This is a genomic window from Paenibacillus sp. PAMC21692 (assembly GCF_014303795.1).
In the GTDB taxonomy this organism is placed as follows: domain Bacteria; phylum Bacillota; class Bacilli; order Paenibacillales; family Paenibacillaceae; genus Pristimantibacillus; species Pristimantibacillus agaridevorans.
Genome location: NZ_CP060293.1, coordinates 1,202,843 through 1,407,500 on the forward strand (window position 1 = coordinate 1,202,843; position 204,658 = coordinate 1,407,500).

A 204,658-nucleotide genomic window follows, 5' to 3' on the forward strand; every position below is an offset into this window, starting at 1 on the left:
GGAGCTCTCTGTGGCAACTGGGAAACCCTCCAAGGCAACAGAGGAGCTCTCTGTGGCAACTGGGGGACCCTCCAGGGCAGCGGACGAGCTTTCCATGGCGGCGGACAAGCTGCGTTCTGGCGGGCTGGTGGCCTTTCCCACCGAGACGGTATACGGCCTCGGCGCGGATGCGAGGAGCGACGAAGCTGTCGCAGGCATCTTCGAGGCGAAGGGGCGTCCTTCCGACAACCCGCTGATCGTGCATATCGCGCGCCGGGAGCAGCTCGACGAGCTGACGGTGTCCGTCTCTTCGCTGGAGAAGGCACTTATGACGGCCTTTTGGCCGGGGCCGCTCACGCTCGTGCTGCCCGCCCAAAAAGGAGCGCTGTCGCCGCTGGTGACTGCGGGGCTGTCCACCGTCGCCGTCCGGATGCCGGATCATCCCGTCGCGCTGGAGCTGTTGCGGCAGGCCGACTGCCCCGTCGCGGCGCCGAGCGCCAATCGGTCGGGCCGTCCCAGCCCGACGACGGCCGCGCATGTGCTGGAGGATCTCGGAGGCCGCATACACGGCATCGTGGACGGCGGAGCGACCGGCGTTGGGCTGGAGTCTACGGTCGTGCAGCTGGAAGACAACGGCCTTGTCCGCATCCTGCGACCGGGAGGCATAACGTCGGAGCAGCTTCAGGCTGCGCTGCCGGAGGCCGTCGTCGTAACCGACGACGAGCTGCATGGGGAGTCTGCCCCGCGTTCTCCGGGCATGAAGTACACGCATTATGCGCCGCGCGGCGAGCTGACGCTGGTGAGCGGCGACGACCGCGACATCGTGGCAGCCGCCATCCAGCATGCCGTGGAGGACTGCGCGTCCGTCGGCATCGCGACCGGCGTGTTGGCATTCGACGAAAGGGCGGCGCAGTACAAGGCGGATCTCGTCGTCGGCATGGGCAGCGAGGCGTTGCCCCAGGAGGCGGCCAAGCGCCTGTACGCCGCGCTGCGCGAGTTCGATGCCGCGGGCATTCAGCGGATCTGGGCAGAAACGCCAGAACCGGACGGGATCGGCGCTGCGCTTCTCAATCGGATGGTCAAGGCGGCAGGCGGCCGCATCCTAATCGCAAATCCCAGGAATTAGTATGAACGACCTCTTGTCCGCATATGTTGGTTAGAGAATGCGCGGTGGACAAGGGGAGATTGGATTGGGAGATGCGAATCTATTTGCCGGGCAAGTGCTGACGCTGTTGTGCATAGCGGCGGCGCTAGGCTTTGACGCTTTTTCGCTTGGCCTGGGCATCGGGCTTAAGGGAATCAGGGTACGGGATATTCTGAGGTTGGGCTTCGTGATCGGACTGTTCCACGTCTTGATGCCGATCGGAGGCTTAATGACGGGACAACTTGTCAGCGATATGTTGGGGCAAGTTGCATCGACTGCCGCTGGCGTGCTGCTCATTCTTCTCGGTTGCCATATGATGTACAGCTCGTTCAAGGGCGAAGAGGTGCGGTCTTTCGATCACCGCACGGCCTGGGGGCTGCTGGTGCTTGCGTTCAGCGTCAGCATCGACGCCTTCTCGGTGGGTATTACGCTGGGCATGTTCTCGGCGGATCTGTGGCTGACCATTACTCTGTTCGGATTAATCGGCGCGTTAATGTCTATGATGGGCTTGTTGCTGGGCAGGAAAGTCGGCGGCAATCTGGGCGAATACGGCGAGGCATTTGGAGGCGCGATCCTGCTCGTATTCGGCGTATTATTTGTCCTTTAACGCAGAAGGGCGCTGAGCCCATACTAATCGAATGAGAAAGGGGAACACAAGGATGAAACGAATCTTGTTCGTCTGTACCGGCAACACATGCCGCTCTCCGATGGCCGAGGCGCTGCTAAGAGAGCAAGCGGCCAGGAGGGGCATAACGGTAGCCGTCCGATCCGCCGGCGTGTCCACCGTCGACGGTCTTCCGATCTCCTCTCATGCACTCGAGGCGCTCCGCAGAAAGGATATCGCGCATAACGGTTCCTCCCGTGCTTTGACGGCTGAGGCCGTTGCTTGGGCGGATCTCATTTTGACGATGACCACGGGGCATAAGCGAAGCTTGCTTCATGTCCATCCGGATGCGGTGGACAAGACGTATACGCTCAAGGAGTTCGCGGGGGCGGATGCCGCCGTGCTGAAAAATATCGAGGAGCTCGAAAGCCTGTATTCCGACATGCAAATGAAGGGCGCGATTGGACAGCAGTTAACGAGCGAGGAGCGCAGGCGGATGCTGGAGCTGGAGCGAAGCATTCCCAGCTTTGATATCGCCGATCCCTTTGGAGGCGCGTTATCCACCTACGAGAGCTGCTCCGGAGAGATCGAGGATGCGGTCCGCAAGCTGCTCGACAAGCTGTCGGGTCGGAGTCTGATCAAGTGAAAACGGGCGTTTTTCCTCCGAATTCCGGATTGCTTTATATTACGCCATGAGATATGATGAATATACAAACACGGTTTCCGATGTAACTGGCGACGGAAGTGGGTAACCACGGTGGAGCATCGGAATATACGGCCGGTCGCCTGGGCAAAGAGCGTCATGCTGCAAAGCATGTCTGCTCTTTTTTTCGTTTTTTTCAAGATGCAAGAATGCATAAGCTGTCGCTTAGCCGCTTTGCCTTGCCTGTACGGTTATCGGATGTCGTTCGCGGTCGGCTGTTGTCGAATTCTTAACATAAAGCAGGACAACTCCGATAGAGCTTTTCCCGCCGTAGAGGTATACTAACAGCATGAGGGGATTTGCCTAGTGCAAGGAACCGGGCAAGGAAATTCTGGAGAAGAGGTGTTGGCATTGAAGATTGCGATTGGAGCCGACCATGCGGGCTACCGCTTGAAGGATGTAATCGTTCCGTTATTGGAGTCGCTTGGACACGAGATTGAGGATGTCGGCTGCGACTGCAGCCAGTCCGTGGATTATCCGGATTATGCTATGCCGGTCTGCGAATCGGTTGTCTCGGGCAAAGCCGAGCGTGGCATTTTAATCTGCGGCACGGGCATTGGCATGTCGATTGCCGCGAACAAGGTTCCGGGTATTCGCTGCGCGCTTGTGCATGATTTGTTCTCCGCGCAAGCGACGCGCGAGCATAACGATACAAACGTGCTTGCCATGGGCGAACGCATTATCGGACCGGGCGTAGCCGAAGAGATCGTCAAGGTGTGGCTGTCGACTCCGTTCTCCAACGGCGAGCGTCATGTAGGCCGCGTCAACAAAGTGATGGAGATCGAGAAAAAGTTCAACTCGCGTTCCTAATAGTGCGAGTTCAAAAAGTTCGATTTTCAGTACCGAGAAGATTGAAGGCAACTAGAAACTGAGGAGCGGAGCGTAGCAGAGCTACGTGAGCACCTGCAATGTTTCCGGAGGAAACATACTTCGAAAGCATACGCTTAGGTTCGGTTGAGTTTAATATTCGATGTCGAGTAAGCTTCTCGGTATACTTCGTAATGGGAATCGGACTTTTTGAACAACCTCTTAATAGCGCGGGCGATTCCTTAGTAGGAGGCGTTGAACGATGACGACGGAGAAGCGAATCCCCGATCCATCCCTCTGGTCCGCCGATGTCGAGCGCATCGTCCGGGAGCTGGCCGAAGCCGGCCGCCTGCGCGCCCACGAGCTGCTCGTAATCGGCGCCAGTACCAGCGAAGTAATCGGCGAGCGAATCGGCACGGCAGGCGCGCTTGAGGCCGCTGCCGCCATATATGCGGGCGTGGAGGCAGCACGCAAAGATCTTGCATTCATTCCCGCCTATCAATGCTGCGAGCATCTAAACCGGGCGCTTGTTCTGGAAGAAGAAGCGGCTCGGCGATACGGTCTTGAGCTTGTGCATGCCGTACCTATTCCCAAAGCTGGAGGGTCGATGGCGGCTTATGCCTACGGCAAGCTTTCGAATCCCTGTCTCGTGGAGTCGATTCAGGCTCATGCGGGTATAGACATCGGGGATACGTTTATTGGGATGCATTTAAAGAGGGTTGCGGTACCCGTACGTCCTTCTATCCGTTCCATCGGGAATGGACATGTGACGATGGCCATAACCAGACCGAAGCTTATAGGCGGCGCTCGCGCCGTATATGAGCCGCAGAACGTCTTAACCGCCGAACAATCGGCGGATCACTGCGAGTAATGAACCACACTATATTCTATTTCAGGAGGAATCATCATTATGGAACATCTACGTAATCAAGATCCAGAGGTATTGAAGGCACTTGGCCTTGAGCTGCAACGCCAACGCGACAACATCGAGCTGATCGCGTCCGAAAACATCGTAAGCGAAGCTGTCCTTGAAGCTATGGGCTCCGTATTGACGAACAAGTATGCGGAAGGCTACCCGGGCAAACGTTACTATGGCGGCTGCGAGCATGTCGATATCGTCGAGGATCTGGCCCGCGATCGCGCCAAGGAGCTGTTCGGCGCCGAGCACGTAAACGTACAGCCGCATTCCGGCGCACAAGCGAACATGGCTGTGTACCTGGCTGCTCTTAAGCCTGGCGACACCGTACTCGGTATGAACCTGGCTCATGGCGGTCACTTGACGCACGGCAGCCCGGTTAACGCATCCGGCTTGCTGTATAACTTCGTGGCTTACGGCGTACAAGAGGATTCCTTCACCATCGATTACGAAGAAGTTCGCAAGCTGGCGTTCAAACACCGTCCTCGCATGCTCGTGGCGGGCGCGAGCGCTTATCCGCGCATCATCGACTTCGAGAAGCTGGGCCAAATCGCGAACGAAGTCGGCGCGCTCTTCATGGTCGACATGGCGCATATCGCTGGTCTGGTTGCAGCCGGTCTTCACCCAAGCCCGGTGCCGCATGCCCATTTCGTTACGACAACAACGCATAAGACGCTTCGCGGACCTCGCGGCGGCATGATCATGTGTCGCAAGTCCTGGGCGGCAGCCATCGACAAGGCCGTATTCCCAGGCTCCCAAGGCGGCCCTCTAATGCATATCATCGCAGCGAAAGCAGTTGCGCTGGGAGAGGCTTTGCAGCCATCCTTCAAGGAATACGCCCAGAACGTCGTGAACAACGCGAAGGTGCTCTCCGAGGAGCTTCTGTCCAAGGGCATCAACATCGTATCCGGCGGCACGGACAACCATCTGATGCTGATCGATACGCGCAGCCTAAACATTACGGGCAAAGCTGCCGAGCATGTACTCGACGAAGTAGGCATTACCGTCAACAAAAACGCGATTCCATTCGACCCGACGAGCCCGTTCGTCACGAGCGGCATCCGTGTGGGCACGCCTGCGGCTACGGCTCGCGGCATGAACGAAGATGCGATGAAGGTCATCGCGGAAGTTATCGCGCTGGTGCTCAAAAATCCGGAAGACGGCGCAACATTGGATAAGGCTCGCGGTATGGTGCGCGATTTGACGGCTCAATTCCCGCTCTACCCAAGCATCAACTACTAGGTCGTGTCTGAAAACCCGCTCTGGGGCATCTTTCACCGCCTTTCCGCCCCCTGCTTCGTCACTTTTGCTTGACGTACCCCCGGTACGGCTTCACAAAAGTTCCTTGCATGAAACGAAAATTCGGCAAAATCTGCTCCCCTCGGAGTATTCGGACACGCCCTAATTAAAAACTTTGCATGAAAAAAGCACCGTTGTGGCAAAATGCTACAACGGTGCTTTTTTGTCGTTTGAGGAAATGATGCAACCATTTCGAATGTGGATAACAAACGGAGTTAGGCCAAATTCTAACGGATAGTATGAGGTTGCCTATTCATTGTGCAAAGGTGAAATTGCGGGCAAGTGTCCGGTAAAAAATGAACGGGAGCAACTGTAACGGAAATGAAAGACGTTATTTCGGCAAAAAGCGGTCCCTTTGCAAATCTAATGGAACTGACAGCCCTTATGATGGGCAAAAGTCCGCGATTTGCCTGGATTTCTCACGAATAACGTCGCAGAGTTCCGTTAGATTTTGATATCAGGCCAAACGATCCCTATAAGGGCCCTCATTTCCGTTGATAGGTTGCCGGCGATTGATTGCAGCTTCATTGCCAGTTTTGCACACAATGATCGACGGCCTTCGGTATCGCCGTTATATGGTAGAAAAAAAGCAAAAGCTGCTCGGATGGTTCAAATAGGGGCGTGTGTGTCTATTAGATTTAAGAAACATCATCAAATCGAAAAACGGCGATGGCTCCTGACCGATGATAAGACAACCGTTTTACCTAGAGGCCCTTAGAAGGCTATATTATGAAGTCAAACTGTTCCAAATGGTCGAATAGCGGCACTGAGTTTAGTTAGGTTAATTACATTAATTTAATATGTAAAAATATAACTATAATGTAATCTTGGTTTCAATAAAATCTATGGTGGATTTTGTTCTAAAACGCCTTGAAATGAAGAAAAGATACGAAAATAAGAATCGTGATGAAGTTAAAAACCGGAACCAATAAATAATCATCCCCCGATAAAGTGGAAGTGGATGCAACATTGTACAAGCGTATAGACGCGTTAAAATATCAATACATAGGCGCATTATCGCCTGAATGCTCTAATGCATATACGTATTAGTGCAAATTCGCGTCAACGCGTTAAAGGTATGGAAACATGGCGATTTGTCAGGCGGCTCATAATGTTTCCGATCTAGGGACATAGTAAAAAAGCGGCTGGAAAGTTTTTCGAAGAAGTTGTCGGTTGACAATTATTAATTTTTGGTTGTATATTGTTTAACGTCGAATAAATAATAATTCATGTGAGAAATGATGACATTTTCAATGAAATTCAGTTTTCAAGTCACATTAACACGGCTGTAAAAAATTATATATAAAATTAGGAGTTGATGTATGTGAAAGGGAGTTTCAAAAAGCCGGCACAGTTCATGCTAGTTTTGATCGTCGCATTCAGCATGCTTTTGACTGCATGTACAAGCAACAACAACAAAGCGGCTAATCCGGGCAACAATGACGGCAACAACACCGGATCGGAAACGCCAGCTGCTCCGCAAGAATTCCGCTTCACTCTTGCAAGCGAACCGCCAAGCTTGGATCCTGCTCTGATGACGGACGCCCAGTCCAGCATTGTGGCTGCAGGTTTGTATGAGGGCCTTACTCGTCTGAACACAAAGGGCGAGCCTGAAAATGCAATCGCTAAAGAACTGACTGCTTCAGAAGATGGCAAGACGTACACGATTAAACTCCGTGACGACGTTAAATGGAGCAACGGCGACCCTGTAACAGCAAACGACTTCGAATATGCTTGGAAACGCAGCTTGAACCCTGAGACGGCGTCCGAGTATGCATATATGTTGTTCTACCTTGAGAACGGCGAGAAATACAACGCCGGCGAAGCTACCGCTGACGACGTAGGCGTTAAAGCGCTGGACGAATACACGTTGGAAGTGAAGCTCTATACTCCTGCACCTTACTTCCCGAGCTTGCTTGCTCACTACACATACCTGCCCGTGCATCCAGCAACTGTCGATGCTGCCGCGGACTGGGCTGCAGAAGCCAAGACGATCGTATCCAATGGACCGTTCCTTCTGAAGCAATGGGCGCATGCGGACAAGCTGGTTCTTGAGAAGAATCCCGATTACTACAACAAAGACGCGATCAACTTCGACAAAGTAACCATCTCTCTTGTCGAGGACGAGAACACCGTATACCAATTGTTCGAAACAAACAAAATCGACTGGATCGGCGCTCAAGCGGGTTCCGTGCCTACCGACCTGACGAAACAGCTGATCGAAGAGAAAAAAGCGGAAGTGACTTCCGTAGCTTCGACTTACTACTACCTGTTCAACACGGAGAAAGCTCCTTTCTCCAACGTGAAAATACGCAAGGCATTTTCCATGGCTGTCGATCGTCAATCCCTGATCGATAACGTGGCCCAAGCGAACCAACAGCCGGCATTCGGTCTGGTGCCGCCAAGCATCACCGGCGCTGGAGGCAAGTTGTTCCGCGAGACGTATCCGGACACCTTCTTCACGGAGAACGTTGAAGAAGCGAAGAAGCTGCTTGCCGAAGGTTTGGCCGAAGAAGGCTTGAAGACTCTTCCGGAAGTAACATTGCTGTACAACACAAGCGAGGGCCATAAGAAGTTGGCTGAAGCGGTAGTTGACATGTGGCGCAAGTCGCTGGGCGTAGAAGTGAAACTGGCAAACCAGGAGTGGGGCACATTCCTTGAAACCCGTAAAGCCGGCCAATTCGACATCGCTCGCTCCGGCTGGGGCGCTGACATCAACCATCCGATCAACTTCACGTATGACCTGATTCATCCGAAATCCGGCAACAACGACGGTCGTTACAACAATCCGAAAGTGCAAGAGCTGCTTGATGGTTCCCTTGTAGCGGAAACGCCGGAGAAAACGATCGAAATGTTGGCCGAAGCCGAGAAGATCGCCATGCAGGACGACATGGCTGTATTGCCGGCTTACTACTACACAACTGTAACGATGGTTAAACCAGGCATCGAAAACGTAGTATCCGACTATGCGGGTCACATCGACTGGGTATTCGGCAGCAAGAAATAAGGTCACTTTACCCGTGGCTTTCTCAAATAAGAGTTTGAACAACCTCTAAGAGTAACGGTCAAAAGGGTATATATAGTCTCTATATATACCCTTTTGAAATGCAAATAAAGATTGTGAGAGAGTGGGTGATCGTATGCTCCGCTACATTTCCGGCAAGTTTTTATTTATGGTTCTCTCGTTGTTTATTTTGGTAACGGCAACGTTCATGCTGATGAACGCTATTCCGGGGAGTCCTTTGCAGTCCGAGAAGGCGACCAGCGAAGCCGTCCAGAAAAACTTGGAAGCGTATTACGGCCTCGACAAGCCGCTATATGTACAGTATGGGAAGTATCTCGCCAACCTTCTGCAAGGCGACATGGGGATATCCATGAAGAAGAAGTTCCAATCGGTTGACAAAATGATTGCACAATCGTTTGGGCCCTCATTAAGACTGGGTATTTCGGCGATCGTGACATCCGTAGTCGTCGGTTGTATTCTAGGCATTTTGGCAGCGATGTACCATCGCAAATTTATCGATAATCTGGCCATGATTATAGCTGTTATCGGCCTCGCAATACCAAGTATCGTGCTTGCTCCCGTCATGCAATATTTCCTTGCCACTAAGCTGGGCTGGTTTGAAGTCGCCGGTCTCAATGGACCGATGGATTACGTATTGCCTACGATCGCGCTGGCCTCCGGTCCGATCGCTTTTATCGCGCGTCTCCTCAGATCGACCATGATTGAAGTATTAAACGCAGATTTTATTAAAACCGCCAAATCCAAAGGGCTTGCCGGTTATGTCATTGTCGCAAAGCATGCGCTTCGGAATTCCATGCTCCCGGTCGTCACTTATTTGGGCGTTCTGACCGCCGGCATCATTACGGGCTCCGTTGTCGTAGAGAAAATTTTTGCGATTCCAGGCATCGGCAAACACTTTGTTACGAGTGTTATAGATCGCGATTATCCGCTTATTATGGGCATTACCATATTCTACGCCGTTATTTTGATGATTAGCCGTTTCTTGTCGGATATTGCATATGTACTGGTAGATCCGCGCATGCGAGCCGGCGGAAAGGTGGGGAAATAAACGATGTCTAACTTCAATCCGAAACCGCGCGGCAAGGAACGGTCGGACACGCTTACTCCCGACATGTTCGAGAAGCTGCGCCGCGAAGAGGTTCGCGTCGACGAAGTCGGCCGTGCAACCCTGACCGCCTGGCAGGATATCTGGAAGCGGCTTACGAGCAATAAGCTTGCGATGCTTGGCTTCTGGATTATCGCCGCCCTGGTGGTTTGCTGCCTTGTTGTTCCCTTAATTTGGCCATTCGACCATTACACGACAGAATTGACGAATACGAACCAGGCTCCGAACGGAACACATTGGTTCGGCACCGATGAACTAGGCCGCGATATGTTCGAGCGCGTTTGGAAGGGCGCTCAGATCTCCCTGTTTGTAGGCGTCGTCGCGGCGCTGATCGATTTGGTGCTCGGCGTTATATACGGCGGCATTATGGGATACTACGGCGGCAAAGTCGACGAGGTCATGAACCGTTTCGCCGAAATTTTGTACTCCATTCCCTACCTTCTGGTCGTTATCCTGCTTCTGGTCGTTATGGAGCCAAGCTTGACGACGATTATCGTCGCGATGTCGATTACGGGCTGGATCAACATGGCCTGGATCGTGCGCGGCCAAATCATGCAGCTCAAGAATCAAGAATACGCGCTTGCTTCCAAGTCCCTTGGCGCTGGCGCAATGCGTATTATTTTCCGTCACCTGGTGCCGAACGCGATGGGACCGATTCTCGTTACGCTGACCCTGACGATCCCGAGCGCGATCTTTACCGAAGCGTTCCTGAGCTTCCTGGGTCTGGGGGTTCAATCGCCGGCTGCGTCTTGGGGGACGATGATCGACGACGGCGTAGGCGGTATTTTCAACTATCCGTGGCGCTTGTTCTTCCCGGCCATCTTCCTCAGCGTAACCATCTTTGCCTTTAACGTCTTCGGGGACGGTCTGCGCGACGCATTCGATCCGAAGCTGAAAAAATAACAACACAGCACAACCGAGAGGAGGTCACCTGAAGATGAAGACCTTGCTGGAAGTGAAAAACTTAAGCGTATCGTTCGACGTATACGGCGGGGAAGTACAGGCCATTCGAGATATATCCTTCGATGTAAAGGAAGGCGAATCCGTCGCGATTGTAGGCGAATCCGGCTCGGGCAAGTCCGTAACCGCCCAATCCATCATGAGGCTGAATCCGTCTCCGCCAAGCCGCATCAAAAACGGCTCGGTGAAATTCGATGGTCAAGAGCTGCTCAACTTATCGGAGAAAGAGATGCAGACTGTGCGCGGCAACAAGATTGGCATGATCTTCCAGGATCCCATGACTTCGCTGAACCCGACTCTGACCGTCGGCGCGCAAATAACGGAAGGTCTGATCAAGCATCAGAACGTCAGCAAATCGCAGGCGACTGCGCGAGCGATCGAGATGCTGCATCTTGTCGGCATCCCGAATCCGGAGCAACGGATCAAGCAGTATCCGCATCAATTCTCCGGAGGCATGCGGCAACGCGTCATGATCGCCATCGCTTTGGCATGCAACCCCAAGCTATTGATCGCGGACGAGCCGACAACGGCGCTGGACGTGACGATTCAGGCGCAGATCATGAGCGTCATGAAGGATCTGCAACAGAAGATGGGCACTTCTATCATTCTTATTACGCATGATCTCGGCGTCGTGGCCGACGTCTGCGACCGCGTTATCGTCATGTACGCAGGTCGTATCGTTGAGACGGGCACGAAGTGGGAGATCTTCCAGAACCCGCAGCATCCTTATACAAGAGGTTTGCTGCGTTCTCTGCCCCGTCTGGACCAGAAGAAAGACGAGCCGCTTATCCCGATTCCGGGCACGCCGCCGGATCTCATCAAGCCGCCTGCGGGCTGCAGCTTCTGCGCGCGATGCGACGAAGCGATGAAGGTATGCGTGGACAACGATCCTAACTTGCATCCTATCAAAGGCAGCGAATCCCACGCGGCCGCTTGCTGGATGCTTCATGAATACGCGAACCGGGAGGTGCCGGTATGAACAAGAGCACCCCATTATTAGAGGTTAATGATCTTCGCAAATTTTTTAACCTCGGCAAAGGCAATATATTGAAGGCCGTCAACGAAATATCGTTTTCGATCGGCCGCGGCGAAACCGTGGGCGTCGTGGGCGAATCCGGATGCGGCAAGTCGACCGCCGGACGTACGATTCTGCGTCTGTACGAGCCGACCAGCGGAGGCGTGACGTTTGAGGGCAAGGATATCTATAAGCTGCGCGGCGCGGAACTAAAGGCGCTGCGACGCAATATGCAGATGATCTTTCAGGACCCGTACGCGTCCCTGAATCCGCGGATGACGGTAACCGACATCATCGGCGAGGCGCTCGATATTCACAAGCTTGCAGGCAGCAAGGCCGAGCGGAAGCGCAAGGTCGAGGGGCTGCTTGATCTCGTCAACCTGAATCCGGAGCATGCGACCCGTTATCCGCATGAATTTTCCGGCGGTCAACGCCAGCGTATCGGCATTGCGCGGGCCTTGGCCGTCGATCCGAAGTTCATCATCGCCGACGAGCCGATCTCCGCGCTCGACGTGTCGATCCAGGCGCAGGTGGTCAACCTGATGCAGGAATTGCAGCGCAAGATGGGGCTGACGTATCTGTTTATCGCCCATGACCTGTCCATGGTGAAACATATTTCCGACCGCGTCGCCGTGATGTACCTAGGCAAAATCGTGGAGCTTGCCGAGTCCGGCGAGTTGTACGACAACCCGCGCCATCCGTATACGAGAGCGTTGCTTTCCGCGATTCCGATTCCGGACCCGCAGGTCGAAGCGACTCGTGAGCGCATCGTGCTTAAGGGCGATCTGCCGAGTCCGATCAACCCGCCGAAGGGCTGCCAGTTCCATACGCGGTGCCCGCTCGCGACGGACAAGTGCAAGACGGACGAGCCGAAGCTGGCGGAAGTCAGCAAGGGTCACTTTGCGGCTTGCCATTACGCATGAGAAGTTTTATGTATGAAGCGAAGCCCAATGTTTGCGGACATCGGGCTTCGCTTTTTGTGCTTTAAAAGATAAAAATTTTAAGTTTTGGGGTTGAGCGAGAGTTCAGTCGTTGTCGCTACGGTGTGCGTACATGCGCGATAGCGAGGGACGGAACTCAGAGCCCTTATTTCATCGTATAGAGGTGAAAAGGCAGGGCTTACGGAACTCAGAGAGTTTATTGGTTGATGATAAAGGGGATGGAACGCGATTGGGTTGGAATAAAAACGCTCAGTTCCGTAAGGGTACCCGAAACCGTTGATTTGGCGATAATAACGTCGCTCAGTTCCGCACACACCTGAGTACGATAACGCCTGAGTCCGCACGCAGCTGAGTATGACAATGCCTGAGTTCCGAATACCGAATACACCGGAGTAATAACACGCCTGAGTCCCGCGCACAACTGTTTAGTTTGGTCAACAAGCACGTTTTGTTCACGCTTTGTCGCCATAACGGCTTTGCTTTGCAAAGCTGAAGGTCGCGCGTATCTCCAAGAGAATCATCGTATATCACATAAGGAAAATAGAGGGAAAAACTCCCTGTAATCCTGAAAAATCGGAGTGTCGGCTCCATTTAGAGGGAAAACCTCCCTTTATTTGGGGTGGTTCAACCCGAAAACAGCGATTTTCTGGGAATTAGAGGTAGGATTTCCCTCTAAAGAGCAAGCAAGGGTGGAGGCGGGGTTAATAGAGGGAGCTTTTCCCCTTATTTGAGTGAGGGAACAGACAGGACAGAGGACGGACGGGACAGCGGACAGATAGGAGAGAGAACAGACAGGTGAGAGAGAACAGACAAGTGAGAGAGAACAGACAAGTGAGAGAGAACAGACAAGTGAGAGAGAACAGACAAGTGAGAGAACAAACAGGAGTGACGCCGTTGGTTCTTTCAGACGCTTGTACAGAAATGACCGTCTAAGTCCACAGGATGTTCTACAAAAATAATCTAACAGACATCAGCGACACTATTTGCCCGTTTTTTGTCTCAAACAAACTGTAACAGACAGGGAAGACGCTGGTCCGAATCAAACAAAATGTTGCTGCGATCGTACAAATAGATTCGAATATGTCTGTTAGATTTTAGAAAAACGAAATAAACCACGAATAACGTCGCCCATGTCCGTTACGTGTCAGACAAGACATACTTTTATGGAAAAAGCCTTCCAACCGAAGAAATATCGGCTGGAAGGCTTTTGCTGCTTTATTGTATTATTTCACCGTCACGCGGAACGACGCGCTTTTGCCGCCGAAAGATGCCTTGATTGTAGCCGAGCCTTTGCTCACGGCGGTGATCTTGCCGTCCTTGACGGTAGCTACGCTTTCCTTGGAAGAAGTCCATACAGCGGCCGTAGTGGCGTCAACGGGGCTGCCTGTGAGATAGACGGCCTGGATCGTTACGCTGTAGGTACCGCCTATCGCGAGCTGTGCGGACTTGGATGACAACTGCAGCGACTTCAGCTTGGGAGTAACGAGTACAGGGATTTCTACCGTCTTGCCCTGGTAGGAGCCCGTTACCTTGGTCGAGCCTACATTAAGAGCCTTGACGGAAGAAGTGCCGCTTACGGTTGCGATATTGCTATTCGCAACGGTCCAGTTCATCTTGGTGCCGATGGAAACCTTTTTGCCATCCTTATAATAGCCGTATACTTTGATCGACTTGGAACGGTTCGGATTAAGCTCGATGATGGTAGGATCCACCTCGAACCTCACGATTTCTTCCTCGATCTTCACGCGAACGGAGACTGTCTTGTTCAAGTACGTGCCAGTCAATGTGACGGTGGACGCCTCCAAGCCTTTCATCGATTTCTCCAGCAGCAGAATGTTGTCCGATGTTGTCTTCCATTCGATCGACTTGGAAATATCGGCTTCCTCGCCATCCTCATAGATCACGCTCACCTTCGGAAGATCGGAGGACTTGCCGGTGATGATGCTCAAATCCTTTGTCTCGGCGATAAGCTTAACCGGTTTGAGGTGGACAGTCAGCGTGACTTCGGCTTCGTAGCCTTGCGCCGTTGCGGTGAAGGTCGTTTCACCCAGCGCCTTGGCCGTCCACTTTGTGCCGTCCAGCTCGGCGATCTCGTCATCGGAGTTCGTCCATTTCACGAGCTTGGAGATATCGAAGGTGGAGCCATCGAACGTCGTTGCCGTAATCTTCGGCAGCTCGCCCGAAATGCCCTTGAAGCCGTCGATTTCCGTTTTCTCGGCTTTGATCTTCCGGATGCTTGGATAGACGGTTACGTCGATGCTGCGGCTGATGCCTAGATGCGAAATTGTAATTTTGGTCGTGCCTACGCCCTTCGGCGTAACTTTGCCTTGCGATACGATAGCTACGGATACGTCCGACGAAGTCCATGTCCCTTTGGCCGTCACGTCATCCTTTTCATTTTTGTTGTCCAATACTTCGGCCTTAATCTGCAGCGGACTATCCTGCAGAAGCATATGGAATTCCTTCTCCGGTGAAAGCCTGATGGATTGGTACGGCGTACGCACGACCACGCTCAGCGTATCTGTCACGCCCAAGTGGGATACCGTAATCGTCGTCTTGCCCGCGCCTACCGCAGTGACGACGCCTTTGTCTACCGTGGCTACCTTCGTATTGGCGCTTGTCCACTTGGCTTCGTCCGTGACGACAAGAGTGCCGCCCGTCTTCGGTGACGCCGTGGCGATCAGCTTGCGATCATCGGAACCGATCTCCATATCCAGCAAGTCGCCCGGCTGTTCCGGACCGATCTCGATCGACTTGTAAGGGGAAGTAATCGTCAGCTTGATGGTGTCGGACTTGCCTTTGAACTTGGCCGTGATCGTTGCCGTTCCGGCGCCTACGAGCGTAATGCGTCCTTCGTCGACGGTTGCGACAGAAGAACTGGAGGATGTCCACGTCGCTTCGGCGGAAATATTAATGGGCTCTGCCGATCCTTTTTTGCCTTGCAATTCGAATACAAGCGATTCGTCGCCCAGCTTAATGTCCGCAATGGACGTCGGCGCAGTGCTGCCGTTCTGAAGCAGAATAACCTCGTCGTAGACGAAATCGGATTTTGCCTTAATCGTTGCGCTGTAGCCTTTATAAGTAGCGGTAATGGTCGCCGTTCCCGAGCCGACCCCCGTCAATACGCCTTTGTCTACTTTGACCGCGGAGCTGTTCGATGTTTTCCAAGCAGCTTCCGTCGTGACGTCCTTCTTGGACGTGGAGCCCGATATGGAAGCCAGCACCGTGACGTTAACCTTGTCGTCCTCCACGAACATCTCGAGCGAAGAGGTGACGGAATTGTAATCGGCATCCTCGTAATCCATCTCGATTCCCGTGACTGTATCCTCGGCCGCCTGCGCGACCCCGCCGAATGTACCCAGCATAAGGGCTAACGCCAACGTCGCTGCAAGCCATCTGCGGGCGTCCTTGAACGACAAGCTCCAACTCTTCATCAAATTCACTACATCCCTTTCCTTTCTTTCGTGGAATCAATTGCTTCTCTATTGTTATAACGGCATTTTCCCTTCGAAAATGAACAACAACAATGATTTGTTATGTATCAGGCTTCGTTAACGTTAAGTTAAGCTTAAGCTTTTTTTATGATTTGCTTTCAATCCTTTTAATGATTGAGGTTTATCGTTAGTGGAAGATGTTCCATTCCCTTGAGGAGGCTGCAAAGATGAAAATAAATCTGTTCGTGCTGTACGGCGGCAAATCCGTCGAACACGAGGTGTCGCTGAGAACGGCGTTCACGGTATTAAATGCGATTGATCGGGAGACTTACGCTGTGTACCCCGTCTATATATCCCGCGAGGGAGTCTGGTGCTGCGACGGCCTGCAGGAGCAGAAGCCGGGCTCCATGGACGAGCTTGCGTCTTTGGGCGGCAACGATAGGGCGGGCAACGCCGCAGCATCCATCGGAGGCGTGTTGCTTCATTATTTCTCCATCCCCGGCAAAAGGGTCGCGCTGCCGCTGCTGCACGGCTCTTACGGCGAAGACGGTACCGTTCAAGGACTGCTGGAGCTGCTGGATATGCCGTACGTCGGCAACGGCGTGCTTGGGGCGGCGGCGACGCTCGACAAGGACGTAGCCAAGCGTCTCCTGGATCAAGCGGGGATCGGTCAGACGCGGTACATCTCCTTTAGTCTGGAAAAGTGGCTGGAGCAAGGTCCGGCGCTGATAAAGAAGGCGGAGCGGGAGCTGGGGCTGCCGTGTTACGTGAAGCCGGCAACGCTCGGCTCCAGCATCGGCATCAGCCGGTGCCAGGATGTCCGGGAGCTTGCGGAGGGCATCGAGGAAGCTTTCCGTTATGACCGCAAGCTTGTCATCGAACGGGAGATAAAGGGCCGCGAAATTCAGGTGGCGGTTATGGGCAACGATCGTCCGCTCGTTTCGCTGCCGGGCGAATTCATACATCGCCATACTTTCTTCGACTTCGAATCGAAATATATGGACAAGGAGCTGGTCATGTCCATCCCTGCTTCGCTGCCGGAAGGCGTGACGGCCCGGATTCGGGAGCTGGCGCTGCAGGCTTATCGGGCGCTGTGCTGCTCCGGTCTTGCGAGAGTGGACTTTTTCCTGGATGCGGACGGAGAGCTTTATTGCAACGAAATTAACGCGCTTCCCGGCTTCACGGGCACCAGCATGTATCCCGTTATGTGGGAGCGGACGGACGGCACGACCTATGCCGAGCTCATCGGGAAGCTGATCGATTACGCGTTCATGAGACATGCGGACAAGGGGACCATTCGTTATACGAGGTGAGGACATGTACAGGGATACGGTTGCGCAAGTGGACTTAAGCGCCATAAGAGACAATATCGGGGACATCAAAGCCTCGCTGCCCGCAGGCGTTAAGTTGATGGCCGTGGTAAAAGCGGGAGGATATGGTCATGGCAGCGCGGAGTCGGCCGCGATGGCCGAACGGGGCGGAGCGGATATGCTGGCGGTCGCCTATCTGGACGAGGCGTTGGAGCTGCGGGCGAAGGGCATCGCCCTTCCCATCCTTATATTGACGCCGATCCATCCTGCCGAAGTGATGTTTGCGCTTGAGCATGATCTGATGGTTACCGTAACGGAGGCGGACTGGTTCCGACGCATGGCGCCTTATCGACCCTCCTCCTGCCCCGCCAAGCTTCAGGTCCATGTAAAGGCGGATACCGGACTCGGACGGATCGGACTCAGAACTCGGGAGGAATGGGAGGCGCTCGTTCCTTGGCTGAAAGCGGAGGATGTAGAGGTCGCAGGGTTTTATACGCATTTCGCCACGGCGGGACAAGCGGATACAGGCTTTCTGGAGCGGCAGTACAGGACGTTCCTGGAGATGAAGGCATGGGTCAAAGCATCCGGCGTCGAGGTGTCGAATTATCACTGCGCGGGCAGCGCGGCCGCGCTGCGGTTCCCCGGGCTCGCCATGGACATGGTGCGGATCGGAGCGGCGATGTTCGGCTTTTACCCGGAGAAGCTGGTGAGGTCGGTATCGCTAAGACCCGCCATGAAGCTTAGGAGCACCTTGCTTCAAGTGAAGCTGCTGCGTAAAGGCGAATGCATCGGATACGACAACTCCTACATCGCCGAAGGGGACGAGTGGATCGGCACAGTGCCGATCGGGTACGCCGACGGCTGGTCTCAAAGTTTGCGGGGCTCGGAGATGCTGGTGGAGGGCAAGCGGGTGCCTGTAGTCGGCAAAATATGCATGGACCAGCTTATGGTCAAGCTCCCCGGGCGTTGCGAGCAGGGAACGGAGGTCATTTTGATCGGGCGGCAAGGGGATGAAGTCATCACCTTCGCGGAGCTTGCCGGTTTCCTCGGGAGCGTTCCGCAGGAAATCTCGACGTCGTTAACCGGACGAGTAGAACGTATCTATACGCGATTGGAGGAACCTGAACGTGAGGATGCAAAGTTCGAGAACCGAATATATAGAAGAAACGAGAGCGGCAAAGCCTTTGCGGGCGAGTGTGCCTCAGGCGGCGCTTCGGCCAGGCGCGGCGAAGCAAAAGGGAGAAGGGATCAGAAAGCTTGGCAAAGAGGCCGTCTATGGCGGACAGCTGGCGCTCGTCAACAGGGAGCATCCTGTGCGGGACTTCCATAATCCCGTCCTGAAGGGCGTCGCAGACGCAAATCTTCATGTGCTTGAAGAGGAAATCGCGTTGGAAACGGAATGTTTGGGCCAACTAGGAAAGCTTATTCGCGCTGCCGGCGCTTGGGATGATATCGTCGTCGTCAGCGGTTTCCGAACGATGGAGGAGCAAAAGGCGATCTATAATGGTTCGCTTGCGGAGAACGGGCCTGAGTTCACTGCGAACTACGTGGCTTTGCCAGGCTGCAGCGAGCATCAGACGGGACTGGCCGTAGACGTGGGGGAGAGGAGGTCGGGGGAGCTGGATTTCATCGCGCCTTCCTTCCCGGATCATGGCGCCTGCGCCGTCTTTAAGACGTTGGCGGCATCCTATGGTTTTATCCAGCGTTATAAAGAAGGCAAAGAAGAGCTAACGGGCATTGCGTGCGAGCCGTGGCATTTCCGTTATGTCGGCGTTCCTCATGCGGCATGCATGGAGAGTCTGAGCATGTGCCTCGAGGAATACATCGCGTATTTGAGAGATTTCTCTTACGCGGGTAAACGGCTCGAGCATGCGGGAGACGGCTGGAGGGCGGAGAGTTATTACGTGGTCGCTCATCGCGATGGAGACACTCCCGTCCCGATTCCGGCCTGCGACGCGTATAGGATATCGGGCAACAATGCCGACGGCTTCATCGTCACGGTCTATTACGGAGACGGCCATGAGATCTAATGCCTCGGGAGGTCGTTACGGGGGCGTCGATGCCGTCAAGCTCGTCGCGGCGTTCCTGGTCGTCGCGATCCATACGGGACCGTTGCTCACCTACGGAGAGTATGCCGACTTCCTGGTGACGGGCGTGTTGGGCCGATTGGCGGTTCCGTTATTTTTCCTGGCATCGGGCTTTCTGTTCTTCCGCAAGCTGACAGGCAGACCCCGGAAGGATGAACGGGCGCTGCGCAAATATGGCGGCAAAATCGCGATGCTGTATGCCATTGCCATCGTCATCTACCTGCCGCTTAACGTATACAAAGGCGATTTCGCCGGGAGCGTTACGGCCGGAGGGTTGCTAAGGGACCTGTTGGTCGACGGCACGTTCTATCATCTCTGGTACTTGCCGGCGTTATGGCTGGGCATTCATCTCGTCTATTTTCTTCATAAAAAAATGTCGGTTAACGGAGTTCTGGCCGTCACTATCGCGCTCTATGCAATCGGTCTGCTAGGTGACAGCTATTACGGCCTGGCTGTTCGGTCCAACATGCTTGAAGGCGTATATGACTGGATGTTCCTATGGTTCGACTACACGCGTAATGGCTTGTTCTTCGCTCCCGTGTTTATAGCGCTTGGGTTATGGGTGGCGAATCGTCCCGAGCGGACGCCTCGCGGATCTGGGCTGCTTGCGCTGTTCCTGCTGTCGTTGGCCGGCCTATTCGGGGAGGGGATCGCGCTGCGAGCGGCAGACTGGCCGCGGCACGACAGCATGTACATCCTGCTGCTCCCGGCGGTGGGCGCGCTCTTTCTGTTGGCGCTTAGATGGAGAATTCGCGTAAGCCCTCTTGCGGGCTCCCTCAGCCAGTGGATCTACCTTCTGCACCCCGCAGCGATCGTCGCCGTCCGCGGAATCGCAGGTGCGACGGGGCTTGACGCTTGGCTGGTCGGCCACTCGTTATTGCATTATGTGTCCGTGTGCGCGGTATCCATCGCGGCTGCGCTGGCCGTGTCCCTGCTGACCGAGCGGCGCAGGCGAGCGCGTCGGCAGCAAAGTCAACCGGCGATCCCGGCATAGCGAGCGGGCTGTTGCGAATCGAAGCGCATCTTGTATAGAATGGTTACGCAACGAGCATAAAACCTAAACCCGATAACAACAACGAACCGATCAGGCCTGCCGCGAATGGTTTGACTCCCAAACGTCGAAGGGTTCTAATATCAACGTTGAGACCTAAGCCTGACATAGCCATCGCAATCAGTAAATAGGCTGTAAGCACAACCAGATTTGCGATGCTGGCAGGAATAATACCGAGTGTGTTAAAGCCGCTCATAGCCAAAAAACCAAAAATAAACCAAGGAATCGGAATAGATCTCCAACTTGCTTTTTCTAGTTTCCCTTCTTCTTTGCGCTGCGTTTTGTTAGTCCAAACACCGATTATAATGGCTACAGGTACAAGCATAGCCACCCGTGTTAATTTGACAATAACGGCTACATCTACTGCCTCGTTGCCGCCAGGGGATGCCGCGGCAATGACATGAGCAACTTCATGCAACGTGGCTCCCGAAAAGATTCCGTATCCTACATTGGATAATCCAAGAACAGGGTATAACATGGTATATGATATTGTAAAAATCGTACCAAGAATGGCTACGGTAGCTGCGCCAACGGCTGTTTCCTCATCACTGGCTTTAATTTGGGGCGAAATGGCGACGACGGCCGCAGCACCGCAAATCGCTGTACCACATGCAGTCAAAATGCCCAGCCGCTTTTCGACCTTAAAGAGTTTGGTAATGCCATACACTGCAAGGAGCGTAAAGGTTATCGTGACAACAGCTATGGCCAGCACTTTGGGACCAGTACGGGCAATATCTGCGAGGTTTAGCCTCATTCCTAACAGAATGATGCCATAACGCAGCAGCCTTGTACTGGAGAATCTAATGCCCGTCATTGCCTGTCTCGGTATACCGATTAACGCTCTCCATCCCATACCCAGTAGTAAGGCGATTACCAATTGCCCCATAATGCTTAAAAACGGAAAATGAGATAAATACTTTGCTGCTAGCGCAAGTCCTAATGTCATTGCAATACCTGACTTAAAGTCTATGTTGCTTTTCTTTTTCATCAGCGTGGCATATGCTTGATTCATGTTGTACCTTCCCCCATATTGTTTCGTCATCGTCAATGTCTTTGACTTCACTATACGGACTCGGTGATGGGATGGGAAATACGGATCTGCTATCTACATCATGAGAAAAACTAATGATTAGGAGCCTTGTCTATGATCGTAGAGACTCTTCGGATTTTTGTCGCGGTGGCAGAGCAGAGTAATTTCTCTCGAGCGGCCGAGATGTTAAATTTGTCCCAACCGGGCGTCAGTCTACATATACGGAATTTAGAGAATGAATTCGGGACCAAACTCATGCATCGCTCTCCTAAGCAGGTCAAACTGACTGAAGTAGGGGAGCTTCTGTATAGGCGAGCGAAGGAGATATTGGCCTCTTATGAGGCTGCTAAGTTTGACATCCAAAGGCTTCAAGATACGGTGACCGGTTCGTTGTTGATTGGCGCGAGTTTCACAATTGGAGAGTATATCGTGCCTCGCTTGTTTGCGGATTTTGCGGAGCAATATCCCCAAGTCGAGATGAGCCTGACGATAGGCAATACGGAAGAAATCATTCATGAGATTCGGGAGAATAGGTTGGATATTGGCCTTGTTGAGGGGAGGGTTCAGATAACCGATCTGCTAGTTACCCCCTTTATGAAGGATGAATTAATTATTGTAGCAGCTCCGGGACATCCGTTGACCAGTTTGCCTAGTACAGAGCCCGAATTTTTACACCATCAAATATGGATACTACGCGAGAATGGTTCTGGGACACGAGCTTTTAGCGATCAATTTATTAATAAAAACGAGCTTCATGTCAAGCGTTCTTATGTTTTCAATAGCAGCCAAGGGGTTAAGGAAGCCGTTGCTGCTGGTTTGGGGATTGCGCTCTTATCGCGCCGGGTTGCTCAGCGGGAATTGGAAGCAGGATACCTTATTGAAATTCCTCTGAATGAAATTCATCTTGAACGTAATTTTTCATGGATACGGAAGAAGGATTCTATAACGACAATGGCAATTGATGTATTTACGCAAAAACTGCAAGGATTAAGTCTGAAATAAAGATTGAGGAGCCTGATGACATCCCGGTCCCGTTTTGCTCAGACTCTCGTATTTTGTCCGCTGCGATAGTCGCTGGGCGTTTGTCCGGTCAAGCTGTGAAAAGCTTTGTAGAAGTTGGCGATATTCGAATATCCGCAATCAAGCGCGATGGCGACCACGGTCAGGTCGGTTTCTTCCAAACGGGAGATGGCGTGCCCGATCCGTTTGTGTTTCAAGTATTGAGACGGTCCAATGCCGTTGGCTTTCGTGAATGCCTTGGAGAAGGCGCTGGTATTCATATGCGCGATCGCGGCCAATTCGGCAAGCGTGATTTTACGGTCGTAGGCGTGCTCGATGTAGGCAAGGACGGCGCCCATCCAGGGCGGGATGCGAGTGGCCGGAGCGGGCGATACGGACTCCCTTCGCGCAATATGCGTCAAAAGCTCAGTCGCATGGGCCGCAATCATAACCGTGTTATAGGCTCTTTGCGACTGCTCCTCTTGATCGATTTTCCGCAGCAGCTCCAGCAATGTCGAATCGGCATGGATGATACGATGGGCGTAGCCCAGGCTGCGCTGCGTAAACAAAGCGAGCAGACCGACGTCGTACAAGTAGCGCGGTTCCAGCTCTATAACCAGAAAAATCAAATCCTCTTTAACGCCGATCTCTTCGAGTCGGCGTTTCTCTTCGTTATTGAGCAGCACCACATCGTTTTTCCGGATGGGACTGCGATGTCCTTCGATGTTCCAGACCGCTTCTCCTTGCTGCACCCAAACCGCCTTAAAGCAATGCGAGACATAAGGTTTATTCGACTTGTTAGCATTTTGAAAGGTTTGGCGACGCACCGTTAGCGTACGGATATCCACAAGAACGCACCTCCGGATTTCTAAACCGCGATTCAAAAAAGGAGAGATACTGATCAAAAAAGGAGAAGAGAATTTCCCTTGATTTGATAAGCTTATATTAACATGCAAAATCGTATGACCGCAAAAAAGCATACTATCGTTTGAGAGCGAATGGAGGAGCAATGGTGAACTATGATCTTGTTATTTTAGGCGCAACAACGACAGGGCTTGGTCTGGCCCAAGCTGTGCAGCGCCAGAAGAAGACGCTGATTGTCAACGCGACGGAGATGGTGGCCTATGATGTTGTAAACAGCTACAAGCAGCCTGGCGTGTATACGCAGGGAGCCGCCTACAACAAACGGTTTCTTGACTTGCAGGCCGATGTATTGCTGGGCACCCGCACAATTGCCATTGAGACGGACCATTCGGGTTATGTGCTGAGGTTGCATGGTTCGGGCGGCTATCAGACGGTCAGGACGGAACGATTGGTGGATACGACGTTGGAGCGAAGCGGGAAGCAGGTCGTCAAGACGCTTAACGCGGTAATCATCCAGCCGCAAGGAGCGGAGCTGCCCGCTGTCCAGTGGAGCGGCATGAAGCTGGTGGCGGAAGAGCAGACGCATGCCTATCGTACGGCTATATTGAAGCTGGAATGCGAACCCTCCTGGACGTTGGACCAGGCACGCCACCGCTTGGTAAATCGCTGGGCTCTGCGTCCCGAAGAGCTTGCGTCCTGGCGTATCGCTTCGATCGCGCATGTCTTCGATCAATGGACAGGCGATCGTCCGGCACAATTGGCGGAAGGTTATATGTACTTGCCGGCGGAGGCTTATACGGAGCCGGAAGAGAGCTTGCAGGCTGGCGTTGAACTGGGAAGGGGCTGGATGACGGAATGAGACATCGGTATATGGAAGAAGGAGTAGTCAGAGAGGTTGAAGTTGAACGGCCTGCCTTTACGCAGCATGTTGATGTTATCGTGGCAGGCGTGGGAACAGCCGGCGCATTGGCGGTCATTGCGGCTTCGGCCCAGGGAGCGAGCGTGCTTGGGATCGACCGATTGCCCGGCATCGGCGGCATGGGGACGATGGGGTATGTATCGGGGTATTACTACGGTTTGCCCGGCGGGTTGCATGTGGACATCGACGAAGCGGCCGGGAAGATGGGCAGAGAGCACTTTCTTGATCGGGTAGAGGCCAAGAAAACGATTATGGAGGACATGATCACCGAACATGGCGCATCGCTTGCGCTAAATACGGCAGTAACAGGCGTATTCATGGAAGGCGATACGGTCAAAGGAGTTTCCTTGTGGTCGGAAGGCAGACAGTGGCTGGTCAGCTGTCAGACGCTCATTGACGCGACGGCGGATGCGGTCGTATCGATGATGGCCGGCAGCGCCACGCGCAGCGGGCGCGAATCCGATGGGAGAACGATGCCCTTTACCAGCGTCAAGGTTTGGCTAACCGCGCATGGTTCGATCAGCCGCACCAACCACGACAGCGGTTACGTCAATCAGTACGGCCCGTTCGAATTATCGCGCGGCATTATGCAGGCCCATGCCAGTCAGCAGCTGGCCGTGTTCGAAGATGCTTCTAAGCGCGTGTTGTTCTTTGCGCCTTTCATCGGAATTCGCGAAGGCAGGATCATCGAGGCCGAACAAATGATCACGATTCAGGATGTCCTGGCCGGTCGCCCCGAAGCGGAAACGCTGTTCTACGGCTATGCGGATTTCGACAAACACGGCAAGGACCATGCTCTCGAAAGTATCGAGCTGCAGGACTTGTATGTGGCAGCCAACCTGAGCACGGCGTGTTTTTCGGTTCCTGTCACGCGGCGCACTATGACGCCAAAAGGAATCAAAGGGCTGCTGGCCGCAGGTCGTCACATAGGTATGGACCACGAAGTTGCCAGTCTGCTTCGCATGCAGCGCGATATGCAGAAATGCGGAGAAAGCGCCGGCGTTTTGGCTGCATTGGCGGCCCGAAGCGGAGTGGATGTCAGTCAGGTGCCTTATGAGGAGGTGCGCGACATCTTGCAGGCGAGCGGCGCATTGACGGACGAACATAACCGGGGCGTCATGTTCGATGATTCCTTCCGACGGGAAAACATAGAGTGGATGAACGATCCGGCCGACATTCGCGAGGCGTTGGCCAGTGAAATGCCGGGCGTAGCCATCTATTCCTGCAAGCTGCTTGGCCGTTCCATTGCTCCGCATCTCATCGCTTGGCTGACAGACCCGGATGTCGAGCTTCGCTATGGCGCCGCGATTGCATTGGCTCTGACAGGAGATCCTGCAGCCGCTCCGGTTCTGCGGGAAATTGTAGAGCGGCGTGATGCATTGTACTTCAAGGACTGCCGCCGAACGAATCAATTCCGCAGCGCCATTGCGGTTTATTTGCTGGGCCGATTGGCGGACGCGGCAAGCGTGCCTCTATTGTCGCAAATGCTGACGGATGGGGAGGAATACGGGCGCCCGCTTTACCATGTCATCAAGGAACCGTCCTATAAGCTGAATACGTGCAAGGAATTCAACGAATTGTATTTCCAGCTGATGTCCCATGCGGCTATCGCGCTCATTCGGATAGCGGAGCAGCACGCGGAGCACGAAGCTTCGATCAAGTCGACGTTGGGGGAAGCGTTTGCCGATGAACGCCATATTCGCCGCACAACCTCTTTGCCTGAAGGGACGTTCGAATACGATACGATGGCCAATATTCGCCATTACGCGTTAAACTTTTGCCGAGGCTAGCAATAGCCGCGTTAGAATAGCAAGCAGCCTGTGCGAAAGCGCCATGGGCCCCATTAAGATGAGCCGCCTGTCGGGAAACCACCTGCCCGGGCGGCTTTTTTACGTGGCGAGCTTTGGCGGCGAACCTTCCCTCCCATGCAGGGATTGCGGCCTGTGGACAGGGCATGTTTTTTTATTTTTCCGACCTAGATGCAAGGCCCAAAGTACAGTGCTATAATATATGGGATTGTGGGCGTGATAAAGGCGAGGCTTCATTGCCACAATAGAAGGCATAAGGAAATGTAGGAGGAATTATGCTCCATGAGCAAATTGGTAATTTGTGATCACCCTTTGATCCAGCACAAGCTGACTTTCATCCGCAACAAGGAAACGAATACAAAGGACTTCCGGGAGCTTGTCGATGAAGTGGCGACCTTGATGGCCTACGAAATTACGCGCGAAATTCCGCTCGACACCATTAAAGTGCAAACGCCCGTGGCGGAGACGGCGGCGAAGGTCGTATCGGGCCGCATGCTGGGTTTAATTCCGATCCTGAGAGCGGGCCTCGGCATGGTCGACGGCATTCTTAAGTTGATTCCGTCCGCCAAAGTGGGGCATATCGGATTGGCGAGAGACCATGAAACGCTGCAACCAAAGGAATATTATATAAATCTGCCGACAGACGCGCCGAACCGGCTGCTGATTGTCATCGATCCCATGCTGGCTACCGGCGGCTCCGCGATCGCGGCGGTTCAGTCGCTCAAGCAGCGAGGCTGCGACCAGATCAAGCTGATGTGCCTCATCGCCGCGCCTGAAGGCGTCAAGGCGTTCCAGGATGCGCATCCGGACGTTGACGTATACATAGCGGCCCTGGACGAGCGTCTCGACGAGAAGGGCTACATCGTCCCGGGTCTCGGCGACGCAGGCGACCGCATGTTCGGCACCAATTAAATAGACAGCTGCCTTTAATCAAGATATTGGAATTCAAATAGAAGTTCAAAAAATCTGCTTTTCAGCACCGAGAAGGTTGGACGAATCCGAGGACTGAGGAGCGGAGCATAGCAGAGCTATGTGAGCACCGGAAGTGCCGGCTGAGTTCAAGATTCGACGTCGAGCAAGCTTCATGAGTGGGCTTCGTGATCAAAAGCGGATTTTTTTGAACTACCTTTATTGGGAGTGGGATGTATTGTCTAAGATTAAGGTAATGACTATATTTGGAACCAGGCCTGAAGCCGTAAAGATGGCTCCGCTCGTGCTGGAGCTGCAGAAGCGGGACCGCGACATCGTCTCGATGGTGTGCGTAACGGCGCAGCACCGCCAGATGCTTGATCAGGTGCTGGAATTTTTCGAGATCGAGCCAAACTACGACCTCAACGTGATGAAGGAGCGTCAGACGCTGACGGAGACGACCGTACGCGTGCTGGAGGGACTTGAGCCCGTCCTTGCCGAGGCGAAGCCGGATATCGTGCTCGTCCATGGCGACACGCAGACGACGTTTCTGGCCAGCTATGCGGCTTTCCTGAAGCAGATCAAGGTCGGGCACGTCGAAGCGGGCCTCCGGACGTGGAACAAGATGTCGCCGTATCCGGAAGAGATGAACCGGCAGCTCGCCGGCGTTCTGTCCGACATTCATTTCGCTCCGACGGATTGGTCGGCGAACAATCTCCGCAAGGAGAACAAGTCGGAAGAGACGATCTATATTACGGGCAACACGGCGCCCGATGTATTTCAATACACGGTAGACGATTCCTTTACGCATCCCGTCATCGAGTGGGCCCGGGGCAAACGGATGATTCTGATGACGGCGCACCGGCGCGAATCGCTGGGCGAGCCGCATCGCAACATTTTCCGTGCGGTTAAGCGCATCGCCGACGAGCACGAGGACGTCGCGATCGTCTATGCCGTACACCCGAATCCGGCGGTAAGGGAGCCGGCTCGCGAAATACTCGGCGACCACCCGCGCGTTCGTCTGATCGAGCCGCTTGACGTGTTTGAATTCCATAATATTTATCCTCACGCCTACATGATCATGACGGATTCCGGCGGCATGCAGGAGGAGGCGCCGTCCTTCGGAGTCCCTACGCTGGTGCTGCGCGACACGACGGAGCGTCCGGAAGGCATTCAGGCCGGCACGCTGGAGTTGGTCGGCACCGACGAAGAGCGCGTATACGAACGTGCGAACGCTTTGTTGAACGACACTTCCCTGTATTGCCGGATGAGCCAATCGGCGAATCCTTACGGCGACGGAAAGGCTTCCGAAAGAATCGTGGATGCGATCCTGCATCATTTTGGGAGAAATCCAAATCGGCCGGATCCGTTCACACAAAGTTCATAGTTGCCATGACTCCCTGCTCCCGAGTGCGAAATATACAGCATACAGTAGTACTGTACGGTTGCGAGGACGGGGGAACCCACATTCTATAAGGGTTTCTCCAATTCCTTCCGCGCAAAAAACGCCGCTGTTTTCATTGACAAACCTTGCGGCGCTTGGATAAAATAAATGAGGATTGACAGGGGTTGTGGCGATATGAACCAGAATGGCAATCAAGACAATCCATGGAAGGCCGCGGCGATGGTCGGGGCTATTGGCGTGGATGTTGGAGTTTGCTTGTTTTTGGGCTATTGGCTAGGCTCCATGGCTGGGGAACGCTTGGGCGATCCGAAAGCCTGGACGGTCTCCGGACTGTTCGTCGGTCTGGCTGTCGGTATCCTTTCAGCCATTCTGATCGTCAGAAAGGTGATGAAGGGTTTCGATGGATAATATGTTGAAATCGGCATTTCGATGGTTGATCTACCTGCTGTCGACATGTTTGATTGTATGGGCATTCATCCCCTCGGTTAAGCCTATAATGTTAGGCATAGCGGCGGGGCTTTCAGTCAGTGCTATGAATGCGTTTTTTTTGAAGCGCAGAGTAGGAATGATAGCGGATGCAGCATTGCGGGAAGGCAGCAAGCGAAAAGGTCTAGGATTTGGCAGCCGGATCGCAATGGTTCTGCTCTTGGCCATGTATGCCTTGAAGAATCCCGATGTAATGAACTTGCCGGCAGCACTCGCGGGCAGCATGGTTATGCCGTTCCTGCTACTGGCGGCGGCCATAGCTCAAACGATTAAGGAAAACAGCAGCGGAAAGGGGTGATACAGTACTATGCATTTATTTCCTATCGTGAACGTTTTTGGCTTGGACTTCGATTTGTCGGCGATCATCGCGATTCTTGTCTCTTGCGTGATCACCTTCATTGTTGCAAGATTGGCAGTTCGTAATTTGTCGGTGGACAAGCCAACCAAAATGCAAAATTTTATGGAATGGGTTACCGACTTCATGCACTCCACGATCGCAAGTTCAATGCCGGTTCACAAAGTCAGACCTTATTTGGCGTTAGGCATGACCCTGATCATGTTCATTTTGATCTCTAACTTGTTGGGATTGCCGTTCATGGTGGTAACGGATGCCCATGAACCTATCAAATGGCTAGGGATCGATCAGGCGTATCTTGACAGTCATGGAGGCGCTGCCCACATCGCTTGGTGGAAATCGCCTACGGCCGATTTGGCAGTAACCGCGGGCCTCGCGATTGTTGTGTTCGTGCTAGTCCATTTCCTGGGTCTGAAACTGAATAGAAAGCATTACCTGCACCATTATCTCCACCCGTATCCGGTGTTCTTCCCAGTCAACATTATCGAGACAATCGCTAAGCCGCTTACGCTGGCACTTCGTCTTTACGCCAACATTTATGCAGGCGAGGTTCTTATTTCGACCATCTTGATGATGGGATTCGCGGGTATTCCGTTCATGATCGCTTGGCAGGGCTTCAGTATTTTCGTCGGCGCCATTCAAGCGTTCCTGTTCACGGTTCTTACCATGGTTTATATCTCGCAAGCGACTGTTCATGATGATGATGAACATGTCGAAGCAGCAGCCAAGCATTAACGGCGGCAAGAGCAACAAGCTTTGGAATGCGGCAACACCCGTTCTGTAATCCAAGGTTATATATACATGTACAAATATGACTACCCAAAACGAGGAGGATTTTTCAAATGGAAGTATTGGCAGCAGCAATTGCAGTTGGTTTGGGCGCGATCGGCGCAGGTATTGGTAACGGTATGATCGTAAGTAAAACGGTTGAAGGTATCGCTCGTCAGCCAGAACAAAAATCGGCGCTTCAAACAACTATGTTTATCGGTGCCGGTATCGTCGAAGTTGTTCCAATCATCGGCGTAGTTATCGGTTTCTTGGCGTTCTTCAGCTAATAAGAATCGTACCCGGCGGGGAAGGCCTAGCCCTCTTCGCCTTTGTTTTGACCACATAAGAATTCATAAGTTCCCGCGGATGTCGGAGTAACCAAATTCTTATTGGCGAGAAATCCTACCTCTTGCTTACGAAGCCGCTTTGCTTGCAAAGCTGGAGGTTGCTCATCATTGTGAGGCCTCGGGTAGAGGGTTTCTCTCACAGAACCTTTATGAAACAGGAAGGAGTGCGGCTATGAGTTTCGTTTACACTAATACAATAATTACGATCGCGGCTTTTCTTATATTGTATTGGGCTTTGAATAAGTGGGCGTTTGGTCCGTTGTTCGGGATTATGGAGAAACGCAGACAGCTCATCCTAGAGCAAATGAATTCTGCGGAGTCCAGCCGTAAACAGGCCGAAGCGTCGATGGCGGAGCAAAAGGCAGCATTGGATCAAGCTAGGCAGGAAGCCTACGCGATTCTGGAGCAGGCCAGAACGACAAGCACGAAGCAAGCGGACGACATCGTTCAATCCGCGAAGGCCGAGGCTGACAGACTGAAGGATAACGCGCTAAAAGATATCGAAAGCGAGAAAAACAAGGCGATCGCTGCGCTTCGTTCCGAAGTGGGCGGCATCTCCGTGCAAATCGCGTCGAAGATTATCGAGAAGCAGGTTGACGAGAAGTCGCAAGAGCAGATCGTTAACCAATACCTGAAAGAGGTAGGAAGCAAATGAGCCGCGACACGGTCGTAGCGAAGCGCTACGCTAAAGCGTTGTTTGAGCTCGCTTCCGCCGAAGGCGTCGTTTCGGAAGTGGAAGCGCAGCTAAAGCTGATCGCCGACGCTCTGAAGCAGGATGAGCAAATCGGCAAGTTTCTTTCTTTGCCGAGCGTGGATCCCGCAGCCAAACTTGCGGTATTGAAGTCTGCATTTGGCGACCGCATCTCGGTGCTGGTTCTTAATACGATTCAACTTATGATATCCCGTGGACGCCAGTCCATCATCGCGAACGTTCACGAAGCGTTTGTCAAGATCGCGGGCGAAGTGCTCGGGCAAGCCCATGCGACGGTATATGCCGCTCGCGAACTGTCCGAGGCGGAGCTTGCCGGTGTCGTGGCCGAATTCGGCTCCATCACGGGCAAAAAGATCATAGCTGAGCAATCGGTCGATCCATCGCTGCTCGGCGGCATCCAGGTTCGTATCGGCGACCGCCTGTACGACGGAAGCCTGTCCGGCAAGCTGGATCGTTTACAAAAAACGTTTAAATTCTAAAGCACTGTAGATAGGGGTGAACGAATTGAGTATCAGACCTGATGAAATCAGCACGCTGATTAAACAACAGATCGAACAATATAAATCCGAGATTCAAGTCGTGGATGTCGGCACGGTCATCAACGTCGGTGACGGTATCGCCCGCGTACACGGCCTTGAGAACGCGATGCAAGGCGAGCTGCTCGAATTCGCGAACGGCGTAGTCGGCATGGCCCTCAACCTGGAGGAGTCCAATGTCGGCGTCGTTATCCTCGGTCCTTACACGGATATCCGCGAAGGCGACCAAGTGAAGCGCACGGGCCGTATCATGGAGGTTCCTGTAGGCGACGAGCTGCTGGGCCGCGTCGTTAACCCGCTGGGTCAACCGCTGGACGGCAAAGGACCTGTTAACACAACTCATACACGCGCGATCGAATCCCCTGCACCGGGCGTTATCGACCGTAAATCCGTTCATGAGCCTATGCAAACGGGTATCAAAGCGATCGACGCGATGGTTCCGATCGGCCGCGGCCAACGTGAGCTTATCATCGGCGACCGTCAAACGGGTAAAACGGCGATCGCGATCGACGCGATCATCAACCAAAAGGGCAACGGCGTTAAATGTATCTACGTTGCCATCGGACAAAAACAATCCACTGTTGCAAATGTTGTGGAAACCCTTCGCCGCCACGGCGCTATGGACTACACGATCGTCGTAACGGCGAGCGCTTCCGAGCCTGCTCCGCTTCTGTTCCTGGCTCCTTACGCAGGCGTATCCATGGCCGAGTACTTCATGTACAAAGGCGAGCACGTCCTGATCGTATACGACGACTTGTCGAAGCAAGCAGCGGCATACCGCGAGCTTTCCTTGCTGCTTCGCCGTCCTCCGGGCCGCGAGGCTTATCCGGGCGACGTCTTCTACTTGCATTCCCGCTTGCTGGAACGCGCTGCGAAGCTCAGCGACAAGCTGGGCGGCGGCTCCATCACGGCGCTTCCGTTCATCGAGACGCAAGCTTCCGACGTATCGGCTTACATTCCTACGAACGTAATCTCGATCACCGACGGACAGATCTTCCTGGAGTCCGACCTGTTCTACTCCGGTCAACGTCCAGCGGTTAACGTTGGTATCTCCGTATCCCGCGTAGGCGGATCGGCTCAGATCAAAGCGATGAAAAAGGTTGCCGGCACGCTTCGTCTGGACCTTGCGGCATACCGCGAGCTTCAAGCGTTCGCGCAATTCGGCTCCGACCTCGACAAATCGACGCTTGCCCGTCTAAACCGCGGTGCCCGTACGATGGAGATTCTCAAGCAAGGCGTTAACGTGCCTATGCCGGTCGAAAAACAAGTTATGTCCATCTACACAGCTGTTAAAGGACATCTGGACGACATTGCGATCGAAAATATCGGCCGCTTCGAGCGTGAATTCCTGGCATTCCTGGATTCCAATCATCCGGAGATCGGCGCTTCCATCCGCGACACAAAAGACCTTGTCGCGGACAACGAGAAAGCTCTCGTGGCAGCGATCCAAGCCTTCAAGAAAAGCTTTGCTTAACTGATAGTTAAGCTTCAACATCTTAATAGATCCTCCTGCGCTCGGACTTAGCAATTAGGTCCGGGCGTAGGCCCTTACCACGCTCCGGACCGATTCGGGGCAAATGAAGGCGGGTGAAACCTAATGGCAACAAACATGCGCGATATTAAACGCGAGATCAAGAGCAAGCAGAACATGAAGCAGATCACGAAGGCGATGGAGATGGTCGCAGCCTCCAGGCTCAGAAGAGCGCAACAGGCAGCGCTGGCGTCCCGTCCTTACGCGGACAAGCTGAAGGAAGTCGTAGCCAGCATTGCGGCTGGTACGAAGGACGTCAAACACCCGATGCTGGAAACCCGCGAGATTAAGAAGACGGGCTATCTCGTTATCACCTCCGACCGTGGTCTGGCTGGCGGTTACAATGCGAATATTTTGCGTAAAGTGACTCAGACCATTCAACAAAAGCATAAATCCGCGGACGAATATGCGTTGTTCGTCATCGGGCGCAAAGGCCGTGACTACTTCCGCCGCCGCAATATGCCAATCGTTGAAGAGGTAATCGGATTGGCGGATTCCCCGACGTTCGCCGACATCAAGTCGGTATCGTCGTCGGCCGTTAAGATGTTTGCGGACGGGTCGTATGACGAGCTCTACCTGTACTACAATAAATTCGTCAATGCGATCTCCCAGATTCCGACGGAAACGCGCTTGCTTCCTCTCGAGGAGATTAGCGAAGGTACGAAGGTATCGACCTACGAATACGAGCCGTCGCCGGAAGGCGTATTGGAAGTGCTTCTGCCGAAGTACGCCGAGACGTTGATCTACAGCGCCGTGCTTGACGGCAAAGCGTCCGAATTCGGCGCGCGTATGACTGCCATGGGCAGTGCGACGAAAAACGCGACGAAGATGATCAGCCAGCTGACGTTAACGTACAACCGTGCGCGTCAAGCGGCTATCACGCAAGAGATTTCCGAGATCGTTGCGGGAGCTAACGCACAATCTTAATAGATAATTTTGTATATACCGAAGGAAGCAGGAGGGAAAGCAATGAGAAAAGGACGCGTTGTATCCGTCATGGGTCCGGTCGTCGACCTTGAGTTCGAACGCGGCAATCTGCCGGAGATTCTGAACGCGGTTAAGATCGACCAGAAAGCAACAAACGGCGGAGTCGACATTAACCTTACACTTGAAGTTGCCGTTCATCTTGGCGACAACATGGTTCGCGCGATCGCGATGAGCACGACGGACGGTTTGGTTCGCGGCATGGAAGCTGTCGATTCCGGCGCACCGATTACAATTCCGGTAGGCGCTCCGACGCTGGGCCGCGTATTTAACGTACTTGGCGAACCGATCGACGAGGCTGGCGACGTAACATCCGACGTCAATCTTCCGATCCACCGCGCAGCTCCAAAATTCGACGAATTGTCCACGCAAGCGGAAATTCTCGAGACGGGCATTAAAGTTATCGACTTGCTTGCTCCTTATACAAAAGGCGGCAAGATCGGCCTGTTCGGCGGCGCCGGCGTAGGCAAGACGGTAACGATCCAAGAGCTGATCAACAACATCGCGCAAGAGCACGGCGGTATCTCCGTATTCGCCGGCGTAGGCGAGCGGACGCGCGAAGGCAACGACTTGTACCACGAGATGAAAGACTCCGGCGTTCTCAGCAAGACGGCGATGGTATTCGGACAAATGAACGAGCCGCCAGGAGCGCGCGCGCGCGTTGCCTTGACGGGTCTGACAATGGCCGAGTTCTTCCGCGACGAAGAAGGCCGCGACGTTCTTCTGTTCGTCGACAACATCTTCCGCTTCACGCAAGCGGGCTCCGAGGTTTCGGCCCTTCTGGGACGTATGCCATCGGCGGTAGGTTACCAGCCAACGCTGGCAACCGAGATGGGTCAACTGCAAGAGCGTATCACATCGACTAAAAAAGGTTCCGTTACATCGATCCAAGCGATCTACGTTCCTGCGGACGATTACACGGATCCGGCTCCTGCTACGGCGTTTGCCCACTTGGACGCAACAACGAACCTGGAGCGTAAAATTTCCGAGATGGGGATCTTCCCTGCGGTTGATCCGCTGGCTTCCTCGTCCCGTATCCTGTCGCCTGAGATTCTGGGCGATGAGCACTACAACGTTGCTCAAGGCGTTAAGAGAATTCTTCAGCGCTATAAGGAGCTTCAAGATATTATCGCGATCCTCGGCATGGACGAGCTGAGCGAGGAAGACAAAATCACGGTTGGCCGCGCTCGCCGCATCCAATTGTTCTTGTCTCAGCCGTTCCACGTTGCCGAGCCATTTACAGGAAACAAAGGCATTTATGTTCCTGTTAATGAGTCTGTACGCAGCTTCAAGGAAATCCTTGAAGGCAAACATGATTCTCTGCCGGAAGAAGCGTTCCGTTATGTAGGTGTCATTGAAGACGCCGTGAAGAAAGCCGAAACGCTTTAATAGCGGCAGGCGGGAGGAGTCCATATGAGTACCTTTCTGGTAGAAATCGTGACGCCCGAGCGCAAAGTATACGAAGAAACCGCGAACATGGTAAGCGTGAAAGGAGTGGAAGGCGAGTTAGGCATACTGCCTAATCACATTCCGCTCGTTACCCCGCTTCGCATCGCGCCTGTTACAATCAAGCGCGGCGGCGTAGTTGATATCATTGCCGTGAACGGCGGTTTCATCGAAGTGCGCAAAGACAAAGTCGTCATCCTGGCGGAAAGCGCCGAGCTCGCGAGAGACATCGACGTGAGACGTGCCGAAGCCGCTAAGAAGCGCGCCGAAGAACGTCTGGCCAAGCGCGAAAAAATCGACTACCACCGAGCGGAATTGGCGCTGCAACGCGCGCTGAACCGTCTGAGCGTGGGCAGATAATACAGGATTGAATGAGAACGAAGCAGGGATTGACTCTGCTTCGTTCTTTTTTTGACCACAATTAGGCAATTCGATGCGAGACAGGCCCAAAACCTAACATAAATTTAGTTGCATATACCTAGTTTGATTGAAACGATAAAATAAAATGACCAACAAACTCAAATATGATTATTTAAATATCAAAAATATTAGAATTATAATTATTTTGAAGTTATTTGTAATTGTCCGATATAAAGTTATCCAAATGTCGATTCTTGTATGTTAATATAGTTAACATCGAAAGAGAAACAGTGGATAAGGATCGGGGGAGTTGCGCATGTTTGACTGGCTTGGAGCGAAGACGGGATTCCCGCTGTGGATTTCGTGGCGACTGAACAAGGATATTAAAGAGGATGTCGAGCAAACGTTCGAAGGTTTCGCAGAGACTCGCAAGGAATTGCTCATGAACTGGGCAGAGGATGAATGGCGCCAGCTGGAGAGACTTGGAGCCTCCATTCAAGATGTATGGCAAGGGGATATAACGCAGCTGCAAATCAATGAATCTCTGGACAAGGTAAACACGCAGCTTGAAGTCGCATTCGCCCGAGCGGTCGATATGACGGAGATCTTCTTGTTGGACGCTGAGCGGAAGGTTGTTGCAACCACGTACAAAGCTCATCTGGGAACGGCATATGGGATAGACAGCCTGATCCATGCCGGACTGGCTTACAGCGCTCAGCCCGGCGGCGTGGCGAAAAATTGTTTGTTCGGGCCTTACCATGACGAGTTGACGAAGTCCATCGGACCGCGTTCGTCTTCCTTCCACGATGCGATGACGCTGCTGTTCATGCTGCCGATTACAAGCGGTGGCAAGCTGCTTGGCACTTTATGCGGCCGTGTGCCGAACGACGTCATCGGAGACTTGATTCAGCGGGAATCCGGCCATATCTATCCCGACTCCGGAGACAACTATCTGTTTATGGCGGAACCAGGTCTGAACAAGCAGATCAAGCCCGGGACTGCGTTGTCGCGAAGCAGGTTCGAGGATCGAACTTTTACGCATGGGGAGAACTTGAAGGATGGTGTAACGACGGAATGGGGCACGGTAACCGTAAGAGAACATACCGAGCTGGAGCTCCTGTTCACCGATCCAGCGACCGGCGAGCTGCATCCAGGGGTATCGAACACGATCCGCAACGGCAGCAATCTATTCGTGGAGTTCCCCGGTTATTCGGACTATCGGCATATTCCCGTAATCGGCAAGGGTGTAACCTTCCAGCTCCCGCATTGTCCGGACAAATGGGGGATGATGTGCGAAGGCGATCTGGAGGAAGTGTACCGGCTTCGAAGCATCGGGTGGAGGCAGCGCAGACTACATCTGTTCGCAACGGCAGCAGCCAGCTTGTTGACTGCGGCATTAATCGGGATGATCGCGAGCGCGGCCTCTCCTTGGATAATCGCGGCTGCGGCCGGAGGCTTCAATCTGTTGTTCGGTCTCATCGTGATCGGCACATTCAAGCGCAAAGAGGAGAACCGCGTCGTGCATCATATGCGTTCATTAACGCGATTTATCCGGATGAATGCAGAGGGCAAGGGAGACCTGACCCAACGGCTGCCGCTTCAAGGATTCGATAACGACGAGCTGAAGGATATCGCGAAGTGGCTGAATAACATGATGGATTCTCTGGAAGGTATTATGCTGCAGGTGAGGCTCGCGGCCTCGGACGTTACGACAAGCCAACGGACGCTTCATGAATCCGCTGCGATTACGACAAGCTCGACCGGACGGGTTAGCAGCCAAGTCTCGAATATGATCGGCAGCATCCGGCTTCAGCTCAAGGACATCGACATGGCAAAGGAATCGGCCGACACGATGAGGGACACGCTCCTCCTCATGGAAGAGGAGGCCGGGCGCCAGATTAAGGTGGCACAGTCCGAGGTCGATCGGATCGGCGACAAGATGAAACATATCTCCGAGAAGGTCGGGGAGACGAACTCAACGATTCATACGTTCATGGATACGGTGCAGGAAATTCAGAATGTGCTGAAGGTAATTGAACAGATTTCGTCCCAGACGAATCTGCTTGCGCTGAACGCCTCCATCGAGGCAGCGAGGGTGGGAGAGCAAGGGCGGGGCTTCGCGGTCGTCGCGAACGAAATCCGGAAGCTGGCTACGATGACCAAAGAATCGACGGGAGAAGTCCACTCCATCACGCACAACATCTACGCCGAGGCGAAGAAGGCTTTCGCGTCCATGGAAGAAGGCACGAGGGTCGTCGAAGAGGGCAATCAGCTCGTGGCTGCGGCAATCGGCACCTTAAACGAGGTCGGGGGCAGGGATGCGCACAAGTCGGCAGTCGTTGAAGAAGTCGTACAGCTGCTGGAGAACATCGCGCTCGTCAGCCGCCAGAACCGGAAGGTGTCTGCCGAGGTGGAAGGGCGCGTGCAGGAGCTGATCGGCGAGATGAACAACGTGCAGCAAACCTCGCAGCACGTTGAATCCATTACGTCGCTGATGCATCAATTGGTCGGGCAGTTCAAGCTGACGGAAACGCGCGTTAGATAAGGGAATTCAGCTATATGCAGGAGATTTTAATGGCAAGCCGCACGGTCGACGCAAACGCGTCTTCCGGGCGGCTTGTTTGCGTTCGCGGACGGCTGATTCTCGAGCAGAGGCAGATGATGCCCGAGATACATAGTTTTACCATGGATGAGTCATCCTAATAAATAACACGACCGGAAGAAGGGAGGGGCCCGCCATGTTCGGGATGTATATGTCAAAGAAAGCCGGCAAGGACCAAAAGAAAGAACGGCGTTCGCCGGGCGCGGACAAACACGTGAACGAACAAATGAAAGATTACGAGCACCAGCCCATTGTTCCGGTACTGACCGAGCTGCTGGACAAGATCAAAAAGGAGATGGGGGAGAGCTCGGATCTGATCATACGCGGTTTGAATTTGACTGATCATCAAGGCAAGGACGGAGACAAGGATATCGCGCTTGTCTATATTCAAGGACTAGTTGAAGATGAACGATTGGACAAGTTCGTGATTCAAACGATGCAGCAGGATCCCGAGCTCCCTTCCCGGTTAAAGCAGCTAAGGGAACACGATCGGCAGACGCTTGCAGACTCGCCCGAAGAGCCTATTCTAAGCCGGATCAAGAGTCATCTCATCGCCATCGGATTAATTTGCGATATCAAGACGTTTAAGGATTTATTCGAGAAGCTGTTTTTGGGATACGCCCTTATCTTTATTGACGGCTCCCCCTCAGGTATCGGCTGCAATGTTTACGGAGGGCCCAAGCGCTCGGTAGAAGAGCCCAAGACAGAAATGATGATTCGCGGTCCGCGGGAAGGGTTTACGGAATCGCTTCGTGTAAATACGATATTGCTTCGTCGGAAGATTCGCAGTCCGAAGCTTTGGCTGGAGCAAATGAAGGTCGGCGAAATTACGCAGACTCCGGTCGCCATCATGTATATCAAGGGACTGGCGGACGAAAGCGTGATCGAAGACCTCAAGCGTCGAATTAAGGATATTAAGAACGACGGCATTCTGGAATCCAGTTATATCGAAGAGATGATCACCGATCAGAAGTGGACCCCTTTCCCCACCATCATCAGCCATGAGCGGCCGGACGTCATAGCTAGCAATTTGCTGGACGGAAGAGTGGCTATTATCGTCGATGGAACGCCCTTCGTACTGGTGGTGCCGTCGACGTTGAACATGTTTTTTCAAGCCGCGGAGGACTATTATCAGAACTACCAGATGGCGACGTTTCTCCGCATGCTGCGATTCTCCTCGTTCTTTATCGCCCTTCTCATGCCGTCGATCTATGTCGCCATTATCGGCTACCATCAAGAGATGATTCCGACCCAGCTGCTGCTTAAGCTGGCTGCACAGCGGGAGGGCGTGCCTTTCCCCGCCTATCTGGAAGCTTTCATCATGGAGCTGGTGTTCGAGATTTTGCGTGAAGCCGTACTCCGAATGCCGAGCACGGCGGGCAGCGCAATCTCGATCGTCGGCGGTCTCGTTATCGGGCAATCGATCGTTGAAGCGGGCATTGTATCATCGGCAGTCGTTATTGTCGTGGCATTTACGGCCATCTCCAGCTTTGTCGCGCCGATATACAGCCTGGGCATCGCGGCTAGACTGCTGCGTTTCTTGCTGCTGGTCGCGGCATCTACCCTTGGTTTCTATGGTATTGCGCTCGTCATGCTGCTCATTCTGCTGCACATGAGCAACTTGAGTTCCTTCGGCATTCCTTATCTGAAGCCGTTTGCTCCGTTCAACTGGAAGGACTTTAAGGATACGCTGCTTCGCGTACCGCTCTGGATGATGAAGGAACGTCCGCAGCAGATAGGTGACGGCGACCAAGTACGAGACAACTCCGCTGCCGAGCCGAGAAGGGAGCCGTCGCAATGAAGCGGAGACTTCCCCTGTGGCGAAAACTATGGTCGGGTATGGCGATACGTCTGATCAAACGGCTTGCGCTGACAGTGATTATCGCATCCGTCCTGATACCGCTGGCTGGCTGCTGGGATATTCGTTACTTGGACAAGCTCGGCGTCGTCATCGCGCTTGGAGTAGATGATGACCCCAGCGGAAAATTCCGCTACGAGTTGACGGTGCAGGTCGTTCTGCCGCAGAACGCGACATCGCGGGACGGGGGCGGGAACGGAAGCCCCGTCATGACATTGACGGAGAAGGGCGACACGGTGTTCGAGGCCATCCGCAAGATGTCGGCGAAGACTTCCCGCAGGCTGTTTTTCTCGCACACCCAGTTGCTGGTCATCCATGAATCCACGGCGAAGAAAGGCATCTTCCCGCTGATGGACTTGATCGATCGCAATGCGGATATTCGAACCGATATCAGCGTCGTCATCGCAAGGGGCGTTAAAGCGGCCAAGCTGTTGCAGATTCGAACTCAGATGGAATCCGTGCCGGCCAATCAGATCAAAGAGACGATTCTGGTGGATCAGAATGCAAAGGGGCAGTTGTACAGCGTCCTCGTCCGCGATATTACCCGAATCTCCAAGTCGGAGGGGCAGCAGATTGCGGTGCCGGCAGTCGGGGTGGAAGGTGACCCGGAGGCGGGCAGTACGAAGGAAATCGTCGACCGCATCAATCCAAAGGTGCTGCCCGAGCTTAAGACGATGGCGGTCTTTGACGGCGGCAGGTTGATCGGCTATTTGCCTCCGAAGCAGTCGCAGGGACTGACATGGTCGCTGAACAAGCTGCAGAACACGGTCTTGAAATTTCCGTGCGCAAACGGCAAGGGGCATTACATAATGGAAGTCATTCGCACGGGTACGAAAGTCAAGGCGGAGAAGCCCAAAGGCGAGAGCGAATGGCCGACGGTCAAGATGGAGATTCGGATGCAATCCAGCGTGCACGAAGTTACTTGTCCGGGCTTGTCCATTAACGATGAGCAAACGCTGCTCGCTCTGGAGGAGAAGCTCAACGCCGTAGTCGAAAAGGAGATCAAATCGACAGTCGATTGGCTAATGGATCGCAAGCTCGACGCGCTGGGATGGGGAGAGCAAATCTACAGGGACCAACCTGCGCTCTGGAAGCAGATGAAGGCGCGCTGGAAGACGATTTTTCCGCAAATCCAGTACGAAATTCATTGCATCAGCCATGTGGAATCCATGGGGGCAAGAACCGATGCCATAACGGAATGAGGTGAAGACATGCTGCATGTGCTCATCATAGTCGCTTGCGCGATCACCGTGACGATCTTTATCTGGAGGCGAAACCGGGACAAGGGGCAAGTCCGCGAGGCGAGCTGGGCGATCGTTATCCTGTGGGGAGCAGCCGCCCTGCAGATCGCCATTGCAAGGCATCTGCCGGTCAGTCTTCCGACGGATTGGATCTCCATGCTGCTGGAGCCGATTTACGTGCCGATCGTAGCGTGGTTAAAGGGGGGATAACAATGTCCATGAGGTCTGGCTTCGTCAATAACGAAATCACGTCCAGGCAGGTATCCAAGTTGTTATATTTATTTTCGGTGGGAAGCGCAGCGCTCATCGTGCCGACGGCGACGGTCACCATCGCCAAACAGGATGGCTGGATTTCCATGTTATTGATCGTACCGGTACAATATGCCATCGTGCTCGTCTATCTCGCATTGATGAGACGCTTTCCCCGAATGACGATCGCGCAATATGCGGAATTCATCGCCGGGAGATGGATCGGGAAGTCTATCGCGCTAACGTTCGTGTTTTTTTTCTTCATCCTGAGCACTTTGGTGCTTCGGAACATGGTCGACTTCATGAGCAAGACGGTGCTGCCGCAAACGCCGACCTGGTTTATTAGCGGAACATTTATGATCGTTATCCTGTACGGTGTGTTTCTCGGCATCGAGACGATCGCCCGTACGGGAGAAATTTTGTACATATGGAGTCTGTTCGTGCTAGTTATCATCACCCTGTCGCTCATGAACCAAGTTCATATGGAATTTTTTGAGCCCGTGCTTGCAAACGGCTTAATCACTCCGCTTAAGGGCATGTATCCCGTGCTGGGCTTCCCTTTGACGGAATGCGTCTTTTTGACGGCGATTCTGCCCATGGTTAAGGAGAGCGAGCGGGAGAAGTTGAACCGGGGGATTTTTGGCGCCGTCGCGGTGACAGGAGCGATTACGACGCTGATCGTTTTCCTGCTGATAGCCGTCATGGGATCGGGCGAGACAACTCGAAGCCCGTTTGCGGTATATGAGATGGCGAAGCTCATAAACATAGAAGAGATACTTGTTCGCGTCGAGATCCTGTTCGCCGTCGTCTGGATCGGCACCGTATTCGTAAAATTGTCGCTAAGCGTCTACGTTCTGTCTGTGCTGCTGGGGCAAGTGCTTGGGCTGCGCGCCTACCGTCCGCTCGTATTCCCGCTTTGCATGCTCATTGCTCCGCTCTCCTTGATCATCTACCGCAATGGCGTACATTCGACCATCTTCGCCATGAATGTATGGACCGTATACAGTGTCATGCAAGGGCTGTTCGTCCCTCTGCTGCTTCTACTCGCGGCGCTGCTCATGCGCAAGCGAAGCCGCAAGGACGGCAGATTCCCTAGCAAGGAACCTAACGCGTAGCGGTGCGAACAGGCCCAACTCCGTCATAGGGTTGTTCAAAAAGTCCGCTTCCCATTACGAAGCAATTCTGGAAGCTTACTCGACATCGATTATTGAATTCAGCCGAACCTTCCGGTGCTCACGTAGCTTCCACTACGCTCCGCTCCTCAGGTTCTAGCTTCATCCAATCTTCTCGGTACTGAGAACCGAACTTTTTGAACTCTCTTTCATAGACGGTCGTGGAAGCATTTGTTATAATTGTGAGGAAAAATGGGCGGCAACTTTCCTGGCAAGTCGAACAGATCCCATACCATCCTGTGACGGAGGCGATCCTGTGGAGAATTACGTCAATCACTATGTTGTCGTCGCGATCTTCGTCGTGCTGGGCATTCTGCTCCCCGTCGTCGCATTGCTGCTGGGCAGAGCGCTCCGGCCGCATAAGCCGACGGAGCCGAAGAGCTCCACGTACGAGAGCGGCAACGAACCCGTAGGCGAAGGTCAGGTTAGATTCAACATCCGGTATTATATGTTTGCGCTTATGTTTGTCATCTTTGATGTGGAAACCGTTTTCTTATATCCTTGGGCCGTTGCATACAATAAGCTCGGCCTTTTTGTTCTGATCGAAATGGTCATTTTCGCCGGCATGCTGCTCATTGGACTCCTATACGCATGGAAGAAGAGGGTGCTTAAATGGACTTGAGCCTGGAATCGATTAGTCTGGAAGAACGCAAGGAGCTGGAACGCAATGTATTCATGGGTACGCTGGAAAGCCTCAAGGCTTGGGCGCGCAGCAATTCGCTGTGGCCTATGACCTTCGGACTTGCCTGCTGCGCCATTGAAATGATGGGGACGGGAGCCTCTCATTACGATCTTGACCGATTCGGCGTCATGTTCCGCACGTCGCCGCGGCAGTCTGACGTCATGATCGTCTCGGGAACCGTGACCAAGAAGATGGGACCGCTGCTGCGCCGCCTGTACGACCAGATGCCGGAGCCCAAGTGGGTCATCGCGATGGGTTCCTGCGCGACCGCGGGAGGCCCCTACGTGAAGTCCTACGCCGTCATTAAGGGCGTGGACCAGATCGTCCCCGTCGACGTCTACATACCGGGCTGTCCGCCTAATCCGGCTGCGCTGATCTATGGCATCAACAAACTGCAGGAGAAAATTCGCTACGAAGCCAAAACCGGGAAGCAGGTGACCGGCCGATGAGCGAGGAGGAGGAGAAGAAGGAGCCCGGAGCACAGAGCCAGGTAAGCGAGGCCGACGTGACGGACGCGAAGATGGGAGCACAGGGCGAGGCAAGCGAGGCTGACGCGGCGGACGTGAAGATGGAAGCCCAGCCCGGCCAAGCTGGCGTGGAAACGGCGGGAGCCGAACCGACGTCGGAGCCAGCCGTCGATCCGGAGCGCGAAGCGAAGCTGAAGGCGGCCGCGGAAGCGCGCGCCGCAAGGGCGGCGGCCAAGGCGCAGGCGGAGGCAAGCGCGCCGCCCGAAGCCGCCGTCGATCCGGAGCGCGAGGCGAAGCTGAAGGCGGCCGCTGAGGCGCGCGCCGCAAGGGCGGCGGCCAAGGCGCAGGCGGAAGGCGGCACGTCCGCAGGAGGCGGGGAGGGCGATTCCCAGGCGGAGGTGCCCAAGCCGCCGTCGATCCGGCTGCCGGAGCTTGAGTTGCTGCAGGCAGTGGTGCGCAGAGAAGTGGCGGACGATGCGCTGGACGAGGCGTATCTAAACGAGCTGAACGACGACATGCCCACGCTTGTGATCAAGAGCGGGCATTGGCAGGCGGCGGCTCTGCTGCTCAAGGAGCATGACGAACTGCGCTTCGATTATTTGCGCAATGTTACCGGCGTCGATTACGAGACTCATCTGGAAGTGGTCTATCATCTGTTATCCCTGGCAAGCAAACGGGTCGTTGCCGTAAAGATCCGAACGGATCGGGAAGGAGCGTCGTTGCCTTCCGCAACGCCGGTATGGAGATCGGCGGAATGGAACGAACGCGAAATCTATGACCTGCTGGGTATCGACTTTCCCGGCCATCCCGACATGAGGCGCATTATGATGCCGGACGACTGGGTGGGGCATCCGCTTCGCAAAGACTACGAACCACTGGATTCGGAGGTGTAGCCGCTACCATGATCCGCACAGAGGAACTGCTGCTTAACGTTGGACCCCAGCATCCCAGCACGCACGGCGTCTTCCGGATCGTAGTCAAGCTGGATGGGGAAGTCATCACGGAAGCGACTCCGGTTATGGGTTATCTGCATAGAGGGACAGAGAAGCTCGCGGAAAATTTGAATTATACCCAGATTATTCCTTATACGGACCGAATGGATTACGTCTCGGCGATGACCAACAATTACGTCCTCGTCCATACCGTCGAGAAAATGATGGGTCTCGAGGTGCCGCTTCGCGCGGAATTTCTCCGCCTGATCGTCATGGAGCTGCAGCGGGTGGCCAGCCACCTCGTCTGGTGGGGCACCTACCTGCTCGACATCGGCGCGATGAGCCCGTTTCTGTACGCCTTCCGGGACCGCGAGATGATTATCAATCTGTTTAACGAGCTGTGCGGCGCGCGGCTTACCTACAACTATATGCGGGTAGGCGGCGTTAAGTGGGACGCTCCGCCCGGCTGGATGGATAAGGTCGAAGCCTTTATCCCCTATATGGAGAAGAAGCTCGAGGAGTATGACAAGCTGGTGTCGGGCAACGAAATCTTCCTGGCGCGCATCCGAGGCGTCGGTCGATATGACGCGGATACGGCCATCAGCTACGGCTTGTCCGGCGCCAACCTGCGCTGCACGGGCGTGAAATGGGATCTTCGCAAGGAGGAGCCGTACAGTCTGTACGACCGGTTCGAATTCGACGTGCCCGTCGGCACGAGCGGCGACTGCTACGACCGTTATCGCATCAGGCTGGAGGAGATTCGGCAAAGCCTCCGCATTCTAAAGCAGGCTGTCGCGCAATTTCCGAGGGATGGCGAGACGATGGGCAAGGTGCCAAGAGCCATTCGTCCGCCCGCAGGAGAAGCTTATGTGCGCATCGAGTCGCCGCGGGGCGAGATCGGCTGCCATATCGTATCCAAAGGCAAGGCCGAGCCGTACCGGCTCAAATTCAGACGACCCTCTTTCGTTAACCTGGGTATCCTGCCCAAGCTGCTCGTCGGAGAGACGATGACGAACCTCATTACGATTCTCGGCGGCATCGATATCGTGGTCGGGGAGGTGGATTGCTGATGGGGGCTTGGCTGAACGAAAGCATGACCTGGGGCAACGCGTTCGTGTTGTTCGTCTGGGCAGTCGTGTTTCTGCTCATTGTGCTTGGATTCGTCACGTATGCGATCTATTACGAGCGAAAAGTCATCGGCTGGATGCAGCTTCGCGTTGGACCCAACCGCGTTGGACCGCTGGGACTTCTGCAGACCGTCGCGGATATTCTAAAGCTGCTGATCAAGGAGGATACGATTCCCCGCAAAGCGGACCGGCTGCTCTTTATCCTGGCTCCCGCGCTCGCGTTCGTGCCGGCCTTCGCGGTGCTTGCGGTCATTCCGTATACGGAGAAGCTGTATTTTGCCGATCTCAACGTGGGGCTGCTCTATTACGTGGCGCTGTCCGGCATTACGACGCTGGGGATGGTGTTGGGCGGATGGGCTTCCAACAACAAATATGCGCTTCTGGGCGGCATGCGTTCGGCGGCGCAGATGATCAGCTACGAGGTGCCGCTTGTTATCTCCGTCGTCGGGGTCGTTCTGCTGAGCGGCAGCCTTAACCTGAGGGCGATCGTCGCCGCTCAGGGAGATTGGTTCTGGCAGTGGAATTTTCTGCCGCAGATTATCGGCTTCGTCGTCTTTTATATCGCGGCCGTATCGGAGCTAAACCGGACGCCGTTCGACCTGCCGGAGGCGGAATCGGAGCTTGTGGCCGGCTATCACGTCGAATACAGCGGCTTCCGCTTCGCGTTTTTTATGCTTGCCGAATACGTCTACGTCTATGCCATCGCGGCACTGACTACGGTTTTATTTTTGGGAGGATGGCATCCTCCGGCGCCGTTTCTTGATTTCGTGCCGGGTCTCGTCTGGTTCCTGCTCAAGTTCGTCGCCGTCGTCTTTTCGTTCTTCTGGATACGCGCCACCTTCCCGCGCGTGCGTATCGACCAATTGATGGGGCTGGGCTGGAAGGTGCTGCTGCCCGTCGCGCTGCTCAACGTGTTCCTGACGGCCCTGTACCTGGAGCTGTTCGTCAAATAACGATTGGAGGAATCGCCATGCTAAGCGGAATGCTGCAAGGCCTCGGCGTCACGCTGAAGTCGATGACGTCGCCCAAGGTCACGACATCCTATCCCGACGAGCCGATTCATATGCCGGACCGCTTCCGCGGCATCCAGCACTTCATCCCCGAGCTGTGCATCGTCTGCAACCAATGCGCCCGCATTTGCCCGACGGACTGCATTACGCTGACGGGCAAGCCGAACCCGGATCCCGAGAAGCGGGGCAAGGTCATCGATACTTTCGATATCAACTTCGAAATATGCATCCTGTGCGATCTATGTACGGAGGTGTGCCCAACGGAAGCCATCGTCATGACGAACCACTTCGAGCTGGCGACGTACAGCCGGGACGACTTGTACAAGGACGCCGAGTGGTTGACGGACAACAACACCCTCGTGCGTAAGGATAACAACAACATCGGGGCTCCGGCCAAAGGAGGCGCCAAATAATTGTTTAACGTGGAGGTTAACGGACCATTTGTCGCCTTCTTCGTCTTCGCCGCCATTATGATCGGAGGCGCCGTTCTGATGATCAGCCTGGAGAAGGTCGTCCATATGGTTGTATCCATGGCGGCCGTCTTCCTTGGCCTTGCGGGGATGTACGTGCTGCTGGACGCCGAATTCGCGGCATTTGTCCAGGTGCTGATCTACGCCGGCGCCGTGTCGATCCTGATGGTGTTCGGCATCATGATGACGAAACATAACGCGGAGAAGGAGCCCGTGCGCCCGCTGCACGAGACCTTGGCCGCCGTCGGGGCGCTCAGCCTGTTCGGACTGTTGTTCTACGCGATCCGCCAGACGGACATACCGGAGACGGGAGCAGCCGGGGCGCCCGGTGCGGTAACGGACAACACATTAGCGATCGGCGAGCTGCTCTACACGGGCTATATCGTGCCCTTCGAGCTGTTGTCCGTTCTGCTGACCGTGGCTTTTATCGGAGCCATCTCCCTGGCCAAGAAGGAGGCGGAATAACGATATGCTGCCATCTTACTTGACGCTTGCCGCAATTTTGTTCTGTATCGGCCTGTATGGCGCACTCGCCAAGCGCAACGCCATTATTGTCCTGTTATCGCTTGAGCTGATGCTGAACGCGGTCAATCTGAATTTGATCGCCTTTTCGAAGTATGGAGTCGTCCCGTCCTTGACGGGGCAGATTTTTTCGGTCTTTACGATTACGGTCGCCGCTGCGGAAGCCGCCGTTGCCGTAGCGGTGCTTATCGCGCTGTTCCGGGCGCGCGGCACCGTGGACGTCGAACATATGAATGCCATGAGGAGGTGAAGCGGGTATGGACTTCTATACGAAATCGGCCTGGGTCATTCCGCTCATCCCGCTTGCCGCGTTTCTGGCGCTCACGGCGCTAGGGCGGAATTACCGCAAGGCCGGCGTCATAATCGGTACATTCGCCGCGCTGGCGTCGTTCGCGATGTCCGTGCTGGTGCTGGTGGAACGGTTCGGGCAGGATGCGGTCGACTACAACTATAGCTTCGACTGGATCCGAATCAGCGGCTATACCCTCGAGATCGGCTTCGAGGTGACCAATCTGACGGCGCTGATGCTTATCGTCGTTACCTTCGTCGCTTTGCTGGTCAACGTGTATTCGGCCGGCTATATGAAAAATGACGAACGAATTACCGTCTTCTACGGTTACATATCCCTGTTTACCTTCTCCATGCTGGGGCTGGTGCTGTCGGACAATATGCTCTCCCTATACATCTTCTGGGAGCTCGTCGGCGTATGCTCCTTCCTGTTAGTAGGCTTCTGGTATACGAAACCGGCCGCCAGGGCGGCTGCCAAAAAAGCTTTCATCGTGACAAGAATCGGCGATGCCGCGCTCTTGATCGGCATTCTGCTCCTGTTCTGGTACATGCCGGATCACGCGCTTGGCTTTACGATGATAGAAAGCGTCTTCGAGGGGCAAGGAGGCATTATCGCCACCGGCATTACGACCGTTATCGCGCTGCTCATCTTCCTCGGCGCGGTGGGCAAGTCGGGACAATTCCCGCTGCATGTCTGGCTGCCGGACGCGATGGAGGGACCTACGCCGATCAGCGCGCTTATTCATGCCGCGACAATGGTGGCCGCCGGCGTCTACCTGTTGGCGCGTACGTTTCCCATTTTGGAGGCTTCCCTGTTCGCGAGCGATGTCGTCGCTTACGTCGGGGGCTTTACGGCATTGTTCGCCGCAACGATCGCTCTTGCGCAAAACGATCTCAAGCGCGTATTAGCCTATTCTACGATCAGCCAGCTTGGTTACATGTTTATGGCGATCGGGCTTGGCTCCTGGACGGGCGGCATCTTCCATCTCTTTACGCATGCCTTCTTCAAAGCATTATTGTTCCTCGCCGCAGGCAGCGTTATCCATGCCGTCCATACGCAGAACATCCAGGAGATGGGCGGGCTGCACGCCCGCATGCGCGTAACGACGGCTACCTTCGCTGTCGGGGCGCTTGCGCTGGCAGGCATTCCTCCGCTGGCGGGCTTCTGGTCGAAGGACGCCATAATGGCGGTCGCGCTGGAGCAGAACCTCTTTCTCTTTGCGGTCGGTCTCGCGGCGGCGTTGTGTACGGCCCTGTACATGACAAGAGTGTTCGTGCTCGTTTTCTTGGGCGATTCGAAGGCGGGCGAGAAAGGAATCCAGGGAGGCGCAAAAGCGCTTGAAGCGGGCTTTGACGGGGCAGCGGCCAAGACGGAAGGCCGCTCGGACGCAACGGAAGGGCAGCGCGATGCGGCATGGTCGAGAACGGCAAGCGGGATCGCGCGCAGTTCCGATGCCGTCGCAAAGGCGAAGGAGTCGCCTCGTACGATGACCTTGCCGCTTGTCGTGCTTGCGCTCGCGGCTATCGTCGCCGGTTTCATCGAGACGCCGTGGAACGGCTGGCTTGGCGGCTGGCTGTCCGGCGAAGAAGCGGTTTCGCATGTGAGCTGGGCTGCTATCATAGGGTCAATCGCCGTGGCAGCAGCTGGCATATATCTAGGGTGGCGATTCTACGGATCAGACCGGACTCGTCCCGCCGTCGTCAAGGAAGCCGCGCCTTGGCTCGTCCGACTGCTGGAGCGCAAATATTACGTAGACGAGGCTTACGAGTTCGTCTTCGTAAGAGGGCTTCGAGCTCTCGGCACCTTGCTGGGCGCCTTCGACACCTACATCATTGGCGGCCTTGTTAAGCTGGCGGGCTCGGCAGCCGGCATATCCGGCAAGATGGCTCTAAGGCTGCAGAACGGCAGCATCGGGACCTACAGTCTGGCCGCCGTCATCGGCATGGTCGTGCTTGCAGCCGCGATCATCGGAAGGAGGCTGTTGTCATGAGCATTCTCTCCGACATTCCGGTATTGTCGATTCTGCTGCTGCTGCCAGTGCTTGGACTGCTTGTTCTGTTGCTGATCCCCAAGAATCGTCATCGCGCCATCACCGCCGTTGCCGTCGTCGCGACGCTGCTTCCTATCGTGTTGTCGCTGTGGCTGTACACCGACTTCGACAAGCAGCAAGGGGGAGCGACTTACCGCGAAGACGCGGTCTGGCTGGAAGTGCCCGTTAATCATGATTGGACACAGGAAGCCGACATCATCTTCTCCTTCGACTATTCGCTTGGCATCGACGGTTTGTCCCTGCCGCTCTTGCTGCTGACGACGGTCGTAACGGCGATGGCGGCGCTGGCGGCCATCCACGTCAAGAAGCGGCGCAAGGCGTTTTACGCCTGGTTCCTGCTGCTGGAAGCGGGTATGCTGGGCGTGTTTATGGCTCGCGATTTGTTTCTGTTTTTTATCTTTTTCGAAATTACGCTGGTCGCGGCTTACTTCCTGATCGGCATCTGGGGGTATTACAACCGGGAGAGGACGGCCAATCAATTCCTGATCTATAACGGAATAGGTTCCGCGCTCATGCTGATCGCCTTCGTCCTGCTCGTTAATACGGCAGGCTTCCGAATGGAGGAAACGGCCCGCGGCTTGGAGATGATCTACAGCGGAAGCTATGCCGATATTTTACGTAATCTGGCCGATCCCAATGCTTGGGTGAATCTTCCTGGCGCAGCGGCAGGCGGAACCAATCCGTTCGAGATGAGCGGCGGCATGGCGTGGACGATCTTTGTTCTGCTGCTGATCGGTTTCGGCATCAAGCTGCCGATATTCCCGTTCCATACCTGGATGCTGAAGGTGCATGCGGAAGCTCCTCCGGCCGTTGTCATGATCCACTCCGGCATCCTGCTGAAGATGGGGGCGTACGGCTTCATCCGTTTCGGCTTGCTGCTCTTTCCCGAGCAGGCGCGCGAATGGGCGGTGGCGCTTGCGACGCTTGGTCTCATCAACTTGCTGTACGGCGCCGTGCTGGCGTTCCGACAGACGGAATTTAAGCTGGTGCTCGCTTATTCGTCTATCAGCCATATGGGCATCGTGCTGCTGGGACTTGCGGCTTTTAATGAAATCGGGCTGCAAGGGGCGATTGTCCAGTTGGTGTCGCATGGCTTCATCTCCGCAATGCTATTTCTGATCGTCGGCAGCTTGTACGAGCGGACGGGAACGACGGAGCTTCCCGCGCTTGGCGGCTTGGCGAGATCCATGCCGTTTATGAGCGGAATGCTGCTCGCCGCGGGACTCGCATCGTTAGGCTTGCCGGGGCTCTCCGGCTTCGTCGGCGAGCTGCTGTCGCTGCTGGGTCTGTTCGAAACCATGCGCTGGGTGACGGCTGCCGCGGTGCTTGGCATTATTTTGACGGCGGCTTATATGCTGCGAAGCGTGCTTGGCATTACGTTCGGCGAGAGGCGGGAGGAGCATGCGGCGCTTAGGGATGCAAGGTTCGTCGAGGCGCTGCCCATGATCGTGCTGCTGGCGTTTATTGTGCTGTTGGGCTGCTACCCTTCCGTACTGACTGATACGGTGGGAGTCAGCGTCGAAGGGTTTATGGATCAATTATTCGCAACCAGGTCAGGGGGTTAGGTCATGCCGGACAATACGGGATTTTTGCCTCTTACTTGGCCCGACATGCTGCTCATGGCTCCTGAATTGCTTCTGGGCGTCTGCTTTATCGCATTGGTCGTGCTGGACTTATTTCTCCCTAGAAGGATAAGCCGCTCCTGGATTGGCGGTTTGTCGCTGGCAAGTTTGCTTGGCGCTGCCCTGCTTGTGTGGCTACGCATGAACGAAATGAACGATGGAGCAGGGGACGCGGAGGTGCTCTCGCTCCTCGGGGACAGCTATCGGATCGACGACTTCGGGAGTTTGATGAAGCTGATCTTCCTTCTCGGCACGGCGCTCGTCGTCTTGCTGGGACTAGGGACGGCCTCGCGCGACGACGCCATTACGGATAAAGGCGAATATTATTACCTCCTGCTGCCGGCCGCGATCGGCGCCATGGCGATGGCTTCTTCCGCCAATCTGGTGACGCTGTACATCGGCCTGGAGCTGATGAGCATGACCAGCTACGTATTGGTCGCGATGCGTCGCAAGAATGATCGATCCGCGGAAGCGGCGTTTAAGTACGTCGTGACGGGGAGCATTTCGTCGGCGTTCATTTTGTTCGGCATGTCGTATTTGTACGGGGTCACCGGCTCGGTGCAGCTCGGCGAAATTGGCCAGGCCTTGCCTATGGCGGTGGAAAATTACGAAGCGTTCGTCTACGTCGGCTTCGGCATGATGCTGGCGGGCTTCGGCGTAAAGGTCGCCGCCGCTCCGTTCCATGCCTGGTCGCTAGACGTCTATCAGGGCGCTCCTACGCCGGTTGCCGCTTTTCTCGCGGTGGTATCCAAGGGAGCGACGCTTGCCGTCGTGTTGCGTATTTTGTACTCAACGGGATTGTTTGTCGCGATCGACGCATCAGGCAAGGGAGTCGGCGACGATATGTTCTTCGCGGTGCTGCTGGTTGCAGCTATCGCAATGCTCGTAGGTACGCTCGCCGCGCTGCGGCAATTGAACGTGAAGCGGCTGCTGGCGCTGTCCGGCGTCGCGAACGCGGGTTACTTGCTCGTCCCGATCGGGCTGTCCATTACGATGGTACATAGCAACAACGTGACGGAGCTTATCTTCTATCTCGCGGCTTATCTGCTGATGACGATCGGCGCATTCGCCGTATTGACGGTTGTAAGTCGCGCGGTCGGCCATGACGAGCTGAAGGGATTCGCGGGCATGTATTATCGGGCTCCGTGGACGGCGGCGGCCATGGTTATCTTTCTGCTGTCGCTGGCGGGACTGCCGATCTCGGGAGGGTTCTTCGGCAAGCTGTTCATTCTGTTGGGGGCGGCGAACGCCAAAGCCTACTGGATCGTGGCGGCGATGGTGCTAAGCAGCGTAATCTCGTATTACTTCTACTTCGGTTTTATTCGTCAGATGTTCATGCGGGGCGGTTCCGAAGAGCGGATCACGATTCCGCCGGCAATCGGCATCGTAATCTGGTTCTGCGCGGCCGGTACGCTGATCCTCGGCGTTTATCCGGGATTGCTGGTGGAGGGGATCGACGCCGTGTTTTCGTTCCAGGGAGATTTGATGAACGTAGAATAGTGCTAGATTTGGGCAGGTTGGGAAGAGAGCAGGAAGAGAAAAACGGAAGAGAACAGGAACAGAAACGGAAGAGAACAGGAAGTAGGAAGAGCACGGGAAAACGGAAGCTGGAAGAGAAAGGGAAGACAACAAGAATAGAACGGGAATATGGTGGGGGGCCCTCGTGGCGGAGTCGTTATGCATGTCATAATGACTTTGCGAAGCGGGGGCTTTGTTGTTGTTGGCGCGGAATGTTCGTTGTAGCCCCGGAATTTGCGGGTTGCAGTGCGAGTGGGAGTTTGGAGGAGCTGTAAGCCGATTTTTTCGGATTGCAGGGTGCGAGAGGGAGTTTTTCGAGGTCTAAGTCGATGAGGCCGACCTAACTGCCACGCAAGGCTCGGTTTTCGAGTTTTAAGTCGATGCCGCCGACCTAACTGCCAGGCAACGCTCGGATTTTGAGGTTTAAGTCGATGAGGCCGACCTAACTGCCTCGCAAGGCTCGGTTTTCGAGTTTTAAGTCGATGAGGCCGACCTAACTGCCTCGCGACGCTCGGATTTTGAGGTTTAAGTCGATGAGGCCGACCTAACTGCCCCGCGACGTTCGGATTTTGAGGTTTAAGTCGATGAGGCCGACCTAACTGTCCCGGTAACGTCGGATTTTGAGGTTTAAGTCGATGAGACCCACTAGCGTTGCATTAATGCTTCCACACTCACGTTGTAACACTACAACGTGCTGATTTTCACAAAGTTTTATGTTACCTGCAATTAAAAGACAGCTCCACCTAAGCGTAGGCTACCTTTCCAAAAAAAATTACCTATTTCTTTTCTTTGGCTGTTGTACTCGCACACCAGGCGTTTCCGTGGCTTCTCGCAGCTTAGGTGGACCCGTCTTTCGTTTGGTTACCTTACAGGCTTTTGGGATTCTGTGTACTTCTGTCAGAAAGGCCGACCACCTCTTCGTCGCATACAAGCGAATGAGTCGGAGAATATCCCATGTTGAATGCGTCGTATGGAGCTCACGTTTAACCAGATACGATAATCCGTATCCGACCAATGCTAGATAAATATGATTCCACACCGCATCCGGTTGATAGCTGTAGAGTTTGGCGAACTTCAGATGCTGCTTCAGCCATTTAAAGAACAGTTCAATTAGCCAGCGATTGCGATAGACGTCCATCAGTTCTTCTGCAGGTAGGTCATGTCTGGTTGTTGCGATCCGATAAAACCGGCCTTGATCATCGTAGAACTCAATGAGGCGTAGTGGTGTTCTCATTTTAGTTTTAGGCTGGTTACCGAGGATAACCACGGCATCGCGAACGATGGTAGAGCGTTCACCCGTGGACGGTCTTTCGCTTTGAACCTCGGCGTAGTGATGATTCGCAAGCCGAATGACGAAATCGATTTTGTTCGTCACCCATTTCTCCATCCTGACATAACAAACGTAACCGCGATCCATGACATAAAGCACGTTGGGATCGACCACAACAAGATCATCCGACCCTGAAAAGTCGCTTATGTTGCCCGTGGAGGGCACGATATGGTCAGGATACGCGGTATGCTCATCGATAAACACCAAGCGAGTATGAACCTTTACACTGTTTTGTTTCTCCGTCACATACGCCCAATCGCCTAAGACAGGCGGCATGCGAAGGCTTGTGGAATCGACGATAGCCAACACGGGCTTCTTTCCCTTTAAAGAAGGTTTGATCGGCTTTCGAAGGGCATGCACCACGGCAGCAAACAAAGCTTGTGTAATCTCGACGGGCAGGCTATTCATGCGACGTGAAAGCTGAGACTTGCTGATGCTTTTCACTTGAAACTCAGCCTGAAACCCTTCATCCGAGCGAATAGCGCTTTCTATGGTACGAAGGGAGTCCCAGTTCAGCAATTGCCCGGTGATAAAAAGTTTGAGCAGCTGAACCGTTTTGAACTGTTTCCGGTAATCCAGAAAAGGGGCAACAAAATCTTGCAAAGGTAAAAGAGAAAGGCATTGACGAACGACCTGTTTATCCGATACACTCATTACGGCTACTCCTTTGTATTGGGTGTATGGATCGGTATCCTACCTCATTACAATGGAGTTTTTTTCATGCTTTGTCCATGAAAAAGGAACACAAAATTACAAAATTAGTTACTTTTAGAAAATTTATTTGCAGTGTAAGCTTTGATGCAACGCTAGTGGATGAGACCGACCTAACTGCCCTGTAACGCTCGGATTTCGAGTTTTAAGTCGATTTCGCCGACCTAACTGCCCCGCGATGCTCGGATTTCGAGTTTTAAGTCGATGAGGCCGACCTAACTGCCCCGCGACGTTCGGATTTTGGGGTATAAGTCGATGCCGCAGACCTGCCGCGCCTCCGCCACCCATTTCGATGGATCACAGTTGGGGCATTAACCCGAGTTTGTGTGAGATGCAGTCTGAGTGTGAGAGTAACTATTGGCGGATGGGGCTCATGCGAAAGGGGCGTAAGAGAGTGGCTAAATGTGATTCTTCTGCTGTGTGTGGGCAGGGACTCCGAAGGGAATTCACCTTTCATGGAGGCGAGAGAACTGGGGCAATGCAGGTCGGTCGACGGAGTTAAAAAAATAAGTGGCGACGGACCGAAACTTCAAGGCTTGTACGAAGGTATAAAGGAGGAGAGTGATTCAGCAGGTTGGCAATGTAGGTCTTTTCGGCTGTTTCCTTTTTTGGTGCTACTAAAAGAAGGGGTTACGTATGGAGGAGTCGAATGACTACTTAAAGTGCGTGTTCAAAAAGCCTGGTTTTTCAGTGCCTAGAAGGTTGGACTTTTTGAACAATCTCTTAAATACGTAAAAAGGCAGAATTTTAATGATTACAATACGCAATTGGTTCCCACATAGACAATCACAATCGGACGCCGCGCAGCCGCGCCTCGAGCGCCTCACCCCAACGGGAGGCGCTCATCGTCTTGCTCTCGCAGCGCGAGGCGGCTTGCGCCGCGCGCTGCTCGCCCTGCTGCTCGGGAGCGTCGCTCTCGGGGGGCTGGCCGTCGCCGGCCCAGTCCCCGCCCTGTCGCTCGCTCCCGGCAGCGAAGCGCCTGCCGCCGCGCATGCGGCAGGCGCAGCCTCTACGGAGCAGCCGCAGAGCTGGCTGCTCCGCTGGACCGACCCCGCGCAGGCGCATGAGCTGCGCGGGACAGAGGTGCTCCGCCGCCAGCCGGACGCGGCGGTGGAAGTGGTGCGTCCCGCCGACGACAGCGGCGAGGACGTAGAGACCTGGCTGCGCCGTCTGCGCGGCGAGCCCGGGGTCGCCTATGTGCACCCTAATGGCATGGTGCACGTGCTCTCCGGCGCCGGGGCAGACAGCGGGGCCGCCAATGCGGCCGGCACAGAGGGCGAAGCTGTGTCGGTCAGATTTGGCGACGCAGGTACTCGTGATTCGAAGTACGGATTGGCAGCAGTGTCCAAAGCCTCGCCATTGAATCCATCTGCCGGCCTTGACGACGTACAGATTGCTCCGTCAAGCAAGTCCGGATCGTTGGATGCCAAGAGCGAGCCGTTCAATCGCGCAACGTCGCCATCGAATCCATCTGCCGACCTTGACGACGTACAGATTGCTCCGTCAAGCAAGTCCGGATCGTTGGATGCCAAGAGCGAGCCGATCAATCGCGCAACGTCACCATCGAATCCATCTGCCGATCCTGACAACATGCAGACTGATCCCGCATCATCGCCATCCGACACCCAGAGCGAGCAGGAGGATCCAACGGCTTTGCCATCCGATGCGCCGAGCCAGTCTCCAGCCGCAGACTCTCCGACCGGGGCGCCGGAAGCGGGACTGGCCGCTGCGAAGCAGCAAGCCGTGAAGGCGAACGATCCGGAGCTAGCGAAGCAGACGCATCTGGGTTTGATTGGCGCCGCCGAGGCGTGGAAGACGGTGAACGGCAATACCGGCATTACGATCGCGCTGGTCGATACCGGCGTGGATCTTGACCATCCCGATCTGAAGGATAATCTGGTGACCGGCGTCAATCTCGTAGAACGGGGCAAGCCGCCGGAGGATGACAACGGTCATGGCACCAGCGTGGCGGGCGTGCTTGCCGCAGCGGGCAATAATGGAGTTGGCGTGGCCGGCGTGATGTGGAATGCCAAACTTATGCCAATTAAGGCGCTTGACCAATGGGGCGACGGCACGGAGGAGGATCTGGGTGAGGCTATCTTGTATGCCATGAAGAACGGCGCCAAGATCGTTGTGCTGTCCGTTGGCCTGCACCGCGAGTCGCCATATATGCAGGACATCGTCAATCAAGCCGAGAAACAAGGGGTGCTGCTGGTCGCTGCCGCGGGCAACGACGGTCTATCCCTAGGCTCCAAGGCGGCGGTGAAATACCCCGCTGCTTATCCGACCGTGCTTGCCGTGGGCGGAGCGCGCGCCGACCGCACGGCCGACGCGCGCTCCAATCCCGGCTACGAGCTGGATATTATGGCTCCGTGGCATGTGTACACGACGGCCGTCGGAGGCGGGTACAAAAAGGAAGAGGGCACGTCGATGGCGGCGCCTCAGGCGGCGGCCGTTGCTGCTCTCGTCATGGAGCGAAACCCTTCTTTTAAACCGTATCAAGTAAGAGAACTGCTTCGTCAGACGGCGAGAGACATGGGGCCGGCGGGCTTCGATTCGACGTCGGGCTACGGTCTGCTGCAAGCGGATCGCGCCGTTCTTGGCACGTTGTCCAAGGATGCGCACGAGCCGAACAATTCCAGCGGGACGGCATCGACGCTGCCCCTGCGAGCGAATCTGAACGCCGAGCTGTCGTCTGCCAAGGACGAGGATTGGTACATGGTCGATATTCCTTATGACGGTAAGCTGACGATCGGGTACGAGGGACGCGTTGCGGCTGGCAGCCCGACGCCTACGGTCCGCTTTGGTTATTACGAGGGCGGAAAGCTCGTGCGCGAGGAAGATACAAAGCTTGCCGGTAAATCGATTGAATTCGCCGTAAACAAAGGGTCGGGACGAATCAAGGTGCAATTCAGCAATCCTGCCCAGACTCAGGCGCTGTCGTATGCTTTAACGACCTCTTTCGCCATTCGCGAGGATGCTTACGAACCCAATGACCGTATAGGGGACGCCTACGCGCTGCAGCCGCGTTCGCAGACGGTGAGCGGCAATTTTCACAAGCAGGCGGACAGGGATTGGTACGTTGTCGATTTCAAGCAGAACGGCCAGCTCAAGCTGTCCCTGAGCACGAATACCGCAAGGATCGATCCCGGCATCTCCGTGCAACGGGAAGGCCAGACGTTAATCATCTACGACGACCATGGAGAAGGCGCTTCCGAACAAACGCCAGTCATATCCGTCACCGCGGGCAAATATTATATTCGTGTTCACAATGCGATCTCTCTGGATGCAAGTCCAGTCGCAGGTACATATTCGTTGACCATGGATTTCCAGCCGGCGCTGGTTGACCCGGGCGAGCCGAACGACAAGTCCTACGAGGCTTTGTTAATGAAATCGGGCACCGAATACGTAGGGGTAATCGATAAGTCCGGCGATACGGACTGGTTCCAATTCCGGCTGAGCAGCGACAGCGCAGCAGGACTGACCGTGACAGGCGTGCCGCAGGGCGCCACGCTGAAGCTGGAGATCTTCGACAAGCGCATGAAGCTGTCAGGATCGGGGACGACTGATGCGGCTGGCAACTTGAAAACGAAGGACCAGGTGCTGGAGGCAGGCGTCTATTACGTCAAAATTACGGCGGACCGCGTGTTTCAGAACAATTATTACCGTGTAAAGCTAAGCATAGATGAGCTTGTCGCAGGCTTCCGGGATATATCCGGCCACTGGGCGAAGGATGCCATCGTCAGCTTAAAGGGCAAAGGTATCGTAAACGGCTCGGCGCCTTACCGATTCGAGCCGGACCGTTCCGTAACCCGGGCGGAAGCCGTGACGATGATCATCAAAGCCTATAAGCCGCTTGTTGCGGCGCCGTCTACGGGAATGTTCAAGGATGTTGGATCGCACTGGGCCCAAGATTCCATTGCAAAGGCCGTCGCCAAAGGCTGGGTGAAAGGATATCCGGACGGTACCTTCAAGCCGGATGAGCCGATTACGCGAGCGGAGATGGCCATCATTATCGGCAACGCCGAGGGTTTAAAACCGAGAATACAGACGACGAGACCGTTCAATGATGTCGCGTTGTATGATTGGTACACTCCCATGCTGAGCGCCATGAAGCAGGACGGCAAGCTTAGCGGCGTGGAAGCGAATCTGTTCAAGCCGAACGACACGGCAAGCCGCGCCGCATTCGCGACGTTGCTGTACCGATATGTATAATGCCGTGTCTGCCCTTAGGGGATATGACGGATGAGGAGGACGGTTGGCCAAGATGTCCGAGATATGGAACACAACGGGAATGACGGGGTTATTTTCGATCGTAGTGGAGCTGCTCAGTATTTTCTTCGTCTGGATGCTGCTGCAGGAGGTAAAGTGGGAGACCTTCTTCCAATACCCCCGCCGGCCCAAGGCCAGAATGCTGCAGGTGGTGCTTGCGGTCGGCATCGGCCATCTGTTTGCCGGCTTTATATTGCAGTATTGGGGTTACAGTGTCATGCTTCGAGGTTTTGTCGAATAACATGCGCGAAACATGTCAACAATGGGTAATACATAGCTTCACATCTTGACGGCAATTGTCGATAACCATTCTAGACGCTCCCGAATTGGCAATTGCAGCCCAGGCTGTAAATCGCGGAGCGGCGGGGCAAACGAATCTTTCCAGAATAATTTGGGAAAAAAATGTTCTTGTCGATTATTGTTGCCAGATGTTATGATGAAGTTTAGTGAATGCTCGAGGACTGCCAAAAAACGACAGGTTCAAAAGCTATTTGAAACAGAAATTGCAATTCGCGGAGGGACACAAGATGACCAAAATTATCGTCCGCGGAGGCCAGCGCTTATCGGGAACGGTCCGCGTCAGCGGCGCCAAAAATGCAGTGCTCCCCATTCTTGCTGCCTCATTATTGGCGACGGAAGGAGACAGCGTCATCTGTGACGTGCCCCTCCTCGACGACGTTATGACGATCCAGAGCGTGCTTGCTTCATTGGGCGCTCAGCTTACTTATAATAACGAGACGATGCGGATCTCCGCACCGATTATTCATTCTTGCGAAGCTCCTTACGAGCTCATCCGAAAAATGCGCGCTTCCTTCCTGGTTATGGGTCCGCTATTGGCCCGCATCGGCAAGGTGCGCATCTCGCTTCCCGGCGGCTGTGCCATCGGCACTCGTCCGATCGATCAGCATTTAAAGGGATTCGAGGCGATGGGCGCCGAGATTACGTTAGGCCACGGCTTTATCGAGGCAAGCGTTAAGGATCGCCTAAAGGGCGCCAAGATTTATCTGGACGTTGCAAGCGTAGGCGCCACCGAAAACATTATGATGGCCGCCGCGCTGGCGAACGGCACGACTACGATCGAAAACGCGGCGAAGGAACCGGAAATCGTGGACCTCGCCAATTATATTAACGCCATGGGCGGCAAAGTGCGCGGCGCAGGCACCGGCATGATCCGAATCGAGGGTGTTGAGCGCCTGGCGGGTGCAAGACATAATGTGATTCCGGATCGCGTCGAAGCGGGCACCTACATGATCGCGTCCGCCATTACGGGCGGCGACGTGTTCGTCGAAGGAGCCATCGCCGATCACTTGATGCCGGTCATCTCGAAGCTGCAAGAGATGGGCGTCGAGATTGTGGAGAGCGACAACGGCATTCATGTAAAAGGACCTCAGTCGCTTAAGGGCGTGGACGTCAAGACGCTGCCGCATCCGGGCTTCCCGACAGATATGCAGTCCCAGATGATGGCTCTGCTGCTTGTGTCCGAAGGCACGAGCGTCGTCACGGAGACGGTCTTCGAGAATCGGTTCATGCATGTCGAAGAGTTCCAAAAGATGAATGCAAGCATTAAGGTGGACGGCCGCTCGGCCATCGTAACCGGAGGCGTGCCGCTCTCCGGAGCAAAGGTGACGGCCACGGATCTTCGCGCGGGAGCTGCTTTAATCTGCGCGGCGCTTCGCGCCGACGGAGAGACGGAAGTAACCGGATTGCATCACGTGGATCGTGGTTATGTTGACATTACGGGCAAGCTGGCTGCGCTCGGCGCAGACATTCGCCGTGTCGCGCTGGACGATGAGCCGGTGCTGGCAAGCACATCGGTACAGATCCAGCAGCATGCCGAAGCCGCACAGCCGAGTCCGCAAGTCGCAGCGGCGAAGGCTGCAGCGGTTGCCGCATCCAGCGAACCGGTCGTCGCGTTCAAGCGCGACAAGGAAGCGGTTGTGCTAAAGGTGCAGCCGACCTGGGCATAACATTTGCGCGCATCATTCTTATAACGGGAGACGACTTTACAGTCCTGAGCCGATTAGGCTCCTGGGCGGTCAAGGAGTCTCCTGTTTGTTTTGCGTCCATTTGTTGTTCGGCTCATTTTCGCTACGGAACTCCCACTTCCAGCCGGTGCAGGCGTTGAAGCGCGATTAACGGTCCCGCAGCCACTATTGGAAGGCAAGATCACACGCGGCTTCATCGCTATTATCTCAAACCTGACAGGCAACGGTTCGCTCTCCGGGCGACGATCGTTGCCTCTTTGGTTTGAGATTAAAAGCATAGCTCAACCATACTAGGCCTAGAGAGACTTGGGGGAACTGCTGCCCGAAAAATTCGGGTTACAGTGACGCTTGACAGCTCGCAAGAATGACAACGCAGTGAAATCGGATAAGAAATAGACGATCAGGAGAACGAAACGGACGGATGCGCTCTTTATAATGAAGATAAACGCGGCTCGATATGGAGGTAGGTATGAGAAACGAACTAACCGCCGGCCTGGCCGGCCGCCCCGCCAGGAAGAGATGGAAGCTGGCCCATCTTCCCTTCTACTTCATGATATTGCCGGGGCTGATGTATTTCATTATTTTCAAGTACGTTCCGATGTTCGGTCTGCTTATTTCGTTCCAGCAATACGATCCCTTTGCAGGTTTCCTGCGAAGCACATGGGTCGGTTTGGACAACTTCAAACGATTGTTTATGGAACAGGATTTCGCTTTGCTGCTCGGCAATACGTTTATGTTTGCGAGTCTGGATATTTTGTTCTTTTTCCCGGCGCCGATTTACCTTGCGCTTCTGCTGAACGAAGTGCGGATCAAATCGGTTCGCAATGCCGTGCAGACGATTATGTATGCGCCGCATTTTATCTCCTGGGTGGTGATCGTGTCTCTCACCATGACCCTGTTCGCCTCGCAGAACGGTCTAATCAACCAATGGCTGGAGTCCGCGGGACTTGGCTCGATCGAACCGTTCGCGAAGTCGGATGGGCTGAAGCCGATGTGGCTGCTGCAAAATATATGGCAAGGGATGGGCTGGGGCTCGATCCTCTATCTGGCGGCCTTGTCCTCCATCGACACTTCCTTGTACGAAGCGGCCAAAGTGGACGGGGCGGGACGGCTCAGGCAAATCTGGCATATTACGCTGCCCGGCATCCGTTACGTGATTGTCATTATGTTTATCCTGCGGCTGGGCAATTTCATGGAAATCGGCTTCGAGCATATCTTCCTGCTGCAGAATCCGCTTAACTTCCATGTGTCGGACGTGTTCGATACGTTCGTCTACCGGACGGGCATATTGCAACGCGATTACAGCTATTCCGCGGTCGTCGGGATGTTCAAATCCATCGTAGGGCTGATCCTTGTGCTCGGGGCCAACCGGCTGGCGCGCAAGCTGGGCGAAGAGGGGGTGTACTGAAACGATGCTTGCTACCGGAAAATCGCGCGACGGTCTCGTTCAGACCATCATCGTTGTCATTGCCGTCGTATTGGCGCTTATCGTCGTATTCCCGTTCGCGCTTACCGTGATGAGCTCCTTCGCTTCCGACAAGGAGCTGCTGATGAAAGGCGCCGTGCTCTGGCCGCAAGAATGGACGCTGGATGCTTATCGGTTTTTGCTCGACAACGACCAATTCACGCAATCCTTTAAAAATGCGGTCATCATTACGGTCGTCGGCACAACGATAAACATGGTCCTGACGGTGCTCATGGCGTACGGTCTCGCTCAGCCCGAGGTCAAGGGCAGAACCGTCGTCAACTTCATGGTATTGTTCACGATGCTGTTCCACGGCGGGATGATTCCGACGTATCTGGTCGTTAACGAACTGGGCCTCATCGACTCGTACTGGTCCATCTGGCTGGTTAACGCCATTGCTCCGTTTAATATGATTATTATACGCAGTTACTTCCAGACGCTGCCCAAGGAGCTCAAGGAGTCGGCCCGCATCGACGGCAGCAGCGAACTAGGCATTTTGACACGAATTATATTGCCGGTTTCGATGCCGACGATCGTGACGTTTACGTTGTTCTATACCGTCGTGAACTGGAACATGTATTTTCAGGCGGTGCTTTATTTGAACGACATGAACAGCTATCCGCTCCAGGTATTTCTGCGCCAAGTGCTGATCGTCAATCCGTCAGAGCTGGGTCTTGCCGTCACGGATGAGGGCTATACGTATACGGCGGCGGTCCGACATGCCGTTATTTTGATGGCTGCCCTGCCCTTGCTTGTCGTGTACCCGTTCATGCAGAAGCACTTCAGCAAAGGCATGATGATGGGTTCGGTCAAAGGATAACCTTTTCAAACGGGCAGCCTTTACAGTATGGTGGAGGAAATACGCTTCTTCGGAAGCCTTCGGTTACAGGAGTGATGGTAAATGTATCAGGTGCTTGTCGTCGAGGATGAGCCGTTGATCCGTGACGCGATCGTAGAGATGGTGCAGCAGATGGACGGCTTCAAAGTAACGGGCGAAGCCGCAAGCTGCGAAGAGGGATGGCGGCTTGTGCAGGAGCTGTGGCCGACGCTGCTTATTACCGACATTCAACTGCCGGATGCCGACGGACTGGAGCTGATCCATCGCATCCGCGAGCAAAAGCTGCCCATCGTGTCGATCATCGTCAGCGGCCATGACAATTTCCCATACGCGCAGCATGCGATTCGTCTCCACGTATCCGAATATTTGCTGAAGCCGATCTCGGAACAGGAGCTGCATGCTTCCATCAAGCGATCGTTGAGCCGGCTGGAGTCCTTCGCCGAACCTAATCAGCTGCTGCTGGATATGCAGGCATTCGTAGACCGTATGCCCGAATACCATTCCGTTCAATTGTTCGAGCGAGTCGACCGGATTATTGACGCGATCTTCGGATCGAGGTCCGGGGATCAGGGCGCAATGATCAGCTATTGCAACATTCTGGCGGGGAAGCTGGCCGATTGCGTCAAGGCCATCTATCCCGCGTTCCGGGAAGCCGAGATGCAGCCAGGGGCGGGAAGGCAACAATTTCGCATGTATGTTCACGGATTGCTGCATGAGTGGATCAAACAATATTCGCTATTCGCGGGCAACAATATGAAGCTGGTTATCGCGCGGGCTTGCGATTATATGGAGCGGCATCTGCATGAGGAGATCGCGCTGAGCCAGATTGCCGAATATTCCAACTTAAGCGCCTCTTATTTCGGCGTTCTATTTAAGCAGCATACGGGCAGAAGCTTCGTGAATTACTTCAATCAGTTGCGCATGGACAAGGCGATGGAGCTGTTGAGGAACCCCGACTTGAAAATATACGAGGTCGCCGAATCCGTCGGGTTCGTGTCTCTTCCTTATTTCAACCGGGTGTTTAAGCAGCAGCTGTCCATGACGCCCAACGAATATCGGAAGAGTCTCGGCCTATGAGGTGGGGACAGTGGGTCAGCCGATACTCCATCAAGTTAAAGCTGATTGTTGTGTTGTTGTCCGCTATCCTGTCCTCTATCGCGTTAACGGGGGCGTTTTCCCAATATTTTTATACGAAGGCGGCAAAACAGGATTTTTTCCAGTTCGCGGACGACGCGTCGTACCGGCTTAATCGTCAGATCGATCAATATTTCATGCAGTTGAAAATATCGGTATCGTCGATGGTGGCCGGTCCGCTTCCCAATCGCAACGACATTACGCGTTCGTCGGAGCATGTCGGCATAATTCAGAGCTGGCTGGCGAGCTCCGGTCCGACCTCTCTCTCCCGTCTGGCGGATCTGCAGGATGTATTAAACAACTACGTGGCGCTGAATTACGACGAGATCGACAGCATGTTCCTGGTAGCCGCGGACGGCCGAGCCGTCTCGAATCTGCAAAGCCTGAACAGGGCCGGGGACGTCTACAAGAACGAGATGTGGTTTAAGACGGAGCTGGGGGAAAACCTGCAGGTTCTCCCCACCCATCGATCCGAGCAGACGGGAAGAAACGTCATCTCTCTGGTGCTGCCCATTTTCTCGACGGATACGATGAAGCTTGCCGGAAGGCTCGTTCTCAATCTTCGGATTGGCGAGCTCGAGAAGACGCTGGTGCGCTCCACGCTTGCGGGCAAGGGGTACTTTTTTATCGTGGCCCGGGATGGAACGATCGTCTACCATCCCGAGCCTGGCCTGCTCGGACAGCCCATCGGCGAGACAAGCCTGGCCGAGCTGAAGCTGGATCATCCCTCCGACGTGCAGACTATCCAGGGGACCGAGATGTTAATATCCAGCAACGACTCGGAGCTGGCCGATTGGAAGCTTGTCGCCATGGTTCCGTTCGAGGAGATGGCAAGCGGCGTCAAGGTAGCCCGGAACGCCGTTATGGCATCCGTATTGATTCTGGTTGTGATCGTCCTGATTACGGTACCGATCATCGCCCAGCGATTCACGCGGCCGCTCCGCCAATTGAAGAAGCTCATGGAGCAGGTGGAGCAGGGCAATCTGGACGTCAGGGCGGATGTCGTGCCTGGTCGGGACGAAATTCAGCTGCTGAGCCACAGCTACAACCGGATGACGAGCAGGCTGCATAGTCTGATCGAGACGGTAAGCCGCATGAAGGTCAACGAGATGAACATCTTGCTCGGACAGAAGGAAGCGATGATCCGCGCTTTGCAGAATCAGATCAATCCGCATCTGTTGTACAACACGCTTGAAATTATCAATAGCCTTGCTTATGTCGAGAAAAACGAGCGGATACAGGTCATTGCCAAAAATCTCGGCGACTATTACCGCTATACGGCTTCGATCAAAGAGCCGTTTGTCCCGCTTCGCGAAGAACTGGAGCATGCGAGGAAGTACCTGGATATCGTGAAAATCCGGTTTCCGAAACATTTTCAGAGCCGATTCTACGTAAACGAAAAATATATGGAAGCGGGCATCGTCAAATGCTCCCTCCAGCCGCTTGTCGAAAATGCCGTGAAGTATGCGATCGAACCCAGACAAGGCAACGGGACGATCATCGTGAGCGCGTATAACGAGTCGGAGGATCTCATCATAGAGGTGGCGGACAATGGGGACGGCATTGCCCCGGACAGGCTGGAGGAGCTTCGGGGCCGCTTGTCGAGTATGGCCGCCCAGACGGACGAAACCTTGATGGGGAGTCCGTCGCTGGGCATCGCCAATGTCCATGCCCGGCTTGTGCTGCAGTATGGCCCCCGATATGGATTGACGCTCACTTCGTTCGAAGGCAGGGGCACGGTCGTATCGATCCGGGTGCCGATGCAGCCGAATGGACCGCCGGAAGGGTGGAGCGGGACGTAAAGTGAAGTAAAGTAAAGTAAAGTAAAGTGAAGGTCCGTTCTCCATAGGGGCAAGCGGAGCAACGGGCAAGAGGAACAGGGAGGAGAATGAAGGATGGAACACGACAATCGCGCAAGGATCATCGTGGGCGACAGACAGTCGGAGCACACGGTCAGTCCGTACCTGTTCGGACATTTCATAGAAGATATCGACGATCATATGACGGCCATGCTGGCGTACCCCCTTCGCAATATGGATTTCGAAGAGGAAGACCGGAACGGGGACGGCGTGTCGGGCTGCTGGTATCCGCTCGGCTTCGGGAAGCATAACCGGTATGCGTTGGAGCCGGCGGCCAAGGGGCATGGCGGACACAGCCAGAAGATTAGAATATTCAATAAGGATCGCGGCGCGGCCGGAATCGGCCAGGCGATCGAGCTTCGGGAAGACGGAGGATACAGGCTGCGCCTCATCGCCAGAGCCACGCGGGAAATTCGCAGGCTGCAGGCGCGGCTAATCGATCGGCGAAGCGGGGAGCAGCTCGGCCAGGCGGAGCTGGAGCTCCGCAGTCATCGATGGACGGTGCTCGAATGCGGCATCCATGCGTCGAGAAGCTGCGTGGAAGCCGAATTGCAAGTATGGGCGATCCCTGCTCCGCATGGAGAATGGGAGGATTCGGTATCGACGGGCCAGGTCTGGTTCGATCATATCTCCTTGCTCCCGGACCGGCATACGGCGCTGCTGAAGCAGGATGTATTCGAGATGACGAGAGAGCTGAACAGCGGGATCATGCGGCTGGGCGGCAACTACATCAGTTTGTACCATTGGGACGACTTCGTCGGGCCGACGGATCTTAGAGCCAATTACATCAATGAGGCATGGGACGACGCCGGCCATGTGCACAAGTATTTCGGAACGGACGAATTCGTTGCCTTATGCAAGCAGCTCGGGGTCGAGCCGCAGCTGTGCGTCAACATGGGGACCGGGACGGCGGAAGAGGCGGCCGCATGGGTCGAATATTGCAACGGGGGCGTGGATACCGCCATGGGAGCGCTCAGAGCCGCAAACGGGTACCCGGAGCCTTATGGCGTCCGGTACTGGGAGATCGGCAACGAAATGTACGGGCCCTGGCAGGCGGGCGTATGCACGCCGGAGCAATATGCCGGGCAGTACCTGCAATTTGCGGCAGAGATGAAAGCCGTCGATCCGGACATCGTGCTGCTGGGCTGCGGAACGGCGAGAGATTCGCTTGCCCCCGGCTGGAATCGGAAGGTGCTGGAGCTTGCCGGCACGGAGATGGATTACCTTACGCTTCATCTATACCCGGGGCGGAACTTCTTCCCGATTGACGCGAATACGCCGGGACCCGAGCGCTTTAAGGCAATGGTTGCTTATCCGGAGGTAACGCGATTCGTGTTTGGGGAGGTTGAGGCGCTGCTTGCAGGGAACGCGGAGCTGAGGCATATCAAGCTGGCGGTGACCGAATGGAATACGATGTATTTCCCCAATTCGGACCTGACGAACGCGCATACGCTGGAGGCGGCTGTCGCCAATGCTTGCATGCTGAACGAGATGATGCGTCAGAGCCATCTGGTGAGAATCGCCAACTTCTCCGATTTGGTTAACGGCTGGGTCGGCGGCTGCATACGGGTCGGCGACGCATACGAACGGATGAAAAAGCCTGGCTGGAGCGGGCAAGGCGAGATCGCATTCGGAACGGCGACGTACCATGTGCTGAAATTATACGCCAATCGCAACAATTATCGGCTTGTTGATTCCGAAGTGGTCTGCGACACCTTCGATGCCGGACCGTCGCAGCTTTCCATTGCGCTCGATCGTCTCGGTAAGCTGGATGTCGTCGTCACTATATCCGATAATGCCGATGTTCTTACCTTGTTTATAGTAAACCGATCGCTTGACGAGGTGAGCGTGACTTGCGACCTGTCACGATGGCCGCTGGAAGGGGACGCCGTTGTTCGGGAGATCTCCGATGCCGACTATGAAGCGCGCAATACGATTGAGGAGCCCCATAGACTAGGGGAGAAGGTACGCCGGACCCGATTGCGGCAGTCCCGGTGGGAGGCCGAATTGCATCCGCATGCGGTCTATGTGCTGGAAGCGCGGCTGCGCAACCACTCGAATTAGATCCCATGAAATTGGATAAGAATTCGAGTTTCTGTGTAACGAAATGCTCCCCGGAGGCATGGCATACTTGAATCAGCAAGATCAGGATCTGCCGATATCGGCATGAGGAGGAGGGGATCATCGTGGATGCCCATGTTCGTATCAGACGGGCGGAAGACAGCATGAGCCGTTGGACAGTGGATAAACGGATATTCGGCAAGTTCTTCGAGATGAACGGAAGGGATACCTATCCGGGAATCATTGACGACTGCATAGCCAACGGCTCGTTCGAACGCTGGCATTCGAAGAGAAGGAAGGATGGCACGAACCTGCCATGGACGATGCGCACCGAAATTATGTACCGGGATACGCCGGTCACGCCGGGAATCGCGTACCCTTGGGAGCCTGTTAATGGCGGCGCGGAAGCCTACGAGCAGCCCGAGGGCGGGGTTCACGGCAAGCAAGAGTGGAAGCGATTCCAGCGATTAAAGCTATCGGCTCCTTGCGACAGGCGAGGCATCGTCCAGCGGATTACGCTTCCCGACGAACGTACGCTGGCCTACCGGGCGACCTTGTATGCGAGAGCTTCAAGTCCGCAAACGCGGCTGCACATCGCCTTGGAAGACAAAGGCGGCGTCCTTATGGGGGAAAGCGTCGTAAAGCTCGGCGAGGAGTGGACGAAGTATGAGGCGGACATCGTCCTGCGGCAAGGAAGCCCTTACCGGTATGCCGACTCGCCGTTCGGCGAATACCGCTTCAGCCTGACCGCCGAATCGGACGGCGCGGGCGATGTCGATCTCGATTGGGTGATGCTTGCATCCGGCGATGCGATTGAAGGCGTATTTAATCCCGCCACGATCGAATTGCTGAAGCGATATCATGTGACGTCGATTCGTTGGGGCGGCAATTACGCGAACGAGTACAACTGGAAGGACGGCATCGGACCGTGGCGGCAGCGTCCCGTTCGGGATAATCTGAACTGGGGTGGTCTCGAGCCGAACTACTTCGGCACGAACGAATTTCTTCGATTCTGTCGGCTGGCCGACGTGGAGCCCTTCCTAAACGTGGGCTTCAGCCGGGATCTCCCGCCCGAGCTTGCCGCGGAGTGGGTGGAATACGTCAACGGAGGCGCGGACACGCCCATGGGCAAGCTTCGGGCGGAGCACGGCTATCCCGAACCATGGGGAGTCAAGCTGTGGCAGGTGGGGAACGAGAGTTACGGCGACTATCAATTCGGTTATACGGACTCCATTGATTTCGCCAATCGCATTCAGACGTACTACAAGCTGATGAAGCAAGCCGATCCCGATATTACCGTCATAATCGCCGGCGAGGATCCCATGTATGTGGATTATTCGGAAATACCGGGGCAGCCGCCGCTATGGAATAAGCGACTGTTCGAGATCGCCGGGCCCGATTATGTGGACGGACTGGACATTCATCAATACACGAGGGGCATCCGTGATCGCGGATTGCGGCAGCAATGGCTGCGCGACAACGACGCGGACGCCGTCTTCTACAATCAGGTACTGGTATCGTATCCGACCCAGTACGAGTCGTTGATTCGCGAGCTGAAGGGAATGGCGGAGTCGTATGGCTTCCATCCGATTGCCCTGGAGATTGGCGAATGGAATCTGGAGCCGGAGACGGATCCGGATTGGCCGAAGGCCGAATACGAAACGATGGCGCATGCCTGTTACGTCGCGTCCATGCTTAATGCGTTCATCCGCCAGGGGGACGCCGTCCGATTTGCCTATCAACGCGACAATGCCTTGTACGACCGGGCTTATCCCGTCGATATGCGGCCGGTTAACCCCGGCAACGACACTTCCCGCCTGTATGCGGAACCCTTCCTGCGCGTCGATACGGGCTGGCGGCATCTGGAGCTGGAGGTGGAAGCGGACGGGTTCGATATGCCGTCCACCTGGGTGAGAATCAGGCCGATGGACAATATCCCGTATATCGACGCCGCGGCTGTCGTATCGGATACGGCCGGCGAGATTGTCGTGTTCGCGGTTAATCGCGACTTGACGGCTTCCCGGACACTGCGGATGGAGGGCGACTGGAAGGTGGGCGATGCCAAGTGGATTGCCACGTTGCAGCACGCCGACGACCCGTTCCTGCGGCAGGAAGATTGGTATGCGGCCAATGGATACCGCTTGAGCGCCGCGGCAATAGAAGAAGGAGCGGACGGACTGGCCGAGCTGGCCATGCCGCCCGGTTCAATTGCGAGGATCATCATTTATTTGGATACAGAAAAGGGGAACTGACGATGAAGAAGCTCAAGCTGGTTATGGCGGCGGCGCTTGCGGTCGGCACATTATCCGCGTGCTCGTCCAATAACGCCGGCGGCAATGCCGTCCCGAGCCCGAGCCAGGGAACGGAGCCGAGCCCGACGGAGAGCGCGGCAAAAGCGAACGTTGACGACGGCAGCGAAACGATGAATATTTCGCTCATGCTTCCGCAATATGCGGAGATTGGTCCCGCCAACGACTCCGAGCTCGTGAAGCAATTAAACGAGAAGCTGAATATCAAGCTGGATCTGCAATGGATTCCCGGGGCGAGCTACAACGACAAGATAAGCGTATTGGCGGCCTCCAACAGCTTGCCGGATGCTTACCGCATTACGGCGCAGGATTATATGCAATGGAGAGATAAAGGGGTGTTCCTGGATGTCAAGCCTTTGCTCGACGGGTACCCGAATCTGACTGCGCATCTTCCGGAGGAGGCTTGGCAGGAGCTGAACGACAACGACCATTATTATGGCTTGCCGTACTACAGCATCCCGCATCTCTTCTCCCTGTCGATTCGTCAGGATTGGCTGGACAAGCTTGAGCTGGAGATGCCGACTACGGTAGACGAGTTTTACGAGGTGGCCAAAGCATTCGTGAACGACGATCCCGACGGCAACAACAAAAAGGATACGACCGGCTTCTCCATTATCGTGAACGACAGCGGAAAGTTCGAGAACGCGGAATACTTGCAGGGCGCTTTCGGGCTCGGCAACGAATGGACGCTGAAGGACGGCAAGCTGGTGGCGATGCAGGCGCAGACGGAAGAGCTTAAGGCATTCATCGGCTTTCTGCGCAAAGCGCATGAGGAGGGAGTGCTCGATCCCAATTTCCTGGTAATGAAGCCGGCCGACGCAAGAAACAAGCTTTGGAACGGGCAGGTGGGCATTCAGCGCGTCAATGCGAACGAAGTGCTTCGTCTTGATGAGCCCAACGTGAAAAAAAACGCCCCGGAAGCCAAGCTGGTGCAGCTGCATCCGCCGGCAGGGCCGACCGGCATCCGCGCGTTGCAGACGGATGGCATGGGGCAGAACAAAGTGGTCATCAACGCCAAGAGCGACGAGAAGAAGCAGCAGCGAATATTGAAGCTTCTGGACTACATGCTGTCCGATGAAGGGTACGATCTCATCAAGCATGGCGTAGAAGGCGTGGATTACAAACAAAATGCGGACGGCAAATACGAGAAGATTCCCGACACCAAGTTCGCGGGCAATCTGCTGTCCATCAACTTCTTCCGTCGCGCGGACAAGGGCATTCAGCTCCACAAATACAGCGATCAGGAGTATGCGGCAAAAGTGACGCAGTGGCTCGACAACAATGACCTGTACGATTGGCCGAACCATGGGCTGGGGCTCGCGGTAGAGACGGAAGCGCACAAGAAAGTGAATTTCGCGACCTTGAACACGAAGTGGATGTCCACGATGGTTAAAGTCATTACGGGCGAAGCCCCTCTCGAGGATATCGACAAGGCCGTGAGCGACTGGCTTGGAGGCGGAGGAGAGCAACTGACGACGGAAGTGAACGCGATCTATTCGGAACGTCAATAACGAATGTCGGGGAGGACATGTTCGATGAAGAAAACGGGCTTATGGACAATCATGTTCGTATATGCAATGGCTTTCTTGATGAGCGGCACAACCCCTCGGACGGCGCATGCGGATCCTGTATCCGCCGTCATTGATATCGACACCAGCGTTGTCACGACGTATAACCCCGACTTTCGGGGCTTCAACAATGAACCGGAGCGCACCGCAATCGTCATGAATGATCCCGATTTTATAGACGCCGCCCACGAATACGGACGAATCGGCTTCGTCAGGTGGCCGGGCGGAACTCCCACCAACAGCTTCTCGTGGAAGCTCGGCATGACGGATTCCGAGTACACGGGCCAAGCGCAGAAGGAGCCGCGGCGTTATTATAATCAGCTTTACTCCAAACGTTATCAGATCGCCAAGGGCGGGGAGCGCATTTCCGATTATGTGGAATTTCTGCAGCGGACAGGCGCCAAAGCGGTCATTATGATCAATGTGCTGCAACAGAATCCGGAGCAGGCCCGCGACCTGGCCAAATATTTGTACGACAATCATGTTCCGGTCGTTTACTTCGAATTAGGCAACGAAATTTCGTTCTACGTGTCCGGAAGCGGCAATCAGCAGCCGGCGTTCAAATCGGGAACGGATTATCTAAATCGCGCCAAGGTGTTCAACGACGTTATCAAGTCGGCTTATCCCGGCGCCAAAACCATTATCTCGATGAGCAACCACCAAGTGGCGAATTTCGACGAGGACGTGTTCGACTATCCCACCCCTTACTGGGATGCGGTTACGACGCATCGGTTTGTTGGCGACGGGGCGAACGTGGGCGCTGCCATGAGCGACGCGAACGGGTATTTGAACAGCTGGAACTCGTTGATCGACAATCATTATGCCGGCAATCTGAACAATCCCGAAATCTTTATTGGCGAACACGGCGTCAAGCTGGGAGGTCTTCTGGACAACACCCAATATGGCGGCATCTATGTGAGCGAATCGGTGCTGCGGCTCATTACGAATGAGCATATCTCTTATTTGGCCGGATATCGGTTCACCAACGGCGTATTCACGCCTTCCGAGGGCCATGGTTCCGTGCTGGAGGACGCGTTCCAGGATGGCAATGCCGTAGATGCAACCACGCTGGATTTCGCTCCTTATTACAGCACGCCGGCAGCTTCGCTGCGGGTCATCGACGGAGCCGTCAATCAAGGAACGACGGTCTGGGGAACTTCCGTGACGGGCGGCGATACCGTCAGCCGGACGGGCGGCACGATGCCTGCCTTGTTCGCCCAAGCGTTCCGCGGAGACAATGGCAACAATTACGTTGTCATTACGAACAAGTCCGCCAGCGAGCATGCGGTGCAAATCAAGCTTGACGGAAGCGCGGTCACGGCGGCCATGACCAAAACCTACACGGCCTCATCCGATCCGCTCGCGACGAACAGCGCGATCGCGCCCGAGGTTGTGACGGTGCGGGAGGCGGTGACGGGCAATCCCGTCTCTGTCCCTCCATACAGCGTCATGCGTGTGGAGTGGTCCCGCGGCGGAGGCCCGGATACGCCAAGACCGCCTGTGCTTATGAACACGGAAGCGGGGAACGGGAGCGTAACCCTGAAGTGGCAGCAAAGCTTGAACGCAACGGGCTACAAGGTGAAGTACGGCACGTCCGGCGGCAGTTATTCGACTACGATCGATGTCGGCAACGTGCTAAGCCGCACGATTACCGGCTTGTCCAATAACGCCCAATATTATTTTGTCGTAACGGCTTATAACGCAACGGGCGAAAGCGCCGCCTCCAATGAAACCTCCGTCTTGTTGTCGCCGCCTTCGGCGCCGATGGCCAGACGCGCCTATGCGGAGACTTACGGCAATCTCGCCGTGGAGTGGCAGAGCGTTCCGGGGGCGACGGGCTACAAGCTCAAATACGGGACGACTCCCGGAACGTATCCGAATACGATCGATGTCGGCAATAATCTCGGCCAGCTAATCACCGGACTGACGCCGGGCACGATTTATTACTTTGTCGTAACGGCCTATAACGGCAGGGGAGAGAGCGGCGCTTCCTCCGAGATGACGGCTGCGGTGGCGGGATGGCGGCCGCTCGCACCCCATGACGCGGTCATTACGGGCGAATCGTCCGCATCGATCAGCATGAGCTGGAGTCCTACGCGGACCGAGACCTATCGGGAATACTTCGAGGACGGAGTCGCCGACAGTTGGACAGCGCAGCAAGGTAGCTGGCCGGTTGTTGCCGATAGCGGACGGGGCGCAAGCTTCTATCAGTCGCCTCTATCGGGCGCGGGGCTGACGATATTCAGCACAAGCGCGACCTGCAACTACGAAGGAGAGGCTATGCTTGAGCAAGCGGCGGCGGCCTCCGGCAAGACGGCTTATGCATACGGCGTAGTCGCGCGTTACGTGGACAATGCCAACTACTACAAGTTCGTTTATAACGTCAATGAGGATCGCTTCAAAATCGTGAAAGTAGCAGGAGGGGTGGAAACCGTCCTGGCCAGCAAAACCCGGGCCCAACTGAATGCCCCCGCCCTGGATACATCCAAGCTGCTTATGCATATTCGCGTGCAAGGCAGCACGATCGAAGGCTCCGTCAATCATCTGGGCCCGATCCTGACCGCGACGGACAGTACCTTCTCCAGCGGCAAGTTCGGCCTGTATACCTTGAACGAGCAAGTCAACTACAACTGGACGCGAATCTATCGCGTCAATGCGGACAGCTATACCGTATACCGAAGCACGCAGCCGCATACGAACTTTGCGGTTCTGCAATCCGGCATCACGGGAACGTCCTACACCGATACGACTGCTGTCTCCGGCGTGACCTACTATTACAGAATCACCGCCGAGAATAGCAACGGATCAAGCTATCACCATTCGAATACGCTGCGCAAAAATTAACAAGCAGACCATCAGGACGCCCCGGCCCGGGGTGTCCTGATTCGCTAAAGATGGGAGAATGCCGTTATGAAGGAAAACCATGTTGAACAACAAGCAGAACAACAAGCGTATCTAATGGGGTATTTTCGCTCGGGACCGGGGCAGACGCATAAGGTCGAACAGCTGCACTATGCCTACAGCCGGGATGGAAGGCGCTGGTATGAGCTGAACGGGAACAAGCCGGTATGGGCCGCCTCGGTGGGCGAAGGGATATTGCGAGATCCCTTCATCGGGCGCGGAGCCGACGGGAAATGGCATATGGTGTATACGATCCGTCCCAAGGGGCCTTCGATCGGCTACGCGGTCTCGGATGATTTGATCCATTGGACGGACGAACGGGTGCTGCCGCTGATGCGGAATGTCCCCGATACGGTCAACTCCTGGGCTCCGGAATTCAGTTGCGATGCCGCTACGGGCGAATATCTGGTGTACTGGGCGTCAAGCACGGGTAAGGATTTAAGCAACAGCAAACATTATGCGGCCCGCACCAGGGATTGGATGACGTTCTCCCCGGCAGAATTGTTTTTTGATCCGGGCTTCCAGACGATCGATGCGAGCATCGCCGAACATGGAGGCCGTTTTTACATGGCGGTCAAGGATGAGAGTCATGTGTACGAGCCGGCGCGCTTCCCGCATGCCCCTATGAACTTCCTGGCGGCTGCCGACCGGCTGGAGGGTCCTTACGAACCGGTTCCCGGATTCCGAACGCCCGACTATACGGAGGCGCCGGAGTTTCTATGGATCGAGCGCGAGGGGAAGTGGCTGCTGTTGTACGACTACTGGGCATATGGAAAATTTGGCATGATGGAGTCGACGGATATGATTAGATGGTCGGAAGAGCTGGAGGAGAGCAAGACGCGGATTCCGTATCGAGCCAGGCACGCGACCGTATTCCCGATATCGGAGGGCGAGCTGCGGCTCCTGCTGGAGCGGTATGCGCTGCAAGCGCGTTATCCGACGACGACGTATGCTCCGGTGAGGGTGTCGACATGGGGTTCGTCCGGCTTCCAGCACGATGAATTTACGTTAAGGACGGTAGCTCTGCAGATCCGTCCCGATTCCCTGCAAGGGACTCAAGTGCTGTATGACGAAGGAGATACGGAGAACGGCCTTGCGCTGCGGTTGCGCGACGGGCGTCTGGAGGGCGTCGTTCGTTCGCATGGCGGCCAACTGATAGCGGCCGGAGAAGCGGGGGCGCTGTCAGTCGGTCAATGGCAGCATGTTGCCCTGGTGTTCGAAGAAGGGCAATTGCGATTATATGCCGGAGGAGCGATGGTTGCGGAAGCGAAAGCTTCGTTTGTCATGGTGCGCGCTCACGAACATCCGGGAGGTTACGGGGGTCGATTTGGCCAGGACGCGTTCGGAGACTCCGAAGGAAAAGCCGCCTTTGGCGGCGCGATTCGCGATGTCCGCGTATATGCCGTCTCTCTGCAGGCGGAAGATATCCTGGCAATGATTCCCGAAGTGCTCCGCTAGGAGTTTTTCTCACGGAGCCGGATCGGTGCCGTACACGCGCCGATGCAGTCTAAATATCTGCAAGCTCGTGCATTCGAAACTTCCAATCATGATTTTGTTCTTCTACCCTACTAATCAGGCTCATAGAATGTAGTACAGGCGGTTAAGAGGATAGAGGATCCCTCTCATCCGCGCTGAATGAAAGAGGGCTGCGCAGCCTGTCAGGGAAGGAGCGTAGGGTAGCATAAGAGCAACAGGATGGTTTGGCAGGTCAAAGGCCATTTTTATTCCGGTCAACAAGCAATGGTGGTCTGTCTTCGGGGTAGGAGTCGCGCTGGGCTGTGTCGTTTTCGGAATGAGATGGTTTCTGACGGAGGAGAGCGCGGAAGGCAAAGCGGACATGCAGGCAATGACGGAAGCGCGAGGCGGATTCGCGGACGACAAGCAGCCGGCCTTCATGTCGTTCGCGGATCCGGTCGGAAACGGGAAACTCGGACAAGCGGTCGATGCATCCGACGATATCCGAAAGGACGCCGCGGCTTCGGATATGGCTGAGAAGCCCGGCACTCACGCTGGGGCTGTACCTGTCGTCGAGTCGGAGGATCGGGGTAAGCAGCCAACTGATAGGGAAGCCGGTTCGCCGGGTATGGTGTCTAAAGGAGCAACCGGCGATGTGAGCCCGCCGGAAACATCTCAGCAAGCTCCGGAAGACGTCACCTCGGTTGGCAAGTCTCCGAAGCAAGCCGAGCCTGCCGTTAAGGGCGCGCTTGAGGGAGTAACCGTCCGAGTCTATCTGACCGGTACGGGCACGGTAGAGAAGGTGCCGATCGAGACCTACGTAATGGGTGTGCTGGCGGGGGAGATGCCGATCGACTTCGAGCTCGAGGCGCTGAAGGCGCAAGCGATCGCGGCAAGGACCTATATCGTTCGCAGACTGGCCTCGGGCGACAATGAGCTGGCGAGCCGGGGGGCGGATGTCTCGGATACGGTGGAGCATCAAGTGTACGTATCGAAGAAGGAGCTCGGCAGGCGTTGGGAGGGAGAGGCGGAGGCGGAAAATCTGGCGAAGCTTGCCCAGGCCGTCCGCGAGACGGAAGGACTCGTTGTCACCTACGAGGGAGAACCGATTCAGGCAGCCTTTTTCTCGACCAGCAACGGATACACGGAAAATTCCGAGGAGTATTGGACGATGTCGCTCCCTTACTTGCGCAGCGTCGACAGCCCATGGGACAAGTCGATCTCGCCCCGATACGAGCAAGAGGAGACATTCGAGCTCTCGCGATTCTATAAGCTGATGGGAATGAAAGGAAAGAAGGCGAAGGGCAAGCCCTCTATTAAACTGGTCGATAAAACGGAGGGCAATCGAATCAAGTCTATATCGGTCAACGGGACGGCCTTTACCGGAAGAGAAGTGAGAGAGCGGTTAGGACTGGCATCCTCGCAATTCAGTTGGAAGATTGGCAAGGAGGGCATTACGTTTACAACCTACGGCTTCGGGCACGGAGTCGGCATGAGCCAGTGGGGAGCGAACGGGATGGCCAAGGAAGGCCGTACGGCCGTGGATATTCTGCTTCATTACTACTCCGGGACTAAGGTCGAACAAGCCTCGAATCTACCATAAGAGGCCGCAAAGGTTCCTATCGATCTCGATGTGATACTCGATGCATACTCTACTGTGCTGAAAGCCGTACTTCTTGAACATGCACGATTAGGATAAACTCTTAAAAAATGCTATGCCTCACGTATAAACCTAGCAGATCTGGCAACAATGGCTAGTGAGGTGATAGCTAATGAATGAACAAAACCAAAACAAAAACAAGCAAGAAACTCCCAAAAATAGTCTGGGAGGCGCGTCTGCCGCAAACTCTAGCAGCGGACTGAAGAAGCTATTCGCAAAGCGATGGGTTTCTCCAGCGATCTTCATGGCTGCGGCAGCAATTATCGTTACTCTCATGTGGATCTATCAGGGGTCGGGTGAGACGGACCAAGCGACAATGGGTCCGGACAACGCCGCTGAAGAAGCACAAGGGAACGGAGAGACAGGCAAGGGCGAGGATGTCGTGGGCGTGATCACGGGCGACGAGAAGATGGCATGGCCGGTAGCCGACTACAATGCGCTGCAGAAGGAAACGCTGTATTATGATGAGGACGCAAGCGAGGCCGAGAAGGAAGCGGCGCTGATCCAGGTCGGCAATTCCTTTACGGCTCATACGGGCATCGACTTTGTTGATCCCAACGGTACGCCATTCGATGTTCTGGCGGCACTGTCCGGCAAAGTAACTTTGGTGAAGCAACATCCGACGAACGGCAATATCGTGGAGATTAGCCATGGCAACGGTCTTGTGACGGTGTATCAGAGCCTCTCGGACGTCCAAGTGGCGGAGGGCGACGACGTTGAGCAAAACACGATCATCGCCAAGGCGGGCCGCAGCGAGCTTGAGAGCGACCTCGACGTGCATCTCCACTTCGAGACGCGTCTCAACGGGTCGCCGGTCAACCCGGCGGATTATATCGTCAAGTAATTTCGCACTAGGACGAAAGTCGTCCGAAACCGCGGGCAGGCAAGGGATTTTTCCCTGGCCTGCTTCTTTTTTTGCAAAAATATTCACTTTCCGGGCTTGTCACGCTTGGCCACAACGAATATATACCCACTCCACTCATATAATGTACCAAACTATCTCGAGTAGGGAGGCGGGAACGTGCACGATTACATCAAAGAGCGAACCATTAAAATAGGCCGCTGCATCGTGGAAACGAAGCATACGGTGCGGACGATCGCCAAAGAATTCGGCGTGTCCAAGAGCACGGTGCATAAGGATTTGACCGAGCGGTTGCCGGAGATTAACCCGGACCTGGCCGACCAGGTAAAGCACATTCTCGAGTACCACAAGTCGATCCGGCATCTTAGAGGAGGCGAAGCGACCAAGATCAAGTACAAGAAAACCAGCTCCAAGAAGCGCGAAGTGCTCGCTGCGGGCAAGGTCTGACATTACCCGAATATTCATCAAAAATTGCTTGGCGAAGAGAGGATTTTGGTCTTTTTTGACGAATAATGTACGTTAGGGGTTTTTCCACGGATGTTGGAAGGCCAAATGGAACGCCTACGTACAATTTATTAGTTGGGGGACTTACGCCTTATGCTAAGCAAGGATATCGGGATTGATCTGGGGACGGCTAACGTATCCATTCATGTGAAAGGTAGAGGTATTGTGCTTGACGAGCCTTCGGTCGTTGCGATCGAAAGCGATTCGAAGCGAGTGCTCGCGGTCGGCGAGGACGCGCACCGTATGGTTGGACGTACGCCGGGCAACATTGTGGCGATCCGTCCGCTGCGGGACGGCGTCATCGCCGACTTTGAGATTACGGAAATTATGTTGAAAGCGTTTATTGACCGGGTGGATGGCCGCAAGTGGTTTAGCCGTCCCCGCATTCTGATCTGCGCGCCGACAAACATTACGTCCGTCGAACAGAAGGCGATACGGGAAGCGGCGGAGAGAAGCGGCGCGAAGGAAGTCTACCTGGAGGAAGAACCGAAGGCCGCCGCGATCGGCGCCGGCATGGACATCTTCCAACCTAGCGGCAACATGGTTGTGGACATCGGCGGAGGCACAACGGATATAGCGGTGCTGTCTATGGGCGACATTGTAACGGCATCTTCCATAAAGGTGGCGGGCGACAAGTTCGACGATGCCATCATGAAGTACATCAAAAATAAGTACAAGCTTTTGATCGGGGAACGGACCAGCGAGGATATCAAGATCAAGATCGGCACTGTCTATGCGGAGAATCGGAACGAAGAGATCGATATTCGAGGCCGGGATATGGTCTCCGGCTTGCCGCTGACCGTAACGATTCGCTCTCACGAAGTGCGAGAGGCGTTGTGGGATTCTGTTATGTCGATCGTAGCCGCAGCCAAATACGTGCTGGAGCAGACGCCGCCGGAGCTGTCGGCGGATATCATCGACAGAGGCGTGATTCTGACCGGCGGCGGAGCGCTGCTGGGGGGCATGGACGCGTTGCTGGCGGACGAGCTTAAGGTGCCGGTGCTCATCGCGGAGAATCCTATGCACTGCGTCGTAAAAGGGACGGGCATTCTGCTCGATCACTTGGACAGGCTCAAGAAATAAGCCTTGCGGCATAGAAGCTTTGGATGGGGACCCAGGCATAGGGGCAGCATGGCGGAGCAAGGGCGGACAAGCTTGGCAGAAGCGGCGGATTCCCGCGGGTAGGGCGCCTTAGGGGGGCGCGCCGAGGCGGAATATAAGTCTCTGGTCTCATGTTCAGCTATTAAGCGGTCTTGATTCCGGACCGATAAATATAGAAGAGTAATCACATTGAGCAGAACGTAGGACAGAACTTAGGAGGAGTACCGTGCTAAGAGGTCTATATACGGCAGCGTCCGGCATGATTGCGCAGCAACGCCGACATGATACGGTTACGAATAATATATCCAATATCAATACGCCGGGATACAAACAGACGAACGCCGTGACGCGTTCATTCCCGGAGATGCTTCTATCCATGACGGGAGTACAAGGCGCGGAGCGGACGGAGATCGGCCGATGGACGAGCGGGGTGTTCGCCGAGGAGAGCTTGTCCATTCATCTGCAAGGCGACTTGACGCAGACGAATCAATCCTCCGACTTCGCGTTGATCTCGGACATCGAAGTGGACGGCCTTACTTTCGACGCATCCGGCAAGATGGTATCGGCTGACGGCGAGGTGGTCTTTCAGCCTCAGGCATTCTTTACGGTGCAGGATCCGTCTGGCGAGATCCGTTACACGCGCGGCGGCAAATTTACGTTAACGGGTGACGGCTTCCTGATGACAGGCGATGGTTCCTTCGTGCTTGGCACGAACGGACAACCGATTACTCTGCCGCAAGGCGTAGGGCTCGACAACCTGGTGCTTACGGCGGATCAACGCTTTATCGACGAGGATGGCAACGATGTCGGCGCGCAGCTGCTCATCTCCCGGATCGAAAATCCGAATGATCTCGTGCGCGAAGGCAATGGCAACTTCCGCTTCAAGAACGGCGAGGGAGAAGTGCAGGCGATTGCAGCAGATGAGCGTATCGAAGTCAGACAAGGCTTCATAGAGCGCTCCAACGTCGATGCGGCGCAAGCCTCGGTGGATCTTATGGCGGCGCTGCGCGCATACGAAGCGAACCAGAAGGTCATCCAATTCTACGACCAGAGCTTGCAGAAGGCGGCGAACGAGATTGGCCGCGTTTAATGACTAAGGGAACAAGGGGGAATTACGCGGCATGAACGCTTCGATGATTAACGCCATGGTGTCGATGAACGCCCTCCAGCAGAAGCTGGATCTGTTATCGGATAATATTGCCAACGTCAACACGGTCGGCTACAAGAAGAAGGAAGCGTCCTTCGAGGATCTGCTGACGAATATGAAGACGCAGCCGGGTTCATTCGAACGGCCGGGACGGCTGACGCCTTTGGATCTCAATCAAGGCTGGGGAGCACGGGTGACGATGATCCAGCCCAATCTGACGCAAGGTCCGCTTAAGTCGACGGACAATGTTTCGGATCTCGCCATCGAAGGCAACGCCTTGTTCGAGGTCCAGGTGGATGGTGCGGGGACGCGCGCTTACACGCGCAACGGAGCGTTCCAGTTGACGATGCGGGCAAACGGTGATACGATTTTGGCAACGGAAGACGGTTATCCGGTTGTGGCGAACGTGCCTGACGGCAACGGCGGATTCGTGGAGGGCAACGTTGTGCTGCCGGCAGGGTTCACGCTGCGCGTGGATGCCGATGGCACGGTTCGCGGTGTATCCTCCGAGAATACGATTGAGCTCGGCAGCATCAAGCTGCTGCAAGCTTCGCGCCCTGCGGCGCTTACGCCGGTGGCGGACAATTTGTTCACGATTGCGTTCGGCATTAATGTCGACGACGTCGTGCAGGAGATTGTGCCGACGATGGATAATCGGATCGCTCTGCGTCAAGGCTACTTAGAGCAGTCTAATGTACAGCTTACCGACGAGATGACAGAGCTAATCAATGTCCAGCGCGCTTATCAATTGGCAGCAAGAGCGTTATCGTCCAGCGATACGATGATGGGTATTGCGAACACGATGCGCGCGTAGGATGGAATGAAGGTGATCGTATGGCTGACGAACGAAGAGATTCGAGCCGTATCGAATTGGAAGACAGACCTGCCCCGGGCGGAGTCAGAGCAGGCGGAGCAACGGCCGAGCTGAGGACTCCCATGAGGAGCAGCGGATTGTCCCGTATGGAACGGCATGGCGGATCTTCGTCGAGCTCGAGCTCGAGCACAGCGAATGATCAAGAGAAGGAAGTCCCTGCTAAGAAGGCGAAGCTGACCTTCGGCAAGAGGAAGCCGGCGGAGCCGGTGAAGTTGGAAGGGCCGGTGAAGCCGGAAAGGTCGGCGAAACCGGAAAAGCCGGTAAACGAACCGGAGTGGGATGAGGAAGCGGAAGAGGAACGCGAATACCCGAGATGGGCAGTCGTGTCTTTCTGGCTGTTCCGCAAGAGTATCGTCCCCGTCGTCATGATTGTGATGCTCATCGTCGGCTTGTATGCCGGATATGTGTTCCTCGGGGACGCACCCAAGGATGAAGTGTTTAAATGGTCGACTTGGCAGCACTTGTACGACCTCGTTTTTGCAGAGTCTTGATTGGCTATATTCATTCCAGGCCCGTGGCCTGACGCGAGTCCTCCTGGTGACGGGGGGCTTTTTTGTTGTTTAGGAGAGACGTTATTTGGAAAAAACCGTTCCGTTCGTGGTACGCGAGTATGAAAAACCATACACAATCGAGCCATAACAAAAGCCCCTTCATCAGGAGAGGCTCTTTATCATGTCAGTTAGCTCAAAGAACAAGGAGCAAGGAAGCAAGGAACTTGCAAGACTCCCTGCTGCCTTCTGCCCCGTTGCCCTATTAATGCGTTGCGCTCATGCGAGGCTCAGCGGCTCCCTCTTCTTTGGGAGACACGGATCTTCTAATGAAGAAGGACAATACAAGAGCGACGATCGCGAAGATCATGCCCAGCCGGAAAGCGTCGTGGATACCTGCATTCAAAGCGAGGGCTCCAAGCACAGGATCAGTCGGGTCAGCCGCCGTAAGTACAAAATCTTTGGTTCCCGACGACATTACGCTGATGAAGAACGCGATGCCAAGCGCGCCGGCAACTTGCTGCAGGGTGTTCATGATAGCCGTGCCATGCGGGTAATACTGGCGAGTCAATTGGTTCAGGCCATTAGTCTGAGCCGGCATCATGATCATGGACATCGCTATGCTCATTGTGCAGTGCAGCAGAACGATCGTCGATGTTGGGGTGTCGAGCGTGATGCGCGTGAATAACCACATGACCAGCACGAGAATCGCACAGCCTGGAATAACCAGCGCTCTCGGGCCGAACTTATCAAACAGCTTGCCGGTAATAGGAGATAGGAAACCGTTCAGAATGCCGCCCGGCAACAGCACGAGACCTGCTGCGAACGCGGTCATGCCCATACCTTGCTGCATCAGAATCGGCAGCAGCATCAGTGTGGAGAACAGCGACATCATAACGATGATGACCTGCACGGTGGCAAAGGAGAACATCGGAGCTTTAAACGCCCGAAGGTCCAGGATCGGCGTTTTGGAGGTGAGCTGACGCCAGATGAATAAGGCGAGCGCTACGCTTCCGGCAGCGACGAACGCATAGACGCGTGGATTCGACCAGCCGTTCTCCACTTCGCCAAGGCTGCTGAAGCCATAGACGATGCCGCCGAACGCGACCGTGGACAACAGGATGGAGAGGATATCAACCCGCGGTTTGGTTACATCGGTAACGTTCTTGAGGAAGATAAACGCGAATATGACTGCGAAGATCGCGAACGGAAGTACGAGATAGAACAACCATCTCCAATTCATGGATTCAAGAATCAGACCGGAGAGAGTTGGTCCGATCGCAGGCGCGAACATGATGACGAGACCGATACTGCCCATGGCGGCTCCGCGCTTCTCGGGCGGGTACAGAACCAGAATCGTATTCATCATAACCGGCAGCATAAGGCCTGTGCCGAATGCCTGGATGATGCGTCCGCCGAGCAGGAAGGAGAACTGCGGCGCAACGGCGCACACGAGCGTTCCGACGGAGAATAGAATCATGGCGCCGAGGAACATTTGTCTCGTCGTAAACCACTGTACGAGCAGGGCCGACGCCGGAATAAGCACCGCGACGACAAGCATGTAGCTGGTTGACAACCATTGGATGGTTGTGTAGGCAACGTTGAATTCCTTCTGAAGATCAACGAATGCGATGTTCAGTAACGTTTCATTAAGAATGGAGAAAAATGCGCCGATGATGAGCGAGATTAGTATCGGCAGTCGTTTGATGTTGCCCAGATCGATCGATCCGGGTCCTGGCGCGGATGCTGCGCTTTGCATGAAAGGTACCCTCCGTATTCATAAAAAAATAAACAATTTTGTCTTGTAGTGTGGCCTTATTGTTCCCGTACAATTCCATGCAGCAGAACATTAAGGGCGGCTTTGTAAAGCTCCAGTGTTTCCATTGGGTTCATGCTGCCGGCCGTTTCGCTGATGCCCCGCACCATGCCTTCTAATATAATACCGTATTGTCTGGCGTTGCCCGGCTTGAACTCTCCGCTGACAATGCCTTCCGTCATCAGGCCTTCGTAGAATAGCCGATTCTTCTCGATCTTGGCCGCGAGCAGCTTCCTGACCGCGCTGGATCCTTCGGCATGGCCCTCAATAAATTCACACGCAGCCATATAGAGCGGATGAGCGAGTCCCTGCTTGGTGGAGAATTCAATCACTCCGAACAGTTGCTCGGTCACAGTGTCGTAACCGGTCTTATGGACCTCCCAATTGCGATACCATTCGGTCTCGAGCAGCTCGGCAATATGCAGGAAAAGCCCTTCTTTGCTCTTGAAGTGATAATAAATGTTGGCTTTGCTGCATTGGGCGGCTGCGGCCATCTCCAGGATGGAGGCGGCGTTGTATCCCTTTTTTGCAAATAACTCGCTTGCGACTTCGACGATTCGATGTTTGGTTTCTTCGCTTTGGAGTTGTTTTTTGTTCAAATTTCACCTTCTTTCCAGTGGGGAGTCGGGGCCGACTACATCATACTGAACGCTAAGTCAGTATTTTATCATGGAGACAATTTTTAGGCAATCAGTCCCGGGACTGAGGTCGATATGGATTTGTTTTCATTTTCGAGGAGGTAGTTTATAATAGTTGGGAACCAAGGTAGACCATGTATGGACAATCGCCGGGGAGCGTGATGTGTTGAATCTGCCGAATTTGTTGACGTCGCTGCGTTTCGTCCTCATTCCCGTCTATATCGGAATATTCGTCAGCGGACACATGATTCCCGCGTTTCTTGTCGTGGTCGCCGCCGGCGTGACGGATGTGCTGGATGGTCATATCGCCAGAAGGTACGGTCAGGTGACTCCCGCAGGGGAGATGCTGGACCCGCTGGCCGACAAGCTGATGCTGTTCACGGTAATCGTGTCGCTGCTCGTTTCGGGGCATATTTCCTGGTGGGCGGCAGGTGCGATGTTTTTGCGCGATTTGGGAATGATAGCCGCAGGGCTTATCTCTCACTTCCGCAAAAAGAAAAACGTGCCGGCCAATTGGATGGGGAAGCTGACAACGGTCATGTTCTATGCGGCCATCATGTTCATCTTCTTCGAGGCGTCGTTTGCTTCGACATACTTATGGGTTGTGATCGCTTTTTCGTTCGTGACCACGTTCGTCTATGCGGCCTCGTATCGGACATTGAATCCGCCTCAGCCCAAGACCCCTCACATGTAACGCTTTAGCATCATCATCGCACAGGACAGAAAGAGGCCGGGCGACGAACGCTTCGGGTTCTTCGCCAAGCCTCCTTATCTTAACCTTCGCAAACTGCAGTTTTGCGCAGGATAACCTTAGTGTTTCTGACTAGGACATGTTTTATACGGACACGGACATGAGAGGAGCTTATTAAATGTTAGATATCAATCAAATCCAGGAGATTATTCCGCACCGCCCCCCATTCTTGCTGATCGACCGCATCGTTGAGGTTGAGCCGGGCGTCAGAGCCGTCGGTATCAAAAACGTGACGATGAACGAGCCGCATTTTGTCGGCCACTTCCCGGGTTATCCCGTTATGCCGGGCGTATTGATCGTCGAGGCGCTTGCGCAAGTCGGTTCTGTCGCTATGCTCATGGTGGAAGCGAACAAGGGCAAGCTGGGCTTTTTCGCGGGCATCGACGGCTTCCGGTTCCGCGATCAAGTGAAGCCGGGCGATACGCTCACGCTGGAGGTGCAGATTACGCGCCTCAAAGGACCGATCGGCAAGGGACAAGCTACAGCGAAGGTTGGAGAAAAGATCGTTGCAGAGGGCGAATTGATGTTTGCGCTGTCGGAGCGGGCCTAGATAAAACCAAATTTCGATAAGTGGCGGAGGGAATCCTTATGATAAACAAAGAACAGATTCAATTGCAATATGAAGGCTGGTTGGGCGATCCATTGATCGATGCCGCGACCAAAGAAGAGCTGGCCGGCATCTCGAGCCAAGAAAACGAAATCGCGGATCGCTTTTACCGCAACCTGGAGTTCGGCACTGGAGGTCTGCGCGGCGTAATCGGCGCCGGCACGAACCGGATGAACGTGTATACCGTGGGCAAAGCGACGCAAGGGTTCGCGAACTGGCTGTTGTCGCAAGGCGCGTCGCCATCCGTAGTGATTGCGCACGATTCACGCCGCATGTCGCCGGAATTTTCGCTGGACGCCGCGCTAGTGCTGGCGGGCAACGGCATCAAAACGTACTTGTTCCGTTCGCTCCGTTCGACACCGCAGCTGTCCTATGCGGTAAGAGCGCTGAGCGCGAGCGGAGGCATCGTCGTGACGGCAAGCCATAACCCGCCGGAATATAACGGCTACAAGGCTTACGGGGCGGATGGTTGCCAATTGATCCCGGAGGATGCGGAGCAAGTCATCGCGGCAATTGCGCAGATCGGAAGCTTGGGCGAAGTGAAGCGGATTTCACGCGAAGAGGCCGAGGCGCAAGGACTGTTGGTTTGGCTGGACGAGAAGGCGGATCGCGAATACTTAGAGACGGTCGTCGGAGAAAGCCTGAACCGGGAATTGCTGCAAGGGGAGCTGGGAGAAAAGTTCAGCATCGTATTCACGCCGCTGCACGGTACCGGCAATGTGCCGGTTCGCGAGGCGCTGAAGGGCGCGGGTTTCCGCAATGTACATATCGTGCCCGAGCAGGAGCAGCCGGACGGCAATTTCAGCACGGTGAAGTCGCCGAATCCCGAAGAGCGCGAAGCGTTTACGCTTGCGATCGAGCTGGCGAAAAAGGTTGGCGCGGATATCATCATCGGCACGGATCCGGACGCGGACCGAATGGGCGCGGTCGTGAAGAACAACGAAGGCGAATACGTGGTGCTGTCGGGCAACCAATCCGGCGCCATCATGGTTTATTATAAGCTGAGTTTGCTTAAAGAACGCGGCCTGCTGCCGGATAACGGCGTCGTCGTCAAGACGATCGTAACCAGCGAGATGGGCGCGGACATCGCGAAATCATTTGGCGTGGAAGTAGAAAATACGCTGACCGGCTTCAAATATATCGGCGAGAAAATGACAAGTTACGAACAAACAGGGGAGCGTTCCTTCCTGTTCGGCTACGAAGAGAGCTACGGCTATCTGAGCGGCACCTATGCCAGAGACAAGGACGCGATCGTCGCCTCGCTTCTCATCTGCGAAGCGGCGGCTTACTACAGCAGCCAAGGCAAGACGCTGTATGACGTGCTGCTGGAGCTGTACGCGGAGTACGGCAGCTATCTGGAAGGGCTGGAATCCCGCACGCTCAAGGGCATCGACGGCGTTGCGCAGATCGGCGCCATCATGAACGACTGGCGTTCGAACCCGCCCGCGGAGATTGGCGGCGTCAAGGTGACGGAAGTGCTGGACTACAGCACGGGCCTGGACGGACTTCGTCCGGAGAACGTGCTCAAGTATCGTCGAGCCGACGGTTCCTGGTTCTGCCTGCGGCCGTCGGGCACGGAGCCGAAGATCAAGGTTTATTTTGCGGTGAAGCAGGATTCCCCGGAGTCGGCGAAGTCCGCTCTGCAAACGTTGAAGGAAGCCGTTATGTCCCGCGTCGACGGCGTTCAGTAATCGATAAGCAAGCTTAGAGGTGGAACGGAGGATTTACGTGCGTATGTTATGGCAGCGATGGAATAGGCAAGCGAAAATATGGTTATGGGTCATTACGCTGATCGGAATCGTGGCGGCATTGCCGCTGGGCCTTCAAAGGATGACGATGGAGGACTCCGCCAATACGGTGGAGTACGCATTCGATTACAGAGATCTGATCGAGGTGGCTGAACATCAGGCGAATCCACGAGAGTTTCTGGACGAGCAACTGGGATTGCTGAAGGAAGCGGGCGTCAATACGATGGCCGTCTACGAAAGCACTCTGAAGGAACTTAGCCAGGCAGGAAGGTTGACGTATTACAACGAGAAGGACGCCGCGCTTCTGCAGGGCAAGCTGCCTAGCGAACGCGTCAATTATACGTACATCCTGTTCGCGGGCGAGGAAGAGGAAGAGAAGGTGGGCAAGGTCGTGCGCGAGGCGCTTGACCGCTCGGGCGTGACTTACCGCGACTGGTCCTTCGGCGATCGGAACGGCATGGTGGTGGAGCAAGCTCTGACCGCCGTTCATCTCAAGACGATGGACTTCGACCCGATGTCGCTGGAGAAGCTCCGCGAAAAGGGATTCCACATTCTTGCGAGATTCTCGGACAGAGTGGTTCCTTATGACGCAGAGCGTACCAGCGCGCAGCTTGCCATGCTCAAAGATTATGGCGTGACAAGACTGCTGTTCGACGGCGAGAAGTCCAAGGGCGCAAGCGATCAAGGCGCTTTGGGCAGTCTGGATAGCTTCGGCACGCTGCTTAATGATTACGGAATCGGGCTGACGGCGATCGAGAATCTCAAGAAGCCGCAGCAAGGCATTCATAAACTTGCTTATATGACAGATTATAATGTGGTAAGGGTGTATTCCTTATCGCCTGAAGACAGTATCGAGATGACGCGCGAAGGCATTGCCGACCGCTTTCTTTTGGCAGCCAAGGATCGCAATATCCGCATGTTCTTCTTGAACACGATGCTGCAATCCAGCATGGATACCGGCAAGTTGAACCATTCCGCGGACAAGCTGGCGATGGTAATGGGCGGCGAGGACGGCGTTATCGCCCAGCTCGAGGAGGCTGGCTTCCCGCATGGGGTAGCGCAGCCGTTCGAGAACGTCAACGCCTCGTGGGAGAAGCCCGTGCGCGCGGTCGTAGCGCTTGGCGCCATTGCGATCATTACGCTTCTGGTCGCAGCATTCTTACCCGCGCTCGCGATACCGGTATTCCTGCTCGGACTCGTGGGATCGGCAGGCCTGTATGTGCTTAACAGCTCGCTTATGGAGCAAGCGCTCGCGCTGGGCGCCGCGGTAAGCGGACCAACGCTCGCGATGATCTGGGTCATGAACCGCATCTATGCCCGGACGATCGGCAATCGTAGGATGGTGGGCGGCGAAACCTGGAAGGTGGGCGGAGCTTCTTACGAAGGCGAGCCAAGAACGCAGTGGGTATTCCCTGACGTGCCTGCCGGCAAGCGGATCGTCACCGCGCTTAGCTGGTTCATCGTCGGCACGCTGATTACGCTATCGGCGGTACCGCTCGTGTTTGGCCTGTTGCACAATATTACGTACAGCCTGGTGCTGGAGCAGTTCCGCGGCGTCAGCGTCCTGTTCTTTGCGCCGTTGTTTCTTGTAGCCTTCTACGTGTTCTTGTATGAGGGCAGCGACGGTCATGGCGTTGTCAAACGCGCGATCGGCATCCTGTCTCGTCCCATCACTTTATTGATGGTCGTGGGCGCGGTTGTCATCGGCGCTATCGGCTTCTATTATATCTCCCGTTCGGGCAATGCCGGACAAGTTAGCTCCATCGAACTGCTGATACGCGGCTGGCTGGAATCGACGTTCGGCGTACGTCCGAGATTCAAGGAATTTATGTTAGGCCATCCGCCGCTTCTGCTGGGCTTGTTCCTGGCGATTCGATACCGCGCGGCTTGGGTGCTCATTATCGTCGGGACGATGGGGCAATTGTCCATGGTAAGCACGTTTACCCACTTGCATACGCCTCTGTACATCTCGACGATCCGCACGCTGCTTGGTCTCGGAGCTGGCATTCTGATCGGACTCGTATGTATCGGAGCCTGGATCTTATTGGAGGGAGCTTGGCGCAGATGGGTTCAGCCTCACATTCGCAAACCGTCCGCATAGCCATATCCGGTTACTACGGCTACCGCAACAGCGGAGATGAAGCGGTCCTGCGCTCCATCCTGCTGGCGCTAGAAGAGCAAGGAGCGGCCCAAGGCGTGCGTGTCCAGCCGGTCGTCCTCAGCGCCGATCCGGCGTGGACGAGCTCCATGTACGGCGTGGAAGCGGCGCATCGCATGCGTCCGGCCGACATTTTGCGGACGCTGCGAGGCTGCGACGGCCTCATTAGCGGCGGCGGGAGCTTGTTGCAAGACGCTACGGGAACGAAGACGATTCCGTATTATACCGGAATCATGAGACTGGCCCAGCTGCTGGGCAAACCGACGTTCGCTTATGCCCAGGGCATCGGACCGGTAAATCGCCGCTGGATGGATCCGCTCATTCGCGGCGTTATGCGGCGAAGCGCTTATGTATCCGTTCGGGATGCCGAATCTGCGGACTTGCTCGCACGAATTGGCGTAGCGCGAGAGAGGATCGAAGTTGTACCCGATCCCGTTATGGGGTTGCCGTTGCCGGAGGGCGCAGAGACATCGGTGAATGCCGACGCATTGCAAGCGCCAAGCGGGGCGCTCGCGGCCGACCTCGCTGGATCCGCAATTGCGGATAGCGCTTCGCAATTGTCGACGGGAAGAGGCCAGGCGGCACTCGGGGAAGCTGCGCTTCGCGGCGTCAAGCCGCCAGTTTCGCAGGACGCGCCTGTTGTGCCTGTCGCGTCGGACGCGTCTGTCACGCCGATCGTCGGCGTGTCGCTGCGGAGCTGGCGCCAAGACGGCGCCGACTTGGCGCGCGCGGCGGAAGCGCTGATCGCTTTGTCGAAGCGCCGCTCCGTCACGCTGCGGTTTCTTCCGTTCCATACCCCTTCCGACGTGGTGACGTCGCAAGAGATGATCGAACGGCTGCGCGGCAAACTTGGCGAGGGGAGCTCGGTGGAGCTGGCCGCTCCCGGCGATGACCCGCAGCAGATGCTGCTGGAGGTAAGCCGTTGCGATGTTCTGTTCGGCATGCGACTTCATGCGCTTATCTACGCGGCGAACCGGATGGTGCCGATGCTTGGACTGTCCTACGACCCGAAGATCGACCATTTCCTGCATCGCATTGGCCTGACGGCGATAGGCGATACGGAGCAGCTTGATCCCGAGCTTTTTGCCAACGAAGCGGTCGCGCTGCTCGACAATCCTGACGAATGGCGCAAGAAGCATGTACCCGCAATCGACCTTTTGAAGCAACAATCGCAACAACCGGCGCAACAAATCGTAACTAACTTGCGTCAATATAGATCGAGGTGATTTCCTCATGTCGAAACAACATCCAACCGTGCCGATTTTTGGCATACCGTTCTCGAAGATGAGCATGGACGAGACGGTCCGTTATTTGACAACGGCAATCGAGGAAGGACGCCAAACGCATATCATTACGGCTAATCCGATTATGATTATGGCGGCTTTGGACAATCCCGCATTTGCTGACATCATGAATAAAGCCGATCTCATCGTACCGGACGGTGCGGGAGTCGTATGGGCTGCAAAATATGGCGGAAACCCCGTCGCCGAGCGCGTCACGGGCTTCGATCTTATGCATCGTCTGCTTGAACAGGGCGAGAAGCGGAGATGGAAGGCGTACCTGCTTGGCACATCGCAAGAAATTATCGAAGCGGCGGCGGAAAAGCTTCAGCTTCAATATCCGCAGGTTCGCATCGTCGGGTATCGCAACGGATTTTTCGGACCTGACGAAGACGAGGAGATCGTGGACGAGATTGCCGCGCTTCAGCCGCATTTGTTGTTCGTGGCCAGAGGCATGGAAAAGGAAGCCTGGAATGTGCAGTACAAGGAGAGACTTGGCGTTCCGTTTATCATGGGCGTCGGGGGCAGCTTCGATGTCGTGTCGGGCAAGCTGAAACGCGCCCCGATGTTGTACCAGAAGCTTCGTCTGGAGTGGCTGTATCGGCTGCTGCAGGAGCCGACGCGCTACCGAAGAATGCTTGCGTTGCCGAAATTCGTCGTGAAAGTGATCCGCAACAAAGAAAATGTAACAAAATCCCGCCCAATTGGGTGAAACTGCGCCTTTTCAATGAAAATTGGTTGAAAACGGCGTTGGTATTTCTTTTTCGATCAGGGTATAATTCACTCTGGAGCAAAACGAAGAAGCGTTGGCGGCGAATGACGGATCGCAATCGTTCCCGAATCGTTCGCATAAGGTATCGTTTCGCAGTGAAAGATAACGGGGTAATAGCTTGTTAAGCGACCTGCTTAGGCTTTCGGAAAAAGGAGAGTTGTACACATGCCTATTGGCTTCTTGTATTCCATAGGATTCGTAATCGCATTATTGCTTGCATTGGGGATGACCCCGCTCGTTAAAAAATTCGCATTTAAGATCGGCGCGATCGACAAGCCAAATCATCGGAAAGTACATACGCGCATCATGCCGCGTATGGGCGGGCTGGCGATCTACGTCGCATTTGTGGGAGCCTTTCTGCTTGTGCAGCCGTTCATTCCCGAAGGGCTGTTGCGGCCGCAAGACGTCAATATGATTAACGCCCTGCTCGTCGGCGGTACAATCATTATCATTTTGGGCGCCCTCGACGACCGCTTCGAGCTGTCGGCGAAGGTAAAGCTGCTGGGTCAAGTCGCAGCTGCGTGCGTCGTTGTATTCGGCTTCAATGTCCACATCGACCTTGTTAACGTACCGTTTGGCGAAACCATGCAGCCAATCGCGCAATGGATCGGCATTCCGCTGACCATTTTATGGATTGTCGGCGTTACCAACGCCATTAACCTGATTGACGGACTGGACGGCCTCGCTGCCGGCGTTTCCGGCATCGCCATCGCAACGATTGCGATAATGGCCTCGCTGATGGGCTTCCAGCCTGTTATTTTGCTTAGCACGCTGCTTTTGGGCGGCATTATCGGCTTCTTGGTGTTTAACTTCCACCCGGCCAAAATTTTTATGGGCGACTCGGGCTCCCTGTTCCTTGGCTTTAGCTTGGCCACCTTGTCCATGCTGGGTTTCAAGCAGGTTACGATCGTATCGTTCGTGACGCCGCTCTTGATCATCGGCGTGCCGTTGTCCGACACGTTTTTCGCTATCGTTCGCCGCTGGGTAAACAAGAAGCCGATCTTCGCGCCGGATCGCGGACATCTGCATCACCGTCTGCGCGATCTTGGCTTCAGCCATCGCCGCACGGTTCTGATCATCTGGGGAGTAGCTGCCCTATTCGGAGCCATCGCTATCGTACAATCCGCAGTCGTGCAGTCCAGCGCGGCTAACTGGATTACGTTCGCCGTAATTTGCTTGCTCATGTTCTTCCTGCAGATCGGCGCGGAGCTGACGGGCATTGTCGATAAGACGCGTCGTCCGCTCATCAACTTCCTGGTGCGCATCGGCTTGATTAGAACCGCCAAGACGCAAGCTCAATCGCGCGGCAAATAAAGTCATTATTTCTGTATTCCGAGCTCCGCAACCTGCTTTTACGCAGGGCGCGGAGCTTTTATTTTTGGCTACACAAACGCGCCAGGGGGTCGCAAGTCCCATGTTGATCCCAATTGCCTCAAATATCCAAGACGTCCCTAAACATATGCTGCGCTCGAACCGATAAAGAAAGTACGTAACTTTTCTGATGTCAGTGCGTCTATCATTTAGACTAACTAAATCTGACTAAAGAGGAAGAGGGAGGAATATTATACGCGGCTTCGACATGTTCGGCGCGAGAGGTCAAGCTCTCCGGCGACTTTAGACCTAATCCGTCCCAACGTTCGTATGCTCCATGCAATTTGAATCCGTATTTAAGGAATGACCTACATAAAGGAGGAACATGTTTTGAAAAGAGCATTATCACTCATTCTGACCATCGCCTTGTTCGTCACGCTGCTGCCGAGCTTCGCAGCCACTCAGACGGCTTCGGCGGCGGGATCTTATTTCTTGTTTCCGAACGAGAATGACACAAGGGCGAACGCGAGAATCGTATCTACGGGCACGATCCAGCTGGAAGGTACCATTAACGGAGTTGTAGGCAGTTCTATCAGCTACAACGTCAAACAAGTAACCTCATCAGGCACCGAGGAAGTTTTGAATACGACGGAGGAAATTACGACAGGGGTCGCGACAACGGGAGATAACCGCATCTCGGTCAGCAGCCTGATCCTGTTCCCCGGCATGAACAAAATCACGTTCAAGGGTGTTGCGGGCGCTTCTTCCGTAACCGAATCCATCTATATCGAATATCGTGACAGTCCGATGCTATACGATCTAAAGGTCCAGTTCGAGAATCAGGAATATGACTTGTTGGAAGATCAACCGACCATGTTGTACAGTACGGCTCCGATCGTATCCAGCACGGGGCAAGTCGTCATCACGGGACGAGCGCCTAATGCAACAAAGGTAACAATCGATATTAACGGTCGTTCTTTCGACTTCAATGTATCTACGGCTTCAAGCAACAATCGTTTTAGCACATCCCAGCTTACAATCGACAAGGGAATCAATAATATTTCGTTCAGAGTACACAACGGCGGTCAAGTTGTTCAAACGACGCGTCAGGTAGCTTTCTATAACGGTGAAGTCACTTATTACGATCTGGCGATTTCTCAAGCTGATGGTTCGAATAAGGTTGCTCTTCAGCAAAACCTGAACTATGGAACTGCAACGAATGCAGGGCTTAAAATAAGTGGGAAAGCCATCATACCTTTGCCGCTTCACGACTTGACGGGTAATGCCAACGATACGATCGACCACGATGATCCAGCATTCTTGTCTGAACTAACAGCGTTGCTTACTATGCAAGTACAAGGCGGATCTACAGTAACTCCGGTTGCCAATTCCGTGAGTTACTTACCTACAACGATCACTGATGCAACCAAGTTTATTACGGTAAGCTTTACTTATACGTTACCGACGGTCTCGTATGACGTCTCGCAAAGCATTCGTTTTAAATCTCCGAACCTGAATCAATACAATGAATCTACATGGACGGCTTTCACACTGAGGGACAATAGCAAAGCTTATGTCTATGACGTCAATTATTTGACGGGCTTCGATAGTTCGATGACTAAGGGGATTACTGGAAACAACATTCGCTCCGAAGCCATCAATACTACACGAATATTGAATTTGCAAAGCACCGACATCCCAACCTCGGGCGTTGATGTCTATTCGGTTCCGATGGGCGTGGAATTATTAATCGGCAATTACGAAAAACTACTAAATACACCTACGCCTGCTACTCCAGCGTATGCGGAGGTTGTGGATTCGATCGTGGCTTCTGTTTCGGGCTCGTCGGCATTTACCTACAAGATGGTAATGGCACCAAATGGAGGCGCTGCACCGAATGCGCCGTTGGCGCAGGTCGTTACTCGCCAAGTCAACAATCAAACACAATCGTTCCTGCGGGTATTTCTTGAAATTCAGAAGCTGCCGAAATCGGGAACGAATTTGGTTTCTTTCAAGTTCAATACAGACTTTACAACTGCGGGCAAAGCGACAACCGAAGTGAAAACCGTTACGGCCAGACTGCTTTATGGACCGTACATGAAATTCAATACAATTGTAAACGGCATGGACGTCAAGTTTGACTCGGTTAAAGGAACCAATGCTTCCTTAATGACTCAACTGGGCAACTTCGAGGGTCAATTGTTCAATGTAGTCAACGATGCGGAGATCGACTATACAGCACCGGGGCAGTCTGTATTCCTCTACATTAATAACGTTGAGGTTCCCTTGGTACCTGACGCATCTACGACAACCAAATTTAAACCAGCACCGTCAGCCAATGCGGATTTTATCGGCGGTATTCTGAACAAAGCTGGAGAAAACACGGTTAAGTTTGTATTTATCTCGGCAAGCAACAATTATGAATCGACCCTAAAATTCAATATTGTACCAACGAACTTGCCAGTCGTTCCGGCTTTAGACAGCGATGGCGTATACCCTTATTCGCGAGGCCAATGGCCGCCTCTGCCGAATGATCCGAATTTTACGAAACAAGGCTCGGTATACACAACGAAGGACGCTTATTACGATGTGTACGGCACGTTCGATTTTATCGATCTTGGCGGACAGAACGATGTCGTTACCAATTTGGCCAATGTAGGGAACAAAAATAATTACATCGTCAACATATCCTCGCCGAATTGGTCGACCGATGTGACATGGGATTTGTCAAAACAATTCAAGCTTAGCACCAATAACCGGACCATTCTGAAGGATCCGAGTAATACTGCAGCTGATTACATTATGAATAGTGGCAGTTCCGGTCCAACGGGACGTGCTGGCGTAACATTCTATTACGATGTAGACAAAGAGAATTTTTTCTTCAACATTGCGAACGAAGTAATGCCGGAAGACGGCAGCTCCATGGTTTATGTAGTGACTGTGTACAATGCAGGACCCAATGGGCCTAGAGCGACATACCGACTGGAAATCAATCCGATTTCGATACCGTACAATATCAAAGCACCATTGACCGAAGAACGGATTACAAACAAAAACTTTGTAGAAGTCATCATTTCATCGCCAGGAGCGGACTCCATCACAATCGGCAAAGAGAAAGCCGAAAAGGTTACGTTTAAAGAATACTCAGGAAGCACCGTTACGAACGTGGATGCGTTCCGGGCCGTCGTCAAGGATTTAAGAGCGGGTCGAGATACCAAGATTCCATTCCAGATCACTCGCGGAGAAGACACGATTAAGCAAGAGCTTACTGTGAAGTATGTCCCTACTAACATACCTGGGGCGCAGATGCTCGAAACGATGGCATCCAGCCATAAATTGTTCAACAATTCACTAACACTAACCTTTACCAAAAATACGCAACTCATTAGGCCGAATTACAACAACTCCAACGGACACGCTACCCAAGTATATAATGGAAACGATCTGCTATTCGCCATTGCCAATCCTAACGATGGGATCGTCGATCGCCATTTGTACGAAGGTCAGCCGCCGAACTATTCGGCTAACAGCCAAGCCGAAGGTAATCTTCATATTGGCTACAGGTTCCAAGACCAAGCAAGACAGTTCATTAAAGCAAGCCCATTGTATTGGATAGACGGAGGACTTGCGGACGATCCGGATCCGATTCTGTCGCCGGGTTATGATCCTATTACGACTGGACAAGATCCGTTCCCGTTCCCGAATCTGGTGGGCAAATATGAAGGCAACTTCGCGAGCCGCTGGAATCGATTCGATCTAGAGCTTGTGCCAAGCGCGCCGGGAAGCTTGACGATTACGTATGATTCCAACGTCGTACAGAGCGCAGGAACAACGATTACGGTATTCCGATTTGACCCGTACAACAGTACGTGGGAGAATATCGGCGGCGTAGTGGATGAGAAGAAACGTACAGTAACTGTGCCTTTCAATAAATTCGGTTACTATGTGGCCGTTAAACTGACGAAAGGGTTTAACGACATCACGGATCATCCTTATGCGCGCGAAGCGATGGAAGCCATCTTCTCCAAAGGCATTATGAACGCAGTTGATCCGGTTGGACTCTTCGGCGGAGATCGTTACGTTACACGCGGCGAATTTACGCGTATGATTGTTAGGGCGATGAATCTTCCCCTTAATTTCGCAGGAGATCACCACTTCTCCTATTACCCGGAGACGATTACGAATGCCAACAACGCTAGCGCGATCTATGATTATCGCTACATTGAGACGGCGGCAAGAGCTGGTATCGTTAACGGCAAGCGCCCAGGATTCTTTGACGAGGATGTAGAGCTTTCACGTCAAGAGGCTGCGACGATCCTTGCAAGGGCATTGCAGCTGAAGCTGGAGACCGATTCGACGAAAGCGAAGAGCGCACTGGATAAGGTGTTTAAGGATTCCGGCACGTTCGACTTCTATTCCATTCCGTCCGTCCTGGCGATCCAGAAGAAGGCCTTTATTCAAGGCAAGCTGATTAATCCGCTTGAACCGAAGGATGGCTCCGTATTCGAGCCGAGAGCACGTCTGCTTCGAAGCGATGCGGCGATTATCATGGCCCGTGTCATGAATGATATGAAGAAGCTTCCTAAGATTTATAACTAACTTTGCTTAACGGCGAAGGTCAGCAATTGTGCTGGCCTTTTCCGTATACATAATCGTTTCAATCGTTTATTGATCGGGTAATGAAGCTTGTACGAGATTCATAGGTGAAAACTTATCCATGGAAAATGTTTAATATCGACGGTGCGTATGAAAACAAGCTATACTAACAAAGTGCAAAAGCGAGCGCAGGAAAATGAGACGATCCTCATAAAAAGATTTTCATGAGAATCGCAACTTTTTCGCGAAACCAACGTTTAAATACATGACGTTGTCACAAGGGTGACGCAATGACGGTTAGAAACAGCATTATACAAGGGATTAGCTGGGATGATTTCTCAACTTCCTCTTTACGGTAGCATAAGCCCATTGTATAATGTTATAGTGATGCCGCTATTCTAGCATCTATTCTTTCATGGTTTACAAGTTTCTACGACATTGGCTTACATAGGGTTAACCATGTCTGTAGACATCATTTATACAAATTTATGCTCTACTCTGGGAAGGGGGTGAATCGGCTATGAGGGAAACGAGCAATTCACTATCTGTACTAAACTCTCAACAACCGAAGCAATTTAGAGGAGGAGAAAAAAAGGTTATGAAGAAAAGTTTATCCCTGTTAGTTGCGATCGCAATGGTATTCTCCATGTTCGCAACTGTAGTATCCGCAGCAGAAGAGCAACAACCAACTGCTGGTGAATATCTTAACGAGCTTGGTGTTATTTTGGGTAACCAAGACGGCGACCTGAAAGAAGACCAAACTTGGAAACGTCAAGACATCGTAGTTCTTCTGTCCCGCCTGTTCGGCGCTGAAGACGAAGCAAAAGGTGCTGAAAAAACTCACGAGTTCAAAGACGTAACTGACAAAAACTATGATGGTTACATCTCTTGGGCAGTTGAAGAAGGTCTGGTTAAAGGTAAAAGCGCAACAGTATTCGGCTTCGGCGACGAGCTGGAAAACCGTGACTTCTACCTGCTGGTTCTTCGTGCACTTGGTCAAGAAGTTGAATACGACAAAGTAGGCGGCGCTGCACTTGAAGCTGGTCTTGCTCCTGAAGACACGGATTTCGACGCGATTCCACTTCGTGGCGAAACTTACACTGCAATCGTAGCAGCTCTGAAAACGCCTGTAGGCGAAAACGGCGAGACTCTGGAAGAGCTTCTGGGTCTGGTTGAAGCGGCTGCAATCACTTCGACACAAACTGGCGTTAAGCAAATCACTGTTAAGTTCAACAGAGCAGTAGACGAGTCTAAAGCTAAGTTTGAAGTTAAGAATAATGCTGCTAAGCGTGATGTAGCAAAAACGACTTATTCAGAAGATAAGAAGACTGTAGTTCTTGACCTAGCTGCTAAATTGTTGGATGGAGCTTCTACTGTAACGGTTTCTGGCGTTTCTGAAAAAGATCTTGTTGCAGACTTCACAGCTCAAGCTGAAAAAGTGACTGATATTAAATTCCTGAGTGACAAATTGGCTCTGGGTTCGCTTCCAGCTGCTCCTGGCAGCTTGCCGCAACCAGATAACTCTAAAGTAAGCACTGCTTACCAAATCGTTAACCAATTTGGTGAAGACGTAACGAAAAGTTCTGGCGGTTCTTTAACGTTCCACATTGGTAAACCAGGTGCAACTGGTACTGGTAACAACGGAGTTCTTGCCGTCAATGGCAACGGCTCTGCAACATTTACCTTTGGTGAAACAATTCACGTTACTGCAATTCTTAACCTTGGCACTTATGGCGTAACCGCTAACCAGGCTTTCACAGTTGGTCAGCAAGCAGTTGTTGATTCCGTTGAAATTGACTCTGTTTACCACCCAGAAAACAAAGAATTAAACACTGCTTCTAATTTCCCTGACTTCGTTCTTCTACTTGATGCGAAGGATCAGTATGGCAACAAAGTTAATGCTGCCGCATTGAAAGCAGGCGCTTTTGCACTAACTTCTAATCCTACATTGTTTACCCTTGACATTGCAACGGCTCTAGATGCACAAGGTCCAAACAATGACAAATTGGGTATTAAATTGATCGCTCCTAACACTGGTTCGATGTCTTTCGATGGAACTAACAAAGTAACAGTTACTACTTTGTTCGGACAAAAGTCTGATTCCATTGATGTAGTTGTTAAAAAAGCTGCAACGCTTACAACCTTTACATTGAACCAACCTGAAGAAATTGTTGCTGCAGGCGATGGAACAGTGAAGATTCCTTTCTCTGCTTACGATCAAAACGGTAATGCATTGACTAAATGGTCCGATGTAAACACTGCAAAAGTTAATGTTAATGGTGCTCTTCTTAAGCAAAACTACCTGACTAAAAACGCAGAAATCGAGTGGACTGTACCTACTACACCAGGCGTTTACTTTATTTCTTCTACTGTAGTTGGCACACCTAATGTTTCGCAACTTCAAATCTCTGTTCAAGCAGAAGCTAAAGCTGATGCTGTAACTGGGTTTGATAAAGTTTCTAATGCTCTTGTGGTTGGCGGCACAGTAGAAATTAAAGCTGAAAACATTATTGTTAAAGATCAACACGGCCGGAACATGAAGGTTGCTGATCTATTAACGGATGGTTTCAAAGTTGAATTGAGTGCACAAAATCCTCTTGCTGGGGTCGTAACTGGTTTTGATACCCTTGAAACAGGTACTACTTCTGTAACTCTTACTGCTACTAAAAAAGGTTCTGAGCAAGTTAAAGTTGTACTTAAAAACAGCACAGGTGGTGTTGTGAGTGAGTACGCAGGGTTTACTTTTAACGTAATTGATAGTGGTGCAATTCAAGCTGATTCTTATGTAGTTGAAACTCCTGAGAAAATCAGCGTACAGGAAGCAGCCCCAGTAACAGGAATCAGCACTCATGATGTTGCTGTTAAAGTAACTGGTAAAAAATCCGATGGTACTGTTGTTACATTGCCATCAAACGCTTATACACTCACTGCTGTTGCTCCATTAAAAGTTGTTGATGGAAAGCTTAATGCTTCTGCTTCTACACTTGCGGAAAACAAAACAGAAACAGGCAAGTATATTGTAACAATTCTTGCAACTGGTGAACAAATTTCAAAAGAGATCGTAATAACTACTGAGGCTCTTTTACCTACAACATTCGAAGCAAAAGATGCTGGCGTTTTGACTGCTGCTGATCTAGTTGTAAAAGGTGCTTCTGCAAACCTGACGATCGCTAACGTATTTGCAACAATTAAAGCCAAAGACCAATTTGGTGTTGCATTACCTGCTCTGGCCGCTGCTGATTATACTGCTACAGTAAGTGAGCTGGACGGACTCGTTGTTGGTGACATTACTGGTAACGGTCAAACTGCTAACAACGTAACTGTAAACGTTGGTAGCATTGCTGCAGGTGACAGCTATTCTGTGACATTCACATCGATTAAGAATGGTAAGTCTGTGAAAGTTAAAGTTGTTGCTACTAGCTAATTGATTTAAGAAAGAAAAGTCCCCGAAGGGACTTTTCTTTTTTTTGGTTAAATATCGAAACATAATCACGTCAAAAAGCGTCTATAGTAATATCAAAACAAAGGAGATATAGACGATGAAGAGAATTTTCTCACTGCAAGTGATCATGCTAGTTATGCTAACCCTTTTTGTTTCATTGATAAACCCTAGTCAAATGGTGACTGTTAACGCTCAGACAGGAATGACGCAATACAAAGGGGCAAGTCTACAAACCTTTATGCTGAATTCCAAAAGCTATATTCAAATAAAAGATGTTTATTTTAAATATGGCAGTAAGGATAAAGAAGTATATTTTACATTAACGGTTTACAATGGGGATAATACATCACTTGATTTCTTAGACTATTGGGTAGAGTTATCATCTGCAGCTGGCTCAAAGTATCCAATAAAATCCTATTCCGGAAATAGTAAATCAGGTCAAGTAGCTCCGAAAACTTCTAAAGATTTTATTTTTTATTCTCAAATAGATACTAAGCTATTTTATTCAGATTTGAATTTCAAGCTAGTAAAATGGGATTTTTCTTTGCCTAACTATACAAAAGTTATTGGTCAGGTAAAAGTTCCGGGAAATTATCAAAACGCAGTACCTATAAATTACTATTACATAAATACGACAGACAATAACAAAACTAAATCATATTTGAGTCCAGGGACTGAATTTACGTTAGGAGCAAATAAACAACTCAATATCAACTTAAATTTAGAAAATAACGGAATGTATGACTTTTCACTTCCTGAGTATCGGTTCTACATTAGAACGAAAGCGGGATTAGTGCTTAGATTAACCCATGATCCAATTGAAAATAAAGAGTTGGCTCCTGGAGATAAGCTATCTTATTCTTTAAGAACGAATGTTAATTCAAAAACTGATGTAACTGGAGCGCAACTTTTAGTAACGTCTTTAGACGGTGAAGCAAAGATTGAAATTCCAAAGGCTATTTATAATATTAGCTGGAGCAAGAGCAATAATTTGATTGTAGACGAAAAAAAAGCAGCTTCAATATTGGTTGAAGACAAGGCTGTAAGCGCACAAATTGATAGCATTTTTACTGATAGCAGTGGAACTTCGAATAATATTATTTTTACTACTAAGTGGATTAATAAAGGAAAAGAAGTTGTGACTTTGCCAGACTATAAGTTCGAAATTATGTCCAAGGATGGTATAAGATATCCTGTCGAGGTTGCTGATCAAACTACTGGAGTACAATTAATTCCTGGCATTGAAAAAGAAATTACTATACAAGCGATATTGCCAACAGCTAAGACCGAAGGATTAACGTTGTTAGTTAAACTACCGAAATCTGAAGTGAACAAGGTTGAATATGTTACAACAGCTTTCAGGTTATCTAAGTTACAAGAGGTTAAAGGTGTTTTGAGTAAGACATATAAAAATGAGCAAGGAATTTATCAAATAAATATTTCAAAAGCAGAAAGATTACCTTGGGGTAATCAGGATATTATCAATGCTTTTATAGAGATTAAAAATATCGGTACTAAATCACAAGCTATTCCAAAGCTACAAACGTTGCTCCGTATGAATAGCCAACTTATTAACAATGAAAAAATTAACTTTATACAGCTAAATAATTCGGGATTAATTGAGCCGAATGAATCAATTTATTTTGCTATTTCTACGAAAGTACCGTATACGTATAAGTTTAGTGAGCTAAGTCTAAATCTTACTGATGAAATTAGTGAATCTAAAAAGCAAACAATTGGTTTGTTTAAATTAAATGAAATTAAATCGATTCCAGAATTGAGTATTAGCGATGCATTTGAAATGGAATCAGTTGGAAGACGAGCTACAATTAATTTTGAAAGTACTTATATGTTTGAAGGTAAAGATAAAGATTTAATTTATGCAGAATTTAAATACACGAATAATGAAAGCAGATTCGGCAATCTTCCATCCTTATACGGATATTTTAAAACTGCTGATGGACAATATATTGAAGCGAAAATTAATAATGTGAAACGCGGTGTTGCGCCAGGCGGTAAAACGCTATTAGCTGCATATGCGGAAGTACCTAAAACGCTTGTAAATAATGGAAATATTCAATTAATCATTGGTGAAGGGTTAAATGGTCAAGCTTTTAGTACACCAGAAACTTCACCAGATAGTTATATTTCTGCTAAAGCTTTTAAATTGCCAAAAGATCAAACAAAGGTTAGTGACAATATTGCGGATTTAAAAGTAAGTCCTTATACTTTTACAATGCATAAATTAAATACAATGCTTAATGATGTTGAAAATATTAAATTAGATATGACGTATACCTTAAATAAAACTGGAATTTACGATCACATTGAGAAGGAAACTAAATTATATTTTGAAGTAACGGATGGCAGAAATGCTTACGGTACAACAGTAACTGTAGAGCCTGCGGAAGGTGATGGGCTTCAAGTAGGTGAAGAGAAGCAAATCATTATTCCAATTAAAGGACTACAGCTTGGTAATGTGATATTTAATGGTTATTCAGTTAATGTGTATGAAGAAATTGATGGTTTCAAACGTCTGCTAAGTTCTAAAAAGTTTGGAACGTATCAACTGATACGATAGTCAAAGTATGAGGAGTCTCTAGCCTATCATCTTCAAATCTAGTATCCTATTGAATAGGATACTAGACAGGAGGAGTTGTAAGAAGTGAATATAAAAGCTTTAAAGGTGACGAGCGCGGTGCTTCTGATCGCGGCGGGAATCGGAGTCGGAATGATAATGGCGAAGCCATTAGTGGCCAATTCCAATACCATTACGCCAGGTACGATCGAAGATCCGGTCGTCACAAAAAGCTACGTGGACGAGCAGATCGCGAAACTGACGAATGGCGGAACGATTGGTAATGGTTCAGGCAACAACGGCAACAATGGTGGTAACAACTCGGGCGGCAGTGGTAGCGATGGAGGCTCTAATGGAGGAGCAGCAGTAAAGCTTGAGGTTGTCGAGCTGCCACTAGGCAAGACGTTGATGGCGGCCGCAGGGACCGAAGTGGTTGTTCGCGTAGGCAAAGCTATCGCCTATAGCGCGACAACGGACGGTTTGTCCGACCTGACGGAAGGCATTGACATTAAAAACGGCAAAGACGTGCCTAAGAACCATCTCATTTGGTTCCCGCGCGATGGTCGTGGCATCAAAGGTCACGCAGACGAAACTGTTCCACTCACGTTAGTTGTTAAAGGCCCTTATACCATTCAATAATGGGATACCCCATAATCAGTCGAAGCAGCTGTTATCGCTTATACAAGCGGTAGCGGCTGCTTTTTTACCACATAAGAAAGTATAAGTTTTCGGTCCACGAAAACGGCTTTCTTATTGGCGATAAATCCTACCTTTAAACGCGGTCGCTCATCTTTGAGAAGCCTCGATAGAGTATTTCTCATTGGTCCAGCACTTTTCCTAAATAATCACCGCATGTCATAATCTGCACATACTGACAATAGATTATACGCTTGAGGAGGCGCAGTCCGAAGCACAATAAGGTCGTAAATCAAACTTTGTCGGAGGTGCTTTCTATAATGAGTCGCTCGAATAAAGTGATTGTGCCGCAATGCAAATCGGTCCTGAATCAAATGAAATATGAAATCGCCGCAGAATTCGGTCTGATGAATGGCGGATATTCAGCAGGTAGCGCGGATACGGAATTTGCTGGAGAGCTTGGCGCAGTCCATGCTTCCGGTACGGGCAGCGTAAACTGGTCCACATTGTCCTCTCGCCAGGCAGGGTCCGTTGGAGGAGAAATTACCAAGAGGCTGGTCTCCCAGGCTGAGCAAGTGCTGAATGGCGGTTTGACGCTCTAAGGTGAACATTCGGATCACGTTTGAATCTGGATTGACGCTCTAAGTCGAACGTTCGGATCACATATAGACCAGGAATGTCGCCTAAGGCATACGCCCGAATCACATATTCGCTATGGTTGACAAGATCGGTGTCCATTGACACTAAGCGACATTTTCGGTATTATGACTTTTTAGAAGAAGAGTTGTCTAACAACCTTTTCCTTCGCGGAAAAGGTTCATTTTTTGTGTAAAACGTTTATCTTTATTAGATACTAAGGTTTTGTAGGAGGTTGATAAGGATGTCGGTAAAAGGACGCCACTTATTCACATCAGAATCGGTAACAGAAGGCCATCCTGATAAAATATGCGATCAGATCTCTGATGCCGTACTTGATGCATTCCTCGCGGCTGACCCTAATGCGCGCGTAGCCTGTGAAGTTTCCGTCGCAACAGGACTCGTACTTGTTATCGGAGAGATTTCCAGCAAAGCGGATTTCATTGATATTTCATCGATTGCACGTAAAACAATCAAGGACATAGGTTACACGCGAGCGAAGTATGGCTTCGATTCGACCACATGTGCGGTTCTGACATCGCTTAACGAGCAGTCCGCTGATATTGCCCAGGGCGTTAACGCCGCGCTTGAATCGCGTGAAGGCAAAGATATGAGGCAGGAGAACGAGGATATCGGTGCAGGAGACCAAGGCCTGATGTTTGGCTTCGCGACCAATGAGACGCCTGAGCTTATGCCGCTGCCAATTGCGTTGTCGCACCGTATTGCGCGTCGCCTGGCCGAAGTGCGCAAAAATGATACGCTGGGCTACCTTCGTCCGGATGGCAAGACGCAAGTCACGATCGAATACGTGGACGGCAAGCCCGTACGCGTCGATACCATCGTTGTCTCCACGCAGCATGCCGAGGAAATTACGTTGGAGCAGATCCAGCAGGATATTATGGAGCATGTGATTAAGCCGGTTGTACCTACGGAATGGCTTGATGAACAGACGAAATATTTCATCAACCCTACAGGCCGTTTCGTTATCGGCGGTCCTCAAGGCGACGCGGGTCTGACTGGCCGCAAAATTATTGTCGATACCTACGGCGGATATGCGCGCCATGGCGGCGGTGCATTCTCCGGCAAGGATCCAACAAAGGTTGACCGTTCCGCGGCTTACGCAGCGCGTTACGTGGCTAAAAACATTGTTGCCGCGGGCTTGGCCGACAAATGCGAGATCCAGCTTGCTTACGCCATCGGCGTAGCGAAGCCGGTATCCATTAACGTCGACACTTACGGCACGGGTAAAGTATCGGAAGAAATTCTCGTTGATCTGATTGCGAAGAACTTTGATCTTCGTCCCGCAGGCATTATCAAAATGCTGGATCTTCGCCGCCCGATCTATGCGCAGACAGCTGCTTACGGTCACTTCGGCCGTACGGATGTCGATCTGCCATGGGAGCGAGTAGACAAAGCCGAGAAGCTGAAAGCCGATGCAGGCGTACCTGCATAAGAGATCAAGCAAGATGCAAGCCAGCAGTTCTTCTTCATTCCTTCATCATTGATCGCAACCTTAACGTCGTTGCTACCGTTATGTTCCATGACGGAGTACGGCGTTTTTTGTCGTTAGCCTAAATTATTGGGGCGCAAAAGCCGACAAATAGGGTACGAGCGTAAAGCCTAAGGAGTGAATATCGATTATGAAAGTAACCCGCAAGCTGTCTATACTACTTGCCATTGCCTTGCTTCTGCAGATCGGCTTGCCTGCTGCAGGATGGACTCTGAACCAGAGCGCCGTGACGGCGGCACCAGCCGGACCGGTAGCCGTTAGTTTATCGCCCGCCGATAATTTGACCGGAGTGCCGTTAGGCGCCAATCTGATCCTGACCTTCGACGAAGCCGTCCGGGCAGGGGCCTCGACCTCATACATATCTATATACAAATCGTCCAATAACAGCCTGGTGGAAGCGATCAGCGCCACTTCCGGGCAAGTGAGCATCAACTCCAATACGGTAACAATCAATCCAACGCTCGCCTCGACGAATTACAAGTTCGAGCTGAATACGGAATATTATGTGATGATTGATGCCGGAGCATTCCTCAACGTGTCGAACGGAGCAGCTTATTCGGGCATTCAGAACGCGACTCGCTGGAACTTCCGCACCGTTGTGACGGAAGATACAGTGAGGCCGACATACGTATCTCGCACGCCGGAGGGCGGTACTCACGCCATTACGACCTCGCTCTCCATCACATTCAGTGAGCCGGTCTATGCCGCTTCGGGCAACATCGTCCTGAGTTCGACAGATGATATGCGATATATTCCGGTCACGGCAAGCAGCGTGACGGGCAGCGGCACCAATACGATTTCCATCATCCCAGACGGAGCTCTCATGCCAAGCACTACCTATACGGTGACGGTTGCAGGCGACAACTTCGAGGATTCATCCGGCAACACGTTTGCCGGCATGTCCTGGTCGTTCACGACAGCAGCGGCTCCTGTCAATCTGTCTTCGGCGGATCCGTTGCAACCTGCCGACAACGCCATTTTGGTACCGATCGACAGCAATCTAACGATACGTTTTGATCAGGCGGTACAAAGAAGCGCCGGCAAATCTATCGAGATCCGCCGAGTTAGCGACAATGCGGTCGTGGAAACTATCGCGGCTAACTCCTCGAGGGTGACGCTCAGCGAAGGAAACACCGTCGCGACGATCGATCCCGTTTCTAACCTCGCCTCGAGCACGGCTTATTATGTCATTATCGAGCCAGGCGCGTTTACGAGACCAGCACCGAATACGTCGGATTGGTTCTACGGCATCTCCGCGGCGACGATCTGGAACTTTACGACCGGTTATGGCAACGATATTACGCCTCCAGGTCTCACCGGCGTTACGCCGACCTTCGGGGGTACAGCCAGCGGCACCAATACGCTGCTGACCCTAACCTTCAACGAAGAGGTATACCCGAATACGGGCAATATCGAAATTCGCCAGTATAACGGAGGGACGTTGTTCCGTTCAATCCCTATTACGTCGCCGCGCGTAACGGGCGGCGGTACAAAGCAAATTACGGTAGATCCAAACAAATATATTTCATCTTCCGATCCGGCGAAGTCGTTCGTCAACAACACCCGTTATTACGTCACGATAGGCAATCGCGCGATTAGAGACGGCGCAGGCAACTTCTACGCCGGCATCTCGAGCACAACGGGCTGGACCTTTATGGTTACGCAGGACGGTACGCGTCCGATGCTGAGTACCTTGACGCCGGCGAATGGGGCTGCCGCCGTTCCGGTCCAATCGCAATTTGCAGCTTTATTCGACAAGCCGGTGATGACCGGACCAGGGGCCATTACTTTCAATCCGACGAGCTCAAGCGGCTCGGCTGTTTCCGTCACGGGATCCTTTAGCGTAGATCCCGCCAATAACAAAAGGATTTTGATAACGCCTAGCCAACCGCTCGCGGCTAACACGAACTACTATGTCAATATCGAAGAGAATGCCGTGCTCGATCTTGTCGGCAACTCTTTTGTCGGAATTCTCAATACGTATCAGTGGACGTTCCAGACGATAGGCGGAGATACGACGCCGCCGACGATCACGAGATCGGAAGTGAGCGGCTCCATCATTCGCTTGATCTATAATGAGCCGCTTAAAGCGGATCTGAAGCCTTCGCCAGCGAGTTATTACGTCACAGTCGCCGGCGCGCCGCGCAACGTCACTGCCGTGAAGGTAGAGGGCAATATCGTCACGCTGACACTTGCGAGCTCCGTAGGCAGCAATCAAAAGGTGGTACTGTCGTATACGAAGCCGGCTACCGGGCTAGTTCAAGACATGTCCGGCAATCAGGCGGCAACGATTACGAATCTGGAAGTGTCGAACGGCTCAACGGGCACCGTGCCTGTCGTGAGCAGCGGAACGGCCTACGGCAATACGGTAAATCTTAATTTTAGCGAGTCGCTTTTCTCGGTTAACACCTTTGCTTACACGCAGTTCACGGTAACGGTCGGCGGGGCCAGCTACAGTCCGACGGCGATCTGGCATAGCGGGAACATCATTCAGCTGACGGTCAACGCTTCCATAACGAGCAGTCAGCCCGTATACGTATCCTACACTCCGAACAGCTATCCATTACTCGGCGTGTCAGGCAATACGGTAAGTGCGTTCAGCAATTTTACGGTGAACGGAGGCAATTCGGGCGGCGGCGGTACCGTGGGAGATTATTTCGCGCCGACAGTCATGAACATTACGGCTAACGGAACGATGGTATCCATCAAATATAATGAACCGTTGAATTCCAGCACGGCGCCGACCATCTACCAATATAGCGTAACGGCCGACGGCAGCGCGAGAACGATCAGCAACGTTATTGTGGCAGGCGACACCGTATACTTGACGCTGACTTCGGGAGTGGCGACGACGCAGCAAATTCTGGTGTCCTATATCGCGACCAATGCGACGTTAAGAGACTATTCCGGCAACCCTGCGGCTTCGTTTACGAATATTACCGCTAACAACGGTACGGGGACGGGCACCGGACAGACAGGCGCGCTAAGGGGCGCCATCCTGAAAGGCCGGACGCTGACGTTAACCTTCAACGAGACGCTTAACCAGGTGTCTGTGCCTTCGAGCAGCACGTTCGTTGTTCGCATCAACAATCTCGTCAGAACGATCAGTACCGTGCAAGTAGCCGGATCAACTGTCATTCTGACATTGTCCTCTCCGGCTAATGTTGGAGAATCGGCAACCATATCGTATTTGCCGACAGGCGTGGGACTCGTGACGCTCGGCGGCCAGTCCGTGGCCAGCTTTACGAATGCCAACGTCGCGAACCAGACGACGCTGCTGGATAATCTGACCGGCGATTATGAAGCATCGGACGGCGGAGGCATCGCGATCAAGTATACAGGGGCGACAACAACGACTGACATTTCGCCGGCAGGCGTTTCCGCAAGCCGCTATACCGTGAGCAACGACAAATTTATAGCGGCTGTGACGACAGCGCGCAATGCGGGCCTGACAAGTCCGCGAATCGTGTTTAAGGTACCGGATCACGAACGGGCCGGTATTGCGGCGATCAGCCTGATCGCGCTAGAGATGGCGAGCAAGCAAGGCGGAGACGTGACGTTCGGAGTGGAGCATAAGGGCGCCACTTACGAGGTGCCGCTCAAGCTGCTGAACTTCGCCAAGCTGTCTTCTTCCGTTGGAGGCAATGGAGTATCCAGCCAACTGCTCATCACGATTGATCAGGGCGCTAATAACCAAACAACTGCTTTGTCCAAAGCGCTGAACTCGTCCAAAGCCCAAATCATTGAAGGTCCCGTTTATTATGAGACATTTGTAGTCAATGGAGCGACAAAGGTTGCTTTGACGGATTTCAACGGTTATGTAGGAAGATCGCTAAAAACGACGGCCAACATCATTGAAAGCCAGTCTGCTGCCGTCTGGTTGGATCCGGTAACAGGAACGCTCTCTTACGTTCCGACGATATTCAAGGAGGAGAGCGGCGGGACGAGAGCCATATTCAAACGCAAGGGCAACAGCTCTTACGCGCTCGTCAAGAATACGTCGAGCTTTAGCGATCTGAGCACGCATTGGGCGAAGGATACCGTGCAAATGATGGCTCGCAAATTTATTGTCGAAGGACATTCGACAACGAAATATGAGCCGGAAAAATCGATCACGCGCGGCGAATTCGCCACTTATATCGCCAAAGGACTCGGATTGACGGGGGATAGAACGGCAGCGGCCAAATTCTCGGACGTGAACAAGGACACGGTGATGGGAGCGTATATCGGAGCTGCATCCGCAGCCGGAATCGTCAACGGAGTCAGCGCCTCGTCGTTTAAACCGAACGCTCCTATAACTCGCCAGGACATGGCGACGATGATGATGCGCGCGGCGAAGGTGGCGGAGTTGAACGTAACGCTGCCAGGCAGCGTGGACTCGTATCTGCAGCCTTTCGGGGATCGGGGCGGCATCAGCTCTTACGCCAAGACGAATATGGCGCAAGCGATCTATCTCGGCATCATTAACGGCAAGTCGAGCACAAGGTTGAGTCCAACGACGAACGCTACCCGTGCCGAAGGCGCGGTCATGATTCAGCGTCTCCTGGAGAAAGCCGGCTTCTTGTCCACATAGAAATGTAAAACGGCAAGAATGGAATCCTTTGATTCCGTTCTTGCCGATTTTCTATAGAGTGGCGATTAACAATATTTTTCGATACATGGAGGATGATAAGAGTCTTTTATGCAAATGGGCGTAACTTTTCTATTAAACTTGTAGTCTATTATAAGTAGACAACAGAGGATGGGAGAGTTGCAAAATATAATGGGCAAGTTGAAGCAAGGCAAACACGGTCGGATGAAGAGAAGAGGGCATTTAGGGACTAAAGTGATTATCGTGGCGATGAGCGGCATCCTCATTGCAGGACCGGTCGCGTCTATAGCGCCGGAGGGACTGGGACAATGGCTGGCTCCACAAGCGAGCGCAGCGACGGCATCTCAGCTCAAGCTGAAGTCGCAATCGATTTTAACATCGGGCGCCAAGCGTCTGGATTATAGTTTTACTACAACAAGAAGCAATAAGAGCGTTAAGACTGACGTGCATGTGATCGAAGTCGATCTGACGAATCCATACGTGTCGCTGGACACGATCAGCGGGAAATCGGGAAGCGTCGGACAGCGGAACAACATTCTCAATATGACCAAAGAAAGCGGAGCCATCGGCGGTATTAACGGCGATGTTTTCATCATGTCGAATAGCGAAGGCGCGCCGCTCGGGGCACAGGTGCAAAATGGCGTATTGACTTCGACTCCTTCCAGATTGAGCGGCATGTACGCCTTCTCCCTTACGAAGGATCGTCAGCCCGTCATCGATTCGTATACCTTTACGGGGACGGTAACGGCATCGAACGGGAATACGTTTAATCTGGAGGGAATCAACAAGTCCGCTTATTTTGGCGAGACGGACGGGATCACATACAGCCATTCCAACATGATTTATATCTATACAAGCGCATGGGGCGGCGCGGAGCGTCCGAAGAATTCCGCGACCAAACCGACGGAAGCGCTGGTCATTGACGGTATCGTTACGGAAATTTCCGTTGAGACGGCCATAACGACCGCCATTCCGGAAAATGGCTATATTCTTCGCGCCGGTCAAGGCGATGCCGCCAAATTCATAAGAGAGAATCTCAAGGTAGGAGAAGCCGTAACGGCGGATTACGCCCTGAGGTCGAAAACGAAAGGCGTCAATGTTGAGCCGTCGACATTTTCCATGCTGATCGGCGGACATACTTTGCTGGTAGACAATGGAGCCGCTTCGGCGTTCTCGCGCGACATTGCAGGCGTCAGCGGCAATTCCTATACGTCTAGATCCGGCATCGGCTACTCCAAGGACGGCACGAAGGTCTATTTGATTACGGCGGAGAAGTCGGGAAGCAACACGGGACTTAGTCTGAAGGAGCTTCAGCAAGTAATGGTGCAGCTAGGCGTGCACAAGGGACTGAATCTCGACGGCGGCGGCTCCACGACGATGACGGAGCGTCCGCTGGGCAGCACTTCCGTACAGCTCGCCCATTCTACCCAGGAGAGCTCGCAGCGTGCGGTCTCCAACGGGATCGGCGTCTTTACGAACGCGCCGCAAGGCAGTCTTAAGGGCATGATGGTCAGGGGCTCTAACGTGATGCTGCTTGGCCAAAACGTGACGTATGGGGTAAGCGCCTATGATACGTATTACAACCCGATGAGCGTTGATGCATCCGCGCAAACCTGGACTTCGTCCGCTGCCATAGGTACGTTTAGCGGCAATGTGTTTACCGCGACGAAGATCGGCAAGACGCAGCTCACGGTCAAGTCGGGCGATGTGACGGCTAACTATGATGTAGAGGTTATCGGACAGGAGCAGATCGCTTCGATGAAGATCAACGCTTCCGCAGGCATGTTGTCGCCGGGCTCGACGCTTCAGGTGCCGATCACGGTCAAGCTGAAGAACGGCAGCACCTATAATTTGACAGGAGACTCGTTCGTGTGGGAGTTCATCGGCTTCGATGGCGAATACAAAAATGGAGCGATCTCGGTGGGTGAATTAGAGAAGGATGCGACGACAGGTTATGCGATTGCCCGTTACGACGGATATGGCACGACGGTTCCTTTCGTGAAAGGCGAGCAAGCGTCGGTTATTGAAGACTTCGAGACGGCCCGCTATGCCATTACTTCTCAGGTTACGCCAGCTGAAACAACGAAGGGTACGGTTAAGATCGTGACCGATCTGCCTGAGCAGAAGAGCGGCAAAGCGCTGCAAATCGGCTATGATTTTACGCAAGGAACGGGTACAAGAGCCTCCTATGCGGTGCTTGGCAACGGACTGACATTATCCGGTTCGCCGTCCTCATTGACGATGGACGTCTATAGCGATACGAGCAATAACTGGGTGCGCGCCGAAATCGTAGACGCTGCGGGCAAGACGCATCTGCTCGACGTTGCGAAGGAATTGAACTGGACGGGCTGGAAAAACGTGAAGGTCGATCTTGCCGGAGTGGCGTTCCCGGCCAAGTTGAAGCGCATCTATGTTGTGACGTTGGGACAAGCTGATGTCGAGAAGCTTCCCGTAGGCTCTATTGCCATCGATAACTTGACGCTTCGTACGGCGACCGCCGTGAAGGAACCGGCTCGCGCTTCGATCGTGATGACGGCTGGCAGCACGAAGGCGACTGTCAATGGCAAGGCCTTGACGCTGGAGGCGGCGCCTCTGATTCAGCAGGGCTCCACCTACGTGCCGCTGAGGTTCGTGACCGAAGCCATGGGGGCAGAGGTCCTGTATGACGACAAGACAAGAAGAGTGACCGTTCTAAGGGGATCGCAAATGCTGGAGATGACGATCGGCAAGAAGGACTATACGCTTAACGGCGTTCGTTATACTTCAGATGTAGCGCCATTTACGAAGAACGGCAGAACGCTGATTCCGATCCGATTATTCTCGGAGAAGCTCGGTTTCAAGGTGAAATATGAGGATAAATTAAGACAGATTACGATAGATTAGGCTGGACGCCATAGGGCTAAAGTGTGGTATGATGTAAAGGAATATCCTATAAAACCGTGTTCCCGGTCAGGATCTTCGGAACAACCTCTATAGGAATAAGGGAGTGCCAGGCTGCCGTGGATCACCTGACCGTTGACATTAATAGAGTTATTGCAAATGCCATCAAGGTGATGGAAGACAGCAAGTACCAAATATATGAAATCTGCGAATCGGCCCGTTCCGAGCTCGAAGCGCTGGAGCAGGAGCTGGAGCAAGTGCTCCAGGAGACGATTCGCACCATCGATAAGGTTGACAAGCTTGAGCAGGAATACCGGCTGGCCCGGATCAGGCTCACGGAGGTCAGCCGCGATTTCGTGCGATATAAGGAAGAGGATATTAAATCCGCTTACGAGAAGGCCACTCAGATTCAGCTGGATCTGATGGTCTATCGCGAGAAGGAGAACTATCTGAAGTCCCGCCGCGACGATTTGCAGAAGCGGGTTCGCAATGTGGAGAAGTCGGTGGAACGAGCGGAAATGATCGCTTCACAGATGAATGTCGTGCTGGAGTATCTGACCGGCGACCTGAATCAGGTGACGAGAATCATGGAGTCCGCCAAGACAAGACAGTTGCTGGGACTCAAGATTATTCTGGCACAGGAGGAAGAACGCAAGCGAATCGCGAGAGAAATTCATGACGGCCCTGCGCAGTCGCTCGCGAATATCGTGTTGCGCACCGAGATTGCGGAACGTATGCTGATCAAAGGTCAATTCGAGCTGGTACAGAACGAACTGGTCGATCTGAAGGGACAAGTCCGCTCCGGTCTGGAGGAAATTCGCAAGATCATCTTTAATCTTCGGCCGATGGCGCTCGACGATCTTGGACTGATCCCGACGCTCAGGAAGTTCACCCAGGACTTCGAGGAGAAGGCCAGGGTCCATACCAAGTTCGAGCTTTCCGGCAAGGAAATCAGACTTCCATCAGCTATGGAGGCAGCCATTTACCGCATGGTCCAGGAGGCTTTTTCGAACGTGCTCAAGCATGCAGGCGCTTCACACGTTTCCCTCGAAATAAGCTTTCATCCCCAGATTATTACGCTTACCATACAGGACAACGGAGTAGGTTTCCGAGTTGAAAGCATCAACCAGCCGCCCAAGCGCAATGCGCATTTTGGCCTAATAGGCATGAGGGAGCGGGTTGAGTTGATCGAAGGAAGGATTGATATAGACTCAAATCCGGGACAAGGCACGAAGATTGTAATAGATATTCCTACGACTTCCGAACATAGAAAGGAGATTGAGACTAATGAATCAGACCACGTCTAACGGCCACAAGATCAAAATATTGTTGGCTGACGATCATCAGCTGTTCCGCGAAGGATTGAAACGCATTCTCAATATGGAAAACGATATCGAGGTTATCGGTGAATGCGGAGACGGTATTCAGGTTATGGAGTTCTGCAATCACACCATACCGGAGATCGTTCTCATGGACATTAATATGCCCATCGAGACGGGTGTTGTAACCACCGAACGGCTTAAGTCGATGTTTCCGGATGTAAAGGTCATTATTTTATCCATTCATGACGATGAAAGCTACGTGTTCGAAACCCTTCGCAAGGGCGCGACGGGTTACTTGCTCAAGGATATGGAGGCGGAGTCGCTTATTAATGCGATTCGTTCCGTACAACAAGGCTATTCTTATATCCATCCCAAAGTCACGGGCAAGCTCATCAACCAGCTGCGCCGGATGACCTACCTGGACGAGATGGGCGTTGCGACCGGCGCTGCGGCCGCCAAGGAAGCAGGCGTGAAGTATCACGCTTCCGAAGAGAGTCCGCTTACTCGCCGCGAGGCGGAAGTGCTTCGTCTGATGGCGGAAGGCAAGAGCAACAAGATGATCGGGGAGTTCCTCTTCATCAGCGAGAAGACCGTTAAGAATCACGTCAGCAGCATCCTTCAGAAGATGGAAGTCGACGACCGTACGCAAGCGGTTATCAACTCGATCAAGTTCGGATGGGTGACGTTGTAAAATTCGATGGATAGTGAGAAGAGCTTGGAAGCTGCGAGGGTGCAGATTTCGGGGCTCTTTTTTGCATTATCGATGGTATAAGGCGGTGCATTTGATTGAATAACAAGTATCTAAATCCTCCAGGGAAATTATATACCTGCAATGCAAGCGGGTTGCATAAGGTGAATTTCGAGGCTGATCGTTTGCTTATTACGCGGGCTGGCAATGAAATTAGGGATACAGAGACCGTTCGGGATCTCTCTCCCTCGCCTGATTTATTTCGTACGGCTCTGCAAGAATGGAAAAATAAGCTGGACGAAGAGGAATGGTGGCCCCTATATGAAAAAAGGTTCTTGAAAGAACTTGAATGGGAAACCAGAGTAAAGGCTTTGCGAGAAGTATATAAGCGGTTAATTGCCGGCAAGAATGTAGTCCTTATTTGTTTTTGTCCAGATCATCGGTATTGTCATCGTAAGCTGGTAGGGGAGTTTTTCAACAAGTATGGCGTCGAGGTTCAAGAGTTAAATCCAATTAAAGTGGAACAAATTAAATTGTTTTAGGGGCTGCTCGTATCGGGAACGAGCCGGCAAAGATGAATGAAAAGAGAAGCAGCACGGCCCAGGGAGGCCGTGCTGTTTTCGTTCTGGAATTATTTGGAGTTGCGTTGACGTTGTCTGAGTGTCAGCAAGCCGGAAGCAAGGACGAAGCTTCCCAGCAAATAGTAGGGCATACGACTTGTATCGCCAGTCTTGGGCAGCGTATCTATCGGAGGCAGGTTCTCATCTATCGCTTGATCAACCTTCTCGTCAGGCCCTCCTCTAGGAATCTCCTCCTCTTCGACGGTAATGATCGTCTCAGTTGGCTCTGGCGATTCTGGCGGAGTCTCCGATGGTGCTGATGGTGATACTGATGGAGTCACAGCCGGTGTTTGTGCTGGAGTGACAACAGGTGTCTGGACTGGGGTCTCGACAGGCGTTTGAACAGGAGTCTCGACAGGCGTTTGAACAGGAGTCTCGACAGGCGTTTGAACAGGAGTCTCGACAGGCGTTTGAACAGGAGTCTCGACAGGCGTTTGAACAGGAGTCTCGACAGGCGTTTGAACAGGAGTCTCGACAGGTGTCTGAACCGGAGTTTCGACAGGTGTCTGGACCGGAGTCTCGACAGGTGTCTGAACCGGAGTTTCGACAGGTGTCTGAACCGGAGTCTCGACAGGTGTCTGAACTGGAGTCTCGACAGGTGTTTGAACCGGAGTCTCGACAGGTGTCTGGACCGGAGTCTCGACAGGTGTCTGGACTGGAGTCTCGACAGGTGTCTGAACCGGAGTCTCGACAGGTGTTTGAACTGGAGTCTCGACAGGTGTCTGGACTGGAGTCTCGACAGGCGTCTGGACCGGAGTCTCAACCGGCGTTGGCGACGGAGTCGGACTAGGCGTCGTACATCCGGTGGCCGATTGGAACGCATATTTGAGCAGGTAAAAATGTCCGGTTCCAGGCTGCAGATGCTCCTGAACAGGACCCAAGTAGAGGTCAAGCTGCGAAGGACCGCACTGAGGCAAGTCGATCGTGAGTTCATATTTGCCCGGCGAATCTGCCTTTAGCGTATGAGAAGAGAACAATACTTGGTCTTCGTAAGGCAACGGCGAGCTGTCATACTTATAGTCGGAGAACGTAATTTCAACGCAGTCCATCTTCGTTTCGAAGTAGGCTGTCGCTGTCCCGTTGTTATTGATGACGATCTGGATCCCTTCTCGATCGACGGCATTGATGTTTTTGGTATAGGTCTGACAGATTGGGGCAGGTACGGGAGCGGGGAACGTATCGTTGGCGGAGTTGCCGCCTTCCGCCCAAACAATGGAACTTAACGGAAATGATACAATTAGTATCATTGATAATAAAAAAGCAAGTCGTTTCTTAACGGTTGACATGCTTTCACTCTCCTTCTATCAGTAACTGCGGCTCTCCTCCGACATCCTGCAAGGCGGTGCTAGTCGTTTCCCAACGCAATACGCTGTCCAAGTCTCCGGATGACTTCGGTAGCATAGGGCATGACATGGAATGCCGAATAGTCATTTGAATATATGCATAGGGCTTGTACAAAAATGATAACATATTATGAATATACGGCAAGGGTGTTATTTTGGGGGATGTTGGGGACTGGACCGAAATGATTGTCGAAATATGTGAGCGGATGCACATTATAGCTTCTTGTCCTGTTCTGCCGTAACCGATGGGCTCCTCTCGGCATATAGTGGCATAGAGGAGGTGGCTGATATGTTAGAGCTTCTGCTTCTGGTCATCGGTTGTTATGCGACTGCAGCGCTTCTGGTGCATCTGGCATTCAGGTTCGGAGGGGAGCGCGAGAAACTGCGCAGACATTATGTGCTGATCGCGGACGGGCGGCAGCCTCATATGGAATGGTATTTGCGATCCATACATTCTTTCTCGAGTTGGACGGGGAGTGACATACGGTTGACCGTTCTTGATCGCGGTTTGACAGACGAGTCGAAAGCGATCGTAGATCGGTGGAATCGCGAAAGCCATTTGGTAGAGATGTTGAGGACGGATACGGGCGAGTCTGGCGTTACTGACGGCAAGAGTTATTCATCAAGCGGGGATGGAGCGGTTCATCTGCTATGGCTCCTTCAATCGAGGGGAATCGTATCCGAAAGGGATTATCCTGTATTGGTAGATTTACAAAATCCGGAAGACTTGTCTAAGATGCCTTTTTAGCTTATAATCGCCTTATATACCACAACGAAATGTAAAATGTTAGAATCCAAGTGAAGCACACTTGATTAATGCCGGCTAACGGCTTAATCGGTGTGCTTTTTTGTCGTGGACTTGAAGGGACGCAAGGAGACAGACGCCGTACGAGATTAAAAAAACAGAGCAGTTACCAAAAAAGGGGGAACGCAGTTGAAAGCATATGTGTATTTGTTGAAGCAAAATGAAGAATGGACAGCTTGGATGACTCTGTCGCCCGAGGTGGATTACGCTTATTGGTTCGGAAGAGGGAGCGCCTGGCAAGAGGCGGATTGCGCTTGGTACTGGCAGGAACCGATGCCTCTCGGTCAGGCGGCCGAAGCGGTGCGGCTGTGGAGGGGAAGAGGCCAGCGCGGAAGCAGAACGTTGCTTGCGAAACAGGGATGGGCAGCCCTGTGGGATCAGGGGGAGACCAAGGAGTCTGTGGGGCAGGCAAAAAGTGCAGGAAAGGCTGATAGCCGCAGCAGGAAGCAGGGGAGAGCTCCTAGCGAAGCGGAGGCTGTCGGAAGGATGTCGCGACTCATAGATGAAATCCGGACAGCAGACTCGGGTAGGCGAAGAAGCTGGCTGTTCGATTGGAGAAAAGGAGCGGTGGCGGAGCGTTATGAAGGCGGCGGATTGTATGGGGGGAATGAGAGTAGAACGAATGAAGGGGAGTGTGGGTATGACGAGGGTCGGCCTGGAATGGAAACGCATGGAGGGCAAGAAGGAGTAAGAGATACGCGACTGCAAGGTAAAGATGGGGGCGGCATTGGAGATATTCGGAAAGCTGCTGCGATAGCAGGTAATGGTGGCGGCGGCATTGGGGAAGTGCAGCAAGTTACAGCGTTAGCAAGAAACGGTGGCGAACGAAGTTATGAAGGTGAGCGCGTCAATAGTAAGGGACGGCGCAGAAGTGTGGTGCGCTGGAGCGCAGGTGACGGGCGGCAAGTTATGGATGCCGACCGGTGGAGTCATGTGGCGGCAATCGCGAAGCTTGCCGCCGGGCTCTTGCAGGGACGCGCGCTGCTAAGCGTGGAAGCGCGCGCCCTGCTCGCCAGTGCAGCCGTGCCCGGCGCCGAGGCCAACTGGAGCGAAGCGATCCAGTTGGCTGCGCTGCTCGGGCAGGTGCGCCTGAGCGGATCGGTCGCTGCCCCCGAGGGCAAGCGGGCGGACGCCCGGCGCCGACTCCGCTGCATGCGTTGCGGCAGCGGGGAGGCGCATCTGCGGCGCGCGCCATGCATGTCCTGCGGGCGCGAATGCGCATATTGCGAGGCCTGCATTCTGATGGGCCGGAGCCGGGAGTGCGAGCTGCTCATTCGGGGCATGTACGACTCGCCCGTATGGAAGGAACAAGGGCTTGGCAGATGGAAGGCGCTCCGTCGGCAGCCGATGCCGGAACGACTTGGCAAGTGGGGACTAAGTCCGGCGCAGCGGGAGGCTACGGCGAAGGCGCTGCATTTTCTCGAAGAGCGCCCCGTTGAAGAGAGAGTGAAAGACACTCGTGTACCACGCCTTAGTAATACTCTTGGCAGAGCGATCACGCGATTAATGCCGTCTGGCCGCTCTCGGAAATCTGGTGCAAGTGACATGGACCAGCAACCCGGAGATGACGAATCGGATACGCGTCCCCTAAGCGGGAATCAGGAGCAGAGGATACGAACCGCGATCGAGGACCGCTATAACTATTCAGGTTCGCGCAAGGGGGAGGGCGAAAGAACAAGCAAGGGAACAAGCAACGGCATTAGCAAGGGAACAAGCAGCAGTACAAGCAAAGCAACAAGCAAGGTATATGAGAGTAAGCTGCATGTCGTAGAAGCGGAGGCGTCTAGTCCGCGGAGCTCCGTTCTGGAGGAGGACAAACCCTCACCCGATCGCAGCTTCCTTATTTGGGCGGTGACAGGAGCGGGTAAAACGGAGATGGTCTTTCCGTTAGTCGAGTCCATCATAAGCAGAGGGGGGCGCGCCTTGATTGCCTCTCCGCGCAGGGATGTCGTCTTGGAGTTGGATCCCCGGATACGGAAAGCCTTCCCTGCATCGAATGTTGTGACGCTTTACGGAGGGAGCGAACAACGTTGGGACAGGGGGGAAATCACGTTGTCGACGACGCATCAGCTCATCCGATTTCACGAAGCATTCGATCTCGTCATCGTCGATGAAATTGATGCCTATCCATACCATGGAGATCCTATGTTGTATTTCGCGGCAGACAAAAGCCGCCTTCCCGGCGCGCCAAAGCTGCTGTTGTCGGCAACCCCTCCTCGGGAGCTTCAATATGAGGCCAAACAAGGCAGACTGGCGCATGCGCGAGTGCCCGTGAGATATCACCGACATCCGCTTCCCGTCCCCAAGCTGCTTCGTTCGCCAAGTGTTCGCCATTTGCTGGCAAAGGGGAGTGTGCCTGCCTCGCTCCTGCATGCCATCCGTCATTCTTTGGGGCGCGGGGCGCAGGTATTTCTTTTCGTACAGCGTATTAGCGAATCCGAGCCTATGGCTGCGCTGCTTCGCAAGCAGCTGCCGACTAACGAGATCGAAGCAACGTCCTCCAAGGATCCTGACCGCGCTAATAAAGTCATTCGCTTTCGCACCGCCGAGACACGATTGCTAGTGACGACAACCATTCTGGAGCGGGGAGTAACGGTTCCGAGGAGCGATGTTTTTATCCTTGATGCAGATGGCAAGTTATTTGATGAGGCGTCCCTTGTGCAGATGGCGGGGAGAGCCGGACGATCGGCAGATGATCCTGCAGGCAAGGTTTATTTTATCGGACCGGCCAGGACGGTCTCTCAGCTGCGGGCTGTTCGTCACATCAGGGGGATGAACCGTATCGCAGCTAAAAAAGGTTTCTTGTTCGAGGTTCGCCGTAGCGACAAGCTAGAGGGGAAGGGAACATGAGCTTTGTTCAGTGGCTCGCGGCATTAAAGAAGAGTTTGACCGGAGCGCCAAAGTTGGCGGATTGGTTGTCTGTCGGAGCGGACAACTGCCTCGTGTGCAATGGAATGATTCGCGGGGAATCGCAGCATGATAGAACCGGCAAAGGGCTGCTTTACTTGCGACAATCCCTATGTCATCGTTGCAGGGAGTCTATTCCATGGATAAATCGAGTGGAGTGCCCTCATTGCGGCCGGGGTATGTATTGCGAAGATTGTAAGCGCCAGCCGATTCGGCATTTCCGGTTGAATCGAAGTGCTGTTGCCTATGATGCCGTCATGAGGAGCTGGCTGGCGATGTACAAATATCGCGGACTGGAGCGGCTTGGACCTGCTCTGGCGGAGATGCTGTGCCCAGTATACGAACGACTAACCGAAGCGGCAGGCGGCCGATGGGACGCCATGACATATGTGCCAATAAGCGATACTAGAGCAGAGGAACGAGGATTTAATCAATCGGCCGCGATGGCCGAGTATGTCTCGAAGCGTTATGGCATTCCGTTGCATTCGCTGCTTAAGCGTACGCGGCATGCCGAGAAAATGAGCTTCAAGACGCGAACGCAGCGTCTAAGGGATGTTCAGGGGTTATTCGCGCCGAGGGAAGCGGGTTTTCAAGAGCTTAGGGCCAATCACCCCCTCCATGCTGGAGAAAATGCCATGAATATATTGCTTGTAGATGATATTTTTACGACAGGGAGTACTGCGGACGCTTGCTCCAAGGCGCTCCAAGCGGGAGCCCGGTTACTGGATACAGAGGCATGCATCTATGTGCTGACGTGGGCGCGATCCTAGAATCATCCTGTGCTGAAGTGGTGAATGGACGTAACGCAATCGCAATCATTTTGCTAATGAAATAAGCCTCGAATTCCGTTAAACTATAGTAAGAGCTGGTTTTTACGGACAAGGAGGTCGTTTAGTTATGAATTTGGATAATTGTCCTCGCTGTGGCAAGCTATTTGCCAAAAACTTCAGAGATGTTTGCCCGGTCTGCATTCGGGACATTGATAGAGAGTACCAGTTGTGCGCAGATTATCTGAGAGAGTTTAAAGGCGCGATGATTGGGGAGTTGTCGGACCAGACCGGCGTCTCCATCAAACAAATTACGAAGTTCATCCGAGAGGGACGTATTTCGATGGTAAACGCGCCGAATCTGTCGTACCCATGCGAATCTTGCGGTACGTTGATCCGCGAGAACCATATCTGTGACAGCTGCCGCGCCCGTCTTGTTAAGGACACGAACCAGATGAGACGGAATGAAGCGAGCAAGGCAAACACCGAAGAGGAGAGGCGTGCTGCCGAACGGGCTTTGTATCGCGGCCTATCCAAGTATAAGGACAGATAAATCAACAATACTATTAAATAAAGCTTGACTAAAGCCGATAATACTTGCATAAGGTATTCGGCTTTTTTAGTTCCCGTAAATGAATGAGGTGGATAAATTGAAGATAAACGAGACCAATCGCATAGGCGGCACGAATCCATACCAGAAACAGTCGGAATTCAGGGCGGAGGGCGCCAAGAAGGCCAAACAAAAGGACGAAGTGCAAATTTCGGCCGCAGCCAAGGAGATGCTGACGACGAGCAAAGTGAACGGCACGGAGCGAGCAGATAAACTCCAACAATTGAAGCAATCGGTCGCATCCGGGACATACCATGTAGATGCGGGCAAGATCGCGGAGAAGTTACTTCCCTACCTGAGACAGTAAGGCAAGGTGCGCTAAGTAATGAAACTCCATAGAAGGAACGGGTGATAAAGTGTCCGCATTCCGCGAACTCATTGAAACGTTAGGGAGTATGCTTGAACTTTACAAAGCACTCAACAGCATTGCCATAAGGAAGAAAGACCAGATTATTCATAATAACATCCAAGAATTAACGGCTTCACAGTTACAGGAGTCAAAGCTGCTCAAGCTGTTAGCGGAATGCGAGCCCAATGCCCGTTCGGCCATGATCAAAGTTCAGCGAGACTTAGGCGTACGGCCCAAGCTGAAAATAACGCTTACCGAAATCGGGAAAATGATCTATAATCCATCGGATCGGCAAGAGTTGACCAGGTACAGGGAAGAACTAACACAAGTGTTAAATGATCTTCGGTCACGAAATGAGCTGAACCAGCAGTTGCTTCAACAAGCTATGGAATACAACGAATTCTCGCTCGATGTCATGTTCGGAGCTCCCGATGAGGAGGTTGTTTACAAAAAACCTACTTTACAGCCGCAGGGCCAGAGGAGAACGGGGAAATTCGATATTAGAAGTTAAAGAAAGCGAAACGGGAAAATGGAGGCGGCACTATGAGATCCACGTTCCATAGTCTGGAAACAAGCAAACGAGCGTTGTTCGTTCAATCGACTGCGTTGAATACATTAGGACATAATATTGCCAATGCGTCAACGGAAGGTTATAGTCGTCAACGAGTTAATATGACGGCGGCAAGGCCATTGGCGTTTCCCGGGCTGACTCGTCCCAATACACCTGGCCAGATTGGTCAAGGGGTAGAATATGTAAGTGTAACTCGGGTTCGCGATAATTACCTGGATCTGCAATATCGACGCGAAAACCAGCAGTTGGGTATGTGGGATGTCCATGACCAGGCGATTAAAGCCATTGAGAAAATTGTCAATGAACCATCGGACAGCGGATTGAGCAAAGTAATGGATAAATTCTGGAACTCCCTTGAGGTTCTGAATCGCGACCCGGCATTGCTTAGCGCAAGAATCGATTTGATTGGATCGGCGACTAATATGGCCGAGACTCTTAAACATATGAGCGCTTCCTTAGATACATTGGAGGCGGATGCTGCTAGTAACATCCAGGCGAAGCTTGTTCAAGCAAACTCCTTGATCGAAAGCATTTCGCAAGTTAACGGAATTATTCGAAGAATTGAGCTTGTAGGCGATAATGCGAATGATTACAGAGATCAGAGAGATGTAATGATGGATCAATTGTCGCGTTTAGTTGATGTACAATTCTCTGAAGACGCCAACGGAATGATGAATGTATTTAGCGGCGGCACCCAAGTAGTGACAGGGGAAACGCCTACTGCACTTACAGTAGCGGATGTGGATAATCTGACCGGAGGCGAGCTTGCCGGTTACAAAAAGTCGGTTGAAGAAGTTCAAACGATTCGAAATCAACTGAATGCCATGATGGACACTTTGATTAATGGGGCAGTAGACGTTACTTTGCCGAATGGCTACGTAACGGCGAATGATATAACGGCACAAAACGATGTAACGCTCGAAGATGGAACTACGATTACGGCTGGTGCGGTAATACCGGCTGGCTCAAGAATTGCATCGTCTGTGACGATAACCGTCAATGGATTTAATGGCCTGCATCAGCTAGGTTATACCATGTCGGATCCGGCTGAGAATGGTTTACCTTTCTTCACGACAACAGACGGCAGCGGGACGTTCTCTATCGGAAACATACAAGTCAATCCTGCGATAGCGGCTGATACGAGCAAGATTGCGGCAGCCGGCAAGTATGAAGTTAACGGCAGCGGAGATTCCATAACGATTAAAGGGAACGGGGATATCGCTCTTGCCTTGACAAGCTTGCGTGATAAGAAGTTTAACTTTCCGTTAAGCCTCACTTCCCTGTCTTCAGGAACGACAGATGACTACTTCCGCGCGATGGTAGGCGACCTGGGTACTCGCGCCAATAATGCAACTCGCAATTATACAAACCAGCTAAATTTGGTTGATGGGGTGAATATGAGACGCCAGTCGGTCAGCGGCGTTTCTTTGGACGAAGAGATGTCGGATATGATCCGATTCCAGCATGCGTACAATGCTGCGGCCAGAAACATGACCATGGTTGACGAAATGCTGGACCGAGTAATCAATCAAATGGGCGTTGTAGGAAGGTAGGGGTAAGCTATGCGAGTAACGGGAATGATGCAGAATACTCAATTATTGAAAAATTTGCGTAATACGAATTCGGGTATCGTCAATTGGCAAAACCAACTGGCAACTGGTCAAAAGATTCATCGACCTGGAGACGATCCGGTCGGAATCGGATATCAGATGAGGTATGACACAGAGCTGGCGAGAAGTGATGAGTTCCTCGAGAACGCCAGAACGGGGACCGGTTGGCTCAATACGATGGACTCCAACTTGCAACAGGCTACCGAAATTCTGCAGAGGGCGAAGGTGTTGACGCAGCAAGCGCTTAATGGAACTACGCCCGAGGATGCCCGAAAGCAGATAGCATCCGAAATTCTTCAACTCAAGGAACAAATGGTGGCCGTCGCCAATAGCAGTTACGACGGCAGATATATGTTCAATGGGCAGAAAACGGATGTTCAGCCTTACTCATCGGCGACCGCTGCTACCGACGTAACCGATACTGGGATGTACTACCTGAATGTCAGTCCCTTTGTAACCGTACCGGTCAGCATATCGGGGGAACAAATCTTCGGAGCCTCCGGCTCGCCTGACAACGTATTTCTGGCATTGGACGAAATATATAATAATCTTATTGCGAACGATGTAACGGCATTAAGCGGTGGATTGACCAAAATTGATGCCGCTGCAGATCGGATTTCACTTAATTTGGCCGAGGTTGGTGCTCGAACCAACCGTTTCGAACTTGTCGAAAATAGGCTGTTGGACGAGCAAGTAGGTCTTAAGCAACTGCGTGCGCAGGTTGCCGATGTTGATATGCCCGAAGCATTAATCCAGCTGCAAACCAGGGAAAACATCATGCAAGCATCCTTGGCTACGGGCGCGAGAATTATGCAAGTATCATTAATCGATTTTATCCGTTAACAATAAATAAACCAATGGGGGTACGGAAGTGAACGAGCGGAACACAGAGTCGGCTATTGTTGTACATACACCATATGGGGAAGCAACTGTCTCGCCCGATCAATTGTTTACATTCACCAGCGGGATTATTGGTTTATCTCACATTCAGAATTATGCTCTGGTTTCGTTCGCGGATTCCGACTTGCATGTCTTGCAGTCTTTGGATGGAAATATAAGCTTTATTCTCATCTCGGCTGCGATGATAGATAAGGAGTATACCTTCAGGATTGATGAGGAGACAGTTGAACGACTAGGGGTAAGCGATCCTGCCCAAGTAATAACGATGTTTATCGTTCATATCATTGACGACAAGCCATTTATCAATTCCAGAGCTCCGATCCTGCTGGTAGCTTCGACGCAACGAGGCTGCCAATTCGTTATCCACGACGCGAATTATGCTGTGCGGGAACCGCTTGTCATGAAAGGTGCGGAGCCATGTTAGTGCTTAAGCGGAAGGTTGGGGAAGTCGTAAAAATCGGCGACGACATTGAACTTCATGTATTGGCTGTAGAGGGCGATGTCATCAAATTGGGATTCGAGGCTCCCAGAGATATTCAAATCATGCGATCAGAGCTGTATGATGCCATACGCGCTGAGAACATACAAGCCGGCAGTCAGAAGTCAGAACAATCGCTGCACATCTTACATCTTCTGACGAATAAGGCAGATGGTAAACCAAACTAATCAATAGGAGGCGTGCAGCGTGCTAGGGTCAATCAATCGAATGGATGGAGCCAATCGAGATTGGAATCAGGCCAACCTTAATTACAAAACTCATTCGGATAAAGCGAGTGGAGAAGTATCCCCAAGTCTGTTTCCGAATGAGCAGCGTATCAGCTGGTCGGAGCTGAATGAAGTGGATAAGGAGAAGCTCTACAAGGAAGTGGAGCGGATCAACAATCAACTGCAAGTACAGAACCATACGTTCCGTTTCAAGTTTAGCGAAGAAGCGGATCAGTTCTACATGCAAGTTATCGACTTAAGGACGCAAGAAGTCGTAAACAGCGTCCCGTCAGAGCACATGATCGAGCTCGCGGCAAAATTAAAGGAAATGATCGGATTTTTTATTGACGAGAAGAGATAATCGACAAAAGCAGGAGGTGTAAAGATGTCATTTAGTATTAATGGTTTAATATCCAATTTGGATACGGCCAAAATTGTTAGCGATTTGATGAAGATTGAGAGGATTCCGTACACGACACTTGAAACGAAAAAAACGAATATTCAATCCGAACAAACGATTTTTCGAAACATTAACACGAAGCTGAGTGCATTGGAGACTGCGGCTAAGGATCTCAGGTATAATGCTGATTTTAATGTTTTTGCTGCTAAAAGCTCTAATACGAACGGACTGACCGTAACGACGACCGATGCGGCCGAGACGGGAACCTACTCCCTTAGCGTACAGAAGCTAGCCCAGGCAAATGTGAAGGCGATGCAAGGGATTGACCCAAGCGGGACAAACCTTGCAAATCTCACGTCCGTCTCTATTAATAATCAGTCGATCGATCTAGCTGATGATCTTGGGATCGTAAGTGGTGAAAGCAATGAATCGGTTCTAAAGAAATTAGCTAACTATGTTAATTCCCATAGTGAGCTTGGGGTAACGGCATCAATGGTCAAAACGAACTCTAATGGTCAATTGGCGTTTACATTGACATCCAAAACCACTGGAGCCCAATCTGCGATTCAAACTTCAGGTTTCGGGGGGGCTTTCAGCAACATCGTCGCCGCGCAAGATGCTGAATTCACGTTTAATGGAGTACCTGTTAAGCGTGCAACTAACACAATCAACGACCTTATATCTGGCGCATCCATTCAATTATTGGCTGAAGGGCAAAGTTCAACTATTACGATTCAGCAGGACACTGATAAAATTATTGGTAAAATTGAGAATTTTGTAAAGACTTATAACGAATTGATTACTTTGGTGAAAGATAATTTGTCGAAGCCTTCGGACGACAAAAAGATGAATCCACTTCAAGGCGACAGTGTTTTGAAAGAAATCAGCAATAGCTTATACGGTATGGTCAACGGACTCGTTGGCAATGAACAAGGATTCAAAATGATGTCTGATATCGGACTAACAATTGATAAGGGAGTTACATCGCCAAGTTTGATGACAGGTAAAATTACGTTCGATAAGGAAGTATTCAAAGCTAAGTTTAGTGAAAATGCCGAGAGTGTCACTGGCATGTTTACAAACTCATCGAATGGACTCATGACCGAATTAGATAAAACCATTCGATCCCGTTGGACCTCCACCGTCAGCGGTTCGATCAATTCGAAGATCAGCGGCTATGATGCCGAGCTTAAGGTCATCGATGATCGCTTGATATCGTTAGATGCAAGACTTACGATGCGAGAAACTAGATTGAAAAGCCAATTTGCGACAATGGAGACCATGCTTTCATCATTGAAAAATCAGCAAAACTGGTTGACATCTCAGTTCGAAAGTTTGACCAAAGCAAACAAATAGCAGTTCATTGTTTAGCGAACGTGATTTATCATAATTAGGGGGATGAACGGACGACATGATCCCGAACAGTCAAGGCTATCGAGCCTATCAGAACAATAAATATACAACGGCATCACCGCATCGTCTGATTACCATGCTGTACGATGGGGTATTGCGGTTCACATCTCAAGCTGGCAAGGCATTGAACTCAAAGGAATATGAATTGGCCAATCAGTCTCTTAAACGTTCGCAAGACATTTTATACGAATTAATTTCGTGCTTAAACATGAAGGACGGCGGCCAAATCGCTGAAAACTTGCGCAACTTGTACTTATATGCCATCGATTTAACTATTAAAGCGAATGTTCAAAAGAACTCTTCCTATCTCTCTGAAGTGATATCGATAATAACGGAGCTTAAAGGGGCATGGGAGCAGATTGGCAAGGAAGTGTCGGTAAACCATGTCTAGTATTCAAGAACAAGTTCTTGCAGCGTACGAAGAACTAGACTGGCTTGCAAGAAGACAGTTAGCTATTGTTTCGCTTGCAAGGACGGATGAATCGCTTGCTAGTCTTGAGGAATTGAATATTCGTTTTTCTATTAAGCAAGAATCAATTGATTCTCTCTTAGCTGGAGTCGAGGGCTACAAAGGTTTTAGCGAACCCGAGGTGCGATCCATGATGGGATGTATCTCTTCGATTCAACTGGCTCAACAGGGGTTGGAAGAACGGCTGAATGAATGGTATTCCGACGATGCAGAGACGATGAGAAGGGTGCGAGTAGGGCAGACGACAGTGCGTTCTTACGGAGGATTGAACTACAACGACGCCATCTCATATTACATCGACGAAAAGAAATAAATTTTCGGAACCTATAACAATTAACAAGATTCGTTCCGATAAATATAATGTGACCGCAAGGACGCGGCACTAAAACACTCATCACGGAGGATGATATCAATGTTTATTAACACTAACGTTGGTGCGATCAACGCGCACCGCAACCTGACGTCGAACAATGCGTCCATGAACAAGACAATGGAAAAACTTTCTTCCGGTTACCGTATTAACCGTGCGGCTGACGATGCTGCAGGTCTTGCGATCTCCGAGAAAATGCGTTTCCAAATCAACGGTTTGAACCAAGCACAGCGTAATGCTCAAGACGGCATCTCACTGATCCAAACGGCTGAGGGCGCATTGACTGAAGTACACGCAATGTTGCAACGTCTGAACACGCTGGCTAACCAAGCTAACAACGGTACTTATCAGGATAAAGACCGTGAGCAAATTGATCTTGAAGTACAAGAGTTGATCGGTGAAATCGACAATATCGCTTCGAAAACAACGTTTAACGGTATTAGTCTGCTGGACAATGGTAACGATGTTAATTTCCAAATTGGTAGCGAAGAAAACGATTCGATCTCCGTTACCCTTAAAGATCTGAGCTCTGGAGAGTTGGGGATTGATTCTCTGGATCTTAAGACCTCTACTTCCGTTTCAGGCGCAATTACTGCAATCAAATCTGCGATTGCAACTGTTTCGAGTCAACGCGCTACATTCGGTGCGGTTCAAAACCGTCTTGAGCACACAATCAACAACTTGGGCGTAAACGCTGAGAATCTTTCCGCTGCTCAATCTCGTATCCGTGATGCTGATATGGCTGCAGAAATGACAAACTTCACGAAAAACCAAATCCTGGTTCAAGCAGGTACTTCGATGTTGGCTCAAGCCAACTCTGTGCCACAAAACGTTCTTAAACTTCTGGGATAAAATTATTTTCCAAATAAAGGCCGCCTACGGGCGGCCTTTATTTATTCATAAAATGTAGGGAATTGTCGATATATATTATAGAATAGCTTAAAGGGGAAACGTGATGAGAATTGACATTGAGACATGGAAAGATGTTGTGAGTGATATTGAAGAATATATACCAAGGCTAATTCAAGCAAGTGATTCCGTATCTGAACTTATGTATGATCAGGTAACTCCTGATGGTTGGGGTATTGTTGCTCAAATGCTAGAAGGATATGAGAATTTCTATAAATCGTTGTACATGACAGTCGAGGACGCGAAGGATCATGATATGGCGCTATTCGAAAAGTTGAACAAACTTGTTGTCAAGTTTCCTGAGCAGTTCGTGAGTTTGCAACAGGAGTTAGAGGCGGGCAATCATGTCGCTGTCGGTGATATGATGAAATATGAATGGACGAGATTGCTCGCTGAAGTATCATTTGCCCTTGTGGAGAGTAAACGTGGTGAATAGTGTTCTTGAAGCTAACTTGGTGACGCTCCGTCAATATCGAAGTGATTTATATGAACGGGTTGTTGATCGGATAAATGAAAAAAAAACGAAAAAGTATTCAATCGAAACAGCCGCTAATGGTAGCCCTAATTTATTTGTACAGGCAACGGGTCGGCATCTTTACAGCAAATATAATCCGGAGCATGAATGTACACGCTGGGCGGAGGCCTCGGATTGGCAATTAGAAAAGCATCAGGTTGTTATTCTGTATGGGCTCGGCTTAGGCTACCATTTGGCGTCGATCATTCAACAACACCCACATCTTGATTTCTTTATCTATGAGCCAGACATCGATCTTTTTATTGAAAGCATGTACGTAATTATGTTGTCTTTAATCATTAATCATTCTAAGTTTAAATATCTGGCTGTGGGAGAATCCTCTAATGAAAGGGAGCAACTATTTTATTGGATTCATATGTATGCTGATCCCTCGAGAATAACTTTAAGTATTCCCTACTATCAGAGGATGGGGCAGGAACAATTTGCTCAATTTGTGACTGAGATGAAACGCAGTCTCATGAGTCATTTATCAAATGAGCAGTATGCTTCTCATTACGGACAATTCTCGTTATTAAATACTTTGCGGAATACGCCTGCATTCCTAATAAATCCATCCCTGAAGGGGTTACATGGTAAGTTGGCGGGAAAAAAAGCACTCATTATAGGAGCAGGGCCTTCATTAGAAGATGAAATTGAATTGCTTAGTGATCTGCAAGACAATATGTTATTAATTGCTGCCGGATCAAGTGTTCAAGCACTTCAGCATTACGGAGTTGAACCACATCTGATTGTTGCAATTGACGCTGGTAATTACAATTACAATGTCTTTAAGGGCAATAAATATGATCATATTCCGTTGCTAGTTGTTCCACAAATACACTATGTTATTCTGATGGAACGTAAAAGTGGTTTCTTACATGCTTTTTTTGAGGATGATCCGTTTGTAAAAAAACTTTTCTCATACAGTGATAATGATCCTATATTTGTAAGGAATCATTCCGTTACTGGAACTGCGATTCAAGCTGCTATCTACATGGGATGTGAGCATATTATATTGGTTGGACAAGATTTATCCTATCCAGACAAAAGAATTTATGCTCCGGGAGCCATTCATCTGGACGAGAAGGCTATCATTGATAACCATACTCAGATAACTGATTTAGTATTAAATGTTCATGGGACTAAGAATCCGACTTCCCCCAAAATGAAATTAATTCTGAATGATTTGGAGCAATTAATTGCGGCAAATCCGACCACTAAATTTACCAATACCACTAAAAACGGTGCATCGATTCAAGGGACTGATTGGGTATCTCTTCAAACCATCATCAAAGATTTGGACTCAATGTCCTATACACGAGCCCAATTCCAGGAAGACATCACTAGATATACATCGGAATTCTCGGAGGCGGAGATTCATGATGTTAAAGATCGCATTTTAAAAATGATTATTCAAGTTGATGCGATAGCGAATGATACGAGGTCTGTTGAATTGTTGGTAAGCAAGCTTCGCCAGTTAAGCAGAACCAAGCCTGTCAAATGCTTGAAAGTATTAGCCGATATAGAAACGAAATGGAGAGCAGTCACGGAGAGTGCTTTTTTTACAGAGATCATTACGGAATGGATGAAAACTGAATTGATTGCTTACGATCGTTCAGTAGGTGGAATTGAGAGAGAAAGTAATATTATTCTGAAAAGTGATTTATTGGTTGAGATTTTAGGAGGATTTATTGCTAAATTACAGTATGAGTTTAGACATATTAAACGGTTGCTTACAAATCGATTGATACACATGAAGTACTTGAAACTCATAGAGGAGTAAGGGGAGATCTGAAGTGGGTTTCTTTAGAGATAAGAAAGTATTAATAGTAGGCGGCACAGGGACAATTGGTCATAGTCTGTTGAAGTTTATTCTTAACGACGGCCCTAGGGTAATTAGGGTTTTCAGCAGAGACGAACACAAGCAATTTGAACTGCAGCAGTGTTATTATCATTACGATAATATACGTTACCTTATAGGCGACGTACGAGACGCTGAGCGTTTGAAGCGTGCCATGCAAGATATAGATTATGTTTATCACTGTGCAGCAATGAAACATGTACCAGCCTGTGAATATAACCCTTTTGAGGCGGTTCAGACGAATGTCATAGGTACACAGAATGTCATATTAGCATCACTGGAAAATAAAGTTAAAAAAACAGTGTTTATCAGCACTGATAAAGCGATTGCTCCTACAAATACATATGGCGCTTCAAAGCTAATGGCTGAAAGGTTAATCTCCGCTGCACAATTTCAGGCCGGGCCAAGTTTAACCAAATTTGCTGCAGTCAGATTCGGTAACGTAATGGGATCAAGGGGGTCGGTCATTCCACTTTTTGTTAAACAAATTGTAGAAAACAGAAAAATCAATATAACCTCCCTTGATATGGTTAGATATATGATGACGCTTGATCAAGCTACTGAGCTGACGTTGAAGGCGATGAGGTACGCTCAAGGGGGGGAAGTATTTGTTCTGAAAATGCCTATAGTCAAATTGGTCGATCTCGCAAATGCAGTTATAAAATTGACCTCTCAAAAAATAGGTATAGATCCTAAAACTGTAGTGATTAATGAAATTGGAATCAGGCCTGGAGAAAAACTGTTTGAAGAGCTTATGACAGAAGAAGAATATTTGCGCGCATTAGAATTGGATGATATGTATATTATTCCTAATGAATTTATTAAGAAAGGAACATACACCGGATTGATTTCCAATGATAAGCCGATTTGTAAAGTTGAAAAGGAAAATCCAATTCACTTTATGGAAGTAGAGAAACTATTGAAACAAGCAAATATAATGTGGAGTTGAAATGACTAATGACTAAACAGACCGCCATAGTTATTTGCAACTGGAATAAAAAAGATGATGTTATACAGTGTGTAGATGCAGTATATCAATCCACTTATCGTGATTTCGATGTTTTGGTAGTTGACAATGCATCTTCAGACGGTTCATTGGAGGCGCTAGAAAACTCACCACATCCCATAAAAATAATAAGGGAAAAAATAAATATTGGAGGCGCCGGAGGATTTAATTCCGGTATGCGTCATGTACTCGAGGGCAATTACGAGTTCATTGTGTTGTTGGATAATGATGCGTTTGTTGAACCTGAAGCAATTGAAGAGCTAGTTAAGCAAATGGCAAGAGATTGTTCTATCGGTCTGCTAGGGTCTAAGTTATATATACATGGGACAGAAAACAAGTTACAGGAATTTGGTTCATATTTGGATTGGAGTAATTATCAAATAAGGGTTGAAAATAAGGGAGTACAAGATTGCGGTCAAGTACCCAGTTTAATAGAGTGTGATTATGTTCCTGCTTGTGCCTTAATTGTGAGAACAAGGGTTGTTCGAGAAGCAGGTTTCATGGATTCTGATTTTTTCATTTACTGGGATGATATCGAATGGGCATATAGGGTAAAAGACAAGGGGTATAAGGTAATGGTGGCGAGAGACTCAAAAGTCTGGCACAAGATGGGGGCATTGCGTAACGAAACGACATTTCCAACTTATTATTTTTGGAGAAATCGCTTCTACTTTTTCTTTAAATATTGCAGTAGGGATAATAGGAAGATCCTAGCCGCAAGCATATTTGCAGATGTATGTGAAGCTGTTTACTTATCTATTTATAAAAAACAATATAGTAGTGCAAGGACAATTATCGGTGCGTTGCAAGATGCTTTGAGGCAAGTTCGTGGGCAGGCAAGCGATAATCGTATTATGAAGAGGGACGTTCCGGTTGAACGTTTACTCTACTTAGATATAACACAAGAGCGGGTTTTATTAATTATTGATGACTATTCACAGCAATATAGTAGCTCATTTGAGAAAATAATATCGATTCTACGGAGCCATAATAGAAAAGTTGAAGTAATTGCAGGGGCAGAGGTTGAGTCAGAAACGTCCGCTTTATTTCAAAATAGTTTTGTCATTAAGTATTGTGAGTCGATTTTGAAACAACAGTTAAACAATAGGTTTATTAACTGTTATATTGATAAATACATAAATATTGTTGCAACTGATAAAGACAAAAGAAGGATTCAAAAGTACAACATACTCCGAGAGAAATACAAGCAAAAATACTTTGAAAATATGATTAGACAGCTAGAAGTTGTATATAAGTGGGGGGAATAGGAATATGTTATATAACTTGATTTATGATTATTGTGCAATTAGGTACTCGTTTCTAAAAACAAAAAAATTGTTTATTTTTGGTGCAGGTCAAGGTGGAAGACTGACTTCGGAAGTAACAACCAAACTAGGATTGAAAACGGAATATATACTGGATAATGATGAGTTTAAATGGGGACAGAGTATGTTGGATCTTGAAATTTCATCACCGTTAGTACTTAATAATTATGAGCCAGACGAATGCTTTGTTCTTGTTGTCCTAACTCAATCGAATCAAGTGGCAGAGCAATTGAACAATCTTGGATTCAATCATTTGCGATACGATTTAATGCTTGATCATATCGAAAATAATAGTAAGAGCACAAGGAATCAACAATACATAGATAATTTTCGGAATATAAATCTTCAAATGAAAAAAATTGCACTAAAACAAACCGCCGAGTTTGTAATTGATAATATGCTTACTGCAAAGCAATATGAAAATAGATATGATTTAATGTCAGCAATGCTCGATAATGATTTTATCGAAGGAAGTATTTTGGAATTCGGTGTGTTCGAAGGAGCCTCTATTAATTATATAGCGGATCACTTTAATGGAAAAACCGTTTACGGGTTTGATTCTTTTAAAGGATTGCCGGAGGATTGGATACCAGGTAATGAGAAGGGAACCTTTTCTTTGACAACACTACCGAAAGTTAAACCAAATGTTAAGCTTGTAGAAGGCTGGTTTGATGAAACAATTCCACTATTTAAAAAGAGTAATAATGAGAATTGTGCGTTTATTCATATCGATTGTGATTTATATTCATCCACAAAGACTGTATTTGAACAATTGAGAGATAGAATTGTTTCTGGGACGATAATAGTATTTGACGAGTACTTTAATTACCCTGGATGGAAGAATGGAGAACATAAAGCTTTTATAGAACTGATTGGAGAAGAAAGGTTGGAATTTGAATACATCGGGTATGTAGTGTGCAGCATGCAGGTGGCTGTAAGAATTTTGTAGTTTTAAAGGATCGTAACTGAGGAGAATGTGATATGTTGGACGATATTCTAGAAATTCAAAAATCCGGTTGGAGAGTAGCGTTTCTAAAAGAACTTCTCGAGTCATATGGAGAAGGGGAAGTTGCCTTTTATGGAACGGGTTCGCATACCGAGTTGTTGCTCAATGAGCTGAAAGGATTTCATCATAGAATTGCAGTATTAATAGATAGAGATCCTGTTGTCGCAGGTGAACGGAAATATGGTTTTAATGTAAGTAACTTAGAAAGTGCTATTAAATTGAGGGTTAAAGTTATTATTATATCTTCAATCTTCGAAGAAGAGATAATTAAAAGAATTAATCATGTTTCTGAATTGGGGATAAAGGTCGTAGGATTGTATAATGATGAGGCAAAAGAAAGAGGACAGTCTAATCAGTATAACAGTACTCGAAACTTACTGATTAAAAACAAGGGGTATAAATTTATTGATAGAAGTAAAGGTAGTAATAAATTGTTAGTTGTATTGGCTGGATATAAAGAGTACTTATGGCCATATACATTGCAAAGAATAGCACATTATACTCCCGAAAATATCGATATATGTGTCACGTCGGCAGGTAAATATTGCAATAATCTGGCGGAATGGGCTGAACGTTACGGATGGTCTTATTTAAGTACCAATATTAACGATGTATCATTAAGCCAAAACTTAGCGATATTTGAACACTTGCAGGCAGAATGGATATATAAATTGGATGAGGATATGTTTGTATCCGGCAGTTTTTTTGACTCCTTATTATCAGGATTCGAGATGATTGAATCCGAGGGACTGTACAGGCCTGGTTTTGTGGCCCCATTAATTAATGTGAATGGCTATAGCTACGTGGAGTTTTTAAAAATTTTGGGAATTCAAAACAAGTATAAGGAGATTTTTGGAGAGTTAATTTATTCAGCCAATGAAATTAAATGCCATACAGATGGAAATGCCGCAGTTTGGTTGTGGGAGCATAGTTTGCCATTTGAAAATATCGCTGAAAAGTTGTCTGAAAATCAGTTTAATTATTCAGTTGTCCCTCATCGTTTTAGTATTGGGGCCATTTTATTTAAACGAAGCTTCTGGAGAGAAATCGGAGGATTTTTGTATTCTGCAAAAGAAGGCATTCTAGGCACAGATGAGGCTGAATTATGTAGGCGATGCATGGATGCTTCAAAAGTAATGTGTGTTGCACATAATGTATTTGCAGGCCATTTTTCATTTTATCATCAAGAAGATGACATGAAACAATTTTTACTCAACAAAACTTATCTATTTGAGATGGGAATGTTGGAGAGGATACATTCTTAAACATAACTATGATGAGTATGAAGGACGTCATAGGTGATTTCATATTGTTTACTTAAAAGGGATGTGTCTTATCAGATGAAGAAAAAGATAGTAGTATTTGGAACTGGGGAATATAGCAGAAGATTCCTGATGGTTAAAGACGAGATCTCCTATTATGTCGACAATGATGAATCTAAATGGGGCGGTAAACATCAAGAAAAGGGGATATATCCCCCCGCACAACTATTGAGTGAAAAAAAGACTAATCTAGTAATAACCATTGCAAGTATGTACTATAGACAGATTGCACAACAATTAAAGGAATTGGGCTTTATAGAGGGTGAGCATTTCTATAAAGCAGATTCAGTTTTAGAATCCCTTGGTATCTTCAGAAAAGTTTCGTTGTATAAAAATAAGCATAAAGGTGGTAGAGCTTTCATTATAGGCAACGGTCCTAGTCTTACTGGATCTGATTTAAGTTTAATCAAGAATGAAATATCCTTTGCATCCAATCAAATTTATTTAGTTTATGAACAAACTGATTGGCGCCCCACTTATTATACGATGATAGATATTTATGTTGCAAGAAATATCAGTCGGGAAGTCCAGCATATAGATGCTCCAAAGTTTTGCGCACATCCCACGTTGTCAGCACTAGGTCCTATGTGTAATACATATTGGTTACACGAAAAGATTGTATTGGATGAGGAAAAGAAACGCTTGCCGCCCCCTTTCTCTGAAGATGTCTCCCATGTTATCTATGATGGCAGTACGGTTACGTACTTTAGTCTACAGTTGGCGTATTATATGGGATTTAGTGAGATCATCCTTCTAGGAATTGATTTTAATTATCCTGGTATATCACTGGATACCGAAAACAACGCAACTTATAAAAAAAATGTCGAACAAACAGCATCACATTTCCATCGTGATTATCATAAAGTTGGTGAGCAAAATCATATACCTCGTTTAAATGAAATGTATAATGCATATAAAAGTGCCAATGACTTTTTAAAAAGTAAGGGTGTTAGTGTATACAATGCTTCAAGGAAAACCAAATTGGACATATTTGAATTAGTTAGATTAGAGGACTGGATTCGATAGTAATATATACTAAAAAGGGAGCAACCAGTAGATGTCACAGGCAGGTGCAAATGTTGCGATTATCATATGTAATTGGAATAAGCGGGAGTATGTACTCAAATGTATCGAGTCTGTGCTTAGGTCTTCATATACACATTATGATTTGTATGTAGTGGATAATGGTTCAACAGATGGTTCAGCTGATGCAATTACAGCTCAATTCGCTAGCCAGGTAAAGCTGATTAGAAAATCTCAAAATACTGGTGGTGCAGGTGGATTCCAGGTAGGTATTCAAGCTGCTTTAGCAGAGAATTATGAATTTTTGTATTTACTTGATAATGATGTTGTTGTCGATCAGGATGCATTGCGCCATTTGGTGGAGTTCCTGAGTAGTAATCCTGAGATCGGAGCTGCAGGTTCAAAAATACTATATATGGACAAACCTGATACAATTCAGTACCTAGGAGCATCCATTGACTGGGATCATTTTTGTCTTACTCATCACTATAAAAATCAATTAGATACAAATGATCTCCCATCTATAATTGATACTGATATGATTCCGGCATGTTCAATGTTAGTAAAAACAAAAGCTATTGTTGAAGTCGGAGGAATGGATTCGGAATACTTTATTTATTTCGATGATGTCGATATGTGTTATGCTATGAAACTAAGAGGGTATAAGCTATCAATTTATATTCCTTCAATTGTCTGGCACAAAAGAAGCGCTCTAGTTCGCAATTCAACTTTTGAAGATTATTATATAAGAAGAAACTCCAACTATTTCTTTCTGAAATATATGTCACCTGAAAAAGTTCCGGTCTTAGCAGAACGATTTGTAGATATTATGTTTAAAGAGTTTTATTTGGGCACTTATAATAGTAAATATGATATTGTAAGAACCAGACTGTTTGCTCTGGAGGATCTTCTCAATGGTACAAGAGGCAAGGCTATGGAAGGTCGAGTAGTGACATTGCCCACGTATGAAAATAGACTCTTTGAAATTATTAAGAGTGTTACAAGAATAGCTATACTAGACGACGGTACAAGTCATATCAAAAAAATTTACAATCAAATTGTTTTATTAAAACCGGATGTTGAAATTACTATAATATTATCTAAGTTGTCTAGAGAGACGGTTGCAAATTTATTTCAAGAGCTACCCTTAATTACGGATCAAAAGTCTTATGATAAAACCAATTTTGAACTCACTATTCAAATTTGTGAACATGTGTCTTTATTCCCTAATTATGTACAAAATAAAGCTGATTTGTATGTTGATCTATACTCTAATGTCATATATGGCAAAGAAGATGAACGATATATTTCTAATTACGATACGGTGTTTAAGGCCTACAAGGAATTGCATTTGCCTTTGATAATCCAGAGGCTTTATGAATGTAAGAAAAACATTCAATCATTGAAAATGCTCGGAAATGGTTGAGTGAAGCACTAGTATAAAGAGGAGAGATTCATGAATAAACTAGTGTCAATAGTTATGTTGTGTTGGAATCGAATCGACGACGTTCGTGAAAGTTTAACTCGCATATACAATATATCTTATGATTTATTTGAAGTAGTCGTTGTTGATAACGGCTCAACAGATGGTACAGCGGAAATGATTATGGAGATGTTTCCTGATGTAAGACTGATCCGAATGTATAAAAATATAGGCATTGAAGCGTATAATATTGGATTTGCAAATGCCAAAGGAGAGTACATCGTCATTGTTGATGATGACTCATTCCCGGCACCAGAGGCTATAACAAGAATGGTAGATAAATTTGAAATGGATCCTCGTATTGGGGCCATTGCTTTTGATGTAAGGAATTTCTACCATTATGACGATGTCAGTGCGATACAAGAAGATCATGGTGCATCAACAGCAGCAGTAAGCAGACAATATTATATGGGTTTTAATGGTGCTGGAGTAGGGGTCCGCAAATCCGTATTGCAGGAAAGCGGCTATTACCCAGAAGAGTTCTTTTTATATAATAACGAGATGGACACAGCTTTTAGAATTTGGAATGCAGATTATCGGATTGAATTTCATTCCGATGTTGTATCCTATCATAAGTACTCGCCTGTCAATCGGTTATCTTGGCGGGCTCCTTTCTTTTATACAAGAAATGCGTTCTGGTTATTGTGGAAAAATTATTCTATTGATAAAGCTCTTGTTACCACAATTAAATTGATATATATGTGCTTTTACAATTCGATGGACCAAAGGACATGGATCTATATAAAAGCGTTGTTTATGGCATTTATAGAGATTGATAGAATTAAAGGAAAAAGAGATCCTGTCAAAAGAGAGGTAGCTAGTAATTTGAGGGTTCCTTTTGACATATTTTTCACATTTTACCGGTAAGTTATACGAAAATTCAATGTACACAAAGTTCCATGTAAGAGGTGATATCTTGACGTCAATCGCACAAAAAAAGGCACTTATTATTCGCTCTGCCAGTTTCCAGCAACTTGATCGAAATTTGCAGGATATTCAGAAGGCTTTGCCTGATTATTCATTCCATATGCTTACGCATGAGCATGGTGTAAAGCTTGCTGAAAAATATGCTAGTATAGAACATATTTACGTATATCCACATAAAAATAGTTTTCACATTCTCAATAGAACGCCGGAACTGAGAGGGAAAACGTTTGATATGATTATCATACCGGTTACCAATATCAGCGGGGCAGGATTTATGAATGTATTTTTGTTTTCACTTTCTATTAAAGCTTCAAATCGATATCAATGCAATATGCTATCGGAAATGAAAAGGAAAAACTCTCTATCTATTCTAGCGATGCTCTTACTTTCGACAGTTTTTAAGTTGTTTTCTATTCTATTTACAACCATACTTACTATTCCCGTCGTGTTATTGTTGTTATTAAAGTTTGGTCAAATCCAAAAAAAATAAGATGGATCTAAGAAATACATATAGCGTACAGCCTATGCGTTTAAGGGGAGAAGAATGTTGAGAATAGCTGCTGTGGTACCCATTAAACTTAATAATGAAAGGCTACCGAACAAAAATATTTTGCCATTTGATAATGGACAACCTCTTATGAAATATATACAAAAAACACTTTTAGAAGTGAAGACGATAGATGATATCTATATTTATTGTAGTGATGAGTCTATTATAAACTATCAGCTGCCAGGGGTGAAATTTAAGAAAAGAAGTGAGTACTTAGACCATAGTGCTACTCCTTTTAATGAGGTCTTGTATAGTTTTGCCCATGATATTAAGGCTGACTACTATGTGCTTTCGCATGCAACAGCCCCATTTCTGAAATCGGAAAGTATTCAACGAGGGCTGGATATGGTTACTAGCGGTCAATATGATTCTGCAATTGGAGTCCAAAGGGTTCACGATTTCTTATGGAGAGAAGGTAAGCCCATTAACTTCAAGGTCGATAATATCCCGCGAACACAAGATCTTCCCTTAATATACGCTGAAACCTGCGGACTTTACATTTATTCCAGAGAGTTAATTTTGAGGGAGAGAAGAAGGGTTGGCAGTAATCCATATTTTGTAGAGCTCTCAAAAATTGAAAGCATGGATATTAATGATAGAGATGATTTTATAATCGCTAACTCAGTATTTTTGGAATTATCCAAACTAACGGGGAGAATATAGTATGAAAAACTTTAGTCTGTTGGATTGTACGCTCCGAGACGGTGGATACATCAATGATTGGAAGTTTGGATACGATGATATAAAAAGTATTTTGGAAAGACTTACAAAGGCGAATATTGACATTATTGAGTGCGGATTTTTAGAGGATGGTTTTTATGATAAAGATACCAGTTTGTTTAGGGATACAGATCAGATTGCGAGTCTGCTTCCAGTTCCAAGAGGAGTGAGCCAATATGTAGCCATGATTCGATTCGGTCATCTAGCTATTGATAATTTGAAACCATATGATGGAAATTCAATTAGTGGTTTAAGGATTACTTTTCATGAAAATGAAGTGAAAGAGGCAATTGAATATTGTCGTTTAATCCAAGATAAGGGTTACAACGTATATGTCCAACCAGTGGGTACTACCAGTTACTCGGATCAGTATCTGTTGGAACTGATTACTTTAGTTAATTCATTGAAACCATATGCTTTTTATATAGTAGATACACTAGGATTGATGAAGAAAAATGATCTGTTGAGAATGTTCTATCTGGTTGATAATAATCTCTCGAAAGAAATTAGAATAGGTTACCACTCTCATAACAATTTACAATTAGCATTCTCAAACGCACAAGAATTATTAAATGTACAAACCAAACGGAATGTTATCATAGACTCGTCAGTACATGGTATGGGGAGAGGTGCAGGTAATTTAAATACTGAACTGATCACTCAATATTTAAATACCGCTAAAGAAACTGCTTATCAAACTGATTATCTTTTGGAGATTGTAGATGAAACTACAAATGTGATATTAAGAAAACATACTTGGGGCTACTCCGTACCGTATTACTTGGCGGCAACTAATAACTGTCACCCTAATTATGCATCTTATCTGATGGGCAGGAAGACTTTGCCTGTAAAAGCTATAAGTGCGATTTTGAAAAATATAAATGCTGATCAAAGGGAAATATATAATGAAAACTATATATTCGAGCTTTATAAGCAATTTCAAGAGCACCATATTGATGATGCCAACACCTTGAATAGGTTAAAGGATCGCTTGCAAGGGAAACGAATTTTAGTTATTGCTCCTGGAAAAAGTGTTAATAGTAATTTAGAAATAATTGGAGATTATGATAAAGTTAATGATGTCACGATTACCGTGAATTTTGATGGTAATGATTTTAACGTTGACTATTGCTTTTTCAGCAATAGTAAGCGATTCTCCCAGTATATTGGGACTCAAAAAGCTGCCTTAAGAGATAAACAGTACATTATAACATCAAATATTCAAACGGAAATCAACCGCAATTTTGATATTGTGAACTATAGCAGCCTAATCAATTCAGAAAAGGTAGCTAGCGATAACGCCATGTTGATGCTAATCTCGTTATTAATTCAACTTAACCAGAAAAGTATTGATATCATTGGCTTTGATGGTTATCAGTTAGGCGTACCTGGGAACTACTCGGATGAAATATTGGAAAATATATTAGATGATGCTACAGTCGAAAACTTGAATACAGAAATTAAAAGAGTTGTTGCACTCTATAGTCAAAGAATACAACTTAATTTTCTTACGAATTCCATATATAGGCCTTCTATTATCGATTAATAATGAAAGTAGCAGGACGAAGGGAGATAAGATGTTCGATTACTTAATTATTGGAGCAGGCTTTTCAGGTGCGGTAATGGCGGAACGAATTGCGAATGTGATGGGCAAGAAGGTATTGATTGTAGAGAAAAGAAATCATATTGGCGGCAATGCCTATGACAAGCATAATGAAGAGGGGATATTAGTACATCAATACGGTCCACACATTTTTCACACCAAATTAAAGAATGTGTGGGATTATATTTCTCAATTTACAGAGTGGCAGCATTACCATCATCGTGTGTTAGGTAGTATTGATGGTAAGCAAGTGCCCATTCCATTTAATTTAACTGCACTCAAAAAATTGTTTCCGGAACAGTTAGCGAACGAGATAGAGCACAAACTTGTTCAGGAATTTGGCTGCAATACCAAGGTTCCTATATTAAAACTGCGTGAAGCAAACGATGAGCAGTTGCGCTTATTGGCCAATTACATATATGATAAAGTATTTGTGAACTATACTACGAAACAATGGGGAATGTTGCCCGAAGAACTGGATCCACTTGTTACAGGGCGTGTTCCGGTACATATATCAAGGGATGATCGATATTTCCAGGATCCGTATCAGGGTCTTCCGAAGCATGGCTATACCTCTTTATTCGAGAACATGCTACGTCATCCTTCTATTAATCTTATGTTGAATACTGATTATCATGAAGTGGTTCAATTTGATCATCAAACAAACCAAATCTATTTATTTAATCAACCTTTTAAAGGAAAAGTCATCTATACAGGCAAAATTGATGAATTATTCGGGTACAAATTTGGAGAGTTGCCATATCGTTCGCTTAGATTCGAGTTCGATACATTGCCCATTGCTCAGTATCAAGAGACTGGAACAGTTAATTACCCAAATGAATACGATTTTACTAGAATTACTGAGTTCAAGCATATGACGGGGAAATATCATAGATGGACAACGATTGTAAGAGAGTATCCTCAAGTTTATAATAAGGATGTAAAAGGGCAGGATATCCCTTATTACCCGATTTCAAAGCCAGAAAACCGGGAGCTGTATAAGAAATATTATGTCGAAGCCAAGGCTTATAACCAACTTGTTCTGCTGGGCAGGCTAGCCGAGTATACCTATTATGATATGGATGCCTGTATTGCAAAAGCGTTGAAAGTATTTGAACAACAACTATTGGAGTAGATAATAGATGAGTAATATCCTCGTAATCATTCAAGCACGCGTAGGTTCAACCAGGCTGCGAGGCAAAGTACTTAAGGTATTGGGGGATCGTACCGTTCTTGGTCATGTTATAAATAGGTGTAAAGCTATTCCATCAGTGAATGAAGTGATGGTTGCGACAACAACGCTTGAGCAGGATGATGCGATATGTAATGAAGCAGCTATTAACAATGTTAACTGCTACAGAGGCAATGAGCAGGACGTTTTAAGTCGATATTACGAAGCGGCAGTTGGTAGTCAAGCAGATGCAATCGTTCGTATTACGTCTGATTGCCCTCTGCTCGATCCTAACATTGTAGAAGCCTTAATCTGTTTCTTTTATGAGCAGCGATGCGATTATGCTAGAGTAGGGCTAGATGTATTGCCACGAGGGCTAGATGCGGAAATATTCACATTCGGAACGCTTCAGCAAGCGCATGAACGGTCAACTAGTGAATATGAGCGGGAGCATGTTACTCCATATATAATCCAAAATTCGGACAAGTTTAACGTCAAGGTGTTTAGAGACCAAGATGCAGATGTAAGAGACTCCCTCTATCGATTAACCCTGGATACTATTGAAGATTGGAATTTTATTACTAGGCTTTACAATGAACTATACAAAGGGAAAATTTTTGGTTGGAAGGAAGTCAAAAAACTGCTAGAAGCCAATCCGGAGTTTGTTCTACTGAATGCTCATGTTGAACAGAAGACTGCTCCTTAATTCGAGGTAAGAGAGCGGCGAAAGGTAGGTGGCTGAATGAATGTATTGATTACAAGCGTATCCAATAAAATTCCGATGATTAACGCGGTCAAAGCTGCGATGAACAGAACAGAAGGCTACAAGAAGCTTTTTGGAGCGGATATCAATAAGGAGTGCATCGGACAATACTTTGTTGATCATTTCTGGCCATGCCCTCCTTTGCAGGGGTTGTCGATTTATGCCCTAACGAATTTTTGTCGACTAAACAAGATTAAAATCATTTACCCAACCCGTGACGGTGAGCTGCTTTATTACGCAGTACACCGTCGTTTCTTATCGGAACAGGGTATCGAGGTTATGGTTTCTGATAAGGATGCAATAGAGCTTTGTTTAGATAAACTATTATTCTACTCTCAGTTGAGTGCGTTCGGATATCCCGTCATACCCACCTATAATTCATTGATTCAGGGGATAGAATTCTATGTTGTTAAAGAGAGGTATGGAGCAGGCTCTCACAGCATCGGTATTGGACTTGATCAACATGCTGCTCTAAACCATGCTTTGAAACTACAACAACCTATATTTCAGCCCTATATAAAGGGAATTGAATACAGCGTTGATGTGTATCTCTCGAATGAAGCTGCTATAGCGGCTATTGTCAGGGAGCGGAGGCTCGTTGTTCGAGGAGAATCTCAAATAACTTGTACGGTCAATAATCCGGTATTGGAAACGCTATGTATGGAAATTGCTGTTCGCTTTAATCTTAAAGGACATATTTTATTCCAAATTATAGTTGATGAGTACGGTGGGCATCATATCGTAGAATGCAATGCTCGATTTGGCGGAGCCTCCACACTAAGCCTGGCAGTGGGATTGGACAGCTTCTATTGGTTTATGCAGGAGAGCGTGGGAGCGAAGCATGAAGAACTTATTTATGTCAGGGCGCCGGAAGAAAAGATGATGATCAGACATGCGGAGGATTGGATTTATGAAGATCATCGTATTTGATTTGGACGATACGTTGTATGGAGAATTGGACTATGTACGCAGCGGATTTCAAGTGGTTGCAGAATATTTGGAAAATAAGTACAGAATTCCCTGCGATGAATCCTTCAGGTTGATGTGGGACAGTCTTGAAGAAAAAGGGCGTGGCTCGGTGTTTAATGATGTATTAATTCACTATAACCTCTATAGCGAATCGGCTGTAAAAAGATGTCTATCTACTTATCGTTTGCACATGCCGAATATTTCATTATTACCGGATGCGGTTGACGCGTTACAGATTCTGGCGGGGCATTCCGTTTATATTGTGACAGATGGCAATAAAGTTGTTCAACACAATAAAATACTAGCGCTTGGCTTGTATGGCAGAGTGACTAAATGCTATATTACTCATCGTTATGGCAGACATCATTCGAAGCCGTCTCCATATTGCTTTCATCAAATTGCCAAAAGGGAAAATGTACGGCCTCAAGAGATAGTTTATATTGGGGATAATCCTAATAAAGATTTTGTAGGTATCAAGCCGTACGGTTACCAAACTGTTAGAATTCTGCGAGGCGCATTTAAAGATGTGAGAATGTCAGAAGCGTACAACGCTGAGTTTGAAATCAATACCTTGAATGAGTTGCTTCCGCTCATTGCAAGAAGTACGGAGGCCGAGGGATGAATATCGCCATACGTGTGGATGCCTCTTCATCAATAGGCATGGGTCATTTGATGCGGTGTATAACGCTCGCCGAACTGTTCAAACGGCATATGAATGCGAAAGTTTCGTTTTTATTAAATAGATTGGCGCCTATGACTATAGTTGAATGGCTAGATGAAGGTGGATTTCGATTATTGCGGATGAATTCCGATATAACAGATTCTAATGATTATAAAGTAGATGCAGACTGTTCTTTGGAATTGCTGAAAACTTGCGGTGAGATAGATTGGTTGATTGTAGATCATTACTTACTTGATTATCGCTGGGAAACGATACTGCTGTCCAGGGTTGGGAAGCTGTTCGTTATTGATGATCTTGCGAATAGAAGGCATAACTGCCACATATTATTGGATCAGAATTTGTCCAGTGACATGAATGAGAAGTATTCTGGGCTTCTTCCTGAACATTGCATGCAATTGTTGGGTCCAGGTTACACGTTGCTGCGCGAACAATTTTACGTGATGAAAAATAGAAGATCTTTTCGTAAATCCTGCAAGAACATACTGGTAAGCTTTGGGGGAAGTGACCCCACCAATGAGACGAGCAAGGTTGTATCCGTTTTGCGGATACTTGCGAGTCAGTTTCCAAGATTGAAATTCATTGTACTTGGCGGCGTCTCGAATTCACGAAACAACGAGTTGGAAGGCTTGTGTAGTACCATACCTTCTATCACTTTTCATAAACATAACTCTCACATGGCACAGATACTCAGTCAAGTTGATCTAGCTGTGGGAGCTGGAGGTATTTCGTTGTGGGAACGTGCCTATATGGGTGTTCCCTCGATTGTTATTACGGTTGCGGATAATCAACTTGATGCTGTGCAGGAAGCCGAGCGCATGGGGATGATTTGGTATCTGGGAAAAAGCGAGCAAGTGACTGAACACAACATATTAGATGGATTACTTAGTGTCATTTCTGATGAGCGTGTTATAGTCGATGTTAGTGTAAAGTGCCTATCTGTCATGGATGCATTCAATAAAACCTCAATCCATCCGATATTAACTGTTATAGCTAATCATACTATTAACAGGTGGTGATCCAGATGATTTTAGATGGAATTATCAATAGTATTAGTTTGCTAGATGAGAGCCGCATGTCCTCTTCTAAAATCGTTGTTTTTGGGGCGAGTAAGGGCGGTCGCCTGATGAATTTTGCTTTGAAAACATTAGGTTATACTACGGAATATTTCGTAGACAATAATGAACAAACGTGGGGAGATTTGATACTAGGAAAGCCTATATATTCACCGGAAATACTACTCACTGAAAAAAAAGAAAATATGACTATTATTGTTGCAAGTATGCATTACGACGAAATAAAAGAACAGCTTATCGCTCAAGGGTTTACTGAGGGGCAGCACTTTTATAGGGGGATGGAAAAAAGTAAGCCGGCACAACCACCGAAGCTTCCTCAGCCAGTCCAGCAAGTAAATTCAAGAGATTATACGGTGCAGCATTCCTACCGTAATACTGTGATCGGTAGATATACCTATGGATATGAAGTATTGTGTGATGCTAATGAATACATAAAAGAAATAGGTTCATTTTGTTCCATAAATAAAACGGCATATGCCGGGGCAAACCATCCAGTTAATAAGATCACTTCAAGCCCTTTTTTCTATAGTCCGAATACTCGCAAATGGTTTTGGGGTAATTATGTGGGGTTCATGGATCCTGAAGACATGCCTAACTTCCATGAGATTGCAAAAAACTCACCGATAACCATCGGACATGATGTGTGGATTGCAGCTCACGCGGTTATTCTCTCGTCTGTCAAAATAGGCAACGGAGCTATTATAGCTGCAGGCGCTGTAGTCACCAAAGATGTACCTGATTACGCTATTGTTGCTGGTGTCCCTGCAAAAGTAATTAAGTATCGCTTTTCGCCAGAGGAGATAAAAATGTTGCAGGAAATTAAATGGTGGGATTGGCCAATAGAAGAGATTAAAGCCAATGCACCACTATTCATGAACAATGTGAAGTTTTTTCAAAAGTTTTATCATCAATTAAGTGTTCAGAATGGTGGGGAATAATATAAATATGGACATACAAATTGGCAATCGTCTAATTGGCAAATCGCATAACCCCTTCTTAATCGCGGAAATGTCCGGCAACCACAATCAATCCTTGGATCGAGCACTCTTGATTGTGGAGGCTGCAGCCGCATCTGGGGCAGATGCTTTAAAGTTACAAACTTATACCGCAGATACGATGACCTTGGATATTCATGAGGGGGACTTCTATATTGAGGATCCCAACAGCCTTTGGAAAGGAGAATCGCTCTACAATCTATATAAGGAGGCGTACACGCCTTGGGAATGGCATGAAGCGATCTTTCAAAGAGCAAATGAGCTCGGTATGTTGGCATTCAGTACTCCTTTTGACGAGACGGCAGTCGAGTTCCTTGAAAGTTTAAATGTACCTGCCTACAAGATCGCTTCATTCGAAAATACAGATATTCAATTAATTCGAAAGGTAGCTGCTACGAAGAAGCCGCTAATCATTTCTACCGGTATGGCGACCATTGCAGAACTTGATGAAACTGTTAGAGAAGCACGGGCCGCAGGAGCCGCCGATATCGTATTATTGAAATGTACAAGCACTTATCCGGCATCTCCCGAGAACTCCAACCTCGCTACATTGTCACATATGGAGCAACTCTTTGAATGTCAGGTTGGATTATCCGACCATACGATGGGCACTGGGGTGGCGGTAGCGGCAGTTGCGCTGGGGGCAACGGTGGTGGAGAAGCACTTTACGCTCTCGCGTGCCGAAGGGGGAGTGGATTCTGCTTTTTCTATGGAACCTGCTGAATTCGCTTCATTGGTGAGTGAAACAGAACGGGCTTGGCAAGCGCTTGGAGGTATACGGTACGGTGCGACAGTTGCGGAGCAAGCTACCATGAAACACCGCCGATCGCTATATATTTCACGTGATATGAAAGCTGGAGAAACTTTCGCGCATGACAACATTAAAGCAATTCGACCAGGGCTAGGTTTACCGACCAAATACTTGGATAATGTAATTGGTAGAGTAGCGGCAATCGACTTGCGAAAGGGCACGCCGCTTTCATGGGATTGCTTTTAATTCTATATTCAGAGTAATGGAGGAAAAGTATGGCGTTAAATATACTGTTAACCGGAGGGGCGGGCTTTATCGGGCGTTGGGTGGCGAAACGTTTGCTAAAGGACGGTCATTCCGTTTGGATATTAGATGACTTATCGAACGGTAGAGAGTCTAACATTGAAGAATTTTATAACGAGCCGAACCTGAAGTCATTCATTAGGGGTTCCATCATGGACGAGTCATTACTGACGGATGTATTCGAGACGAATCGTTTTGACATATGCTATCATCTTGGCGCGTCTATTAACGTGCAAGATTCTATAGATGATCCTCGCACAACATTTAATAATGATACGGTAGGTACCTTCTATATTCTTGAGCAATGCAGAAGACATGATGTTAAAGTCGTATTCATGAGTACCTGCATGGTCTACGATCGCTGTACCGAAGAAGCAGGAATTACGGAGGAACATCCAACTAAGCCTGCATCGCCATATGCTGGAGCCAAGATTTCTGCCGAAAACATGGTATTATCGTATAATTACGCTTATGGTTTGCCAACAGTAGTTATAAGGCCCTTTAATACGTATGGTCCGTTTCAGAAAACCGGCGGAGAAGGTGGCGTAGTAGCTATATTTATCAACAACAAACTCGCGGGCAAAGAGCTGTCGATTTATGGAGACGGTATGCAAACCAGAGACTTGCTGTATGTCGAGGATTGCGCAAGATTTGTTGTCGAGGCTGGTTATTCCGATAAAGTCGATGGTCAAATTGTGAATGCTGGATTGGGACGAGACATCGCTATTAAAGAACTTGCTCTACTTATCGTACAGAATGAAGAACTTATACGACATGTGGAACACATACATCCTCAAAGTGAAATACAAAAGCTGCTATGCAATTCCGATAAGGCGTATCGGTTATTGGGATGGAAGCCTGAAATTACGCTGGAAGAAGGGCTCCTGAGAACCGAGAAATGGATCAAGGATAGTGGCTGGACATAACGGCCGGGAGGTGGGTTCAGCTATGGATTCCAAACCTGTAAGAAATACGATGCTTCCTTACGGCAGACAATGGGTAGACGATGATGACATTGAAGCCGTTGTACGGGTGCTGAAAAGTGATTTTTTGACACAGGGTCCTGCAATTGAGCGCTTTGAGAGGAAAGTAGCACGATATGTAGGGGCGCGCTATGCTATTGCTTTTAGCAACGGGACGATGGCACTTCATGGTGCTTGTTTCTCTGCGGGTATTTCTACGGGAGATGAAGTCATTACCTCACCAATTACGTTTTTGGCAAGTAGTAATTGTGTGCTCTATATGGGGGGAACTCCCGTGTTTGCAGATATTAAAGCTGATACGTGGAATTTAGATCCGTTAGAGGTTAAAAAGAAGATAACGCCTAATACTAAGGCAATCATTCCTGTCGATTTCACCGGACAACCAGTGGAAATGGAGCGTATTATGGAAATTGCCGAAACCCATGACCTAGTAGTCATCCACGATGCTGCCCATTCGCTTGGCGCTTCTTATGGCAACCAGAAAGTTGGAATACTTGGACATATGACCATGTTCAGTTTCCACCCTGTAAAGGGGATTACTTCTGGCGAAGGCGGTATTATTGTAACGGATAATGAAACATATTATCGTAAGCTGCAGCTTTTCCGAAATCATGGCTTAACCAAAAACGTTGCTCTGATGGAGGATAATGATGGTCCATGGTATTACGAGATGCACGAGCTAGGCTACAATTGCCGAATGACGGATTTGCAGGCTGCGCTGGGGGACTCGCAGATGAATAAACTTGATCTGTTTGTCGAGCGAAGACGGGAAATTGCTAATTTATATACAGAGGCATTCAGTGATATGCCAGGACTCGTTACACCATATCAAGCAGATACTGCAAATTCTGCATGGCATCTCTATGTAGTCAGATGGTCGACAGAGAGTTTTAGGGTAAGCAGAAAAGAAATTTTTGAAGCTCTGCGCAGTGAAAACATTGGGGTACATGTCCACTATATCCCCGTTTACAGGCAACCATATTATAAACGGCTTGGATATTCTAGCGAGAACTGTCCGGAAGCAGAAGCCTACTATCGAGAAGCTATTACTCTGCCCCTATTTCCGTCGATGACAGATCAAGATATACGCAATGTTATTAGTGCAGTACATAAAGTGTATTATATGTTTGTCCGTCAATTAGATTAATATGAAATGTTAAAACTGCTTTTAAAACGTGAATTTAAAGCGAATGTATCCGTTTACAACAAATTGTTTGACAATTCCATGATTTCGGTGGTATAGTCAATTTGTGGGCCAGACCAAACGATGCCTCACAGTACTTGAAGATGAAGGGAATGTTTGCACATGCAAGGTAAAGTCAAATGGTTTAACGCTGAGAAGGGCTACGGATTTATTGAGACTGAGCAAGGCGGCGACGTATTTGTTCATTTCTCGGCGATCCAATCCGAAGGCTTCAAGACTCTCGAAGAAGGCCAAGCGGTTGAATTCGACATCGTAGAAGGCGCACGCGGTCCACAAGCTGCAAACGTAGTCAAACTGTAATCATCCGGCTATCATAGCCAACGTATAGATGGTTCACGATTGACAGTGCCTAAACACAACTTTGAAAGCTCCGGGAGACCGGGGCTTTTTTCTGTATTCTATTAGTTTTCTGAAAATTCACAAATAACTAAAAACTATTTTGATCTAGGTTCCTGCATATGATATAATAAGAGCATGTAAAGGAGGAATGCCCCATGAATTACAACATTCGAGGCCAACGTTTTCAGGTTACAGATGCTTTGAGAGATTACGTCGAGAAGAAGCTTAGCCGGTTGGAACGATATTTCGAATCACCTATTACCTCCGAAATTAATGTCACTCTCTCCGTCACGAAGGCACAGCATACGGTAGAGGTGATGATTCCGCTAGTTGGCGTTATGCTTCGCGCCGAAGATAAGAGCGAAGATATGTATGCGTCCATCGATATGGTGGTGGATAAGCTGGAACGCCAGATTCGCAAGTACAAAACCAAAGTCAATCGAAAATTCAGACAGGGCAGCGGAGTGAGAGCCCTGTTCCGAGAAGAAGGCTCCGCAGTCAGTGTGCTGGAAGAGGAAGAAGATCTGGAGCTCGTGCGCACGAAGCGTCATATTCTGAAACCAATGGATGTGGAAGAAGCCATTTTGCAGATGAATATGGTTGGACATAACTTCTTCGTATTCGCCAACGCGGAGAGCAAGGAGGTCAACGTCGTCTATCGACGCAGCGATGGCAAATACGGATTAATCGAGCAAGGCTAATCCATAACAACCGCGAGCCCTGTCTCCATATTGGAGCAGGGCTTTTTTGCGCCTTGCCGCAGGTGCATTGCGACAGGGTCTACAAACTGTTACAATCTTAAACAAATAGACCAACTACCGAAAGGGGAAAACCATGCTCGGACTGGTGAAAAAAATATTCGGAGACGCGAATGAGCGCGAAGTAAAGCGCCTCATGCGGACGGTAGAAGAGATTAATGCGATGGAGTCGAAATTTACGGCTTTGTCCGATGAACAATTACGCGGCAAAACCGATGAGTTTAAGGCGCGCATCGAAAAGGGCGAGGAGTTGACGGCTATACTGCCGGAGGCGTTCGCTACGGTACGGGAAGCTTCGAAGCGTACGCTTGGCATGCGCCATTTTGACGTGCAGCTTCTTGGCGGTATGGTGCTCCATGAGGGTAAAATATCCGAGATGAAAACCGGTGAAGGTAAAACGCTCGTCGCGACCCTTCCGGTTTATTTGAATGCATTGACCGGCAAAGGTGTTCACGTCGTAACGGTCAATGGCTACTTGGCCGAACGTGATAGCAAAGTCATGGGCGAGCTGTATAACTTCCTTGGAATGACAGTGGGCTGTAACCTGCACGGACTGTCCCATTCGGAGAAGCAAGAGGCTTATGCTTGCGACATTACTTATGGTACGAACAATGAGTTCGGATTCGATTATTTGCGCGATAACATGGTGCTATACAAGGAACAAATGGTTCAGCGTCCCTTGTACTACGCGATTATTGACGAAGTGGACTCCATCCTCGTCGACGAAGCGCGTACGCCGCTTATTATTTCCGGACAAGCAGCCAAGTCGACAGAGCTGTATCATGCGGCTGACCGCTTCGTGAACAAACTTAAGGTCGAAGAGGACTATACGGTTGATATCAAGCTTCGCAACGTCATGCTGAACGAGCAAGGCGTAGAGAAGGCGGAGCGCGCCTTCAGCATCGAGAACCTGTTCGATCACGCCAACGTGCTTATTAACCATCATATTCAGCAAGCGCTCAAGGCTAACGTCATTATGAAGCGGGACGTGGATTACGTCGTTCAAGAGGACGAGGTTGTTATCGTCGACGAGTTCACGGGTCGTCTCATGTCCGGCCGCCGCTACAGCGATGGTCTGCATCAAGCGATCGAGGCCAAGGAGCAGCTCAAGGTACAGAACGAAAGCATGACGCTCGCGACGATCACGTTCCAGAACTACTTCCGGATGTATCGCAAGCTGGCGGGCATGACGGGTACGGCGAAGACGGAGGAAGAAGAGTTCCGCCGGATCTACGGTCTGGACGTTATTCAGATTCCTACGAACCGCTCAATGATTCGTAAGGATATCCCGGATGTCGTGTATAAGACGGAAAACGGCAAATTCAAGGCCGTCGTAGAAGAGATCGTGGAGCGTCACAAGAACAACCAGCCGGTCCTGGTCGGCACGATCTCCATCGAAAATTCGGAGAAGCTGTCCGATATGCTGAAGCGCCGCGGTGTCCAGCATAAAGTGTTGAATGCGAAGTTCCATGCCGAGGAAGCTGAAATTATTTCGCGTGCCGGTCAATACGGCGCCGTAACAATCGCGACCAATATGGCGGGACGCGGTACGGACATTTTGCTGGGCGAGAAGGTGCCTGAGCTTGGCGGTCTTCATATTATCGGTACGGAGCGCCACGAAAGCCGCCGGATCGACAATCAGTTGCGCGGACGCGCAGGACGCCAAGGCGACCCTGGTTCTTCGCAATTTTACCTGTCGCTGGAAGACGAGCTTATGCGCCGCTTCGGTTCGGAAAATATTATGGTGATGATGGACCGCCTCGGTCTGGAAGAAGATCAGCCGATCGAAAGCCGGATGATCTCCAAGGCCGTAGAATCCGCTCAGAAGCGCGTAGAGGGAAGCAACTTCGATACGCGGAAGGTTGTCCTGCAATACGACGACGTTATGAACCAGCAGCGCGAGGTTATTTATAAGCAGCGCCGCGATATTCTGGAATCGTCCGACATTCGCAGTGAAGTGATGGAGATGATCAAACCGGTCGTTGAGCGTATCGTTGAGGCGCATTGTGCAGAGGATATTCCGGAGGATTGGGATCTGCAAGCCATCGTCGATTATGTGCATGCCAATCTGCTGGATGACGGCTCCATTACGAAGGAAGAGCTGTGGGGCAAGGAGAAGGAGGAGATGTCCGAATTCATCCTTGGCAAGGTCGTTGCATATTATGACCAGAGAGAAGAGCAGCTTGGCGCCGAGACGATGCGCGAATTCGAGAAGGTTGTCGTGCTTCGCGCGGTAGACAGCAAGTGGATGGATCATATCGATGCGATGGATCAGCTTCGCCAAGGTATCCATCTCCGCGCATACGGCGGTACGGATCCGCTTCGCGAATATCAATTCGAAGGTTTCGAGATGTTCAAGGCGATGATCGAGACGATCCAGGAGGAAGTCGCCAAGTATATCATGAAAGCTCGCGTAGAGAGCAACCTGGAGCGCCAAGAGGTCGTTAAGGGCCAAACGTCGTCGACTAGCGGCGGTGGCGAGAATACGGAGAAGCGGCCAGCGAAGCGCGAAGAACGCGTCGGACGCAACGATATGTGCCCATGCGGCAGCGGCAAGAAATACAAGCAGTGCCACGGAAAGTAATTAGGTAGTTGGAAAAATAAAGGTTCAAAAGGCGAGGCGATCAAAAGCGGACTTTTTGAACTACCAGATTGAAATAAAGGTTCAAAAAGTCCGGTTTTCAGCACCAAAGAAGGTTGGATGAAACTAGGAAATGAGGAGCGGAGCGTAGCAGAGCTACGTGAGCACCGGAAGTTCCGGTTGAATTCAAGATTCGACGTCGAATAGACTTCTTGGGATACTTCGTGATCAAAAGCGGGCTTTTTGAACTACCTTATATTGAGGAGAATCGTGCCATGTTGGATATTAAGGTAAAACAGGATCTACGCGAGATGGCCAAGCGACTCCAAGAGCTCAGGGGGTCTCTTTGACCTGGATCTCAAGCAAGAGATCATCGCGAACTTTGAGGAGAAAATGTCGATGCCAGACTTCTGGGACGACAACGAGCGGGCGCAGGGCATTATCTCCGAGCTGAACGCCGTGAAGTCGGTCGTGGAGCAGTACGATCGGATGAATAACGACCGGGAAGAGCTGCAGATGATGATGGAGCTGGTAGAGGAAGAGGGCGATGAGTCTCTCGAAGCCGAGCTGGCGCAAGGCGTCGAGGATCTGCTGACGAAGGTTGGCGACTTCGAGCTTCAATTGTTATTGAATCAGCCTTACGATAAGCTCAATGCCATCATCGAGCTTCATCCCGGCGCAGGCGGCACGGAGTCGCAGGACTGGGGACTGATGTTGTACCGGATGTACACGAGATGGGCGGAGAAGCGCGGCTTCAAGGTCGAGGTGTTGGATTACCAGGACGGAGACGAAGCGGGCATCAAGAGCGTATCCATCCTGATCAAAGGATATAATGCTTACGGCTACCTCAAAGCGGAGAAGGGCGTGCACCGACTCGTGCGAATCTCGCCATTCGACTCGGCTGGAAGACGTCATACGTCATTCTGCTCGCTCGACGTAATGCCGGAGATCGACGACACAATCGAGATCGAGATTCGTTCGGAGGATCTGAAGGTCGATACGTATAGAGCCAGCGGCGCGGGCGGTCAACACGTCAATAAGACGGAATCCGCGATCCGGATAACGCATATTCCGTCGGGGATCATCGTTGCTTGTCAGCAGGAACGCTCACAGATCGCGAACCGCGACCGCGCGATGAAAATGCTGAAGTCTAAGCTATACGAGCGCAAGATCGAAGAGCAGATGAAAGAGCTCGCCGAGATTCGCGGGGTGCAGTCCGACATTGCTTGGGGCAGCCAGATCAGATCCTACGTCTTCCACCCTTACAGCATGGTCAAGGACCACCGCACATCAGTGGAGACAGGCAACGTAGGCGCGGTCATGGATGGCGATATCGACGCCTTCATCGACGGCTATTTGCGTCATCAGATTCGCCAGGAAGAATAACAAAAGGGAAGAGTTCTGACACTGTAATTAACGGTGCGGGACTCTTCTTTTGGGTATAGGGGGATTGTTCGAGTGGAAGTGGGAAAGAGAAAACGCGGCAATTCGCTAAAGCGGCGTAATCCACGGCTGTATGCCATTTGGAATATCGCGCAATTATTATTAGGTTCGATGATCGTAGCCACGAGCTTTAATCTGTTCCTTGTGCCGAATGGCATTGCTTCGGGTGGGGTATCCGGCATATCGATTTTGGTGCAAGAGCTGGCAGGCATTATGCCCGCGTATACGCAGTGGGCCATCAATATTCCATTGTTCATAGCCGGGGTGCTGATCATTGGGCGGAAATTTGGCGCCAAGACGCTGCTGGGTACGATCGTGTTGCCGCTATTCGTGCTTCTGACAGCTCATTTGCCGCCGCCTACGGACAATCCGATCTTGGCCTCTATATACGGCGGGATCGGCGTCGGACTGGGGCTGGGGTTGGTGTTCAGGGGCGGCGGATCCACGGGAGGACTTGATCTGGCGGCGCAAATGCTTCACAGGTTTACGGGGCTTCCGTACAATCTGGCGATTGTTTGTTTTGACGGCTGCGTTATCATTGCGGCGGGTATTATTTTCTCGCCGGAGGTGTCGTTGTACGCGCTGATCGGACTTTTCGTGACCAGCAAGACGATTGACTTCATGCAGAACGGTTTGCAATTATCCAAGGTAGCATTCATTATCAGCGAACGGACGGAGGAGGTGGCGACGGCTATCCTGAACGATCTGGACCGCGGGTTGACGAGATTGGATGGACACGGCGGCTTTACGGGTCAGGGCCGGACGGTACTCATGGTTGTTGTAAGTCAGAATGAGGTGTCGAAGCTGAAGGTGCTTGTGCGCGACATCGATGCAGGGGCATTCGTTATTATTAGCAATACGGCCGAGGTGCTCGGGCAAGGGTTCAAGCTGGAGACATAAAAGGAATGGGAGCCTGCACGACTGAATGTATAGCCGTAATCGAGCATTCATAATTGTGCAGGCCTTTTAAACCACGAATGCTTCATCATAAGACGTTGCACTCGATTCTGAATTGTTGTACACTAATTCCATCTCCTTAAACGAGAACATTTGTTCCTATTTTAACGAGTGGCAGGGGATTAGTCAATCTCACGAGCGAGAAAATATCGTCATATTGATTATTGTATTAATATTAGTCTGAATGTATAATAATACAGACCTCTATCATATGTTCATAACAACCTTAATGTTGTAAAATAGGAAGTTGTAGATACTGGAAGGCCTCGCGACTGCAAGCACATGGACGACATTTTACCTTGGCAGCGGGGCTTACATCACATAGCATCATGGGATTGAGATTGTAATAAGGGAGTGGATCGCAATGGGCAAAAAGCTGGGTGTCGCCATCGTCGGCTCGACGGGATACGGCGGTGTTGAATTGATAAGGCTTCTGGCATCCCATCCGCTTGCGGAAGTGACTTCGGTCATCTCTTCGTCCAGCGCGGGAACGCCGATTACGGAAGGTTATCCGCATCTGACGGGCATTCGGGAAGAACTGCTCGACGATGTCGACGCCGAGGAGATCAAGCAGAAGGCGGATGTTGTATTCCTGGGCACGCCTGCGGGCGTTGCCTCCAAGCTGGCGCCGCAATATTTGGAAGCGGGTCTTAAGGTCATCGACCTGTCCGGAGATTTCCGACTGAAGTCGCCAGGATTATATGAGCAATGGTACAAAAAAACGGCTGCAGACGAGCGTTATCTGGAGCAAGCGGTGTTCGGCCTATCTGAGCTGTATGCTGAGAAGGTTCGCGGAGCGAGCTTTGTATCCAATCCGGGTTGTTATCCAACCGCAACGACGCTTGGTCTTGCGCCGGCCGTACGGGAAGGCTGGATCGATCCTGCAACCATCATTATCGATGCAAAGTCGGGCGTGTCCGGCGCGGGCCGCGGCGCTTCGCTCGGCACCCACTATTCGGAGCTGAACGAGAACTTCAAGGCTTATAAAATCAATCAGCATCAGCATATTCCCGAGATCGAGATGATACTGTCCGATATGGCCGGGGAACCGGTCGTGACGACGTTTACGACGCATCTCGTGCCGATGACGCGGGGCATTATGTCGACGATGTATGCCACGATTAAGGGCGACCGCAAGGCGAAGGACTTCATCGATCTATACCGCAGCTTCTACGAGGGCAGACCTTTCGTTCGTATTCGGCCGGAAGGACAGGTACCTGCGACGAAGGAAGTATGGGGCTCCAACTATTGCGATATCGGCTTCGCGGTCGACGAGCGTACGGGGCGCGTGACGATCGTGTCCGTCATCGACAACCTGGTTAAGGGCGCTGCCGGTCAAGCGATACAGAACCTGAATCTTATGATGGGCTGGGACGAGACGCTGGGATTGCAATTCGTTCCTGTATATCCGTAATTTCTGCTGCTCGCTATCATGCCTGGGCAACCGAGCAGCTTCTACCTAACTGACAAGGAGACACGATTCAAGATGGAACAAGGCAGCTTCAAAGTATTGGCGGACGGCTCCGTCACGACGCCCAAGGGCTTCCGGGCCGGCGGTCTGCACTGCGGACTTAAGAAGACAACCCGTCACGACCTGGGAGCTATCGTATGCGAGGTTCCGGCGACGGCGGCTGGCGTATATACGACGAATGTATTTCAGGCGGCGCCTTTGCAGGTAACGCGCGAGAGCATCGGATCGGGCGGCGTGCTTAGAGCGGTTCTCGTCAACAGCGGCAACGCTAATGCCTGCACAGGCGAGCAAGGCGAGGCGGATGCCTACGAGATGCGTTCCCGTTTCGCGGAGGCGATCGGCGTATCGGCGGAGCAGGTGGCGGTAGCGTCTACAGGGGTTATCGGCGAGAATTTGAAAATGGACAAAGTCCGCTCCGGAATCGACGGCTTGCTGGCGAAGCTGGACGGCGGTCTTGCTGGCGCGGAGGACTTCTGCCAGGCGATCCTCACGACGGATCTCGTGCAGAAGATGGTTTGCGTGGAGCTGATGCTGGACGGTCAGCGCGTATCTATCGCTGGCGCGGCGAAGGGCTCCGGCATGATCCATCCCAACATGGCGACGATGCTGGGCTTTGTTACGACGGATGCCGCGATCGGAAGCGACGATCTTCAGACGTTGCTACGCCAGTCGACGGATCTGACGTTTAATATGATTACGGTTGACGGCGACACGAGCACGAACGACATGCTAGTCGCCATGGCAAGCGGTCTCGCGGGCAATCAGTCCCTTACGCCTCAACATGAAGGCTGGGCTGCGTTCGCGGACGCGCTTCGTTATGTATGCGAAGTGCTTGCCAAAGCGATCGCCAGGGACGGCGAAGGCGCGACGAAGCTGGTAGAGGTGCAAGTGCGCGGCGCGGAAAGCGATGAGTCGGCGCAGGCGATTGCGAAGACTGTGATCGGTTCTTCTCTTGTAAAATCCGCGGTGTTCGGCGCCGACGCCAACTGGGGCCGCATTATCGCGGCCGTGGGACGCGCGGGCCAACCGGTAAATCCGGCTACGGTGGATATCAGGCTGGGCGATATAGTGACGCTGGAGCAATCCCGTCCGGTCGCGTTTGACGAGGATGCGGCGCTGGAATATCTCAAGGGCGATACGGTCGTTATCGGCGTCGACCTGCATATGGGGAACGGCAGCGCGACCGCTTGGGGCTGCGACCTGACGTACGACTACGTGCGCATTAACGCGGCGTACCGGACGTAAGGAGGAGAGCGGACATGGAACAACGGTTTGTGATGAAATGCGGCGGCAGCACCCTCGCGGCGCTGCCCGACGGCTTCTTCCACGAATTGCGCGACTTGCAGGCGGGGGGCGTGAAGCCGGTCATCGTGCATGGAGGCGGACCCGCGATTTCGGAGACGCTGACGAAGCTCGGCATCGAGACGGAGTTCGTGAACGGGCTGCGCAAGACAAACGATGATGTGCTGGACGTAGTAGAGATGGTGTTAGCGGGCAGGATCAACAAAGAGATTGTGCGTAAGATCGGCATTAACGGTGCCCAGTCGCTTGGTTTATCCGGCGTGGACGGCGGCTTGATCCAGGCACAGCCGGTGGGCAACGCGCACGAAATCGGCTTCGTCGGCGACGTAACGGATGTGAACGCGTCCATTATCGAAGGGGTGATGGGAATGGGCTATATTCCCGTTATTGCCCCCATCGGCATCGACGCTGCGGGACAACGCTACAACATTAATGCAGATACGGCGGCAGGAGCGGTTGCGTCCCATCTGGGCGTGGAGCGGATGATCGTCGTCACGGACGTGCCGGGCATCATGAAGACGGTGGACGGAGAGAAGGTCGTGCTCCCGTCCGTGACGGTGGCGGAGATCGACGAAATGATCGCGAGCGGCGAAATCTACGGAGGCATGATTCCGAAGGTTCGCGCGGCGGTGCAATGCATACAGGGACGCGTGCAAGAGGTCGTCATCGTAAGCGGACAGGAGCCCGGCGTGTTGACGCGGGCCGTCCGCGAAGGCGGAGTAGGCACTCGCATCGTCCAATCCAGCGAAAGGCGGGTGTAATTCCAAGATGGCGGATACGATAGAAGCGGCAGCCGCACAATCCTTGCTCCCTACCTATGCGCGTTATCCTATGGCTCTGGTTAAGGGCGAAGGAAGCTGGCTGTGGGACGACAAGGGCAACAAATATTTGGATTTCATGAGCGGTATTGCCGTCACGAATCTAGGGCATGCTCCTAAGCGAATCAAGGAAGCGCTGGTGAAGCAGCTTGACGAGCTGTGGCATGTATCGAATCTGTTCCAAATTCCGAATCAGGCGGAAGCGGCCAAGCTGCTGACGGACAACAGCTGCGGCGATGCGGTGTTCTTTTGCAACAGCGGCGCGGAGGCGAACGAGGCAGCGATTAAGCTGGCCCGCCGTTACCAGCAGCTGGTGGCCAAGAACGGGCGCTATGAAATCATCACGTTCGAACAATCATTCCACGGAAGAACGTTGGCGACGCTGACGGCTACGGGCCAAGCGAAGGTGAAGGAAGGTTTCGCCCCGTTGCCGGAAGGCTTCAAGACGATCCCTTACAACGACATCGAGGCGCTCAAAGCGGCGATTAGCGGCGTAACGGCCGCGGTCATGCTGGAGCTGGTGCAAGCGGAGGGCGGCGTCCATCCGGCGAATGCCGACTATATTCGGCAAGTAGCAGAACTGTGTGAACGCGAAGGCATTCTCCTTGTCGTGGACGAGATTCAGACGGGCATTGGTCGGACGGGCAAATTGTTCGCATACGAGCACTACGGCATCCAGCCGGATATCTTTACGCTGGCCAAAGGACTTGGCAGCGGCTTCCCGGTCGGCGCTATGGTCGCCAAGGAGAAGCTGCGCGAAGGTTTCACGGCAGGCAGCCATGGCTCGACATTCGGCGGCACGCCGATCGCGACGGCGGTGGTCAAGGCGACGCTGGAGACGATTGTAGGCGACAAGCTGCCTGCGCGAGCTGCGGAGCAAGGCGCCTATCTCATGGAGCAGCTTCGCGAGAAGCTGGCCGGCGTTTCATTTGTGAAAGATGTCAGAGGTCTCGGCCTCATCATCGGCATCGAATGCGCGGGTCCGGTGGCGAACGTGCTGACGGAAGCGCAGAATCGCGGCTTGCTCGTCATAGCGGCGGGACCGAACGTGGTCCGCTTGCTGCCGAACTTGCTGGTGACAAACGAAGAGGTCGATCTCGCGGTATCGATATTGGCGGAGCTGCTGGGAGCGGCGCAATAACAATAGCGGAATACGGAACAGCGGAATAATTGGATAGCGGAATAGCAGAGGCATTAAAGGAGGGAACATCCATGCAAGTCGTTAACGAAGAATTGGCGCAGAGCCTGAAAGGCCGCGATTTCCTTATGCTGGTCGATTTCAAGCAGGAGGAGCTGCGTTACCTGATCGATCTGGCGATCGATCTTAAGAAAAAGCAGAAGGCCGGCGAGACCCATCATATTCTGAAGGGCAAGACGCTTGGCATGATTTTCGAGAAGTCGTCGACGCGCACGCGCGTATCGTTTGAGGTAGGAATGTACCAGCTCGGCGGGCAGGGGCTGTTCCTGAGCGGGAACGATCTGCAGATCGGCCGGGGCGAAACGATCTGGGATACGGCGCAGACGCTGTCGCGTTATCTGGACGGCATCATGATCCGCACGTTCGCACATCGCAAGGTTGTCGAATTGGCGCGCGGAGCGACGATTCCGGTCATTAACGGTCTGACGGACCTGTCCCATCCTTGCCAGGCGCTGGCGGACTTCCAGACGATCTACGAGCAGAAGGGCCGCTTGGAAGGCCTGAAGATGGCGTACATCGGCGACGGCAACAATATGGTTCACTCCCTTATGATGGGAGCCGCCAAGCTTGGCGTGCATATGTCGATCGCGACGCCGGAAAGCTATGAACCGGATGCCGACATTATCGAGCAGACGAAAGCCAACGCGGCGGAGACGGGCGCGCGCATCACGATTTGCCGCGATCCGAAGGAAGCGGTAGACGGAGCGGACATTATTTATACGGACGTATGGGCCAGCATGGGGCAAGAAGCCGAGCAGAAGGAACGCGAGGTTGCCTTCAAGAAGTTCCAGGTAAACGACGAGCTTGTGAAATACGCGAACAACGACTACCTGTTCATGCACTGCCTGCCGGCGCATCGCGGCGAAGAAGTCAGCGAGAGCGTTATCGACGGGAAGCAGTCCATTATTTTCGACCAGGCGGAGAATCGTCTCCATGCGCAGAAGGCGATCATGGCGGCTATCATGTCTTAATTCATACGAAAACCAAGATTGAAGGGGAGTAAGAGAACAATGGCGAAGGAAAAAATCGTGCTGGCCTATTCCGGCGGTTTGGATACATCTGTCATTCTGAAATGGCTTAAAGAAACGTACGACGCGGAAATTATCGCGTTTACGGCCGACATCGGACAGAAGGACGAGCTAGACGGTCTGGAGGAAAAAGCGCTTGCTACCGGCGCTTCCAAAGTATACATCGACGACCTGCGCGCGGAATTCGCGAAGGACTTCATCTATCCGATGTTCCAAGCCGGAACGCTGTACGAAGGCCAATATCTGCTGGGCACGTCCATCGCGCGTCCGCTTATCGCGAAGCGCATGGTGGACATCGCGCGCGCGGAAGGCGCAACGGCGATCGCGCACGGCGCGACGGGCAAAGGCAACGACCAAGTGCGCTTTGAGCTTACGGCGGCGGCCCTGGCTCCCGAGATCGGCGTCATCGCGCCTTGGCGTCTGGAAGCGTTCCGCGAGCAATTCCCGGGCCGCGCCGAAATGATCGCTTATGCGGAGAAACACGGCATTCCGGTTACGGCATCGGCGGCGAAGCCGTATTCCACGGACCGCAACTTGCTGCACATCAGCTTCGAGAGCGGCATGCTGGAGGATCCATGGTTCGATCCGAGCGCCGAAGAGAACGAAGACATGTACGTCCTCAGCGTATCGCCGGAGCGAGCTCCGGACCAAGCGGAATACGTCGAGCTGACGTTCGAGCAAGGCGACTGCGTGGCGCTGAACGGCGAAGCGTTGAGCCCGCTTGAAGTGATGGAGAAGCTCAACGAGCTGGGCGGCAAGCACGGCATCGGCCGCGTGGACATGGTAGAAAACCGTTTCGTCGGCATGAAAAGCCGCGGCGTATACGAGACGCCGGGCGGCACGATCCTCTTTACGGCTCACCGCAAGATGGAGTCGCTCACGATGGACCGCGAAGTGATGCATCTCCGAGACTCCCTGATCGCGAAATACAGCCAGCTCGTGTACAACGGCTTCTGGTTCGCGCCGGAGCGTCTTGCTCTGCAAGCGCTGGTCGCCGAATCGCAGAAAAACGTCTCGGGAGTCGTTCGCCTCAAGCTGTACAAAGGCAACGTCATCGGCGCCGGCGTCAAGAGCCCGGTCAGCCTGTACAACCCGGATATCGCGACGATGGAAGCCGATCCATCGCAGGCGTACGATCAAGGCGACGCGACAGGTTTCATCCGCTTGAACGCGCTGCGCCTAAAGGTATCGTCGGGCGTGGAGCAAAGCAAAGGCGAGTAGAGTCGGGACCCTATAGAGTAATGGACCGGACAGACGGCGGAAGCTTGCGCAGGCAGGCTTCCGTCCGCCATGTCCGATCCTCTTTTATATCAGGAGATAGCCGGAAGTTCACGATCGGAAGGAGTGCTGAGTCACGCATGAGCAAATTATGGGGTGGGAGATTTACGAAGAAAACGGACCAGTTGGTCGAGGAGTATACAGCTTCGATCATGTTCGATAAGGAGCTGGCGGAGGAGGATGTGCAGGGCAGCCTCGCGCATGTCACGATGCTGGGCAAGCAAGGCATTTTGCCGGCGGACGACGTGGAGAAAATCAAGGACGGCCTTCATCGCGTGCTGCAACGCATTAAGCGCGACGACATCGAATTTTCGATCGGCGATGAAGACATTCATATGAATATCGAAAAAACGCTCATCGATGACGTAGGCACGGTCGGCGGCAAGCTTCATACGGGCCGCAGCCGGAACGACCAAGTCGCGACTGACATGCATCTGTGGCTTCGCAAACGCGTCGTGGAATTCGTCGACATGCTGCACAAGCTGCAATCCGCGCTGGTCGAGCAGGCGAAAGCCAATACAGACACAATTGTACCTGGATATACGCATCTGCAGCGCGCGCAGCCGATTTTGTTCGCGCATCACCTGATGGCGTACGTATCCATGTTCGGCCGCGACATCGAGCGTCTTCAGGACAGCTACAAGCGCATCAACGTACTGCCGCTGGGCGCAGGCGCGCTGGCGGGCACGACGTTTCCGATCGACCGGCATTTTGTGGCGAGTCAACTGAAGTTCGACAGCGTCTATGAGAACAGCCTCGATGCGGTAAGCGATCGCGATTTCATCCTGGAGTTCTTGTCGCATGCCTCCATCATTATGATGCATCTTTCGCGCCTCAGCGAGGAGCTCATCTTGTGGTCGAGCACGGAGTTCCGCTTCGTGGAGCTGGATGACGCGTTCTGCACGGGCAGCAGCATTATGCCGCAGAAGAAGAACCCTGACGTGCCGGAGCTTGTGCGCGGCAAGACGGGACGCGTATACGGCAACCTCGTAGGCTTGTTGACGGTGCTCAAGTCGCTGCCGCTCGCGTACAACAAAGACATGCAGGAAGACAAGGAAGGCATGTTCGACACCGTGAAGACGCTTCAGGGTGCCCTCCAATTGTTCGCGCCGATGATCGCGACGATGAAGGTGAACAAGGAGCAGATGCGCCAGGCGGTAAATCAGGACTTCTCCAACGCCACGGACATCGCCGACTTCCTCGTGGGCAAAGGATTGCCGTTCCGTCAAGCGCATGAAGTCATCGGCAAAACCGTTCTATACTGCATCGAGCAGAACAAATATTTGCTGGATCTGACGCTGGACGAGTTCAAGCAGTTCTCCTCGCTGTTCGACGACCGCATTTATGCGGTGCTGCAGCCGGAGCAGGTCGTAAACGCGCGCAACGTTTATGGCGGCACGGCGAAGCCGCAGGTCGAGGACGCGATCGGCCGCGCCGAAACGGCGCTGGCCGGGACGTCGGCATGGGTAGCTGAATATTTGGAACGCAGCAGATAAGCTTCAGGAAAAGCCAGTGTTGATCAAGCTGCTTTCCAGCCTGCATAACCAATGACATGCAAGAGAGGGCGCTTCGCGATGAAGCGCCCTTTTGGCGTGGGTACGCAGTTTGCTGGCCAGAACGGCTAAGTCGGCAGAAACAGCCCCTCCCGGCTCAATTCGAGAACCCAGCGAACCGCCTCTCTCAGATCCCATCCTCCACGATCGGTTCTCTCGTGCCGGGCATGCTCGGGGATGGCGTAGACGTCAGCGAGGAGGGCCCTACCTCGATGATTGTCGGCTGGGCGCGGTACGTATCGCGGGAAACCCGTTCGCGCGACACCTCTTTGCCGTTCTCGATCAGCTTACGGAAGGTGTCCACGACATACCCTGCCTTACCTCTCTCCACGACTCGCTGCTCGCCTACCGCCAGTCCCTGATTTACTTTCTGTTGCGCGCCAGGCTCTACCGTCTTGATGGTCACGGACTCGATATCATAGGCGACGTTCTCCGGCATTGTCCCGAATAACTTGATGGTTAATTTGCGATTTTCCACGACGGTGCGAATAATAAGATGTTTGCCAGTCGAATTAAGAAACTTGAAGTCGATGGCGTCCGTGGCATAGGTGGCGTCATGGCCTAGCGGGAGGTAGGCGACAGGCAACGAGTGGTTGCGACGTTCTACGATGTCGAGTCCGGCTCTTAATACGGCTTGATAGAGCGTGCTCGATACCTGGCAAATACCGCCTCCGATGCCCGGCACGAACTTGCCGTTGAGAATAACGGGCGCTTCCCGGTATTCATGCTCCTGCTCAGCTTTGGCGATAAGCTCCGCATAGGAGAACGTCTCCCCCGGGGCCAGATGCCAATCGTTTAGCGTTTCCGCCGTCACCGTCACATTATGGGCGCGTCCCTCCGCGCTGGTGCCGAAGTCGGTGGAGAAAGACATGATTTTTCGGTCAATGCCCTCCGCCTTAAGCTCTTCCAGAGTGGTGTCGGGCTCTACCGTCTTTAAGGGCAGCTCGGCCTCCAAGTCGGCCAAGCTGCCCGTTATCCGCTCACCGACCTCGCGTTCCCCCAGCACCACCCAGTCGTCCACTTGCTGCAACAGAGAATCCAGCTCCAATCGATACGCATTATGATGCGGCGTATAGACGACCTTGTCGTCGGGAGTGATCTCCCTTTTTGCGTCCTGTGGCTCACCCTTTTCCATCCAACTCCACTGCTTGCGCACGGCTGCATCGAAAATATCGCGATTCCAGCTCTGGGAGAGCGAATAATGTTTGGGGAAATGGTAGCGATAGACGGCCCGATCCCACCAACTGCCTTCACGCAGCTTTAATAACGCCAGCCTCGCCTCACTGAATTCGGCGCGGTAGCCGAGCTCTGCGGTCGTCCAGCTCTTGCTGTCGCCTGCGGGTTCTCCGGCCCGAACGGTGATCGTTCTATCCTGCAAAGATTTCTCGTAGCGGGAGAGCAGCTCGATTGCATCTGCGATTGGCATGCCTCCGAGCTCGATGCGTCCAATCGTCACCCCCTCGGGAACAGAATCCTGTTCGGCATATTGCCAGAGCAGAGCTCCTTTTACGGCAGCGGCGGCAAGCAGGAGAATCGTTAACGTAAGCAACGTAATACGCAACTTTTTCATGGGATGGGAAACACTCTCCTGTTCGTTAATAAAGGAGCTTCAGACGCAGGTTCCGACGTGGCGCCGACAATCAGACACAGCTCCATGCATCCTTTCATGTATATGCGGGGGAGACCTGCTAATTTCCAAATATATGTAGGGGGCATTCGACAAATCCTTTAAATATTAGAAAAGTGAAAAAAGAGGAAATGACGCCGCTGTTGAAGGAATTAGCCGCAAGCTGTCGAAATAGTAAAATTGACTACATACAGGATGTGATAAAGTGATCGAAATGCACGACATATGGAAGACATACGCAGATGGAACGCATGCTCTTCGTGGAGTTTCCGTTCGAATAGATCGCAACGAATTCGTGTACCTCGTAGGACCTTCCGGAGCCGGCAAGTCTACGTTCATGAAACTTATCTATCGGGAGGAAATACCGACAAAAGGGCAGATTTCGGTCAACGGATTCAACATCGGCAAGCTCAAACCGCGCAAGATTCCTTATGTGAGACGAAATATCGGCGTTATATTTCAAGATTTCCGTTTGTTGCCCAAGCTTACTGTATATGAAAATGTCGCCTTTGCGATGGAAGTGATCGAAGCGCCGCGGCGCATTATTAAAAAGCGCACCATGGAAGTGCTGGAGCTCGTTGGTCTAAAGCATAAACACGCCAGCTTGCCATCGCAGCTATCGGGCGGCGAACAGCAAAGGGTGTCGATTGCCCGGGCAATAGTGAACAATCCGTCGGTTATCGTCGCGGACGAGCCTACTGGCAATCTCGACCCGGAGACCTCGCTGGGGATTATGAATTTGCTGGAAGAGATCAACTTCAGAGGCTCTACGATTGTAATGGCCACGCACAACAGGGATATCGTTAACAGCATGCGCAAACGGGTTATTGCGATTGAAGACGGCAATATCGTTCGGGATGAGGCAAGAGGGGAGTACGGCTATGAAGTTTAGCACGCTCCTGCGCCACTTCAGGGAAGGCGCAAAAAATATTTTGCGTAATGGCTGGATGTCTTTTGCATCAATGAGCTCTATCTTTATCTCATTGTTTATACTAGGGATTTTCATTTTGCTCGCTGTTAACGTAAATTCCATGGCGGATCAGATCGAGAGCCGGGTACAGATCCGGGTATTCTTGCAGACGACCGTTGAGGAAGCCAAGGTAACGGAGCTGCAGAACAAGATCGGCAACATTCAGGAAGTCAGCAAGGTAACCTTCGTGTCCAAGGAAGATGGCCTGGCGATCTTGCGAGAGTCGATGGGCGAAGAGAACGGCGATTGGCTGGAAGGCTACAACAATGAAAACAATCCGCTGCCGGTATCTTTCACCATAGAAGTGTACGATCCGCAGACCGTTGACGATGTAGCCGCGCAGATCCAGGCGATCAACGATGCGGATGAGACGGGTCCGATCTACCGGATCAAGTACGGCCAAGGAACGGTCGAGATGTTGTTCAAGGTGACGAATGCAGTACGCAATATCGGCTTCGGCATCGTGATTGGTCTGGCTGTTACGGCTATGCTGCTTATCTCCAACACCATCAAGATGACTATTATTAACCGTCGCCGAGAGATTGGAATCATGAAGCTGGTAGGCGCGACGAATGCTTTTATACGTTGGCCTTTCTTCGTCGAAGGAGCGATGATCGGCTTTATAAGCTCGGCTCTGACGACAGGCGCCGTACTGTTTGGCTACAGTAAGATTATCAGTTTGACCCAGTTGGATATGTCGCTCATGTTGATAACGCTAGTGCCGATCAAGGAAATTGGTTGGCTGACCGCCGGGCTGATCCTTGTGATCGGAACTTTGATCGGAATGCTCGGCAGCACCATCTCGATTCGAAAGTACTTGAAAGTGTAGGTGAAGCATGTATATGAGAAAAGCTGGAGCATGGCTGCTCGTAGCAGCGCTGTTAACCGTATTCCTGATCCAGCCTTCGGGTAGCGGCGGACAAGTCCAGGCCGCGTCGTTGTCGCAGATCGAAAGGGATATTGCGGCCGCGAACAAACAGATCAAGGAAGCCGAACGAACGGCGGCTAACGCAGCCAAGGATGCGAAGTCGGCGGAATCCCAAAAGCAGAACCTGACGGTTAAGAAAGCGGATCTCCAAAACGAGATCTTGAGCCTGATGAAGGAAATCGACCGAGTTGCCGTCGAGAAGCAGAAGACGCAGGAACAGGTGGACGCTAAGGAAGCCGAGTTGCTGCAAGCCGGCGCTGCTCTCGATGCCGTTCAGGAGAGAATCGTCAAACGCGAAGCGCTTCTGGAGTCTCGCATGCGAGTGATGTATACGGACGGCTTCGTTTCTTATATGGATGTATTGTTCAGCTCTAACAGCTTCGGGGATTTTCTGGACCGTTTCGATGCGATCCAGACGATTCTGGATTCCGATCGCGAGACGTTGGCAGCGCACAAAAAGGACAAGGAAACCGCCGAACAGCAGAAAGCTTTGATAGAGCAACAATATGCCGATATTCAAGCTTTGTTCCAGGAACTGGAGCTTCAGCAGGTAGAGCTTGTCAAGAAGGAATCCGAAAAGGAAGTACTCATCGCGAGCTATAATGCCAATCTTCAGCAGCTCGATGAGACCCTGCATCAATTGGAGGAAATCAGCGAGGAGCAGGAGAAGCTGCTTATGGCGCTAGCCGCCAAGAGGTCGAAGCTCGTAGCGGAGAAGAACCGCATTCAGAATCCTTATTCGGGCGGCAAGCTGGGCATGCCGATCAAACAGGGTTATCGGGTAACGTCGAACTTCGGAACCAGGGTTCATCCTATCTCGGGCAAGAAGCATACCCATACGGGCATCGACTTCGGAGCTCCATCCGGTACGCCGATCTATGCGGCCGAAGGCGGAAGGGTCATTATCTCGCAAGTATGGAGCACCTACGGCAATTGTATCGTCATCGATCACGGCAACGGATTATGGACATTGTACGCTCATATCCGCAACGGCGGCCTGCTGGTTGATGAAGGCGACACAGTGAAGAAAGGCGATAAAATCGCCGAGGTTGGCAGCACGGGTAATTCCACTGGACCGCATCTCCACTTCGAAGTGCGCAAGAACGAAGTGCCCGTCAATCCGGGCGGCTATCTGAAATAATTGACATCATCCATATCTCATCAGTGACAAGCGGCAGCCCTCAAGAGGGCTGCCCTTGTTGTCCATATGACTTTCGAAGAAGCCTCCTGTAAATAATTGTGATCGGCTTGTCATATAATAGTGGGGCCGTCACAAACGGGAAATCGATAAGGTGGTGTACCGGATGTACTTTAAAGGAAGAACCGTAATGACGTTCGTATTGCTGACGATGATCGCATCCGTGCTCGTCACAATGACGATTGCCGATCGGCTTATTATTCCGGATGCAGGGAGCAAGAAGGTCGTCGCGGCGGCCGCGGATGCTGGCGGTACCCCAGGCTTCAAGAAGGAAGAGCTGGCGAAGCTCAATGCGGTGCTCGAGCTGATCGAGACCAGATATTACGAGAAGGTGGAGCGGGAAGAGCTTCTGGATGGCGCTGTCAGCGGCATGATGGAAGCGCTGGACGATCCGTATTCCGTCTATATGGAGAAGGATGATGCGCTTCACTTCTCCGAATCCATTGAAGGTTCTTTTACGGGAATCGGCGCAGAGGTGACGACCGAAAACGGCAAGATTGTCGTTGTCGCACCGATTAAAGGTTCGCCGGCCGAGAAGTCGGGCCTGCTGGCCAAGGATGTGCTGATCTCCGTTAATGGCGACAGTCTGGCGGGACTTAACCTGCAGCAGGCTGTCGGCAAGATCCGCGGACCGAAGGGAACGAAGGCGAAGCTGCTGGTGCAACGCAGCGGAGTAACGGAGCCGATCCAACTCGTCCTGATTCGGGATGACATCGATGTGGAGACGGTCTACGGGGCGCTGAGACCGGATGGCGTGGGTGTTATCGAGATCCGGCAATTTTCTCTGCACACGGCCAAGCGATTCAAAGAAGAGCTGGAGAAGCTGGAGCAGAGCGGCATGAAGGGGCTTGTCCTGGATGTGCGCAATAATCCGGGCGGCGTATTGCCAATCGTCGTTGAAATATCGCAGCTGCTGATGAAGGAAGGCACGACTGTCGTTCAGGTAGAGGATCGCGACGGTAATCGCGACAAGACGCTGGCCAAGGGCGGCGAGGCAAAGTCTTATCCCATCGCGGTTCTGACGAACAAGGGCAGCGCAAGCGCGTCCGAAATTTTGGCCGGAGCCTTGCAGGAAGCAGCCGGCGCCAAGGTAATCGGCGAGCAGTCGTTCGGCAAGGGGACTGTGCAAGTGAGCTACAACAAGGCTCTCGGCGACGGAAGCCTCGTTAAGATGACGATCGCCAAGTGGTTGACGCCAAACGGAAATTGGATCCATGAGAAAGGCATTGCGCCGGATCTTGTCGTGGAGCCGCCGGATCTGTATACGGTGGCCAGAATATCGTTGCAAGAGACGCTGAAGCAAGATACGCTCAGCGAGGCCGTTCGCAGCGCCCAGATTATGCTGCATGGTCTCGGTTATGAGCCTAAGCGCGAGGACGGATACTTCGGCGATGAGACAGCGAACGCAGTTCGAAAGTTCCAGAACGATAAAGGACTGCCGTCCACAGGGGAGATAGATACCAAGACGGCTCAGAAGCTGGAGCAGGCCGTCATCGAGTGGATTCAAAATAAGGAACATGATGTTCAACTGCTGGAAGCCATTCGGGCGGTAAGCAGGAAATAGCGACGAACGCGTCGAATGGTACAAAGGTCGGTTTCGCGCCAGCGGAGCTGACCTTTTACTTTAGTGCGAGGCGAGGAGTGGAGGAATTGGAGACAGCTCGTGCAATAGCGGACATGCTGGGATCGGCGGCGCTGCAGCTGGCGTCGGGCCCCTTCTTCTATTTGGCTATATTATTTATCATTCTTCAATATTCAAGACAGATGCGGCTAGAGAGGCAGTTATTCGCGGTCAAGCTTCATGATTGGAAGGGAATGGCCTTGCGGGCGGTCGTCACAGGTTTATTGGTCGGACTGGGATTATCCCTTATATCTGTCTTTATTGGCGCGTCACTCTCCCCATCGGCTGTGCTATGGCTGTGGGGGATCGCTGCGCTTCTTATGTTGGCGCGAATTCGTTATCTGTGCTTCGCGTATAGCGCCGGTGTAGTGACACTGCTGCAATGGATAGCAGGTTTTACATCCTTGGCGGAGCGGGGAGATGGAATCGGAGCAATGGCGTCGTCGTTGGCCCGAATTGACGCGGCAGGCCTGCTTCTGCTAGTGGCAATGCTTCATCTTGCGGAATCGCTGTTAGTCCGTCTGCAGGGCGACAAGCTGTCGACGCCGCTGTTTTTGGAGGGCAAGAGAGGCAAGCTGGTGGGCGGCTATATGCTTCAGGGCTTTTGGCCGGTCCCACTGCTGTTGCTGACTCCGGTATCGGCGGAGACGGGGGCGTCGGCCGCAGCGAGCGCTTCTCTGCCATGGCCGACGTTGTTCGGCGGAACAGGAGCAGAGGGCTGGACGCTCGTGGCATTGCCCATGATTATCGGCTTTACCGAGATGACAAGATCGCTGCTGCCAGCCGCTAAGGCAAGACATGCGGCCAAGGGCCTTCTGCTCTATAGCGTCATCTTGGGCGGCGCGGCATTGGCAGCCTGGTGGCAGTCTGCGCTGCTGCCAATCGCGGCAGTATTGTCGATTATCTTGCATGAGGCGCTTGTATGGAGGAGTAAGGCCATGGAGGCGCGCCGTGAGCCTCTCTACGTGCATGATGCGCGCGGTCTTCGCATACTTGGCATTGTCCCGGGAACGCCGGCGGAGGCTATGGGATTGTCGGCAGGGGAAGTGATTTACAAGGTTAACGGGATGCGAGTGTCCACCAAAGAAGATTTGTACGGAGCGCTCGGGGCCAATTCAGCCTTCTGCAAGCTGGAAGTTCTTACGGTGGGCGGCGAGCCCAAGTTCGCGCAACGTGCGCGTTACGCAGGCGAGCATCATCAATTGGGAGTTATTCTTGCACCTGACGAACGAGCCAACTTCTATGCGGCAGACGGGGTTTCGTCGTTAATGGAGCTGTTGAGAGGACGCCGGGCCTCTAATAGACGGGGAGGCGCGAAGTCTTCTCCCGTGGGAGCTGCCGGCGGCGAAGAGAAAGTGCAGGCGTGACGGGCGCCGGGAGGCTGACATAATGCTGTTCCGTTAAGACAGCAAGGAAAAGCCTGAACGCGGACATGAGACGCGAGCGAATACGAAAGCGGTGTAAGCCGAAAAAAGCGGGTTACAGCTCGATGTGTGGCGCTTTTTGGAGCTGTAGCCCGAAAAAATCGGGTTACAGCTCGATGAGAAGCGCCTTGTGGGGCTGTAGCCCGAAAAAGTCGGGTTACAGCTCGATGAGTGGCGCCTTTTGGCGCTGTAGCCCGAAAAAGTCGGGTTATAGCTCGATGAGTGGCGCCTTTTGGCGCTGCAGCCCGGGAAAATCGGGTTACAGTTCGATGTGTAGTACCTTTTGGAGCTGTAGCTCGAAAAAATCGGGTTACAGCTCGATGTGCAGCGCCTTTTGGAGCTGTAGCCCGAAAAAATCGGGTTACAGCTTGGTGAGTGGCGCTTTTTGGAGTTGTAGCCCGAAAAAATCGGGTTACAGCTCGATGTGTGGTGCCTTTTGGCGCTGTAGCCCCAAAAATTGGGTTACAGCCCAAGGTGTAGCGCCTATTGGAACTGTAGGTATAAGGTGCAACCTACCCAATCTGAAATAGGGCAGGGATTTTATACTATGTTAAAAAAATGGCGGTGCAGGGATCCCCTGCACCGCCATTTTTTTAGTTTTGCCTATTTTTCGTCAAGCGGAATAACCTGCAAGTTTCACTGTATAATCTCTGTCTCTTTCTTGGAATGAAACTTGCTGCGCGCCATCCACGAGAGGATAGCGCCAGCTTAAGGTGAATTGTTGCTAAACAGCTTAAGTCGTTTTACGGTTGTTTCTAAAGCGCAAGTAGATGCCGATTGCGACGAAGGCTGCACCGATCAGATAGAGCATCAGATAGCTTTCTTCTCCTGTCTTAGGCAGCGTACTTACGTCAGGAGTACCCTCGAGTCCTCCGCGAGGAGGCTCCTCGACATCGATGTCGAACCAGAATTCTTCCTCGTTGCCGTCAGCGTCCTTGATGATGACGGAGAATCTGTCTTTGCCCGTGTAACCCTTGTTAGGCGTATAGGTGACTTTACCATCCGGCGTGATCGTAACGCTGCCGTTCTTAGGCGGCGTACCGGTAGCGGTCGTGCCGCCTTTCGGCACATCGACTTCGACATCGATCGGCGTATCTTCCGGCGTCTTCTCCGTTACGGTCGTCGACGTCGGCGTTGGAGCCGGAGTCGGAGTCGGCGTACCTGTACCAGGTGTCGGAGTCGGCGTTCCCGTTCCTGGTGAAGGAGTTGGTGTAGGCGTAATGCCTGGCTCCTCCGTCTCTTCCGGATCCGTCGACGGCGATGGAGATGGCGTTGGCGTCGGGAATACTGGCGGAACATAGTAATAACCTTGATCGATGGTCATGTCGCGCCATACGGCCGGTCCGACAGGTCCAATCGCTACGGCTTCTGTGAAGCTATCGAACGTAAGATTGGAATCCAGCTCGGCGGAAACGCCTGTTGCCGCTTGCTTAGTAGGGATATAGTAATAAGGTGTTACAAATTGAACGTAATAGTCGCCCGCTACCAGATGGTCGAACAAATAGTAGCCTGGCTTGCCGTCTTTATCGGCGGTAATCGTTGTTGCAAGCAGTGTTTTGGTGGAGTCGTAGAGCTTGACGGTTACTCCGTTCATGCCGTAACGATCCTCTTCGTCTTGCTTGCCATTGTAATCAGTATCGTACCATACGTAGTTTCCAATTGCGCCCTTGCGGACGATACCGAAGTCGATCGTGTGGTCATGCCAGCCCTTAGGCGCTAATTCGCCGATGGCGATGGCAAATGTCGTGTTTACTGTTAATGGATTGACAGTGTTGGAATCCAGCTCGTCTGCGCCAGCACCGCTGCCTTGCTCGGCAATCGTAACCTCGTGATCGTCGTCCAGAACGATCTGAACGAAATAGTTGCCGCTGGCAAGATTGTCGAACAGGTAGTAACCTGGCTTGCCGTCCGGTCCGTTTACCGTTTTTGTTTCCGCATAAACAGGGCCGGTATCGCTGCCTCTGTACAAACGCAACGGAATATCATTTAGGCCTTGTTCGGAGGCGTCCTGGATACCATTGCGATTGATATCAAACCAGACGTAGTTGCCGATGGAGCCTTGTGCGACCAGACCAAGGTCGATGCTCGGATTGACCCAGCCGTAAGGAGTTGCGGTTTCGCTGATTACGATGGCGTCCGTTACATGCGTCGCACTTGTTTTGTTGGAGTCGAGATCGGAGTCTGAATCTGCGTCAGATTCCTCATCCGTTTTCTCATATTCGCTCGGGAATTTAAACTCCACATAATACGTGCCTTGCGGCAGTTCTTTAAAGTTGTAATAGCCTGGCTTGCCGTCTTCCGTTTTCGTCACGTCGGTTTTGTACGGCGTTCCTCCCACCGTATCCCGGTACAGATTAACAGTTACGCCGTTGATGCCGTGCATCGGGTCTTCATTTTGGATGCCGTCACGGTTACGGTCATGCCAGACATAGTTGCCGATCGCGCCTTTGCCTGTAAAGCCGAGGTCAATCGTCATATCCACCCAACCGGCAGGGCCCTTTGGACCGTCAGGTCCGATTGGAATGGCGTTAACTGTTTTGCCTTTGTCCGGACCGGCGACAATCACGATCAGATTGGAGTCATTTTCTGCAGTCACGCCGTTCTCTTCCATCTTCGCCAGATCATAGATGCCAGGCGTTTGGAACTTCACGTAATAGTTGCCCTCAATAAGATGATCAAATAAATATTTGCCATCAGCGTCTGTTTTGGTTGTAGCTACCAGTTTTTCAGTGCCGCCTTCTTGCTTGAACAGCTCGACAATGATGTTTTCGATGCCGGGTTCGCCAGCATCTTGACTGCCGTTGTCGTTTTTATCGAACCAGACGTAATCGCCGATCTTGCCAAGGGCTTGCAAGCCCAGGTCAATCGTCGGATCCTTCCATTTGGCAGGACCGATTACAATCTCCTCCGTCCGGTATGGGATACGATGATCTCCTTGTTCGGCACCGGCAGTAACTACGTTGGAATCGGTGGCTGGTGTGCCTTTACCGACATCTGTCTTCGTATAGCTGCGCGGCACAAGGAATTCTACGACATAAGTTCCGCTCAGCAAGTGGTCAAACCAGTAATAGCCAGGCTGGCCTGCCCTAGTATGGTCTGCCGGATGATTGCGGGTAAATTGGCTGACGCCCTCAGGCTGAAGCGCTCCAGCGCCATCCTTTTTATAGAGCTTCACTTCGATGCCGTTTAACCCAACCTTGTCAGGAGGGTTCGCTAGATCGTCGTTTTGAATACCGTCGCGGTTCCAGTCGAGCCATACATAGTCGCCGATGGCGCCTTTGGCGATGAGGCCGATATCGACTTTCAAATCTTCGTAGTTATTGCTGTAATTAATAGTAATGGTTCCTGTTCGTTTACCCGTCAAGAGATGCGAATCCTCGTCCCTTTTGGAGCCTTGCTCCGGAAGGGTCAATTCATAATCCACAGGCCAGTCAAATTCGACTATATAATCGCCTTCGACGAGATTCTCGAACAAGTAGTACCCCTTTTTGCCGTCCTCGGTACGAGTGGTCTGTGTTGCGACCGCTACCGGATTGCCAGGCTTGTAGAGCTTGACCGTTAATCCGTCAATACCAGGCTCAGTATCATCCTGGATACCATCCTTATCGAGATCGAGCCAGATGTAATCGCCGATTTTGCCTTTTTCGTGCGTATTATCGAGTTCGATTTCCACCTGGTTTGTCGATGAAATAACGACGTCGCGTACTGTGCTATCCAGCTTATAGCCATTCGGTGCTTCGATTTCCTCCAGCTCGTATTGGCCGTAAGGCAAATTTACGAACAAGACCTCACCTGCAGCATTCGTTACGCCCTCGTATTTGTCGTAGTCAGCCGTGCTGCCCTTAACCTTGATGACAAACTTGGCGCCCGCAAGGAAATCATTGTCAGGATCGCCGCTTGCAGGTCGTTTAATTACTTTTACACTGCCTTTGTACGTAGCGGTTCCTGGGGAGCTGAAGCCTGATCCCGAGTTAATAATGTTGGTAAAGGTTTCCTGGGTCTCAATGCTTTCAACAGTTCGTTCTTCCGCTAATAGCTCAAAGGAGTTTTTCGCCTGATGGCCAATGTTTTTGGCCAAAATCGTCGTATACTTCAGTTGATAAGCGGTTTCGATCTCCGTGTTCTCGTTGCCAATCAGCAGTGTAAATGCAGGCGCATCTGCCGCATCACCCGGCTGCTTGAGTCGGATCGAATATTGCGATTCAGGGACAGATACGAGCGTGTAAGGCTCCGCCGAACGCGGGTCGACCTTAAATAGCTTAAATGATTCTTCCACGATCGTTTGCTGGTTGTCAGGCCAATCGTTTACTCTGACATTTGTCAGCTTCGAGAAGCTGCGGTTAATCCAGATCGTCCACTCGGCCTCCCGTCTATTGGCAGCGTTAGGCTGAGCCAGCTCTTTTACGATAATCTCACCGCCGTGAGGCGGCGATACGCTTGCCGTCAGTTCGGCGTAGTGATCGTTATCGTCGGAAGTGAACGAAGCGGTATTATGGATGGTGCCAGGCACAAACTTGTCTACCAGGGAGGTCTCAAACTCCACTGTGTGAGGACCGCTGATCGTGCCAGGGAATTCGATTTCCAACTTGTTTGTTGCAGGGTCTAAAACATAAGCAGCTGCTGAAACTACAGTTCCTGCGTCAAGCACTCCTGCAGCTGCATCTGACCAAGCGTGCTTTAATACCTTTACTGTAGCCGGCAGCAATACTTGATCATTGTTTAAAGTATCGCTGATCAGAGCGTTGACGACGGACTCGTTATGGTAGTTAAACAGAACGGTCCATTTGATGGTTTTGGTCGCCGGGTTGTAAACGCCGCTTTTACGGCCGTTGAATTGTGTCAATTCCTCGGGATCTACTTCTGCGCTTGCAGAAATCGTTTTGTCATTATTGTTGGTCGTATATTCAATGTTTGCGTCGGCATGGCTTACAATTTTATCCCATGAGAATGTTCCGGTATTCTTGAACTTGTAGTTATCGTCCGAATTCCAGAGAACATCGAAACCTCCATAGTCAAAATACGTGTCGTACACGACGGTATGCTTCTGATTGAAATTGAAGCTGTCTTTAAATTCAAGCACAAATCCGTTTCCGTCAGCGTCAACCGCAAAGCTGTAATTTCCTGTAGCAGACGTCAAGTCGGTATTTGCTTTGTTTTTGATAGAAAGAGTGCCAGGTATATAAGTCAGGCCCTTACTATTGAAGGTGTCAACCAGCTTTAATGGATTAGTTGGGCTTCCCATAAAGCGATAGTCGTTTTCATTGAGCGTAATGGTCCATCTAATGATCTTATTATCATAGTCAATGACTTCTCCGCTTTTTTGGATGACGCGATGCCCGTAATTAACCGAGGATTCCACGCTTCCCGTCAAGCCCGGAGTGGTGGAGTCCACCTTATTTTTTGCGCCAGTAATGTTGGCGGTAATCGGAGAATCTTCTTTCTCCTGCGTTGTATAAACGATGCGGTATACGCGGTGTTGGCCGGTTACGTCGCCGTTCAGTTGCAAGGAGAAGCCAGTCTTCGTCGGATCGTCTGTTTTCGTATAGGTATCGTTGCCGACTCCGATTGCTCCGCTAGGGAGCACGAGCACAGACTCAAAACCACCGTTGCTGTTGAGATACCCTTTTTCCACCGTAAAGGCGGTGGCTTCTGGCGCCAGCTCATGGCCCGCAGGGAATAGATCCGTCAATGTAGGGTTGTTAAGCTCAAGCTCCCCTTTATTGTAAATAACGGTCCAGGTCACCCGATGTTTGTTGGAGTCCTTGGAGCCTCCATTTGTTTTTTCCAGCAAGTTGCCGCGTTGCACCGTTTGCGAGGCTGTCGCATGAGTGATTTCATCGTCAGGTGGAGCCTGAGCTGGATTCTTCAATACAACTTTGTTGATAAAGGTTGCGCTGTTGTTCGTAAATACAGCGGCGTTTGTTACTTTAGTGGCAAAACGGATGCGGTAAGCCGCATTAAGATCCGCAAATTCCAGCGGAAAGTTGCTGTCGGAATTGACGTAAGTGTAATCGGATCCTGCCGCGACAGCATTGCCTTCCGTAGGCGCTCCAGAAATCGGAACATGAAGCTTTTTAACCTCAATGGCTCCCTCTACGGCCAATCCCGTCGGAAGCACCTCCGCCAGGATGGTTTGTCCGATGTCGGCCAAACTTGTGTTTACATCGACCACCCAATAGATCAAAGAGGTATTGGGCGTGCGGTCGAGACCTTGCGTCCCTTTTGCAGTGTCCACGGCCTTCGTAATGTTAGGAGTTGCGCCCGTCAGCTTGACAGGTAAATTGACCGTAACATTCCCGCCGTGTCGGAACGGAATGCTGATTACAACGTCCTCGTTGCTGATTACGGTCGTAGAATCAAGCCTTGTTTCGATAAGTATTCCGCCAGTAAGGTTGTAGGTGAAAGTTGGTTCTGGCGCAGGCTGTTGAATAAAATTGAGCGTCACCTTTTTGGTAACGGGATCGGCGATAAAGGTACCGGCTCCGCCCAAATCGCCGCTAACCTCCGTTGCCAATGTCAGCTGTGAAGGCAGATCGAATACGTACACGCCGCCGTTCTGTGCGATATTGTCATCAATAAGCCACTCATACGCCAACGTAAACGGAGCTGAAGCCGCTCCGGCCAGCGTCGTATTGAAGTTATTGCCGTCAGTTTCCGGACTGCTTGGTGTGACAGTGGCAAGCAAATTCGGACAGCCTGCACCAGTAGGATCAGTAAAGCAAGCTTTAAGGACAGCAAAATCATTCTCTTCATACACTTGGCGACCAGCGTTAAGGACGAACGCACGCTGAATAATTTCGTGAGTGATCTCGTTGCCCGCCGCAGCAGTCTGCTGTACAACTCCGGCAATCTGCACCGTTTGCAGCAACAGCATCAGTGCCAGCAGAAGCGAGATGCTTTTTTTGCGCAAACTTCCTCTCGAGTCCGCCAAGCCGGCGGTAAAACCCGTCAACTGCAAAAAATCAATCATGCGGTTATTCGTTTTCTTCTTTAATCGTGAAGCTCTCACACTATCATTCCTTTCAAACCTGGTTCAATGTTGGCTTAAATGTATAAAGTTGTTTAGAGTAGTTCATGAAAACAAAAAAACAATCTCTAATTTATATGGATTTTTGCGGCTCCTTTCCCGATAAATATAGTGATCGTATCTGACTGGGTCATTGGTAGCATAATTACACTCATAGTATCGTATAGAACTCGACAATTTCTGAACATTTTGTCGGACATTTAGGAACCGTGTCGGGATGATTAATATATTCGGGATTCAATTACAACAACTTTTGGTCCTTACAGACGTAAGTATAGCTAGCGAGTTCGTGCGGATGTTCAAGAATGGGGAATTGGGGTGCTTCGAATGAGATTGCTGCTGGTGGACGACGAAAGACTGGCGCTTATACTACTGGAGAAGGAGCTTCGCTCCGTGGCAGAGAAGTCGGGCGTCCCCGTCGAAATCGTGGCGCTTCAATCACCGGGGAGCGTCATGGCGGAGGCGGAAAAGTGGCGTCCAGACGTGGTGTTCCTGGACATTCACATGCCGGAAATATCGGGTCTGCAAATCGCGGAGATGCTTCAGGAACGTCGTCCGGAGATCATGGTCGTCTTTATGACCGCTTTCGACAGCTATGCCCTGGAGGCTTTCGAGCTAAGCGCTATCGATTACGTGCTCAAGCCGCTGGTACGGGACCGCCTCGAGAAGACTTTTAAACGAATCGTGGCCAGGAGAGAGGTGCCGGACATAGAAGAGCTTCCGGTGCAGGATGCCAAAAGCCACGTCATTCTGTGTTCGGGCACGCTGCTGGTGCAATCGGGCATCGGAGAGCCGGAGCTGCCAAAGTGGCGTACGGCCAAGGCGCAGGAACTGTTCGCTTATCTCTTGCTTCGAAGAGGCGCTACCGTGCACAAATCGACGATTCTGGAGCTGCTTTTCCCCGAGCTCGGCATGAAGCCGGCGATGGCCCGGCTTTATACGGCTATCTATCAAATCAGGCAATGCATGGCTCTGATGGGCCTCGATATTACGATTCAGAATATAAGCATGCAAGAAGCGTACATTCTGCGAGTAGGGGAAAATGTGACGATCGAGAACGAACGGTGGGAGCAAGAGCTTCTCGTTGCAGCCGAGCAAGAGCCGCCTCTCTATAATAGGATCGAAGAGCTGCTTGCCGATTACGATGGCGGATACTTGCGCGATCACGATTACGTGTGGGCGGAGGGAGAACAAGCGCGGCTCAGCGGACTTTGGATGAGCCATGCACGCAAGCTGGCAGCCTACTTGGAGACGCAAGGGAGAGAGGACGAGGCGCTCAAGCTGTATGTCAGGCTGCAAGAGATGGACCCGTATCAGGAGTCGGACGGGCTGGCCATTCTAAAGCTCTACGAGCGTCTGGGGCAGTACGATAAGATAATAGGTTATACTGCGCAGCTTGAGAATTTGTTTATGGAAGAGCTGGGACTGCCTTTGCCGCCTTCCATTGCCTCATGGCGGGAAGAGCGGGGGCTGCGCTCATAGGCAGCTGTATAGTAGGATCGAGTAGACGGGGAATTCGCGGATGATGCGATTCCCCATTTTCACATTGCATCTGATAAGCTGAAACGATATAATCAATGAGAACACACATTCTTATCTATGAACGTCAATCACTATGTTGAGATGAACTTAATTTGACTATACTGTATACATTCAGCATTCGGAGACGGACGGGAGGAGGAAGCGGTTATGGAGTCAGTTCCGCAAGATAAGGTATTCCAGCTTAAATCCGAATATACGCCGCAGGGCGATCAGCCGGGCGCCATCAAGGCGATTGTTGACGGAGTCATCGCCGGCAAGCGCCATCAGACGCTGCTGGGCGCGACGGGTACAGGCAAGACCTATACGATTGCGAACGCCATCGCAGAGCTGAACCGGCCTACGCTGGTCATCGCGCACAACAAGACGCTTGCCGCGCAATTATGCAGCGAGTTCAAGAGTTTCTTCCCCGATAATGCGGTAGAATACTTCGTCAGTTACTACGATTATTACCAGCCCGAAGCCTATATCCCTTCGACGGACACGTTCATTGAGAAGGACTCCAGCATCAACGACGAGATCGATAAGCTGCGGCACTCCGCGACAAGCGCATTGTTCGATCGAAGAGACGTCATCATCGTAGCAAGCGTATCGTGCATCTACGGCTTAGGTTCGCCGTCGGAATATGGCAGCCTCGTGCTATCCCTGAGAGTAGGGATGGAGAAGCCGCGCGATGTCATTTTGCGCAAGCTCGTTGATATCCAATACAATCGGAACGATATTAGCTTCACGCGGGGAACGTTCCGCGTTCGGGGCGATATTGTCGAGATCTTTCCCGTGGCGAATAACGAACGAGCCATCCGGGTGGAGCTGTTTGGCGACGAGATCGAGCGGATCTCCGAGATCGACGTTCTGACCGGAGAAATCGTCGGGGAGAGGGACCATGTCGCGATTTTCCCGGCTTCCCACTTCGTCACGCACGAGGAGACGATGAAGGTAGCGCTTGTAAACATCGAGCGAGAGCTGGAGGAGAGACTCGCAGAGCTGCGCGAAGCGGGCAAGCTGCTGGAAGCACAGCGGCTGGAGCAGCGTACGCGTTATGATCTGGAGATGATGGCGGAGATGGGATTCTGCTCCGGCATTGAGAACTATTCCGGTCCCCTAACCTTCCGCGAAAGAGGATCGACGCCGTACACATTGCTGGATTATTTCCCGGACGACTTCCTAGTCGTGATCGACGAATCCCATGTATCGCTGCCGCAGATCAGGGCGATGTTCAACGGAGACAAGGCGCGCAAGGAAATGCTCGTAAACCATGGCTTCAGGCTCCCTTCCGCCATGGACAACCGGCCGCTCCGATTCGAGGAGTTCGAAGGAAAAGCGAAGCAGCTCGTCTACGTTTCCGCGACGCCGGGGCCATACGAGCTTGAGCATTGTCCAACCATGATCGAGCAGATTATCCGTCCTACCGGCCTTGTGGATCCAATTATCGATCTGCGGCCGACGAAGGGGCAGATCGACGATTTGCTGCATGAGGCACGCGAACGAATCGCAAGGGACGAGCGCGTTCTCGTCACGACGCTCACGAAAAAGATGGCCGAGGATCTGACGGATTATTTGAAGGAAGTCGGCATTAAGGTACGATATCTTCATTCCGACATCAAAACGCTGGAGCGGCTGGCGATTCTTCGCGACTTGCGACTAGGTGTCTTCCATGTGCTCGTGGGCATCAACCTGCTCCGGGAAGGTTTGGATCTTCCGGAGGTTTCGTTGGTCACGATTCTGGACGCGGACAAGGAAGGGTTCCTGCGCTCCGACCGGTCGCTTATTCAGACCATCGGACGGGCCGCGAGGAACAGCGAAGGCCGCGTCATTATGTACGCCGATAAGGTGACGGATTCCATGGACCGCGCGATTAAGGAGACGGAACGGCGGCGCGCTATTCAGGTAGCCTATAATGAGAAACATGGCATTGAACCGCAGACGATCCGCAAGCGGGTGCATGACGTCATCGAAGCGACGAAGGTTGCCGAACAGAAGGCGGAGTATTTGACGGGCGCGGATTCCGGCAAGATGACGAAAAAGGAACGCGAGAAGCTGATCCAGCGTCTGGAAGCAGAGATGAAGGAAGCGGCGAAAAGCCTGCAATTCGAGCGGGCCGCGGAGCTTCGGGATGCGCTGCTTGAGCTGCGCGCCGAGAATGGGTAGGAAGTAGGAGGAGAAAACAATGGCAAGCGATAAGATCGTCGTAAAGGGCGCTCGCGCCCATAACCTGAAAAATATAGATGTGACCATTCCCCGCGACAAATTTGTCGTGCTCACGGGACTGAGCGGTTCCGGCAAGTCCTCGCTGGCATTCGATACAATCTACGCGGAGGGCCAACGCCGTTACGTGGAGTCGCTGAGCGCGTATGCCAGACAATTCCTGGGACAGATGGAGAAGCCGGATGTCGATTCCATCGACGGTCTGTCGCCTGCCATCTCCATTGACCAGAAGACGACGAGCCGCAACCCTCGTTCAACGGTAGGCACTGTAACGGAGATTTACGATTACCTCCGTCTGTTGTTTGCCCGGGTAGGCCGGCCGCATTGTCCGGAACATGGCATCGAAATTACATCGCAGACGATCCAACAGATGGTGGATCGGATTATGGAATATCCCGAGCGGACGAAGCTTCAGATTATGGCTCCTGTCGTATCGGGCCGCAAGGGCGAGCATAGCAAGCTGCTTGCCGATATCCAGAAGCAGGGCTACGTCCGTGTACGCGTGAACGGAGAACTTAGAGAGCTGAGCGAGAAGATCGAGCTGGAGAAAAACAAAAAACATAATATCGAGGTCATCATCGACCGGATCGTAGTGAAGCCGGATATCCACGCGCGACTGGCTGATTCGCTGGAGACGGCGCTTAAGCTGGCGGAGGGACGGGTGCTCGTAGATGTCATGGACCAGGAAGAGCTCCTGTTCAGCTCCAATCTTGCCTGTCCGGAATGCGGCTTCAGTATTGACGAGCTGGCGCCGCGCATGTTCTCGTTCAATAGTCCCTTCGGCGCTTGTCCGGATTGCGACGGTCTCGGCGCCAAGATGATCGTGGATCCCGATCTGCTTGTGCCGGACAACACCAAGACCATCGAAGAAGGCGCCTTTCTGGCCTGGGCGGGGAGCACTTCGAATTATTATCCGCAATTTCTGAGCGCTGTGTGCGTCCACTACGGCATTCCTCAAAACGTTCCGCTGTCGGAGATTTCGGCGGAGCAGATGAAGAAGCTGCTGTACGGCACGGGCGGGGAGAAGGTGCGGTTCCTCTACGAAAATGATTTTGGACATCGCAAAGAAGCCTTCGTCCCGTTCGAAGGTATCGTTAACAATCTGGAACGGCGTTATCGGGACACGGCATCCGAGATGATGCGCGAGCATATCCAGAATTATATGAGCGCCAAGCCTTGCGGCGGATGCAAAGGTCAGCGCCTGCGCAAAGAGAGTCTGGCCGTTACGATCGGCAACGAGAATATTGCCTTCGTTACGTCTCTTTCGATCGGAGAAGCGAAGCGTTACTTCGACTCCCTGGATCTGACAAAGAAGGAGCAGACGATCGCTCATCTTATTCTCAAGGAAATCAACAGCCGACTTGGCTTCCTCGTAAACGTAGGCTTAGAATATTTGACGCTCAGCCGCGCGGCGGGAACTCTGTCCGGCGGCGAAGCGCAGCGGATTCGGTTGGCCACCCAGATTGGCTCCAGTCTGATGGGCGTCCTCTACATTCTGGATGAACCAAGCATCGGTTTGCATCAGAGGGATAATGATCGTCTCATCGAGACGCTTGAGCATATGCGCAATATCGGCAATACGCTTATCGTCGTGGAGCATGACGAAGATACGATGATGGCGGCCGACTATATTATCGACATCGGCCCTGGAGCGGGCATTCACGGGGGACAAGTCATCTCTCAAGGGACGCCGCAGGAAGTTATGGCCGACGAGAACTCGCTGACGGGACAATACTTGAGCGGACGCAAGTTTATCGAGGTGCCGCTGACACGGCGCGCCACAGGCGAGAAGTGGCTGGAGGTTCGCGGCGCGAAGGAGAACAATCTGCGCGGCGTCAACGTCAAGATTCCGCTCGGTGTCTTCACGGCGGTAACTGGCGTATCGGGCTCCGGCAAGTCGACCTTCGTAAACGAGATACTGTATAAGACGCTTGCCCGCGACTTGAACAAGGCGAAGGTTCGCCCCGGCCAGTACAAGGAAATGCGCGGCATTGAGCACTTGGAGAAGGTCATCGACATAGACCAGTCTCCGATCGGACGCACTCCGCGTTCCAATCCGGCTACGTATACCGGCGTCTTCGATGATATCCGCGATCTCTATTCCAACACAAACGAGTCGAAGGTCAGAGGCTACAAGAAAGGCCGCTTCAGCTTCAACGTCAAGGGCGGCCGTTGCGAAGCCTGCCGCGGCGACGGCATTATCAAGATCGAGATGCATTTTTTGCCGGATGTCTACGTGCCTTGCGAGATTTGCAAAGGCAAGCGCTATAACCGAGAGACGCTCGAGGTTAAATACAAGGGCAAAAACATTGCCGAAGTGCTGGAGATGACGATCGAGGATTCCTGCACGTTTTTCGAAAACCTGCCGCGTATTCATCGCAAGGTAAAGACGCTGCTGGATGTTGGCCTGGGCTACATGACGTTGGGACAACCCGCAACGACGTTGTCGGGAGGCGAAGCGCAACGCGTTAAGCTGGCGGCCGAGCTGTACCGCCGCAGTACGGGGACGACGCTTTACATTCTCGACGAGCCGACAACGGGACTTCATGCACATGATATCGACCGTCTGCTGACCGTGCTTCATCGTCTAGTGGACGCCGGCGAATCCGTCTTGGTTATCGAACATAATCTTGATGTCATTAAGACGGCGGATTATCTGATTGATCTGGGGCCGGAGGGCGGCAACGGAGGCGGTACGATTGTCGCTACGGGATCGCCGGAGCAAGTCGTCAAGGTAGAGGGATCCTATACAGGCCGTTATTTGAAGCCGATTCTAGAGCGCGACAGAGGACGGACGGAAGAACGAAAACGCAGCCTTCAGCAGGTGGGAGCAGGAGCGCAAGAATAATCCGTGTCAAATCGTGACAAACTTGTTACGAATGTGATTTCGGACTTGCAACGTAAGCGTCTAGAGGCTAACATAGACTAAGATTAGGTTACGTGTGACTTGGAGGAGGTCCCCCTATGTTGTTCCTAGCAGAAGAAGCTACAAAAACAAGCGCGATTGACCCGTTCGATTGGTTTATGCTTGCTTTTACGGTCATTATTGCAATCGGCTTTGTGCGGCTCATTATGGCGCGTCCAAGGAAAAACCTGTTTGCTATTGGCTTCACGACCGTAGCGCTCGGTTTGTTCCTGTTCATCGACTATGTGATGATCTTCAAGGTTTGGCTGGCGTAGAGGCCTTTGAAACAAGAAGCGGTCTGTCGAGTGTTCTCGGCAGGCCGCTTTTTTACCACAAAATAATTTATTAGTTTTCGAGGTATTTGGATGAACCAAACGGTCGCTCATTGTGGCCAAAAAAATGGCTCCTCTGGCGCGAAGCCCGGGGAGCCGTTTCTATAAAAATATAGGAAAGCATATCATTTCGCCAAGCAAGGCGTTACGAGTGGATTAAACCCACCACATCTCGCCCAGCGGTTCGCGGATGAGGACTTGCTGCAGGTTGGCGACGGCTTTCGTGAAGCCTTCGTCTACGGACATCAGGCCGTCTTCGTGTTCGATGCTGACGACGTAGTCGTAGCCCACGAGGCGCAGCGCGCTGATGATATCTGCCCATACTTTAAGGTCATGACCGAAACCGACTGTACGGAACTGCCACGCGCGGTCCAGCATAAGCGAATATGACTGCATGTCCGTTACGCCATGACGGTTTACGTTGATTGGATCGATCGTCGTGTCCTTCGCATGGAAGTGATGGATCGCGCCGGCGCGGCCAAGAATATGGACGGCTTGTACCGGATCGATGCCCTGCCACCACATATGGCTTGGGTCAAGGTTAGCGCCGATAGCGTTGCCTGCCGCTTCGCGAAGACGAAGCAAGGTAGCCGGGCTGTGAACGGAGAAGCCGCCATGCAGCTCCAGGCCGATCTTTACGCCAGCTTTTTCGGCGATACCGCCGATCTCGGACCAGTAAGGAATAACTTTCTCTTCCCACTGCCACTTCAGGATATCCTGGAAGTCGTTTGGCCAAGGAGCAACCGGCCAGTTCGGATATTTGGCATCCTCATGGTCGCCCGGGCAGCCGGAGAATGTATTTACCACTTCAACTTCCAGACGGTTCGCAAGCTCGATCGTTTTGCGGATGACGGCGTCGTCCGGAGCGGCAAGCGCCTTTTGCGGGTGAAGCGGATTAGCATGGCAGCTGAGTGCGCTGATCATCAGACCGCGTGATTCGACTGCTTGTTTAAACGCTTTCAGCTTTCCTGCATCTGCAAGCAGAGTGTCCGGATCGCAATGCGCATTGCCGGGATAACCGCCCGTGCCGATCTCGATCGCGTCGAGACCTTTCGAGGCGATGTAGTCGAGTGCTTCTTCGAATGGCTTCTGAGCGAACAGTACGCTGAATACGCCTAATTTCATCCTTCATATACCTCCCGAATCCAGTAGATGGATTGTTTTCATAACCGCCATTAGTATACCACTTTCCTTGCGGATAGACATGTGGGAAATTGCATTTTAGACAAAATCGCATAATAAATAGGCAAAAGAGGAACGAGCTTGGCGCAGTTGGCAGTAATGTACGCTGGAATACAACCTCGTCGTTTGATAAACTAGGGGAAGCGAATACGAGAGAGAAGCTATAATGAGAAACGCGTGAAGAGTCTTTAAGTGCGAGTTCAAAAGTTCAATGACTTTTCGAACAACCTCTTTTAGGCCGCGCCGAGAGGAATTTGGTACACATGTTGACAACGCAATTAACAAGATCGGATATAGAACTTCTGGCTCCGGCCGGCGATTGGGAATGCATGCGGGCGGCGGTAGCGAACGGAGCCGACGCGATCTTTTTCGGCGTGGAGAAGTTTAACGCGCGTGCCCGCGCCAACAACTTTCGCAGCGAGGAGCTGCCAGAGATTATGGCCTTTCTCCATACGTATGGGGTGAAGGGTTTCCTTACCTTTAACATCCTTGTGTTCGAGGATGAGCTTAGAGATGCGCAGAAGCTGATTGAGATGTGTATCGACGCAGGCGTGGATGCGGTTATCGTGCAGGATTTGGGACTCGTCAAGCTCATTCGCGAGCTTTCGCCGGACTTTCCGATTCACGGCTCGACGCAGATGACAATCACTTCGCCAGAGGCGGTGGAATTTACGAAGCCGTTTGATCTGGAGCGAGTGGTGCTGGGTCGGGAGAACAACTTGAAGCAGATCAAAAAAATCGGCGAACAGGCCAAGCTGCCGATGGAAGTATTCGTGCACGGAGCGCTCTGCGTATCTTACTCCGGACAGTGCCTGACTTCGGAGATGTGGGGCGGTCGCTCCGCGAACCGTGGCGAATGCGCGCAGGCGTGCCGCTTGCCCTACGATCTCATGGTGGATGGAGAGCATAAGCCGATGGGCGATATCGCCTACCTGCTGTCGCCGAAGGATCTTGCGGCAATCGATCTCGTGCCTGAGCTGATCGAGGCGGGCGTTACATCGTTCAAGATTGAGGGCCGCCTCAAGAGTCCGGAATATGTAGCCAACGTCGTCAGCAAATATCGCAAGGCGATCGACAACTACTTCGACGGCAATATGGAGAAACCGTCCAAGGAGGACGTTCGAGAGCTGCAGCAAAGCTTCTCGCGCGGATTCACGCATGGCTTCCTTGACGGCACGAACAACAAGCAGCTCGTCGAAGGGACATTTCCTAAGAGCCGCGGCGTATATCTTGGACGCGTAGAACGGATCATGCGAGACGCGGTGACGGTTCGTCTGGAAGCTCCGCTCAAGCGCGGCGACGGCATCGTATTCGATGCCGGGGATCCCACGAAGAAGGAAGAAGGCGGGCGCGTTTACGACGTCAGGCGCCAGGGCGTAAAGCTGGAGGCGGAAGCTGCCGAAGGAACGCTTATCGAGATCGTGCCGGGACGCAACGACGTAGATTTGCGCAAGGTTCATGTGGGGGATCGGGTCTGGAAGACCAGCGATCCCGCGCTCGACAAGCGGCTGCGCGCCACGTTCGAGACGGATAAGCCGTATCGCGTTTTCCCGCTGCACGTGCGCGTAACGGGGGCGCTTGGCGAGCCGCTTCGCACGTTCTGGACGGATGTACAGAAGGGAACGACCGTTGAAGTTGCCTCCGAGCTTATGCTGGAGCAAGCGCAGAAGCGTCCTATGGATGCGGCGCTGCTCGAGGATCAATTGGGCCGGCTGGGCGGAACGGTCTTTCAACTGGACGAGCTGGAGGTTTATCTGCAGGGAGACCTGATCGTGCCGGTGCGTGAGCTCAACCGGATGCGCCGCGAAGCGGTGGAGCTTCTGGCGGGAGAACGGCCGAAGCCTCCGGTATACGTCAAGCATACGGTTGATACGTTCTCCGACGCGGCCAGCAACGGCGCGGCGCGGCGGGATGCCGTTCGCAGCGGCAAGGCGGCCAAGCTGACGGCGTTGTGTCGCAGCCTGGAGCAAGTGGAAGCGGCGATTGAAGCGGATATCTCTTACATTTATGCCGACTTCGAATTCATTAAGCAGTTCCCGGCTGCGGTGGAAGCTGCTCGCCGCGCGGGCGTGCCAATCGCGCTCGCGACTCCGCGTATTCATATGCCTGGGGAGAACGGCTATCATGCCAATATTCTGAAGCTGAAGCCGGACGCTGTCCTTGTACGCAACACGGGCGCTCTCTATTACTATTTGAAGGCGAAGATGGAGCGTCCGGACGCTCCGTTCCCTAAGCTGATCGGCGATTTCTCGCTGAACGTGGCGAATCACAAAGCCGTGAACCTGTTCGCGGAAGCGGGCGTCGATCTCATCACGCCTTCTTATGACCTCAACATCCAGCAGATGGTCGACCTGTTGGAGCGTTCAGACACGTCGAAGCTGGAGGTCGTCATCCATCAGCATCTGCCGATGTTCCATACGGAGCATTGCGTTTATTGCACCTTCATGAGCGAAGGCACGGACTTCACGAATTGCGGACGTCCATGCGAGGAGCATCGCGCTTCCTTGCAGGACCGGATCGGCATGTCCCACCCCGTTCGCGTCGACGAAGGCTGCCGCAACACGGTGTACAACGCCATCGAGCAGTCCGGCGCGGAGTACATCCGCAACTTCCTGGAGCTAGGCGTGGACCACTTCCGCGTAGAGTTCCTCGAAGAGACGGGCGACAAAGTCGGAGAGGTGCTCTCGCTCTACCGCGATGCGCTGGACGGCCGCATAAGCGGCACGCAGGTATGGCGCAGCCTGAAAGCAACAAATCAGTTGGGAGTGACGCGCGGACAGTTGGTGAAATAGACGCAATGATACGGGGCTGTCCCAAAATGTTCGAATGATAGGAAACGTTCCAATTTTTACGTAAAAGGACCTCGAATTCCACTGTAAAGTGGGGAATGAGGTCCTTTTTCTCTGAAAAAACCGACTTGACGCAGGGCTTGAATAATCACAAATTGGCCTATTCCATGCAACCTGAAGGCATGTTGACCGCATCGTATACTGTAGAGAGGTGCGGCAGGCGATATTTATCCTGCTTAATGATTAATGAGTTGAAGAATTAACGCATGTAACGGATCGGTAAGGCAGGTGACAGGATGGACGGGGAACGGCAGTGGATCGGGCAGTTAAAGAGAGGCGACGAGGCCGCATTGGCATGGGTGATGGAGCGTTACGGCAACGATGTGCTTCGAACGGCTTCATTGCTGCTGAAAGACCGACACTTGGCGGAAGATGTAAGCCAAGAGACCTTTCTGACCGCATTCCGGAAAGCGGGTCAATATCGGGGAGACGGTTCCTTGAAGGGCTGGCTGCTCCGGATTGCCATCAATTTATGTAGAAGCAGGATGAGGCGAGCGCCATGGCAACGGCTATTTTTGCGGGAACGAATGGATCTGGAGCAAGATGCCGATGACCGGTCAGAGTCCTCTGGCAACGAGGAGCCTGGTTCCGCGAATTGGCTTAACAAAATGACCTTGCGTGAGGAAATCGGAAGATTGCCGATGCTCTATCGGGAAGTTATCGTCCTTTATTATTTTCATGAGATGCAAATTGCAGAGATTGCAGATGTATTGCAAGAGACGGAGGGTACTGTAAAGAGCAAGCTGCATAGGGCAAGGAAAAAGCTGAAGCAGCAATTGGAAGAAGGAGGCTGGGAGTATGAATCAAGCTGGGGAGGATAAGAAGCTCCAAGAGCAGCTTCGCGAGGAGATGGAACCGGTGTTGTTCAGCGAGGAGATGCATGCGGCTGTTCTGAGGCGCGCCCATGCGAAGAGTCCACCTTGGTGGAATCGGGAAATCCGGATTCCGGCGCCAGTTGCCGCAGCTGTGGTTCTTCTCCTTGTCGCAATACCCCTGTATGGCTGGCAGCAGGCCCACTCCATGCAAGCGAATATGGCGGCGGATACGTTAGGGAAGGGTGCTGAGCAAGAAGAACGGATCATAGTATCGACCGCTGGCGTATTTTATGCTTCGCAATTGGAAGGGGAGGATCGTTAATGCGGCTAAGGGTAAGAACGCTGGCGGGTATGCTGGTGACGCTGCTGCTACTAGGGTGGTTCGGATATAAAGAGCTTCCGTCTTTTTTGTACCATCAGGGTTATTATCAGGCGTTGTTGCAATGGTTCCCGAACGATAACTACGCGAGGCCCGCAATTAATCGACTTGCCATGGACATTACGAATCAGACGGGCAGAGGCGAAAGCGATTATATTTTTGTCAAATCATCCGGGGGCGCATCATCCAGCGGTACTGGCAATACGAAGCTTGGCCTTCAGGAGCGTGCCGACGTGATCGATAAGCTGGAGAAGCTGCTCGCAAGGTATGGACATACGGAGCAGATGACGAATGTTTCCTACAATCTGGCTTTGATGCATTTTTGGATGGGCAACTGGGACCGGGCAGAGAGCTTGCTGCACGAGATCGACAGGATGGGAGGCGAGGAGTGGATATCCAGGGAGGAGCAGAAGGCGTATCTGGCTATTCTGGAGTCGAGACATGCGCAAAAAGGGGAGGCGTCTTTGGAAGGCGTTGTCCGTATTGGCGATGAGCCTGTTCCAAATGCATTCGTCATGCTGCAGAGAACCGATGATTCTACGTATTATTCGCCTCCGCTAACCCATTACCCGGCGACGATGACAGATGAAAACGGACGGTATCGGTTTTATGGGATAGATTCCGGCGAATACGATGTAGCGGTTGGGGTACGGACGGAGCAAATTAGCGGTTATTATATGACGGAGTCCGAGTCGAAGTCGGTTGTTATTGACGGTATGGCCACAGCTGGGCATGATGTGCTATTCGTGCCGCAAGTGATCGCGGTATCCCCGGGGCGCAAGGAGCTCATTCAAGGAGATGAACTGCGGCTTCGGTGGAAGCCTTATGAGGGAGCGGAATATTACAAGCTCAACATCTCCTATCTGCACCGTGATCGGAACGGCAAGTACACAGGCTCTACGACAACCGCGTTATCGGATCATAAATATACCGGTCAAGAAGCCGTGTTTTCCATTCGCGAGCGTAATCGCGACTATAATATGTATGGAAAGAGCTACGGGCAAGATGGAGAGGTGACGCTAAATACGGCCGGACTGCTGGGCATGCTCTATCCGGGAGGGGAGTTCGCGTGGTCGGTTGACGCTTACGACGAGCATGACCGCAAGCTGTCGAGCTCTGCGGGATACTTCCTGCATGAAGACGCCATTACGCCGATCTTTCGAGTGGAGGACAATGGGGTGTCGGAGGGAGACCGTCTCGTTATCGCCGCGCGGTATGAGGAAGCGATCGCGGCATACACGCTGGAAGGGGACAATGACCATGCGCTTCGCGTGTTGGCGAGATTAGCGGATCAAGGCATTGGCAAGGAAGATGGCAATCCTGCAGAAGCGCTTGCCTATATGGAACGCATTCAAGAGCCGGGGGAGTCGGATAAGGAATTTATAAATATGCTGCGCGAACGCATTGAGAAGAAGAAGCGGGTTTGACAGACACCACGCCCTGACTTAGCATAGAGAAATACGGCTGTAATGTACAAGAAGCGGGGCGTGCAAATAGATGAAAGAAGAATGGTTTGGAAAGTGGCGGCACACCTTCAAGCTTGATCCCGACAAGACGATTTCGGATGAAGCTCTCGACGCGATCTGCACATCGGGCACAGATGCAATTATAATCGGAGGTTCTAGCGGTGTTACCTTTGAGAATACCGTTGATTTAATGTCGCGCGTTCGCCGTTATGAGTTGGATTGCGCGTTGGAGGTATCCACCATGGATGGAGCGGTTCCGGGGTTTGACGGTTATTTCGTGCCCATCGTGCTTAATACGGATCGCTCGGAGTGGATACTCGGCAACCAAATCGAAGGGTTGAAGGAGTACGGAACGTTTGTGCCGTGGGAGGAGACTGCGGCGCAGGGCTATATTATATTGAACGAGGACGCTACCGCCGCCAAGCTGACGGGCGCCAAGACGGAGCTTGCGGCTGATGAGCTGATTGCACATATCCGCATGGGGGTACAGTTGATGAGATTGCCCCTCATCTATATCGAATACAGCGGCCGATTCGGAGACATGGAGCTGCTGAGAAGCGCGCGTCAGGCGATCGGCCCGGCCCAATTATTTTACGGCGGCGGAATCGATAGTTCTGAGAAAGCGCGCCTGGCAGGAGAGCATGCGCATACGGTCGTTGTGGGAAATATTGTGTACAGCGATCTGGCTGCAGCTTTGTCGACGGTGGCGGCGGTGTATAAATAGGCCGTTGGAGGCGTCCCTGAGGCATCGGTCCGACTATAATAGAATAGTAGTCAACGAGGCTGGTCAGGAGTGAGAAGATGAAAGCGGTCATCGCAAGCTGCGCGAGGGGGCGGAAGGGCAAGCTTTCGGATCTCAAGAGCGGGGGCAAGTGCAAGCAAGGGAGGAAGAGGCGCCTGCTGTCGGCGCATCCTTATTATTATTACGCCTTGGGAGACGGGGAACGGAGAATGTTCACGCCACGCGAGGCCATGCCGGGATATGTCAGCCGCATCCCCGATCCGACCCGCGTCTCGTTAACGAACGTATTCGTAGACGGCATGCTGCAATCGCCGGAAGTATATGCGGTGTACCCCGGCGTGCTTCTTTTCGTGTCGGATCAGCCGCCGCCCGAGGGCTCGCGCATTATTGCCCAATTTATCGTCATTAAAGGTTAATGCAACAAAGAACAACACCCTGCAGCCCGTGAGCTGAAGGGTGTTGTTTGTTTTGCCAGGCCTCGATAGAGGATTTCTCGTCAGGAATACGTCGTCACAACCTGGAAAATCGTAAATACGACGCGCGCCTCGGAAGGAATCGTAGCTGCCGTTGCGGAAGTCAGCTCCAGCACAGCATCGGTAACGCTTGTGACCAAGCCTTCTTCCTGCAATTGTCCGTCTACGATTAACTGGTAGGCGTATTCTGTGCCAGCCGGGGGCGTGCTTATATCGACGGCGAAGGTCGTAACCGTCGCGCCCGTATCGTCCAGCCATGTTTCGACTGCGGGACCGATGTCGGTCGCCGTGGCAGCAGGCAAGCTGATGCCGCCGACAGGGGCGATCATGAAGTAGTTCAGAACGTCGTAGGCGACCGCTACCGTGAATGCGCGGGGGAGAATCAAGCTAGCCATAATAATCACCTCCTCTACTCACTAATAGATGCTAGAGTCCACTCTATTGAAACGGACATTCGCGTGCGTCCGGATGCCCGGATTCATAGGGCTTCCTTCCTTTCAAAAAAGTGCAAATTGACAGTATGGGATGCGTTGTCTAAACTGAGAATAGGCGAACAAAATGGCGAACAAAGGAGTACAATCATGTTTAATTCCATCGGCATCGAACAGGCGGTGCAGAAGCTGAATCCGCCGCAGCGCGAAGCGGTTCTCGCGACCGACGGCCCATTGCTCATCATGGCCGGAGCGGGCAGCGGCAAGACGAGGGTGCTGACGCACCGCATCGCTTATTTGATCGAGAAAAAAAGAGTAGCGCCGTGGAGCATTCTGGCGATTACGTTCACAAATAAAGCGGCAAGGGAAATGCAGGAGCGGGTCGGTGCGCTGGTCGGTCCATCGGGCAGGGATATTTGGGTATCGACGTTCCACTCCATGTGCGTGCGTATTTTGCGCAAGGATATTGACCGGATCGGCTTTACGTCCAACTTCTCCATTCTGGACTCATCGGACCAATTGTCCGTTATCCGCAACTGCATGAAGGATCTTAATATCGATACGAAGAAGGTCGAGCCGAAGGCCGTTCAAGCCTCGATTGGCAACGCGAAGAACGAGCTGGTGACGCCGGAGCAGCTGGAACGGAAAATCGGGGACTACTTCGACGAAATCGTGGCCAAAGTATACGCGATGTACCAGAAGCGGCTGCGGAGCAACAACTCCCTGGATTTCGACGATCTCATCATGATGACGATCCGGCTATTCAAGGAAATGCCGGAGGTGCTGGAATTTTACCAGAACAAGTTCCGGTACATTCACGTCGACGAGTATCAGGATACGAACCGGGCGCAATACATGCTCTGCCGCATGTTGGCGGACAAGCATCACAACATCTGCGTGGTAGGCGACAGCGACCAGTCCATCTACCGTTGGCGCGGCGCGGACATCACGAACATTCTCAATTTCGAAGGCGACTATCCCGAAGCCCGGACGATTATGCTGGAGCAGAACTATCGTTCGACGGGCAATATTCTGGACGCGGCGAACGCGGTGATCAACCTCAATACGGGCCGGAAGCCGAAAAAGCTGTGGACGGAGCAGGGGCCCGGCGATTTGATCTCGCTCTACCAGGCGGACTCGGAGCATGACGAAGGATATTACGTAACGGGCGAGATTCGCAAAAACGTCAACAAAGGACGTCGCTTCTCCAATCATGCCATCCTTTATCGGACGAACGCCCAGTCCCGGGTGATCGAGGAAATTCTGATCAAGTCGGACATTCCTTATCAGATCGTCGGCGGGATTAAGTTCTACGACCGAAAGGAAATTAAGGACTTGCTGGCCTATCTGCGCCTTATGTCCAATCCGGACGACGATATCAGCCTGACGCGCATCATTAACGTGCCGAAGCGGGGTATTGGAGACACGACGGTGGGCAAGCTGGAAGAAGAGGCCGCTCGGCGCGGCGTGTCGATATACCGGGTGCTTGGCGATCTCGGCGACGTCGAGGTAAACGGCCGGACGAGGGCGCTGCTGGGCGAGTTCTACGGACTTATCTATAATTTGACTGCAATGGTCGATTATTTGACGGTGACGGAGCTGACGGAGAAGGTGCTGGAGCTGTCCCAGTACAAGATAGAGCTTCAACGCGAAAATACGCTGGAATCTAAAGCTCGCATCGAGAATATCGAAGAGTTCCTTTCCGTTACGATGGACTTCGAGGAACGCAACGAAGACAAGTCGCTTGTCGCGTTCCTGACCGACCTGGCGCTGATCGCGGACATCGACTCCATGGGCAAGGATGCGGAAGAAGAGAAGAAGGACGACGACGCCGTCGTGCTCATGACGATGCATAGCGCCAAGGGACTGGAGTTCCCGATCGTGTTTATCATCGGCATGGAGGAGACCGTCTTCCCGCATAGCCGTGCGCTCATCGACAACGAGGAGCTCGAGGAGGAACGCCGTCTCGCATACGTAGGCATTACGCGAGCCGAGCAGCGGCTCTATCTGACCTGCGCCCGCATGAGGACGCTGTTCGGCCGCACGAACATGAACATGCCTTCGCGCTTCTTGGGCGAAATCCCGGACAACCTGAAGCAAGGCGCGTCCACCGCCATCGGAGGCAGCGGCGGTAGCGGCGGCTTCGGCGGCGGAGGCGGCTACGCCCGCACGCCTGGACGAATCGGCGGCGGCGCTTCGCCAGCCGCCGCTGCAGGAACGCGCTCCCCCGGCTTCGGCGCGGGGAGCGGCAGGGCCGCCGCGGGCGGAAGCGGCGGAGGTGGCGGCGTGCGCGTCACCACCTCGCTGGATGCCGCCCGCGCGGCCAAAAACGCGGCGGCAGCCGGCGGCGCCTCTGCCGCTGCAAGCTCCGCCTCCGCAGGCGGCGGCGGAGACTTCGCGGCCGGCGACCGCGTCGCCCACGGCAAGTGGGGCGAGGGCACCGTCGTTGCCGTCAAGGGGACGGGCAACGATATGGAGCTGCAAGTCGCGTTCCCGGCGCCGGTCGGCATCAAGCGGCTGCTTGCGGGTTTCGCGCCGATCAAGAAGGTATAGCCCGGATACAAGGAAGATCAGTTCGCCAATTTGGAGGAGGTTCGGCTCGTGAACGTTGGTTCGGCACGGATGCAAGAGCTTGTCGCGCTCATTGCAGAGCATAATTATCAATATTATACATTGGACAATCCCGTCATTAATGACGCGGATTACGACAAGCTGTACGATGAGCTGGTTGCGCTGGAGGCAGCGGAAGGTTTCGTGCTGCCCGAATCGCCGACGCTTCGCGTGGGCGGCGAGCTGCTCAAGGGTTTTGATCCGCACCGCCACCGTGCCCGCTTATGGAGTCTTGACAAGGCGCAGGACAACGAGGATCTGCTTTCCTGGCATGCTCGCGTACAGAAGGCCGTAGCGGACTATAACGCAAAAAATCCGAATGTCGAGCCGTTGCCGCAGCCAAGCTACGTCATCGAGCTGAAATTCGACGGTTTGACGCTGAACCTGACCTACGAGAACGGCAGCTTGGTGCAGGCATCTACGCGAGGCAACGGCACGGTAGGCGAGGGCATTCTGCCGCAGGTGCGGACGATCCGTTCCATTCCGCTTCACATTCCGTTCAAGGAAGGCATCCTGGAGGTGCAGGGCGAGGGTATCATGGGGCTGTCCGTGCTTGCCAAATATAACGAAACCGCGGCCGAGCCGCTCAAAAATGCGCGCAACGCCGCAGCCGGGGCACTTCGCAACCTTAATCCCGCGGTGACGGCGGAGCGGAAGCTGGACGCTTTTATCTATAATATCGGCTACGCGGAGGGCGTGTCCTTTAAGGATCATCTGGAGCTGCAGCAGTTCCTTATCGCCAATCGTTTTAAGGTGAATCCGTACGTGAAGTACGTTAGCACGATCGAAGAGGTTCAGGCGGAGCTTGCCGCAATCGCGGAGAGACGACTCACGTTCGACTTCCTGATCGACGGAGCGGTCGTAAAGCTGACGGATATGCGGACGCGAGAGGCGCTCGGTTATACGGACAAGTTCCCGCGTTGGGCCGTTGCGTTCAAGTTCGAAGCGGAGGAGACGACGACGATTCTCGAATCGGTGTCCTGGGAAGTAGGCCGTACTGGCAAAATCACGCCGGTTGCCCGGGTCGAAGCCGTCGAGCTGGCAGGCGTGACGGTGCAGAACTGTACGCTCAACAATATCGGCGATATCGAACGCAAAAATTTGAAAAACGCCTTGGGCACGCTTGTATCCATTCGCCGCTCCAACGACGTCATTCCGGAGATTCTGGGCAAAGCGGACGATGAGCCCGGCGGGGAAATCGTGTTCCCGATCGTTTGTCCGTCCTGCGGGACGGAGCTGGAGCAGCGCGGCGCGCATCTGTTCTGCAACAACAACCTGGGCTGCCGTCCGCAGATTATCGGCCGCATCACGCATTTCGCGTCGCGCGACGCCATGGATATCGAGTCGTTTAGCATCATGACGGCGGAGCAGCTGTACGCGGATTGCGAGGTACGCGACCCAGCGGATCTGTATGCGCTTTGTTTCGACGATCTCATCAAGCTGGAGCGGTTCGGAGAGAAGAAGGCGCTCAAGCTGCTGGAGGCGCTGGAGAAGTCGAAGAGCCGCGATTTGGCGGCGTTCCTGTTCGCGCTTGGCATCCCCAATACGGGCAAAGCCACGACCAAAATGCTCGCCGACCATTACCGTAGCCTGGACGCTATTATGGCTGCGACAGCGGACGAACTTGTAGGGCTGCCGGACATCGGCGGCATCGTGGCGGAGAGCATCGTCGGCTTCTTCGGCAATCCGATCTATGCGGAGAGCATCGCCAGATTGCGCGAATATGGCGTTAAGGCCGAGGCGGAGCAGCCACCGGTCGTTCGCGCCGACAGCGTGTTCAGCGGCAAGACGGTCGTGCTGACCGGCACCTTGCCTACGATGACGAGGGATGAGGCAGCTCGGAGGCTGGAGGCGTGTGGTGCAAAGATATCCGGCAGCGTCTCAAAGAAAACGGATTTCGTAGTTGCGGGTGACAGCGCGGGCAGCAAGCTGACCAAGGCGCGCGACCTTGGCGTAACCGTCATTGATGATGAGGCGGAGCTGCTGCGTTTGCTGGGTGACGAATAGGGAAAGTGCCGCATGGAACTCGAAAAGGCCGCTTCACCATGCGTAGGCGTTAACAACGCTTCTGGCTTCTGGTACTCAAAAAGCAG

Annotated in this window: 159 protein-coding genes and 1 riboswitch (1 of these 160 only partly in view); of the genes, 148 read left to right on the forward strand and 11 right to left on the reverse strand. The window is 51.7% G+C overall.

The window, feature by feature from the left end; all coding sequences use genetic code 11:
• From H7F31_RS04850 to H7F31_RS04900, 11 genes are all read left to right on the forward strand, one after another.
• A protein-coding gene (locus tag H7F31_RS04850; protein WP_187105213.1) for an L-threonylcarbamoyladenylate synthase crosses the window boundary here: on the forward strand, positions 1–1,105 show its 3' portion. 41 nt of this gene lie to the left of the window's left edge; only the last 1,105 of its 1,146 coding nucleotides appear in the window; the start codon falls outside the window, past its left edge; it ends in the stop codon at positions 1,103–1,105.
• A gap of 37 nt (positions 1,106–1,142) precedes the next feature.
• Positions 1,143–1,730: a manganese efflux pump MntP gene (locus H7F31_RS04855; RefSeq protein ID WP_397373881.1), complete on the forward strand. Its 588-nt coding sequence runs from the start codon at positions 1,143–1,145 to the stop codon at positions 1,728–1,730.
• Positions 1,731–1,782: 52 nt separating this feature from the next.
• A complete protein-coding gene (locus tag H7F31_RS04860) occupies positions 1,783–2,373 on the forward strand; it encodes a low molecular weight protein arginine phosphatase (protein ID WP_187103256.1) in 591 nt (196 codons plus the stop codon).
• Positions 2,374–2,445: 72 nt separating this feature from the next.
• Positions 2,446–2,526, forward strand: a riboswitch (ZMP/ZTP riboswitch).
• 255 nt (positions 2,527–2,781) lie between these two features.
• Entirely contained in the window at positions 2,782–3,240 is a 459-nt protein-coding gene (gene rpiB / locus H7F31_RS04865; RefSeq protein WP_187103257.1) for a ribose 5-phosphate isomerase B, read from the forward strand.
• Positions 3,241–3,499: 259 nt separating this feature from the next.
• The gene (locus H7F31_RS04870) at positions 3,500–4,108 is read left to right on the forward strand and encodes a TIGR01440 family protein (RefSeq protein ID WP_187103258.1); all 609 of its coding nucleotides are present in this window, start codon (positions 3,500–3,502) and stop codon (positions 4,106–4,108) included.
• Between the two features lie 39 nt (positions 4,109–4,147).
• Positions 4,148–5,395: a serine hydroxymethyltransferase gene (gene glyA / locus H7F31_RS04875; protein WP_187103259.1), complete on the forward strand. Its 1,248-nt coding sequence runs from the start codon at positions 4,148–4,150 to the stop codon at positions 5,393–5,395.
• A 1,381-nt stretch (positions 5,396–6,776) separates the two neighbouring features.
• Entirely contained in the window at positions 6,777–8,459 is a 1,683-nt protein-coding gene (locus tag H7F31_RS04880; RefSeq protein WP_187103260.1) for a peptide ABC transporter substrate-binding protein, read from the forward strand.
• 133 nt (positions 8,460–8,592) lie between these two features.
• Complete coding sequence (locus H7F31_RS04885; RefSeq protein ID WP_187103261.1) at positions 8,593–9,525, forward strand: ABC transporter permease; 933 nt, start codon at positions 8,593–8,595, stop codon at positions 9,523–9,525.
• 3 nt (positions 9,526–9,528) lie between these two features.
• A complete protein-coding gene (locus tag H7F31_RS04890) occupies positions 9,529–10,485 on the forward strand; it encodes an ABC transporter permease (protein ID WP_087569913.1) in 957 nt (318 codons plus the stop codon).
• A 34-nt stretch (positions 10,486–10,519) separates the two neighbouring features.
• Positions 10,520–11,521, forward strand: a complete 1,002-nt coding sequence (locus H7F31_RS04895; RefSeq protein WP_187103262.1) for an ABC transporter ATP-binding protein — start codon at positions 10,520–10,522, stop codon at positions 11,519–11,521.
• The gene (locus tag H7F31_RS04900; protein ID WP_187103263.1) at positions 11,518–12,480 is read left to right on the forward strand and encodes an ABC transporter ATP-binding protein; all 963 of its coding nucleotides are present in this window, start codon (positions 11,518–11,520) and stop codon (positions 12,478–12,480) included. The genes H7F31_RS04895 and H7F31_RS04900 overlap by 4 nt, the downstream gene beginning before the upstream one ends.
• A 1,241-nt stretch (positions 12,481–13,721) precedes the next feature.
• On the opposite strand, the gene H7F31_RS04905 is transcribed toward H7F31_RS04900, so the two are convergent.
• Positions 13,722–15,932, reverse strand: a complete 2,211-nt coding sequence (locus tag H7F31_RS04905; protein WP_261800477.1) for an Ig-like domain-containing protein — start codon at positions 15,930–15,932, stop codon at positions 13,722–13,724.
• Positions 15,933–16,159: 227 nt separating this feature from the next.
• Here H7F31_RS04905 and H7F31_RS04910 point away from each other — a divergent pair, with 227 nt between their 5' ends.
• Genes H7F31_RS04910 through H7F31_RS04925 form a run of 4 tightly spaced genes read left to right on the forward strand, consistent with a single transcriptional unit; the run spans position 16,160 to position 20,323 of the window.
• Positions 16,160–17,245, forward strand: a complete 1,086-nt coding sequence (locus tag H7F31_RS04910; protein WP_187103265.1) for a D-alanine--D-alanine ligase family protein — start codon at positions 16,160–16,162, stop codon at positions 17,243–17,245.
• A 4-nt stretch (positions 17,246–17,249) separates the two neighbouring features.
• Positions 17,250–18,572, forward strand: coding sequence for an alanine racemase (alr, locus tag H7F31_RS04915; protein ID WP_261800306.1), 1,323 nt, complete (start codon positions 17,250–17,252; stop codon positions 18,570–18,572).
• The gene (locus tag H7F31_RS04920; RefSeq protein ID WP_261800307.1) at positions 18,556–19,272 is read left to right on the forward strand and encodes a D-alanyl-D-alanine carboxypeptidase family protein; all 717 of its coding nucleotides are present in this window, start codon (positions 18,556–18,558) and stop codon (positions 19,270–19,272) included. Before alr ends, H7F31_RS04920 begins: the two co-directional genes overlap by 17 nt.
• Positions 19,262–20,323, forward strand: coding sequence for an acyltransferase family protein (locus H7F31_RS04925; protein ID WP_187103266.1), 1,062 nt, complete (start codon positions 19,262–19,264; stop codon positions 20,321–20,323). Before H7F31_RS04920 ends, H7F31_RS04925 begins: the two co-directional genes overlap by 11 nt.
• Positions 20,324–20,366: 43 nt before the next feature.
• Here H7F31_RS04925 and H7F31_RS04930 read toward each other — a convergent pair whose 3' ends face one another.
• Positions 20,367–21,392: a YeiH family protein gene (locus H7F31_RS04930; RefSeq protein WP_187103267.1), complete on the reverse strand. Its 1,026-nt coding sequence runs from the start codon at positions 21,390–21,392 to the stop codon at positions 20,367–20,369.
• A 132-nt stretch (positions 21,393–21,524) separates the two neighbouring features.
• Here H7F31_RS04930 and H7F31_RS04935 point away from each other — a divergent pair, with 132 nt between their 5' ends.
• Positions 21,525–22,412 (forward strand): LysR family transcriptional regulator, encoded by an 888-nt coding sequence (locus H7F31_RS04935; protein WP_187103268.1) that lies wholly within the window; start codon positions 21,525–21,527, stop codon positions 22,410–22,412.
• 38 nt (positions 22,413–22,450) lie between these two features.
• Here the strand turns inward: H7F31_RS04935 and H7F31_RS04940 are convergent, their stop codons facing one another.
• Positions 22,451–23,257 (reverse strand): helix-turn-helix transcriptional regulator, encoded by an 807-nt coding sequence (locus H7F31_RS04940; RefSeq protein WP_187103269.1) that lies wholly within the window; start codon positions 23,255–23,257, stop codon positions 22,451–22,453.
• A gap of 164 nt (positions 23,258–23,421) precedes the next feature.
• On the opposite strand from H7F31_RS04940, the gene H7F31_RS04945 reads away from it, so the two are divergent.
• The 30 genes from H7F31_RS04945 to H7F31_RS05090 all read left to right on the forward strand — a co-directional run bounded on the left by H7F31_RS04945 (position 23,422) and on the right by H7F31_RS05090 (position 53,632).
• Entirely contained in the window at positions 23,422–24,132 is a 711-nt protein-coding gene (locus H7F31_RS04945) for a hypothetical protein (RefSeq protein WP_187103270.1), read from the forward strand.
• Positions 24,129–25,982, forward strand: coding sequence for an FAD-dependent oxidoreductase (locus H7F31_RS04950; protein WP_187103271.1), 1,854 nt, complete (start codon positions 24,129–24,131; stop codon positions 25,980–25,982). The genes H7F31_RS04945 and H7F31_RS04950 overlap by 4 nt, the downstream gene beginning before the upstream one ends.
• Before the next feature lie 300 nt (positions 25,983–26,282).
• Entirely contained in the window at positions 26,283–26,912 is a 630-nt protein-coding gene (upp, locus tag H7F31_RS04955; protein ID WP_187103272.1) for a uracil phosphoribosyltransferase, read from the forward strand.
• 235 nt (positions 26,913–27,147) lie between these two features.
• Positions 27,148–28,296, forward strand: a complete 1,149-nt coding sequence (gene wecB / locus H7F31_RS04960) for a non-hydrolyzing UDP-N-acetylglucosamine 2-epimerase (protein WP_315970551.1) — start codon at positions 27,148–27,150, stop codon at positions 28,294–28,296.
• 192 nt (positions 28,297–28,488) lie between these two features.
• Positions 28,489–28,722, forward strand: a complete 234-nt coding sequence (locus H7F31_RS04965; RefSeq protein ID WP_087569498.1) for an AtpZ/AtpI family protein — start codon at positions 28,489–28,491, stop codon at positions 28,720–28,722.
• Positions 28,715–29,098, forward strand: a complete 384-nt coding sequence (locus H7F31_RS04970) for an ATP synthase subunit I (protein WP_187103274.1) — start codon at positions 28,715–28,717, stop codon at positions 29,096–29,098. The genes H7F31_RS04965 and H7F31_RS04970 overlap by 8 nt, the downstream gene beginning before the upstream one ends.
• Positions 29,099–29,107: 9 nt before the next feature.
• A complete protein-coding gene (atpB, locus tag H7F31_RS04975) occupies positions 29,108–29,890 on the forward strand; it encodes a F0F1 ATP synthase subunit A (RefSeq protein WP_087569496.1) in 783 nt (260 codons plus the stop codon).
• Between the two features lie 107 nt (positions 29,891–29,997).
• Positions 29,998–30,210 (forward strand): F0F1 ATP synthase subunit C, encoded by a 213-nt coding sequence (gene atpE / locus H7F31_RS04980; protein ID WP_087569495.1) that lies wholly within the window; start codon positions 29,998–30,000, stop codon positions 30,208–30,210.
• A 232-nt stretch (positions 30,211–30,442) separates the two neighbouring features.
• Complete coding sequence (atpF, locus tag H7F31_RS04985; protein WP_087569494.1) at positions 30,443–30,925, forward strand: F0F1 ATP synthase subunit B; 483 nt, start codon at positions 30,443–30,445, stop codon at positions 30,923–30,925.
• The gene (locus H7F31_RS04990) at positions 30,922–31,461 is read left to right on the forward strand and encodes a F0F1 ATP synthase subunit delta (protein ID WP_187103275.1); all 540 of its coding nucleotides are present in this window, start codon (positions 30,922–30,924) and stop codon (positions 31,459–31,461) included. The genes atpF and H7F31_RS04990 overlap by 4 nt, the downstream gene beginning before the upstream one ends.
• A gap of 25 nt (positions 31,462–31,486) precedes the next feature.
• On the forward strand, positions 31,487–32,992 hold the full coding sequence (gene atpA, locus H7F31_RS04995; protein ID WP_187103276.1) for a F0F1 ATP synthase subunit alpha: 1,506 nt from the start codon (positions 31,487–31,489) through the stop codon (positions 32,990–32,992).
• A 123-nt stretch (positions 32,993–33,115) separates the two neighbouring features.
• Positions 33,116–33,976, forward strand: a complete 861-nt coding sequence (gene atpG / locus H7F31_RS05000) for an ATP synthase F1 subunit gamma (RefSeq protein WP_108994774.1) — start codon at positions 33,116–33,118, stop codon at positions 33,974–33,976.
• 42 nt (positions 33,977–34,018) lie between these two features.
• Positions 34,019–35,422 carry a F0F1 ATP synthase subunit beta gene (gene atpD / locus H7F31_RS05005; RefSeq protein WP_187103277.1) on the forward strand — a complete coding sequence of 468 codons (1,404 nt, stop codon included), beginning with the start codon at positions 34,019–34,021 and terminating at the stop codon, positions 35,420–35,422.
• Between the two features lie 24 nt (positions 35,423–35,446).
• Entirely contained in the window at positions 35,447–35,839 is a 393-nt protein-coding gene (locus tag H7F31_RS05010) for a F0F1 ATP synthase subunit epsilon (protein WP_187103278.1), read from the forward strand.
• Positions 35,840–36,155: 316 nt separating this feature from the next.
• Complete coding sequence (locus H7F31_RS05015; protein ID WP_187103279.1) at positions 36,156–38,384, forward strand: methyl-accepting chemotaxis protein; 2,229 nt, start codon at positions 36,156–36,158, stop codon at positions 38,382–38,384.
• Between the two features lie 193 nt (positions 38,385–38,577).
• Positions 38,578–40,242 carry a spore germination protein gene (locus tag H7F31_RS05020; RefSeq protein ID WP_187103280.1) on the forward strand — a complete coding sequence of 555 codons (1,665 nt, stop codon included), beginning with the start codon at positions 38,578–38,580 and terminating at the stop codon, positions 40,240–40,242.
• Positions 40,239–41,501 carry a Ger(x)C family spore germination protein gene (locus H7F31_RS05025; RefSeq protein WP_187103281.1) on the forward strand — a complete coding sequence of 421 codons (1,263 nt, stop codon included), beginning with the start codon at positions 40,239–40,241 and terminating at the stop codon, positions 41,499–41,501. The genes H7F31_RS05020 and H7F31_RS05025 overlap by 4 nt, the downstream gene beginning before the upstream one ends.
• A 9-nt stretch (positions 41,502–41,510) precedes the next feature.
• Positions 41,511–41,750: a hypothetical protein gene (locus H7F31_RS05030; RefSeq protein ID WP_187103282.1), complete on the forward strand. Its 240-nt coding sequence runs from the start codon at positions 41,511–41,513 to the stop codon at positions 41,748–41,750.
• Between the two features lie 2 nt (positions 41,751–41,752).
• Positions 41,753–42,904: a GerAB/ArcD/ProY family transporter gene (locus tag H7F31_RS05035; RefSeq protein ID WP_187103283.1), complete on the forward strand. Its 1,152-nt coding sequence runs from the start codon at positions 41,753–41,755 to the stop codon at positions 42,902–42,904.
• A 313-nt stretch (positions 42,905–43,217) separates the two neighbouring features.
• Positions 43,218–43,583: an NADH-quinone oxidoreductase subunit A gene (locus H7F31_RS05040; RefSeq protein ID WP_087569483.1), complete on the forward strand. Its 366-nt coding sequence runs from the start codon at positions 43,218–43,220 to the stop codon at positions 43,581–43,583.
• Complete coding sequence (locus H7F31_RS05045) at positions 43,574–44,092, forward strand: NuoB/complex I 20 kDa subunit family protein (RefSeq protein ID WP_087569482.1); 519 nt, start codon at positions 43,574–43,576, stop codon at positions 44,090–44,092. The genes H7F31_RS05040 and H7F31_RS05045 overlap by 10 nt, the downstream gene beginning before the upstream one ends.
• Positions 44,089–45,003 (forward strand): NADH-quinone oxidoreductase subunit C, encoded by a 915-nt coding sequence (locus tag H7F31_RS05050; RefSeq protein ID WP_261800308.1) that lies wholly within the window; start codon positions 44,089–44,091, stop codon positions 45,001–45,003. The genes H7F31_RS05045 and H7F31_RS05050 overlap by 4 nt, the downstream gene beginning before the upstream one ends.
• An 8-nt stretch (positions 45,004–45,011) precedes the next feature.
• Complete coding sequence (locus H7F31_RS05055; RefSeq protein WP_187103284.1) at positions 45,012–46,112, forward strand: NADH-quinone oxidoreductase subunit D; 1,101 nt, start codon at positions 45,012–45,014, stop codon at positions 46,110–46,112.
• Positions 46,112–47,122, forward strand: coding sequence for an NADH-quinone oxidoreductase subunit NuoH (gene nuoH / locus H7F31_RS05060; protein WP_187103285.1), 1,011 nt, complete (start codon positions 46,112–46,114; stop codon positions 47,120–47,122). The genes H7F31_RS05055 and nuoH overlap by 1 nt, the downstream gene beginning before the upstream one ends.
• Before the next feature lie 17 nt (positions 47,123–47,139).
• Positions 47,140–47,592, forward strand: coding sequence for an NADH-quinone oxidoreductase subunit NuoI (gene nuoI, locus H7F31_RS05065; protein ID WP_087569478.1), 453 nt, complete (start codon positions 47,140–47,142; stop codon positions 47,590–47,592).
• A complete protein-coding gene (locus tag H7F31_RS05070) occupies positions 47,593–48,114 on the forward strand; it encodes an NADH-quinone oxidoreductase subunit J (RefSeq protein WP_187103286.1) in 522 nt (173 codons plus the stop codon).
• A 4-nt stretch (positions 48,115–48,118) separates the two neighbouring features.
• Positions 48,119–48,421, forward strand: a complete 303-nt coding sequence (gene nuoK / locus H7F31_RS05075; RefSeq protein ID WP_087569476.1) for an NADH-quinone oxidoreductase subunit NuoK — start codon at positions 48,119–48,121, stop codon at positions 48,419–48,421.
• Positions 48,422–48,428: 7 nt separating this feature from the next.
• A complete protein-coding gene (gene nuoL / locus H7F31_RS05080) occupies positions 48,429–50,450 on the forward strand; it encodes an NADH-quinone oxidoreductase subunit L (protein ID WP_187103287.1) in 2,022 nt (673 codons plus the stop codon).
• Positions 50,447–52,075, forward strand: coding sequence for a complex I subunit 4 family protein (locus H7F31_RS05085; RefSeq protein ID WP_261800309.1), 1,629 nt, complete (start codon positions 50,447–50,449; stop codon positions 52,073–52,075). The genes nuoL and H7F31_RS05085 overlap by 4 nt, the downstream gene beginning before the upstream one ends.
• 3 nt (positions 52,076–52,078) lie before the next feature.
• A complete protein-coding gene (locus H7F31_RS05090; RefSeq protein WP_187103288.1) occupies positions 52,079–53,632 on the forward strand; it encodes an NADH-quinone oxidoreductase subunit N in 1,554 nt (517 codons plus the stop codon).
• A 790-nt stretch (positions 53,633–54,422) separates the two neighbouring features.
• Here the strand turns inward: H7F31_RS05090 and H7F31_RS05095 are convergent.
• Entirely contained in the window at positions 54,423–55,634 is a 1,212-nt protein-coding gene (locus tag H7F31_RS05095) for an IS4 family transposase (RefSeq protein ID WP_187101017.1), read from the reverse strand.
• 807 nt (positions 55,635–56,441) lie between these two features.
• Here H7F31_RS05095 and H7F31_RS05100 point away from each other — a divergent pair.
• From H7F31_RS05100 to H7F31_RS05190, 19 genes are all read left to right on the forward strand, one after another.
• The gene (locus tag H7F31_RS05100) at positions 56,442–59,906 is read left to right on the forward strand and encodes a S8 family peptidase (protein WP_187103289.1); all 3,465 of its coding nucleotides are present in this window, start codon (positions 56,442–56,444) and stop codon (positions 59,904–59,906) included.
• Between the two features lie 52 nt (positions 59,907–59,958).
• A complete protein-coding gene (locus H7F31_RS05105; protein WP_108994785.1) occupies positions 59,959–60,204 on the forward strand; it encodes a DUF1146 domain-containing protein in 246 nt (81 codons plus the stop codon).
• Positions 60,205–60,490: 286 nt separating this feature from the next.
• Complete coding sequence (murA, locus tag H7F31_RS05110) at positions 60,491–61,930, forward strand: UDP-N-acetylglucosamine 1-carboxyvinyltransferase (protein ID WP_187103290.1); 1,440 nt, start codon at positions 60,491–60,493, stop codon at positions 61,928–61,930.
• A gap of 487 nt (positions 61,931–62,417) precedes the next feature.
• Positions 62,418–63,356 (forward strand): ABC transporter permease, encoded by a 939-nt coding sequence (locus H7F31_RS05115; RefSeq protein ID WP_187103291.1) that lies wholly within the window; start codon positions 62,418–62,420, stop codon positions 63,354–63,356.
• Positions 63,357–63,360: 4 nt separating this feature from the next.
• The gene (locus tag H7F31_RS05120) at positions 63,361–64,233 is read left to right on the forward strand and encodes a carbohydrate ABC transporter permease (protein ID WP_187103292.1); all 873 of its coding nucleotides are present in this window, start codon (positions 63,361–63,363) and stop codon (positions 64,231–64,233) included.
• 81 nt (positions 64,234–64,314) lie between these two features.
• Positions 64,315–65,328: a response regulator gene (locus H7F31_RS05125; RefSeq protein WP_187103293.1), complete on the forward strand. Its 1,014-nt coding sequence runs from the start codon at positions 64,315–64,317 to the stop codon at positions 65,326–65,328.
• Positions 65,325–67,187, forward strand: a complete 1,863-nt coding sequence (locus H7F31_RS05130) for a cache domain-containing sensor histidine kinase (RefSeq protein ID WP_187103294.1) — start codon at positions 65,325–65,327, stop codon at positions 67,185–67,187. The genes H7F31_RS05125 and H7F31_RS05130 overlap by 4 nt, the downstream gene beginning before the upstream one ends.
• A gap of 93 nt (positions 67,188–67,280) precedes the next feature.
• Positions 67,281–69,308: an alpha-L-arabinofuranosidase C-terminal domain-containing protein gene (locus tag H7F31_RS05135; protein WP_187103295.1), complete on the forward strand. Its 2,028-nt coding sequence runs from the start codon at positions 67,281–67,283 to the stop codon at positions 69,306–69,308.
• Between the two features lie 122 nt (positions 69,309–69,430).
• Positions 69,431–71,557, forward strand: coding sequence for a hypothetical protein (locus H7F31_RS05140; RefSeq protein WP_187103296.1), 2,127 nt, complete (start codon positions 69,431–69,433; stop codon positions 71,555–71,557).
• 2 nt (positions 71,558–71,559) lie between these two features.
• Positions 71,560–73,125, forward strand: a complete 1,566-nt coding sequence (locus tag H7F31_RS05145; protein WP_187103297.1) for an extracellular solute-binding protein — start codon at positions 71,560–71,562, stop codon at positions 73,123–73,125.
• A 24-nt stretch (positions 73,126–73,149) separates the two neighbouring features.
• Entirely contained in the window at positions 73,150–76,026 is a 2,877-nt protein-coding gene (locus H7F31_RS05150; RefSeq protein WP_187103298.1) for a fibronectin type III domain-containing protein, read from the forward strand.
• Positions 76,027–76,092: 66 nt separating this feature from the next.
• Entirely contained in the window at positions 76,093–77,541 is a 1,449-nt protein-coding gene (locus tag H7F31_RS05155) for a LamG-like jellyroll fold domain-containing protein (RefSeq protein WP_187103299.1), read from the forward strand.
• Between the two features lie 334 nt (positions 77,542–77,875).
• Positions 77,876–79,141: a stage II sporulation protein D gene (spoIID, locus tag H7F31_RS05160; RefSeq protein ID WP_261800310.1), complete on the forward strand. Its 1,266-nt coding sequence runs from the start codon at positions 77,876–77,878 to the stop codon at positions 79,139–79,141.
• 169 nt (positions 79,142–79,310) lie between these two features.
• Positions 79,311–80,042 (forward strand): M23 family metallopeptidase, encoded by a 732-nt coding sequence (locus H7F31_RS05165; RefSeq protein ID WP_187103300.1) that lies wholly within the window; start codon positions 79,311–79,313, stop codon positions 80,040–80,042.
• A gap of 177 nt (positions 80,043–80,219) precedes the next feature.
• Positions 80,220–80,507 (forward strand): sporulation transcriptional regulator SpoIIID, encoded by a 288-nt coding sequence (gene spoIIID, locus H7F31_RS05170; protein ID WP_087569465.1) that lies wholly within the window; start codon positions 80,220–80,222, stop codon positions 80,505–80,507.
• Positions 80,508–80,657: 150 nt separating this feature from the next.
• Positions 80,658–81,647, forward strand: coding sequence for a rod shape-determining protein MreB (mreB, locus tag H7F31_RS05175; RefSeq protein WP_087569464.1), 990 nt, complete (start codon positions 80,658–80,660; stop codon positions 81,645–81,647).
• A gap of 244 nt (positions 81,648–81,891) precedes the next feature.
• Positions 81,892–82,755, forward strand: a complete 864-nt coding sequence (locus H7F31_RS05180) for a flagellar hook-basal body protein (protein ID WP_187103301.1) — start codon at positions 81,892–81,894, stop codon at positions 82,753–82,755.
• Positions 82,756–82,786: 31 nt separating this feature from the next.
• A complete protein-coding gene (locus tag H7F31_RS05185; protein WP_187103302.1) occupies positions 82,787–83,626 on the forward strand; it encodes a flagellar hook-basal body protein in 840 nt (279 codons plus the stop codon).
• A 20-nt stretch (positions 83,627–83,646) separates the two neighbouring features.
• Positions 83,647–84,177, forward strand: a complete 531-nt coding sequence (locus H7F31_RS05190) for a DNA-directed RNA polymerase subunit beta (RefSeq protein ID WP_187103303.1) — start codon at positions 83,647–83,649, stop codon at positions 84,175–84,177.
• Between the two features lie 262 nt (positions 84,178–84,439).
• Here H7F31_RS05190 and H7F31_RS05195 read toward each other — a convergent pair whose 3' ends face one another.
• On the reverse strand, positions 84,440–85,933 hold the full coding sequence (locus H7F31_RS05195) for an MDR family MFS transporter (RefSeq protein WP_187103304.1): 1,494 nt from the start codon (positions 85,931–85,933) through the stop codon (positions 84,440–84,442).
• 56 nt (positions 85,934–85,989) lie between these two features.
• Positions 85,990–86,589 (reverse strand): TetR/AcrR family transcriptional regulator, encoded by a 600-nt coding sequence (locus H7F31_RS05200; RefSeq protein WP_187103305.1) that lies wholly within the window; start codon positions 86,587–86,589, stop codon positions 85,990–85,992.
• Between the two features lie 205 nt (positions 86,590–86,794).
• Between H7F31_RS05200 and H7F31_RS05205 the strand changes: the two genes are divergently transcribed.
• From H7F31_RS05205 to H7F31_RS05290, 18 genes are all read left to right on the forward strand, one after another.
• A complete protein-coding gene (locus tag H7F31_RS05205; protein WP_187105218.1) occupies positions 86,795–87,322 on the forward strand; it encodes a CDP-alcohol phosphatidyltransferase family protein in 528 nt (175 codons plus the stop codon).
• 175 nt (positions 87,323–87,497) lie between these two features.
• A complete protein-coding gene (gene fabZ, locus H7F31_RS05210) occupies positions 87,498–87,929 on the forward strand; it encodes a 3-hydroxyacyl-ACP dehydratase FabZ (protein WP_187103306.1) in 432 nt (143 codons plus the stop codon).
• 38 nt (positions 87,930–87,967) lie between these two features.
• The gene (locus H7F31_RS05215) at positions 87,968–89,677 is read left to right on the forward strand and encodes a phospho-sugar mutase (protein WP_187103307.1); all 1,710 of its coding nucleotides are present in this window, start codon (positions 87,968–87,970) and stop codon (positions 89,675–89,677) included.
• 43 nt (positions 89,678–89,720) lie between these two features.
• Positions 89,721–91,835 (forward strand): DUF5693 family protein, encoded by a 2,115-nt coding sequence (locus H7F31_RS05220; RefSeq protein WP_261800479.1) that lies wholly within the window; start codon positions 89,721–89,723, stop codon positions 91,833–91,835.
• Positions 91,799–93,118: a polysaccharide pyruvyl transferase CsaB gene (gene csaB, locus H7F31_RS05225; RefSeq protein ID WP_187103309.1), complete on the forward strand. Its 1,320-nt coding sequence runs from the start codon at positions 91,799–91,801 to the stop codon at positions 93,116–93,118. The genes H7F31_RS05220 and csaB overlap by 37 nt, the downstream gene beginning before the upstream one ends.
• A gap of 7 nt (positions 93,119–93,125) precedes the next feature.
• A complete protein-coding gene (locus H7F31_RS05230) occupies positions 93,126–93,884 on the forward strand; it encodes a WecB/TagA/CpsF family glycosyltransferase (protein WP_187103310.1) in 759 nt (252 codons plus the stop codon).
• 225 nt (positions 93,885–94,109) lie between these two features.
• On the forward strand, positions 94,110–95,258 hold the full coding sequence (locus H7F31_RS05235) for a glycosyltransferase family 4 protein (protein ID WP_087569453.1): 1,149 nt from the start codon (positions 94,110–94,112) through the stop codon (positions 95,256–95,258).
• 387 nt (positions 95,259–95,645) lie between these two features.
• On the forward strand, positions 95,646–99,854 hold the full coding sequence (locus tag H7F31_RS05240) for an S-layer homology domain-containing protein (protein WP_187103311.1): 4,209 nt from the start codon (positions 95,646–95,648) through the stop codon (positions 99,852–99,854).
• 595 nt (positions 99,855–100,449) lie between these two features.
• Complete coding sequence (locus H7F31_RS05245; RefSeq protein WP_187103312.1) at positions 100,450–103,275, forward strand: S-layer homology domain-containing protein; 2,826 nt, start codon at positions 100,450–100,452, stop codon at positions 103,273–103,275.
• Positions 103,276–103,390: 115 nt separating this feature from the next.
• Positions 103,391–105,874 carry a hypothetical protein gene (locus H7F31_RS05250; RefSeq protein ID WP_187103313.1) on the forward strand — a complete coding sequence of 828 codons (2,484 nt, stop codon included), beginning with the start codon at positions 103,391–103,393 and terminating at the stop codon, positions 105,872–105,874.
• Positions 105,875–105,958: 84 nt separating this feature from the next.
• Positions 105,959–106,510 (forward strand): hypothetical protein, encoded by a 552-nt coding sequence (locus H7F31_RS05255; protein WP_261800311.1) that lies wholly within the window; start codon positions 105,959–105,961, stop codon positions 106,508–106,510.
• 317 nt (positions 106,511–106,827) lie between these two features.
• The gene (locus H7F31_RS05260) at positions 106,828–107,109 is read left to right on the forward strand and encodes an alpha/beta-type small acid-soluble spore protein (protein WP_187103314.1); all 282 of its coding nucleotides are present in this window, start codon (positions 106,828–106,830) and stop codon (positions 107,107–107,109) included.
• A gap of 278 nt (positions 107,110–107,387) precedes the next feature.
• Positions 107,388–108,596: a methionine adenosyltransferase gene (metK, locus tag H7F31_RS05265; protein WP_087569447.1), complete on the forward strand. Its 1,209-nt coding sequence runs from the start codon at positions 107,388–107,390 to the stop codon at positions 108,594–108,596.
• Positions 108,597–108,783: 187 nt separating this feature from the next.
• The gene (locus tag H7F31_RS05270) at positions 108,784–113,226 is read left to right on the forward strand and encodes an Ig-like domain-containing protein (protein WP_187103315.1); all 4,443 of its coding nucleotides are present in this window, start codon (positions 108,784–108,786) and stop codon (positions 113,224–113,226) included.
• 177 nt (positions 113,227–113,403) lie between these two features.
• On the forward strand, positions 113,404–116,127 hold the full coding sequence (locus H7F31_RS05275) for a stalk domain-containing protein (RefSeq protein ID WP_261800312.1): 2,724 nt from the start codon (positions 113,404–113,406) through the stop codon (positions 116,125–116,127).
• Between the two features lie 116 nt (positions 116,128–116,243).
• The gene (locus H7F31_RS05280) at positions 116,244–117,431 is read left to right on the forward strand and encodes a sensor histidine kinase (protein WP_108994399.1); all 1,188 of its coding nucleotides are present in this window, start codon (positions 116,244–116,246) and stop codon (positions 117,429–117,431) included.
• The gene (locus H7F31_RS05285; RefSeq protein WP_187103316.1) at positions 117,412–118,137 is read left to right on the forward strand and encodes a response regulator transcription factor; all 726 of its coding nucleotides are present in this window, start codon (positions 117,412–117,414) and stop codon (positions 118,135–118,137) included. The genes H7F31_RS05280 and H7F31_RS05285 overlap by 20 nt, the downstream gene beginning before the upstream one ends.
• 95 nt (positions 118,138–118,232) lie before the next feature.
• Entirely contained in the window at positions 118,233–118,676 is a 444-nt protein-coding gene (locus H7F31_RS05290) for a DUF488 family protein, N3 subclade (RefSeq protein WP_187103317.1), read from the forward strand.
• 89 nt (positions 118,677–118,765) lie between these two features.
• On the opposite strand, the gene H7F31_RS05295 is transcribed toward H7F31_RS05290, so the two are convergent.
• Complete coding sequence (locus tag H7F31_RS05295; RefSeq protein WP_187103318.1) at positions 118,766–120,040, reverse strand: LPXTG cell wall anchor domain-containing protein; 1,275 nt, start codon at positions 120,038–120,040, stop codon at positions 118,766–118,768.
• Between the two features lie 346 nt (positions 120,041–120,386).
• Between H7F31_RS05295 and H7F31_RS05300 the strand changes: the two genes are divergently transcribed.
• From H7F31_RS05300 to argH, 48 genes are all read left to right on the forward strand, one after another.
• A complete protein-coding gene (locus H7F31_RS05300) occupies positions 120,387–120,845 on the forward strand; it encodes a hypothetical protein (RefSeq protein WP_187103319.1) in 459 nt (152 codons plus the stop codon).
• Between the two features lie 186 nt (positions 120,846–121,031).
• A complete protein-coding gene (locus H7F31_RS34135; RefSeq protein WP_261800313.1) occupies positions 121,032–123,752 on the forward strand; it encodes an ATP-dependent helicase ComFA in 2,721 nt (906 codons plus the stop codon).
• A complete protein-coding gene (locus H7F31_RS05310; protein WP_187103320.1) occupies positions 123,749–124,579 on the forward strand; it encodes a ComFC family protein in 831 nt (276 codons plus the stop codon). Before H7F31_RS34135 ends, H7F31_RS05310 begins: the two co-directional genes overlap by 4 nt.
• Positions 124,580–124,706: 127 nt before the next feature.
• Positions 124,707–125,129 (forward strand): TIGR03826 family flagellar region protein, encoded by a 423-nt coding sequence (locus H7F31_RS05315; protein ID WP_187103321.1) that lies wholly within the window; start codon positions 124,707–124,709, stop codon positions 125,127–125,129.
• Between the two features lie 97 nt (positions 125,130–125,226).
• Positions 125,227–125,493 carry a flagellar biosynthesis anti-sigma factor FlgM gene (gene flgM, locus H7F31_RS05320; RefSeq protein WP_187103322.1) on the forward strand — a complete coding sequence of 89 codons (267 nt, stop codon included), beginning with the start codon at positions 125,227–125,229 and terminating at the stop codon, positions 125,491–125,493.
• Positions 125,494–125,542: 49 nt separating this feature from the next.
• Positions 125,543–126,046 carry a flagellar protein FlgN gene (locus H7F31_RS05325; RefSeq protein WP_261800314.1) on the forward strand — a complete coding sequence of 168 codons (504 nt, stop codon included), beginning with the start codon at positions 125,543–125,545 and terminating at the stop codon, positions 126,044–126,046.
• 32 nt (positions 126,047–126,078) lie between these two features.
• Entirely contained in the window at positions 126,079–127,659 is a 1,581-nt protein-coding gene (gene flgK / locus H7F31_RS05330) for a flagellar hook-associated protein FlgK (RefSeq protein ID WP_187103324.1), read from the forward strand.
• A 9-nt stretch (positions 127,660–127,668) separates the two neighbouring features.
• Positions 127,669–128,559 carry a flagellar hook-associated protein FlgL gene (gene flgL, locus H7F31_RS05335; protein ID WP_187103325.1) on the forward strand — a complete coding sequence of 297 codons (891 nt, stop codon included), beginning with the start codon at positions 127,669–127,671 and terminating at the stop codon, positions 128,557–128,559.
• Between the two features lie 28 nt (positions 128,560–128,587).
• Positions 128,588–129,040 (forward strand): flagellar assembly protein FliW, encoded by a 453-nt coding sequence (gene fliW / locus H7F31_RS05340; protein ID WP_187103326.1) that lies wholly within the window; start codon positions 128,588–128,590, stop codon positions 129,038–129,040.
• Positions 129,034–129,282 carry a carbon storage regulator CsrA gene (csrA, locus tag H7F31_RS05345; protein WP_187103327.1) on the forward strand — a complete coding sequence of 83 codons (249 nt, stop codon included), beginning with the start codon at positions 129,034–129,036 and terminating at the stop codon, positions 129,280–129,282. Before fliW ends, csrA begins: the two co-directional genes overlap by 7 nt.
• Positions 129,283–129,301: 19 nt before the next feature.
• Positions 129,302–129,682: a flagellar protein FlaG gene (locus tag H7F31_RS05350; RefSeq protein ID WP_187103328.1), complete on the forward strand. Its 381-nt coding sequence runs from the start codon at positions 129,302–129,304 to the stop codon at positions 129,680–129,682.
• 24 nt (positions 129,683–129,706) lie between these two features.
• Complete coding sequence (gene fliD, locus H7F31_RS05355) at positions 129,707–131,077, forward strand: flagellar filament capping protein FliD (protein WP_187103329.1); 1,371 nt, start codon at positions 129,707–129,709, stop codon at positions 131,075–131,077.
• Between the two features lie 55 nt (positions 131,078–131,132).
• On the forward strand, positions 131,133–131,525 hold the full coding sequence (fliS, locus tag H7F31_RS05360) for a flagellar export chaperone FliS (protein WP_187103330.1): 393 nt from the start codon (positions 131,133–131,135) through the stop codon (positions 131,523–131,525).
• Entirely contained in the window at positions 131,518–131,916 is a 399-nt protein-coding gene (locus H7F31_RS05365; RefSeq protein ID WP_187103331.1) for a hypothetical protein, read from the forward strand. The genes fliS and H7F31_RS05365 overlap by 8 nt, the downstream gene beginning before the upstream one ends.
• A gap of 93 nt (positions 131,917–132,009) precedes the next feature.
• The gene (locus tag H7F31_RS05370) at positions 132,010–132,825 is read left to right on the forward strand and encodes a flagellin N-terminal helical domain-containing protein (RefSeq protein ID WP_397374655.1); all 816 of its coding nucleotides are present in this window, start codon (positions 132,010–132,012) and stop codon (positions 132,823–132,825) included.
• A gap of 103 nt (positions 132,826–132,928) precedes the next feature.
• Entirely contained in the window at positions 132,929–133,318 is a 390-nt protein-coding gene (locus tag H7F31_RS05375) for a hypothetical protein (protein WP_187103333.1), read from the forward strand.
• Complete coding sequence (locus tag H7F31_RS05380; protein ID WP_187103334.1) at positions 133,308–135,179, forward strand: motility associated factor glycosyltransferase family protein; 1,872 nt, start codon at positions 133,308–133,310, stop codon at positions 135,177–135,179. Before H7F31_RS05375 ends, H7F31_RS05380 begins: the two co-directional genes overlap by 11 nt.
• A gap of 13 nt (positions 135,180–135,192) precedes the next feature.
• Entirely contained in the window at positions 135,193–136,206 is a 1,014-nt protein-coding gene (locus tag H7F31_RS05385; RefSeq protein ID WP_187103335.1) for an SDR family NAD(P)-dependent oxidoreductase, read from the forward strand.
• An 8-nt stretch (positions 136,207–136,214) separates the two neighbouring features.
• Entirely contained in the window at positions 136,215–137,531 is a 1,317-nt protein-coding gene (locus tag H7F31_RS05390) for a glycosyltransferase family 2 protein (RefSeq protein ID WP_187103336.1), read from the forward strand.
• A gap of 4 nt (positions 137,532–137,535) precedes the next feature.
• The gene (locus tag H7F31_RS05395) at positions 137,536–138,537 is read left to right on the forward strand and encodes a TylF/MycF/NovP-related O-methyltransferase (RefSeq protein ID WP_187103337.1); all 1,002 of its coding nucleotides are present in this window, start codon (positions 137,536–137,538) and stop codon (positions 138,535–138,537) included.
• A 32-nt stretch (positions 138,538–138,569) separates the two neighbouring features.
• Positions 138,570–139,859, forward strand: coding sequence for a hypothetical protein (locus H7F31_RS05400; protein WP_187103338.1), 1,290 nt, complete (start codon positions 138,570–138,572; stop codon positions 139,857–139,859).
• Between the two features lie 75 nt (positions 139,860–139,934).
• On the forward strand, positions 139,935–140,942 hold the full coding sequence (locus H7F31_RS05405) for a 6-hydroxymethylpterin diphosphokinase MptE-like protein (RefSeq protein ID WP_187103339.1): 1,008 nt from the start codon (positions 139,935–139,937) through the stop codon (positions 140,940–140,942).
• Between the two features lie 31 nt (positions 140,943–140,973).
• On the forward strand, positions 140,974–142,365 hold the full coding sequence (locus tag H7F31_RS05410) for a glycosyltransferase family 2 protein (RefSeq protein WP_187103340.1): 1,392 nt from the start codon (positions 140,974–140,976) through the stop codon (positions 142,363–142,365).
• A 30-nt stretch (positions 142,366–142,395) separates the two neighbouring features.
• Entirely contained in the window at positions 142,396–143,289 is an 894-nt protein-coding gene (locus tag H7F31_RS05415; RefSeq protein ID WP_187103341.1) for a glycosyltransferase family 2 protein, read from the forward strand.
• A 49-nt stretch (positions 143,290–143,338) separates the two neighbouring features.
• Positions 143,339–143,839 (forward strand): glycosyltransferase family 9 protein, encoded by a 501-nt coding sequence (locus H7F31_RS05420; protein ID WP_222622739.1) that lies wholly within the window; start codon positions 143,339–143,341, stop codon positions 143,837–143,839.
• A gap of 54 nt (positions 143,840–143,893) precedes the next feature.
• On the forward strand, positions 143,894–144,562 hold the full coding sequence (locus H7F31_RS05425) for an acylneuraminate cytidylyltransferase family protein (RefSeq protein WP_187103342.1): 669 nt from the start codon (positions 143,894–143,896) through the stop codon (positions 144,560–144,562).
• Between the two features lies 1 nt (position 144,563).
• Positions 144,564–146,165, forward strand: a complete 1,602-nt coding sequence (locus tag H7F31_RS05430) for an aldolase catalytic domain-containing protein (protein WP_187103343.1) — start codon at positions 144,564–144,566, stop codon at positions 146,163–146,165.
• 31 nt (positions 146,166–146,196) lie between these two features.
• Positions 146,197–147,357 carry a UDP-galactopyranose mutase gene (gene glf / locus H7F31_RS05435; protein ID WP_187103344.1) on the forward strand — a complete coding sequence of 387 codons (1,161 nt, stop codon included), beginning with the start codon at positions 146,197–146,199 and terminating at the stop codon, positions 147,355–147,357.
• A gap of 7 nt (positions 147,358–147,364) precedes the next feature.
• A complete protein-coding gene (locus tag H7F31_RS05440; protein WP_187103345.1) occupies positions 147,365–148,099 on the forward strand; it encodes a cytidylyltransferase domain-containing protein in 735 nt (244 codons plus the stop codon).
• Between the two features lie 36 nt (positions 148,100–148,135).
• Positions 148,136–149,086: an ATP-grasp domain-containing protein gene (locus H7F31_RS05445; protein ID WP_187103346.1), complete on the forward strand. Its 951-nt coding sequence runs from the start codon at positions 148,136–148,138 to the stop codon at positions 149,084–149,086.
• On the forward strand, positions 149,067–149,747 hold the full coding sequence (locus H7F31_RS05450) for an HAD family hydrolase (RefSeq protein ID WP_187103347.1): 681 nt from the start codon (positions 149,067–149,069) through the stop codon (positions 149,745–149,747). Before H7F31_RS05445 ends, H7F31_RS05450 begins: the two co-directional genes overlap by 20 nt.
• Positions 149,744–150,823, forward strand: coding sequence for a UDP-2,4-diacetamido-2,4,6-trideoxy-beta-L-altropyranose hydrolase (pseG, locus tag H7F31_RS05455; RefSeq protein ID WP_187103348.1), 1,080 nt, complete (start codon positions 149,744–149,746; stop codon positions 150,821–150,823). Before H7F31_RS05450 ends, pseG begins: the two co-directional genes overlap by 4 nt.
• A gap of 5 nt (positions 150,824–150,828) precedes the next feature.
• A complete protein-coding gene (locus H7F31_RS05460) occupies positions 150,829–151,818 on the forward strand; it encodes a hypothetical protein (protein WP_261800315.1) in 990 nt (329 codons plus the stop codon).
• A gap of 7 nt (positions 151,819–151,825) precedes the next feature.
• Positions 151,826–152,872, forward strand: coding sequence for a pseudaminic acid synthase (pseI, locus tag H7F31_RS05465; RefSeq protein WP_187103349.1), 1,047 nt, complete (start codon positions 151,826–151,828; stop codon positions 152,870–152,872).
• A 29-nt stretch (positions 152,873–152,901) separates the two neighbouring features.
• Positions 152,902–153,855: a dTDP-glucose 4,6-dehydratase gene (locus H7F31_RS05470; RefSeq protein WP_187103350.1), complete on the forward strand. Its 954-nt coding sequence runs from the start codon at positions 152,902–152,904 to the stop codon at positions 153,853–153,855.
• Positions 153,856–153,877: 22 nt separating this feature from the next.
• Positions 153,878–155,059 (forward strand): UDP-4-amino-4,6-dideoxy-N-acetyl-beta-L-altrosamine transaminase, encoded by a 1,182-nt coding sequence (gene pseC, locus H7F31_RS05475; protein WP_187103351.1) that lies wholly within the window; start codon positions 153,878–153,880, stop codon positions 155,057–155,059.
• Between the two features lie 159 nt (positions 155,060–155,218).
• Positions 155,219–155,416, forward strand: coding sequence for a cold shock domain-containing protein (locus H7F31_RS05480; protein WP_087569424.1), 198 nt, complete (start codon positions 155,219–155,221; stop codon positions 155,414–155,416).
• A 194-nt stretch (positions 155,417–155,610) separates the two neighbouring features.
• On the forward strand, positions 155,611–156,156 hold the full coding sequence (hpf, locus tag H7F31_RS05485; RefSeq protein WP_087569408.1) for a ribosome hibernation-promoting factor, HPF/YfiA family: 546 nt from the start codon (positions 155,611–155,613) through the stop codon (positions 156,154–156,156).
• Between the two features lie 133 nt (positions 156,157–156,289).
• Positions 156,290–158,797, forward strand: a complete 2,508-nt coding sequence (gene secA, locus H7F31_RS05490; RefSeq protein WP_187103352.1) for a preprotein translocase subunit SecA — start codon at positions 156,290–156,292, stop codon at positions 158,795–158,797.
• Between the two features lie 272 nt (positions 158,798–159,069).
• Positions 159,070–160,180, forward strand: a protein-coding gene (prfB, locus tag H7F31_RS05495; protein WP_187103353.1) for a peptide chain release factor 2 whose coding sequence is annotated in 2 segments (ribosomal slippage) — positions 159,070–159,141 and positions 159,143–160,180 — 1,110 coding nt in all. Because the reading frame shifts where the segments join, the coding sequence is not laid out codon by codon here.
• 78 nt (positions 160,181–160,258) lie between these two features.
• Positions 160,259–161,137: a YitT family protein gene (locus tag H7F31_RS05500; protein WP_397374657.1), complete on the forward strand. Its 879-nt coding sequence runs from the start codon at positions 160,259–160,261 to the stop codon at positions 161,135–161,137.
• A gap of 421 nt (positions 161,138–161,558) precedes the next feature.
• Positions 161,559–162,608 (forward strand): N-acetyl-gamma-glutamyl-phosphate reductase, encoded by a 1,050-nt coding sequence (argC, locus tag H7F31_RS05505; protein ID WP_187103354.1) that lies wholly within the window; start codon positions 161,559–161,561, stop codon positions 162,606–162,608.
• A 72-nt stretch (positions 162,609–162,680) separates the two neighbouring features.
• Positions 162,681–163,910, forward strand: a complete 1,230-nt coding sequence (gene argJ / locus H7F31_RS05510) for a bifunctional ornithine acetyltransferase/N-acetylglutamate synthase (RefSeq protein ID WP_187103355.1) — start codon at positions 162,681–162,683, stop codon at positions 163,908–163,910.
• A 14-nt stretch (positions 163,911–163,924) separates the two neighbouring features.
• Positions 163,925–164,728 carry an acetylglutamate kinase gene (argB, locus tag H7F31_RS05515; protein ID WP_187103356.1) on the forward strand — a complete coding sequence of 268 codons (804 nt, stop codon included), beginning with the start codon at positions 163,925–163,927 and terminating at the stop codon, positions 164,726–164,728.
• A 7-nt stretch (positions 164,729–164,735) separates the two neighbouring features.
• On the forward strand, positions 164,736–165,926 hold the full coding sequence (locus H7F31_RS05520) for an acetylornithine transaminase (protein ID WP_187103357.1): 1,191 nt from the start codon (positions 164,736–164,738) through the stop codon (positions 165,924–165,926).
• A 71-nt stretch (positions 165,927–165,997) separates the two neighbouring features.
• Complete coding sequence (argF, locus tag H7F31_RS05525) at positions 165,998–166,954, forward strand: ornithine carbamoyltransferase (protein WP_087569400.1); 957 nt, start codon at positions 165,998–166,000, stop codon at positions 166,952–166,954.
• A gap of 39 nt (positions 166,955–166,993) precedes the next feature.
• The gene (locus H7F31_RS05530) at positions 166,994–168,232 is read left to right on the forward strand and encodes an argininosuccinate synthase (RefSeq protein ID WP_087569399.1); all 1,239 of its coding nucleotides are present in this window, start codon (positions 166,994–166,996) and stop codon (positions 168,230–168,232) included.
• Positions 168,233–168,369: 137 nt separating this feature from the next.
• A complete protein-coding gene (gene argH, locus H7F31_RS05535; RefSeq protein WP_187103358.1) occupies positions 168,370–169,785 on the forward strand; it encodes an argininosuccinate lyase in 1,416 nt (471 codons plus the stop codon).
• 184 nt (positions 169,786–169,969) lie between these two features.
• Here argH and H7F31_RS05540 read toward each other — a convergent pair whose 3' ends face one another.
• Positions 169,970–171,412, reverse strand: coding sequence for a VanW family protein (locus H7F31_RS05540; RefSeq protein WP_187103359.1), 1,443 nt, complete (start codon positions 171,410–171,412; stop codon positions 169,970–169,972).
• 262 nt (positions 171,413–171,674) lie between these two features.
• Between H7F31_RS05540 and ftsE the strand changes: the two genes are divergently transcribed.
• From ftsE to H7F31_RS05565, 5 genes are all read left to right on the forward strand, one after another.
• Complete coding sequence (ftsE, locus tag H7F31_RS05545) at positions 171,675–172,361, forward strand: cell division ATP-binding protein FtsE (RefSeq protein WP_187103360.1); 687 nt, start codon at positions 171,675–171,677, stop codon at positions 172,359–172,361.
• A complete protein-coding gene (ftsX, locus tag H7F31_RS05550; protein ID WP_187103361.1) occupies positions 172,351–173,268 on the forward strand; it encodes a permease-like cell division protein FtsX in 918 nt (305 codons plus the stop codon). The genes ftsE and ftsX overlap by 11 nt, the downstream gene beginning before the upstream one ends.
• Positions 173,269–173,281: 13 nt before the next feature.
• A complete protein-coding gene (locus H7F31_RS05555) occupies positions 173,282–174,508 on the forward strand; it encodes a murein hydrolase activator EnvC family protein (RefSeq protein ID WP_261800316.1) in 1,227 nt (408 codons plus the stop codon).
• A gap of 187 nt (positions 174,509–174,695) precedes the next feature.
• On the forward strand, positions 174,696–176,129 hold the full coding sequence (locus H7F31_RS05560) for a S41 family peptidase (protein WP_261800317.1): 1,434 nt from the start codon (positions 174,696–174,698) through the stop codon (positions 176,127–176,129).
• Between the two features lie 86 nt (positions 176,130–176,215).
• Entirely contained in the window at positions 176,216–177,553 is a 1,338-nt protein-coding gene (locus tag H7F31_RS05565; protein ID WP_187103364.1) for a PDZ domain-containing protein, read from the forward strand.
• 790 nt (positions 177,554–178,343) lie between these two features.
• On the opposite strand, the gene H7F31_RS05570 is transcribed toward H7F31_RS05565, so the two are convergent.
• Positions 178,344–184,619: an SdrD B-like domain-containing protein gene (locus tag H7F31_RS05570; RefSeq protein ID WP_187103365.1), complete on the reverse strand. Its 6,276-nt coding sequence runs from the start codon at positions 184,617–184,619 to the stop codon at positions 178,344–178,346.
• 345 nt (positions 184,620–184,964) lie between these two features.
• Here H7F31_RS05570 and H7F31_RS05575 point away from each other — a divergent pair, with 345 nt between their 5' ends.
• The 4 genes from H7F31_RS05575 to H7F31_RS05590 all read left to right on the forward strand — a co-directional run bounded on the left by H7F31_RS05575 (position 184,965) and on the right by H7F31_RS05590 (position 191,561).
• Positions 184,965–186,119 carry a response regulator gene (locus H7F31_RS05575; protein ID WP_187103366.1) on the forward strand — a complete coding sequence of 385 codons (1,155 nt, stop codon included), beginning with the start codon at positions 184,965–184,967 and terminating at the stop codon, positions 186,117–186,119.
• A 207-nt stretch (positions 186,120–186,326) separates the two neighbouring features.
• Positions 186,327–188,324 (forward strand): excinuclease ABC subunit UvrB, encoded by a 1,998-nt coding sequence (uvrB, locus tag H7F31_RS05580; RefSeq protein ID WP_187103367.1) that lies wholly within the window; start codon positions 186,327–186,329, stop codon positions 188,322–188,324.
• Between the two features lie 19 nt (positions 188,325–188,343).
• On the forward strand, positions 188,344–191,229 hold the full coding sequence (uvrA, locus tag H7F31_RS05585) for an excinuclease ABC subunit UvrA (RefSeq protein WP_187103368.1): 2,886 nt from the start codon (positions 188,344–188,346) through the stop codon (positions 191,227–191,229).
• Between the two features lie 116 nt (positions 191,230–191,345).
• Positions 191,346–191,561, forward strand: coding sequence for a hypothetical protein (locus H7F31_RS05590; RefSeq protein ID WP_087569385.1), 216 nt, complete (start codon positions 191,346–191,348; stop codon positions 191,559–191,561).
• Positions 191,562–191,774: 213 nt separating this feature from the next.
• On the opposite strand, the gene H7F31_RS05595 is transcribed toward H7F31_RS05590, so the two are convergent.
• Positions 191,775–192,743 (reverse strand): sugar phosphate isomerase/epimerase family protein, encoded by a 969-nt coding sequence (locus H7F31_RS05595; RefSeq protein WP_087569384.1) that lies wholly within the window; start codon positions 192,741–192,743, stop codon positions 191,775–191,777.
• A 320-nt stretch (positions 192,744–193,063) separates the two neighbouring features.
• Between H7F31_RS05595 and H7F31_RS05600 the strand changes: the two genes are divergently transcribed.
• The 6 genes from H7F31_RS05600 to H7F31_RS05625 all read left to right on the forward strand — a co-directional run bounded on the left by H7F31_RS05600 (position 193,064) and on the right by H7F31_RS05625 (position 199,467).
• Complete coding sequence (locus H7F31_RS05600; protein WP_187103369.1) at positions 193,064–195,592, forward strand: U32 family peptidase; 2,529 nt, start codon at positions 193,064–193,066, stop codon at positions 195,590–195,592.
• A 293-nt stretch (positions 195,593–195,885) separates the two neighbouring features.
• A complete protein-coding gene (locus tag H7F31_RS05605) occupies positions 195,886–196,470 on the forward strand; it encodes an RNA polymerase sigma factor (RefSeq protein ID WP_187103370.1) in 585 nt (194 codons plus the stop codon).
• A complete protein-coding gene (locus tag H7F31_RS05610; RefSeq protein ID WP_187103371.1) occupies positions 196,448–196,786 on the forward strand; it encodes a hypothetical protein in 339 nt (112 codons plus the stop codon). The genes H7F31_RS05605 and H7F31_RS05610 overlap by 23 nt, the downstream gene beginning before the upstream one ends.
• A complete protein-coding gene (locus H7F31_RS05615) occupies positions 196,786–198,270 on the forward strand; it encodes a carboxypeptidase-like regulatory domain-containing protein (protein ID WP_187103372.1) in 1,485 nt (494 codons plus the stop codon). Before H7F31_RS05610 ends, H7F31_RS05615 begins: the two co-directional genes overlap by 1 nt.
• 70 nt (positions 198,271–198,340) lie before the next feature.
• Positions 198,341–199,033 (forward strand): heptaprenylglyceryl phosphate synthase, encoded by a 693-nt coding sequence (locus H7F31_RS05620; protein ID WP_187103373.1) that lies wholly within the window; start codon positions 198,341–198,343, stop codon positions 199,031–199,033.
• Between the two features lie 77 nt (positions 199,034–199,110).
• On the forward strand, positions 199,111–199,467 hold the full coding sequence (locus tag H7F31_RS05625; RefSeq protein ID WP_187103374.1) for a DUF4183 domain-containing protein: 357 nt from the start codon (positions 199,111–199,113) through the stop codon (positions 199,465–199,467).
• 80 nt (positions 199,468–199,547) lie between these two features.
• Here H7F31_RS05625 and H7F31_RS05630 read toward each other — a convergent pair whose 3' ends face one another.
• Entirely contained in the window at positions 199,548–199,919 is a 372-nt protein-coding gene (locus H7F31_RS05630) for a hypothetical protein (RefSeq protein ID WP_087569377.1), read from the reverse strand.
• Between the two features lie 186 nt (positions 199,920–200,105).
• Between H7F31_RS05630 and pcrA the strand changes: the two genes are divergently transcribed.
• Together pcrA and ligA are read left to right on the forward strand one after the other, a co-directional pair.
• Positions 200,106–202,508 carry a DNA helicase PcrA gene (gene pcrA / locus H7F31_RS05635; RefSeq protein ID WP_187103375.1) on the forward strand — a complete coding sequence of 801 codons (2,403 nt, stop codon included), beginning with the start codon at positions 200,106–200,108 and terminating at the stop codon, positions 202,506–202,508.
• 69 nt (positions 202,509–202,577) lie between these two features.
• The gene (ligA, locus tag H7F31_RS05640) at positions 202,578–204,572 is read left to right on the forward strand and encodes an NAD-dependent DNA ligase LigA (RefSeq protein ID WP_187105225.1); all 1,995 of its coding nucleotides are present in this window, start codon (positions 202,578–202,580) and stop codon (positions 204,570–204,572) included.
• Positions 204,573–204,658 lie beyond the last annotated feature (86 nt).

What these genes read in the sequence shown, in the direction of transcription:
- H7F31_RS04855 (WP_397373881.1), top strand. Translation starts at nt 1,143, where the DNA reads ATGCGCGGTGGACAAGGGGAGATTGGATTGGGAGATGCGAATCTATTT.
- H7F31_RS04860 (WP_187103256.1), top strand. Translation starts at nt 1,783, where the DNA reads ATGAAACGAATCTTGTTCGTCTGTACCGGCAACACATGCCGCTCTCCG.
- H7F31_RS04870 (WP_187103258.1), top strand. Translation starts at nt 3,500, where the DNA reads ATGACGACGGAGAAGCGAATCCCCGATCCATCCCTCTGGTCCGCCGAT.
- glyA (WP_187103259.1), top strand. Translation starts at nt 4,148, where the DNA reads ATGGAACATCTACGTAATCAAGATCCAGAGGTATTGAAGGCACTTGGC.
- H7F31_RS04885 (WP_187103261.1), top strand. Translation starts at nt 8,593, where the DNA reads ATGCTCCGCTACATTTCCGGCAAGTTTTTATTTATGGTTCTCTCGTTG.
- H7F31_RS04890 (WP_087569913.1), top strand. Translation starts at nt 9,529, where the DNA reads ATGTCTAACTTCAATCCGAAACCGCGCGGCAAGGAACGGTCGGACACG.
- H7F31_RS04895 (WP_187103262.1), top strand. Translation starts at nt 10,520, where the DNA reads ATGAAGACCTTGCTGGAAGTGAAAAACTTAAGCGTATCGTTCGACGTA.
- H7F31_RS04900 (WP_187103263.1), top strand. Translation starts at nt 11,518, where the DNA reads ATGAACAAGAGCACCCCATTATTAGAGGTTAATGATCTTCGCAAATTT.
- H7F31_RS04905 (WP_261800477.1), bottom strand. Translation starts at nt 15,932, where the DNA reads ATGAAGAGTTGGAGCTTGTCGTTCAAGGACGCCCGCAGATGGCTTGCA.
- H7F31_RS04910 (WP_187103265.1), top strand. Translation starts at nt 16,160, where the DNA reads ATGAAAATAAATCTGTTCGTGCTGTACGGCGGCAAATCCGTCGAACAC.
- alr (WP_261800306.1), top strand. Translation starts at nt 17,250, where the DNA reads ATGTACAGGGATACGGTTGCGCAAGTGGACTTAAGCGCCATAAGAGAC.
- H7F31_RS04925 (WP_187103266.1), top strand. Translation starts at nt 19,262, where the DNA reads ATGAGATCTAATGCCTCGGGAGGTCGTTACGGGGGCGTCGATGCCGTC.
- H7F31_RS04930 (WP_187103267.1), bottom strand. Translation starts at nt 21,392, where the DNA reads ATGAATCAAGCATATGCCACGCTGATGAAAAAGAAAAGCAACATAGAC.
- H7F31_RS04935 (WP_187103268.1), top strand. Translation starts at nt 21,525, where the DNA reads ATGATCGTAGAGACTCTTCGGATTTTTGTCGCGGTGGCAGAGCAGAGT.
- H7F31_RS04950 (WP_187103271.1), top strand. Translation starts at nt 24,129, where the DNA reads ATGAGACATCGGTATATGGAAGAAGGAGTAGTCAGAGAGGTTGAAGTT.
- upp (WP_187103272.1), top strand. Translation starts at nt 26,283, where the DNA reads ATGAGCAAATTGGTAATTTGTGATCACCCTTTGATCCAGCACAAGCTG.
- H7F31_RS04965 (WP_087569498.1), top strand. Translation starts at nt 28,489, where the DNA reads ATGAACCAGAATGGCAATCAAGACAATCCATGGAAGGCCGCGGCGATG.
- H7F31_RS04970 (WP_187103274.1), top strand. Translation starts at nt 28,715, where the DNA reads ATGGATAATATGTTGAAATCGGCATTTCGATGGTTGATCTACCTGCTG.
- atpB (WP_087569496.1), top strand. Translation starts at nt 29,108, where the DNA reads ATGCATTTATTTCCTATCGTGAACGTTTTTGGCTTGGACTTCGATTTG.
- atpE (WP_087569495.1), top strand. Translation starts at nt 29,998, where the DNA reads ATGGAAGTATTGGCAGCAGCAATTGCAGTTGGTTTGGGCGCGATCGGC.
- atpF (WP_087569494.1), top strand. Translation starts at nt 30,443, where the DNA reads ATGAGTTTCGTTTACACTAATACAATAATTACGATCGCGGCTTTTCTT.
- H7F31_RS04990 (WP_187103275.1), top strand. Translation starts at nt 30,922, where the DNA reads ATGAGCCGCGACACGGTCGTAGCGAAGCGCTACGCTAAAGCGTTGTTT.
- atpG (WP_108994774.1), top strand. Translation starts at nt 33,116, where the DNA reads ATGGCAACAAACATGCGCGATATTAAACGCGAGATCAAGAGCAAGCAG.
- atpD (WP_187103277.1), top strand. Translation starts at nt 34,019, where the DNA reads ATGAGAAAAGGACGCGTTGTATCCGTCATGGGTCCGGTCGTCGACCTT.
- H7F31_RS05010 (WP_187103278.1), top strand. Translation starts at nt 35,447, where the DNA reads ATGAGTACCTTTCTGGTAGAAATCGTGACGCCCGAGCGCAAAGTATAC.
- H7F31_RS05015 (WP_187103279.1), top strand. Translation starts at nt 36,156, where the DNA reads ATGTTTGACTGGCTTGGAGCGAAGACGGGATTCCCGCTGTGGATTTCG.
- H7F31_RS05020 (WP_187103280.1), top strand. Translation starts at nt 38,578, where the DNA reads ATGTTCGGGATGTATATGTCAAAGAAAGCCGGCAAGGACCAAAAGAAA.
- H7F31_RS05025 (WP_187103281.1), top strand. Translation starts at nt 40,239, where the DNA reads ATGAAGCGGAGACTTCCCCTGTGGCGAAAACTATGGTCGGGTATGGCG.
- H7F31_RS05030 (WP_187103282.1), top strand. Translation starts at nt 41,511, where the DNA reads ATGCTGCATGTGCTCATCATAGTCGCTTGCGCGATCACCGTGACGATC.
- H7F31_RS05035 (WP_187103283.1), top strand. Translation starts at nt 41,753, where the DNA reads ATGTCCATGAGGTCTGGCTTCGTCAATAACGAAATCACGTCCAGGCAG.
- H7F31_RS05045 (WP_087569482.1), top strand. Translation starts at nt 43,574, where the DNA reads ATGGACTTGAGCCTGGAATCGATTAGTCTGGAAGAACGCAAGGAGCTG.
- H7F31_RS05050 (WP_261800308.1), top strand. Translation starts at nt 44,089, where the DNA reads ATGAGCGAGGAGGAGGAGAAGAAGGAGCCCGGAGCACAGAGCCAGGTA.
- H7F31_RS05055 (WP_187103284.1), top strand. Translation starts at nt 45,012, where the DNA reads ATGATCCGCACAGAGGAACTGCTGCTTAACGTTGGACCCCAGCATCCC.
- nuoH (WP_187103285.1), top strand. Translation starts at nt 46,112, where the DNA reads ATGGGGGCTTGGCTGAACGAAAGCATGACCTGGGGCAACGCGTTCGTG.
- nuoI (WP_087569478.1), top strand. Translation starts at nt 47,140, where the DNA reads ATGCTAAGCGGAATGCTGCAAGGCCTCGGCGTCACGCTGAAGTCGATG.
- nuoK (WP_087569476.1), top strand. Translation starts at nt 48,119, where the DNA reads ATGCTGCCATCTTACTTGACGCTTGCCGCAATTTTGTTCTGTATCGGC.
- nuoL (WP_187103287.1), top strand. Translation starts at nt 48,429, where the DNA reads ATGGACTTCTATACGAAATCGGCCTGGGTCATTCCGCTCATCCCGCTT.
- H7F31_RS05085 (WP_261800309.1), top strand. Translation starts at nt 50,447, where the DNA reads ATGAGCATTCTCTCCGACATTCCGGTATTGTCGATTCTGCTGCTGCTG.
- H7F31_RS05090 (WP_187103288.1), top strand. Translation starts at nt 52,079, where the DNA reads ATGCCGGACAATACGGGATTTTTGCCTCTTACTTGGCCCGACATGCTG.
- H7F31_RS05095 (WP_187101017.1), bottom strand. Translation starts at nt 55,634, where the DNA reads ATGAGTGTATCGGATAAACAGGTCGTTCGTCAATGCCTTTCTCTTTTA.
- H7F31_RS05100 (WP_187103289.1), top strand. Translation starts at nt 56,442, where the DNA reads ATGATTACAATACGCAATTGGTTCCCACATAGACAATCACAATCGGAC.
- H7F31_RS05105 (WP_108994785.1), top strand. Translation starts at nt 59,959, where the DNA reads ATGTCCGAGATATGGAACACAACGGGAATGACGGGGTTATTTTCGATC.
- murA (WP_187103290.1), top strand. Translation starts at nt 60,491, where the DNA reads ATGACCAAAATTATCGTCCGCGGAGGCCAGCGCTTATCGGGAACGGTC.
- H7F31_RS05115 (WP_187103291.1), top strand. Translation starts at nt 62,418, where the DNA reads ATGAGAAACGAACTAACCGCCGGCCTGGCCGGCCGCCCCGCCAGGAAG.
- H7F31_RS05120 (WP_187103292.1), top strand. Translation starts at nt 63,361, where the DNA reads ATGCTTGCTACCGGAAAATCGCGCGACGGTCTCGTTCAGACCATCATC.
- H7F31_RS05125 (WP_187103293.1), top strand. Translation starts at nt 64,315, where the DNA reads ATGTATCAGGTGCTTGTCGTCGAGGATGAGCCGTTGATCCGTGACGCG.
- H7F31_RS05130 (WP_187103294.1), top strand. Translation starts at nt 65,325, where the DNA reads ATGAGGTGGGGACAGTGGGTCAGCCGATACTCCATCAAGTTAAAGCTG.
- H7F31_RS05135 (WP_187103295.1), top strand. Translation starts at nt 67,281, where the DNA reads ATGGAACACGACAATCGCGCAAGGATCATCGTGGGCGACAGACAGTCG.
- H7F31_RS05145 (WP_187103297.1), top strand. Translation starts at nt 71,560, where the DNA reads ATGAAGAAGCTCAAGCTGGTTATGGCGGCGGCGCTTGCGGTCGGCACA.
- H7F31_RS05150 (WP_187103298.1), top strand. Translation starts at nt 73,150, where the DNA reads ATGAAGAAAACGGGCTTATGGACAATCATGTTCGTATATGCAATGGCT.
- H7F31_RS05155 (WP_187103299.1), top strand. Translation starts at nt 76,093, where the DNA reads ATGAAGGAAAACCATGTTGAACAACAAGCAGAACAACAAGCGTATCTA.
- spoIID (WP_261800310.1), top strand. Translation starts at nt 77,876, where the DNA reads ATGAGATGGTTTCTGACGGAGGAGAGCGCGGAAGGCAAAGCGGACATG.
- H7F31_RS05165 (WP_187103300.1), top strand. Translation starts at nt 79,311, where the DNA reads ATGAATGAACAAAACCAAAACAAAAACAAGCAAGAAACTCCCAAAAAT.
- mreB (WP_087569464.1), top strand. Translation starts at nt 80,658, where the DNA reads ATGCTAAGCAAGGATATCGGGATTGATCTGGGGACGGCTAACGTATCC.
- H7F31_RS05185 (WP_187103302.1), top strand. Translation starts at nt 82,787, where the DNA reads ATGAACGCTTCGATGATTAACGCCATGGTGTCGATGAACGCCCTCCAG.
- H7F31_RS05190 (WP_187103303.1), top strand. Translation starts at nt 83,647, where the DNA reads ATGGCTGACGAACGAAGAGATTCGAGCCGTATCGAATTGGAAGACAGA.
- H7F31_RS05195 (WP_187103304.1), bottom strand. Translation starts at nt 85,933, where the DNA reads ATGCAAAGCGCAGCATCCGCGCCAGGACCCGGATCGATCGATCTGGGC.
- fabZ (WP_187103306.1), top strand. Translation starts at nt 87,498, where the DNA reads ATGTTAGATATCAATCAAATCCAGGAGATTATTCCGCACCGCCCCCCA.
- H7F31_RS05215 (WP_187103307.1), top strand. Translation starts at nt 87,968, where the DNA reads ATGATAAACAAAGAACAGATTCAATTGCAATATGAAGGCTGGTTGGGC.
- H7F31_RS05220 (WP_261800479.1), top strand. Translation starts at nt 89,721, where the DNA reads ATGTTATGGCAGCGATGGAATAGGCAAGCGAAAATATGGTTATGGGTC.
- csaB (WP_187103309.1), top strand. Translation starts at nt 91,799, where the DNA reads ATGGGTTCAGCCTCACATTCGCAAACCGTCCGCATAGCCATATCCGGT.
- H7F31_RS05230 (WP_187103310.1), top strand. Translation starts at nt 93,126, where the DNA reads ATGTCGAAACAACATCCAACCGTGCCGATTTTTGGCATACCGTTCTCG.
- H7F31_RS05235 (WP_087569453.1), top strand. Translation starts at nt 94,110, where the DNA reads ATGCCTATTGGCTTCTTGTATTCCATAGGATTCGTAATCGCATTATTG.
- H7F31_RS05245 (WP_187103312.1), top strand. Translation starts at nt 100,450, where the DNA reads ATGAAGAAAAGTTTATCCCTGTTAGTTGCGATCGCAATGGTATTCTCC.
- H7F31_RS05250 (WP_187103313.1), top strand. Translation starts at nt 103,391, where the DNA reads ATGAAGAGAATTTTCTCACTGCAAGTGATCATGCTAGTTATGCTAACC.
- H7F31_RS05260 (WP_187103314.1), top strand. Translation starts at nt 106,828, where the DNA reads ATGAGTCGCTCGAATAAAGTGATTGTGCCGCAATGCAAATCGGTCCTG.
- metK (WP_087569447.1), top strand. Translation starts at nt 107,388, where the DNA reads ATGTCGGTAAAAGGACGCCACTTATTCACATCAGAATCGGTAACAGAA.
- H7F31_RS05270 (WP_187103315.1), top strand. Translation starts at nt 108,784, where the DNA reads ATGAAAGTAACCCGCAAGCTGTCTATACTACTTGCCATTGCCTTGCTT.
- H7F31_RS05285 (WP_187103316.1), top strand. Translation starts at nt 117,412, where the DNA reads ATGAATCAGACCACGTCTAACGGCCACAAGATCAAAATATTGTTGGCT.
- H7F31_RS05295 (WP_187103318.1), bottom strand. Translation starts at nt 120,040, where the DNA reads ATGTCAACCGTTAAGAAACGACTTGCTTTTTTATTATCAATGATACTA.
- H7F31_RS05300 (WP_187103319.1), top strand. Translation starts at nt 120,387, where the DNA reads ATGTTAGAGCTTCTGCTTCTGGTCATCGGTTGTTATGCGACTGCAGCG.
- H7F31_RS05310 (WP_187103320.1), top strand. Translation starts at nt 123,749, where the DNA reads ATGAGCTTTGTTCAGTGGCTCGCGGCATTAAAGAAGAGTTTGACCGGA.
- H7F31_RS05315 (WP_187103321.1), top strand. Translation starts at nt 124,707, where the DNA reads ATGAATTTGGATAATTGTCCTCGCTGTGGCAAGCTATTTGCCAAAAAC.
- flgK (WP_187103324.1), top strand. Translation starts at nt 126,079, where the DNA reads ATGAGATCCACGTTCCATAGTCTGGAAACAAGCAAACGAGCGTTGTTC.
- flgL (WP_187103325.1), top strand. Translation starts at nt 127,669, where the DNA reads ATGCGAGTAACGGGAATGATGCAGAATACTCAATTATTGAAAAATTTG.
- csrA (WP_187103327.1), top strand. Translation starts at nt 129,034, where the DNA reads ATGTTAGTGCTTAAGCGGAAGGTTGGGGAAGTCGTAAAAATCGGCGAC.
- fliD (WP_187103329.1), top strand. Translation starts at nt 129,707, where the DNA reads ATGTCATTTAGTATTAATGGTTTAATATCCAATTTGGATACGGCCAAA.
- fliS (WP_187103330.1), top strand. Translation starts at nt 131,133, where the DNA reads ATGATCCCGAACAGTCAAGGCTATCGAGCCTATCAGAACAATAAATAT.
- H7F31_RS05365 (WP_187103331.1), top strand. Translation starts at nt 131,518, where the DNA reads ATGTCTAGTATTCAAGAACAAGTTCTTGCAGCGTACGAAGAACTAGAC.
- H7F31_RS05375 (WP_187103333.1), top strand. Translation starts at nt 132,929, where the DNA reads ATGAGAATTGACATTGAGACATGGAAAGATGTTGTGAGTGATATTGAA.
- H7F31_RS05390 (WP_187103336.1), top strand. Translation starts at nt 136,215, where the DNA reads ATGACTAAACAGACCGCCATAGTTATTTGCAACTGGAATAAAAAAGAT.
- H7F31_RS05395 (WP_187103337.1), top strand. Translation starts at nt 137,536, where the DNA reads ATGTTATATAACTTGATTTATGATTATTGTGCAATTAGGTACTCGTTT.
- H7F31_RS05400 (WP_187103338.1), top strand. Translation starts at nt 138,570, where the DNA reads ATGTTGGACGATATTCTAGAAATTCAAAAATCCGGTTGGAGAGTAGCG.
- H7F31_RS05405 (WP_187103339.1), top strand. Translation starts at nt 139,935, where the DNA reads ATGAAGAAAAAGATAGTAGTATTTGGAACTGGGGAATATAGCAGAAGA.
- H7F31_RS05410 (WP_187103340.1), top strand. Translation starts at nt 140,974, where the DNA reads ATGTCACAGGCAGGTGCAAATGTTGCGATTATCATATGTAATTGGAAT.
- H7F31_RS05415 (WP_187103341.1), top strand. Translation starts at nt 142,396, where the DNA reads ATGAATAAACTAGTGTCAATAGTTATGTTGTGTTGGAATCGAATCGAC.
- H7F31_RS05425 (WP_187103342.1), top strand. Translation starts at nt 143,894, where the DNA reads ATGTTGAGAATAGCTGCTGTGGTACCCATTAAACTTAATAATGAAAGG.
- H7F31_RS05430 (WP_187103343.1), top strand. Translation starts at nt 144,564, where the DNA reads ATGAAAAACTTTAGTCTGTTGGATTGTACGCTCCGAGACGGTGGATAC.
- glf (WP_187103344.1), top strand. Translation starts at nt 146,197, where the DNA reads ATGTTCGATTACTTAATTATTGGAGCAGGCTTTTCAGGTGCGGTAATG.
- H7F31_RS05440 (WP_187103345.1), top strand. Translation starts at nt 147,365, where the DNA reads ATGAGTAATATCCTCGTAATCATTCAAGCACGCGTAGGTTCAACCAGG.
- H7F31_RS05445 (WP_187103346.1), top strand. Translation starts at nt 148,136, where the DNA reads ATGAATGTATTGATTACAAGCGTATCCAATAAAATTCCGATGATTAAC.
- H7F31_RS05450 (WP_187103347.1), top strand. Translation starts at nt 149,067, where the DNA reads ATGAAGATCATCGTATTTGATTTGGACGATACGTTGTATGGAGAATTG.
- pseG (WP_187103348.1), top strand. Translation starts at nt 149,744, where the DNA reads ATGAATATCGCCATACGTGTGGATGCCTCTTCATCAATAGGCATGGGT.
- H7F31_RS05460 (WP_261800315.1), top strand. Translation starts at nt 150,829, where the DNA reads ATGATTTTAGATGGAATTATCAATAGTATTAGTTTGCTAGATGAGAGC.
- pseI (WP_187103349.1), top strand. Translation starts at nt 151,826, where the DNA reads ATGGACATACAAATTGGCAATCGTCTAATTGGCAAATCGCATAACCCC.
- H7F31_RS05470 (WP_187103350.1), top strand. Translation starts at nt 152,902, where the DNA reads ATGGCGTTAAATATACTGTTAACCGGAGGGGCGGGCTTTATCGGGCGT.
- pseC (WP_187103351.1), top strand. Translation starts at nt 153,878, where the DNA reads ATGGATTCCAAACCTGTAAGAAATACGATGCTTCCTTACGGCAGACAA.
- H7F31_RS05480 (WP_087569424.1), top strand. Translation starts at nt 155,219, where the DNA reads ATGCAAGGTAAAGTCAAATGGTTTAACGCTGAGAAGGGCTACGGATTT.
- hpf (WP_087569408.1), top strand. Translation starts at nt 155,611, where the DNA reads ATGAATTACAACATTCGAGGCCAACGTTTTCAGGTTACAGATGCTTTG.
- secA (WP_187103352.1), top strand. Translation starts at nt 156,290, where the DNA reads ATGCTCGGACTGGTGAAAAAAATATTCGGAGACGCGAATGAGCGCGAA.
- argC (WP_187103354.1), top strand. Translation starts at nt 161,559, where the DNA reads ATGGGCAAAAAGCTGGGTGTCGCCATCGTCGGCTCGACGGGATACGGC.
- argJ (WP_187103355.1), top strand. Translation starts at nt 162,681, where the DNA reads ATGGAACAAGGCAGCTTCAAAGTATTGGCGGACGGCTCCGTCACGACG.
- argB (WP_187103356.1), top strand. Translation starts at nt 163,925, where the DNA reads ATGGAACAACGGTTTGTGATGAAATGCGGCGGCAGCACCCTCGCGGCG.
- H7F31_RS05520 (WP_187103357.1), top strand. Translation starts at nt 164,736, where the DNA reads ATGGCGGATACGATAGAAGCGGCAGCCGCACAATCCTTGCTCCCTACC.
- argF (WP_087569400.1), top strand. Translation starts at nt 165,998, where the DNA reads ATGCAAGTCGTTAACGAAGAATTGGCGCAGAGCCTGAAAGGCCGCGAT.
- H7F31_RS05530 (WP_087569399.1), top strand. Translation starts at nt 166,994, where the DNA reads ATGGCGAAGGAAAAAATCGTGCTGGCCTATTCCGGCGGTTTGGATACA.
- argH (WP_187103358.1), top strand. Translation starts at nt 168,370, where the DNA reads ATGAGCAAATTATGGGGTGGGAGATTTACGAAGAAAACGGACCAGTTG.
- H7F31_RS05540 (WP_187103359.1), bottom strand. Translation starts at nt 171,412, where the DNA reads ATGAAAAAGTTGCGTATTACGTTGCTTACGTTAACGATTCTCCTGCTT.
- ftsX (WP_187103361.1), top strand. Translation starts at nt 172,351, where the DNA reads ATGAAGTTTAGCACGCTCCTGCGCCACTTCAGGGAAGGCGCAAAAAAT.
- H7F31_RS05555 (WP_261800316.1), top strand. Translation starts at nt 173,282, where the DNA reads ATGAGAAAAGCTGGAGCATGGCTGCTCGTAGCAGCGCTGTTAACCGTA.
- H7F31_RS05560 (WP_261800317.1), top strand. Translation starts at nt 174,696, where the DNA reads ATGACGTTCGTATTGCTGACGATGATCGCATCCGTGCTCGTCACAATG.
- H7F31_RS05575 (WP_187103366.1), top strand. Translation starts at nt 184,965, where the DNA reads ATGAGATTGCTGCTGGTGGACGACGAAAGACTGGCGCTTATACTACTG.
- uvrB (WP_187103367.1), top strand. Translation starts at nt 186,327, where the DNA reads ATGGAGTCAGTTCCGCAAGATAAGGTATTCCAGCTTAAATCCGAATAT.
- uvrA (WP_187103368.1), top strand. Translation starts at nt 188,344, where the DNA reads ATGGCAAGCGATAAGATCGTCGTAAAGGGCGCTCGCGCCCATAACCTG.
- H7F31_RS05590 (WP_087569385.1), top strand. Translation starts at nt 191,346, where the DNA reads ATGTTGTTCCTAGCAGAAGAAGCTACAAAAACAAGCGCGATTGACCCG.
- H7F31_RS05595 (WP_087569384.1), bottom strand. Translation starts at nt 192,743, where the DNA reads ATGAAATTAGGCGTATTCAGCGTACTGTTCGCTCAGAAGCCATTCGAA.
- H7F31_RS05600 (WP_187103369.1), top strand. Translation starts at nt 193,064, where the DNA reads ATGTTGACAACGCAATTAACAAGATCGGATATAGAACTTCTGGCTCCG.
- H7F31_RS05605 (WP_187103370.1), top strand. Translation starts at nt 195,886, where the DNA reads ATGGACGGGGAACGGCAGTGGATCGGGCAGTTAAAGAGAGGCGACGAG.
- H7F31_RS05610 (WP_187103371.1), top strand. Translation starts at nt 196,448, where the DNA reads ATGAATCAAGCTGGGGAGGATAAGAAGCTCCAAGAGCAGCTTCGCGAG.
- H7F31_RS05615 (WP_187103372.1), top strand. Translation starts at nt 196,786, where the DNA reads ATGCGGCTAAGGGTAAGAACGCTGGCGGGTATGCTGGTGACGCTGCTG.
- H7F31_RS05620 (WP_187103373.1), top strand. Translation starts at nt 198,341, where the DNA reads ATGAAAGAAGAATGGTTTGGAAAGTGGCGGCACACCTTCAAGCTTGAT.
- H7F31_RS05625 (WP_187103374.1), top strand. Translation starts at nt 199,111, where the DNA reads ATGAAAGCGGTCATCGCAAGCTGCGCGAGGGGGCGGAAGGGCAAGCTT.
- H7F31_RS05630 (WP_087569377.1), bottom strand. Translation starts at nt 199,919, where the DNA reads ATGGCTAGCTTGATTCTCCCCCGCGCATTCACGGTAGCGGTCGCCTAC.
- pcrA (WP_187103375.1), top strand. Translation starts at nt 200,106, where the DNA reads ATGTTTAATTCCATCGGCATCGAACAGGCGGTGCAGAAGCTGAATCCG.
- ligA (WP_187105225.1), top strand. Translation starts at nt 202,578, where the DNA reads ATGCAAGAGCTTGTCGCGCTCATTGCAGAGCATAATTATCAATATTAT.